The following is a 230,686-nucleotide window of genomic DNA, read 5'->3' as shown; positions in this document are numbered from 1 at the left end:
GATTGTAACTCTGGGTATTCTCATGTTTGCTTTCTCGACCGCTATCGCTTGGTCCTACTATGGTGATCGCTCTATGATCTACCTGTTTGGTCCGAAGGCGGTAATGCCTTACCGAATTGTGTATGTGATAGCTTTCTTCTGGGCGGCGATTGAGGACACCACCGTTATTTGGAACCTGTCTGCGGTAGCTATCGTCATTATGACCTTACCGAACCTGTTTGGTATTACGATATTGGCGAAGGAGATGAAGTCAACGGTGAAGGATTATTGGAAGGACCCCAGCCATAAGTAACTTGGCTTGCAAGGGTTACTCCTAGAATAAAAAAGGCAGCCTAGTGGCTGCCTTTTTTATTGTCTGGCCCTGTTGGTATGGCAACGGGGCCAGATTGTTCAGCAGATAAGCTTATTCTGCTTGGGCGCTGAGTGCTACACCGGAGTATGTCTGGTAACCGCGAATACTAATGTACCAGGTACCTGCTTGTGGGTTGCTGATGTTGCAGTTTTCATCATTACCCCACTTATATGGACGACAATCCCAGGTGTTTCGAGTTGGTGCTGAGCCAAAGCGAACATAGAGGTCACCGTCCCCACTGCCACCAGACATCACTGCTTTCAGGGATGACATACCGCTGTCCACATCCAGGGTAAAGTGCTGCCAGGCATTAGCGGAGCCAGACAGATTGGTTTTTTCCCAGCCGCCGGGGTTGCCACCGCCACCGTCGGTGAAGCTACCTACCAGACTGACACCGGAGAAGGAACTATAACCACGCACCATCACATAGTAGGTGCCTGCTTGTATGTTGGAGATCTCACAGGTTTCATTGTTGCCGGTAGTGTAGGGACGGCAGTCGTATGTGCTGGAGGTTGGTGCTGAGCCAAAGCGTACATAGAGGTCCGCATCACCGGTGCCACCAGACATATTAAAGCTTAGGCCGGTAGCGCCAGCAGGAACATCTAAGGTGTAATGGAGTTCATCGCCAGAGCCGCCACCAAGGTTGTCAACGGAAACTCCATTTTCAAGCTCTCCAGGAGGAGGTGGTGGAGTGTTATCACAGGTAACTCCTACGGTACTGAAGGCGGTTGTAACATCCGCTTTACTGTACCCTAGGTCTACAGCAGCTTGCTCAACACCGCAGGCAGCCTCATCGTAGTCAGAGTTTGAGCCCCAGTACATCTGATTAGCGAGGACAAAAATATCAAATGCCTTGCGAGTATCCCAGCCGTTGGTATTGGCGATCAGATAGAAAGCTCGATTGTAGACACCGGAGCTATAGTGTACGTCCATACCGCTGTAATAATCATCGGCATGGCCAATGGAGCGTCCATCCTGTGTTGGGTCTTCAAAATAACGCAAGGCGCCATTGGCTTTGAAAATCTGAGCTCCAACCAACCAGTCGTTACTGCCAGTCATAAAGTATTCAGCGGCTTCACCAGAGATATCGGAGAAGGCTTCATTAATTCCCCCTGGTTGTTGACTGTAAACTAGGCCAGAGTTCTGCTCGGTAAAGCCGTGGCTGACTTCATGAGCCGTAACATCCAGGCTGACTAGGGGGTGGAAGGTGTTTTGACCATCGCCAAAGGTCATCTGGCTGCCATCCCAGAAAGCATTTTCGTAGTTATTACCGTAATGCACGCGAAGGCGCAGCTTTTGAGTCAGCGGTGAAGTGTTGTACCAGTCACTGAACATCGCGAAGACCACGCCACCAAAATAGTGCGCGTCATTTAGCGGTGAATAAGCACCATTGATTTCTTTGTGATCATTATAGGGGCAGTTGAATTGATGGACGCTACCGCCACTAGTTCCATGATTCAAGTTCACAGTTTCAACGTTGGTAGTATCCATACGGCAGTTGGCATCAACCTGCATGGAGGGGAAATCGGTACCATATTCATAGCGGCCCGTTTTTACATTGCCGCCAGGACCTTGTGCATCTTGGAAGGTGAGGCCATCCCAATGCTTAATCACTTCACCGGTCATGGCATCAATAAAGTAGAAGGGGCGCTTGGGGTCGTCTCCATACTCGACCCAGTTCACCAGGTAGGCCAGGCGAGCCTCATCTTGTTCATTGATGTAAACATAGAGTTCTTTTTTCTGGTTTTTGGCCTCCAGTTTAAGCACTGGCAGTGATAAAGCACCCGACATCACTCCCTGTTGTGCGCGCAGTGAAACCTGATGATTCATGGCGCGATCAAGGGCATTGCCCGCGTCAATTGCCGCACGCACGGTGGGTACTTCAAGTTCGAGTCCGGTAAGGATATTACCGTGCATCTCGGTAATGAGTCCCTGTCCAGAACTGGTTACGGTCTGTCCCCACACGGGTATGCCTTTGTGGGTTTGTTGGTAGCGGGCGACGGTTTTACCATTTCCCAGAGTACGCTCACGAATTTTTACCAATGCCATGTCAGATCCGGCAACGGTATTTAATGTCTGTGGCGAGAGCATATCCGGAGTGGCTGGAACACGGTCGGCAGCCTGCGCACTAATAGCCATAGCTAAAGTGCAGGTAAGTCCTATCAAATGCTTCATTGCTAGCTTTCCCTTATTTAACTTTTTTATTAGCGACCGAGCATCAGCAGCTGGAAAACAATCCAGTAAGGAATTACTGATTGCTTCAGCAACTTGATGCAAACGGTCTTTATGGTTGGTAAGACAGCAGAAGAAGGCCGGGCATCTGGGGTGGGGCCAAAAATTGGCAATGACGTCCGCTTTCTCAAACCGGTTGCCCAAATATTCCGGGCAACCTGAGATTACCTTGCATGTGCTTAGTGGCAACAAAAAGGTGATGACAAACTCATATATTTGAATTGTTTTCGATATTTTTGCTTAATTAGTCACAAATCAGCAAATAATATCCTGCCGAGGAATCCAAATTGATGCGCCTAAATAAACCCGATAAAAGGGTGGTGCGCCAGCCGAGAATAAAATTTCAGAAAAGTCTCAAAAATATTTTTTGGGATTATCTATACGTTGAGAAGTAGATATTCCCGCTCCCAAGAACTGATAACTCGGTTAAATTCCTCGTATTCATCACGTTTTATTGCGCTCCATGCTTTCACGAATTTTTTGCCAAACATTTCAGCGGCGGCTTCACATTCCGTTAAAAGATTGAGGGCGTGCTCTTGAGTGCGGGGTAAAGTAATGGTCTCTTTTGAGCAGTCGCCCTGATACGGTGCGCTAGGTGCTACCTTATTGATCATACCGAGATAACCGCAAGCGAGAGAAGCAGCAATGGCGAGATAAGGGTTGCAGTCGGCACCAGGAAAACGATTTTCCAATCTTTTTCCTTGAGGTGAACTGTCGGGAACTCTAAGGCCGGTAGTGCGATTGTCATAGCCCCAATGCAGGCTTGTCGGGGCGGCCATTTCGGGAGTGAAGCGTCGATAAGAATTGACATTTGGGGCTAGAAAACTAATGAATCCTGGAGTGTACTCCTGCATACCGCCAATAAAATACATAAAGCTATCGTTTTCATTTCTATGGTCGTCTACAAATATGTTCTTCTCTGTTTTTAAGTCGACAACACTTTGGTGAAGATGTAATGCACTGCCGGGTTCGTCCTCCATGGGTTTGGCCATAAAGGTGGCATAAATTCCGTGGCGCAGAGCAGTTTCTCTGACGGTGCGTTTAAAGGTGAAAACTTGGTCGGCGAGTTGAAGTGGGTCTCCATGAAGGAAATTGATTTCCATCTGCGCGGTTCCTGATTCGTGAATCAAGGTATCTACATCGAGCCCCTGCGCCTCACAGAAATTATACATATCCTCAATAATGGGTTCGTATTCGTTGGCAGCGTCGATGCTATAAGACTGTCTGGTTTTTTCCGTTCGGCCAGATCTGCCAACGGGTGCTGAGAGTTTTTCATCTGGATCAAGATTGCGCTTTATGAGGTAAAACTCTACTTCCGGAGCAACGATTGGTTTCCAGCCTTTCTCTTTATATTTTTCCAAAACGAATTTGAGGATGTTCCGCGTACTAATCGGGTGTGGTTGACCATCCCGGGTATAACAATCGTGAATAATTTGAGCAGTGGGATCATTGGCCCAGGGGTTAAGTCGAACGGAATCGGGATCTGGCACCAGCAACATATCCGTATCTGCTGGGTCCACGAGTTCATTGTGCTCATCGACATAGTCGCCGGTAACGGTTTGCACAAGGATACTTTCTGGAAGTCGGCTGTCCTGGGTAAGGAATTTATCTGTAGGCGTAAATTTACCTCTGGCATTACCCGACATATCCGGCACCAGGCACTCCACCTCGGCAATATCGTGTTCGGCGAGCCAGCTTGTAATCTTGTCCATTTGTTAGAGTTACCCAGTGTGTTTCCATCTACATGTCGTACCAGTATATGCCTGACCCTCACATTGGCGGTAGCCGCTAGTGCAGGCAAAAATAATGACTTGCCGGATATGTTTTGAGATTTATGGGAAGCCTGGCTCGGCAGGTAAAAGGGAATTACCATTTTGCTATTCTCGGGGCCGAACTATTTTAGAGCTTCCCGCATACTCAACGCCTTGAAGGGCTGCATTGATGAAAACCACCTCTGGTTATACAGATTCTTACTACTCAGCAAGTGCCAATCCGCTTACCTCCTATCCCCAGCTGGATGGTGTCCGGGAGGTGGATGTTTGTGTGATTGGGGCCGGCTATACCGGGCTCTCCACAGCGTTGCATTTAGCGGAACGGGGCTACAAAGTGTCTGTCTTGGAAGCGCAGCGTGTGGCATGGGGCGCATCTGGTCGCAATGGTGGACATGTTGGGGTTGGGCAACGGCGCTGCCAAAGTGACTTGGAAGAAATGTTCGGTGTGGAGATTGCCAAGCGGTTTTGGCAATTTAGCCTTGAGGCGGTGCGGCTAGTAGAGCAGTTGATTGATAAGCATCAAATTAATTGCGACCTGAAGCGAGGGATTATGCATCTCGCAGCTAAACCCAGCCATGACAACTACCTGCGCAAGGAAGCCGAGCTTCTTCAGGAGCGTTATGGTTACTCGGGTGTGCGCTATGCCGATGAGCAGGAGGTGGGTGGCCTTGTGGGAACAAGGCGTTATTTAGGCGCGCAAATTGACAGTGGCTCCATGCACCTTCACCCATTGAACTATGGGCTTGGGTTAGCGGCGGCTTGTGTCAGAGCTGGGGTCGAGCTCTATGAGCACAGCAGAGTGACTAGCTATCGGGGAGGGAATTCCTGTACCGTCGAAACAGCCAAGGGGCAGATAAAGGCGGCTAAGGTTATATTGGCCTGCAATGGCTATCTCGGAAACTTGGAGCCGCGGCTGGCTGGCAAAATTATGCCAATCAATAATTTTGTTCTGGCCACTGAACCTCTGTCTGAGCCTGCTGCTCAAAAATTGATCGCCAATGATTATGCAGTGCAGGACACACTATTTGTTATCAACTACTGGAAGTTATCGGGAGATAACCGCCTGATTTTTGGTGGTGGTGAGAATTATACGGCCAGCTTTCCTGCAGATATACGCAAGTTTGTACGGAAAAAAATGCTGCAGGTGTATCCGCAGCTAAAGCAGACCCGAATTGATTATGGCTGGGGCGGCACTCTGGCGATCACTATGAATCGCATGCCGCATATGGGGCGCCTGGAGCCCAATATCTATTACAGTCAAGGTTACTCGGGCCACGGGGTGCCTACTGCAACCTTTGCGGGAAAACTGCTCGCTGAAGCAATTGCTGGCACTGAGGAGCGCTTTGACATCATGACGAAGATCCCAACAGAGACTTTTCCTGGTGGAACCCTTTTGCGTTGGCCGGGCCTGGTGCTGGGAATGCTTTACCACAGTTTGCTTGATAGGTTTGGGCATTGAAAGAGGTGAGGTGGCTGGACTGTTGCTGGTGAAATTGTCGACTCCTTTGGTGTTAAGATGCTGTGAGTTGCCATTAGGAAACCGATCTTGTCCAGTACCGAACAGCATAAGCGCAAAAGCCAATTAACCCCTCGCCGCGAGCCGGTCCAAGCCCGTGCACGGGCTCGAGCCCGGCAGATACTCGATGTCACCGGGAGGCTCCTGGAAGAGGTCGGGCTCGATGATCTCACTACTATCCTAATTGCGCGGAAGCTCGATATTTCAGTGGGCTCCCTCTACCATTATTTCCCCAATAAACATGCGATTCTCTATGCTATGGGCGAGCAGTGGCTCGCTAGTATCAGTGAGGCCATGGCTGAGCTGGCAGAGCTCGATCTCGAGCATATGACACTTGGGAGTTTTATTGATGAGTTTGTTGGGCGCCTTCTAGCTGTGTACCGTGAGCAGCGAGGACTGCTGCCATTGGCCCAAGCTATGTGGGGAATTCCCGAGTTGCACGAGCTGGATAAGAGCCATGACGAGCTGGTGATCGGGCACCTGGTGGATATGTTCCATCGCTTGGGCTTTACCTGCCCGCCCAATGAAATGAATCGCTTGGGTCGGCTCACACTGGAAAGCTGCCATGCGCTATTGCTGGTGATGGTTAACCAAGCAGAGGTGCGTGCTTACCGTACCCGTGAAGATTTACAGCAAATGCTTTTCACTCTGTTGAACCTCAGAGGAAGCGATAATAGTCCCGAGGGGCTCAGTGATGTGGAGGCGCCCTGATGGCCATGCGTCCGGACAAACTGGTAATCGCGATTTCTTCTCGGGCACTGTTCGACTTGAATGATAGCCATAAGGTTTTCGAGGAGCTGGGCCTGCAAGCTTTCTCGCGCTATCAAGTAGAGCGGGAGAATGATGTTTTGCAGAAAGGAGATGCCTTCCACCTGGTAGAGAAATTTCTAAAAATCAACGAGCAGCTTGAGGGGGAGCCCAGGGTCGAGGTCATCCTGCTTTCCCGTAACAGTGCTGATACAGGACTTAGGGTGTTTAACTCAATTGAGCACTATGGTCTGGATATTACCCGGGCTGCCTTTTGCAATGGTGAAAGCCCCTATCGCTATATCGGTCCATTTGGCTGTAATTTGTTTCTCTCGACTGATGGCTTGGATGTTCGTCGCGCCCTGGATCAGGGGGTTGCTGCGGCAACTCTGGTGGCCGGAGGTAGTCGCGAACAGCGAGACGATGTTTTGCGCTTTGCCTTTGATGGTGATGCAGTAATCTTTTCTGATGAGGCTGAGCAGATTTTCAAGCGGGATGGGCTGGATGCCTTTACCCGTGCAGAGCGTGCCTCTGCACAGATGCCGCTGGGTGGGGGGCCTTTCAAGGGATTTCTTGAGGCTTTACAGACATTGCAGGCGGAATTTGGTTTAGAGAGCTGTCCAATACGCACCGCCCTGGTGACGGCAAGGTCTGCGCCAGCCCATGAGCGGGTAATACGCACGTTGCGTGCTTGGGACATCCGGGTAGATGAATCGGTATTTTTGGGGGGGCTTCCAAAGGGGGAGTTTCTGCGGGCATTCGGTGCTGATGTGTTCTTTGATGACCAGCCGGCGCACTGTGCCTCCGCAGCTGAGCATGTGGCTACAGGTCATGTGCCGCACGGAATTGCCAATATCGCAAATAGTGATGCCTGAGTATTTGAGCCCTTTCGGGGCCAATTAATGCTTGAAAGTCGATTGACACCCGCCGCTCTTCACTGGATATTCATCTGTCCGTTGGCCCCGGCTTCGATTGGCTGCTATTCTTTTCTCGCATAACTCAAGATGTTTTTTATAACTAACAATTTATATGTCAGAGTTGCACTCGTCCTGGGGCGGGGTGATTGATATTAAAGGGAGGACTTATGAAGCTGCAGCAGTTGCGATATATCTGGGAAGTGGCGCATCACGATCTCAACGTTTCTGCTACTGCGCAGAGCCTCTATACCTCCCAGCCGGGCATCAGCAAGCAGATTCGCCTACTGGAAGATGAGCTGGGGGTGGAAATCTTTGCCCGCAGCGGCAAGCACCTCACCAGGGTGACGCCAGCGGGGGAGGCGATCCTCAAGACCGCTGGCGAAATTATGCGCAAAGTGGAAAATATCAAGCAGGTTGCCCAGGAGTTCAGCAATGACAAGAAGGGCAGCTTGGCGGTTGCCACTACCCATACCCAGGCGCGGTATGCGCTGCCCCCGGTTATCAAGCTGTTTATTTCCCGTTACCCTGATGTATCGCTGCATATGCACCAGGGAACCCCCATGCAAATCTCGGAAATGGCAGCCGATGGTACTGCGGATTTCGCTATTGCTACCGAGGCACTAGAGCTTTTCAGTGATTTGGTGATGATGCCGGTTTATCGCTGGAATCGTTGTATTTTGGTGCCTAAAGATCATCCTCTCTGCCATGTCAGCAAGCTGAATCTTGAAGAGGTTGCAAAGTATCCAATCGTCACTTACGTGTTTGGCTTTACCGGCCGCTCAAAATTGGATGAGGCATTCCTGGAGAAAGGGCTTTCGCCTAAGGTCGTGTTTACCGCCGCGGATGCGGATGTTATTAAAACCTATGTGCGCCTGGGTCTCGGTATTGGCATAGTGGCGGATATGGCGGTGGATGGTGAGGATGAAGATTTAGTTGCCCTGGATGCCAGTGATTTGTTCGAGTCCAGTATTACCAAGATCGGCTTTCGCAAGGGAATATTCCTGCGAGGCTTTATGTATGATTTCATCCAACAGTTTGCTCCGCATCTCACCCGGGAATTGGTGGATCAAGCTGCGCATGCTACTTCCAGAGCTGAGGTAGATGCGCTATTTGCCGATACAGAGCTGCCGGTATATTAGTATTGCGGTGTAGCTGGCTGGCAGAGGCTAAGAGGCCTCTGCCTGTTGGATCAGGGGTTGTAAAACTTCCTTGGCAAATTTGAAGTAGACGGTATAGATCTCTGCTTCTTGCCCTTCACGCTCGACCACAAAGAATGGCGCTCGATCCACATTAAATTGCTGTGCAATTTGCATCCCGGCACTTTGCGGGTCGCGCACGTCAGCTATCAAGGTTTGATCGATAAATTTGAGTTGTTCGTTCACTTCCAGTTTTTCCTGCACATCCCGGCATTTGGCGCAGGGTGAGCCATCGGCGAGTACTTTTTTGACTAGTGTGATCTTCACAATAAATTCCTTGATCCAGTTAAGCGCTGAAATTGGCACTACTGGCATTGAATCTATCAGATGGCCTAATAACTTTGAAATATCAATCCTAGATAGTTCTATAACCAAAATGCTGTAGTAAGACTACAGAAAAGCCCGGCAGGCAGTGATTTTTGACGGGCTGGGTGATCAATTCAGGAATTGCTCTGCGGTTTCAAGAAGTAAGCGCACTTTGGCCAGGCACTCCTTGTACTCTGCTGTCGGGTCAGAGTCGGCGACTATGCCTCCACCGGCAGCACAGGTAATACGCCCATTACTGGCGCTAAAGGTACGAATGGCGATGTTGGTATCGGCGCGGCCGCAGCTACTGATATAGCCGATGCTGCCGCAATAGATACCCCTGGGGCTGGCTTCCAGCTCGCGAATGACCTCCATAGAGCGGCGTTTGGGGGCACCGGTGATGGAGCCTCCGGGAAAACAGGCCGCTAACAGGTCGCTGTAAGCTGAGTCCTCATGCATCTCTCCTGTCACTACGCTGACCAAGTGGTGAACATTGGCAAAGCTAGCCAGCTGGAATAGCTCCGGCACCCTCACGCTGCCACTGCGGCATAACTTGCTGAAATCGTTGCGCAGCAAATCCACGATCATCAGGTTTTCTGCGCGATCTTTAGGGCTTCTCTGCAGGGTAAATGCCGCACGCTGGTCCTCTACCGGATCAGCTACTCTGGCGGCGGTGCCCTTGATGGGCTCGGTGCGCAAGCTACTGCCATCGGCACGAATAAAGCGCTCTGGCGATAGGCTCAGCAAGCTGCCCTGGGGCATTTCCATAAATGCTGAAAATGGCCCTGCCACGCGTCGACGCAATGCCAGGTAGGCACCAAAGAGATCGCCCTCGTAGGGGGCGCTGAAGCGTTGGGTAAAGTTTGCCTGGTAGACATCTCCCGCTGCGATATATTCGAGGATTCGCGCAATGCGCTCCTCATAGTCAGCAACACTGAGTTCGTGGGCAAATGGTGCTAAAAGGCGAAACCCCTCGGGATCCTGCTCTCGCTCCCAGTGCACCGATTTAAAACGATCGATTAGCTCTTGTACCTGCCTGGCTGGGCAGGCAGGATGAAAAACCAGATGGCAGGAGCCCAGCTGGTGATCTGCAATAAAAGCCCAGCTATAGAGCCCAAAAAAGCCTGCCGGTAGGTCCGTAGGTCGGGTATCCGCCGGCAAAAAGTTACCGCCGGTGCCCAGTTCATAACCGGCAAAACCGATGATTCCACCGCAAAATGGCAGTTGCGAGTCCCGCTCCTGAGGGCACAGCTCACGACTTAGGTCATCTACCCGAGTGAAAGGCTCGCTGCTATCTGCTGCCAGTTCCAGCGCGTTAAGAGGGTCGGCACTGATAATATCGTAGCGACCTCCGCTGCTGAGAGGCCGGCCGCTATCGAGCCATACCGGCACAGGTAGATCCGCAATTGCCTGGAAGGCTGCTGCAGAATTGAGTGAATAGGGCAGGGAGACTATTTGCATATCAAAACACGGCAGTCTGGAAGACGGCGCACACTACACACTTTGTCGCGGCGTGAAAAGGGCGCCTGGCTTTTTGGTCATCCCTTAGTCAATTCTTCGCTCGATGCCGGCCTGGGACATCAGGCGCGTAGCGAGCTCCTCCACGGATAGCTGGGTGGCATTGAGGAAGGGCACTTGCGCCCGCCTTAGCATCTGTTCGACTTGGCGCACCTCAAATTCGCACTGCCCTATAGAAGCGTAGCGGCTATTGGCGCGTCTTTCCTGTCGAATCTGCATCAAGCGTTTGGGATCTATGGTGAGACCGAAGAGTTTGCGCTGGAAGGGGCGCAGAATCTTGGGCAGGGTGGTGGAGTCCATATCCTCTTCGGTGATGGGATAGTTGGCCGCGCGCAGTCCAAATTGCAGGGCTAAATATAGGCAGGTGGGGGTTTTGCCGGAGCGGGAGACGCCGAGCAATATGACATCCGCTTGCTCAAATTCACTGATGCGGCGCCCGTCGTCGTTATCGATAGCAAAATGCACCGCATCAATGCGTTCGCTATAGCGGCGATTATCGGCAATGCCGTGGGAGACATTAACGGTCTGTGCAGGATCGCGCCCAAATAAATTGGCCAGAGGTGTCAGGTAATTCTCGAAGATATCCAGCATTAAAGCGGGGCTTTGGTGCAATTGATCGCGAATCTGGTCAGAAACGATGCTGGTAATAATGATGGGCTGCAGACCGGATTCCTGGGCAGCGCTCTCTATACGCTGGAGAGCCTGCTGGACCTTTTCGGTAGAGTCAATATAAGGCAGAGTCACCTGCTCGACATGCTGGTCCTGAAACTGTGCCAATAGGCTGTGGCCAATGCCCTCTACAGTGAGGCCGGTTCCATCGGAAATAAAAAAAGCGGTGCGTTTGTCTTTTGCCATGCTGCGTCTCTGTCTGTTGGCGGGACTTTTTAGTGGCCGCTAGTATAGGGGTGGTGGGCTTAAAGGTCTTATTTTCTGAGAGCTAAGCAAGCTTGTAGAAAATTTACAACATATTGACCGTTTTTCCTGGGCTATTTTTTACAAGACTCATCCTTATAATCAGCGCCCAACAAACCTGATTTCAGAGGGCCTTCACTTGACGAATTTCACCATCGACTTTGCAAAACTGGGAATGGATGATGTCGACAAAGTCGGCGGTAAAAACGCATCGCTCGGCGAGATGATTTCATCTCTGGCCGGCGCTGGTGTGAGTGTACCGGGCGGCTTTGCGACCACAGCGGAGGCTTTTCGGGCTTTCCTAGCCCATGAGCAGTTAGAGCAGCGTATCGCCGAGCGGCTGAAAGGACTCGATGTCGGTGATGTTACTGAGTTAGCCAAAGCCGGCGATGAAATTCGCAATTGGATCATACAGACCCCATTTCCTGCACAGCTGGAAAAAGAGATCCGCGATGGTTATGAAGCTTTGGGTGGTGGTGAGACAGCTGTTGCTGTGCGTTCCTCCGCGACTGCTGAAGATTTACCGGATGCTTCTTTCGCAGGCCAGCAGGAGACCTTCCTGAATATCCGTGGTATAGATGCGGTTCTGATTGCGGTTAAAGAAGTATTTGCCTCTCTCTATAACGACCGTGCCATCGCCTACCGTGTACATACAGGCTACGCGGATGTAGGTGTAGCTCTGTCGGCTGGTATTCAGCACATGGTGCGCAGTGAGACTGGCGCGGCCGGTGTAATGTTTACCTTGGATACTGAGAGTGGATTCCGTGATGTGATCTTTATCACTGCGGCCTTCGGTCTGGGTGAGACTGTTGTACAGGGTGCTGTGAATCCTGACGAGTTCTATCTCTACAAGCCGGCTTTGGATGCCGGGCGCCCAGCTATCCTACGTCGCAATCGCGGTAGTAAAGCCATCAAAATGGTTTACGACGAAAGCGGCGATTGCGGGCGCTCAGTAAAAACCGTAGAGGTTGCAGAAGAAGATCGCCAGCGTTTTGCTCTCAATGATGAAGAGCTGACCAGCCTGGCAATTCAGGCCCGTAAAATCGAAGAGCACTACGGTCGTCCGATGGATATCGAGTGGGCCAAAGACGGTGATACCGGTAAGCTATTTATCGTACAAGCGCGCCCGGAGACCGTACGCTCCCGCGATCAGGGTACCAGCATTGAGCGTTACAGCCTGCAGGAACGCGGTGAAGTACTGTGTGAGGGGCGCGCGATTGGTCAGCGTATCGGTGCAGGCCGCGTTCGCAAGCTGAAGTCCGCCCAAGATATGGCAGCTATGCAGGACGGTGAGGTCCTGGTGACCGATATGACCGACCCGGATTGGGAACCGGTGTTGAAAAAGGCGAGCGCAATTGTTACCAACCGCGGCGGCCGTACTTGTCACGCGGCGATTATTGCCCGTGAATTGGGGATTCCCGCAGTGGTTGGCTGTGGAAACGCCACCGAGTTATTGGAAGACGGTACTCCCGTCACCGTCTCTTGTGCCGAAGGCGATACCGGCTTCGTAATGTCCGGCGAGTTGGACTTCCAGCGTGAAGAAACTGAAGTTTCCGAAATGCCGGATCTGCCTTTCAAAATCATGCTCAATGTGGGCAATCCAGATCGCGCTTTTGCCTTTAGCCACTTGCCCAATCAGGGGGTTGGCCTGGCGCGCTTGGAATTTATCCTGAATCGCATGATTGGGATTCACCCGAAAGCCCTGCTTGAGCTGGATAGCCTCCCGGATGACTTGCAACAGAATATCCGCGAGCGCATAGGCGGTTACGCCTCCCCGGAAGACTTTATTGTTGAGAAACTGGTAGAAGGTATCGCTACCCTGGCCGCGGCCTTTGCACCTAATCGTGTAATCGTGCGTCTATCAGACTTTAAGTCCAACGAATACGCACACCTGGTTGGTGGCCAACTATACGAACCCAGCGAAGAGAACCCGATGCTCGGCTTCCGTGGTGCGGCTCGCTACCGCTCTGAAGATTTCCGCCAGTGTTTCGCCCTGGAATGTCGTGCACTGAAGAAAGTACGTGACGAGATGGGGCTGACCAATGTGGAGATCATGGTACCCTTCGTGCGAACTCCGGAAGAGGCAGAAGAGGTTGTCGGTCTGCTCGCCGAGAACGGTCTGCGCCGCGGCGAGGCTGGTCTCAAGGTCATTATGATGTGCGAACTGCCATCCAATGCCCTGCTGGCAGAAGAGTTCCTGCAGCATTTTGATGGCTTCTCAATCGGTTCTAATGACTTGACCCAGCTTACCCTGGGTCTTGATCGGGATTCCGGTCTGGTGGCCGACCTGTTCGACGAGCGTAACCCGGCAGTGAAGGCTCTGCTGTCCCGCGCCATCCAGGCCTGCAAAAAAGCTGGTAAATATGTAGGCATCTGCGGTCAGGGACCTTCTGACCATAAAGACTTCGCCCGCTGGTTGATGGATGAGGGAATCGACAGTGTTTCCCTGAACCCGGATACCGCTGTAGATACCTGGCTATTCCTAGCTAACGAAGAAGCCTAATTTCCTTTCAAAGCGGCCCTTTTGGGCCGCTTTTCCTATCTAAGCGTCTTTCCTGCGACTTTGGTTTTTTTCCTCTAATCCATTGCGTGTTTGCCCCAAAATTAGACTTCTGTTGCCGCTTCTCTCGATAACTTCGGAATTTATCCTGCTATTTCTGTGTGAGATTTACAGATCACACGCTACCGAAAAAATTCAAAACTCTATGGCTTGCCTTCAGAGATAAGAATTCATTCTAAAGCTTGCCTCCAGCCTCAATAGAATCGGAAGAGTCCTGAGGCAGCGCGTGGATAGAAAAACTGAGCGCAATTTGCTTTGGTGCTGATTCACCTGCAGGGGTAAATCCTCCGGTGTAGAAGTTTGAGTGGTATCGGTTGGGCTGTTTTCCTTTCCGCCCACTTTGGCAGAGCAGAGAAAGTTGTTGAGGTGAGCTATGCATACGAGCAGACAGTTACAGATCCCAATATTGCATATTTTTCTGATGTTGTGTCTCTTGGCACTAATCGCCGTTCCCCCTGCAATGGCAAAGCCCCGCGGTGGTAACTGGTTTGATGATCGCGCTGCGGCTAGGGGAGGAGGCGCCTCAATCAGAATTGACTTGAGTGAACAGCGCGCTTACCTCTACAAAGGCGGCAAGTTGGTCGGGGTATCCAGAATTTCCTCCGGTAAGCGGGGTTACAGTACGCGGCCAGGGCACTTCCGTGTATTGTCCAAGCACCCGCATCATCGCTCTTCGATCTACGGAAGTTATGTAGATAGGCGCACAGGACGGGTGGTGAGGTCCAATGTAAATACTCGTAAACATCGCCGCCCCGCCGGTACTGTGTATCGTGGTGCAAAAATGAATAACTATATTCGCTTCAACGGCGGGATCGGTCTGCATGCTTCTGGCCATGTGCCCAGACACCCTGCCTCGCATGGTTGTGTGCGTATGCCTCCGCACATGGCTAGAAAGTTTTATCGCCATGTACGTGTAGGTACTCCGGTGCGTGTTACGCACTAAAACCTGAAAACGATTTTGTAGCAGCGAAGCCTTGGCCGGGTATTATCTATAGGGATGATACCCGGTATTTATTTGTCAGCCTGCCACCAGAGTGACACTATCGCTATCATCATTTTTTACGGAATGATTGCGAGAGGACATATGCCAATTTCTACCCCCGATTTGTGTGATGACCACGGTGATGCAGTGCAAGTGGTTGAGCCGATGTTTGTTAATTACGGAGGCCGTGAGAGCTTTGGCGGTCAAATCGTAACTATTAAGTGTTTTGAGGATAACTCGCTGGTGCGGGAGTTAGTGGCGGAACCGGGAAAAGGAAAGGTTCTGGTAGTCGATGCGGGTGGTTCAATGCGTCGCGCTTGTCTTGGCGATATGCTCGCCGATAAAGCGGTAGCCAATGGCTGGGAAGGCATAGTGATGTATGGCTGCATCCGCGATGTTGACCAGATTGGGGCGCTAGATTTAGGCGTTCAGGCCCTGGGTACACACCCAATGAAAACGGAGAAAAAAGGTATTGGCGAGCGGGATCTGGCAGTGACTTTTGGAGGGGTGACTTTTCGACCTGGAGAATATCTGTATGGGGATAACAACGGAATCATTGTTGCGCAAGAAGCACTAGTGTGAACCCCACTTTTCAATTACACAGCTTTCACAAAAGCTTGTAAATAAAAATGCCCGCTGGCAACTTTGTTGCCGCGGACATCGTTCATGAAGAGCTGCCTATCGATTGTGTAAATCTGAAACTGGATCCTTGGGCATGCGCAGAGACATCAGAAAATAAAGGATCTTATTCTTCTCTTCGTCACTCAGATTTTGGAAGTTTTCTGCGGCGTAGCCGGCATCACTTCCAGGATTATCGTGTAACAAGATGGCTTCTACCAAGGTGAGTGCGCGCCCATCGTGCATATAGGGCGCTGTGTCAGCAACTCCCCAAAGGCGTGCGGTGATAAATTCCCTGTTTTGCACCTCATCCTGGAAAAAGGCGGTTTCAGCTAGTGCTATGCCCATGTCATAGCGCTTGAGATCAGAGAACATTTCGACCTCAATTCCCGCTCCAAAAATGGATTTAAAAACTGTGGGGGGCTTACTTAGATCCACGTGATAGAAAGTATCTTCAAATGGGGCCTCCGGGGAGCCCGTTAGCTTAAAGGGCAAGGTCCTCCGCTCAGTAGTCATTACGGGACGATGGCAGTCGGCACAACCTACCTCGTGGAACAATTTGCGACCCCGGTTATTTTTGCCGGATTCTATTTGGAAGGGGCGGTCCAGGGTGGCAATGAAAATACTGATCGCGGATAGATCACCGACAGATATTTCGTTGGTCACGCCGTCATTGTCTTCGTCGGCTTCTGCCCCGCCAAACTTTTCTGTTGCCTGCATCCCCATGTGAAAAGAAAGGGCGTTCAAGGAGAATTCGCGGGCTGAGGCATTATCCCCTTTCCTGCCAAACGGGCGTACCACAAGGTCTGCATCGACGCCTTCCACATTGCTGGTGTCCAGGTTGCCATCTTCATCGACAAAAATACTGCCAAAATTAACGGATTTAGTATCCAGACTGACAACAGTTCCAGGGTTGTCTAAGGCGTATTGTTTGAGGCGCTGAAGGTCAGCGGTCATTTCTCTGGCGACTAGTTCAATCCCTCCAGAACCAAATAAGAATAGGGGGTTGATTAGGCGGCCATCGTATTCCGCAGTCCCATCGAAACTTTCGTCAATGACATCAATATTTACCGGACGCAGCATTGCGCTGGTACTAAAACCGCCACCGCCGCCAATACCCATGGTGGCCGGCACAGTTCTATTGCTGACGATACTGTGACATTCCAGGCAGTTCTGGGAGTCGAGTCCATTGACTCGCAGGAAGGTACCATTGCCCTGTAATGTCGGTCGGTTCCCGCCATCCGCGGAGTGGTTATCAGGCTGGGATTCATCGTGTGCACCATCCCCGTAGCCATCGTAGCGATTAAAGGGGGTGCTGAAAATGAGCATCCCGGCCTGGCGAATTTCATCCAGGCTCAGTTCACCTTCAACAATTTGTCCCTGGGTAATTCTGTCTTCCGGGGCCAGCCGGGGGCCTTCACCCACCAGATTGGCGAAGAGCAGGCTGGGGGTTAAAAGTCCGACACCGGCAAGCGAGTTCACAAGAGTCTGCTTCATACGAGCATCCTAATTCAATGCTTTCTATCAACTGATCCAGAGCTTCATTTGCGGCGTCCATTCCATCTCTCTAAATATAGGTAGTATTTCCCAGGAATATCGCGACAACTGGCGTTTCATACATCTTATTGATGTATAAATTTCAGGTTCTCTTGGGCGTCTAGTTACTAGGGGGCTCTCCCCGCACAAAATGTTGTGTCAGGAGTACTGAGTGAATACTTGTGAGTTTTCAATTTGGGAAGGGATCTTACTGAAACTCTTCAACCGCATTCGTTGCCTATCATTATTTTTTGAAATAGCACCATGGCTAGTGGTAATTGGCGGGGTAGTGCACCGCTAGGGATACTGCGGAAGGTAAAAATGAGCGAGTTGCGCAAGAAATTCTTTACCAAACCCCTATTGAATATCATAAAGAGGATTTTACCGCCAATATCTCAAACGGAACGGGAGGCAATGGAGGCCGGAGAGGTTTGGTGGGATGCTCAGCTACTCTCCGGTAAACCGGACTGGAAGCAACTACTCGATATGGGACCGCCAGAGCTGAATGAGGAGGAACAGGCTTTTCTCGATGGGCCTGCCGAAGAGCTCTGTAAAATGATCAATGATTGGCAGATCAGTTTTGTCGATCACGATATCCCAGAGCATGTTTGGGAGTTTCTGCGTAAAAATCGTTTCTTCGGCATCATCATTCCCAAAAAATATGGTGGTCTCGGCTTTTCCCCTACTGCGCATGCAGAAATAGTCACCAAAATTTCTACGCGGAGTAACACCGTCGGCGTCACTGTGATGGTGCCCAATTCCCTCGGGCCGGGAGAATTGCTGCTCGCTCATGGCACCCAGGAGCAAAAAGACTATTATCTACCCCGGCTTGCCGATGGCACGGATATTCCCTGTTTCGGCCTCACCAGCCCCCAGGCGGGCTCCGATGCGGCATCCATGATTGACCGCGGAGAGGTCTGTTACGGTAATCATCAGGGGGAAAAGGTCCTGGGGATGCGTGTCAACTGGCACAAGCGGTATATCACCCTGGGGCCTATTGCCACGGTCTTGGGGCTCGCCTTTAAGTTGTACGACCCGGAGCATATTCTCGGCGATAAAGAGGAGCTGGGAATTACCGTGGCACTGGTTCCTACTGATACAGAAGGCGTGACTATTGGTCAACGCCATCTCCCGGCGATGCAGGCCTTCCAAAATGGTCCCAACTGGGGAAAAGATGTCTTTATCCCTATGGAGTGGATTATTGGAGGTCAGGAGAATGTCGGCAAAGGCTGGGAAATGTTGATGAGCGCCTTGGCTGCCGGGCGTGGCATCTCGCTTCCCTCGCTCTCTACGGGCGGTGCCAAAATGGCGGCGAGGACCACTGGTGCCTATGCGCGTATCCGCGAGCAATTCAATATTCCTGTAGGGCGTTTTGAAGGGGTGCAAAGTCGGCTGGCGGAGATCGCCGCTATCGCTTTCGTGCTAGATAGCGCCCATAAGACAACCACCAGGGCATTGGATGATGGACTTAAGCCGGCGGTAATCACCGCAATTATGAAAGCCAATGCAACAGGGGGGCTGCGCCAGGCTATTGATGACGCCATGGATATTCATGCCGGTAAAGCCATCATGGATGGCCCACTAAATTACCTGGGTAATGCCTATCGTGCGGTACCCGTGGCGATAACGGTAGAAGGGGCCAATTTATTGACCCGCAGCTTAATGATCTTTGGTCAGGGTGCTATTCGCTGCCACCCTTACATACTTGATGAAATGCTCGCTGCTGAAAATCCCGATGAAGAGGAGGGGCTGGAGCAACTGGATCACTTACTCCCCAAGCATATGTGGTTCCAATTCAAGACGCTATTGCGAGGAGTATTTCATGGTTGGACCGTGGGGCTCTTTGCCAGCAGCCCTCGTAATGTTGGAGGCGCGGCCAAGTATTTTCGTCAGATCAATCGCTACTCGGCTGTGCTGACACTGGTGACAGAGGTCTCGCTGATCACCTTGGGCGGTGAGTTAAAAAGAAAAGAGCTGATATCCTCCCGGCTCGGCGATGTGCTCAGCCAGCTTTATCTGTTGAGCTGTACTCTCAAGCGTTTCTATGATGATGGCAATCCCAAAGATGATTTACCGTTGCTGGAATTCGCCATGCGCGATGGTTTGCATAAAATCGAAGTTCAGTTGTTGGAAGTTTTTCAGAATTTCCCGCGCCCATTTTTTGGACAGTTGATGCATTTTCTGACTATGCCCTGGGGGCATAGTATCCATACTGCTTCAGATCGACAGGCGCGAGCATGTGCCGAGTTGCTGTTGAGTCCCTCCAAAACCCGAGACCGTTTGACCCGTGGTGTTTTCCTTGGCAATCCTGGCGATGGAGTTGAAATTGTCGAGCAGGCCTTCAACAAGGTATGTGCCTCTGAGCGTGCACGAGAGAAGTTAAAAAAGGGGGGTATTCGCACCCTAAGTCGCGAGTCGGTGGAAGAGGGGCTGCAACGTAATCTCATTAGTGATGAAGAAGCGGATGCTCTTCGTGACGCAGCTGATGCAGTGGATAAGGCTATCCAGGTCGACCACTTTGATCATTTGGCCAGGGTGGTGGGAAAAATCCAATAGCCTTGTGAGAAAAGCCTGATTTCCATGGAAGTTTCTCCTGATAATGTTCCCCAGCGGTTTACCGGCGCCGAGGAGTGTATCGATGCTCTGTTACGCAGGGTCGGTAAAAAGATTGTGCTGGGGTTACCCCTCGGATTGGGAAAAGCCAATCACTTTGCCAATGCCCTTTACGCGCGTGCCGCTGCAGACCCTTCTATTTCTCTGACCATTTATACCGCCCTGACCCTTGAGCGACCCAGGGGGGACAGTGATATCACGCGCCGTTTTGTACAGCCTTTACTGGATCGCCTTTACAGTCACTACCAGGATCTTGGTTATGTGACGGCAAGGAGACAAGGGCAGCTTCCCAATAATATTGAGGTGATAGAGTTTTTTATGGAGCCCGGTGCTTTGCTGGGTAATCGCTATGCTCAGCAACATTATGTCAGCACTAATTATACCGAGGTGCCCGAAGATCTCTTGCGCAATGGGATCAATGTGATCGCGCAAATGGTGTCCCCCTCACCGGCGGGTGGCAAATACAGTTTGAGCTGTAATCCGGATCTGACCCTGCCACTTTTAAAGCTGGCCTCCGATCGCAAAGGGCAATCGCTTTTTTTACTGGGAGAGGTAAATCATCAATTACCTTATATGCCGGGCAGTAGTGAGCTTGCGGAAGGCGCTTTCGATTTTTTGTTAGAAGGTAACCAGTTCAATACTCCATTGTTTGCCGCTCCTGCAATGCCGGTGAGTTTTACCGAATATGCTATCGGTTTTCATATTGCCAGCCTGATCGCTGATGGTGGTACTTTACAAGTGGGTATCGGGGCGCTCGGCGATGCGGTGTGTCATGCCTTGCGCTTGCGTCACAAAGAGAATCCGCTCTTCACTCGCCTGCTGGATAAGTTAGCCGATTCAGAGTCATCCGCATACCGAAAAAACCTCCCCCTACAAAAGACGCCCTTTCAACAGGGACTATATGGTGCCAGTGAAATGGTTCCCCATGGCTTTTTACATCTGCGTAAGGCGGGGGTTTTAATCCGTGAAGTGTTTGCTGATGCGGCACTGCAGGAGTTGCTGGACTCGGATGCGATCACCCATACAGTGAACGAAGAGACTCTGCTCGCTCTGAAAAAGAGAGGGCGTATCCACTGCCCGTTAACCCCTGATGATACGGCGTTTTTGCAGCGTTTTGGTATTGTGGATCCAAGTTACAGTTGGCGCGGCCACAAGTTGTTAACACCCGATGGCGAAGAGGAGGAGTGTGACCTACACAGTGAGCACGGCCGTCGACGATTGATAGGCAGTTGTTTGAACAACAAACTTAAAGGCGGTATCTGGTTGCACGGTGGTTTTTACCTTGGCCCTGAGGTGATGTATCGAGAGTTACGGGATCTAGCCCCCATTGAGCGGGCCGGTATCGATATGACTTCTATCGATTTCACCAACGATCTGCGCGGCCAACAAATGCTGAAGCAAGTCCAGCGCAAACACGCACGTTTTGTAAATTCAGCCATGATGGTGACATTGGGCGGAGCCGTTATTTCCGATGCTTTAATGGATAATCAGGTAGTTAGTGGTGTTGGAGGGCAATACAATTTTGTTGCCCAGGCCTTTGCACTGCCTGGGGCCCGCTCCATTATTGCCCTGCCGAGCATACGCGTTCGCGACGGAATTTGTGAAAGTAATATTGTCTGGGAATACCCCCACACCACTATACCTCGGCACTTGCGGGATATTGTGGTAACTGAATACGGCGCGGTGGACCTGCGGGGTAAAACAGACCGGGACGTGATGGTTTCCATGCTCAGTATTTGCGATACACGATTTCAGGCAGTGTTGCTGGAACAGGCCAAATATGCAGGCAAAATCGAAAAGGACTTCACTATTCCGGCAGCGTTTAATCGAAATACCCCGGAGCATATTGCCGAGGTCTTTTCCGATGAAAAGTCCCTCGCCATGTTGCCTTACTATCCGCTGGGCACGGACTTTACCGATGAAGAGGGATGGCTGGCTGTCGCACTTCAACAGTTGAGAGCGGCTGACCGCAGCTGGTGGAAAATGCTAATAACGGTGATCAAGGGGCGCAGAGTGTGGCGGGACAAATCTGATAAATTCGCGTTTATCCAACGTTGTCTGGAGCGGATGGGTTGCGACCATTCGGATACCTATGAGCACCGTCTGGAGGCCTATGTTATTGCCGCCGCGCTGCATGAATATATTGACCTTCGCCGTCCCCTCTGTGGATAGAGGCCAGTTATTTTTTAGTTATATGTGGTTGATGTTGTTGGGCCTGAATTGCGGTAAGTGCAATGGTGTAGACAATATCGTCCACCAGGGCACCGCGGGAAAGATCATTCACCGGTTTGCGCAGCCCCTGCAACATAGGCCCAATGCTGACTAAGTCCGCACTGCGTTGTACTGCTTTATATGTGGTGTTGCCGGTGTTTAAATCAGGGAAAATAAATACGGTGGCGCGGCCCGCGACTGGGCTCTGTGGCGCTTTCTGCTCAGCCACATTTTTTATCAGCGCCGCATCGTATTGTAGTGGTCCATCAATAATCAGCTTGGGCCTTCTCTGCTTGGCGATTTGTGTGGCTTCACGCACTTTATCTACGTCTAAGCCGGTTCCTGAGGTGCCGGTGGAATAACTGATCATTGCTACTCGGGGTTCTATCCCAAAAGCCGCTGCGGAGTCTGCCGACTGGATGGCGATCGCAGCCAATTGGTTGGCGTTGGGGTCTGGGTTGATGGCGCAGTCTCCGTATACCAGTACCTGCTCGGGTAGAAGCATAAAGAAAATTGAGGAGACAAGCTCTTCACCTGGAGCGCTCTTGATCAATTGCAGGGCGGGGCGGATGGTATTAGCGGTAGTGTGGATAGCGCCTGAAACCAGGCCATCCACTTGGTCTAGGGCCAGCATCATAGTGCCCAAAACGACATTGTCCTGTAGCTGTTCTTTCGCGACCACCTGAGTGAGGCCTTTATTTTTACGAAGAGCTACCATGGGCTCTACATAATCTTCCCTGACATCTTCGGGCTTGATGATTTCTACTTTTTTACTGAGCCTGAGGCCCTGTTGCTCAGCGATTCGCTGGATAGATCCCGGTCTCCCCAGCAGTATCGGTTGTGCAATTCCCCGTTCTGCACAGGCCAGAGCTGCGCGTATAGTGCGGGGTTCTTCCCCCTCTGGAAGCACAATGCGTTTTAGCACCCGGCGGGCCATTTCTGTTAGGTGGTAGCGAAATGCTGGGGGTGACATCCGCCGCGGTCGTTGGGAAACCTGACTTAAGGATTGCACCCAGTTTTTATCCAAGTGGCTGGCAAAAAAATCCTGTACCCGGTTTACTCGCTCGCGGTCATCTGCGGGGGTGCGCAGGTTGAAGGTTTGTAACTCCATCACGGTATGCCAGGTGTTGGAGCTAACTAACATTACCGGCAGTCCAGTCTCCATTGCCGGTGTGCAAAGTTTGTGTACCCCGCGATCCAGTCGGTAGCCCCCGGTCAGCAGCAAGCAGCCAATTTTTACACCGTTCATTGCTGCCAGACAGGCTCCTACCATAACATCGGGCCTGTCAGCTGAAGTGACCAGTAGGGCACCTGAATTAAAGCGATGCAGCATATTGGCTAGGGATCGCGAGCAGAAGGTTACGCTGCGCAAACGGCGGCTCTCTAGTTCTCCGCGATTGATCAGTTGTGCATTGAAATGCCGGGCCAGATCCAGCGCCCGGGGGGCCAGCAGCTGCGCATTCCAGGGGATGGCGCCAACGATGCGTAGAGGAATTTTACGATACAGATCCTTTCGGTTGACAGCTTTGGTACAGGGCTCCTGTTGAGCGCCCACCGAGATAAAGTGGCCACCAGGTGGGTCGGTTATGCGGGGAGGGGCATCCAGCTTATTGATAATGCAGCCTACCACCGGGTTGGATGGGCCCTCACCAAACGGTTGCATCGCATACTGCAGACGCTCTGTAAGCTGGCGAATATCACCTGTGTGCAGGCTGGCAACCAACACCACTTCCGCATCCAGGGTTTTTGCCATCTGGCAGTTCAATTGGTCAGAAAATTGATTCTGCCTTCCGGGTAAAAGTCCCTCCACGACTATTACATCCGCAGTTTGAACGCTGCTGCGGTAGCGGGCCAAAATTTTCTCCAGTAGCTCCGTGGTTCCACCTGCGGAGATCATAGTTTCAGCTTCTTGTGCGCTGATTGAACGGGGAATGTCCAGCTTGGTAGTCTGCCGCAATATCTCTGTGGTTCTCTCGATGGCGCCGTCGCGCGAAGGTGCTTCGCTGACAGGTTTGAAAAACTGGGTTTCTACGCGGTTGCGTTCAAGTGCTCGTATTAAGCCCAGGCTTACCGACGTAATACCCACACCCACATCCAGTGGAATCAGCATTAGGGCGCGCGCGTTGTGGGGCATGTTTATAGCGCCCTGTTCGCTAAGCGGATGGTATCTCGAGCAATAACCCAATCTTCACGGGTGGGTATCACAAGGATATCCAGTGTTCCGTCTTTCGATATCTGCCCTTCAGAACCGAAGCGAATGTCTTCATTGCGCTTATTGTCCAGCTGGTAGCCGAGCTGGCTGAGCCAACCTATCGTTTCTCGCCGCACCCAAGATGAGTTTTCGCCAATACCCCCGGTGAATACTAGCGAATCAACGCGCTTTAGTGGCACTGTGTAGGCTGCGATATATTTGGCCAGCCGATAACAAAATAGCTTCAATGCCAAGCTAGCACCGGCATGGCCTTTGCCCATAGCTTCTTCCAGTTCACGACAGTCATTGCTTAGCTCGGATATCCCCAGCAGGCCGCTGTTGCGATTCAATAACTGTTCGAGTTCCGCTAGGGAATAGTCCAGTGCCTCCCCCAAATGAAGTAATAAACCAGGGTCTAGGTCCCCACAGCGACTGCCCATTACCAGCCCTTCAAGAGGAGTCAGACCCATACTGGTATCCACGCTCTTTCCGTTTTTAATGGCGCACAGGGAAGCGCCATTTCCGAGGTGAGCGGAGATCACATTGATTTTGTCTGTGGGTGTTTTCAATATTTCGGCGCTGCGCTCACCGATATAGCGATGACTGCTGCCATGCATACCGTAGCGGCGCAGTTGGTGATCCCGATACAAACTGTAGGGCAGTGCATAGAGGTAGGCGTAATCCGGCAAACTCTGGTGGAAGGCGGTATCGAAGACCGCCACCTGCGGCAACTCTGGGAAAGCGAGCAGTGAGGCCTGTATACCTTGCAGGGCTGCAGGGTTGTGTAGTGGCGCCAGTTCACAGCAGGCTCTGATAGCTGATACCACGCTGTCATTGATCAGCGTGGAATCTGCGAACTGTTCGCCACCATGGACCACCCGATGCCCGATTGCCCGAAGCTGCTCGCGCAACGCTGACCAGGGGCCGTCGAATCGCTTTACCAACGCTCCGATAACACCTTCGTAGTCATCCCCAGGGGAGAGCTTCTGTGTTCCTTCTTTTTCATCGTGCTGCCAAGAGAGTGCTGCTGAGGATGATCCCAGGGCATCGGCTTGGCCTTTTAAGCGCTCCTCACCAGTTTCTGGGTTAATGATGGTGAACTTTAAAGAAGAGCTGCCGCAGTTGATGGTCAGTACAAGTCTTGGGCCAGACATAGGCGGTGCGCACCTTAGCGTGTATACCCTAAGGCTAGCTAATATGGCGCAAAAGTCTTTGAGAAAAGGCAATAAGATTGGGAGCAAAAAAAGGGCCGCGATTGCGGCCCAAGTTCAAAATGCAGAGATAAAAGCGCAGTTTGCATAACTGTTCTTCTTCGGCGGAATCATTGTCCTGATCAATTTGAACAGGAGAGAATCCCTGAAGAAAAAGGCGGCTTGCGCCGCCTTGAATCTACCTGAAAGGTATAAGAGCGTCTTAGCTGAACTGGTTCATGGTGTTGTCTTTACCAGAAGCTTTCAGTGCCGCTTCACCAGCAAAATACTCTTTGTGGTCGTCACCGATGTCGGAACCGGCCATATTCTGGTGCTTAACGCAGGCGATACCCTGACGGATTTCTTTACGCTGAACGCCTTTTACGTAGCCCAGCATGCCTTGCTCACCGAAGTACTCTTTGGCCAGGTTGTCGGTAGACAGGGCCGCAGTGTGGTAAGTCGGCAGGGTGATCAGGTGGTGGAAGATACCGGCTTCACGGGCAGCGTCGGCCTGGAAGGTACGGATCTTCTCATCTGCAGCTGCAGAAAGCTCGGAGTCGTCATACTCGGCGCTCATCAGGTTGGCGCGGTCGTAAGCGGATACGTCTTTGCCTTCTTCAGACCATGCATCGAATACCTGCTGGCGGAAGTTCAGGGTCCAGTTGAAGGATGGGCTGTTGTTGTAAACCAGCTTCGCATCGGGAACAACTTTGCGAATTTCGTCCATCATACCGCCGATCTGGCGAACGTGGGGCTTCTCGGTTTCGATCCAAATCAGATCGGCGCCGTTCTGCAGAGAGGTGATGCTGTCCAGGATGCAGCGGGCTTCACCGGTGCCTTTGCGGAACTGGAACAGGTTGGAAGCCAGGCGCTTAGGACGCAGCAGCTTACCTTCGCGGTTGATTACAACGTCACCATTGGCCAGATCAGAAGCTGCGATTTCTTCACAGTCCAGGAAAGCGTTGTACTGGTCGCCCAGGTCACCCGGCTCTTTGGTCACGGCGATCTGCTTGGTCAGGCCGGCACCCAGGGAGTCGGTACGGGCAACGATAACACCGTTGTCTACGCCCAGCTCCAGGAATGCGTAGCGAACTGCGCGGATCTTGGCCAGGAAGTCTTCGTGAGGAACGGTGACTTTACCGTCCTGGTGACCACACTGCTTCTCGTCGGAAACCTGGTTCTCGATCTGGATACAGCAAGCACCCGCCTCGATCATCTGCTTGGCCATCAGGTAAGTGGCTTCTGCGTTACCAAAACCGGCATCGATGTCGGCAATGATCGGCACAACGTGAGTTTTGTGGTTGTCGATCTTGTCTTGAACTGCTTTCTCGGCTTCTTTATTGCCGGCTTCGCGGGCGGCATCCAGCTCGCGGAACAGGTCGTTCAGCTCGCGGGCATCGGCCTGACGCAGGAAGGTGTACAGTTCGTTGATCAGGTGCGCAACAGAGGTTTTCTCGTGCATAGACTGGTCGGGCAGAGGACCGAATTCACTGCGCAGAGCGGCGACCATCCAGCCGGACAGGTACAGGTAGCGACGGTCAGTATTGCCTTCGAAGTGCTTCTTAATAGAAATCATCTTCTGTTGGCCGATGAAACCGTGCCAGCAGCCCAGGGATTGGGTGTACTTGGAGCTGTCTTTGTCGTAGTTCTCCATGTCAGCGCGCATGATATTGGCGGTGTATTTGGCAATATCCAGGCCATTCTTGAACTTGTTCTGGGCGCGCATACGGGCAACAGATTCGGGATTGATAGCATCCCAAGTGCCGCTTTTGCTGTCACGGAGCTTAGCTACCGCGTCGATGTCTTGAGTGTAAGTGGACATGACAGTGTTTCCTTAAAACGGTGACTGCGATTAGGTGTTGAGTATCTTAGGAGGAGTGGCATAATTTGCCTAATTTATTGATTTTATTTTCACTATCGATCTGGCAAATGTTGTATGCAACTGGAAAGAGCTGACCTGAACCTGCTGGTATACCTGGATGTGCTGCTGCGCGAGCGCAATGTGACACGAGCGGCCAACTATTTAGGGCTGTCCCAACCCGCAATGAGCAATGGCCTGAAACGCCTGCGCGAACTCTTTGACGACCCTCTGCTGGTACGCACTCGAGAGGGCATGATGCCCACAGAGCGTGCCCTTGAACTTCAGCCGATGGTTCGTGAGGCGCTATCCAGCATTGACCGTGTGATTCAGCCCAATAGGGATTTTGATCCCGCCAACACCCGGCGTACCTTTCGCATTATGGCCAGTGACTATGCTGAATCCACGTTGATACCGCCCCTGCTTAAGCAGCTGAGGGATGGTGCTCCAGGAATCAGCCTGGATATCATGACGCCCAGCGATGTGAGCTTTGTCGATGTGGAGCAGGGTAAGGTGGATATGGTAATTAACCGTTTCGATAGCATGCCCCAGAGCTTCCACCAAGCCACCGTATGGCGCGACAGTTTCTCTTGCATGATGCGAGCGGATAACCCAATTCTCGAAGACTACAATCTGCAGAGTTACTTAAAGGCTCAGCATATATGGGTGAGCAAGACCGGCATGGGTGTGGGGGTAGGAGTAAACCCAGAGGATGTGCAACGCTTGGGCTGGGTAGATGAGGCTATTGGTAAATTGGGGGAAAAGCGGGATATCTCGGTTTTCACACGCCACTACCAAGTGGCTATGCTGTTGGCCGAGCAGAGTGACCTGATTGTCACTGTGCCCACCCGTCTGGCACAGCTTGCCAGCGACAATCCCAGAGTCGTGCGCAGGGATCCGCCGTTGGATATCCCTCCTCTTGAGCTAAAAATGGCTTGGAGCCCACTTTTACAGCAGAGCGCACCGCACCGCTGGTTACGGCGCCTGATCCTGGATATTGGTCGAGCTCTATGAGTGACCCCTTAGTAAGGAATCATGCGCCCTGCGGGTGAATATACAGTTCTCTTGGCAGTGAATCATGCGTCATCCATTTTCATAAAAATTTGATCTATGAATAGTGGAAATTGTGTCTATAAATTAGCGGTATGCTGAAATGGCTGTTTAGAATGCCGTAATTCCAACAATCAGTGAGAGGCCCAGGGTATGACGGAACGAGTCCAAATCGGTGATCTACAAATCGCACCAGAGCTTTACAACCTGGTCTGCGAGGAGGTGATTCCAGGAACCGGGGTCGATGCCGATAAGTTCTGGGCTGGACTCGATGCGATTGTCCGCGACCTGGCGCCAGTCAATCGCTCCCTGCTGGAAAAACGCGACGAATTACAGGAAACCCTGGATCGCTGGTACACCGAAAATCCGCAGGGCTTCCTCGATCTGGAAGGCTACCAGACCTTTCTGAAAGAAATTGGCTACTTGGTGGATGAGCCCGCTGAGTTCAGTGCTTCCACTGAGAATGTGGATGAGGAGATCGCCACTCTCGCCGGTCCTCAGCTAGTGGTCCCGGTGATGAACGCCCGCTATGCACTGAATGCCGCAAATGCCCGCTGGGGCAGCCTTTACGATGCCCTCTATGGCACTGATGTGATCAGCGAAGAAGGTGGAGCGGAAAAGGGCAGTGAGTACAATCCAGTGCGCGGAGCCAAAGTGATTAAATATGCGCGCAGCTTCCTAGATCAGTCTGCTCCATTAACCTGCGGCAGTCATAAAGAAGCCGTGCAATATCGTATTAACGGCTCTCTGCTGGAAGTTGTCCAAGCCAATGGCGATATTGCCACCTTGAAAGACGGCACTCAGTTTGCCGGTTACCGCGGTGACAGCGAAGAACCCTCGAGTATTTTGCTCAAGCAGCACGGACTGCACTTTGAAATTCAGGTGGATCGTGAAAGCCCTATCGGTAAAACCGATGACGCGGGTATTAAAGACGTCCTTATGGAATCTGCATTGACCACCATTATGGACTGTGAGGACTCCGTAGCGGCAGTCGATGCGGAAGACAAGGTTGTGGTTTACCGCAACTGGCTCGGCCTGATGAGAGGTGACCTCAAGGAAACCATCAATAAAGGCGGCAAGACTTTTGAGCGCAAATTAAATGTCGACCGTGAATATATTACACCGAATGGTAATCAGCTAACCCTGCCGGGTCGCAGTTTGATGTTTGTGCGCAATGTTGGCCACCTGATGACCAACGATGCTGTTTTATATGGTGACGGCCAGGAAATTCCGGAAGGTATTCTCGACGGAATGATTACCAGCCTGATCGCTCTACATGATCTACGCGGCAATAACGAGATCAAGAACTCTCGTGAAGGAAGCATCTACATCGTAAAGCCGAAGATGCATGGCCCGGAAGAGGTGGCTTTTGCCAACACGTTGTTTAATCGTATTGAGGATGCCCTCGGCCTACCGCGCCACACGGTGAAAATGGGTATTATGGATGAGGAGCGGCGTACCACGGTAAACCTCAAAGCCTGCATCGCCGAAGCCAAAGAGCGCGTGGTCTTTATCAACACCGGCTTCCTGGATCGCACAGGAGATGAAATTCATACCTCTATGCTTGCCGGCCCCATGATTCGCAAGGGAGATATGAAGCAGTCCACTTGGATCAACGCCTACGAAGAGTGGAATGTGGATGTGGGTCTCAATAGCGGTCTCAAGGGTAGGGCGCAGATTGGTAAAGGTATGTGGCCGATTCCAGATCAGATGTCAGCGATGATGCACGCCAAGCTCGCACATCCAATGGCTGGTGCGAATACTGCTTGGGTACCATCGCCCACGGCGGCAACTTTACATGCACTGCACTACCACAAGGTCGATGTGAACCGTCGACAGGAAGAGATTCAGCACCGCCATCACGCCAAGCTGGAAGATATTCTCACCGTACCGGTGGCCAAAGACACTAATTGGAGTACTAAAGAGATTCAATTGGAGTTGGATAACAATGCTCAGGGCATTCTCGGCTATGTGGTGCGCTGGGTTGAGCAGGGGGTAGGTTGCTCCAAGGTGCCGGATATTAATGATGTCGGTCTGATGGAAGATCGCGCCACCTTGCGAATTTCTTCACAACATATTGCCAACTGGCTCAAGCATAACATTGTTAGCGAGAAGCAAGTGCGCGAAACCATGGAGCGTATGGCTGCAGTTGTGGACCGCCAAAATGCCGGTGATGCCAATTACAACAATATGGCTCCAAATTTCGATAGAAGTGTTGCCTTCCAGGCCGCTTGTGAGCTCGTATTTGAAGGTTGTGTACAACCAAACGGCTACACTGAGCCGGTTCTACATCGTCGCAGGCGTGAGTTTAAGGCTTTGAATGGTTGATTTCTGAGCTGGATTGTTTCTTAAAGGCCCCTCAAGGGGCCTTTTTTATTGGGTCTGTGGAGTATCATTTAGCATGCCCAACAGTAGATAGTAATTAATATTCCGATAGAATTCCGCGCCTGAAGCTGATAAGTGACATGGCTTTGCTGTTGAACAGTAAAGGATGGGGAGTGTTGTCATAGTGACCTCCTCCTATTTAGTCACTCTGGCTGTACAAAGTGCCGCCTTACTAGCCACCGCAAATACTCGAATTGATAGATTGTTGGCGCCACTGAGGCAGTCGTCCAAGCTGTTTGTATCATTTAATTTCGGCCGCTTACAGAGGGAGTAAAGTATGGCCCACCTCCCCATTCTTTGACTTAGCAGGTATTCAATTTTCAAAGTGTATGGTTATGACACGATGGCGCGCAATCAAGTGAAGTAAATGTTAAGTAGGCAAATGCTGGGCTGATTGCTTTAGGGTACCTCTCTAACCAATCCTGATTTTATTAAGCGCTTAAAGAAAGGTATACCGCTCAATAAATTTGATAATACAATTTTCCTTAGGGGATAAAAAGCCTATACAAATTATCTCTTTGCCTATGCCCAAACTACAGGCTATAAAAAGAGACTGACGGAAAATCATAGACTGTGAGACGAGCTTTTAAATACTAACTTCATTTTTTCGTTTATAACTTATGTCGTATGTTGGGGTATAAGTTTTCAGTGATCTTCGCTGACGTTCATACTTTATTGGCACTTTAAAATACGCTTTGTGCGTGCTGTATCTATAAGTGTATCCCTGATTTAGTTGCTTTCTTATATGCCATACTTCCTCCTGCCAACCTAAAAATTACATGCCTTGTAATCATTAGGGTGTCAAAAGCTTGTCGCTTTATCGTGAAAATACTCGGAGATAACATTGTACCTGTCTCGCAATGCGAAAGAGTCAATAAAAATTGCGCTGGCTTTGGTAATTGTTTATGCCATTGCAATGGGTATCAATTGGGAAAAACCTTTTTGGGGTGCATTTGCCGTTATTGTGTGTAGTCAGGCAAACTTGGGGCAGTCGTTAAATCGTGCCATTTTGTGGATGCTGGGCACTCTGTTTGCACTTCTAGGCGGCTGGATAATCGTCGCATCTTTCCCTCAAGATCGATGGCTTTTTATGATTGCGCTATCGGTATGGGTTGCGGGCTGCGTTTATATCTTGCAAAGGTCAAAGCGTCAGTATTTTTGGATGACCTGTGGCTACGTTATTTTGATGTTATGGGATGCGACCGGTGGTGATTTATCCCTTTCTTATGAGGAAGGGATATTCCGTATTCAAGAATCATTACTGGGTATTATTGTATATGGGCTTGTAGCTGTTTTGATCTGGCCAAATTGTAGCCGCGAAGAACTGCATGAAGCAGCGGTTTCCCTGCTAGATATGCATCGTGCTTTTGCAGATAGATGTTTTTTAAGAATTCAAGATCGAAAGAAAGTTAAAGTCCTTAGAGATAAGCGAGTCGAACTGTTAAGGGCAGATACACGTTTGCGTACAGCTATTAATGATGCCAGTTCTGATAGTTATGAAATCTGGGAGTGCCGTAGACATTGGAAGGCGCTTGGTTATCGTACAACCGCGGTAACACAGTCATTACTTAAATTAGAAGAGAGTTTGGCCCTATCCAGTGATTTGGGGATTATGAAGTTTCTTTTGAATATGAATGACTATTTGGAAGTTATGAGAGGGCGATTTAAGAGAGTTAGATTTGCCATTGCTGAAGATGAGGTGGCTGGAGATGCTCGGGAGAGGGTGGTTAGGGGGGACGTTGAAAAAGTAAAAAAGGAGCTGTCAACTCCAGAGACTGCCGCAATAGCTGTAACAAGGCGTTCTTTGAATGATTTGGAGGTGGAAACCCGGGCACTAATTAATGCTGTAAATGATCTAAAAAGCCTGGAATTTTCCAGTTCGAGTACTTCAAGTGAACGTGAAGAATACTGGTTTGGATTGTTAATGCCTGATCCTGATAGGCTGGCTAATGTGGTTCGCGTGCTAGTGGGGATCTGGATATCTTATTTAGCTTATTTATTTGTTCCAGATATGATAGGCGGGCTGCTTGTTGTACTTTTAATTACAATTATAGCAATCATAGCATCTGTAAGCCCACAAATTAACTTATTTAAATCTTGTATATATACAATTCTCGTATGCTTAATGTCCGCACCTCTTTACTTTTTAGTTATGCCAAAATTGCAAGGATTTTATTCGTTAGGGTTAATGGTGTTTTTCTGGACTTTTACTATTTCCTATTTTGCAAATCGAATGTTTGGTGCGCAGTCAATGATAAGAACCTTGGCTCTGCTCTTTCCGCAAATTATTTTCAACTTTAATAATTATCAAACTTATAGTTTTGTCGTTTATACAAATTATATATTTGTGCTGGCGATTATTTTTTGCATACTGGCGGTATCTAGAAATATCCCGATTTCCTCTCATCCAGAAAGAAATTTCAAAAAAAATGTGAATCGACTCCTTGATAGTGCTGCGCGTTTAGTGGTTGAAGGCGATTTGCCGGCCTTAACAAGACGCTCAATATTTCATCGCCTTTATGTTTTATATCATTTAAATATCGTTGTGATTTCGCATGAGAAGATCCTTTACTGGAAAGAAGGTATTGATGTCAATAATATTAAAGGTATGTCGAGGGATCAAATGCGAAGGGTAATAGATTTACTTATGCTGATTGCTAATCAGGTTAAGATTTTGTATGGAATTGACCATTCAAAAATGAATCTTGTAGCAACCAAAAGTATGCTTCGTGAGGTGTTTATCTGGAGATCTCTCGCAGGAAAAATATTGTTTTACTTGTCAGGGGAAAAGCGAAATATAAATATCAAGTCTTTACGAAGAGGTTATAGGCGTATATTTGATAGAGTAAATGTGGATGTTGGAGGGCTGATGGAGCTCTGGGAAAATGATGAGGAGACTGCAAAGGGGGTTTCCAACTTTTTGTACTTTTTGGGTGTTACCCACTGTATTAGCAATTACCTCGATGAGTTTTATAAATTATCAGAGTCCGTAGATTGGAAATATTTTTGTGAAGAAAGATGTTTATGATTCAAATGGGTTAATGTATGGAAAAGATACCTCATGATGTATCAGTAGGAGGTTTTTTTATTTCTCCAGTTCTAGTTGCGGGGGTACTTGGGGTGCTCGCGGCATTACTTACCGCAAGACTCCTGGATCGTTACCGCCTTTCTAGATACTTTGCAAACCCGCCAGTAGTAATTATATCGTTGAGCATTATCTACTCAGTCTTTATTGGGTCAGTATTTGTGGGTATTTAAGGGTGGAGAAGTTTAGAAAGTACATACTTACGGCGAGTATGGTATTCCTGGCAATGTTTGCATTGGTTCTTCAGTTTTGGAAGTATCTCAACAACCCCTGGACTAGAGATGGGAAAGTGCAGGCGGATATTATCCAGGTTACTCCTAGAGTTTCAGGTCAAGTGATTTCGCTGCCTATTAGAGATAACCAATTTGTCAATGCGGGTGAACTTCTATTTCAAATAGATCCAAGAACCTATGAAGCCGCTTTGGCGGAAGCCAAGGCTCAATATGAGGAGGCAGTCGATATTTATAATGCTCAGAGGGAGAATATTTTGGCTTATGAGGCTAGGATAAGGGAGTCCTCCGCGGCTATAGATTTAGCGCAAAGCAACATCAATGCACTAGATGCAGAGATCACCAAGGCCAGAGCGGAGTATAGGCGTCAGCAAGAACTACTTCCTCAGCGCGCCACTTCAGTGAGATCTCTTCAGGCCGCACAAGCTGAGTTTGAGTCGTCAGTGGAGTATCGGGCTGGTGCAGAGGCAACACTCGTTAAATCCTTAGCTGCTTTAGAGCAATCTCAGGCTGAATTAGCACAGGTCCGTGCGCAACTCGGTGCACTTGGAGCAGATAATCCTGGTGTGCGCGCAGCTCTGGCTTTAGTACGTCAGGCTGAACTTAATCTGGAATATACAACGGTGACGGCGCCTGTATCCGGATATGTTACAAATCTGGATTTTCGCTTCGGTGATCAAGCTGTAGCAAACCAGCCCGCACTATCAATAGTGGATATTAGTACTTATCGAGTAGAAGGTTATTTTCGTGAAACCTTTATACGCAGAATTGCTCCAGGGGATAAGGCAATAGTGACATTAATGGCATACCCACATAGGCCACTCAAAGGGTATGTTGAAAGCATTGGCTGGGGTATTGCACAAACTGATGGAACTGCGGGTAACGACCTTTTACCACGAGTTGATCCAACTTTTGAGTGGATTCGTCTCGCTCAGAGAATTCCGGTGAGAGTTCATTTGACAGAAAGGCCTGAGTCTGTCGAGCTTCGTGTTGGTTTTACCAGTTCAGTGCTCATATTGAGCAATACTGCGAGCGCCGACCAAGATGATACGGCGCAAAATCCTTAGCCTGTTTAGGTTTGAATATCTACGCAAGTCCTTAGCTCTTGGTGCTTTTTCTGTATTTGTTGGTAATGGTTGCATGCTGGGCCCAGATTATGTACCGCCCCCTGTTACAGTTGAAGACACCTGGATTTATCAAAACAGTAAACGGGTAGATATCCTTGAAACAGTGAATCCTTACTGGTGGCAGTCTGCCTTCGCCGATCCTGTTCTGGATGATTTGGTAGAGCAGGCAATAGAAAATAACCTGGAATTGCGATCAGCCGCATTAAGGGCACTGCAAGCGCAGCAGCTCCTCGCTATTGCAATAGGGAATCAATATCCACAGATACAGCAAATTGAGGGGCTCGTAGATCGCTCCAAATATGTTCGCTCCGGTATAACCGGAAACTATCAGAGTGAGTACTATCTTAATTTCAATTTAACCTGGGAGTTGGATATGTGGGGGCAGTTGAGGCGATTGGTTAATTCCGCCGCAGCTGACTTTGAGGCCAGTATGGCTGAATATGATGGGCTGCTTGTCTCAATCATTGCACAGGTAGCGCAAACATATATCAATATTCGCACTGTAAAACGCCGTATTCAGGTGGCACAGGAAAATATTCGTATTCAGACTGAAGGGCTAAGAATCGCTGAAGTAAAATTTCATGCAGGAGAGGTCAGTGCGTTGGATGCCGAACAGGCCCAAACCTTATTAAGTAACACTCAGGCTGCTGTTCCTGCGCTGGAAGCTACGCTTCAGCAGTTCAAAAATACCCTTTCAATACTACTGGGTATGCCCCCTCATAGCCTTAATAACCTCCTTTCTGTACCTCCAACGGTGCCCCATGTGCCCTCAATTATAACGATAGGCATGCCGCAGGATCTTTTGCGTCAGCGTCCTGATATTCGCCAGGCTGAGCGGCTTCTCGCAGCACAGGGGGAGCTGATTGGTGTTGCTCGAGCGGAGCTATACCCAAACTTTTCAATAGGTGGGCTAATAGGAGCAATTGATATCAGGGGGGGACAGTTAAATGGCAGAAGTGATGCTTGGGATTTATTCGTTGAGTTTGATTGGAATGTGTTTAACTATGGCCGGTTGCGCAACAATGTGCGCTTGCAGGATGCGACCTTCCAGCAGCTGGTATCAGACTACCAGCAAGTGGTCTTACAGGCGCAGGTTGATGTTGAGAATGCAATAGTTGCATATCTCAAATCCCAGGAACAACAGTACTTTTATAATATCGCAGCTATGGCTTCTGAAGAGGCCGTCAATCTCTCCATGACGCAATATGTCGACGGAGCGATACAGTTCAACACTGTTATCACCACGATGGTTTCAAATTTTACCCAGCAGGATCTCTTGGTGATTGCCCAAGGTGCAGTAGCAGCGAATCTAGTTCAGGTTTATCTTTCTCTTGGGGGTGGCTGGCAGATTCAAGATGGGCTGACACCATTGGAGTTATTACCCGAAGAGACAATAGAGGATATGCTTCGCAGGACTCACTATTGGGATAAGATCTTAGAATAAGGTCTCTTTGCACTTGTCTGGCCCGCACCAATCCATTAATCCGTATCTTCAGGATGATCAGCATACCATCAGCCGTTTAGATACATTTGGCGCAAAAAGAGTAAAGAGAATTAGCAATCGATATTGACCTAAACCAAGGTTCAGGTATTAGACTGCTGCTATTGTTGATTGGCCATGAGGATTGAAGTCAAATGACACCAAGCACCCATAACATCAATTTATCAAAATACTTAGCACGTATTGGTTACCGCAATAAGCCAGCCCTGGATTTGAAAACCTTAAGGGATATTCTTACGCAACATATTCGTACTCTTCCATTTGAGAATGTAACGCCCTTTCTTGGGAGTCCCGTGAATATTGAGATGGCCGCTATTGAGCAAAAGCTTGTGAACCAAAAGCGTGGTGGTTATTGCTTTGAGCAAAATGCTTTGTTACGGGCTGGGTTACAGCAGATAGGCTTTGCTGTTACAGGACTTGCTGCTCGGGTTCTTTGGCAGACTCCACCGGGCCACCAGCCAGCTCAGTCTCATATGATCTTACTTGTAAAAGTAGGGCAGGTACCGTATTTGGTGGATGCGGGCTTTGGCAGCAATACACTGACTGCACCTCTGCGCTTAGATGTTTCAGGTCCTCAGAGTACGCCCCACGGTACTTATCGCTTAACCCAATCGGGTGAGGACTATCTATTAGAAGTGAAGATCCATGATGCCTGGCATTCAATGTACAGCTTTGATTTACGGCCACGTACAGCGGGCGACTATAAAATCGCCAATTGGTTTTGTAGTACTCACCCTGAGTCCCGTTTTGTAGAGCACCTGATTGCTACTCGTGCTTTCCCCGAAGGGCGTCATGCTTTACTGGATCGCCAATTGAGTTATCAGCCGATAACTGGAGCAAAGACAGTCATCATGCTGGCGAATGTTGAAGAGTTACGCAAAACGCTATTAAGCATTTTTGGGATCGAGGTGCCCGAGGATATATCTTCCTTTGAGAGGTTAGCTGGCCTCTTTGAGAACGGCTCATCTCAAAAGGTTGCAGAGCATGCTGCTGTGAACACTGATCGGGTCGCATCATGATTAAAGCAGGAGTTGTTTATCACTCCGTTTGCGGCAGTACAAGGACATTGGCAGAAGCCACTACGGATGGAATTAATAGTATCCCTGGATGTGAAGGAGTTACATTTGCTGTTGAAGCCAAGCATATTCAGCACGGGCGCTATGAGAATCCTGACTTGATGCATCGTCTGGATCAGTGTGATGGAATTGTGCTGGGCTCGCCAACTTTTATGGGGTCGGTTTCAGCCCAGTTTAAGGCTTTTATGGATGCGGCCAGTGAACGTTACAGTAGTCGCGGCTGGGTTGATAAGCTATCTGCAGGTTTTACTATCGGCAGTAATTTCAGTGGGGATCAGCTTAATACTCTAACGACTTTGCAAATATTTGCCGCGCAGATGGGGATGTTGTGGGTGCCTAATGACATTTTACCAAATCTGGATGTACAGGGGCGAAATAGAAGTGGTTGTCAGTCCGGTCTTGTGGCCGTTGTTAATAGTGAAGGGGCTGTGCATGAGCTTGATCGACTTACGGCTTTATATTTGGGGGAGCGAATAGGACGTTTATTAAAGCGCTTTAGTCCTTGCGGCAGTATCTAATATCCAACAAATAAATTTTGATACAACTTTAGGGAAAGTGGCGTAGCCCCAGAGGAATAGCCTCGATGTTCTTTAATTGAAAGGGCTGAGGCTATTTTGCGTTATCTTCAAAAGAAAAATCTGCTAATGAGGCCGAGACAGATAACTAGATCTATCAACTAGAAGGCTGATTGGTAACTTAGGAATTTTCACTGCTCGTGGGCAAGGGGTTAAGATATTTGGTTTTTATTTTTGTTAAATCAAATTGTTGAAGGGATTCTAGCTTAGGCCCAGGGACTATTTACAAAATACGACCTAATATAAGCCCTGAAGTAAGCACCACTTCTATGGCTAACTTGTACGCTGATTTTTATACATGGACTTGAATGATTGAAAGAGCCAGAACGGAGTCGCTGAGTCCAACTCCTCAGTGATTAAGCTATAAGTCCTTGTTGGTAGGATCTAGGTATGGCTAAAGTGGTCGCAAAGACCAATAATGAGACGTCCAGTGATTATTCAGAACAAGATCATTGTATTGTTGATAGCCCCTACCCATAAATTTTCACCAAAAAATCAACTTGAATTTGTATATTCCAAAAATCGAAGTGTGTAAGAATACAGTCTTAGATATAAATGTAAAAGATCAGAGCCGCCAAATACTGTAAATAATTCATGCAAATCCTAGATTTGCTTGTAAGTGGTAACAGTTACTCCTTTGATTTATCTGAAACTTTTGGCTTGCTGTCGGTATGGAGTCCTATTTCGGTGTGGTATAGGTTGAGTTGGTCCACTATATTGGGCTAGAGAAGGGTAAACAAAACTGAGAGTGCAGCGCTGGTTGAAAAAAAACCGTACAGCAACGCCCTAGGTAGATACCTTTTCTTTCCTTCCACACTTACTACTATTCTGTGCCCATTAGCCATTAGCCATTAGCCATTAGCCATTAGCCATTAGCCATTAGCCAATAACCTCTGGCTCCATTGATTGTGATCTCGAATAACGGGTTCCATATTTATTGAAGTAATCTCTCCATTGCTCACAACTTGTCGACCGTGAATTACTACAGTTTTTGCTGATTGGGGGGCACAGAAGACTATCGCGGCAACTGGATCTGAAAGCGCCCCGGCATATTGAATAGTGTTGAGTTCTAGAGAAAAGAAATCAGCACAACGTCCAACTTCCAATGCACCGATATCTGTGCGATTAAGAACGCTGGCGCCACCAATGGTAGCAAGCTCTAAAGCTTCCCTGGCTGTCATCCATTCCGGCGAGCGTAGAGGGTGGGACTGAGGAAGTTGGGCGTAGCGATGTGGCCCCTCCGGTGGGCGAAGGCCCATGCGCAACCTTGAGAGCAACATTGCCTGGCGGGTTTCCAGGAGCATATTGGAGGCGTCATTGCTGGCTGACCCATCCACACCAAGTCCCACTTTAATTCCAGCCGCAATATAGTCTTTAACGGGGGCTATCCCTGATGCAAGGCGCATATTAGAGCTTGGACAGTGAGCGATGCCACACCCGGTACGAGCAAAAGTATTTATTTCTTGTGTATCGATGTGTATTGCGTGAGCAAACCAAACATCGGGCCCCAACCACTCGCTTTCTCCCATCCACTCCAGAGGGCGCTTGCCAAATCGTTCTAAAGTGTGGCGCTCTTCATCAAATGTTTCGCAAATATGCGTGTGTAGCATAACGCCTTTATCACGGGCCAGCAGGGCAGTTTCTTTGAGCAGATTTTCCGAAACAGTAAATGGAGAGCAGGGGGCCAGAACAATTCGAGTCAGGGCTCCATAGCTTGCATCGTGATAGCGATCAATGACCCGGATACTGTCTTGGAGAATAAAATCTTCATCTTCGACACTTTCATCTGGGGGTAAGCCCCCTTGTGATCTGCCCAAAGACATGGAACCGCGGCTTGCATGGAACCTCACCCCTAAGTCCTTTGCTGCTTCAATATGAAAGTCCACTTTGTTGCCACTTTTAAATAAATAAGAATGGTCAAAAACCGTGGTGCAACCAGAGAGAATAAGCTCAGCCAAACCAATCAAAGCACTTGTGCGGGAGGCTTCTGGATTTATCCGGCTCCAGATAGGGTAGTGAAGCTGAAGCCAGGCGAATAAATTTTTGTTCTGGGTCGCTGGCAGGTTGCGGGTGAGAGTCTGGTTTAAATGGTGATGAGTGTTCACCAGTCCTGGTAGGACTATCTGCCCGCTAGCGTCAATAATGGTGTCAGCGCTCATGGGTAGTTTATCTGTGGGGCCTACAGCCGTGATAATGCCTTCTTCGGCAAAAATACCGCCATTGGGAATCTCACGTCTTTCTGAGTCCATGGTTACCAGTACTTCAGCGTTCTTAAGCAGTAGTGTCTTGGGCATATGATCTGAGCACTCACTTATCGGGTTTCCTGGCATTCTGATATTAGCCTGGACAGTCTTTCGCAGGGCGAGAGTTTTGACCCGAGTAATAAGTAGCCGGTACTCCTGCGGTTACTTCAAGTTGCGATACGGAATCCAGTTCAGAGCACTAAAAGAATACACTTACAAAGCCGTTATCATTTGTTTTTATTTTACCGCTAGCTACATCGACGAATATGTTAGTCAGAAAGAGGAGGGGGGGTAGTCTCGCGAGACCTGAAAATTAGTGGCGGACATTTCATCTTAAACGAGCAGACGGAAATGAAGGCGTCGGTATGCGTAAACATACCAGCGCCTTCATTACGGCCTAGTGCAACTGACGAATCATTTTAATATGAGGGATATTAGCCTCGTAAAAGGTTTCTCCCTCTGGGATAAAGCCACTCCGAATGTAGAAGCCTTCAGCATGCTGTTGTGCATGTAGATATACACTGCGAAAGCCCTGTAGTTTGGCAAAGTCACAAATCGCCTTGAGTAACTGGGCCCCCAGACCTTTGCCTCGGGCGGATGGCATGATCGCCATCCGCCCAACTTTACCACTTTTGCTGAGCCGCCCGGTTCCAACGGCAACATCACCATTAAAAACTAGGAAGTGTTGTGAAGATTCTTCCTGGTTATCCCACTCCAAGTCGGCAGGAACTTTCTGTTCCTGGACGAACACAGCTTCGCGGATAGTGCGAATGCTTTCTTGTTCTTTTTGCCAGTCAGCGGGGCGCACCAGTGCGGCCATATCAGAAATCCTCAGGGGGATAAATTAGTGTGCCTTGGGCTACCAATTGGTCAATTAAACCATCAGGGTTGGCAATTTCTGGAAAGGTTTCAATGTCGCTCCAGGAAATTTCGTGGGACTCGGCAAATTGTTGAGCAAAGGTGATTGGTGTGGTTAGGGCTTCACCGTCGACAAATAACGTGGCCGGCGCCCTGGAAAAGGCAACTCGAGATGCGGGGTTTAGCACTAATAGCATCCCCTTTGGCATTTGATCACGCCAGTTAGCGGCCTCATCCGCGTCTAGTGCGACGGTATCAGGGTATTTTGCTTCAGTCATCACTGCGCCAAACCACTGAGTGACCTTCTCTGGTTGCTTAAGCCACTCGGCTAGCTGTTGTTGTAAGCGAGCAACGGACTCAGGATCAACTTCCGCAGGGGATTTTGTCGGTTCCATGCCGGCATCGGTATAACGCTGGCTATCCTTCAGTCCCATTGCCACTTCGACCGCGAGATCTTCCAATATGGCTGAGGCAGAAGGTGCTCGGAAGCCAATGGAGATCGTGGTACAGCCGCCCTCGGCGATACCCCAGTGACTGTATTGTGGCGGGAGGTAAAGCATGTCGCCAGGCTCCAGTACCCAGCTGTTCTCGGCATTAAATTCTTTCAGGATATTAAGGGGCGTGCCTTCCAGGCGGGGATTGGTCTCATCTACTTTCGCTCCCTGCTGCCACAGGCGCTTGCCCTCGGCCTGGAGCAGAAAGACATCGTAGTGGTCATAGTGCGGTCCGACACTCCCCTGATCCGCCGCGTAACTAATCATCACATCATCCAGACGCCAGTCTGGGATAAAGCGAAAATACTCTTTTAATTCAGACACTTCGGAAAGCCATTGATCTACGGCTTGTACAAGTAGGGTCCAGTGCGTGCGGGGTAGGGATAGAAAGTCTTCCTCAGTGAAAGGACCGTTGCGTAGCTCCCAGGGACCGCTCTCGCCATTTTCAAGCACCAGGCGAGATTCAATCGTCTCCTCCAGAGCCATTCCGGCAAGTTCTTCTCCTGATATGGGCGATTCGAAGTTGGGGAAAGCATTGCGGACCAGCAAGGGTTTTTGCTGCCAATAATCGCGCATAAAAACTTCAATTGGCATATCGCCGAGATGGGTAAGGGGGCTTGCCACGGTAACTCTCACTGTTTGTTGGGCTGGGGAAATGTTCTCTAGTCTGCCACTAATAGGTGTAACTCAGCCCGAAAGAAGTTTGAATAAATTTCCGGCCACTGCGGTGTGGCCGGAAGCGGTGCTTACTTAGATTTTGCGAGCTTGCTCGACGGCGTTACCGATGTAGGATGCAGGAGTCATTTCCAGCAGTGCGCTTTTGGCTTCCGCAGGAATTTCCAAATTCTCGATAAACACTTTCAAGGTTTCGCGGGTGATGCCCTGGCCGCGGGTAAGGGCCTTCAGTTTCTCGTAAGGCTCTTCGATGTTGTAGCGGCGCATCACAGTCTGGATCGGCTCTGCCAGAACTTCCCAGGAGCTGTCCAGGTCTTCTGCCAGGCGTTCACGGTTGATTTCCAGCTTGCCCAGCCCCTTCATGGTGGCGGCATAAGCGATGGCAGAGTAACCGGCACCCACACCCATGTTGCGCAGTACGGTGGAATCGGTCAGATCGCGCTGCCAGCGGGAGACCGGTAACTTCGCGGCCAGGTGCTGGAATACAGCGTTGGCCAGGCCCAGGTTTCCTTCGGAGTTTTCGAAATCGATAGGATTGACCTTGTGCGGCATAGTGGAGGAGCCCACTTCTCCGGCAACGACTTTCTGTTTGAAGTAACCGAGGGAAATATAGCCCCAGATGTCGCGGTCAAAGTCGATCAGGATGGTGTTAAAGCGTGCAATAGCATCGAACAGTTCGGCAATATAGTCGTGTGGTTCGATCTGGGTGGTGTAGGGGTTCCAGGTCAGGCCGAGCGAGGAAATAAATTCTTCCGCATTCTTTTCCCAGTCGATATTTGGGTAGGCGGACAGATGGGCATTGTAGTTGCCTACAGCACCGTTGATTTTACCCAGCAAGGGGACAGCCCCTATCTGGGCTACCTGGCGGCGCAGGCGCGCAACCACGTTGGCGAGTTCCTTGCCCACGGTCGTAGGGCTGGCGGTTTGGCCGTGGGTGCGAGACAGCATGGGCACCTCAGCGAAATCCTGGGCTAGCTGGGCGATCTTTTCTACCAGGCTATTCATTGCGGGCAACATAACGTTGTCGCGACCAGCGCGTAGCATTAGAGCGTGGGACAGGTTGTTGATGTCTTCAGATGTACAAGCGAAGTGCACGAACTCACTTACTTTTTCCAGCTGGGCATTGCCGCTGATTTTTTCTTTGAGGAAGTATTCAACCGCTTTCACGTCGTGGTTGGTGGTGCGCTCAATTTCTTTGATGCGCGCGGCATCTTTCAGGGAAAAGCTGGCCACAATGCTATCGAGTAGTTGGTTAGCAGCTTCATCGAACTGCTCTACCTCAGTGATTTCTGAGTGCGCGGAGAGTTTCTGAAGCCAGCGCACTTCCACTTCAACACGGGCGCGAATCAGGCCGTATTCACTAAAAATTTCGCGTAGGGGGGCAGTCTTGCTCTCGTAGCGACCATCAATAGGGGATACCGCTGTGAGTGCGGAAAGCTCAACTGTCATAGTAAATCTCCGGGATTAGTTTTTTATAGATTCGATCTGTGCGATTAGCTCGTCGGTCGCACGCAATAGTTTTTTGCGTTGAAATAGCAGGTGCAGGCGCCTTCCGCCCAATTGTCGCCACAGCGTGGCTGAACGGATACCGGCAAACAGCATTGAGCGGATTTGGTTAGCGACGCGCTGTTGCTGCAGGAAATTAAAATCTCCCAGCACCTGGATACGAAAGCGGAAAGTGCCGAGGGTATCGCTATAAATACTGGCGAGATTGGAAAATACATTCTCGTGGGTGGGGGCGAAGTGTTCCGCCTGAATCTTGGCTTTTTCGAGGCGGCTGCCAATGATGGAGAGCAACTCTCCTTTCTTACTCAATTGCCTCTGCAGATAAAGCACAGACAGTGCATAGCGCAGGCAGTCTGTGTATTCAGGGTGTTGCCGCGATTGCAGTAACTGCCGTGAGACCTGCAAGCCGGGCAGCAGCTTCTCTGCGCCGGCGAACACATCTTCGGTGCGATCTGGGTTGAGCTGGAAAAGGCTGTATACCCCGGTTTCCAGCTGGGCCTGGGGAGCGGTGCCTGTTTTGGCCAAGCGCTCCACTAAAGTTGCGGATTGAAATATTCCGGCCAATGCCAGAGCCTGATCCCGCCAGTTATTCAAGGTTACTCCTTAGTGTTTCTTGTATTTTTCCGGTACGGCAGTGCCGATACCTGTAGCCTGTTCGATAACTGCGCCGCCGAGGCATATTTCGCCATCGTACAGGACCAGGGATTGTCCTGGGGTAATTGCCCGCTGTGGCTCGTCAAATTCCACAGTCAGGTTACCACCCTTTTGCACCCGTATTGTGCAGTCCTGGTCTGGCTGTCGGTAGCGGGTCTTCGCTTGACAGCGGAAAGACTCACCCGGTGCGGCGCCATTGATCCAATGTGTTTGGGCTGCCACCAGACCCGTGGCGTAAAGCAGGGGGTGATGTGCCCCCTGGGCAACAATCAATACGTTGCGCTCTAGGTTCTTTCCGACTACGTACCAGGGTTCTTCGCCCGCGCCTTTTACTCCTCCGATACCAAGACCCTGCCTCTGTCCTATGGTGTGGTACATCAGGCCGGCGTGGCGCCCCATAATTTCACCTTCTGGAGTTTCCATGTCGCCCGGCTGGGCGGGCAGATACTGCTCCAGAAAGTCCTTGAAGCGGCGTTCGCCAATAAAGCAAATCCCAGTACTGTCTTTTTTATTGTGGGTGATAAAGCCGTTTTCCTCAGCGATACGCCGTACCTCAGGTTTTTCCAACTCGCCCAGTGGAAATAGAGAGCGAGCGAACTCACCCTCGCCGACAGCGTGGAGGAAGTAGCTTTGATCCTTGTTGCCATCCAAGCCCTTGAGCAAATAGGTGCGACCTTCTCTATCGCGTCGGCGGGTGTAATGTCCGGTGGCAATGGCATCAGCTCCCAGAACTTCGGCATATTCCAGGAAAACTTTAAACTTGATCTCCCGGTTGCACAGAATGTCTGGGTTAGGCGTGCGTCCGGCCTTGTATTCTGCCAGGAAGTATTCGAAGACATGGTCCCAATACTCGGCAGCAAAATTGGCGGTATGTAGCTTGATGCCCAGTTTTTCACATACCGCCTGGGCATCGGCCAAGTCTGCTTTCGCGGTGCAGTACTCAGTGCCGTCATCTTCGTCCCAATTCTTCATAAACAAGCCCTCCACCTGGTAGCCCTGCTGCATGAGCAGAAGTGCGGCTACAGAGGAATCCACACCGCCGGACATACCGACGATGACGCGTTTGGGCTGTTTGTTGTGCGTGGAATCAGGCATAAGAAGGACAGTCACTACTTCACTGGGATGGAAAGGGGGCGAATTTTACCTGTGAATCGGGCTTCTGACCAAGGCCGCTTTCATCTTGGGTTATTGCTTATTGTCTCCGGCGAGGGCGATTGCGCTTCTGAGGTGGCTTCGACTTGCCTTTGGGCCTTGGCTTAGGCGCAGAGAAAACCTCCTCCGAGCGGTGCTGCCCCGGCTGCAGAGTGCCGAGATTCCAATTGCCAATAGCCATTCGAACCAAGCGCAGGGTGGGGAAGCCAACCGCTGCGGTCATACGTCGCACCTGACGGTTTCTACCCTCGTAAATGATAAGTTCTACCCAGCTGGTGGGAATGGACTTGCGCTCTCGGATTGGGGGATTGCGCGGCCACAGGTCGACTTCGGAGAGTCTGCGGGCCTTAGCGGGCGCTGTGCGTCCATCCTTCAAATCTACGCCTTTGCGCAGAAACATCAGGGCGTCATCTGAAATGTCCCCCTCTACCTGAGCCCAGTAAGTCTTCGCCATCTTTCTCTTCGGGTGGCTGATTTGATGTTGTAGCGCTCCATCATCTGTGAGTAGTAGAAGTCCCTCTGAGTCATAGTCGAGCCGACCCGCGGCATAGAAGCCCTTGTGCGGGATATAGTCTGCCAGCGTGGCGCGACCCTGGGGGTCCGTGAATTGGCTTAACACGCCAAAAGGTTTGTTTAGGAGAATAATCTTGGGCATAAGAAAAATTGAGTATTGTAATCCAACTACAAAAATTAGCCGATGCTGCTATAATCCCGCCGATTTTTATCCCCGCCCAATGGTCCCGGGGGAGCGGTGCAAGCAACGCTGGACCTAAAAAGTCATAGAATTTTGGGAGTTTACGCAATATGGGTCACATCCAAGTGCCGGCAGACGGCGAAAAAGTTACAGTCAATTCCGACGGTTCGCTGAATGTTCCGAATCGCCCGGTAATTCCGTTCATCGAGGGTGACGGCATCGGTGTGGACATCACTCCGGTAATGCGCAAAGTAATCGACGCTGCGGTAGAGAAAGCTTTCAGCGGCGACAAGAAAATCGAGTGGATGGAAATCTACTGCGGTGAGAAAGCCGCAGAGACTTACGCTGGCGACTGGTTCCCAGCTGAAACTCTGGAAGCTATTAAAGATTACGTTGTCAGCATTAAAGGCCCTCTGACCACACCAGTGGGCGGCGGTTTCCGTTCCCTGAACGTTGCCCTGCGTCAGGAGCTTGACCTGTATGTATGTCAGCGTCCCGTTCGCTGGTTCAGCGGTGTACCTTCTCCGGTTAAAGAGCCGAACAAGGTAGACATGGTTATCTTCCGTGAAAACTCTGAAGATATCTACGCTGGTATCGAGTGGAAAGCTGATACCGACGAAGCCAAGAAAGTTATCAAGTTCCTGCAGGACGAGATGGGTGTTAAGAAAATCCGTTTCCCTGAGAACTGTGGTATCGGTGTTAAGCCGGTTTCTGCAGAGGGTACCAAGCGTCTCGTGCGCAAGGCTATTCAGTACGCTGTGGACCAGGATCGCGATTCCGTAACCCTGGTACACAAAGGCAACATCATGAAGTTCACCGAAGGTGCCTTCGCCGATTGGGGTTACGAGCTGGCTCGCGACGAGTTTGGCGCTCAGCCGCTGGACGGCGGCCCCTGGCACAGCTTCAAGAACCCGAAGACTGGCAAGGAAATCGTTGTTAAGGACGTAATTGCTGACGCTATGCTGCAGCAGATCCTGCTGCGTCCGGCTGAGTACGACGTAATTGCTACCCTGAACCTAAACGGTGACTACCTGTCTGACGCACTGGCTGCACAGGTTGGTGGTATCGGTATCGCTCCGGGCGCAAACCTGTCCGACGACGTTGCCCTGTTCGAAGCAACCCACGGTACTGCACCTAAGTACGCTGGCCAGGACAAGGTTAACCCGGGCTCTCTGATTCTTTCCGCTGAGATGATGCTGCGTCACCTGGGCTGGAACGAAGCTGCTGACCTGGTAATCAAGGGTATGGAAGGTGCTATCGAAGCGAAAACCGTAACCTACGATTTCGAGCGCCTGATGGATGGTGCTGAGCTGAAATCCTGCTCTGCGTTTGGTGACGAAGTGATCAAGCATATGGCCTAATTGGCTGATTTGGGGCTAGGTTTTTTAATCAACCTGGCCCTAGCTAGAAAAAGCCCTTTGCTTTGCAGCAAGGGGCTTTTTTGTTGGCGGGGTCTGCTTGTGCGGGCTTGCAGGGTTAGTCGAGCATCTCTGCCTCTTTTTCCCGCTCTGTTTCAGAGTGGTTGGGATCTGCAATAGCGGCCACTTTGGGGCTTTGGGGGCTAGGTGCGGTCTCTGCCGCCACTGCGGTGGAAATATTGGCGGCGTGATAGCCTTTGTCGCCTCTGACGATATCAAAGGTGACCTGTTGGCCGGCCTTTAGGGTTCGGTAGCCTTCCATCTGAATAGCGGAATAGTGCGCAAACAGATCCTCCCCTCCTTCATCTGCAAGAATAAACCCATATCCCTTAGCGTTGTTGAACCACTTCACGGTACCAGTAGGCATATCGAACTCCCTCTAATTGCCTGAGTGGCCAGTCGGCCACCTTACAGAGTTTTTATATTTATTTGACCTGCGGATTAATCGGCTGCGATCCTATCTGCGACTAACGGCTGTGAATGAGCAGGCACTACCTCTTGTAGTCAACTGCTATAGGAATGTCAAGAAACCGCGCTTGAGGCTGTGATCTCCCTGTGTCGTTGGTCAAATAAGGTTACAATGGCAGGTCATTGATGGTTGAGCATGCTGCACTATCAAGGCTCGATAGAACACATTGATAATTGTTATGAGTATTTTGCAGGTCATTAAACTAGGCTCCAGTGATTCTGGAGAAGACTATTTCGACGGTGAGGGTTCCGAGGGTGGGCTCGCACTGGAGGAGGCGCCGCCACGGCTCAAACGCCCGCCTATGTACAAGGTCATCATGTTGAACGATGACTACACCCCCATGGACTTTGTCGTAGAGACTCTGGAGTTGTTTTTTGGGGTTAACCGTGAGCGCGCCACACAGTTGATGTTGCAAGTACACACGCGGGGAAAAGCAGTGTGCGGTGTCTATACTCGGGATATAGCGGAGACAAAGGCCGCTCAGGTTAATCAGTTCGCCCAGGAGAATGAGCATCCACTATTGTGTGAGATTGAGGCGGACGAGAGTAAAGACGATTGATTGAAATTAAAGCTGCTTTAGCACAAGGGTCCCGTCACCTGAAGGGAATCAGCCAGGAGTTAGACGCCGGCAAAGGGTGCACGCCTACCAGCGGAGTCGGCGGGGAACATTGGCGATTAGGGTTTGAGGTTTAAATGCTCAGCAAGGACTTAGAGGTAACGCTCAATCTGGCGTTCAAGGGTGCACGAGCGAAGCGGCACGAATTCATGACTGTGGAGCACCTGTTACTGGCGCTTCTGGATAATGAGTCGGCTGCTGACGTGTTGCATGCCTGCGGGGCCGACCTGAGCGCACTGCGCCGCGAACTATTGGAGTTTGTGGACTCTACCACGCCGTTAATCCCAGAGGCGGACACCGATCGTGAAACTCAGCCCACATTGGGTTTTCAGAGGGTGTTGCAGAGGGCCGTTTTCCATGTTCAGTCATCGGGGAAAAAAGAGGTTACCGGTGCTAATGTGCTTGTGGCTATTTTCTGTGAGCAGGAAAGCCAAGCCGTTTATTATCTGAAGCAGCAGAGTGTTGCGCGTATCGATGTAGTCAATTACATCACCCACGGAATTTCCAGGGTCGGTTCCAGCGGCAACAATCACAATCACCACCACGGTTCAGATACCACCCAAGAGCAGGTGGAAGAGGAGATCAGCACAGGCTCTGAGCCTGGAGGTTCTGACCCTCTGGAGAGTTACGCGACCAACCTGAACCAAGAGGCTATCTTGGGGCGAATTGATCCCTTGGTAGGGCGAGGCCCCGAAGTAGAGAGAGTCACCCAGGTTCTTGCGCGGCGTCGCAAAAACAACCCCTTGTTGGTTGGAGAATCCGGAGTCGGTAAAACCGCAATCGCGGAGGGGTTGGCCCGACGAATAGTGGATGAGGATATCCCTGAGCCACTAAAAGAGAGCACCATTTACTCCCTCGACCTCGGTTCTCTGCTCGCTGGTACCAAGTACCGTGGGGATTTTGAGAAGCGTTTTAAAGCGCTGCTGGCAGAGCTGAAGAAGCGCGAGCATGCAGTCCTGTTTATTGATGAAATTCACACCATTATTGGAGCCGGCGCAGCATCCGGCGGCGTTATGGACGCCTCCAACCTGTTGAAACCGCTGCTGTCCAGCGGTCAGCTCCGCTGCATTGGCTCCACCACCTTTACCGAATATCGCGGCATTTTCGAGAAAGATCGTGCGCTTTCCCGTCGTTTTCAAAAGATTGATGTCAGTGAGCCATCGGTAGAGGAGACTGTGCAAATATTACAGGGGCTTCGGAGTTGTTTCGAAGACCATCATAAAGTTCGTTTCACTGACGCCGCCCTTGATGCCGCGGCTCAGCTTTCCAGCCGCCATATCACCGAGCGCTTCCTACCTGACAAGGCGATAGATGTAATTGATGAGGCCGGAGCTTTCCAATCGCTGTTGCCGATTGAAGAGCGCACTGAGGTGATTGGTATCAGTGAAATCGAATCGGTAATTGCCAAGATGGCCCGTATCCCGGCCAAGAGTGTCTCCGCTTCTGATAAAGAGCAGTTGTCCAAGCTTGATGACAACCTCAAGATGGTGGTATTTGGCCAGGATCGTGCAATTGAGGCGCTCAGTACGGCGATCAAGCTCAGCCGTGCTGGGTTGGGTGCTGAGGAGAAGCCCATAGGATCCTTCCTATTCTCTGGCCCCACAGGCGTTGGTAAGACTGAGCTCTGTCGTCAGCTGGCCAAGGTGATGGGAATTGAGTTAATCCGCTTCGATATGTCTGAGTATATGGAGCGACATACGGTTTCCCGTTTGATCGGTGCGCCACCGGGATATGTGGGTTTCGATCAGGGCGGCTTGCTGACTGATTCTGTGACTAAGCATCCGCATAGTGTGGTACTGCTCGATGAGATTGAGAAGGCTCACCCAGAAGTCTTCAATCTGCTTCTCCAGGTGATGGATCACGGAACTCTGACAGATAATAACGGCCGCAAAGCGGACTTCCGCAATGTCATATTAATTATGACCACTAATGCGGGCGCAGAGCTGATGAGTCGCCGGTCTATCGGCTTCTCCAGCCAGGATCACTCCTCCGATGGTATGGAGGAAATCAAAAAGATGTTTACCCCAGAGTTCCGCAACCGCCTCGATAGTATTATCCAGTTTGGCTCTCTGCCACTGGATGTGGTTAAAACCGTAGTGGATAAGTTTATTGTCGAGTTGCAAGCGCAGCTAGATGACTCTCGTGTGACTCTGATCGTAGATGATGAGGCTCGCGAGTGGCTGGCTATTCGCGGTTACGATGAAAAAATGGGGGCTCGCCCGATGTCGCGTTTGATACGAGACAAACTGCGCAAGCCATTGGCTGAGTCAGTCTTGTTTGGCGAGTTGGCAGAGGAGGGGGGCCGCGTGGTGGTCGTCATAGAGAATGATGAACTCTCCATAAAAACGGCGGTTCCTGCCTAGCTCTACAAAAAATACATCAAAAAAGCCACCGCAAGGTGGCTTTTTTGTGTCCAGGGCAAATCACCTTAAGTTCTTTGCCTGGCGAGCGAATTAGCGGGCGCGGTAGGTGATGCGACCTTTGCTCAGGTCGTAGGGGGTGAGTTCCACTTTGACCTTATCGCCGGTGAGGATGCGAATGTAGTTTTTACGCATCTTTCCAGAGATGTGCGCAATGACCACGTGTCCGTTTTCCAGCTTTACGCGGAAAGTGGTATTTGGCAGGGTGTCGATCACCTCGCCTTCCATTTCAATATAATCGTCTTTTGCCATGCGGCAGCAACCTTCAAATAACTTGATCAGACCTTTACCCCGGAGGCAATCTTGCCTAGCCGCGGCTTGACGGGCGAGCATTTTGCACGAAAAGGCAGAATAGAGCAAAGGGCGCGTGCGTAGGAATTATAGAGATTTCAGGCTCCAGCGGTTCTCTGTGAGCATTTCAATGGGTTGGAACTGGCTTTTGTAGGCCATCTTATGGCATTTCTCTATCCAATAGCCCAAATACAGATTGGGAAGCCCTAATCTTCTGGCCCATTCAATTTGGTAGAGAATGCAGTAACTGCCCAGACTGCGCTTGTCCTCATCCGGGTCGAAGAAAGTATAGATGGCTGACAGGCCTGCAGTAAGCAGGTCGGTGACCGCCACTGCGACTAGGCGCCCACGTGCACGCAGCTCAATATAGCGAGTAGCTCCCCAGGCCGGGCTTAGGAAGCTGCGATACTGTTCGCGGCTCGGAGGGTACATTTCCCCATCGGCATGACGTTGCTCAATGTAGCGTGCGTACAGCTCGTAATGCTCATCGGTGTCGATGGATTCGATATGAAAGATATCCAGGTCCTTATTGCGTTTCCAGCAGCGGCGCTGGTTGCGATCCGGTACAAAAAGGCCCACTGGTACACGGGCGGGCACACAGGCCCTGCATGTTGCGCATTGAGGTCGGTAGAGATAGGCCCCGCTGCGACGAAAGCCCAGCTCTGAGAGGCGGTTGTAAAGGCGCTGGTCTACCTCTGTCTGCGGGTCCACAAATACCGTTGTAGCCTCCCTATCTGGCAGATAGCCACATGGATGGGGCAGGGTTGCCAAAAGCCGGACCGAGTCGAGCTGAGAATATTTACCCATAAGTCCACGAAAGTTTCCAAAGCTGCGGAAAGGCGGGTTGTGTAAGGCCGTCCTCCAGCAGGTGTTCGAAGTCCCTACGACACATTTCAACGGCCCCAAGACTACTCAGGTGGGGGTTGCTTACCTGGCAGTCGATCAGTGGGCAGCCCCACAATTCTAATTGGCGAACGAGGTGGACAAAAGCGACTTTAGAAGCATCTGTCTCCCTGTGAAACATGGATTCCCCAAAAAAAATACGGCCGATTGAGAGACCGTAAAGTCCACCGGCCAGCCGACCCTCACGCCATACCTCAACGGAGTGGGCATGGCCCAGATGGTGCATGTCGATATAGGCCTCGGCCATCTCATCGGTAATCCAGGTGCCATCTTCAGAACTCCTGGGGAGGCGGCAACCCTCGATTACTTGTTCGAAGGCTTGGTCAAATGTGACTGAGAATATACCTCTTCGCAGGGTTTTACGCAGACTGCGGCCAATACGGAAGTCGCTGGGTATTACTACACAGCGTGGTGAGGGGCTCCACCAGAGGATAGGCTGGTCTTCGGAAAACCAGGGGAAGATACCTCGGCGATAGGCGGCCAACAACCATTCCGGGGAGAGATCTCCACCAGCTGCGAGGAGTCCATTGGGATCGTCTAGAGCAGTCTGGGTAGAAGGGAAATCTATATGATTGTGGTCGAGCCACATCAGGCGGCTTTGGGTATTCCTTGCCACAAACTGTTTCCTGTCCTGGGGCTGAGGAGGCCCGGGTAGCTTTGAGGCTACCCGGGTGAGAAGCAGTTTTGTTAGGCGTCGAGGAAACGCTCGGCGTCCAGGGCTGCCATACAGCCGGTTCCAGCGGAGGTGACCGCCTGACGGTAGATGTGATCAGACACATCGCCAGCTGCAAACACGCCGGGCACAGATGTCTGAGTGGCGTTACCCTCCAGGCCACTTTGCACGATGATATAGCCGTTATTCATTTCAAGCTGATCTTTAAAGATGTCGGTATTGGGCTTGTGGCCAATCGCGATAAATACACCGGCGGCCTCCAATTCTTTGGTGGAGTCGTCCTGGGTGCTGCGAACGCGCAGGCCGGTTACTCCGTTGTCATCACCAAGAACCTCGTCGAGGGTGTGGTGAAAGCAAAGTTTGATATTGCCGTTTTCCACCTTCTCCATCAGGCGATCCTGAAGGATTTTCTCGGCGCGAAGCTCGTCACGGCGGTGGATCAGGGTAACTTCACTGGCGATATTGGACAGGTATAGGGCCTCTTCTACTGCGGTATTACCACCGCCCACAACGGCTACTTTCTGATCGCGATAGAAGAAACCGTCACAGGTTGCACAGGCACTGACACCACGACCCTGGAAGGCTTCTTCAGACGGCAGACCCAGGTATTGAGCTGAGGCACCAGTGGCGATGACTAGGGCGTCGCAGGTATAGGTTTCATTGCCCTTCAAAGTGAATGGGCGATTGTTCAGATCTACAGACTCGATGTGATCAAAAATAATCTGGGTGTCGAAGCGCTCGGCGTGTTGTTGCATTTGCACCATCAGGTCGGGGCCCTGCAGCTCGGGGATGCCGCCGGGCCAGTTTTCAACTTCTGTAGTGGTGGTCAACTGCCCACCCTGTTGCATACCGGTAATAACAATGGGATTCAAGTTTGCGCGGGCTGCGTAGATGGCTGCTGTGTAGCCTGCAGGGCCAGAACCGAGAATAATCAGTCGATGATGGTTGTTGCTCATGAAACTCTCTTTAAACCTGTCTGTGTGCAAAGTTTACCCAGAGAACTGGGAGTCCACCTAGCCGGCCATATTTTGATCAGCCAAAGCTATTAGATTGGCGGATATAATAGGCGAAAGTGACAATTCGACGAAATAGTTTGCCTCAATTTATGCCATTGGAAAGTGCTATTTAGATCGCTGCAGCGAGTCGACCCGGCTCTCACCATCCAGAAACGACATCAATAATTGAGAATAATTCATTGTTTTTATTGAATAAATTGCGATTTATTTGATGTGAAGTCCGCCCGGTACGACTTATAAAGTATTTGTATTTGGTCACAAGAGGGCTCGGAGGAGGTGTTTTCATCCTTTTGGTAGTTAGCCAAATTTGGGATGCATAACAACGGCCAAAGGGCGAAGCCATGAGGCAGGGCAGAAAAATAGTACCGTTGAATCTGGGCAGCAATTTGATTGGCCACCCCACATTTACCTTCAGTCTCAGTAATGAAGCACAGGTATTTGTGTCGGAAATCCTGGATGACACTTTCTCCTTGAGGCTTTCTGTCGATTTAGGGCCTGATGGTAGCCATATTGCCAGTTTGCATGGCCCTCCAGATTTAGTGGAGTTGTTCGCATCCCTGAAGCTGCAGGTCAGATGCGATATTGTGGCGGATGGGTACAATGTCCTTTCCCATGATGCTTTAGATGCCTTCGTGGCTTCACCCGAGTCGAAGGCAAAGCTACTTGAAGCGCTGGATCTCAGAGAGGGAAATAAAGTACTGGATTTAATGAGCGGCAGTGGCACGGTTAGCCAGTTGCTGCTGGAGTATGGTGATAAAAAGTCAATGGGGCTCGCCCTCAGTATGTGCGATACCCACCACTCCCAGCTCAAGCGTATCAACTCAAAAGTGCGTGAAAGGGTTGTCGATGTTACTGTGGGTGATGCCAGGGCATTGCCTTATGAAAAGGAATCTTTTGATGCGGTGGTACTCAAAATGGGGCTGCACGAAGTGCCCCAGTTGGACCAACCGTTGGTAATGAGGAATGTCTTTCGGGTCCTGAAGCGAGGGGGGCGTTTTATTATTTGGCAATTGCTGCCGGCCTCCGGTGTGATACAGGATGTGTTTACAGATATCGTACGAAAAACCAGCATGTTGGCTGGTTGCGAATCTCAAGCATTCAACCGCTACTTCCCCAGGCAGGACCAGATATCCTGGCTGTTTAAAAGTGCTGGGTTCAGAGGGTGTGAGGAAATATTTCAGGCTGAATTCACTTACAGCACCCGAGCAAGCCTGGGGGCCGAGCTGGGTGGAGACTCCAGCAAACTAGAAATACTGAACAACTTTGCCCGCGACAGAGTGCCCCAAGAGATAAGAGATTCGCTGTGTTGGCGGGATACTGGAGAGGATATCTCCCTTAAGATCCCGGCTTGTATATATCGCACATACAAACCAGCATAAATCAAAGATAATTAGGCCATCGAGGAAATCGCTCAAGTAGCGATTTCCGTTTGTTACAAGTACCAGAAAGCAACAACAAAGAATATTGAGGTAAGCCATTGAAGGCCGAAAGCGCAACCGGAGAAAATTCTGAAAAGAGCGGTGCATTGCCGGATTCACTCGTCGCCCGTTTGGTCCGAGAGGGGGCGTTAATCTGCCTGCTGGCAGGGGCACTATTAATGGCTATCAGCCTGCTCAGTTACGATTCCCAAGATCCAGGTTGGTCCCATACCGGGCAGCTAGGCAAAATTCACAATGCCATTGGTCCTGCAGGCGCCTGGCTCGCCGATGTCTGTCTTTCGCTATTGGGTTGGATGGCCTATCTGTTTCCCCTGTTGATTGGCTTGCGTGCTTATAAAATCTTACGCGACCGCAATGCACGTTTCCATGCTCCCCTGTTTGCGCTGAGAGTCTTTGGTCTGTTCCTTCTGTTAATTAGTGGTGCCGCTTTGGCCACACTATGTTTTTCTCCCGCTGACGATCCTCTGCCTTTCACCAACGGCGGAATCATTGGAGACGCGCTATCAAGTTCTCTTCAGGGAAGTCTTGGTTATGTTGGTGGGACCATTTTATTGTTGGCGATTTTTGCCATTGGTGTGACTGTATTCACTGGCCTTTCCTGGCTCAAGTTGGCTGAGTCCATTGGTCGTAATGTGTTAGGGCTTATCGCCTGGTTGAGCAGTTACTACAAGCAATGGCGCCTGAAGCGCACAGAACAGCGCGTGGCGCGGGAAGCCATAGTCGTGCGCAAAGCCGCAGTGGAAGAAGAGAAGCAGCGCACCGCCAAGCGAATTCCCCCCAAGATTGAAGCGGCTCCAGTAAAGCCCAAGCAGAGCCCCCGTGCGGCTAAAGAAAAGCAAGGCGAATTATTCAAGGGCGGGCCTGTTACAGGAACATTGCCACCTTTAGGCTTGCTTGATCCTTCTGATCAAAATAAGAAACCGGGCTTTTCCCGGGAATCCCTCGAAGCCCTCTCGCGTTTATTGGAGCTGAAGCTTAAAGATTTTGGTGTGGTAGCCGAAGTTGTATCGGTATTGCCCGGTCCTGTGGTGACCCGCTTTGAGATCCAACCGGCGCCGGGTGTAAAGGTGAGTAAGATTTCAAACTTGGCCAAAGACCTGGCCCGATCTTTGGCGGTAATCAGTGTCCGCGTAGTGGAGGTGATCCCGGGGAAATCGGTGGTGGGTATTGAAATTCCCAATGAAAACCGACAAATGGTACGTCTTAGTGAAGTGCTGTCCGCCGATGTCTATGAGAATGCCAAATCACCCCTGACATTGGCACTTGGGCACGATATTTCCGGCCAACCGGTAGTGGCCGATCTTGCCAAGATGCCCCACCTCCTGGTTGCCGGTACCACTGGATCTGGTAAGTCTGTGGGCATCAATGTGATGTTGCTCAGCCTTTTGTACAAGTCTACTCCGGATGAGGTTCGCCTGATCTTGGTGGATCCGAAGATGTTGGAGCTATCGGTGTACGAGGGTATTCCCCACTTGCTCACTCCGGTGATCACCGATATGAACGATGCGGCCAATGGTTTGCGTTGGTGTGTGGGCGAGATGGAGCGCCGTTATAAATTGATGGCGGCGATGGGAGTGCGCAATCTAGCGGGCTTTAATCGCAAGATAAAAGAGGCAGAGGAAGCTGGTGAGCCGATTTTAGATCCACTGTGGGAACCGGATCCTGCTTCCAGCGTTCCGGCTGAAGAGCAAACCGCTCCTGCACTTAAGGCACTGCCCGCAATCGTGGTTGTTATTGATGAATTTGCCGACATGATGATGATCGTTGGCAAGAAGGTGGAGCAGCTGATTGCCCGTATCGCACAGAAAGCCCGTGCTGCGGGGATTCATTTGCTGTTAGCTACTCAACGACCCTCAGTGGATGTGATTACCGGATTGATCAAGGCCAATGTGCCTACCCGTATTGGCTTCCAGGTTTCTTCCAAGGTGGACTCCCGCACAATCCTTGACCAGGGCGGTGCCGAACAGCTGCTCGGTCACGGCGATATGCTCTATCTCCCTCCGGGCAGTGGGGTACCAGTGCGGGTTCATGGCGCTTTTGTGGACGATCATGAAGTGCATAAAGTTGTCGCGGACTGGACGCGGCGCGGAGAACCCGAATATATCGACGGCATTGTTGATGACAGCAACAACAGTATTCCAGTGCCTGGCCTGCAGTCTGAGGGCGGTGATGAAGATGACCCTGAGGCTGATGCTCTTTACGATGAAGCGGTTGCCTTTGTCACCAAATCGCGCAAGGCGTCCATCTCTTCAGTTCAGCGCCAGCTTCGCATCGGCTACAATCGCGCCGCGCGAATTATCGATGCCATGGAGGCTGCCGGAGTTGTTTCACCGGCGGGGCATAATGGCAACCGTGAGGTACTGGCTCCGCCTCCAGCCTAAAAAAAGGAGGGGCGGTGCCATCCAAAGTTAAGCTGCGGTTCACTTCCCGCTGACTAATCTTTAGGGAAATCAACATACTGGAAATCAATGATGAAGAATATTCTGCGCAACTTCCTGCTGGTATTGACCGTTGCGAGCAGTGCAGTCTGGGCCGATGCTACAGAAGAACTCGGCAAACTCCTGCAACCGTTGTCTTCCCTTTCAGGAAACTTTAAGCAAACGCTGATTGATGAGCGCGGTAAGGTATCGCAAAAAAGCAATGGTAGTTTTTCAGTACAGCGGCCAGGCAAGTTGCGCTGGAAAACCGGCGAGCCATACGCCCAGTTATTGGTAACGAATAATAAAACCCTTTGGCTCTATGATCCGGATCTTGAGCAAGTCACTATACGCCCGGTGGATGAGCGTATGAAAGAGACCCCTGCTTTACTACTCGGCGGTAAGGTTGAGGATATTCGTAAATCATTCGATGTGGCTATGAAAGATGGTATTTATCAGCTGACGCCAAAAAATCCACAGGCGCCATTCAAGTCTATGGAAATCCGCTTTGCTAAAAATGGTCTGCCGTCTGCTATGAAAGTGCGCGACAGCATGGGGCAGACAACGGAGATTGTTTTCAACAATATGAAAGCAAACCCGAAACTTTCCGAGTCCATCTTTAATTTCAAGCCGCCCGCTGGTACAGACATAATCAAAGATGAGTGACCTGTTTCAACCCCCGCAACGGCATCAGCCGCTGGCCGCAAGAATGCGGCCTAATTCTCTGGCCCACTATGTGGGCCAATCGCATTTATTGGGAAAGGGAAAGCCGTTGCGGGAAGCGGTTGAGCGCGGCCAGCTGCACTCAATGATCCTGTGGGGACCACCAGGAGTCGGCAAAACCACATTTGCCCGGCTGTTAGCTGAGGAGTGTGATGCGCGCTTTGCTACCCTTTCAGCGGTGTTGGCGGGGGTGAAGGATATTCGGCAGGCAGTGGCAGAGGCCGAGCAACAGCGCATGCAGTCAGGCCGCAATACCATTCTTTTTGTCGACGAAGTACATCGTTTTAATAAGGCGCAGCAGGATGCCTTCTTGCCCTATGTAGAAGAGGGCACGGTGACTTTTGTTGGTGCTACTACCGAAAATCCGGCTTTTGAGCTGAACAACGCCCTCCTATCCCGCTGCCGTGTGTATCTACTGCGCAGTATTCCCGAAGAAGATCTAATCGGGCTGCTTGGGTATGCTCAGCAGACGGATGATCAACTGCGCGAGCGCAATGTTTATATCCCAAAAGAAGTTTTGGCTAAAATTGCCCGCGCGGCCGATGGGGATGCGCGCAGTGCCCTGAACCTGCTGGAAGTCGCCTGCGATTTGGCCAGGGAGGAGGGTGGTAGGTTGCTGGTCGATGAGGATGTGCTCAGTGAAGTGCTCAGCGCTGACGTGCGTCGATTTGACAAGGGCGGTGATTATTTTTATGACCAAATTTCCGCCATGCATAAATCGGTACGGGGTTCCGACCCCGATGCCGCGCTTTATTGGTTTGTGCGCATGCTCGATGGTGGTTGTGATCCCTTATATGTCGCCCGCCGGGTAGTGCGAATGGCCAGTGAAGATATTGGCAATGCCGACCCGCGAGCATTGCAATTGGCTCTTAATGCCTGGGATGTACAGGAGCGTCTCGGTAGTCCCGAAGGAGAGCTGGCCATTGCGCAGGCAATTACCTATCTTGCTGTCGCGGCGAAAAGTAACGCAGTTTATAGCGCTTATAAGCGTGCAGTGGCGGATGTGCGCCGTGATCCCAGCTACGAGGTGCCGGTGCATCTGCGCAATGCCCCCACGAAGTTGGCGAAAAGTTTGTCGCATGGGGCCGAGTACCGCTATGCCCACGATGAGCCAGATGCTTTCGCAGCCGGGGAAAACTACTTCCCTGAAGAAATTGCGGATAGAGAGTATTACCAGCCGGTTCCCCGTGGGCTGGAGTTAAAAATTTCCGAAAAGTTGCAAGTGTTGCGCCGACTTAACAGTGAGAGTGAGCAGCAACGTTATAAGAAGAAACCGTAAGGATTTAAGGTAAAAGACCATGCAGTGGCTGGCCATCGCCATAGGTGGTGCCTTGGGGGCAATACTTCGTCACCAGATAAGCGTCTGGAGCTATCCGGTATTCAGTGGGAAGTTCCCGCTGGGTACGTTGATCGTGAATGTGCTTGGATCATTTCTGATTGGCATCGCCTACATTTTGATCACCCATAGAGCAATGCTCGGAGAGGAGTGGCGCCTGCTAATCATGACAGGAATGTTCGGTGCACTGACCACCTTTTCCACTTTCTCCCTAGAAAGCTTGATACTGTGGCACAATGGCCAACCTTTGATGGCTCTTGGCTATATTGTCGGCAGTCTCATTTGCTGTCTGGCGGCCACGGGAGCCGCGGTCGCCCTAGCGACGCGTTATTTTTAACCAATATTTATTTTAATTCTGTTGTAGGAGCCTGATTACAGGCGAACTGGAAACGATGCTCGATCCCAAACTGATTCGCACGGATATGGACCAAGTGGCCGCGGCCCTGAAAAAACGCGGTGTGGAACTGGATACTGCCAAACTGGAAGCCCTCGAGGAGCGCCGTAAAGAGCTGCAGGTGCGCACCGAGAGTTTGCAAAACGAGCGCAATAGCAAGTCGAAAAATATCGGGCGAGCTAAGGCCTCCGGAGAAGATATTGCTCCGCTGCTCAAAGAAGTCGAGTCCCTCGGGGGCGAGTTACAAAATGCCAAGCAGGCGCTGTCTGAGTTGCAGGAAGAGTTGGATGCGATTCTGTCCGCAATTCCCAACCTGCCGGATGCTTCGGTGCCCGAAGGCGAGAGCGAAGATGACAATGTGGAAGTACGTCGCTGGGGGCAGCCCCGTAGCTTCGATTTTGAGATCAAAGATCATGTAGATCTCGGCTCCCAGCTCGGCGGTCTCGATTTTGAGATGGCGGTAAAACTTACCGGATCGCGCTTTGCTGTGATGTCCGGTGAAGTAGCACGTTTACACCGTGCTCTCGCCCAATTCATGCTCGATACGCACATTGAGGAGCATGGTTATAAAGAAACTAACGTACCGGTGGTCGTCAATGGTGACTCCCTGTATGGAACCTCGCAGCTGCCAAAGTTCGAGGAGGATCTGTTTAAGCTGACCGATGAGCGTGGCTTCTATCTGATTCCGACAGCAGAAGTGCCTCTTACTAATATGTATCGCGATCATATTGTCGAGGACAGTAATTCTTTGCCGCACAAGCTGGTCGCGCATACAACCTGCTTCCGTTCTGAGGCCGGTTCACACGGCCGCGACACTCGCGGCATGATTCGCCAGCACCAGTTTGAAAAAGTGGAATTGGTGTGGGCGGCGCGCCCGGACCAGTCCGAGGAAGCGCTGGAGACCCTTACCAAAAATGCTGAGGCGATCCTGCAAAAGCTGAACCTGCCTTACCGCACTGTAGTGTTGTGTGGTGGTGATATTGGTTTCGCTGCGCGCAAGACTTACGATATCGAAGTCTGGATTCCCTCTCAGGACAAGTACCGCGAAATTTCTTCCTGCTCCCTGGTTGGTGACTTCCAGGCTCGCCGTATGAAGGCTCGTTGGCGCAACCCGGAAACCGGCAAACCGGAATTGTTACACACACTGAATGGTTCCGGTTTGGCAGTAGGGCGCACCTTGATTGCAGTGCTGGAAAACTACCAACGCGAGGATGGCAGTATCGAGGTCCCTGAAGCGCTGCGCCCTTATATGCGTGGTCAGGAAGTAATCTCCGCTGCCTGAGCGCAGTGACTTAAAAGGGCGAACGTTATGTTCGCCTTTTTTCTTTTCTGGGTAAAATACTACCCGACTGCTTGTTTGATGGATTAATCAGTGCGTTATCTTCCTCTTGCATTCGATGTAAAAAATCGCCCCAGCTTAATCGTTGGCGGAGGCTCCATTGCCACACGTAAGGCCCGCTTGTTGCATAAGGCGGGAGCTCGGATTCTGGTGGTATCCCCGGATATCACGGAAGAATTGCACCGGATTGTGGTTGATTCTGATGGAGAGTGGCATCGGGTAACTTATTCTGTTGAGCATTTGGATCTGGCCGACTTGGTGATTGCGGCAACGAGTAGCTCTGAGGTCAATGGCTGTGTATCCAGGGATGCGCAGAAGCGCCGCTTGCCGGTAAATGCAGTGGATGCTCCGGAATTGTGCACTTTTACTTTCCCTGCAATTGTCGAACGTGGCGATCTATCCATCGGGATCAGTAGTGGTGGTGTGGCCCCAGTTCTCGCCCGCCGCATTCGCGCCCAGCTTGAGGCATTGCTTTCCCCTGGGCTCGCATCACTGGTTGATTTCGCTTCGCGTATGCGCTCACAGGTGAAGCAGACGTTGCCTGAGGCGCGGCGTAAGAATTTTTGGGAATGGGTCTTTGCTGGGCCTGTTGCCCGTCGGGTGGAAGCGGGTCAGCTGGCAGATGCAGAGAGGGAATTCTTGGGCGCGTTGCAAGATTGGCAGGGGAGCCCCAACCCGCTTGGAGAAGTTTATTTGGTTGGGGGCGGCCCCGGAGATCCCGATTTATTAACTTTCCGCGCGTTGCGACTAATGCAGCAAGCGGATGTGGTGCTGTACGACCGCCTGGTTTCTCCAGAAGTTATGGACTTAGTCCGAAGAGATGCCGAGCGTATTTATGTCGGCAAAAAAAAGGCATTTCATGCCGTACCCCAGGATGATATCAACCAGTTACTGGTTGATCTGGCCAGGCAGGGAAAGAAAGTTCTGCGCCTGAAAGGTGGTGATCCCTTTATTTTTGGGCGTGGTGGAGAGGAGATCGACAAACTGGCCGACGCCTCAATTCCTTTTCAGGTGGTACCGGGAATAACTGCTGCAGCGGGGTGTGCCAGCTATGCGGGGATTCCGCTGACTCATCGAGATCATGCGCAGTCGGTACGTTTTATTACGGGCCATCTAAAAGAAGGTAGTCTCGACCTGCCATGGAATGAGCTGGCTTCCGGTAGCCAAACCCTGGTTTTTTATATGGGATTAACGGGCCTGCAAACAATATGTACAGAGCTGGTTCAGCATGGCCTACCGATAGCGACGCCGGCGGCGCTGATTGAAAAAGGGACTACCAAGGCACAAAGGGTGATCATCGGTGATCTCAATACGCTTCCCGCTCTTGCCCAAGAAAAGGCTGTACGGGCGCCTACGCTCACCATTATTGGTGGTGTGGTGGGGTTACATAAAAAACTCAGCTGGTACCAATCCAGCGAGCGCTAAATGGGCTTTGGCAGGCTAATTACTATTGTACAGGCCTGAAACTACCTAGGTAAGACCTATACTGAGAGGGTCTTTCCGTCAGGTATTTGTGTCATGCTGCTGACGATAATTTGCTTTTATTGCACTAATTTTGTGCGATTCTTTCTTCCGCAACAGCCCGAGTTTCCACAAATTGGCCTATTAAGTCACGACTCCCGCCGCTATAGATACCAATATCGCCAAAAGAAGGCGTTAGTACGCTGGCTATGGATAGGCGTTTCTCTGGTTATGCTGTGCTTTCCACTTTTACCTTTAGTGGTTGGCCTAGCTTTTTTTACCACCTTCCTGTCATTCGCTATTCTGGATGAGACTGCCTGATGTCTGTTTCCAATGGTTAATCTAAAAATCCTGTCATGAGCATTAGCGGCACAGGCTTGTGCCGCAGCGAGTGTGGGTGGGGATAGGCCTGAATAAATTTTTTATCAGTATTTTCAGTAAAGTTACGGCAGTTATTGCAGCCTGAGCAGATAGCGGCTCTCTCCCTCAATAAAAGGGGAGGGGTTCCCCTCGACCCAATCTTCGTGGCCTTTGTCAAAAAACGGGGATAACGGGTGACTGCTTTGCCCTGTAGCCATATGAAAAATACCCTGCTCTTCGCGCCCAGGGGAGATAACCATTCGCTCGGAGGCACCATGGGTTGGTGATTGGAAGCGGGGCATGTGGGTGTCCCCTGCCAATTGGTCTCTGGGCATGGCGGTAAACCAATCTATGGCCGAGACTGCTCTTGCCAATGGGTGTCGAATGGAAGCCGTGTTTTGTTCACCCCAGGTTTGCTCTAATAGCGGGAGCCCGCCCGTCGACATCTTATCCAGTACTTGGTTAAGTGCAGATAGCTTCAGGGCTGTCCAGGATTCAAAGTCGGGGTTAAGTAAATGTTGAGGTTCTTCTTGAGCAAGAGTCCAGATCGGATACTCAAATTGGCGTTTTAATTGACCGAAGGAAAAGTTCGGTTGGGTTTTTCGCATAAATGTAAGAATAGGGGCGGTACTAAGCTCCATAAACTTTAAGCGATAGTTGCGCACAATTCGGTATCCAGCCGAGTCAGCGCTGGCGCGTCCGCCCCAATCTCGAACGAGTTTGTAGGCTTCGTCATAGCCTTCCCGGTCATGTAGAAGTTCCGAGAGGTGTTGCTGCCATCGCTGAAGAAAAATAGCGCGATCATCCAGCTGTATATCTAATAGTGCTTGTTCATCAAATTGTTGGCGGGCAAGTAGGCTGTCGCGAATCTGCTGCTGGCGGGCACCGAGAGCATAGCCATGGTCGCCCATGATCTTAAGCCAGTCACCGCTCAGGGTACGGGCATTTGCGCTCCAAAGGCGGTGGTTGTCTGGGTTGTAAATTCGCGGCTGTTCCTCATTAGTAAGATATCCGTCCCAGTAAATAGTCCCATCGGCCCAACTTACTGAACGGCTGCCATCAAAGCCAATTCGCTTGGGAATGGGTCCAGCGATTGTCCAGCCAATATCGCCTTCTTTATCGCCTACAACAAAATTCTGGTGAGGAATACCGATGTCTGGGCCCAGGTCTAATGCCTCGCTGGCGGAGGTAATAGATTCCATCTGCAGCAAGTTCATATTGCCACCGGAAATATCGTGGGCAACCCAGCGGTAGGCGAGGGGGGTTCCCCGGTGGTCTTTACCGATAACAGGTCCCCAGACGGTTTTTTCTACTGCTATGGTTTCATCTTTGGCACCTTTTACTTTTATGGTTTCCTGTTCGATAGCGAGATCTCGCCAGCCGTCTGGAGTCAGATACTGGGTGGCATCAGAGTTTAATTCCAGTGGAATAAGATCACCCCAATCGGCTCCGGTATTGGTAAAGCCCCAGGCAACGGTACCGTTGCTGCCTGCCACCACAATTGGGCCTCCAGGCAGGGTCACACCGCGGATACTTCTTTCAGTTCCAGGAATATTCCAGCCGGCGCGAAACCAGATATTGGGTACGGCCAGCCCCAGGTGCATGTCATTTGCGAGTATGGCACTACCATGTTCTGTTAAAGCTCCCCCAACAACCCAATTGTTACTGCCGTAAACTTTGTCATCACTCTGCATGGCTTGATAGGCAATGGGATCGTTTTTATCCAGTAATGAGGAAATAGGCGTTTCTGGAATACTATCGAGAGATTCCGCTTCGCCAATTAGAGGGGCATCCCAAATGCCCCCGGCGGGAAAGAAGAAAGCATAGAGATCTTGGGGTAACAGATCCGCTAAGGCGGTATCGCGCCGCTCAAACTTGCCCTCTTCACTTTGCAATGTTAAGTACATGCTAAAGGTTGCCAGCAGGCTGTCTGCTGCGTTCCATGGCCTGGGCTCTTGCCCCAGAAGCAAATACTCCCAGGGTTTAGCGTTCAGATACTGCAGGCCAAAATTTACCCCTTGAACATAGTGGTTGAGAAGTTGGCGCTGGTCTTCAGGCATAGCCGCAATATTCCTCTCTGCCCGCTTGCGAAACTGGTGTCTACGGACCTTTTTATCTTTCTTTAGTGCGGCAGCTCCTACTAATTCAGATAGCTCACCGGCGGAGCTTCGGCGCAACAGGTCCATCTGGAAAAAGCGCTCCTGGGCATGTAAAAAGCCTAGGGCAAAAGCGCTGCTATTGCGGTCATCGGATTGAATGATTACTACACCCTGCTTATCCCGGTGAATTAATGCGGGTTCAAGTAGTTGCCCTGTGACAATACTTCCTTCGAGTGATGGCAGGCTTTGCCGCCACCAACCCCAGACTGCGAGAAGAGTGATTGCGATGAGTGCCGAAATTACAATGAGTAAGGGCAATACACGGCTTTTTAAATAAGACGAACGCACCATAGTTTTTCCCGTATAGCGCTTAATGAAATGGACGTTGGTAAAATCGGACCCTAAAGAATCCGTAAATATATAAGTTACTAGAGAACACACCTTAGTAACTTTTCGTGACGATAATAGATAGCTATTTTCGCCGATTAACCTGTCTTTTCACGCAATCCTTTACAAAACTGACCAGTCATAAGAAAAAGGTCATGTCGGGGTTTTAAATCCAAAAAGGCGACCGTAAGATGGCGTGGAATAACAAAAATAAAAACCAATACATCACGCTGTATAACAATAAATGCGAGGACGCGATGATGCACGATGTTGGTAGCACCGTAAAAAACCGTCAATTTAACCTCTCTATCCTCTCCGGCGCTATTGCCTTCTTTACAGCTGTGAGCGCTAATGTTCAAGCTGCAGAAATTGAAGAAGTTGTAGTTACGGCACAAAAGCGAGCGGAAAACCTGCAGGAAGTACCGATCGCGATTTCCGCATTTACTGGGGAAAATATAAAAGAGTCGGGTGTCAAAAATCTCACGGATCTAGGCAAGTATACGCCTGGTGTCGAGATGCACAATGATACCGCTTTGCAGCCAACATACAGTATCCGCGGTATTCAAACCAACGATTGGACCGTGGGATCCGATCCGGCCGTTGCTGTTTATGTGGACGGTGTCTACACCGGTCGCGGTGCGGGCGCCGAAATTCCCCTGACGGATATAGAAAGAGTGGAGGTTCTGAAAGGCCCACAAGGTACGCTTTTTGGGCGTAATGCTACGGGTGGGGCCATTCATATTATTACCACCAAGCCCCAGGCAGATAATACCGTCGAGCTAAATCTCACCGCTGGTAATTATGGCCGCCAGTCCTCCGATCTGCTTCTCAATCGCCAGCTAACCGATACGCTTTCCGCTCGTTTCTCCGCATCCACTAACCGCCGAGACCCCTTTGCGGATAATTTGGCGGGTGGTTTTTCAGTAGGGGATCAGGATACCCAGACCTACCGGGCATCTGTTTTGTGGGAGCCTGCGGAAGATATTGAGGTGCTGTGGCGGGCAGACTATGGCGTAATGGATCAGGGTAGTGCGTTGCGCACAACTATTGTGCCCAGCCTAAAAGAGGGAACCGATGTATTCGGGGACTACGCTCTGGATACACCAACCATTGAAGATCGAGATTCTTTCGGCACTTCCCTGACCGTTAGCAAAGAGTTCGATAACTTTACCCTTACCTCGATCACGGCTTATCGAAAGTTTGATGCGCACCTGCAGCAGGACGAGGATGGCACAGCCAATCCTGACCATATGTTTGGGTCTGCGAATACAGATGACCAAAGCCAGTTCTCGCAGGAATTCCGCCTCAACGGTGCTACCGACTCGATTAAATGGACTCTGGGAGCCTCATACTCCCAAGAGGAGCTGGACCACACAACTTACGCTTATTTCACTACCGGTTCTGTTGAATCTTTTGCCGTTTACGAAGGTATCAAAGAGAGTTTTCCAGAATTGACCCAAACAGAGCAGGAAGACCTGGCGGTTATGAATCGGCAGTTATTGCAGTCGATGGGGCTGGAAGGCGTTGCCAGTGCGACTTTTGTTTATGACTTGATGTTGCAAAGTGGCCAGGTGGATGCGTTACTTTATGCGCTAGGAGCGCCGGTAAGTGGCAGTATGCTCAGAGCGGATCAGGTTGTAGAGCAGATGATGGCAGGCTTCCAGCCCTGGATAGCTTCTGATGCCCCTTGGAACGAGAGTGTGCGCAACACTGGTGATTATCGCTCTACAGCGCTCTATGGCGATATGACCTGGAGTATCACCGACAAAATGGATCTGACGGTCGGTGCCCGCTACACCTACGATAAGAAAGATTTCACTATTCAAACCGCCTATGGCAACAGTATCCCGCTGTCATTGTCTGGCGGAGACGTGGATCTCCTAGATGAAAATGGCAATAAAGTCGGCAGTATCACACTACCAACAGTTGACCTGGGCTCACAGCTTTTTGGCATCGCCTTTTATAACAATGGTCAAACAGAGTTAAATTCCAAGCTGAGTGATAGCTGGAGTGATATTTCCGGCCGCATCGTGCTCGACTATCGCTGGACTGATGAGATGATGACCTTTATCTCCTTGGCGGATGGTTTTAAGGCCGGCGGATTTAACAGCCTTAACTTTGGTCCAGGTGTGGAATCCTCATTTGATCAGGAAGATGTCGTCAATTTGGAAGTGGGGCTTAAGAGTAGCCTGTTTGATAACCGCGTGCGTCTAAATGCGTCTGTATACACCTATGAGTATAAAAACCTTCAGGAGTTGGATCTGGTCGGTTACCCAATCCCCAGCTACAACCTGAGAAATGCCGACGCTGAGGGGACCGGTGCCGAGATAGAAGTGCAGTGGGCCGCTACCGATAGTCTATTCATTGCCGGTAATTATTCATACTTGGACACGGAATTCACAGACTACCAAATTATTACGGCTATTGGTGAAACCGAGGAAGACTCCAAGGTTGGTCAGGCCAGGGTTTCCACTCCCGAAAGTAAGCTCAACCTGATGGCGGAGTACACAGTGGATTTAGCTTCAGGTGGAGAGTTTGTATTCCGTGGAGATTATAACTGGACGGATGAGCGCATCGGCTCCATTACCGATAGAACCCGCATCGTGGATGATTATCAGTTATTTAATCTACGTGCTGCTTGGAATAGCGCATCGGATAACTATTCAGTAGCCCTTTGGGTGCAGAACTTAACCGATGAGGAAATCGCTGGGGGCTATGGTGGCACTGGTGCTGCCATAGGGGCGAGCCCGGCATGGCGTTTTATGCCGAGAATGTATGGCGCAGATTTTACTGCACGATTTTAATTCATTATTCATGTCAGCATGACGAGAGTGTGGGCCGGTTATCCGGCCCTTTTTTTTGCATGAGTTTTTCTTAATTGAATAAAGTGGCGTGGATTAGATCGTGTAGTTCTGCAAGCTCTTAGGAATACGCCTAAAACTGCGTATGATGATTTCAATAGAACTGAATTCTATCGTAGTTGATAATTGATATGACAATATTTGCAGGTGAAGTATCTCTGGAAGAGTTACAGCAGCGGGTTCTTTTAGCTTATCAAAGGGTGCGGGGGGAGACAGAGTGTCTTGCTGCATCTTTATCTGTCGAGGATATGCAGCTGCAGTCGATGCCGGATGCGAGCCCAACCAAGTGGCACCTGGCGCACACCAGCTGGTTTTTTGAAACATTCTTACTCGCTCCTTACCTCCCCAATTACCAGCTCTTTGACCCGCATTTTCACCATCTTTTTAATTCCTACTACAACAGTTTGGGTACCCCATACTCCAGACCGCAAAGGGGGGTAATCTCCAGGCCTGGAATTGAGCGCATCTACGCCTATCGCCAGTCTGTAGATACGGCAATAGAACAGCTGTTAGATATAGTCCCCATTACTTCAACCATTAGTGCTTTGCTGGATCTTGGCCTCAATCATGAGCAGCAACACCAGGAATTACTGCTGACTGATATCAAGCATGCTCTATCGATGAATCCAATGGCACCCGCTTATAGTGATAATACTCACGAAGAAGAAGCTGAGAGTGTTGCTGCACTTTGCTGGCTGGAAATACCCGGCGGATTCTATGGTATCGGTAGTGATGGGGAGGATTTCTTTTTTGATAATGAAGGGCCTGTACACCAACAGTTTCTGCCAGACTTTTCAATTGCTTCACGTTTAGTCAGTAACGCGGAATATCTGGAGTTTATTGAGGATGGAGGCTATCAACAGCATCGCCTATGGTTGTCGGATGGTTGGTCACTGGTGCAAAAGAACGCTCAGAAACATCCTTTGTATTGGCGTGAAACGAAAGACGGTTGGCAGCAATATACGTTACATGGGTTACAACCGCTGAATGGTTTTGAACCTGTGCATCACCTTTCGTTTTATGAGGCGGATGCCTTTGCCACCTGGGCCGGCAAAAGACTGCCAACAGAATTTGAGTGGGAGGCAGCGGCTTGTCACTTGCGACAAGTAAATCAGCTTGCCAGTGCCAACTTGTTGGAAAAACGTTATCTGAAGCCCTTGGCGGCTCAAAATGGCCATACCCAGTTCTTGGGGGACCTTTGGGAATGGACTTCTAGTGCTTATTTGCCATACCACGGTTTCAAGGCCCACAAGGATGCAGTTGGCGAGTACAACGGCAAATTCATGTGTAACCAGAAGGTCTTGCGCGGAGGATCCTTCGCAACCCCATCTGATCATATCAGAATCAGTTACAGGAATTTCTTTTATCCACATCAAGCGTGGCAATTTACCGGTGTCCGATTGGCAGGAGACTAAAGTGAAAGCAGCCGTATCGTCAGTTATTGAGAATCAACTCCAGAATAATGAGTTCCTGGGGGATGTTTTGGAGGGGCTGAGTAGAAAAAGAAAGACATTGCCTTGCAAATATTTATACGATGAAGTTGGTTCACGCCTGTTTGAGGAAATCTGCGATTCACAAGATTACTACCTGACCCGAAATGAGGCGGATATATTTACAACCTATCGGGATGAAATTGCTCAAAAATTTGGACCTGAAACACTGCTGATAGAACCAGGTGCAGGGAATTGTGAGAAGGTAGAAGAGCTTCTTGATGCTATGGATTCCCCCAGGGGCTACTGCCCAATAGATATTTCTCCCGAGATTTTACTGGAGGCAGAAAAACGGATCAAAAAGAGTTTGCCGGGAGTTCAGGTGTGGAGTGAGGTGGGTGATTTTTCCCAATCTGAGGTATGGAACAAGCTTATTCATGTTTCCTCAAGAAAAAAAGTTATCTTTTTTCCGGGGTCCACAATAGGAAATTTTGAGCCATTGGAGGCGGAGCGCCTCTTGAAGTTGTTTGCCTCGAACCTTGCTGCTGGCGATGGCTTGTTGATTGGTACAGACCTAGTCAAGGATTCTGTGATTCTAGAGCGAGCCTATAACGATAGTGATCACGTTACTGAGCGGTTTAATCTGAACCTTCTGCAAAGGATCAATGTTGAGCTAGGAGCAAACTTTGATCTTTCTCTATTCGCGCATCGTGCATTTTACCACCCGTTGCGTCAGCGAGTGGAAATGCACTTGGTTTGTCTTAAAAACCACAGTGTTTCTATAGCGGATACATGTATAGACTTTATTGAAGGGGAAACAATCCATACTGAAAATAGTCACAAGTATTCCATTGCTGGATTCAAGAGTTTATTGGTCCGCAGTGGATTTGAGTCCGTTTGCTTTTGGCAGGATTCTGCTAAGACTTATGTGATTCATTACGCTCAGGCTATTTAAAATTTGAATAAAGAGGTGGCAGTTGAAAAGGATTTTTTTATTGCTTCTATTTGCTATCGCACTAGTTGGTGGTGCTGTCGCAGAAAGCGGTGATGACGCTGCGAAACTTATTGTTTATAAGCATCCTTTATGTTTTTGCTGTAAAAAATGGATGGCGCACCTAAAGGAAAAGGACTTCACGGCCACCTCTGTTTTTAAAGTGAATATGCAGGAGGTTAAACGGAAATGGGGTATTCCTAGAGGAATGGAAGGCTGCCACACAGCGGTATGGCGTGATCAGTATGTTTTTGAGGGGCATGTTCCGGCTATGTATATCCAGAATTTCCTGGCCTCACCGCCAGTGGGTAGTGTGGGGCTAATAGTTTCAGGGATGCCGGTTGGGAGCCCTGGAATGGAAGATGGTGAAAAATTCGAACCTTATAATATCTATTTGTTGCTCCAAAATGGCGATTACCGTTTATACGCGCGTATAGAGAAACCTAAAAAAGCTTAAGTATATCTAAATGGCTTCTTTATGACTCACTACTGTAGGTTTTGTTGCTGTTTACTGCCAGGATGCATACCAGAGAATCCAGATATAACTTATCAGTACGCTTATAAAACTGACTGGCAGCATCAGGTAAAAGAATTGCCAGAAATTAAAAGGCTTTACCCCGAATTTCTCTGCCTGCTGTAGCACGATAACATTACTGGCCGCGCTAATAATAAACAGGTTGCCGGCAACTGTAGATATTGCAGAAAGCATCATTAAAGTTTGGGGGTCACGTTGATGCAAAAGGTTAAGGTAGATCTCTACTACTGGTACATTGGAGAATAGCTGGCTTGCAAAGAAGCTGACAAAAGCTACGGTCTCTGGTTCTGCTAAATCAATATTGCCCATTTTCAGGAAGTGCTGGAGAGAGCCAGATTGTAGCAGTGATCCGGTTACAACAAACATAGAAACAAAGAAAAAAAGAGTAGGCCAGTCTACCTCTCTTAATATCCGTCTGCGTTCATGGCTGGCCAAATATATCGGCAAGCAAGCGGCTAGCCCGATTTGCCCAATACTTGGGTGATATATGCCATCCACGTTGTGTAGGATACTGGCAAGGACAATAAAGATTAATAATAGGGCTGCGGATAAAAGTGCTGGCCACTTTTGCGTAACCTTTTCCGTCTCCCTGTACTCTTTACTAGCTTCGTAATTGATTATATCGCTGGTTTTGAAAAAACGTTTCAGCCATAGCATGGACAGAAACATAGTGACGATAGCGGGTACAAGAGTCCACTGGGCAAAAACGACAAACATATTGTCGAAGTTCCCTGCGTTGGCAATCAGTATGTTTTGGGGATTGCCTACGGGGGATACCATGCTGCCAATTGTGACTGTTGCACAGAGTGTAATCAGGAGTGGAATCAGTCCCCATTTCATATTCCGTGCAAGTACAATTGCAATGGGTACACCGATTACAGCAGCGGCATCATTGGTAAGAAGGGCTGCACAAATTGCCATTACGAGGATATAACTTATTAATACAAGACTTGGATGCTTGATTGAAAGAATCCGATGGCTGATTTGTGCGGATATCCCTGTATCGTACAGAGCTGAGGCAATAGAGAAGACCGAGAATAAATATAATATCAGATCCCAATCTATGGCCCAGAAAGCCTCTCTAAAGGTAATTTGACGCATGAGCAGCAAAGCGATCGCGCCAAGGGTCATAATATGCCATATGCGAATCGTGGAGGGGAGCCACTGCCGGGCAGCAATCATTAAGAAGATGATCGCCGATACTATCAGGCTAAGGGACATTGGCGCAGCCTCGGATGTCGTCTCTGCTTACTGCTACTCTAAAAATCATTCTCCGCTTCTTTTACTTGGTGTCAGGGCATCCACCTGGGCTGATAAATCCCACAATAAGACTTCTCTATGAGTTTAAACAAGCCTCTTCTTTTTACGAACTTCTTCGCGGGAGATGTGGTTGCAGGTTTAGGCCCTTATTTGGCGATATATCTGTTGTCAGCTATGCACTGGAAGCCAGGGGATATTGGCATTGTTTTAGCTATTGGTGGCATCACCACGGTTTTATTACAAACACCCGCAGGGGCTTTTATCGATAGCACCCGCTTTAAGCGTATGCTAATAGCAACTTGCGGAATCATTATTGCGATTGTCTCTATCGCTATTGTTGCACTGGCCAATCACAAACCTGTCATTTATGGCTCCCAGGTGTTAATGGGGGCGGCTATTGCTTTCGTGGCTCCCTCTATTGCAGCCATTACTCTGGGAGTTTGTAGTGATAAGACTTTTACATTACAGACAAGTGCTAACCAGGCGGCCAATCATGCGGGCAATGTATTTGCTGCGGCGATTGCTGGAATTGTAGCGCTAACGATCGCTGCGGAAGGGGTTTTCTGGTTGATGGCCATTATGGGCGTATTAATGGCTATCTCAGTTGGATTTATTCCTGCTCATTCAATTGATCATATTCGAGCACGGGGAGGTGAACGGCGCGATGTTTCGGGAAAAAGGGAGCCTGCCGGTTTTTCTGTATTGCTTACTGATAAACGCCTGATCGCTTTGGCTGTGAGTGTTTTTCTATTCCATTTTGGCAATGCGGCTATGTTGCCTCTGGTCAGCCAGAAGCTGTCACTCAATTCGAATGTGAACCAGGCCATTGCTTTTACCTCTGCCTGCATAATTGCTGCGCAATTTTGGATGATGATGATGTCACTAATGTGTGCAGCCAAAGCCGATGCCTGGGGACGTAAAGTTATCTTTATGATCGGTTTTTGTATTAACCCAATTCGTGCGCTCTTGTTTATGTCTACAGATAACCCTTTCTTTTTGGTGGCTATACAGTCGTTAGACGGTGTGGCCAACGGCATCTTTGGGGTGATCATCATTCTGATGTGCGCCGATCTTACTAAGGGTACAGGACGCTTCAATATTACTCAGGGCGCCATGGCTGCTTTAGTGGGTATTGGTTCTGCCTGCAGTAATTTCTCGGCAGAATATGTTGTTCAGTACTTTGGGTATAACGCCGCGTTCTTATCGCTGGCGGGAATTGCCACTATTGCTGCAACCTTCTTTCTGATCTTCGTGCCTGAAACCATGTCCAAAACTAAGGTTCAGCTGCAGGAATAACACAGGATACCCGTCGCCTATCCCAACATATGTCCTCGCAGGTTATATACTGATGATATTCGCGCAATACTTTCGAGGGACAGCTACCCCTCATGCTTCGCGAAGCCAGCTCTGCTTGGTCTCTATATAGATAGAAGTGCCTAAATTGAGCAGAGTAGGGCAGGTAAATAGCAATAGCGGAATCCGGTATATGACTGATCAGTTTATCCCCGCCACAGGTCTTGGAAACTGTCATATTCAAACCGTCTTTGGCCGTGTGCATCGCCCAGCTCCATGGATAGAAACCCAGTGCCGTTGGTATGAAACACCGGACGGGGATTGTCTCGCACTACTCACTCCTCGCCCTTTGGTTGATGACCCTGAACTCCCATTAGTCTTGATTCTCCATGGTCTGGGTGGCTCGGTGGCTTCTCCCTATGTCCAGGGTATGATGGAATCCTTACTCGCACGCCGCTACCAGGTTGCTGTCATGCACTTCCGCGGTTGTGGGGGTGTACCAAACAGGCTGCCCCGGGCATACCACAGCGGAGATAGTGAGGATCCACGTTGGTTGGTAGAACAGCTGAGGGGGGAGTTACCCCTGACCCCAATTACGGTGGTGGGTTACTCGTTGGGTGGCAATGTACTGCTTAAGATGCTGGGGGAGGATGGAACCTGCAGCCCGGTGGCTGCGGCGGTGGCGATATCTTCTCCAATGGATCTCCATGCGTGTAGTCGCAAGATTAATACTGGCCTTTCCAGACTTTACCAGCGCCATCTTTTGAGTTGCCTGCGCCTCACTCTCAAACAAAAGGCGCAAGACCCTTGTATGGCGGCAGCTCTGCCAAATGTGGATGATGCAACCGTCTTTGCCAACTTCCGGCGCTTTGACAACACTTTTACCGCGCCCTTGCACGGGTTCCGGGATGTTGATGACTATTACACCAAGGCATCTAGCAAGCATCTTTTACGGGAAATTGGGGTGCCAACGATGATCGTAAACTCTGTGGATGACCCCTTCGTTTGTCCATCGGCTATTCCCGAGAAGAGAGAAGTGAGCTCCATGGTGCAGTTAGAAGTCACTTTACAGGGGGGGCATGTGGGATTTGTTGGGGGTTCTGTGTGGCGGCCGAATTATTGGCTCGAACATAGAGTCCCTAAATTTCTCGACATTGTCATTCGGCGTAATAGAGCTTGAATACTCAGCGTCGCTGTTGCGACGCTGAGTAGTTGGGTCAGACGGTTAGCAGCACTGACTACCAGTGTCGCTACTGCTTATTGAAGGGTTAGTAGCCCCCTCAGAGAAAGGCATCTCTCGACCGCAACCGGGAAATAAACCGAAGTGCTGGGAGAAGTCACCGATAAAGTCAAAGTGGGGAGCCAAGCGCGTTTCTGCCAGCATTTTCCACGTATTACCGCAGACAGAAAACACACGCCCCTTCTCAATCCGGTGGTGTCCATCCAATACAAATTCAGTCGGTTCTTCTGGAATGCTCCCCTTATAAACTACAGCCTGGCCATAGTCTTCACAGTCTTTTTCCAAGCCTGCCAGTTTGAAAAGACGGTAGCTGGCGGAGTAAAAGCGAACACTGCCACAGCGGGCAAGCAAAAGCGCATTGGTCACTTCCAGTGGGCGACTTTCTACCAGTCGGCTATCGCGGAAGCCGCTGGCCTGGGCCAGTTCGAGGAAATCGTTCCAGTAGAGAGCGCCACCCAGGCACTCGCCGATAAGTTCGGGATCCGTACGCAGAGTGTCAGGGACGCGCCTATCGGCATACACATCGGAAAAGTAAAACTCCCCACCTTCCTTTAATAATTGATATAGGCCTCGTAACACGGCCCCTTTGTCGGTAGAGAGGTTCACGACACAATTGGAGACAATAACATCGAAACTACCCGGTTCCAGGCCGAGTTCATCCAGTTTTTCGATATAACCATGCAGAAAGGTGATGTTGTCATAACCAAACTTTTCCGCATGATAACCCTGGTGCTGGCGAGCAACTTGTAGTTGTTCATCGGTCATGTCGATACCGACCACTTCACCGCTTGCTCCCACGAGTTGGGAGAGAAGGTAGACATCGCGACCTGAACCACAGCCAAGATCGAGAACCCTGCAGCCTTCTAAAAGCGGGGGGCAAACGAGCCCACAACCGTAATAGCGGGATAGGACTTCTGGATGTATATTGGCTAGTAGCGGCTTCAGCCAACTTGGCACCGCACTGGCATCGCAGCAGGCATCAGTTTTGAGATCTGATGTGCTTTTTAGCTGGCGTCCGTAGTAGTCCTGAACAATATCATGCATGGAGCATACCTTTCGCAGAGTGATTTTCCTTTCGGGCGCTGGGCGCCATTCGTGGGTTATTTTTTACCTGTCCTTTCTTTTTGTAACAAGTCCCGCTGCTTCACGACTAATAACTTTGTGATTGTGTTGTTAGTACCGGCAGAGGGAATTAAGTTGCCTTTTGGTGTCAGGGTGAGCTGGCTGTTAGATAATTCTCGCTTTTTAGTTAATATCGCCGGTCTCCGCTTCGATTTTATGAGGGAACGTAGTTGAGCGATTACCTTGCCCCTGATGCTTCGCCTGAACCAAGAGTTGAGGAATCCTTGCAGAACCCCCAGTTTCTGGTGGATCTGCGCCAGCAGATGCTTCGTTTTGCCAGCTTGCAGTTGCAGGATGCCCAATTGGCCGAAGATGCTGTGCAAGAGGCCCTTATGGGAGCCCTGAAAAACTCCCGCAGCTTTACCGGGCGATCGGCCCTGAAAACCTGGGTGTTTGCCATCTTGAAGAACAAGATTGCCGACATTTTGCGACAACGGCAGCGCTTTGTTGATGCAGACCAGCTGGTGCGTGGCGATCGCGAGGAGCACGATCACGACGAGTTATTTGATCAAACCGGCCACTGGAGAAAGGATGAGCGACCAAAGAAATGGGCAGACCCCGAGTCGGCCATTCACGACAAGCATTTTTGGCGAATCTTCGATGCATGCCTCAATCATCTGCCTTCCCGCCAGGCACAAATTTTTATGATGCGAGAGTTCATTGAGCTGGAGAGTCACGAGATCTGTGCCGCAGCAGAGATTTCGGTGAGCAACTTAAATGTGACACTGCACCGGGCGCGCCTGCGATTACGTGAATGCCTGGAAGATAACTGGTTTGGCGTGGAGGGCTGAGTCAATGAAATCGTGCCGGGAAGCTACGCGGTTGATGTCGGAGTCCCAGGAGCGCAGGCTGCACTTGCGAGAGCAGGCCAGCCTTAAGCTGCATTTGGCAATGTGCGCCCCATGTAGGAACTTTGGCAAACAGCTCAGCATCCTCCGTGGTATCAGTAAATCCTATGCCGAGGGTGGGCCGGAAAGAACAGAGGACTAACTTTCCTATAAGTCTCCCAGCGCCATAAACCCAACAGGGAGTTTCAGTTAGGCGCTGGAAGAATTTCAAGCTATCGCCGCGGCCGCCGTGGTGCTCCTACATGCCGATAGGCGATATGCCCTGCCACGAAATGGGGTTGATACCAATAAGACCCACATCGCTCATAGGTCACATTACCGACCGTCACACTGACACAGCTGGGAGGTAGTGTGTAGAGCCAGCCACCAACACCCACGGCAGTAACCCCCCAATATCTAGGGCCTGGATAGGGCCAGTGTCGAGGGCGCCAGGGTGGGGGGTAAGGAGGGTGACGGTGGTGCCCCGGGCGTATGGGGTGAAATGGTGGGTGGTTTGGGAACCTGCGCTCAAAGTCCCCCCGTGCAAATTCACCGTGGAAGCCTCCTCCGGGTCCTGGGCGAACCGCATTGAAGTGTCCACCCACATTAAAATGCGCGCCGCGTCCACCAAAATGCTCGCGCGCCTCCACCTGAGAGCTGAACACTGCGGCAAGCAGAGTTCCGGAGAGTAATAGTGGTGCCGCCCATAGTGACAAGGCTCGCGACTTACGATGCTTAGCATGGATCATTGTGGCGCCTCCTGCTTGTTTGGCTCAGCCTTTTTAAACGGGATTTGTTTGTGCTTCCCGGTAGCTGGAGTGAACTCTTTTGCCGCTTCTGGTTTGGCCTTCATCCATTTAAGTGTCGCGATAAAGCGCGGCTTGGCTGGATCGCGGGTATTAACGGTGGATATGCGAAGTGGTAGGGGCTTATCGCCAACCTGGATCCAGATCTCCCAGTCCAGGTTTTCCGAACGGAAAGCCCAGTGCTTGGTACGTTGCCCGTTAACTTTGGGAGAGTTAACCAGAAAGCCCTCCTTGATCCCTGCCCAGGCGTCCGGTTTGCGCCCCCATTCCAGAAGGTCTGCAAAAGGTACTTCAATGCCGTATTCCTTTGCTGCCTTGGAGAGTACTTGGGAGGTAGGCTGAGAGGCCTCCATTTCGGCAAAATAACCATTGCGCGGGGCAATCATGGTGAACTTGCCACCATTGTGAATAAAGTTCCGAGTAATTGAATCAGTAGTCATATCCACGCGCAGTTTATCTGGTGGCATTGCCATGTATCTGACTTTGCCCCCGATCAATAACTTTTGCTCATTCTCAAGTACTACATCGGCAAAAATTCTGGCTTTGAACATCAGCATCTTCATGCTCGCCAGGTATTTTCCCATTGCCTTCAGTGCCTCCATGGCTTTGGGATCAATAGCTTCACCATTTTGGTCAACTCCCGCCAAGGACTGAGCGATTTGCCCTTGTCCAGATGAGGTATCTGGTGGTGAAGAGGGTTGACCTTGACCGGTTGTGTCCCCCGGTGGCGCAGGGGGTTGGCCCTGACCGGTAGTATTGTCATTAGGAGCTGGGGGTTGGCCCTGCGGTGGATTGTTTGAGCCCCCCTGCTGGTCCTGGGTCGGCGGACTACCTGGCTGAGGCGGTGGGGGAGTGGGCTGTGCAACTACGGCCGGAATTAAGGCTATTGACACAGCAAGAAGCATTGCTCTGGTGTGGCAGCCAAGTGGATGAGGGGCAAGCATATACAGATACCTCCCGGTACAAACTCAAGTTAATGGCATCAAAATCAGTGTAGAGGAGTTGAGGGTGACCAAATGGACAGGGGGCTCACTTTGCTGACTAGGGCTTCTAGTTCTCAAAGCCGTTGGCGGTGTGCAAATTCTGAGAGGGTTTTCTGTTTGAGCTATCCTGACATGTTTGCTAGAGTCCAGGATAAGATTTTGTGGTCCCCCTGTTCATATGAACCTAGTTAGGCTGTCTTTTTTATTGATCGCACTGCTGGTCTTCCAGACCGCAGGGGCTTTCTATGACAGTCATGAAGAACTGCAGGATGTAACCGAGCATCTACTTCCCCACCATCTGGACCAATCTGATCTCAATAGTGAATTCACTTCGCCGGAACTTGGCGAGGTGGTTCAAGTTTCGCTCCCTGTCGATGAGCCCGCGCAACAGTCACCACTTCTCGACTTTTGTAATCACTGTTGCCACTGCCATGGCAGTACCGTTGCCGGACTGCTCGGACAGTCATTCCAACCCTTTCTCTGGGGTACCATTTCTTATCGTGAAGTGATTAATGTCGCGGTACCCAGCGGTTACTTCTCTCCCTTACTGCGCCCACCTATAACCCAAGTCTGATTGATCTATTACTGCGTGAGTTAAGAGAGTCGCAAGACCCAACTCACGTATATGGGATGTGATTTGGGAGATATCCATGGATTTGTTTCACACGCTCATTGCGAGTGTGATTCGTCGCCTTGCCGCCTGGCTATTGGTGATGGTGATATTGTGTTTGCCTGTGCAACCTGTATTTGCACAGGAGGGGGACTTGCTAACACTACCGGATGCGATAGGGCTTACGCTTGCGCAGAATCCGGAGCTTGCAGTTTTTCCATTGCAGAAAAGGGGTTTGGATGGTGCCGGGCAGACTGCGGCACTAAAGCCGGAGATGGAGCTGGGTGTTGAGGCCGAGTACAAGCACTTCAATGAAGGTGACTCGGACAATACTCCAGATCCAGAGGATGATGCCGACAATGAGTTTGAGCTGACGGTAACTCTTTCTTCAGTCGTGGAGCTGGGCAATAAACGCCAGGCTCGTATAGATGTTGTCAATGCGCAGCGCGACCTGCTAATCGCCGATGAGCAGGCTAAGGCTTTGGATCTGTTGGCGGAAGTGATCCGCCGCTATACCCAGGTCTTGGCCGCCCAAGAGCTGGTGGTTTTGGCGGAAGAGAAAGTCGCGCTGGCACGTGAGGCTTTGAGCGCTGTAAGCGCGCGGGTCAGTGCTGCGGCCAGCCCCGTCTCAGAGCGTATGCGTGCGGAGTCTTCTCTGGCAAAAGCGGTCCTCGCACAACAGATGGATCAGAGCATGCTGGTGTACTACAAGCATGCGCTCTCGGCACTCTGGGGGCAGCCAGCCCAAAGTTATCGCGTGGACACCGCTGAGCTTTATCGCTTTGATCCGGGTGCAAGTTTTGAGGCGCTTTATGAAAGAGCCCAGGCAAACCCTGCGATAGCACGGTTTGCTTCTGAAGAGCGTTTGCAAGCTTCCCGGCTACGCCTGACCCAGGCGAATTCCAGACCGGATGTTGGATGGTATGCAGGTCTTCGTGTGAATCCGGCAGTTAATGAAACTGCAGTCCAAGCGGGTTTCAGCGTCCCCCTATTTACCGCCAAACGTAATCGCGGTGCTGAGCTAACGGCAATGACAGAGCTGGATGAGGTCATGCTGCGTCGTGAGGCAGCACTTTTGCAGCTCTACCCACAGCTTTTTCTCGCAGTGACCAGCCGTGAACAGGCTCTGGGCACTGTCTCCACCTTGCAAGACTCTGTAATCCCCAAGCTGCGCCAGGCTTTAACTGAAGTGGATCGCGCTTACCGCCGGGGTAGGGATTCCTATGTAGACCTGATTTCTGCCCGGGATGAATTGTTGAGTGCCGAGCGAGCCCGCATTGAAGCGGCGCGATCCGTACTTCTTTTCGGCGCAGAAATTGAACAGCTGACCGCCGGGCCCTTAGGGCCCATGAGCGTCGATAGCAGTAAATAATTTTGGATTGAAATATGAGTGAGTCAACTAAAGCGAATCAGCTGGCGATACTGTTCCTTTCCCTGTTTCTCTTGGGGAATTGGTTGGTGCCCCAAAGCTATGCAAGTGGTGATCATAGTGATAGCCATGATGAGCACGGCGAGCATGAGGTAGAGAAAGGCCCAAATGGAGGCCGTTTATTGGAAAAGGGTGATCTGTCAGTTGAACTGCTTATTTATGAGCGAGGCATTCAGCCGGAATTTCGCGCTTGGATTTCTCGGGGAGATAAGCCTCAGGAAAATGCTCGCCTTGCCGTAGAGTTAAAGAGACTCGGTGGGAAAGTGGATCGTATCTCATTTACCTGGGAGCAACGCAACGGGTATTACCGCGGAGAAGGTGCTGTAGGGGAGCCGCATTCTTTCGATGTTGCTGTTTCTGTTCTTCATAACGGGGAGCGAGCAGAATGGAGTTACGAATCCCATGAAGGCCGTGTACAAATCTCTGAGGAAATGGCAATAAAAGCCGGCATTGAAACTACTGTTGCTGGCTCCGGCACAATAAAAGAGAGTGTCACTCTATACGGTAAAACAGCCGTTGATCACCGCAGCCTTAGCCATGTGCGCGCACGCTACCCGGGAACTCTGGTCACTATCGAAAAAGCACTGGGTGATTTGGTAGAAAAAGGGGAAAAACTCGCTACGATTGAATCCAATGACAGCCTGCAAACTTACCCGCTGGTTGCGCCTATTAGCGGCCAGATAATCGATAAACAAGCCAGCCGTGGTGAGTTTAGTGGTGAGCGAGTCCTGTTTACTATCGCCAATTACAATCAATTGTGGGCTGAACTACAGGTATTCCCCACTCGTCGTGGCCAGATCAGTCGCGGCCAAAAAGTATCCATTAAAGCTGGAGAGAGAACTTTCGATTCAACCATTGCTAGCCTCGCTCCCGGCGGTAATGGCCAGCCCTTCGCGATTGCAAGAGCGGTAATTGAGAATCCTAACGATCTTTGGACAACCGATTTAATGGTTCAGGGCCAAGTGGTAACCAGTGAAAGCCCTGTACCTCTCGTGGTGGAAAATCGGGCTCTGCAGCCATTTCGCAATTGGACAGTGGTATTTGTCAAGGTGGGCGAAGCCTACGAAATTCGCCCGCTCAAGCTTGGGCGTACCGATGGCAAAGTAACGGAAGTGCTGAGTGGTCTCAAAGCGGGGGATCGCTATGTCACTGAGAACAGCTATCTGATCAAAGCGGATATCGAAAAATCCGGCGCTGCACATAACCACTAATTGAGGCCAGAAGATGATTGAAGGCATCCTGCGCTTCTCAATTGAGCGGCGTTTTTTCGTGCTGTCCCTGATCTTTGTATTGGTGGGGCTGGGGATTTGGAGTTACCAGAAACTACCGATTGATGCGGTCCCCGATATTACCAATGTCCAGGTACAGATTAATACTGAGGCCCCCGGATACTCGCCATTAGAAGCTGAGCAACGGATTACCTACCCGGTGGAGGCAGCTCTTGCCGGTCTCCCCAACTTGGAATACACCCGTTCGATTTCCCGCTATGGGCTATCTCAGGTCACTGTGGTTTTTAAGGAGGGGACTGATCTCTATTTTGCCCGTAATTTAATTAACAGTCGCCTCGGTGCCATAAAGAGCAATTTACCCCCGGAGCTGGAGCCCGAGATGGGGCCTATTGCCACCGGTCTTGGTGAGATCTTTATGTACACAGTGGAGGCAAACCCCGGCGCTACCCAGCCGAACGGGCAGCCCTACGATGCCACGGCACTGCGGGAAATTCAGGATTGGATTATCAAGCCGCAATTGTCTTTGGTGCCCGGTGTTACAGAAGTGAATACCATTGGTGGCTACAACAAACAGTATCACGTTACTCCCAATCCTCGGCAGATGCTCAACTTTGGTCTTTCCATGGAAGATATCGCCGAAGCCCTGCGTCGGAATAACGAGAGTCGAGGTGCCGGCTACCTGGAGAATAATGGTCGTCAATTATTAGTGCGCTCACCAGGCCAGTTACAAGGTATCGCCGAAATTGAAGATGTAGTGATTACCAGTCGCAGTGGGGCGCCGGTTAAAGTTTCGGACGTGGCGGAAGTGGCTATCGGAAAGGAACTGCGTACCGGCGCTGCCACGCGTGATGGTGTAGAAACGGTACTGGGTACCGCCATGATGCTGGTGGGGGAGAACTCCCGAGAGGTAGCCCGCAATGTTGCGGTTGCCTTGGAGGGAGTAAAGTCTACCGTGCCGGAGGGTATTAAGGTAGAAGCGGTTTACGACCGCACCACTCTGGTAGATAAAGCCATTGCTACGGTACAGAAAAACCTTATCGAGGGGGCGTTACTGGTTGTTGTAGTGTTGTTCCTGCTACTGGGGAATATTCGAGCAGCTTTTATCACCGCAGCAGTAATTCCGCTTTCTATGCTCGCCACAATTTTCGGCATGGTGCAAACCGGTGTTTCCGCAAACTTGATGAGTCTTGGTGCTCTAGACTTCGGATTGATTGTCGATGGGGCGGTGATTATTGTCGAGAATGCCATTCGCAGACTTGCCGAAGCCCAGGGCCGTAAAGGCGGCAAGTTGCCCTTGCAAGAGCGACTGGAACTGGTTTTTCAAGCCACTAACGAAGTTATTCGCCCAAGCTTGTTTGGTGTGTTGATTATCACGGTGGTGTATATACCATTGTTCACCTTAACCGGTGTGGAAGGCAAGATGTTCCACCCCATGGCTGCTACTGTAGTAATGGCTTTGCTGGCTGCGCTGGTACTTTCACTGACAGTTGTACCGGCAGCGGTTGCTGTTTTCCTCACAGGCAAAATCAGTGAGAAAGAAAACAAGCTGATCGTTGCTACCAAATCTCTTTATAAGCCACTGCTAATCGCTGCGATGAAAGTGCGCTGGCTGGTACTTTCCGGGGCTCTTGCACTGGTACTTTTTTGTAGCTGGCTTGCAACCACCCTGGGCTCGGAATTTATTCCTCAATTGAATGAGGGAGATATCGCACTACACGCCTTGCGGATTCCCGGCACCGGTTTGGAGCAATCGGTCGAGATGCAGCGCTTGTTGGAACAGCGAATTAAAGAATTTCCTCAGGTAGACAAAGTATTCGCAAAGATAGGCACACCAGAAGTGGCCACAGACCCAATGCCCCCCAATGTGGCCGATAATTTTGTGATCCTAAAACCCCGGAGCCAGTGGCCTAATCCGAAACTACCTCAAGAGCAACTGGTAGCAGAGCTTGAAGAAGCTGTGCGTCAGTTGCCAGGTAACAACTACGAATTTACTCAGCCAATTCAGATGCGCTTTAACGAACTGATTTCCGGGGTGCGTGCAGATCTGGGCATCAAAGTATTCGGCGATGATCTGGATCAGCTGGTGGCCTCCGCTAATGAAATCCTCGGTGTGCTCAATGGTATTGAAGGGGTTGCCGATGCGAGGGTAGAGCAGGTAGAGGGACTGCCGGTTCTCTCTGTTGTGCCCAAGCGAATCGCACTTGCCCGTTACGGTATTGATCTGAAAACACTGCAGGATTTAGTATCCACCGCGATTGGTGGGGAGGAGGCCGGATTGATTTACGAAGGAGACCGTCGTTTCCAATTGGTAGTCCGCCTGCCGGAGGAACTACGTCGTGATTACGAAAGTCTCGGTGATTTACCTGTGCCGTTACCCGCCGGTAGTCCACTGGGTAGCTATGTGCCATTGTCTGAAGTTGCCAGTTTGGAGATGACGCCAGCTCCAAATCAAATAAGCCGTGAAAATGGTAAGCGACGTGTGGTGGTAACAGCCAACGTGCGCGACCGTGATCTGGGTTCTTTTGTGGAAGAGGCGAGGGCGAGTATCAAGCAGCAGGTATCCCTGCCAGCAGGATATTGGCTTGCCTATGGGGGTACCTTCGAACAGCTGGAATCCGCAAGTACCCGCTTGTCAATCGTAGTGCCGTTAACGTTGCTTATCATTCTCGGCTTACTGGTAATGGCTTTTGGATCGTTTAAGGATGCCCTGATTATCTTTACCGGAGTCCCCTTGGCGTTGACTGGGGGTGTCCTGGCTCTATGGATGCGTGGTATGCCACTGTCGATCTCTGCAGGAGTTGGCTTCATCGCCCTATCAGGTGTGGCAGTCTTAAATGGCCTGGTAATGCTCTCTTTTATCCGTCAATTACGCCAGCAAGGAGGTGGGCTTTTCACTTCAATTATCGATGGCGCCATGACCCGTCTGCGTCCGGTGTTGATGACTGCATTGGTGGCCAGCCTCGGCTTTGTGCCTATGGCTTTGAATGTAGGTACAGGAGCTGAAGTGCAAAGACCCCTAGCAACGGTAGTGATTGGGGGAATTATTTCTTCGACATTGTTGACGTTATTTGTATTGCCACTGCTTTATCGGATTGTACATGGAAGAGAGGAGGCTAATAGGGACACAAGGATAGCCGAATAAACTGATCAGCTTACTCATACTACCTCAGGGAGTTAGAGTTAGTATGAGTAGGGCTCCTATTGCAAACCATACGATAGCTGACAAATATGCCATTATTCTGTCTGGCTTAAATATACTGGGGCTACGACTCTTTGAATCGTAAGTGATTTTTTAGTAGTCATAGTTTTCAACGTAATTTACTTTGTATCTGAAATTTTGAGTGTCCAAACAAAGTTGGGGAATTCAAAATGACTGAAAGTTACTGGAAATTTAAACCGTTTGTAGGGGTGTTTTTGGGCGCTGCTTGGTTCACATCCCTGGTCCTTGGTCTTAAATTTTGGGAGATGACACACACAGCAACATTATTTCCAAGCTTACCTAGAGCAATGCAATTTGCTCTAGTCTTGTCTTTAACTGGAGTAATAATATTTGTATTAGCAGAGCTCATCGTTTTAAGGTTTCAAATTAATCAGAATAAATGTTTTCAGCACCTCGAAAGGTGCTGGACTCTATACTTGCTCGCTATATTAATTTTTACTTACTTTGTGGCTCATTTGCCGAATTCTAATGAGCATGTAGAGGCTCCTCTAATAGCATTAGCTGCCGCACTCATGTTGTTATTCTTGGGTATTTGTATTGATATAGTGATGTTCAATCTATATAGGTGGGTGGCACTAATTAAGAATTAAAAAAATAAAGCGTCGCTAGCCATCAAGTCATTTATTTGGCGATACTCTCATGATGCCACTTGTTCCCATTATATCAATTTATCAAACGATGGCTTTGCCAAGGGGGGATCAAAAGCAAAGAGTAGGTAAAGAAGTGAGATAAAATTGAACGAGTGATTCAGGTTCAAGCTACTGGAGCGCCTTTGCTGGTTTGTTGGGTTTCTTCTACTACGTTGTGCTTTCTTATAGAAATCTACTTTATCCGTGAATCTAGAATGATATTTTTGGGAAGTTAACGAAATACCTGAACAGATTTTTGGAGGTTTCACTTTCTGGCCCACTGTGCTGGGCTTAGTTCTCTTGTTGGTGAAGGTCATTATGATTGTTGAGCCCAGGCAGTATCACTTTGCACTGTTTTTAGGTGGTCACTAGAAAACTGCTATGTCCAGTTTTAACTTGAGTATTTCTTACCTTTCATGGATGGATAAAACTCCTGTTGAGCTCAGTCTTAAGATCACATAACCATGTGATCTTCTGTCCGATCCTTAAAGTGCAGCATCAGGTGTCGTCGGACGTATACCTTGCCTACCAGGCGCAGCTGAAGTCTATTGATACGGTCGGGGGCTATCATTTTTGCCAATTAGATTAAACTTGAAGGCGTCTACAACAATAAGAAGCAGACTACCGACAAAGCTAAAGAAAGTCTTCGCCACTTAATCCATGTCTTTGGAGTAGAGACTGTTGATGCCTACTCGGATGGGACTTGGTTAAGCAATGAGAATAGTGCTATGGCATAGATTATGAGGTTCTAATATAGTTTCAAAAGGATTCTGCTGCGAGAAACCACCTATATCCCCGCGTTTTACTAAACATGTATTATCGTTTTAGTTATGTTTCTTTAATATTTTATATTGGTGGATTACAGTGTCATCAGACAATAGCAGCTATTCAAATGAAACACTCCATCTGGAACTTAAGTCAAAAAAAGAATGTGATTCTTGCGTCGAGCCTATGGTTCATAAGTATGGTGAGAATAAGATTTGTGTCACTGATAAAGTGGGATATCCTGCCTTAAAAAATAGATCCCCGCTGGATTTAGTGTTGCACAGTGGAGAGGGGTACATCCCCCTATGGGGTAAAGATGTAACGCTCAGGTGGAAATTTGATGAAGAGTCTTTGCGGTATTTTAAAAACCCAGACGAAGTAAAAAGCTATATTCGGGCTCTACTTGGGGAGGCCTTGTTAAAGTGGGGGGATGCTTCTCCGGTCAAATTTAATGAGAACCCAAATGTTTGGGACTTTAAAATTAGAGTAGAGCCTGTAGAAAGTTGTAGTGTGGTAGGTTGTACTTTAGCGCGTGCCTTTTTTCCTAATTCGGGGCGTAATGAACTGGTGCTCTTTCCCACAATGTTTGAGCAAAGTCGGAAAGAGCAGGTTGATACCATGATTCACGAGCTGGGCCATATATTTGGGTTGAGGCATTTCTTTGCTGACTTGAAAGAGAAAGCTTGGCCCAGCGTGATCTATGGTGTGCATAAGCCATTTTCCATTATGAATTATGGCGAAAAAAGTGAGCTCACTGAAGCTGATAAGAATGATTTGAAAACTCTTTATGATTTAGCTTGGTCTAAACAGTTGACCGAAATTGATGGGGCGAAAATTAGATTTGTTAAACCATATCATGAGACTATTGAACAGGCACCTGTTTTCGTTGAGGTTTCAATTGTGTAAACTCTAAAGTGCTCTAGAATTGGTGGGCTAGTGAAGTGTAGTGATCAACTGTAGTAGTTCAGACTTGATTTGATAGTTACCGGTTTTTTCAAAAGGTGCTCTGTCAGGTTAAATTCAGTTTACGAATTCTTCCTTCCAGGTCTTTTATTTAGGTCAATATGATCATTATCGTAATATACGAGTCCATAGAACTTTCGACGCAATGAGGGCTGCTGAAGCCCCTGCAAATGGTTTTATGGGAGCGTTTATAGATAGTGTTCGTTTGTGGGTGCTTGACTTTTGGCTTGGTAAGCTCTATCTCGTTTATGCTCAAGTTCAACTGATAATCATGCTGCTTCAACTTGCCACAATATTCAGTTCCGCAGTAAGGGTACACAGTACCGGTAGGTTATGCGTGGCATAAAATAGTAATACATGTCTTTCAGAAAGTCTACCGCGGTCATTGGTGTTTGGTGCTATACGGCTCGCAGTGGGTTACCCTTGCAAAGGTATCGACGGTTGGGCGATAGAGAGTGCTGGAAAAGCTCTGGCGCTTCACATATGGGGCAGTATGATACTAGTGTTAATATTTTTTGGTTTTACAATCCAGGCTTGAGTATCCACTTTCGGCAAGCTGGAAAAGCTAGCGGCCAGAATTCATAGTCCAAATCTTGTTGATTAAATCCGGGCGGTGTTCGCCATCTGCAATTGAAAAGGCATCACTTATTAGCGATGCCTTTTGCTTTTATAAGATAAAACTCACTTCTATAGGTTGTTTTATCTATTGTGCTTTATGCATAGTTTCAGTGACTTCGACTCGACTTTCAATTGTCAGGCCAGACTGTTTTATTGCATTGAAAGCTTCTAACAAATCATTGCCTTCTTTAATTTTCAAGATGGCAATATCAGTACCAGGAAATACCGACAATACTTTCATGCCGGTAGCTTCAGCTACTTCAGATGCAGTAACATTTTTACTTAATAAAATTGTTACGTTTCCAGTTAGAGTTGTTAATTCTTTCGTTATTGTGTTTCGTACTATTGTACCTTTACCGACAATATCTTTTACAGAATCGTCACCAATATTCACTATAGCTACTTCACCTTTTCTTGCAACAATATGTTCAGGTGCAGCAATCGATGATGGGACACTTTTCAGTGATCGCTCAACTTTAAAGATGCCAAGCTCAGCAGAGTCTGTTGTTGCTGCAGCTAAAGTTTTTAGCGGTTTGGTTCCGGCATTTTTTTTGTCCATGCTATCAATGGAGCTAGCTTGCGCCATGCCTGATACACATAATGCGGCAGTTAAGATCAGTAATTTATTTAACTTCATTGTATTATCCTTCTTATTGAGCAGCACGACCGAATGTTCTTAATGATACCCCCTCTAGAACACTTTCTACGGGATTGTTTATCATGCCTGTCGGCTTCTCTTCGGTCTCTTCATTTACAAGAATAACGAGATCTTCTGTGTCACTAAATTCAAAGTTGGTGTCACCGGTATCTAGTGCCTTGATAGTCCAAGTTCCCCTAGCATTTTCGCCATAAAACGCATTAGATAGGAATACGGCACCATCCAAGATATAACCTTCGCTATACCCATTTGCAGAGCTCCAAGAAGCCTCCAGTAATGCCTGCTTAGAGGAGAGCAAAACGCTTCTAGTACCTGAAGGAGAGACTACTTCAAGCGCCAGGTCGTTACCTGCAGAGGATAGTAGATTATCATTTACAAAAGACCCCATATCATCATTGCGGATATCAAACTCGAATTGCATAGCTTCAATAATGATATCTTCTGTTACTTCGATTTGCCGAGTTACACCAATTGCACTGTTGTCTGGAATAGTTGCCTGCAAGGCTTCCTCTCCAGCAGTTGAGCCTAAACCTTTCCATTCGGTGATAATTTGCTCGCCAAGATTTTCTGAGTAGTCTAAAGCCTTAGCAACAGCTGCGCCGGCATCAACACGGCCAAAGCCATAGAGGTTATTAAAATGATAGCCCGCGGCATTTTCAATCCAGCCGTCATGAGCAATAAAAGAACCTTCCCCAATTGTCAGCTCAACTTTTTCGTTTTCGGCGTCAATCAAAGTACTTGTTGAAGCCAGAATGTGTCGAACATCACGCCAAGTCAGTTCTGGGTTTGCGGATAAGATTAGAGACACAACACCTGATGCATTCGGTGCAGCGGAAGATGTCCCATTGAAAGTTGAAGTATAGTTGCAGCTTGCATTTTCTGGGTGACCAGGGTAGTTGAACGGGAACTGGCTAGCTGCAAAGTCTTCGCCATAGGCGCCGCCCCAAGCGCTGATTGTTCTACCATTGAAGCCGGAATAACCATTAATACAGGTCATTTGGTCTGTTGTTACCATCGCTGGCGCCCAGCGACCATACTCACCCGCAGGAGCTGATATCATTGTGCTTGCGCCGGCTGTTGAGTAACTGGTATGTTTGCCGTTGGCGTTCACTGCAGCAACACTCAAGTAGTATGGGTGGGCCTGACTGGGTTCGAACGCTGCGCTATAACATGTTAAACCTAATTCATTAGCGCCATTGTCTTTACAGAAAGCCCCTTCGCGGCCGCCATCTATAAAAGAATTACCATTAGACTTAATGTTCAAAGCGCCTTTGCCGCTTCGAAGCATAAGATTAGGGTAAGATTCAATAGCTTCATCTAAAGCAGAGTAAGCAATAAAAGCTGGCCAAGTGATACCGTAGCTGCGATTAAATGCTGAGATTTCCTCGCTTGTAGAAATACCACTTCCAGGAAACCCATGAATTAACAGTTCGGTTTGCTCTATTGTATCACCGCCCAAATAATTCATGCCGATTAACCCAGTATCTGGGGATGTGCCACGGCTACCTATATTGTTCCAGCCTTTAGCAGCAATTAAGCCCGCGACACTAGTACCATGATCGCCGCTATTGGAGAGACTGGTCGGGTCTGTTCTGTCGTTTGCCGATAAAGCTAAATTGAGAGAGCGATTAACTAGCACATTATCTATTAAGTCTTCATGACGAATCTCTAGACCAGAGTCTACGACAACCGCTGTTACACCTGCACCAGTTACACCCTGAGCATAAGCAGCTGCAACATTCATATCTTCGCCGGCAACAAGCTCCTCGGCTTCACCTTCTGCAAGTGCTTCGGCAGCTTCTACGGGTGTGTAAAATCCTGCATCTACCAAACCTTGAGCCATCTGCTCACTTAATGCATACGATTTTTGCCCTGTATTGCGAAGGTGCCACTGCTGATAAGCTAGTGGGTCATTTGCAACATTCAAGAAGTCAATTGTTGCAGATGTTGAGACGTCATTTGCTGTGACGGTATAAGTAATTGTGGCATCTTGTCCAGAGATTGATCTATATTCAAATCGACCGTCTTCTTCTGTAAGCTCCCCATGGCTAAAAGTATAAATGCCATCTACTTCATTAACAGCCACACCATTCTCAGAAAAACTATAGACTAACTCATCACCATCTTCATCGTTGCCCAGCAGCTCGATAGATATTGGTATCCACTGCTTTGCACCATCTATAGTAACAGTGTTCGCTGTTGGAGGAATATCAGCAATAATTTCGATTCTTGCAGAAGCCGAAGCACCGTTTGCGGTTACGGTATAGGTGATAGTGGCGTCTTGACCTGTGATTGAAGTGTATTCAAAGCCATCATTGTTTAATGATAATTCGCCGTGACTAAATTTATAAACGTCATCAACGGGGGTAATTGCTTTATCTTTTTCTGAAAAACTATAAGTTAAGGCATCACCATCAGGGTCGCTGCCTAATAGTTTTCCGGATACCGGAATTCCTTGCTTAACACCGCTGATAGTTACATCGCTAGCTGTTGGCGGTTTATCGGCGGGAGTAGGTGTAGGTGTAGGTGTAGGTGTAGGTGTAGGTGTAGGAGTAGCTGCAGCAGGAGTGACTGCAGGATCAGAAGATGAGCTACTATTACTATCACAGCCTGTTAATGTTAATAGAACAGCTGCTGAAATTACAGAAAGTCGAAACATCTTTTTATTCATTAAAATTCCCCATTGTCCCTATTTTAAGTAGTTATCGGGTTTTGGCATTATAAACCACCTAGTAGATATTTAGCCAACTAGATTAGGTTAACTTTATTCTGTATAAAACCTGACAAAAAGTATTATTGTGACATTCCATTACCTTTGGATTATTTAGTGTGCAATTAACATAGGCAGGAGATAAACGACTTAAGCTAATTCAGTACTCATTGAGTTACTCAGGCTACTGGGTATATTTTATGTGTGAAGCGATTGGGGGGGGAGTAAATAAATTGGTTGGTGAATTTGAAGGTTACACCAGTATCCACAGCGGAAAGGGATATGCTTTCATGAGCTAGTATGATATTTAAGGTGAGCTGAAAGATTAAAAGCCCCTTTAAATATTACTTTACATGACCAACTTTCAAATAGGTTCAAAAGTAATTCAAGGTTTGAAGTTGACATTTCAAATTATATTGCCAAGCAATTTTGAGAGGCTTTTAAGCTTAATATGGCAGCAATTAAGGCTAGGAAAAGAGCAAAATAAAAAATCTTTTATCGGTAGTTTTAAGGGCTTGGAAAAATAACATATAAAAATAGTAATTTTTTTGAGGTGGAGCCAGCCTTAGCTAATTTTCCTTGGGATGGGTTTTATCTAAATATTGTATAGTATGAAAGGCAAATGTTTTTGGGAGAAAACTTGATAGTTGATTTTCTATGCAAATTGAGTGACATTGTCGTTTCATGGCCTCTAAACGAAGAAGTTTATAAACATTAATTAAATGAAGGTGTTTTCGGCTGTTATATTTGGGTTGATTTGAAGTGCGTTCTATATGGATATTTCTTTCTCGTGCCTTTCTTATTCTGTTTTATACATAAAGCCTTGCTAATAAAGTTGCGGTATTGACTTAAGTTTTGCTGGCTTCTCGACTTTGCGCCAATGTGAGGGATTTGGAATGCAATGCTAAAGGAGGTTTCTAGAATGGCTGCGCCAACGATTTCACATGGTTGGGAGGGGGCTTGTTTTAATGGCTACTTTGCTCAAGTGAAAACCATGTACATAAGTAGTAAAGTGTGACGTCTATTTCTAGTGCATCAAACAATATAAAATACTTAATTTCCGAATTGCAGATGCCCTGTAAAAACAGCCTTTTTATAGGAGTGCTTCCTGTGGGGTGGAGATAGCCTAATAGGTTGCCTTTTTATCAGGGCCATGGTTCTATTAATTTGAGTTAGAGAAGTTGTGACTGTTAAATAAAATACTCATGTGAGGTCTCTGGCATATTTTTGTTGTCATTCCAGAATAAATTCAAATAAAAAGGAAGTGGTTTTGAATAAGATAGTATTTGTGGTGTTGCTGATTGTATTGAGTGTAAAGGTCTTTGCATCAGATCCCAACGTAGATCAAGCGAGAGCCTCTTTACAGGTTGTCAAAGAGCTAACACCCTGGCCTTGGGAGGAGCCTGTTACTCCAATACTTGATGATTATTTGGCCGCTGAGTTTGACCAGTATCAGGGGTGGGCTAAATCGCTTTATATGGTTGATGAATTGAAAATGCACAAGTGGGGTCAGTCTATCACTGAGTTTACCGTGCTCGCCGAACTTTTATATACCTTTCAGCCGGAAGATTACCAAGAAGAGAACAGGTTAACTTTTGAAGCCGCTATTGCGGATTTAGATATGTTCCGGATGGAGCTGAATGAATTCCTGTATCCCTATGTGCCTAGCTATAACCTCAAGCATCAGAATTTGGTACGGCATTTTGACGGTGAGGGCATTGTCATTGGGGTGTTTGATTTGTTTGATCCTGTTCGTTTACAGGAACAGCGTGAGCGACACCCTAATATCGAAGCCGAAGTTCAATTTGGTGATCCCATCACCTTCCTGCATGGCAATACCGTTATTGATATTATCCTCGATATTGCGCCCAAGGCTACTATTGTACCCATAAGTACTGAAAGCAAAACGTACAATGAAGCCATGGCTTACATGCGTAACCGAGATGATATTGATGTAATTAATATGAGTCGGGCTTTTCATATCACCAATGATCAGCTGGATCCGGATTTCTCGGAGCATCTATCCCATATTTTGCAATCCAAAATATTTACCAAGTCAATTGGGAATACAGGTACTGACCTGGAAGGTGAGAATACGGATGTTCGCAAGCGTCTAGGCCTTCCTCCGCTGGGAAGTTTCTTTACCTATGACCTGGATCTGATCAAGGCTTTTTTACAGCAAAATCAAGGTGCTCCAGGCAGTCAAAACTTGATGTTTGCGATCAATTTGCAGCCATTCTCCAACGAAGTCTCTTTAACTGCCACGGTTCCTGGTTATAACCCCTTGGCGATCAAGCGGAGCTTTGCTATTTCGGGAGATGCAGTTTACTCAGTTTCAAGCCATAACTTTGAATCCGGTAGCTCTTTTGCCGCACCACAGTTGGCGGCTATCAGCGCGTTGCTATTGGATGCAGCGGATCATTATGGGTACTCCAGCGGTGAGGCTGTGCCATTGGTAGCGCAGTCGCTTCAGGGTACGGCAAGGCGATCCCACTTAGGTGCCAATAATACCGGATTGGGCCTTGTTGATGCCCACAAGGCATTAGCAAAGCTAATTCAGTCGAGTCGAAGGGTAGAATAGGTCTTTGCGCAGTTTTCGATGCCGGTAACAGCTACCTGTGCAACCTCCGTGTCGGAGTACTCCTGAAATGAAGGCAGGTGAGAATGCGGCAGGATCGTTTATGATTGCTACCCTGATCAGATATTTTATTAACCAGTACCTCTGGGAAGTTCAAATTGAAAGCAATCGTATTATTATTCCTGCTCTTTAGTAGTCTCGCCTGGTCTTCCGAAGATATCGAATGTAGCAAATCATGCACATTTGTACTGAAAAATCACAAAGAGGCCACTTACTCAATCATCAATGAAAAGAGAGCCGATGTAAGGCTCACGCCGTTCTCAACCTTTAAGGTGCCTAACACTCTGATTGCATTAGATGCTGGTTTGGTCCGCAGCCTTGTACAGGAATTAACCTATGACCACTTGAAGTATCCGGCTCAGCGATGGTGGCCCAGTATTTGGTACGACAAGCCGCTGCCCATCCGGGCGGCTTTTCAAAATTCCGCAGTGCCTATTTATCGGCAATTAGCCTCTCAAATAGGCAGGAAGAGAATGAATCAATATTTGATTCAGTTCGACTATGGCAACAGGGATATCTCCTCTGGTTTGGATAAATTTTGGCTAAATGGGAGCCTGAAGATATCGGCCAAGGAGCAGGTGAATTTCTTACAAAAGCTATTTTCTGGAGCCCTGCCTATTTCTGATGACTCTCTTGCTTTATTCAAAGAAGTTATGTTGGTAGAGGAGACAGACTCGTACAAGCTCTATGCAAAAACGGGAGGCGGGCAGATTAATGATGAATTTGCTTTGGGTTGGTATGTTGGCGTAGTGGAAACTGGCAGCAATATGTATTTTTTTGCAGTCAATATAGATGGTAAGAGTTTTGCCGAAGTACAGCAGAGAAGGATTCAGTTTGCCCGACAACACTTGTCACGGCTCGGAGTGATTTAGATTCCCGCTTTATAAATAAGTTAATGATTTCCCATTACTGGTAAGCAGTGGTGCCACTTGGCACTACTGCTTTATCGTTTAAATTAAATTCGGATTTTTTCGCCCATTACTATCACACGGCTCATAGGAATACGGTAATACTCTACAGCGCTACTCACATTGCGGAACATAACCGCAAACAACCGCTCTCGCCATAAGAACATACGGCTATCCTCCTGCTTGGTTGGGGTGATGGTTTGTCTTGTTAAAAAATATGAAGCCTTATTGGGGTCGATATCCAGCTCTTTCTTAAGGCGTAGCCGCTTTAAAACCTTCCAAATATCCGGCTGCTCTATGTAGCCATAGCGTAAAAGTAAGTAGTGGCAGTTTTCACGGATTTCGCTGAGGATATACCGGTTGCCAGGCATTACCCGTGGAGCATTCACAAATGATACAGTAATGAACAGTAAGTTTTCGTGTAATACTTTATTGTGCTTCAGGTTATAGATCAGTGCGTGGGGGGTGGATAGCTGTCTGGAGGTTAGGAATACTGCAGTTCCAGGCACTCTTATAGGGTTTTTCTTCAGCAGGGCGGTTAGATAAGGCTCCAGTTTGAATTCTTGACGCTGAAGTTGCAGTGCTAAGGCTTCCCTGCCATCTCTCCAGGTGAACATTGAGATACAGGCTATAGCACCTAAACCGAGAGGAAACCAGCCACCATGACTAATTTTTAGCAAGCTGGAGGAGAAAAAGGCGAGATCGATGCAGATAAAGAAGGCCGCTACTGATAGACAAAGTAGTAAGTGACATTTTAATTGAATGCGGTATACAACCGCGGCCAGGCAAGTACTTATCAACATGGCGCCGCTTACGGAAACACCGTAGGCAGCGGCTAAATTGGTGGATGAGCCGAAACCCACTACCGCCCCTATCACTAAAAACATAAGCAGCCTGTTAACGCCTGGCATAAATATCTGCCCCTCAAGATGAGTTGAGGTATGACGAAGGGTAAGGCGGGGTAAAAGCCCTAGTTGCATTGCTTGTTTGGCCAAGGAGAAGCTGCCGGTAATACAGGCTTGAGAGGCAATAACTGTGGCGGCGGTAGCAAGTATGATTACCGGATAAAGCCCCCAACTGGGAAACATGCGGTAGAAGGGGTTATCGACTGCATGGGGATGGCTCATCAACAGTGCACCTTGTCCCATGTAGTTCAGAAAAAGAGCGGGAAAAACCAATCCCAACCATGCCATTCTGATTGGGCTGCGGCCGAAGTGACCCATATCGGTGTAAAGTGCCTCAGCTCCGGTAAAAACTAGAAGAACAGCGCCTAATACCAAGAATGAGCTAAAACCATGACTGGTGAGGAATCTCAGGGCATGTTCAGGGTTGATCGCATGGAGAATCTGAGGGTTGTTGATGATACTGGATACTCCAGCCACCAAAAGTGTGAGAAACCAGAGAGCAGTGATGGGTCCAAATAGTGTTCCTACGGTAGAGGTACCGTAGCGCTGAACTGAGAATAGGCAAATTAAGACTCCAATGGAGATAGGTACCACTAGAGATTGGTGTGTCTGATTTCCAACCTCAAGCCCCTCTATAGCCGAGAGTACAGAGATCGCTGGGGTAATAATGGCATCCCCAAAGAAAAGTGCAGCGCCAAGTATACCGGCGGTAACTACAAACCATTGGAGGTATTTTCGTCCTTCTGTGGCATCCATTGCCAGCGTCATCAGTGCCATGATGCCGCCTTCCCCACGATTATCCAGCCGCATTATCAATGTCACATATTTGATTGTCACGATCAGTATCAGGGCCCAGAAGATCGTTGAAACGCCACCGAGTATATTGGCCTCAGTTAAAGGAATATTGAGCCTCGAGTGGAAGATCAATTTAACCGCGTACAGGGGGCTGGTACCTATGTCTCCGAAAACCACGCCGAGCGCCGCCAGCGATAGAAACCATTTTCCCTTGTGAGTCTTCTCTTTGCTTTTCATAAGGGGCTGCTATCAAAAGGCGGCCGAGCTTTCTCGATCTGCTGGCATTAGAGTAGATTGTGAGGCTGTTGTGGCTGGCTGATTCGGGATTGGCAATATCATTTTACTGCTTTCACTCTTGTGGTCCATGGGGTCCGCCTATCCAGATCCAGTTCTCCGTTGAAAGATATTAGCAAGCAGCTGGCATGGGCAAATTTGCCTTGCAAAGTAGTCTTCCAAACTGGACTAATAGGAAAAGTGGAGTTTGCGGTCTCCGAAGGAGTCATCCTGTGCTAAAACTCAGAGGGGTTTTGCATCCGTACGTGCAAAATACTGACTCTGCCCAATGGGTGCGGGGAATGCTGGATCAGGTTTTAGGCTAGCAAGTAAAAAAGTAAAGAAAGAAGTGTCGAATACCCCATACCTGGCCAAATCATGAGTGATTACAACGACGAGAGACGCTCCTATGAAAGCATCCGATCTATTTGTGCGCGCCCTGGAAGCCGAGGGGGTTGAGTATGTTTTTGGTATTCCCGGCGAGGAAAACCTGGATATGCTGGAGTCTTTGCGGGGCTCCAAAATACAGTTAATCCTTACTCGTCACGAGCAGGCCGCTGGATTTATGGCGGCCACTTATGGGCGCCTTACCGGTAAGTCTGGTGTGTGTTTGGCAACCCTGGGGCCAGGTGCCACTAATCTGGTTACCGCGGCAGCTTATGCTCAGCTGGGAGGGATGCCTATGGTGATGATTACTGGGCAGAAACCTATTAAAAGTTCCAAGCAGGGACAATTTCAAATTATTAATATCGTCGACATGATGCGGCCCCTTACCAAGTACACAAAAACGATTGTGGGAGGGGATTATGTGCCGGCGTATGTGCGCGAAGCCTTTCGTCTCTCAGAGGAAGAGCGGCCAGGGGCTACGCACTTGGAGTTTCCTGAGGATATCGCCCGGGAGCATTCCGCCATGCCGGTGCTCGACATCAGCTATCAGCGCCGTCCCATTGCTGAAGAAAAAGCCATTCGTAAGGCGGCTGAGGCTATCGCAAGCTCTCGCAAGCCTCTACTACTGATCGGCGCCGGCGCGAACAGAAAGCTGACGTCGAAGATGCTGAGAAAATTTGTGGAAAAGCTGGGAATCCCCGCAATTACCACGCAGATGGGTAAGGGAGTGATCGATGAATCGGGGCCGCACTTTATTGGCAATACGGCCTTATCCGATGGTGACTTTATTCATCGCACTATTGAGCAGGCAGATTTGATCATTAACGTAGGTCACGATGTTGTAGAGAAGCCCCCGTTCTTTATGCGCCCTGGTGGGCCAGAAGTGGTACATATTAACTTCAATGCGGCCCAGGTGGACCCGGTGTATTTCCCGCAGATAGAAGTGATCGGTGATATCGCCAACAGCCTATGGCAGCTGCAGGAACACCTAGAGCCGCAAGAGCACTGGAGTTTTAGTGATGCTCACCGCATCCGTGCTGCCTTGCAGAAGCATATTGAGGAGGGTTCGAGCGCAGATACTTTCCCCATCAGACCCCAGCGACTAGTAAGGGATGTGCGTGAGGTGATGCCAGAGAAGGGCGTGATTGCCCTTGATAATGGCATGTTCAAGATCTGGTTTGCCCGCAATTATCCCGCTTACTTTCCGAATACCGTACTTTTGGATAATGCGCTGGCCACTATGGGGGCTGGTTTGCCATCGGCCATGGCGGCCAAGCTGGTTTGTCCCGATCGCCGGGTGGTGGCTATCTGTGGGGACGGGGGTTTTATGATGAACTCCCAGGAAATAGAAACCGCTGTTCGCCTGAAGCTGGACTTAATTGTGTTGATTTTGCGCGACGATGCCTATGGCATGATCAAATGGAAGCAGTCCATGATGGGGCTTAAGAATTTTGGTCTCGATTTCACCAATCCTGATTTTGTGGCTTATGCGAAATCTTATGGTGCCGAAGGGCATCGCATACAGGCAACAGATGAATTGAAACCGATGATTGAGAAGTGCTGCAGGGAGGGCGGGGTACATTTGATAGAAGTTCCCATGGATTACAGCCATAACGATCGAATACTGAATCACGAAATTAAGGACTTGGCAAGCAAGCTATAGCTTGAGGTAGCAACGCTAGTTCAGGTATTTCTGCGGCCACATTTCAAGCTCTGGGCCGCAGTGATACCGCGATAGTATTCAGGGGGCTTCACCGATCAACAATTTTTTTCATTGCACTGCTACGCCAACTGAACCAGCTCAGTATCAAAACGAAAACGGCCGCAATGGCTGTGATAAAAAATGGTAGTCGGATATTAATTTCCATAGCGCCGCCTCCCAAAAGTGAGATAAGGGTGGCCACAATGGTGAAGCCCGCTGTGGCGATACCCATTACCCATCCCTGCTCGCTCTCATCCACACTATTGGCAAATAAGTTCAATAGTGCCGGATAGGCTAGTCCAAAGCACAAGTAGGCGAGAAACACACTCAAGTAACAAAGCCAGACCTGGTCACTGAAAGCGAAAACCAGCGCACAGGCCCCCATAGTCAATGCCGATACCTTGATAACCAGTGGCTTACCCCATTTAGACAGCACGGGTTTAACCAAAAAGATACTGGAAGTACCCACGGCGATTCCCATGAATAGCATGGCCATACTGGTTCCCAGTAAGCCGAGGCCAAAGCGGCTGCTGAGATAGTTGGTGATAAAGATATAAAAACTGAGGTGAACCAGCATAAAGCTTAGGTAAGCTGGGCAAAGCCTGATGACTAAGGGCCTCTCTTTGAGGTGTGCAAATTGCCTGAATAAGTCAGATAAGCGCAATTGAATAGGCGAAGTCGGGGGGCGGCTATCGTGATAAAAGAGCAGAATTAGGCCGAGGGTGATAGCAACCAAAAGTAGCGCAAAATAAAAAGGCAGTTGAATGCTTGCAATATTACCGAGCAGGGCCTTGTCGGCTAAGACTCCAGCGATAATTGGTCCCGCAACTGCTCCCGCGCTCATTCCCGCCACCAGTAACCCCAAGTTTTTTGAAGCATCCAGTTCATCACGGCTTGCATCAATCATTGCCGCTTGGGCAATGGGCTGGTTGCCGGCAGTAAATCCACTGACCACGCGCCCAAGAATCAGCAACCACAGGCTGCTGGCAAATAAGGCTGCGAGTGTAATTGCATAGCCTGCCAGGGCGCCAACCAAACAAAGTACCATCGCGCTTTTTCGGCCGATACTGTCAGATAACTTAGCGATATACACCGCCCCAATAAACCAAGCTAAAAAAAAGCTACTGATAACAATGCCATAGTAGAGGTGGCGGGTGGATTGTGCGGTGTCTGTAGGCAGGAATTGAAACTTGGTGGACATGACCAGTTCATTAATGATGGGGAATAGCAGTCCTTGACCCATCAAGTCGATAAATACCACAGCCAGCAGGGCCAGACGGCTCATTGCAGACATCGAGTTTCCTTATGGGGTTTGTATTGATCGCTGTGCAGGGTTGGCAGCCCTGAAGAGAAGATAGCACTGAGGTAGTTGTTAGATACGGCTGCTGAGGTGATGGTGTGGAAAGTTTGAAAGCTACAAAGGTCGCCCCCAAAGGGGATGGAGGCGAGAAGCTCGGCGTGATCAGTTAGCGCACTTCCTGGCACAGGTTGTATTGCGCAACGCAGCGGCTGACATAGCCAATCTTGATAAACGTTGCACTGATAATCATAAAAATATGGCCCGCCACTTGGGCTGGGATAGAAAAATAATGGGAGAGCGGGTAGCAGATGACAACGGTGAGTAATAGCAGGGGGGTAGAGAGCAACAGGGTGAGATTTCCGGCCTTGAGCAAGAGTTCAAAACGCCTGCGAATTTTTAAAGTGTATGTGTCCAGCATTGTCTTCGCCTCTATTACTAAATAACCTCAATGGTTATTACGCAAATGTTATGCCAGCTTAATAATTTCTTATAAATCAATAGGTTAAACTAATTATGATATTCGTTTGTGTCAATTTGACCTATATAGCGACCATGTCATAATGACACAAAAGAAGCTTATTGACTTGGTGGGATATGGTGGATATCAATTCTACTCTACTGCTTGAAGTTGCTCTGGATCTCGCAAATAGCCTGAATAATAGTGACCGATTTGAACGACTGCTCTCCACCATCCGCAAGGCAATTAAGTGTGATGCGGTGGCCCTACTGGGGCTGAATGGAGAGGTGCTTACCCCCCTTGCTGTGCAGGGCTTGGCCAGGCGTACTATGGGGCGGCGTTTCCTAATTAACGAGCATCCCCGCCTAGCGCAAATCTGCAGTTCTGATGCTCCCGTTCGCTTCCCCTCTGACTGCAATCTGCCGGACCCTTTTGATGGCTTACTACTGGATAGGGAAGGGGACCTACCGGTGCACTCCTGTCTCGGTTTGCCACTGTATTCTGACAATCATCTAGTGGGGCTGCTTACTTTGGATAGTATGACCTCAGACGCCTATAGCCTGATTAGCGATCGAACGCTTGAGTTAATCGCCGCACTCTCAGCCGCTACTCTCAAAACGGCTTTGGAGCTAAAAGCGCTGTCCCTTTCTGCTGAACATGCCGAACAACTGGTGAAAGAGTTGACCCAGGAAGCCTTTCTGCGCGATGGCGGTGAGTTAATCGGCGAAAGCCAAGTGATGAGGGCCTTGCGAAGTGATATTGAATTAGTTGCAGGGTCTGACTACAGCGTGCTTATTCTTGGGGAAACTGGGGTGGGTAAGGAGCTGGTTGCCCGCACGGTACATCGGCTGTCATCTCGCCGGGAAAAACCCCTTGTCTATCTCAACTGCGCCTCCTTAACTGAAACACTGGCAGAAGCGGAGTTATTCGGGCATGCGAAGGGGGCTTTTACTGGCGCTGATCGGGATCGCCCGGGAAAGTTTCTATTGGCAAACGGCGGGACACTTTTTCTGGATGAAGTGGGTGAACTGCCTTTATCAGTCCAGGGTAAACTGCTGCGGGTACTGCAAAGTGGTGAAATCCAGCCTGTTGGTAAGGATGCGGTACAGCATGTAGATGTGCGTATTGTGGCCGCTACCAATCGGGATTTGCTCAAAGAAATCGACTCAGGTGGATTCAGGGCCGATTTGTATCACCGCCTCTCTGTTTACCCTCTGGAAGTACCCGCACTATCAAAGAGAGAAAATGATGTTCTCCTGCTGGCAGATTATTTTCTGGAGCGCTCCACGAGGAAACTAGGCTTCCGTCAGTTAAGGCTATCAGCAGATGCTTCCAGTAAATTAAAGCGCTATGGCTGGCCTGGAAATGTGAGAGAGCTGGAGCATATCATCAGTCGCGCAGCGCTCAAGGCAAGAAAAAACGCATCACTCTCTGAAATTGTATCGCTGACAGCGGCACATATAGAGATTCCGGATGACATAGCGGCGCAACCAGAGTTTGAGAAGCCCGTTCAGCCTCCGCTTGGGGCAATAAATCTTAGGGTAGCCACTGAAGAATATCAGCGGGATCTTATAAAGCATATATTGACTCAGAGCGATGGGAATTGGAGTAGGGCAGCGAAATCGCTCTCAATGGATAGGGGCAACTTGGTCCGCCTTGCAAAACGTCTGGGTATCTATATAAAAAAAGAGGTTGTGGGCGTAAATTGATGGCGTTTTGCGCAATATAGGTTGCTAGGGGAAATGGATGAATAGGGATACTTGTGATTGGGTTTGGAGTAGTTACTTTCACTAAGGATAATAAACAAACCTCTATAGCAGATTAGAAACCGGCGAGATATACCTGTGCTGACATTTTGGTTGTTATTGCCAGCACAGGTTAGATCAATTGATCGCCACCCTTATGTTACGCGCTAGCAGGTTCAGGCACGTCCGAGTCAATCTTTTGAGCAAAACTCTGCTGCTCAGAGCGGAACAGCTTTTGTGAGAGTAGTGCAGACATAAAGGCTAAAACAAACAGAGCGCTAAATATCATCCCGCCAGTAATCACCGTCGCCAGGCCTCGATAAATTGCAGCACTGCTCCCTGGATTTAACACCAAAGGCAGGTTGCCAAAGATACAGGTGATTGTTGTTAGCATAATGGGACGAGCGCGCAAGCTGGCTGCTGCATAAATAGCTTCTAGCTGACTGGCCCCGGCCTGTAATGACTTTTGAAATTGATTCACTAATAGTATTGCGTTGTTGACTACAAGCCCCATCAGAATTACGAATCCAATCATTGTAATTACATCAAGGCTTTGGGGGGTGAAAAAGTTTAATAGCTGTAAACTTAACATCCCGCCGGCAAATGAGAGGGGTATAGCGCAAAGCACGGCGGCGGCCAGCTTTGCAGATCTTAGGGCAAAATACATCAACAGGGCGAGTACTGCGAGAGCAGCCAAGAATATTTTAAGAAATTCAACTAGGAACAGGTTTAGTTCGTTTGCGCTGCCCCTGAACTGAGTGTGCAAATCGCTATAGGAGCTTTCAGCTAAAAAGGACTGTACCGATTGGTCTACATTTTCAACAAATGACTTCATTGGTACCCCTTCTGGTGGGGTTAGGTTTAACGATGCACTGACTTCTTGCCCAACTCGTAAAATGCTGGCCGGGGCTTGGGTTATTTTCGCGCTTGCTAATTCACGGACAGGAATCAGGCCGTGCCCATCAATCCATATTTCAGTGTTTAGAAGTGCTTCCAGGTTCTGAGGGTCTTTTGCTTTGAAATAGAATGGTAGCGTGTTAGTGCCAGTATAAAAATGGCCTATGTATATCCCATCGGTCAAAGCCATAAGTTGGCGGTTTAGCTCTGAAACTGTAATACCTAAATAAGTTAATTGATCCAGGCGAGGTTGGAACTCTATACGTACAGCCCGGTTTTGCAGTGCGCTCCCCTCCTGGATTTGTGCGTCTGGAAACTCTGCGCGCAGATGGTTCATTAACTCAGTGCCAGCCATTTGTAGCCTGGAAAGTTCAGCCCCTTTAATATCCAGTTGGCTTATTCGATTGTTTGGCATTGCAAATCGTAAAAGACCCCCATGCCTGAAATGGATACGGGTGCCTACCAGTCCATAGAGTACTTTTTCATTTATCCATTCCCGTAGTGATTCAAAATCCCAATCGCCTTGGGTATACATATAGAGGTTGCAATTGCTTGGGTTGCAGATAATGCCGTAAGTGGAAACATGATCTTCTATTTCCTTAAAGTTGTTGGTGATTCGATTCACCACGCGTTCCCCGTAATCCTTTCTAATAGCATCTGTGGCTAGTGCGCTCTCAAAGTTGATGAAAACAGAAACCATATTCTGTTTTGGATCTGGCAATACATCTATGGATGGTGTGGAAACATAAGTAGCTATGAGTGCGATGGGTAGCCCAAGAATTATGGCTGTTATAGACCGTCTGGGGGTAGCTGTAGCTTTGATGGAAAGGGCAACCCATCTTTTTAGGGCTAATAGAATTCTTGTGTTTGAAGATTCATTCTTTATTTTTTTTGAATGGACCAATATGTACCTTGCGAATGAAGGTAGTATTAATAAGGCAAAGAGCAATGAGGCGAGTAAAGCGCTTGAGATTGTAAAAGCGAGATCTCTAAATAACTGGCCTGTTGCAGATTGCATGGCAATAATAGGCAAGAATACAATGACGCTTGATATCGTTGATGATACCAATGAACCTGTAACTTCTCGTGTTCCCTGCACAATGCTTTCCTGGGTGCCAATGCCTTGCTGGCGAAGCCTTTGAATATTTTCCACCACAATAATTGCCGCATCTACCATCAATCCGATAGAAAGAGCAATGCCTGCCAATGAAATAACATTCATGCTTCTACCCCCAATGTACATACCCACAACGACGAGGGAGATGCATACGGGAATGCTGAGGAATATTAACGTTAACGTTTTCAGGTTGCGCAGAAACCAGTACAGAACCAAGCAGGCTAGCAGTGATCCAAGAAGGAGGCTACCATACACCAGATTCAGGGAGTCTCGGATTCCTTTGGAGTCATCACGGCTTATGGCCAATTCCATGTCTAACCGAGCTAACTCTCCACTATTCAGCTCCGCCATGGTTGATTTCAGCTGTGCAATAGTGTCAAGAGCATTGACGTTTTCGGTGGGGAGCAAGTAGAAATAAAAGGATCGATTACCCTCAAGGGCAAAATATGCCCAGTCAGATGCAGGCCGTGCATTGACAGAGGCAATGTCAGAGAGCCGTATAATCTGGTTTCCACGTGTGGCGATAGGTAATTGTGAGAGCTCATCTAGGGGGATTTGGCCCTTAAAGTGTAGTGCATAGTCTTTAGAGCCAATTTTCAGGTTGCCGCCCGATCGGTCCACCAGATCATTAAGATGTGCAGTCACCCCAGCAATACTTAAGGAATTTTGAGTCATCTTCTCTGGATCAAACTCAATATCCACACGCTGTGCGATAGGCGTAGCGGCAACTTCTATAGAGGATACTCCCGGGATTTTACTGATGGCTGGCTTTACGTGGTTTAAAAATGCATCAATTAATTCCAGCTCACTGGCTGACTTCTTCGAATAGAGGAAGAAGGTTGCCAGCGTAGCCCCCGCACCGTTGGCAAAATTGAAAACTTGGGGTGTTCGGACTTGTGTGGGCCAGTTGGGTACCTGATTAATTCTGGAGAGTACCTCAATATACATTTGCTCCATATCTGCTTCAGAATGAAAGTCAATCATGACCCAGGCAAAGCCACTGTTGATATTTGTCTGCACCTCTTTCAGGTAGCTTAGGCTCGATAGCTCCTGCTCAAGTGGTGCAACTAATATCTGTTCTATCTCTTCCGCTGTCTTTCCCGGCCATGGAATAGCCAGTGCAATTTGTGGGCGATTGATAGTGGGGAGTAGTGCATTAGGCAAGTTTAGGCCCGCAATAATACCGGCAACAATTAAGGCAAAAGTGCAACTTATAATAAATGAACTGTATTTCTCCAGGGATTTCATGTGTTTTCCCTCTTTGTCGGAGAGACAGTTTCATTGGGTTGTAGGCCTTCATAACCCAGAACGACTACAAGATCTCCAGGTTTAATGGTTGAACGTACAACAAAGTGCCCCTTCAAGGTATCTATTATTTGAACCTCGGTACTAACCGCCCTTTGATCACTGTCTAAAGTCCAGACTTTATATTGGTCGCCCTCTAGTATTACGGCATCACTGGGAACTTTTGTTACCCACTCCCGCGTGTTTTTAGTTGAGAGGGGTGTTTGCATCGTTATTTCGAATCTCTGTCCTACCAATAGAGACGGGAACTGCTCTGATTCGGTTTCAAAGTAGAGGTTGAGATTTTGCGTTTCGGGATTGACCGTATGACTAATATTTCTTAAGGGGATATTTTGGTCCCTAAAAGTAAAGGTGCTGCTGTTGAGTAAATTCTCATTGTTTAATTTTTCTTCGGGAAGGCTGCACTCAATTTGATTTTCTTTCAGAGGCAGCAACTGCATGATTCTTTGCCCCGAATTCAGTCTCTCACCGGGGTTGGCTTCTATACTTACAACTTGACTATCAGTTCTTGCATAGTGTTGCAGTCGTTCTAAACGGTATTCAGCTGTTGTTAACTGGTGCTCAAGTCTTTGCTTTGTGAGCCGGTAGGTATCAGCATTGAGCTTAAGACTGTTTAAGTGGGACGGAGACACCATGTCCGCTGAGCGAAGTCTCTCCAATCTGCTCAGCTCTTCTTCCGCATAAATAAGCTGGCTCTGTGTGATTGCAATATCTGTGCGAATAATCTCAATCTCCTGAGAGAGATAAAATCCATCCTGTGCCGCTACTAACTCGCCAGCTTTAATAATTGATCCTACGGGTTTTACTTGGGTGAGTTCGGCTTCAGTGTGGCTGGAGACTTGATGTAGCGGAGGAGATAACACCGAACAAAATAATCTGGTATTAATAGCTTGCTGCCACGGGTGTGCAGCCTCAACGAGTACTGCACGGCTATCATCAGCAAAAATACTAGAGCTAGAAAATAGAGTGGTAGAAATGATGCTGCTGGCAAGAAATGCTCTAAATTGACTGTTTCGCATTCGGGGGCTCTAGTCGATATTATTCTTAGATTAATGTTTGTGGTGAGACTATCTGGCGCTAAAGAGACTTAATGTCTTTAGTGTTGTAGTTGACAAAAGGGTATGGGGATGCTGATTTTCCTGCAATTGGCCTACGACAAGGTGAGGCCTAAAGGGGATAAGCGGTGTTTTGAACTAGTTTCTATTTGGTTGGTTTTTTGAGAGGGCTTTTTGCCAGCATAATTCTTTGCTTAGACACTTCCTAAGTGCCAGTGGGCATGTCTTGCTAAAGCGGAATCGAAATATTTTATTGTAGGCCTGCAGCGTGTTATCAGTGTTGCTGAGTTCTGCTTTCTTTATGTTTAAAGTTTTTTGTCATGCCAATTTTGCACTATCCAAAGAAACTCTCGAAGGTGCCTGCTTTTGCTGGTTAATAAGGTAACCAACAATTGCGTATTCAAGCACCTGTTTAACGAGAGCTTCTACGGGATAGACTGGTTGCGTATTAAATAATTGGTACTGTCTTTTCTATTTTCTAGACTTTTCTACCGTCTTGTTTTGTGGTCACTTCCGCATCAGTCTTAACCCATTGAAAACCACCAGCAGGCTGGTTCCCATATCGGCGAATACTGCCATCCACATAGTGGCTTCACCGGCAAAGGCAAGTGCCAGAAAGACCGCTTTGATACCCAGGGCAAGGATAATGTTTTGCCAGAGAATATGAGCTGTCGTACGGGAGAGACGGATAAAGCTGGCGATTTTACCCAGGTTGTCATCCATCAGGGCAACATCTGCCGTTTCTATGGCGGTATCGGTGCCGGTGGCGCCCATGGCGAAACCGATATCGGCTCGCGCCAGGGCTGGTGCATCATTGATTCCGTCGCCCACCATGCCGACCCGGCCGTGGCCGGCAAGGGAATCCACTTCACGGAGTTTATCCTCTGGCAGCAGGTTGCCCATGGCCCGATCTATGCCCACCTCCTTGGCAATGGCATCGGCGGTGTGCTGATTGTCACCGGTCAGCATCAGGGTTTTCACCCCCAATTGGTGGAGCTCATCAATGGCTTTGCGGCTGGATTCTTTTACCGTATCGGCTACGGCAAACAGAGCCAAAACACGGTTTGCATCCACCAACATAACGACTGTTTTCCCCTGATACTCCAGTTTTGAGAGGCGATCCTCTAGCTCCTCACTGCAAACGCGCAATTCTTCCACTAGGCGGTGATTGCCCAGGTAATAGCCTGTGCCTTCAATCTCTCCTAGAATCCCGCGCCCGGCCAGGGCTTCAAAGGCTTCTACTTCTAGTAAGGGTGCTCCACTGGCGTTGAGAAATTCTGCCACTGCCTTCGAAACCGGGTGATCGGAGCGGTGGGCGAGGCTGGCGGCGAGGCGCTTTACCCGCGCCTCATCCTTGCCCATTATCAGGGCAAAATCTGTTACCTGTGGTGCACCATGGGTGATGGTGCCGGTTTTATCCAGGGCCAGCCAGCGCAGCCGGCGCCCCTCTTCGAGGTATGCCCCCCCTTTAATCAGTGTGCCGTGTCTTGTTGCTGCTGCGAGGCCACTGACGATGGTGACCGGGGTGGCAATGACCAGGGCGCAGGGGCAGGCGATAACCAGTAGTACCAGGGCGCGGTAGATCCACTCCATCCAGGCACCGGAGAAAAACAGCGGAGGAATTAACGCTGTGGCTAGGGCAACCGCAAATACCAAGGGGGTATACCAGCGCGCGAACTGATCGACGAACCGTTGGGTGGGCGCGCGGCTGCCTTGCGCCTCTTCAACCGCGTGGATGATTCGGGCAAGTACGGCATCACTGGCTACGGCAGTCACCCTATATTCCAGGGCGCCGGACTCATTGATGCTACCGGCAAAGAGGCTGTCTCCAGCTTCTTTATCTACCGGAAGGCTCTCCCCGGTGATTGGGGCTTGGTTCACCGCAGAGTTGCCTTTTATTACTTCGCCATCCAGGGCGATGCGCTCACCGGGCCTCACCCTGACCTTGGCGCCGAGGGAAACAGTTTTTGCATTCACCTCGCGCCACTGGCCATCACCCTGAAGTACTGTGGCGGTTTCCGGGGCCAGGTCCATCAACTCGCGAATAGCGTTTCTGGCCCGGTCCAGAGACTTGGCCTCAATCAGTTCGGCGAGGGTGAACAGCACCATCACCATGGCGGCCTCGGGCCAGTGCCCAATCAAAAGTGCGCCCGTGACCGCGATGGACATCAGCGCATTCATATTCAGGTTGCGGTTCTTTAGGGCGATCCAACCTTTTTTGTAAGTAGAGAGCCCCCCGCCGGCAATGGCGGCTAATGCCAGCAACATGACCAGCCAACTGTTTCCCCCCTGTAACCAGAACACCACCTCAGAAGCGAGTGCCGCCAAGCCGGCCGCTCCCAGCAGCCACCAATTGGCCTTGGTTGCGGGTGGTGCATTTTCTGTATCCGATGGGGAGGCGACCCTGGCATCCAGATCCAGAGGAGTGAGTATGTCCAGGATCTGTTGCTGCATACCCGGAGCGTGTCCAACCCGCAAAATGCGTTGCACCAGGTTAAAGTCCAGGCTGTAAATACCTTCGAGTGGGGTGAGCTTGGCGCGGATCAAACCTTCTTCGGTGGGGCAATCCATTTTGGTGATTGAGAAGAGGGAGCTTTCGCTATCCTTTCCGGCGCCACTATCGAGCGGTTGTTGTAAAGGTTCAGTGCTACTGCCACAACCGCAAGTGGAATCCTGTTTTCCCATGGTTAACTCTCGAATAGCTCAATGAGTGAGCCAGCATTACAATCCCTCTAGTAACTATAGAGTCAAGGGGACACCGGCATGCGTTACCGAATAGGGGAGGCGGCCAAGCAGGCAGGCTGCAAGGTGGAAACGGTGCGTTACTACGAACAGGTGGGCTTGCTGCCGCAACCATTGAGGTCCGAAGGCAATTATCGTCTGTATTCAGAAGCGCACTTGGCGCAATTGCGTTTTATACGGCACTGTCGCTCCCTCGATATGCCCATTGAGGATATACGCAAACTGTTAACCTTGCGGGAGCAACCGAGAGAGCATTGTGCTGAAATCAATGCGTTGGTAGATGAGCATATTGATAGGGTGGACAGCCAAATGGCATTGCTCGAGCAATTGCGGAAGAGTTTGCTGTCTTTGCGCAGCCAGTGTGGCGGCCCTGGTTCTACTGATTCCTGTGAGATTGTACGAGAACTCTCCAGTTGTGACTGCCACCCGGCACAAAGCACGATATAAAAGTTATCTGTAAGTTGAGAGTACCTCATTGAAAAAGCTGTTGAGTAAGCTATCGGGAGAATTATTGAGCTGGCCACGGGGAAAGTACCGGGTTGTCTTTCTAGTGGCTCTGGTTGTTGCTCTTACCCTTGCCGTTTGGGCCTTTTTCGCTGAGCCAAGAAGCTTCAGGATCAATGAGCAAGCGCTTCGCCTGGAGTCTTGGCCAGCTTCCTGTAGCGGTTTAAGCGTGGCGGTATTGGCGGATTTACACGTGGGTTCCCCCTATAAGGGTATTGAAAGCCTGCGCTCATTGGTTAACCAAGTAAATGCCAGCAGTCCTGACTTAGTGCTACTCCCCGGTGACTTTGTTATTCAGGGGGTTGTCGGTGGTTCTTTTGTGACGCCGGAGAGTGCCGCTGAAGTGCTTGCTAGCCTCAGGGCACCCTTGGGCGTTTTTGCTGTAATGGGCAATCATGACTGGTGGCTGGACCCGAAGAGAGTAGAGCGGGCTTTTACTGAGAAAGGCATCCCGCTGTTGGAAGATGCATCCACCAAGATCAGTAGCGGCCACTGTGCCTTTCAGTTGGTTGGCATCAGTGATTTCTGGGAGGGGCCACACAATATAGATCGGGCAATGTCTGCCATTGAAGAGTCAGAGACAGTCTTAGCCTTCACTCATAACCCAGATATATTTCCCCAGATTCCACAACGGATTGCCTTGACGATTGCCGGCCACACCCATGGCGGCCAGGTATTTTTGCCCTTGATTGGCCGCCCGATTGTGCCCTCCCGCTACGGGGAGCGCTATGCCATTGGGCATATCGAAGAGGAGGGCAAACACCTGTTTGTGAGCCCAGGGGTAGGCACCAGTATCCTGCCGGTAAGATTTCTGGTGCCGCCAGAAGTCACTTTGCTGACGCTTTTTAGCCGTGATGAATAAATGATCTGTTTATGGTTGGATTGGTTATCTGCTTTGGCAGGATGTAAATAGAGCGCTGGATTAGAATGGCTGCCTGGCTTAATGGGAGAACCTCTTATGATAACTGTCAAGCGCAAGGTCTTATTTGGGGATTGTGATCCCGAGGGTATTGTTTATACCCCGAGGTTTTCCAATTTTGCCTTGGAGGCTACCCATGAAGCCATGTCTATTTTATTTGATGGGCCGGCTATAGCCACTATGAAGAAGCGAGGGTTCCTGACACCGGTGCGGGCCTTTAATCTGGAATTCTTAAGCCCAGTTACTTGGGATCAGGAGTTACAGCTCAAAGTCAGCGTACTCAAGGTTGGCAATCAGTCGTTCACCTTTCTTGTGCAGGCCCATCTCACCCCAGACCTATTGGCTTTTACGGCAACAATTACTTATGTCACCCTTTCGGTTGAAACCAAACAGAAGATAACCTTGCCGGAATGGTTGAGGGCGGCACTGACAGAATTTAATGCCTGACAAACCTTTAATCCATAAAGTTCTCTACAAAGAGATCCTTCCAGTTTAATTCCAGAGTAACTTGTACCTTTTCAGATAAGGGAAAATGCTCTGGATCAGAGAGTACTATTTTGGCGAGCTGATTGCGCTCCTGGGGTTTAAACGTATTCTGGAATTCTTCCGGCAGTTGGTCGGAAATGGGCAGTAACTCAGAGATCACGCCTTTATCTTTGTAGCGACCACTCTTGACCGTGACAACCATGCCCGGCCGAAGAGCAAGAATATATCGGCGCGGCATATAGGCGAGTACATAGGGTTCCCCCCAATAGACTTGCATTAGGGGTTCCCCCTCTCGGTAGACATCGCCTACAGAGGGTACAGTTGCGCCGACCAAGCCATTTACCGGGCTGCGTACACGGCCATCATCATAGTGGTCTTTCAGTCTCTGGTAGGCCGTTCCGGCTACCTTGATTGCTGCATCGACGGCTTTTCTCTTCTTGTCTAGCGTGGTGCTTTCCACCTGAATCTTGACCAGTTCCTGGCCCGCATTAAAGTTATCCCTGAGCACTTCCTGATAGGTGATCTTGCTGACAAAACCCTTGTCGGCCAGCTTATTAATTCGCGCCAGAATCTCTTCTATCTCTTGCTTGCGGTGTTCTGCGGGAACCAGCAGTTGTTTGGCAGTCTCGGAAAGCAGGGTAAACTCGGCGGAAATTTGAATCAGGTTGGCCTGGCGACTGGAGAGATCTGCCAAGCGCTCCAGTAATTCCATAGATTCTATTTTGAGAAGTAGCTGCCCTTCTTTAACCGATTCCCCCTCATCAACCTCTACCGCGGTTACTCTGGTAATATAACCCATCTCAACCGCAGCGTAATCCCTAAGGACCAGCCCGTCTCCTTTGAGGATAAACAAATCCCCAAATAGATAGCGCAGAATAGCCAGGGCAAATAATATCAATACCCCGATATAGATGCGCCGCCCAATGGCACTATGATGGGGGCGGACCTCACTGGCCATGGTATCTGGGCGAATATGTTTTCGTATAGTTCTCATACTACTTACTCCCTGACACGATGCACTTTGGACGGTGCGTAAGTGTCATAGTAGGAAGATTTAAATACCCACTCCTGAATATAAGAGTAGAGCCGTACGATACGCATTAGATTGACGTAAAAGATACTGTAACCTAATAAGTAGGGCCACAATGGGGCAGGCTTAAATTTTTTAACGGCCAGCGCACTGAGAGTAAAAGTAATTATATCGAGAATAATAAGAACAATTTGTGCCCCTATTAAAATAAACCAGCCATTCACACCGTAATGATAAAACAGCCAAGCCAGGTAAAAAGGTAGCACCAGAATGGCGATTACATTAAATAACAAGAATTCAAACTGGTGAAAAAATTCCCTAAATTTAAGGCGCTGCTCAAACGGGTTGATAAAGTGGCGATACTTTCTAAAACGCAGGCGAACCGCATCTCTCTCCCAGCGGAATCGCTGCCGAATCAGTGCGCCCAAATTGGTCGGTACATCGGTATAGCATATGGATTCGGCAGCATACTCTACCTTCCAGCCATAGTGCCGTATACGCAATGTGACATCCAGGTCTTCGCCACCACCAGAATCAAAACCGCCGGCCTGAATGAGTGCTTCTCTTCTGAATCCACTGAAAGCCCCCGAGGCGCAGGACATTTGCTCCAGCATCGTAAGCGCGTGCTTGCCGAGGGAAATAGCGATCATATATTCAATAGCTTGGAATGTCGTTAATAGATTGGTATCCCAGTTGCGTACAAAGATATTACTTGATGCCGCCCCTACCATAGGATTATCAAATTGCTCTAGCATTCTTTTAATGGCGTTATAGTCGAATGAACAGTCGCAATCCACATTTAAGATAATGTCTCCAGAGGTAAAGCGTAGTCCCAAATTTAGGGCCGACGATTTACCTCCGCGTAATTCTGTTGAATGTACACCGTGAATAAGGCCTTGCTTCAATAAGGCGCAGGCTTTTTGTCTCATACCATCGGTGGAACCGTCATTTACCACAATTATCTCATCGGGGGGGCGGCTCTGCTCCCATAAACTCAATACGCACTGTTCAATACTTTCTTCCTCGTTATGGCCGGCAATAATGACAGAAACTTTCCCTAGGCTTACAATGTCGGGTTCAAATTCAAGTTTTGAAGTAAAAAAAACCAGCGCAGTAAAGAACGAAAATAAGTAGCGGGGGATCTCGAAGATCACCACCACCCAGAGCATCAAGAAAAGCGTTGTATAGCTTTGAGAGATAAGGTAATAGTAGCCGTCCTGAATTTCTTCCCACATTAGCTCAGGTCCTCGGGGCCATAGACCTGGAGGATGGGTTCTACATCCAATCGCAAAGAACTCGCGGCTCTTTGCCCGGCTTCTTCACTAAATTTGTACAGATCTTTCTGGCTGATATGGCTTACCAGGATAAAATCTTCCATCCTGCCTTTGGCCGCGGTAACCGGGTATTCCCCTTTCATAACCTTTTTTAACGAGTGGCTTAAACTCTGGAAAAACTGATTGCGGCTATGAAAAAATTGGCGGTTACCGTGTTCTTGCTCGATCAAATATTCATTTTCATATTTGATGCACAGCAGAGCAAATTCGCTCTCATTGTTTTTCCAATCTTTCAGCTCTTTGTTTAATACTACGATAAGTTCGAATGGAAGCCCGGCAAAGATAGGGCTTTGCTGGGTGAGTTCCAAGAATGCATGGCCAGCATGCAGGTAATGAACGGCTTTTTCGGTGAGGCTATATTTAAAAATATCCCCGGTTTTTACCGAATCTCCATCTATATGGGTATCGCAATTAAGGCATAAAAAGCCAACTTCTGTTTCTGAACTGGATTTGCCGCAGGAATTGCATATCAAAATGGTGCCCGGTTTGTCGTAATCGCTGCCGAAATGGCTCATTTCCATTCGGCACTTGGGGCAGATCAAATATTCGCCCTGGCGAAAGTCGTCTTCAGGCCCAAGGTAGGCACACTTAAAGTGGTGTAGATAGAAGGATTCTCTCAAGTTGGGGGATCGACATTCCGGGCACTCTTCGCGCACATTAAATTGAGAGGCACTGCAACCGTTACAAATATGCCGTCGGTCAAAAAAGCTGCCGGCCAGTAATTCGGCCGTCATCATTTTTTCGCATTCGCGCAATACCGTTTCTGAATCTAACAGGGTGTTAAAGCAAACGGTGGTGCGCGAGTCTGGTTGGTAGCTAGGGGTCAGGCTTATCCCTGAGACAAAGATGCGGGCCAGGATTTTGTCGTCATCGTTCTGGGGGTTGTAGAAATCCGGGTGCAACTGAGAACGGCGAAAGTTAAAGGAGTCGATCAACTTGCCATACTCTGTAGGGTCTGCCTTGAGCGTGTTAGAGGCATCCAGATCTGCCCTGACTCCCAGTGTGCCGGTTAGGTCAATCACCGGTAGCAGGTGCAAGCCTATCTGGCTGTTCCAAAGTTTTTCGATGCACTGAGGAGTCATGGGTTCCTCAACCACTAGGGCATCACACTTCTCAATGCCTGGATGCACCGTATTAAAATCACTGGGCCAGCGATAATAGTTATATGCATCTGTGAGAAAGGAGATGGCAAACCCTCCTACAGAAGGGGCAAACTGACGCCGGTTGTACTTGGTTGATACGGTTGGCGGGTAAAATTCCGCCTTAAGTAAAACGATAGACCACGAGGGCTGAAGCGCCAGCTGGGAGGAGATAAGGAGGTTAGGCTTGGTCTTATGAGCCGGGTATCGCTATTGACTATAGAGGCGAGTTTCAGTCAAAAAAAGTAGGGTCCCTAACTGATAACTATCGGTTCTGACGTATTCCCAGCAGTTTACTCTCTTACCTTATGTACTTTTGAAGGAGCGAAGGAATCCGCATAGGAGGTTCTAAAGATCCATTCCTGTAAATAGGCATAGAGTCGTACCACACGCATCAAGTTGACATAGAGAATGCTGTAGCCGATCAGAAATGCCCAGAGCGGAAGGGTGCTGAATTTATAGGTAGCATAAGCTGCGAGAGCAAAAGTGAGACAATCCAGCATTATCAATACTATCTGTGCACCGATTAAAATAAACCAGGCATTACTGCCGTAACTCGCAAACAGCCAGACCAAGTATATGGGCAAAGCGATAGCAGCGATCACATTAAAGATCAAGAATTCAAATTGATGAAAGAACTCTTCGAATTTGATGCGGCGCTTAAAAGGATTGATAAAGTGGCTGTACTTGCGGTAACGCAAACGCACAGCATCCCGCTCCCAACGCAAGCGCTGGCGAATTAGAGTCAGGATATTCGTGGGTACATCCGTATAGCAGATCGCCTCTGGGGCGAAGGCGATATCCCAGCCGTAGTTGCGCAGGCGAAAAGTAATATCCAGATCTTCCCCCCCACCGGAATCAAAACCACCTACCTGGTCAATAGCGGTTTTTCGGAAACCGCTGTAGGCGCCAGATGCACAGCACATTTGCTTGATCATGGCCAATGCATGTCTACCGAGGGAGATGCTGATAATGTATTCGATGGATTGAAAGGCGGTAATAAGATTGTCTTGTGGGTTACGCACAAAAACATTACCGGAAACCACCCCCACTTTGGGATCTTCAAAGGGCAGTAACACTTCCTTCATGGTGTGGTGTTCAAAGGAGCAATCACAGTCTACGGTGATAACGATATCGCCAGTGCAAAAGCGAATCCCCAAGTTTAGTGCGGAGGCCTTACCACCTCTAAGTTCTGTTGCATGGGCTCCCTGAATGAGTCCTCGGGTCAGTAGGCTGGACATCACTTTTCTGGTTCCATCGGTGGAGCCATCGCTCACCACGATGATTTCATAGGGCTTAACACTTTGCGCCCAAAGACTGTGCACACACTTTTCGATTGACTCCTCCTCGTTATGGCCGGCAATAATCACCGAAATTTTGCCGATTTTCTCCAAATCTACTTCCTTCTCGATCCTTGAGCTAAAAAAGAAAACCGCGGTGAAGAAAGAGAAGATATAGCGAGGGAGTTCCAGGAAGATCACGATCCAGAACATGATAAACAGAGCGCCCCGGCTCTGTGCGAACAGAAAAGTAAAGCCGTCATGGATTGTCTCCATCATCAGTGCAATACACCTTTGATGGAGGCTTTAAGCTGCTTGTTTGGTGAGCAGCTACAGAGAGCGTCTTTACAGAGAGAGTCTTGGCTGTGGCTCTCTTTGAGCCGGGACATGGCTATTCCTCCAGCTTCGAGGCAAACCTGGTGGCAATTGCAAGCTTCTTTCCGGGCACTTTGAAGCCATAGATACGATATATTGAGAGGATCGAGACGCCAAATTGTCCAGCAGACCAGGCGCTCAGGCGCTATAGGTGGCCTCAACAGAAGGGATCAACTTCTAGGTGGTGATGATTGAACCAGTTTGTGTGCTCCAGTTTGCTTGTTACAAGTACAAAGTGGCCAGGGGTAGGGCGGCCAGAGGGGAAGACTTTGTAGCTGGCTTAGCGCTCAAGGAATACTGCTGTGGCCATCCCGCCAGCAGTACAGACCCCAATAACTGCCTTGTGTGCGTCTCTGCGCTTGAGCTCCATCAGTGAAGAACCCAGGTAACGAATGCCGGACATCCCATAGGGGTGCCCAAGGGCAATGGCGCCCCCATTAACATTAGTAATATCCCAAGGCGTGTCCAGTTCCGCTTGGTTATAGAGGGTGGTAACCGCAAAGGCTTCGTGTAATTCCCAAAGGTCTATCTCTCCCATAGAAAGCCCCTGATGCTTCATTAAGCGCTTGATGGCTGGCGCCACGGCGATACTCATTTCATCGGGGGCCACCGCTGCAAGCTGCATACCGCGAAATAGCCCCAGGATGGGCAGGTTTCTTTTGGCGGCCAGCTCGGCATCCATCATGACGACGGCCGCAGCGCCATCAGAGAGCTGCGAAGCGTTGCCCGCGGTTACCGTGCCGCCATCATTCACTGGTTCTAAAGCCGATAACCCTTCCAGGGTGGTACCGGGGCGTGGGCCTTCATCTTCTTTCAGCAACACTGTCTTTTCTGAGATCTGCCCAGTCTCTTTATCTTTTATCGACATGACTGTCTCAAAAGGAACGATTTCTTCGGCAAATTTGCCTGCTCTGTGCGCTTCCGCCACGCGTTTTTGCGACTCCACCACATAGGCATCCTGTGCCTGCCGGCTGATCGAAAAGGTGTCAGCGACGAAATCCGCTGTTTGGATCATGGTCCACCAAACAGCGGGGATTTGTTGTTGCAGGGGCTCATAGACAAAGTGATTTAGGTTCAGGTTGAACTGCACGAGACTAATACTTTCTACGCCACCGGCAACGCCGACCTGCATTTCCCCGCTGGCGATCCGATTCGCTACGATCGATGCGGCATTGAGACCCGAGCCGCAGTAGCGGTTAATCGTCATACCGGGCACTTTAACGCCACAACCTGCAAATAGGGCGGCGTTGCGAGAGATATTGTGGCCGGTTGCTCCCTCAGGTAATCCACAGCCCAGTACAACGTCTTCCACTTCCTCGGGATCCAAAGTAGCTCTGTGCAGCGCTTCCTTGATGACATGCGCGGCCATGGGGATACCGTGGGTTTGGTTTAAGGCGCCGCGCCTTGCTTTGGCGATTGCGGTTCTACAGTAGGCAACAACGGCAACGTCTCGCATGGGGTATGCCCTGAGTTTTGAGGCTTTTGTAAACAGTAGAACAGCTGATATTGCTTTGTACTGGAAGCATTATCTGGAGGGTTAGGGGGGTTAAAGATAGTTTATTGACCTGCCACTTCCCTGGTATCTACTGACCTACCAAGCTGTCAAATGTGACTAATGTGGCGTATATCGACTTTTTTCGGTTAAACCTTCATCAAAATTTAATACTTCGTAGAATAAACCGACTTCTTTGTTGGTACGCATTTCTATAAAATGCGCGCCAATTCACATTATTCGAATTCTAAATAACAAACAGGAAGTTGGGGTTTATGACTGTTTCTCGCCGTACATTTGTGCAAGCCATGGGGCTTGCGCTGCTCACACCATTTACCGTTCGCTCACTAGCGGCTAGCAATAGCGAAACCTATGCGCGCTTTAATCTGAGTGGCAGCCCCTCGGGCTACGATATCGATCAGGATGGGTTGATCTTCGATTTGTCTGTGGCCTCGGGTGATCCCAGCCAAACTGGTGTGGTGCTCTGGACCCATATTAACCCCGCTGCCTTTGTACCCGGCCAAATCCTTTATGTGGATGTGGCTTTGGACGATTCATTTACCCAGCCGGTGTTGAGTGCCGAGATCAATGCTGAGGATATTAGTGCGGATCGCGACTACACCGTAAACATCGACCTGGAAGGCTATCTGTCTCCCAATCAGCGCTACTACTACCGCTTTAAATACGGCGCACTGTGCAGCCGCACGGGGCGCTGCCATACCCTGCCAACTGGTGGGCTGGAAAGTATCAAAATGGCGGTGGTGACCTGTCAGGATTACACCACGGGCTATTACAACGCCTACAGCCATTTGGCCGATGAAGATGTGCATTGCGTATTGCACTTGGGAGACTTCATCTATGAGTACGCGCAGTACGAAGGTTTTGAGGATGCGATTGTTCACCCAATGAGCCTGCCTTCCGGCGGTAATGTGGCTATGGATCTCGAAGACTATCGCCATATTTACCGGGAATACCGCAAGGATAAAAACCTGCAGCGGGCGATGGAAATGCATTCCTTTATTATCACCTGGGATGACCACGAAACTGCGGATAACGCCTACTGGGATTACGATCGCGATACCCTGGGTGTGCCATCCCATCCCTACCAAACTGGCGCTAACAATCCCGATCAACTGCGCCAGCTGCGTCGCGATGCGCAACAAGCCTGGATTGAGTATGTGCCGGCTCGTGTAAAAGTGGATGAGGCGGCTAGCCACGCTTTCAACTACCTGCAAATTTACCGCTCTTTCCAATTCGGCGATTTGGTCGACTTATATATGACCGATAGCCGAACCTATCGCACCAAAGAGCCCTGCAAAGACGGTAGTGCCTGGGAAAACTACTGGTGCACCGATTACGAAGAGAAATCCCAAACCATGCTGGGTAAAACCCAACGGGATTGGTTGATTAGTGGCTTGGTCAACTCCAATGCCCGCTGGAAAGTTTGGGGTAACCAGACTCTGCTTGCCCAGTTAGCAGGCACCGCACTGGGGCGCCCTCTGGTATTCGCTAACTACGATGCCTGGGATGGCTATCAATGGGAGCGTGAGAAAATTCTCTCCAGTGTGAAAGACAACAGTGTCGATAATTTTGTTGTGCTGACCGGGGATCTGCACACCAGTATTGCCTCTTACCTGAAAGTGAACTTCAACAAGATCAGCAACTGGGACTATGACAACTTGGTAGGCATTGAGCTGATGACCCCTTCGATCTCGTCACCGAACCTGAATGATACGGTAGAGAGAGGGGTCGATGTGGGTAGCGTATTCACTTCATTGCTTAATGGAGGCGTGCAGGTTAACAATCCGCATATCAAGGATTTTGTCAGCAATATCTATGGTTATGCGGTGATTGAGTTCAACCACAGCGAGCTGAATTGGACTGTCTATGACATCGACAAAAAGTCAGACAATCCATCCACCAATAAAAAGACCTACAAAACGTTTAACTACGAACCCGAAGGTATGTGGCTGACGGAGAAATAGCCAAACCAATAACCATCTTTAATAGCGCCACCCAGTGACTCACCTCAGTGACTGTGGTGGTGCTTTCCCGTGCCTGTTGTATCAAAGCCTACCTTTCTAGATTTGGGTCAGCCCCTAAGGCCTATAGAGGCTATCCGTGTTGCTATCTGTCTCTGAGTAACCTATACCCTCGTGACAGATCGAGCGGGTTCCGATGTCGATGCTCACCGTGAATACCACCAGGAGCCATTGATGTTACAGAAAGCGTACCCCTACTACCTGGCCAATGAAGCCATCTATGCCAATACCGAGCTGGATGTAACCGATAAGTACTCCGGCGAGGTGGCAACACAGGTTGCCATGGCAGATGCCAAGGTGATCGATAGCGCGATAGATTGGGCCTTGCTGGCAGAAAAACCCATGGCTGCGTTTCCGCCCTACAAACGCCAGCAAGTTTTGGATCACTGTGTACAGCGCTTTCAGACTCGCTTTGAAGAGTTGGCCGTGGCCCTGTGTATTGAGGCAGGTAAACCGATCCACGATTCCCGTGGGGAAGTCTCCCGTTTGATTGATACCTTCCGTGTGGCCGCAGAAGAGGCGGTGCGTATCGATGGGGAGATTATCAATCTGGAAATCTCCAAGCGCAGCGCGGGCTACCGGGGATTTGTTAAACGGGTTCCCGTAGGGGCCTGCTCTTTTATTTCACCGTTTAATTTCCCATTGAATCTTGCGGCCCATAAAGTGGCTCCAGCCATTGCTGCCGGCTGCCCCTTTGTGCTCAAACCCGCGAGTAGAACCCCGATCGGTGCTCTGATTATCGCAGAGGTACTGGCGGAAACCGATCTGCCCAAGGGGGCCTTCTCGGTGCTGCCCTGTCACCGCGAAGGCGCGGACCTGTTTACGGTGGATGATCGCTTTAAGCTACTCAGTTTTACCGGCTCCCCTGCGGTAGGCTGGGACTTGAAGGCCAGGGCAGGGCGCAAGAAGGTTATTCTGGAATTGGGTGGCAATGCTGCCTGTGTGGTTGATCGGGATACCGATCTGGAAGATGCGGTAGAGCGCTTGATCTTTGGCGCTTTTTATCAGTCGGGCCAGAGCTGTATCGGTGTGCAGAGGATCTATGGGCATTCCAGTCTATATGAGGACCTGAAAGCGCGTTTGCTGGAGCGCACCAAGAAGCTTAAGAAGGGTGATCCTAAAAATGAACATACGTTTATTGGTCCGATGATTTCAGAGGGGGAAGCGACAAGGTTACATAACTGGATTAATGAAGGGGTTGAACAGGGAGGCACGCTTCTCTGCGGTGGTAACCGCGATGGCGCCATGCTCGAACCCACGTTATTAGAGAATGTCCCCAGTGATTGCAATGTAGTGCAGCAAGAAGCTTTCGGGCCTGTGGCAATATTGGAACCTTTTGATGATTTCGATGAGGTGCTGAAAAAGGTCAATGAAAGCGCATTTGGTTTGCAGGCCGGGATTTTCACCCGTGATTTGTACAGAGCCCAAAAAGCCTGGGACACCCTGGAGGTGGGTGGCGTGGTAATAGGGGATGTGCCCAGTTGGCGGGTAGACAATATGCCCTACGGCGGTGTGAAGGATTCCGGCCTGGGCCGAGAGGGGGTGCGCTGGGCGATCAAGGATATGACCGAAGAGCGGTTGATGGTGGTGCGCTCATTGCCTGCCTAGCTCGAGATTTGTAAGGGCTCCTATTACAAAACCGTTTGGATATATACAAAGCTTTGTTGAGAGCCAGCCAGTAACTTTTACTTTGCCCCTCAATTGTTTATATTTCGATAAGTCTAGAAGTTAGGGCGTTGTGGAAATGGGAATTGATGAGGTAGCCAAGGCCTTAAAAGAGCTGGGCCATCCAACTCGGTTATTAATCTATAAAAAGATTGTTAAAGCGGGTCTGCCTGGAATTCCTGTGGGTAGCATTCAGGAACAACTCGAAATTCCCGGTTCCACCCTGTCTCACCATATATCAAGCCTTGTTTCTGCCGGTTTGATCACTCAGCGGCGCGAGAGTCGCACTTTGTATTGTGTGGCTGAATATCAATGCTTAGTGGGTGTTATTCATTTCTTACAAGATGAATGTTGTAACGATGACTTTGCTGGCCAGGCCGATAGCTGCAGTAAGCCGGAGTGAGAGAGGCGTATCCCTCTTGTCGAGCCTTCCTTCAGCCCCCCTCAATCTTTTTGCTTTCCTCCGCTAGCTAGGCACTGGCTTCTTATTCCATTTTTATTCTTCTGAAAACAGCCAAGTTTAGTGGCTCAAACATGTTGACCATTTGGTCAACCCACGAGACTGAATAGTCCCAAACTGATTGTGCCGATTTGGCTCTAGTCAATGTTTCTATATTTCTAGAAATAACTTGACTGCACTCTACAATTCGATAATTCTAGAAATATAGTTATCGTTTTGGAGGAATTTACATGATGTCTGCTGAGTTAGTCACCATGCTGGAGGAGGCACTCAATATGTTTGCCTTCCTCGCAGTTGAGCTGACGGTGTTGTTTTTAGTGATCAGCTACCTTGTGGGGGTGTTGCAGGAGTACATTCCCCCTGACAAGGTACAAGCAACCCTGAGTTCGCGCCGAGGTAAGGGATATTTTATCGCTGCGCTCCTCGGTGCGATTACTCCATTTTGTTCCTGCTCTACCATCCCGTTTATTAAAGGGCTGTTAAGGGCTAGAGCAGGGTTTGGCCCAGTTGTTGTATTTCTACTCTCCAGCCCATTATTAAATCCAGTGGTTATTGGCCTGTTGGTTGTTACCTTTGGGCTAAATGCAGCCATTCTCTATTTCACGCTTGCCATGGCAGTCTCAGTGTTGGCTGGGTTTCTTTTGGAGAAGTTTGGCTTTGAACGCTTTGTTCGTGATGAAGCTTATCTGGAGTCCAGAGGTTGTAATTCGGGTTCTAAGAAGACTGAGGCCCAGCCTGCGGTGGGTGGGGGTGTTTCTGGAGGCACTGCCACAAGTTTTGCAGCCCAGGGCGTTCCTGTACTTGCAGCAGCAACAGGGTCTGGGATTGAAAAGGCGGCGACGGCTGGTGATTGTTCGGCAAAAAAACCAGAGAAAAACACTTGCGCAAACAAAGCTCAGTCAGAGGCTTCGAAACCCAGCTGTTGGTTCACTATCTGGCTGTCTACCTGGAAGGACTTTAAGAAAACGCTACCTTACCTGCTGATTGGTATCACGCTCGGCTCCTTTATTTATGGGTTTGTGCCTACCGATCTGATCGTAGCCTATGCCGGCGAGAACAAATGGTATGCGATACCTATTGCCGCTGTTATTGGTATTCCTCTCTATATTCGCGCCTCGGCCGTCATTCCATTGAGTGCTGGACTGGTACAAAAGGGTATGGCACTGGGCTCAGTGATGGCGCTGATTATTGGTAGTGCCGGCGCCAGCCTGACCGAAGTGATACTGCTGAAGTCGATTTTCAAAACCCAAATGATTGCTGCTTTTTTGACTGTTGTTTTAGGTATGGCGGTAACAGCCGGCTATTTATACAGCTTCCTCTTTTAAGTAATGGTAACTAGAGATTCTTTTAGGAGTAATGACCAATGAAAAACGTCCATGATGTGATTGTTATCGGTGCCGGTCCTATCGGTATTGCCGCCGCGGCTCAACTCTTATCCCGAGGTCTACAACCACTGGTACTTGAAAAAGGTACATCTGCAGGTAGTGCTATGTTGGAGTGGGGGCATGTACGGGTATTTACCCCCTGGTCATATATGATCGATGAAACGGTTGCTTCCATTCTTCAGAAAAACGGCTGGCACTACCCAGATAAAGAATACCTCCCTACTGGCAGAGAAATTGTAGAGGGCTATTTGCATCCAGCATCACAAACCCCAGAATTGGCTTCGGTAATTATCTACAGCGCTGAAGTGACTGCGGTTTCACGAGAAAATCACAGTAAACACACTTCGTCAGATCGTGATAGTGCGCTATACACGGTGCATTACAAAGATGGTGTAGGCAATACACATATTGAATATGCCAAGTCTATTATCGATGCCTCCGGAACTTGGTCGACACCAAACCCGATTGGTCTTGATGGGTTAGCTGTGCCAGGTGAGGTGGAAAATAGAGATCTAATTACCTACGGAATTCCCGATGTGCTCGATAATGAGAGAAATGGTTACGAAGGTAAAAAGACCCTTGTACTGGGTGCTGGCCATTCCGCGATGAATATTGTCATGGCCTTGCTGAAACTGCAGAAAGATGCACCGCGAACCCGTATAGCTTGGGGGTTGCGTAAGAGCAATATAGACAAACTTCTGGGCAATGGTATCAATGACAAGGTCCCCGCCCGAAGAGAGCTGGGCCTCGCCGCTAAACATGCGATAGACAGCAACGCCTTGCAGCTGATCACACAAATTCAAATACGGCGAATTGATCGTGTCGCTGATGGTTTGCGTGTGGCCCTTTTGAGTGAAGGTGAGGAAAAAGTAGTTGAGACGGACAGGATTGTTGTCACCACGGGCTTCCGACCGGACTTGCAGATGCTGCGTGAACTAAGGTTGGATATCGATCCCATCGTAGAGGCCCCTAGTACACTGGCGCCGATGATAGACCCTAACCTTCATTCCTGTGGTTCTGTAAAGGCCCATGGTGTAGAAGAGTTATCTCATTTCGATAAAGGATTCTATATGGTAGGCATGAAATCTTATGGTCGAGCGCCAACCTTTCTAGCGTTGACTGGCTATGAACAGGTGCGTTCGATTGCTGATGAGTTAGCCGGTAATCACGAGGCTGCTCGGCAAGTTGCTGTGCAATTTCCCAGTAGCTTGAGCAGTTCCGGAGCCACAGCCGAGAGTATTGTGTCTTGCTGTCACTAAATAAAATAAAAATTCAGGATCATGATCAAAGATTAAAAAAATAAGGGTTCTGGCAAGTGCTAACAAAGAGTGCATCATTGGCTTGCCAGAACATCCACAACGTGATTTGTATAGGGCGGTAGGTGGGTTCTCTTATGAAAGGGCTAGCGTTTATAGAAAACAAGACATAATAAAATCACTTGAAAGATCGTACTCTCCCTGTTTATATCGAGTGCGATGTCTTTTTGTAATGTTTGTGTTTCTATATTAAAAAAGTGGCCAGACCTGATTGGCTGGAGATATCATTTTGAAGTAGTTTAGACTTGATACAACAGTTGTCGGTTATCTAGACAATGCCCTGTCAGACCAAGCCTGAACTACTATACCTAAGCGACTATTTCTTAGTTTTTACAATAAACCCTTACTTTCCATTTGGCAGTGGAGCGGAGTCATCGACAAGATGTTCTTGACGCAATTCTTGCCATAGTGCATCAGGGATATTAGTTTCCAAAGCCTCAATATCTTCTTTGATCCTACTAGGTTTGCTCGCACCTGGTATCACCGCAGCAATGGCTGGATTGGCCAGTACAAATTGCAAACCAATAGCCTTAGTGCTAACTCCGTACTTATCGCCAATCGCTTTGATTTTGGAAACTTTTTGCAGTATCGAGTCTGATGCTGGCGCGTACTCAAAATTTGGTCCTCCGACTAGCGCTCCGGAGCTATAGGGGCCTCCAGCTACGATACCGAGGTCGCGTTCTATTATCTGTGGTATTACTCTCTGGAGAGCTCGAGAGTGATCCAGCAAGCTGTAGCGGCCAGCGAGTAAAAAGCCATCGGGGCGGGGTTCTTCAAGATCAAGAAGTATTTCAATCGGCTCCACTCTGTTTACCCCCAGGCCCCAAGCTTGAATTACGCCTTCATCACGCAGTTTATCGAGAGCCCTGAAAGCACCTTTCCGCGCGCTTTCAAAAATGCCAAGCCATTCGTCACCATAAAAATCCTGGGCAACATCGTGAACCCATGCAATTTCAATACGATCGGTCTTTAACCGCTTGAGGCTGCCTTCTATCGAGCGCATTGTTGCATCGTATGAGTAGTCATTAACAACCTTATTGGGGCGACCATACTTGAAAATCTCACGCTTATCTTGAATATCTCGGTTCGCTACATCTTCAACTTCATCCAAAATTAAGCGGCCAACTTTGGTGCTGATAACATAGTCTTCGCGTGGGAAGCTAGACAACGCCTCACCCATACGAATTTCTGCAAGACCGGCTCCATAGAATGGCGCATTGTCAAAATACCTGATACCGCTATTCCAGGCCGCCTGTACCGTTGCTAAGGCTTCAGCATCCGGAATCTCGCGGAACATATTGCCAAGAGGTGCTGTGCCAAATCCGAGCTTACTGGGCAATAGATTTTTCAGCTTCACTTGCTTCTCCCATCAATGAAATTCTTAACTTAAGAGGTTTTGACTATGTGGTCGGGCGGTTAAAAATGCCTGACTAGCCAGTTACGTCCCGTTACCAATGTACTTAGCATAAAAACTGCAGCTGATTACTATGGCGATATGGCCTGTTTGTAGTAGCCGACAGTAGTGGGTCGATGGAGTCAGTGTGGGGTAATAGCTTTTGATGAAAAAGCCGCATGTAGGCAATATACTATTGATTTAAGGTCAACAATGCAGGTTACCCTTCAAGAGCTCCAGGTATTTACCACTGTGGTAGATACCGCTTCGATCACTTCGGCTGCCGAACGGTTAGAGCAGACTGTCTCCGGGGTTAGCCGTGCATTAGCCCGTTTGGAGAATAAACTTCAAACTACATTGCTACAGCGCACTACCAGGCGTCTGGAATTAACAGAGGAGGGGCAAGCTTTCCTCAAATATGCACGGGATATTCTCATCTCAGTGAAAGAGGCCGAGGAGCAGATGGCGGCCCGTAAAAAGCACCCCTCAGGTCTTCTGCGTATAGACGCCGCCACACCATTTATGCTGCATGTAATAGCACCTATGGTAAATAGCTTCCGAACTAAATACCCTCAGATAGAGCTTGAGCTAAACAGTAATGAGGGGATAACCGATTTGATAGAGAAGCGCACTGATGTGGCATTTCGTATCGGTAAGCTCCAAGACTCAACCTTATATGCCCGGCCAATAGGTTCTAGCAGAGTTCGAATTCTAGCCAGTCCTGGCTACTTGCAACAACATGGTACCCCGGAGGATGTGGAGCAACTCGCCCAACACACCTTGCTTGGCTTTACAAAGCCCGAATCACTCAACAAATGGCCGCTGTATGAGCAGAGTGGGGACATACTGAACATTCAGCCAACGATTACTTCATCTAGTGGCGAGACTTTACGGCACCTGGCACTGTCAGATGCAGGAATCGTCTGTTTATCAGACTTTTTGACCCAGAGCGATCGCCAAGTTGGGCGATTAGTGCAGCTCTTCCCAGCTGAAACCTTAGACGTGAAACAATCTATTAATGCGGTTTACTACCGTAACACCACGCTTTCTTCACGTATTACCAGCTTTATCAATCACATTCTTGAGGAGCTGGGTGATCGACCATTTGATGAAGTTTAGCCGTATGCACATCTTTATACGATAACGCACCCCAGAGAGTAGCTAAATAAGATAATTTTCTATTTGAGTGGTAAATAAGGCTAATTAAAAACCAAAGTTCAGGATCCCACTATAGTCCGCTTGATAATTTTGGTGGTCATGTATTGCGAGATGGGTTTGTCCACGCCGATCTATTTGATATATACCCGCACCACATTGATTACAAAATCCATATTCTTTTACTGGTCCTGACTTAAAAGAGTAGGTATTGAGGTGTTTTGAAGTATCTTCAATGAACGCTGGATTGGAAGTCTCAACAAAACTTATTGCCCCAGCTACCTTAGGGGAAACTGAGCTGTTGAAAAGTTTGTAATGAATAGCCCCACAGTGACAAGTTAAGTGATTCATGGGTTAATTTCCAGAGTGGATTAGTATGGGTTTAAAGTTTACTATTTGGCCGATCTTAATAAAGATCATCAGCGGAAAGTCATAATTAGCTTTAAGGAAATAGTCGGTGCGGCGGGAATATGATAAGTACCACTTGATCAGTGTCTTTTGTGCGGTAGTGGATCATGGCTCTCTAAGCAAAGCCGGTAGCCATTTGGGCTTGTCAGCGCCAACTGTGAGCAAGACACTGGCTCAATTGGAGCAGGTGCTGGGCCAGGTACTATTGATCCGAACAACCAGATCGGTCTCGGTAACCGATGCAGGCAGGCTTGTTTACCAGCAAGGGCAGCAGATAATCAATGCCTTTACTGACCTGGAAGATCGGGTTGCTGAAATTGGGGCCTTGGACCGGGGCAAATTGCGCTTAACCTTCCCTGAAACATTGGGTGAAAATGTCTTTAGCCAAATATGTATTGACTTTCAAGAAGCCTTTCCAGACTTTAATCTCGAGCTGATCTTTACGCCACACCATTTGGATATGGTTGAGGATGATATTGATATTGCCATCCGTGTTTGGTCGGCAATACCAGATAGCCAGTTTTATGCGTTGCCACTTTTTCATATTCATCCCATTTTTGTGGCATCGCCTGAATATTTAAAAAAGAAAGGGCATCCAGACTCAATCGAAGAACTCGGAAAACATAATATTTTGTTGGCCAGGCTCAATGGTTTGAAAGATGGGTGGCTATTCAATGGCAAGTTCTATCAGTTTAAGGGTAATCTTGTTTCTAACAAGACCACTCATATTCGCGCTGCGGCAATAAATGGTAATGGTATTGCTATATTGCCTTCTTATTTCTGTCAGCCAGCCATTAAATGCGGTCAATTAGTAGAGATATTTCCTGATTTAAAGCAAGAGGTTCAAGTAGTTGGCGCCCTGTATAAAGTTAGGCGTAATAGCTCCAAAAAAATAGATTTGTTTTTGAGTTTTCTAGAGAGGCGTTTGCGAAAGTCAGATTTTGATTTGTTAGTTTCAGTGGAGTCCGAGTAGCTCGGCAGAGTGGAATTCGATTGAAAAACTGAATCTCAGGAGAATGTTAGATTACTTACCTGGTAATAAGACATTCATCGTGTGAGCAATAGAGTGTGTTCGCTCTTCCCCAAACAAGCAGGTTACGAGTGCAAGTGCGAACTCTATCGCGGTTCCTGGTGATTGGCTGGTCACTAAGTTCCGGTCAACAACCACTCGCTGATCGCTGACTTCCCTTACATATTGACTAAGCTCACTACGAAAAGCCTTGTAGCAAGTTGCTTTAAAACTGGTAATTAACTGATGTCGGCCAAGTACGATTACTGGGGCGGTACAAATTGCCCCTAACCAACGGCTGGATTCGATTTGTGCGCGGATAAGCTCCATTAGAGGTTCCGAGTTATGCATACACTCGGCACCTTCCTTACCTCCTGGCAGAGCTATTAAATTCCAAGTGGTATTTAAACACTCCTCTATACGATAAGGCGCTTCGATAACAAGATTTCGTAGGGTAGTGATGCGATTACTCGGCATAATAGAAGCTAGTGTTAGCTCCGCATCCGTCCGACTTAAAATGTCGTAGATAGCAATGGCCTCGATATCTTCAACGCCATCTGCAAGGGGAATCAGTATTTTGGACATGGATACAGCTCCAAAAAGGCTAGGACTTAAGTATTTATAGGCTTTCTAACCTAACGCCACACCTTAAAGCTAATCCCCAGTTCAGGGAGTTAGGCCCATACGGACCCAACTCATTGGCTCTTAAAGCTTAGCCTCGTATACGTCGTACCCGGAATTTACGCCCTTTCAGTTTCCCATTTTCGATCTTTTTCAGTGCTTGGGATGCCACATTGCGTTTAATAGCAATATAGGCAGTTTGATCCAGTACGTTGATCTTGCCTACATCTTTACCGTTGATGGGGCGATCGCCGCCGGTTAATGCGCCCAGAATATCGCCGGGGCGGACTTTTTGTTTTTTGCCGCCATCAATTTGCAAGGTGACCATGGGTGCCTGAAATGGAGGCTCGCTTAGGATATCAGCAGGCGGTGGTGTATCGGGATCGGATAGCGGGTCTTGGGCCAGATCCATTCGCAGTAGTTTGTGGCCTTCCTTCTCGGAAAACAGGGAGTAGGCACAACCGCGTTCACCGGCGCGGCCAGTCCGTCCGATGCGATGGGTGTGTACTTCCGGATCTTTGGCAATATGAAAGTTGATTACTGCATCCAGTTTGTCGATATCCAGGCCGCGCGCCGCCACATCGGTGGCCACTAGAATCGAGGCGCTGCCATTGGCGAAGCGGATCAGGGTTTCGTTACGCTGGCGTTGCTCCATATCCCCATGCAGGGCCAGCACGTTGAATCCCGCCTGTTTTAGGTCACTGGCGACGTCATCGGTCTCGCGTTTAGTGTTACAGAAAATCAGGGTATTGACTGGCCTGTCATTGAGTAAAATGCGGCGGGTCATCTCCAGGCGATCATCGAAACTCTCAGTTTTGTAAAAACGTTGTTCGATCACCTCCTCACTGTGCGCGGACGCAATGCGTACCATCACCGGCTTTTGCATAACTCGTGCACTGAGCCGTTCAATTTGATCCGGGTAAGTCGCGCTGAACAGTAACGACTGTCGCCGAGCTGGCACTTGCGCCAGAATGGTATCAATAACGTCCTGAAAGCCCATATCGAGCATCCTGTCGGCTTCGTCAAAGACGAGTGTGTCGACATGCTCTAAAGATAGGGTTCCCTTGCGCAGGTGTTCTTCGATGCGCCCTGGTGTACCAACAATAATGTGTGCTCCATGGGCGAGGGAGCCAATCTGTGGGCCAAACGGCATGCCGCCACACAGGGTCAGAATCTTAATGTTGTGTATTGCCCTGGCCATTCGGCGCAGTTCCTGTGCAACCTGGTCGGCAAGTTCCCGTGTGGGGCACAGAATCAGCGATTGAATCCGAAATCGCTCAACACTGAGCCGCTGCAGCACCCCCAAACCGAAGGCTGCCGTTTTACCGGAGCCGGTTTTTGCCTGTGCAATGACATCTTTGCCGTCGAGTATGAGAGGAAGTGTCTTGGCCTGAACCTCGGTCATTGATGTGTAGTTGAGAGACGCCAGGTTTTTCAGCAGGGCTGGCTTCAAGGGGAGTTCGGAAAAGGGGGCAGTCAAGGTAAATCCTGGAGTCGTTGAATGTCAAATACGCGTATTACTCAACCAGCCAGGAAAGTGATTTTCACATTCTAGCTTTTGTCATTACTGCAATGTTGCAATCTGGGCAATACAAATCTTGCCTGGCATTTTAACAGTTAACTCTGAGGAAACCTATTTGCCCGCTGCCGTTACAGCAGTGCACAGCTGACAAATAGGTAATTTACGCTGATGAAAAATGATCAGTAGAAAATCGGTGGGGCAATGGGCCAAGTTGAGCCAATGCCCCCGCTTTTCTAGCTTTCCTTATCTGTACGAGCCTTCCACTGATAAAACACTCCGGGCATAACCAACAGTACAAACAAGAGTGTCGTGAGGGTGCCGCCGACCATGGGTGCAGCAATGCGTTTCATGACATCTGCGCCGGTGCCATCGGAAACCATGACTGGAATTAATGAAATCAACAAGGTGAGGCTGGTCATTAACATTGGCCGTATACGGCCCGCTGCCGCTTGTGCGACAGCGGCGGTATTGCCTTGCGGCGGCTTATTGGTTCCAGCAGCCGATAAATAGTGCAGCATCAATAGCCCCATCTCTGCGGCAAGGCCGGCCATAGCGATCATGCCCACCCATACGGCGACGCTGAGTTTGTAGTCAAGTAGATACAGCAACCAGAAGGCCCCGACCAGTGCCATCGGCATAGCGGTAAGTACAAACAGGGTGTCAGACAGCCTGCCGCGGTGCAGGTAAAGCAGGAAACAAACTGCTAGTAAGGTCAAGGGCACCAGCCATTGCAGGCGGGACTTGGCCCGCTCCAGATATTGATACTGGCCAGCCCAGGCGATGCGCTGACCGGGCACCAAGTTGACTTGGTCAGCGACCACCTGTTTTGCACGGCTCACATAGTCGGCAACACCCACATCGCCTTTCAGGTCGACAAATACTAATCCCACTAACTGCCCGTCTTCATTGCGAATCATGGGCGGGCCAGTGCGGAAGTCCATATCAGCCAGTTGGTTGAGAGGCACCTGGGAACCGTCGGAAGCGGGAACCAGGATTTGCTCCAGCTGTTCCGGGGTATCCCGGTAGTCGCGGGCATAGCGCACCAGCACGTCGTAACGTTCGCGCCCTTCGACTGTCTGGGTTGCAGCCAAGCCACCGGCAGCCGCGGCAATCACATCTTCGATATCCTGCACATTTAAACCGTGGCGGGAGGCCCGTGCGCGATCGATATCAAAGTCCAAAAAGTAGCCACCGGTGAGGCGCTCGGCAAAGACACTGCGGGTTTCATCGGCGGTGCGCTGATCGCTGCGCAGGGCTTCCTCAATAGCCAATGCGGTTTGTTCGATTTCTTCCAGGTTATCGCCAAACACCTTGATACCCAGCTGGCTGCGAATACCGGTGGCGAGCATTTCGGTACGGGTTTGGATGGGCATCCACCAGATATTCGGCATACCGGGATACTGAAGTTTCTCATCCATCTCCGCTAGCAGGTCATCCCAAGTCATGCCAGGCCGCCATGCATCCTTGGGCTTCAGGGTAATCACGGTCTCTACCATGGAGAGTGGTGCCGAGTCAGTCGCACTGTTTGAGCGGCCAATTTTACCGAACACGTGCTCAACCTCGGGAAAGGTTTTTAGCTCTTCATCCATTTGCTGCAGTACTTTGCCCGCTTCGGTCACAGACATACCGGGTAGGGCAGTGGGCATATAGAGGATGCTGCCCTCATTGAGTGGCGGCATAAATTCACCGCTCAACTTACTAATGGGATAGGCCACGGAAACCAGAGCGATTACCGCGAGGGCCGCCACCATTTTGCGCTGGCGCACACAGAAGTGGATCACCGGTTGCAGTGTAAAAACCAGGGCGCGGGTGACCGGGTTTTCCTTGGTGCGGATCTTGCCACGCATCAACAGTACGGCGAGTGCTGGGATCAGGGTGATCGCCAGCAGTGCGGCAAAGGCCATGCTGTAGGTTTTGGTATAGGCGAGGGGTTTGAACAAACGGCCCTCGGTGGCTTCCAGCGCAAACACCGGCAGGAAGGAAACCGTAATAATAATCAGGGAGAAGAAGATACTCGGCCCCACTTCCTGCATTGCCCGAACAACCAACCTTCTTCGCTCAGCAGTAGACAATGCCTTATCGCCAGAGGCTGCCAGCTTTTTATGGATGTTATCCACCATCACCACGGCGGCATCCACCATGGCCCCAATGGCTACAGCAATCCCCCCCAATGACATAATATTGGCGGTCAATCCTTGTAGAGAAAGTGGAATAAAAGCCAACAATACAGCAATGGGTAGGGTGATCACCGCGACCAAAGCAGAGCGTGCGTGCAGCAGGAAAATGGCGATCACAGCGGCGACCACTAACATCTCTTCAATCAGGGTGTTTTTAAGGTTGTCGATCGCACTGTTAATCAGCTTTGAGCGATCATAAGTCACCACCAGCTCAACGCCCTCTGGCAAGCCAGCGCGAATCTGTTCGATGCGCTCTTTAACCCTTTCAATCACCTTTAGGGCGTTTTCACCGTAGCGCATTACCACAATACCGCCGACGGTTTGTCCCTCACCATCCAGCTCGGCAATGCCGCGCTGCATGGCCGGCCCCAAGGTAATATCGGCAACCTGATCCAGGGTTACGGGAATTTTTGCCGCGTTTACCCCAATGACTACTTCTTCCAGATCAGAAACATTGCGGATATAACCGCGGCCACGGACCATATGCTCGTGGCCGGCGATCTCCAGTACCCGCCCGCCGGTGTCGTTGTTACTGCGGCGAATGGCTTCGACCACTTTGCCCAGTGGAACATTAAACATCTGCAATCGATGGGGGTCGATCTGGACTTGATATTCCTTCTCATAACCACCGATAGACGCGACTTCGGCCACACCCTCCACAGAAGTGAGCCAATAGCGCAATTTAAAATCCTGTAGTGCGCGCAGTTCTTGCAGATCTTGCTTGCCGCTGCGATCCACCAACGCATACTGAAATACCCAGCCGACTCCGGTGGCGTCTGGCCCCAGAGTGGGCTGAACATCCTCGGGGAGTTGGTCTGACACCTGGTTGAGATATTCGAGCACCCGCGAACGGGCCCAATAAATATCGGTGCCGTCTTCAAAAATGGCGTAGACAAAACTGAGCCCAAAAAAGCTCTGGCCGCGGACATATTTGACTTTGGGCAACCCCAGCATGGCGGTGGAAAGCGGATAGGTGATTTGGTCTTCCACCAGGTCTGGACTGCGGCCGGGCCAGTCTGTCATGACGATCACCTGGGCATCGGAGAGGTCCGGGATAGCATCCAGGGGAACACTGATTAGGGCCCGGTATCCCGCCAGGGCGGCAATCGCCACAAGGATCAGCGTGATCCCCGGCTTGCCAGCGCAGGCCCCAATAATACGGGCGATCAGCCCTTTGGGTTCGGTATTTACCACTGCTGTACCCCCGATTTCAGGCGGCTCTCTGCCGCGATCAGGAACACGCCAGAGGTAACGATTTTGTCGCCTTCCTGCAGTCCGGAGCGAATCACAATGCGCTCGCTATCCCCGTAACCGGTGCGTACCTGCACCGGCTCCAGGCGTCCCTGGCCCAGATCACGGAAAACGATGCGCTTCTTGCCGGAGATCAGCACAGAATCCCTGGGAACCACTAGCAGATTACCCAGTTTGGCGCTCAGCATAATGTCCGCGAACAACCCCGGGCGAAGCTCGCCATCGGTATTGGGCAGGGTTACGCGCAGTCGCGCACTGCGGTTACTGTGATTGAGAAACGGGTCGATCTGCGTGAGGGTTGCCGGAATTTCCTCGTGGTAGACGTTGGTTAACCGCACCTTGGCCGGCATACCTTTTTCCAGCAGTGGCAGCTGGTCCTCATAGGCGTGGGCTTCTATCCAGACTTGGCTCAGATCGGCAATACGCAGTAGGTTGTCGCCCTTCTGAAAGGCCGAACCCGCGACAATATTCTTCTCAATAATCACGCCACTGGCCGGAGCGAATATCGGCACATAGTCTTGCGCTTTCTGTTGCTCTACCAGCCAATCGATTTGCTCTTCCGAAAGTCCCCAAAGCAGTAAGCGCCGGCGTGCGGCTTTTTCCAGGGAATCGCCGCGGCGGCGCGCTTTCAGGTATTCATCCTGAACGGCCAGAAGCTCCGGGCTGTAGACAGAAAACAGCACTTCACCGCGTTTAACTTCCTTGCCCTCAAAGTCGGCATCCAGGTCGCCAATCCAGCCATCGAAGCGCAGGCTGATATCCCGCAAGCGGGTCTCGTCGTAAGTCACCTGACCGTGCAGGTGAATGGGTAGGGCGAATGGCTGTCTTTCAACCGTGCCGGTTTTGATGCCGATAGCCTGACGGCGACCACTTTCAACCACAATACTGCCACTTTGCAGCTCATCATGACTGACCGGCTGCAAGTCCATACCGCAGATAGGGCAGGTGCCGGGCTGTGCAGCTCGTACAGACGGGTGCATGGCACAGGTGTAGTAAGCGGTATCGGAGGCCTCAGGTGCAGATTTCAAGCGCAAACCTTTACGGTTGGTGCTCATATCAAAGGCCAGGTCCACGTGGCGATCGTGGCCGGTAGCCACATCTACCACCATGGGCCATGAGCCCACCATCGCGAGCTCTATCTCCCCCTGAAAAATACCTGGGCTGGTCTCGTTGATATCCGCCTGAGCGCGCATAGCTGGCATAGCACCCATCGCGGGCATTTCCGCTACTGCGCGAACTTCGGCACCGCTGACTGGACGGTTTTCTTTGTCCCTAACTTCGATGCGAATCTGGTTCTTACCAGCGCGGGGCTGCAGTGGATCTACGGTTACAGCGATCTGGAAGGGGCCGGCAGGAATAAACTCAATATGGTCGGTTACCGCTAATCCAGCTGTTTTCTTCCAATAGAAGGCAGCGCCCGCCGCCGCCAGTAAAAAAATGAAAGAAACCAGGCTCAGCGTTTTTGCGCGGCTCATAGCACACCTCCAAAGACAGAGGGGATCAGAATTTGGGTAACGAGCTCGGTGCTGTGTGGGGTGCCAAGTTGGAAATCAAAGGCACTGCCCATTTCTTTGCTGCTACGGGCAGCAACGGCTTGTAGGGAAATCAAAGGGTTCACTCCTAGAACAATCTTTCTGAAGCCCAACAGCAGCAATGACAAAAGTTGAATGATGCTGCGGGAAATTTCGCAAATCAGAGAGAGGGAGTGATCAAATACGCAGGCGTAGAGTGGCTAACCAAGTTCGATTGCCGGGGAAGGTGGAGGCTAGTTGGAAGGGTGTAACCGCCTTGAGCAGCGGTGGGGCTAATATTTGCGGCCACTGGTAAGTGGGCGGTGGTGCTAGTTGAGGAAGTTCCAGGCCAAGGAAGGCAGCGGTTAAGGCGACTTCGTGATCATCCAGGGAGGTCTTGAGGGAAACCTGGGCATCGTATTCACAGCAGTCGACCTCATCGGGGTCTGAGCTAGTAACCATGTGGTCACAACAGCACTCCGCGGCTGGCTCAGGGCTCTCCATCATTTCGCAGGCAAGCACAGTTTGCACCTGGAACATCAGCAGGAGCAAGGCCGCCATAGCAATCAGTTTGGCGCGAAATGTGGAAGAGTAGTGCTTCATTACTAATAAATCATACACCAGAGATCGGCCACCCGACAAAGATTACCTTCACCGCGTGACTGGCTGGTGTTCTCAAGTTTCTCCAGGCAATGAAAATATAAACGAGGCTCAGCAATTTCCCATGAACCCTATGGTGGGAATTCCGACATCCATTTTCTCTTCGAGGCAGGCTTCCAAGCGATAATTAAGCTGTGCCCCTCTGAATAATGGGCCAAGTCACATATAGCTATCGAAAGCGACCTAAGGTTCCCCAATGCCATTCCTTCCAAATGCCGCCTTATTGTTGATTTCTTTAATGAGCATCATCTTTACTACTTCGGCTGTCGCTAGCTCTAATCAAGATGCCTTACAGATATTGCATGCTACGGCGAATGATCTCAATAAGAAAATTGATAGCGACTGGATACTGAGTAGGGAACGGAATTTGACAGCTTGGCTGCGAATGAAAGCAGTTCGCCAAGCGAGTTATGACGGTGAAGACTTGTCTTTCCTCCAAAAGCACGGCCTTGAAAAAAAGAGCCCGACTTGGTATGAGGTGAATTTAAAAGAACATCCTGAGTGGATGACCGCATACCGGTTGCTAATGCCGCTATCCTCTTGGCGAGGCCTGCCTGAACACCAGGCTAAACTTTATGAACTTGGCATGACGGTGGTTGAAGTCAATAGACTCACTGGCTATATCCTTGCCAATGATATTCAGGAAATAACAATCCAGGCAGCGTTGGATTTTTTACGGGAGGAGGAGTCCACTTACGTAAGTAGATTTCTTCAAGGAGGTGAAGACTTTTCCTTAATCTATTTAGAATTTGTGGATAAGTTTTACACGCTCTCACATGTATTGGAAACCGATTGGGCGATAGGCCTGTTTAACCTGTTCGATCGTGATGGTCAAGATATTTTATTGACTTACAGTTTGTCGAAAGTTAACTCCCGGATAGGTCTGGGGAAGGGTAGTTTTAGCCTGGATGAGAAGGTTGACATATTCATGGGGTATTTTCTCTCTGGAGGATTTCATGCATCAACGAAAGAGTCATTGCAGAGACACAAAGAGAGAAGGCGAGCCGATAGAACTCAAATTAATGTGGAATTTAACCCCCCGACCGATAAAGCCATCAATGAGTGTCGTTGCGCCCCAAAGCAATGTTCGTATACCAATCATTGAATATACTCATTAATAGCGATAACGCCTTGTGTCGCTTATGTGGTCAATTCTTGATTTTGAGTGGTAGTAGCAATGGCTGTAACAAGGATCTGTATTTGTCTTGTCGTACTTCTCATTTCATTGCCTCTTGCGGCAGAAGAAAACACCCCCGCCGCTGAATCCTACGGCCCCCTTACAAAAATGACCAACTTATGGCTCCGGGGTGAAATTAGTAAAAGGCAGATTCGGGAACTGGCGTTAAGAGGGCGCTATGTGAATAGTTCTGATAAAGATAACGCCCATGTATCTTTTTTTCTAGACGAGATGCAGATAGTTGCTCGTGGATCATCAGTGTCTGGGCGATCAGCGCAAATTAATATCCAGGTCAATGAATCTAAGTTTGATCTGGATTATGACCTTGTCTCCATGCACCTCTTAATTAATGGGCATGGCAGTGGGCTATCGAATGAGCAGAAGTTTCTTCTGATTGTAATGAGCTATCGATTGGCAGCTGAGGGGTGGAGTAAATCTTTGGGAATAGACCAAATGGAGAAGAGCCTGATCTATAACACTCTAAATTACCTCTCTGAAATGCCGGCAGACTATAAGATGTGGGGGATGGCTAAGGAGATTAAATATCCTTTACATTAATAATAGAAGCGGACAATTTTTAAGTCTGTGGTGATAGTCTAATCGTTATATAAATTGCCATTGATGAGATTGTGTTATCCAAGGTCTTATATGGACAGCAGAAGTGGCAATTTTTGTATTATGGTGACGCGCGCTCGACAGATTTAAATATATTTTCTAACCGATCTAAAAAAACTATTGGTCCAATCGTCCTAAAAAGGAGTGTTAACCGGCTAATTTTTTAAGTTGGTACGTCTGGTCAATAAAAGAATAATACTTTTAAGTGGTTCAATCTTGTGTCAAACCTACACTGGCATTAATCTGCTCTATTTTTGCTTAAAAGGATTTGCATGTCAGCCCGGATTTCACAGTTAGATTTGTTGAGAGGGATTGCCATATTGGGTATTCCTTTTATGAATATGGTTAGTTTTTCCATGCCCATGGCTGCCTATTTGAACCCTAAAGCGTATCTGGCAGATGGACCACTTAATGATCTGATTTTTATTTTCTTACATATATTTGCCGATCAAAAGTTTATGGGACTTTTTGCCATGCTTTTTGGAGCGGGTATTGTCCTTCTTGCTGAGAAGCGTTTAAACCAGCAAAAATCTGCCGCTAAGATTCATTACAGCCGCAACTTTTGGCTACTGGTTATAGGCTTGCTCCATGCGATCTATATCTGGGAGGGCGACATACTGACAGTATATGCGCTAGTTGCTATGGTGCTTTATATATTCCGTGGGCTGCGTGGAAGTTGGCTCATTACGCTAGGAACTTTGAGTTTAATGGGCGCTGTACTGGTCTCAAACTATACCGGTGTTGTGTTATCCGGGCTCAGTGGGGAAGCTAAATATATAGTCTCAGATATCTTCGCACCTGATACAGCACAAATTCAAAGGGACGTTGCAGCCTATACAGGTGGTTTCTGGGAGTTGGTCAATCACCGATTCGCAGCTGAAGATAGCGATGCAGATATGGAGGCGAATATTGTGATGCTATTTTTCAGCTTGTCGTTTATTTTGAAAATCGCCGCGATGATACTAATAGGTATGGGGCTCTATAAAGTTGGTATCTTACGTGGTGAGGCTAGTTTTAAGACTTATAAAAAGATGGCTGTTGTCGCAACACCCATTGGTTTGATCCTTACCGCATTGGGTTTGGTTTGGAACTACAGCAATGATTGGAATATTAATCACTACTTCTTATATGGCGATGCATTTAATCTGGTAGGGGCTACCTTCACCAGTATTGGCTATGTTGGCCTGGCCTGTCTCTGGTATCAGAGTAATACACATCTGTGGATTAAGAATAAAATACAACAGGTTGGCCGAATGGCATTTACCAATTACCTCGCTCAGTCTTTGATTGGTGTGTTTATATTTTATGGCTTTGGAATGGGGCTATATGGTGCGCTGACAAGAGTAGAAGTTGTTGGTGTTTGTATTGGTCTTGTCCTATTTCAGCTCGCTTATTCTGATTTGTGGCTGAAAGTTTTCCGTATGGGGCCTTTAGAGTGGTTTTGGCGGGCACTAACCTATCTGAAGCTTCCACCGATCCTTAGGGCGAAGTCGCTCCAGACTGTCGGTAGGGGAGCTTAGTTAGTCTCATTTGAATATTGAAAGGACACGTCAGCTAGGGCAGTGACAAGTGTTAAGGCTCAGAGAAGAAAAAGCAGCTCAAACTAATCAGATATCCAAATCGCAGAAGCAGAGAGCCGGCTACAATCAAAGATGTGCAACATCACGCAAATAGCGCCGGTTTTAACTACGGGTGCAAGCTGCTGGTGAGGCAAATCGGCCGGTGACTTAGCCTGCAAGACAATCAAGCGTGTCCTTACAGCATCTCCTGGGCGAATAGCAGATCGCTGGCGGCCAGTATTTGATAGATGCAGTCGTGTTCATGTGGGCATTTTGGTATCTCTGTCTTTCAATCTCTTTTCTCACCAGCTATTACGCAAATGGTGTGTGGGCGCATTGGAACGGGAGGTGTAGATGCAGGCAAGTTGGGGCTCCAGTTTCAAAGGCACTGGCACTATAAGAAATGCAACGATCCCTGCCTGTGTCTTGCGTGACCCTGGCAATTCTGAGCCATCGGATCTTGTTTCCTGCGATTTGGTCTTTCGTAACGGGACGCTGATAGAAGTTGCTCCGGCGGCCAATCTGCCAGAGGCGTCAGGTGGGCTCGACCTGGATAACGGATTGGTCTTACCGGCACTTGTCGATCTGCATACCCATCTGGATAAAGGGCATATCTGGCCGCGTGCACCCAATCCCGACGGCTCTTTCACGGGGGCGATGCAGGCGGTTGACAGGGATCGGAGTAAAAATTGGTCAGCAGAGGATGTTCGGGTGCGTATGGAATTTGGGCTGCGTTGTGCCTATACCCATGGCACGGCCGTCATCCGGACGCACCTGGATAGTTCGCCGCTGCAAGATGAAATCACCTGGCCGCTCTTTTGCGAGATTCGCACCGAATGGGCGGGCCGAGTCGAACTTCAGGGTGTGTGTTTGTTCGGCATCCATCGCCTTGCCGCTGACGATCAATATTTGGGGCGCATTGCGTCTAGGGTGCAGGCTGCCGGGGGCATCTTGGGAGCAGCGACTTACATGGTGCCCGATCTAGATCGGTATCTTGAAGCGATGTTCCGCGCGGCTATGGAGCATGCGTTGGACCTCGACTTTCATGTCGATGAGACGCTCGACCCATCCGGAATGACCTTGCGCCACATCGCGGAAACAGCTCTGCGCCTGGGCTTTCAGGGGAAAATTGTGTGCGGGCACTGCTGTACTTTATCGGTACAGCCTGATGACGAGGTAGACCGTACGCTGGACCTGGTGGCTAAGGCGGGGATTGCGGTCGTGACTCTGCCGGTGAGCAATCTTTATCTTCAGGACCGGGTAATGGGCCGGACTCCGCGCCGCCGGGGTGTCACGTTGTTGCATGAAATGCGTTCCCGTGGAATAGATGTTGTTGTTGCTTCGGATAATACACGGGACCCCTTTTGCGCCTACGGTGACCTCGATCTGATTGAAGTCTACGCTCAGGCGACTCGCACTCTGCATCTGGACCATCCGGTTGGAGACTGGGTTCGGTCAATAACGACCACGCCGGCGGATATAATGGGGGTTTCTGCCGGCTGGATTGGGGCCGGTGAGTCGGCAGATCTGCTTCTCTTTCGTGCGCGCAATTGGAATGAACTCCTTTCACGCCCAAATGGTCCACGGCATGTGCTGCGCGCAGGGTACAGCATTGACAAGGACTTGCCGGATTTCCGCGAACTGGATCATCACATGCACATGGGAGGGCAACGCCCATGACTGACATCTCCGCTTTGAAAGCGAATCTCGACGGTATCAAGGTCGAGGATGATCCACGGATAGTGAGAAAAAAGAGCCGGGATTTCTTTTGGTATTCCCCGATCCTCAAGGAGCAACTTGATGGTGTGACCGGTGATCTGCTTGTCAGCCCGAAAAATGTTGACGAGGTTATTCGCGTTCTAAAAGTGTGCTACGCCGAGGACATTCCGGTGACAGCTCGGGGGGCGGGTACCGGCAATTATGGTCAGGCCATGCCACTTTCCGGTGGCGTTGTCCTGGATTTGTCGGAAATGGATGCTGTCAAGGATATTAAACCAAGCGTTGTTGTTACCGAGCCTGGAGCCGTTATGGCGGATATCGATGCGCAGACGATATCCCGGACCGGTCATGCGCTCCGCATACATCCCTCCACCTACCGTATCGCGACCATCGGAGGATTCCTTGCAGGGGGGGCTGCGGGGGTCGGCTCGGTGAATTGGGGGGGGCTCAGGGATCTAGGTAACGTCATCCGTCTGCGGATGGTAACCATGGAGGCGGAGCCGCAGGTTCTGGAGCTGACAGGAAGCGATGTACAAAAGGCTATACACGCTTACGGTACAACAGGCATCATCACCGAGATCGAAGTACCGCTGACAGAAGCTTATGACTGGATCGATGTGCTCGTCGGGTTTGATGATTTTATAAATGCGATCCGTTTTTCTGAAGAGCTTGCCAACATGGATGGCCTTTTGACAAAAGATATCGCTACGATTGAAGCGCCGTTGCCCCATGACTATTTCTTACGGCACAAAAAATTTATCCGCAAGGAACAGTCCGTTGTTGTTCTCATGGTGGCAGCGTTTGCCATGGGGGCATTGGATGGGCTCCTGAGCCGATCGCCGGGTGCTGAGATGTTGTACCGCTCCGATAGGGCAACCGCTGAAGATATCACGCATTTACCGCCGGCTTATGAACTCACCTGGAACCACACAACCTTGCGTGGCCTAAGCGTTGACCCATCGATTACCTATCTTCAGGTCCGTTATCCTGATGTGAACCCACTTGAGACCGTCGGCAAGTTGCAGAGCATATACGCTGAAGAGTTGCCCGGCCATCTGGAGTTTATTCGCTACAATGGACGCCTAGTTCCCATTGGTCTACCCTTTGTTCGCTTCACGGATAAAACCCGGCTTGATGAAATTATCAAACGGCATGAAGCGCTCGGGTGTACGATTTTCAATCCGCACCGATTCACTCTGGAAGAAGGGGGGATGAAGCAAATTGACCCGGTGCTGCTTGCATTTAAAAGGCAGACAGACCCCAAGGGGCTACTCAATCCGGGTAAGATGATCGCCTGGGAGCATCCAGACTATAAGTTCGATAGTGATCAAGGGTTTTTGTTTCCAGGCTTACAGCGTTCATGAACTTGTATCATTCACCGGGGCCTTAATAGGCTGAATCGCCAGCACCAGTCTATGCCTGTATTGCCATTTTTATATAGCGGTATAATTTTTGAAATCTATCGTGCACTAAGAGCTAATATCCCTAAGGTCCCAGGGACGTGACTGTTATATTGGTTGGTGAGATGATTTATTAATTCGGGTATAAATAGGGTGTGTAAATTTAGTATTATTCCTTTTCAGTTTTATTGAGCCATCTAATAATCGAGATATGTTCGTCATCTCCAATTGTAGTCATACTTTGATGGTTCCTATTGTGAATCTTGACTAAGTCAATATTATCTTGGCTTAAGCTTTTGTAATCTGAGTAAGGAGCGATTCGATCGGTATCTGAGGATATTAAAAGTATTGGAGTTTTAGATGATTGGATAAGGGGGATTATATTTGTATCCTCCAGGTTAATATTATTTTTTTCCAAGACTAAACTGGCGCCTTTGCGAATATCTTGTTCCGGAATGATTTTGCTAAGTATTGGATGTGTGACTTTAGAGTGATTATATAAGGCTTGATCAAATTGCGGCATTGGGGCTAATAAAATAACTCCACTGATATCCGTTCTCAAATTTGAGATATAGGTAGCGGTTAAGGCACCCATTGAGTTCCCAACAATATAAAAATTATCCTTCTTAATAATATCTGCTTCAATGAGGTTGTTAATAAAAGGGTTGATGAGTTTGCTATCATAAACTCCATATTTTTTAATCCCACCTGATTCACCATGGCCGAGGAGATCTGGAACAACAACATGATAACCTAAGAAACGAAAATATATTGCCGAGTTCAACATGAATTCTTTGGATACCCGAAATCCGTGTAATAATATCACCGTTCCGGAATATATCCTTGTTAAAGAACTCTTATTCAAATTCATGCTGGCAGTACTTTCACTGCCATTTGCTTCAAATGTAACAGAGTATTGTAAATTTTGATCTATTAAAGGGGGGGCATGATAATAGCTTATACAGATGTCATCCTTTACAAAGCAATATTTATCTTTCTTAAATCCATGTTTTATAATTCTTTCAATGGTTATTATGTCATCAAATGGGAAGCATTTAGAGCTTTCTATAAAGTTAGCAATCATTTGAGAACATACAGCACGTATAGGGTGTAACAGTAGGGTTGAGAATAGCACTGACAAATTAGCTATGGACTTCATTTCTATGTTTCCTATGCTGTATCTTTAGTGCTTGACTGAAATCTACAAATTGATATCGTCTGCCTGAATGATAGGCGGCACCTTGTTAGTTCTTTTGACCCTCATCAGCCTTTCAACCCGTTTTGTGCTAAAGGCTCCAGGGTATTGCTGGACTACAGATGCCAAGTTATGAATCTCAGCTAGAATTCGTTTTCGAACTATGTCGGATTCTGTAATACCGGTATAAGCTAAAGTAAGTTCGCTTGCAGATTTACGTGTTTCCCCGCTTTTTGTGAGAATCAGCTGCGCCTCCTCAACACCATCCTCTTCTCTAGCGATAGCAAGTATGTTCCTAACGCTAAAAATCGCACTACAAAGACTCACATCATCGTCCGCGCGCCCCTCAATCAGCAATGCATTTGGCTGACCACATGGGCAAGTGGCTTGCCGAATCAAATCCCCTAACCGATAGCGTATAACTGGTACTGTCCAGCCATCGCCAATACGTGTGAGTAGGGCCCCGTGATCGTCGGGTTCAATCAATTGATCCGCTAAAAGGTGGTAAGTATCCCGATCACACTCGGGCCCGTTAACAGCGATGCTGTTGGTCTCCACCGAACCGTAGTCACACCAGAAGCCGGCATTTGGAAAGGCCATACGCACTGTATTAAACTTTTTCTCGGTCCAGGGTTCCGCCATCCAAATAATTGTTTTGATGTTCAGTTTGCAATTGCCATCCAGGATGCCCAGGGCGAAGTCCGCTAATCCTGTGGGAGCTCCAGCAAGGGCATTAATCTCTATCTTGCGAAATGTCTCCAGCCAAGCGCGTACTTCACTGGGAGTAAAGGGACCTACAGGTGCGGTGATAGCTCTGCTTTTTTCGGCGAGAGTTTGAATAAAGTAGTGGGCACCCCATAGGCGGCCGGGGTTGAAAAGGTTGAGGAGTACATCGCCAGACTCAAGTGGTTTCCACTGTTGTAGAAGTCTCTGTGTTGCCTGATGGAAGGGCGTATAGGCCAGCTTGGGGTTTCCTGTGGTACCACCGCTGGACATTAATATAGCGCCCTCTGTTTTTGCCAAGGCTTTGGTGATTTTTAAAATTTCTTTCGGCCCACTGATAGGTAGGTCTTCAATCCGGTTGGCGTTTGGGGGCACACTGAGCCCCCCCTGTTCAGATATTGATCTGGCATGGTGTAACAGCTGGCTCCAATCTAAGTGTCCGATGGTCATGGGGAGCTCCGTGTTTCCATTTCTTTATTGACTTGCCGGATGGATGTCCATAGTTATGAATACATCAGCTAGGGCTTTTGTGCTGAAATGACTGAGAAATAGCCGAGTGCTTTGTGGCTTTGCGGATTTTTAAAGCCGGCTTTAGTGAGCATTTGGTATAGCTCCTTTTCAGAATATAACCGTGAACCATGATTCATAAAAAGATGGAAGCTAAATAAGCTCGGTGTAAGCTGGCTCTCATCTAGGAGCATGTCATGAATAAAGATAAAACCCTCTTTGGGCAGTAGAGAGAAGGCCTTACTCAGTAAGGATCCACAGATAGCTTCTTGCCAGTCGTGTAGTACATTGCTAAAGCAGAGGCCGTCAAAGCCCGTGGGCCACTCAGGGCTGAATAGGTTCCCCTTTGCAATGGTTATTTGCCGAGTTTTGTTAAATTTTTGTACATACTCCTTGGCAATTTCACAGACTGGGGCAAGATCAAAGAGTACAGCACTGCGATTTGGATATGTTTCACAGAAGGCCAGGGCGATAGTCCCTGAGCCGGCACCAGCATCAAGTAAGGTATCAACCTGTTTGAAAATACCGTCTGAAGCGGCTTTAACTGCAGAGGCGAAACCCTGAGAGTGCATTAGATGAGTAAACGCCGCTGCCGATTCATTATCCATTTCATCGTTTTGCCACATATCGGTTACTGAACGCCCCTTACACTCCAATTCATATTCCCGCTTAAGGCTGGTTATAATTTTCTTGTCCAAATGATTGATATCGTAAATAGCAAAGGGGTCCAGCAGGACTTCCCCCCAATAATATAAACTGTTCTTATCTAAATAATTTTTTGCCAGCTCAGTGTTCTCATACTGGGTCAGTTCCATTTTGATATAACCCAGGTGATTAAGAATCAAAAGATATTGCTCAACACCCTTGCTACTAAGTTGCAGTGCCTGAGAGATCTTGTCGCTAGTGTTGTAGCCCTTGTCTATCAGACCGTAAATATCAAGTTGAGCGGCAACCTTCAGACAAGCAAAGGTGTAGTTGCCCATCAGGCGATCCCACAAGGGGGTGTCTGAGGAGGTGGGCGCCTTTATATACATACTCTATCTCACTATTGTCTTTATAAATATCTTCAACACGAAGGGTTACACTCTAATATGTGTAGAAGTGACTTATATATTGATTTGTCGCTTAACTTCTATTTTTGTCACCTAAATGAACTCTAAGGTTTGTTTGTCTTTTCGCTATTTGGTTTAGGTCTATTTGTTTGCTCTTTTGCTTTTAGAGTAATAGTAGATCTCCAGTAAAGCACTAGGATGTCGCGATTTTGTACCAGTATAGGGCTGTGTGGAGTGGTTATGATTAGAGATTTTTTGCTGGAGATAAAAAAAACTTTTAGGGCTGATCAAGTTGTATCTGAGCAGGATGAAATAGCACAGCATATTGAAAATGTTACATCATATAACGTAGATGTTCCTTTAATCTTATATCCTGAGTCTGCTGAGGAAGTTCGACAGATAGTCTTAAATGCAAATAAATTTAAAGTTTGTATACAGCCTTTTAGTACCGGAAAGTCCTGGGGTTTTGGTTCAAAATTATCAACGCAGGGTGATCTAATACTTGTTGATCTTCATCGAATGAATAAGATTATCGAAGTAAATGAAGAGTTTGGCTATGCAGTTATTGAGCCGGGAGTGACACAGTTTCAACTTTTTAATTACCTCAACGAGACTGGCTCAAAGTATTTTTCAGACACAACAGGCTCTGCAAAGGATACAAGTATAGTAGGCAACGCTCTAGACAAAGGGGTGGGATACAATATGGAGCGATATAAGCAACTTCTTAATCTGGAGGTTGTTCTAGGGGATGGGAGAATATTTAAGACGGGATTTGGGCATTATGCAAATTGTAAAGCAACTAATACCTTCCCGGAAGGAATAGGGCCATCATATCTTCGGATTTTTTTGCAATCAAATTTTGGAGTTGTAACTCGTGCAACAATTGAATTGAGGAGAAGGCCTGAAAAAAAGTGCATGTTTTTGACGGTTTTAAAGGATGAAAGTTACCTGGGTGATGCAATCAATGCCCTCAAAGGAATTAAACAACTTGGGTTGGTTAATTCTATTACTCATTACTATGAAAATGTCCGGGTTAAAAATGGTCTGGCTCCTGTAATGTATCAAGATCTTAAAGGGCAGGGTGTTGATATAGATCGCGAGAGCTTGATGGGATTTCTTAATCGATACTCATTTGGTGCAGGTGTAATATTTTCAAATATCAGTGGTACCAAATACCAGATAAAAGCAGCAAAAAAAGAATTGAAGAGATTGAGTCCTTGGGGTATTACTTTTTATGTAACGGATAGGTTGATTAACTTAGGGTTGTATGCTTCCAAGCTTGTCGGCTGGAAAAAAATGAACTCTTTTATTCATTGTAATGCAGGCTTTTATCGTATGGCATTGGGTGAGCCAAGTGATCGACCTATTATGAGCATTTATTGGCCGGCTCAAACGGAACTTCCTGAAGGATGGGAGAATCCGGATCACACTGACATTGGTATGCATTTCATTCTTCCAACAGTGCCCATGAATGTTGAATATGTTCAGCAGGCAAACTCAATTGTTCGCAAAGTAAATACACATTACAGTAAGGCTCAAGCAAGTTATGCATTTGGCCTTGTTGATGACAAGACAACTCATTTCAGTATATCAACGCACTTTATACGTACCGATAAAGTAGCACGAGAGGAATCTCGATCCTTGGCAAAGGAGCTTAATGAAGAATTCATCAAGGCCGGCTTCCATCCTAACCGTCTGTTTGTTGATTTTATGGATCTTGTAGTTGATCCTGATGATGTTTTTTGGCAGGTCACAAGGGATATTAAGAAGGTTTTCGATCCAAATGGCGTCATTGCACCTGGCCACTACAATTTAACTTGACACAATTTTGGTAAATGTTAGTGAAAGCTTTTTAGTTCTTATTATGGCTGTTGAAATTTTTATTTTAAGAAATTTTAACTTCCCCCTTTGGTTTGAGAGTGTAAGGGTTATTTAAATGTTTACTGAAAAAAGATATCGGCAGTATATTAGTGATTTTAACTCTACTTTCACTGGAGGAATCAGCTTGGATGATTTCTTTAGTAAGTATTACGAAAAGAGTGCAACTTTTGAGTATGTTCCCCAAGCCCGTAAAAATATTGGACGCGACCAGATTCTGGCCTTCTGGGAGGGCGTCTCTGAAAAAATGCAGGAGGTGATTCTAAGTCATACTCATTTCTTGGCGGATGAAAAAACTGTAGCTTCTGAAGCGCCGATAGATTTCCTCTGTAAAGAGGATCTTGAGTGGAATGGCATAACTTATAATGCCGGCTCAAAATTCAGGCTTATGATGTGTGCTTTTTATGATGTAAGTCCAAGCAACAAGTTTTCGTATGTTAGGGTATATTCGATATATAACCCGGGTTATAAGCCCGATGAGTAAAATTTGTTTGCTCGCAATTGCTCAGCTAGGATCCTAGTTCGATGTTAAATGGTTTGTTTAGGCCCAACAAGTGGGCCATAGCTTTTGGATTCTTCAAGAGTCAGTCAATAGTAACTACAATTTTGCCCATAGCCACCTTTCAAGAAGCCCACTTATCAGCTTACTGATGGTGAGAAAAAGGAAATCAGGGATGAAGGCCAGAACCAAGAACGCACTACACATAAAGACCATCAAAAATCACCTGGCCGAACCTAGAGTGCTTCTGAATGATCCCGCAATACCGCTGTGAGCTCTTGGGTGTTTGCAGAGTGACTTACACTCTGCGTTACGATTTCTCGAAAGGTCTAAACATTACTTAGAAACCACGCCGTTCTTGAATTCTGTCTTGAAAAGCTGGCGTGTAACTTTTATTGTCATACTTCAGATCGCTGTGTAGTTTTACCATCTTAGCGAAGTGTTAGGAAGGATTGGACCACTACAGCCACGTTATTTCATAATAGTCCTTTTAATTTGTACTTCTTATATACATGAAAAGTTAGTTTCATTTGGGGTGGGAGAATCATGAGAATACTGGCTTGACGAGTATAATAAGCTAGGTTTGCTTCATTTAGTTATTTCTGAGGAGGGCTGGTTTACAAATTCGCAGTAAATCTAGCTGATCTAATTGGTTACTATTCCGTAGGTAAGTTTTTCTGGGACTCAGCATGTGAGTTTCAGCCCTCAGTTAATACAACTGGTTTTTTACTTGGGCTTGAAGTAAAACTCGTAATCGCTGATTTGGGCTATGCTGGATGCGCCGAAGAAGGTGGTAAGATAATAGTGTATAGTGCTGAGTGGGAAGGGGAAGTAGTAGCAGGTAGACCTCTTGGTAGGCTTGGAAAGATGTTTAAAATTTCAACAGCCTCTCCTGTCGGAGTTATTGAATATAGTCCTATTCTGAATCAAAAAGGTGGAAGTGTTGGTGAAGGTCATATTTTCACTTTTGGAGGTACGACAGGTTGGAGCATAGAACTGGATAAAAATAATCAATCAAAGCCTAAGTGGGATTTGTTGAGAAAACTCTCCCCAGGAATTGACGTGACAAGACAGCGCGCTTGGAGGTCTGCTAGAGGCGAGAGTACAATATTCGAAAAAGCGCTTTATGCGTTGACGGTTCAGGCACCCAAGAATCTTTGCAGCGAATGGTTTGATGAGGCTCTAATTAAGAAAACTGAAAATTATGAGGATTTTGCTTTAGAGAATGTTAAGTAAATCTTTATTTGAGCCGATGACTTTCGTTGTCGGCTATAGTTATACAGGGTGGGTTATAACTCTAATCTTACTTTGTGTTTTAGGTTTTTTTTCATATAAAATATTTATTCTTGAAAGAGAGTGTGAATTGTGGAAATTTGAGTCGGTTAAGTGGTTGCTTATAGGGTGGGTTTTTTTAACACTATTTGCCCTGACTCTTACGTTGTCAGAATGTTTTACCATATATAAACATCGTAAAGCTTTGAAAGAAGGGGATGTTAATTATGCCGAAGGGAGGGTCGTGTATGGAAAAATCCCGTTTTCCTGGAAAGAAAAAAATGGTCCTCAAAGGCCTGTAGCTAAGATTGATGATATTCTATTTACCCTGCGTAGGTCACCTAGTGAATGTATCAATAAACTTCTTTCAGAAGGGGTCGTTGGTGATTATCAAAAGCGTTTAACTTATCGGGTTTGGTACGTTGAGAAATCTGGTGTAAATACATTTAAAGGATTGCAAGATTTTACTCCATGTGTAGTTAAGCTAGAAATACTCCCAGAATAATCGGGGCAACAATTCCGGTAGATGCAATTCTGAACACCCATAGATTAGAGAAAGGCGCCAGCAGCGTTGCTGGCGCTAATTCCGGTGGCTATTTCTTTATGCTTTATAGTTAAGGTGAGGTGAAGTTCAGAATATCTATGCTTGTGCTTAGAAAAACTGTGAGTTTGGAGAAAAAGTGGAAAGTAGTATCGAGAGAATGGGTGAGAACTAGCAGGGTGTGGCAGAAAGGTGACGTCGACAGTCGCCTATGCCGCATACCCAGCAGTTATCGAGCTGCCTGCAAGCTTGTCGTACAGCCGCCATTTACTCCTCCTAGCCTTTAAAGCGACTTTTAAATTTAGGCCTGAGATAAAACCAGTATTTGGGTGAGTCGCTCAGCCTTATTGAATAGGGGAGGCGATTTCGGCAATAAAACCTCACCTTCCGAGCCCCAAATACCGGCCACCCCCACCCTCTACCCCCAAAATGATAAACCCCCAAAGATCGCACTCAGGTCCTATTGGTCATCTCTTTCCTGTTACTGATAGTAAATAGAAAAGTAAATGGGAATGGTGGCTAGTAACCAAGACTGCACTGCCTGTGTGAAAAGTCTAGATATCCCTGCGAAGCCGCGCCTTGGTTGTGAGCCACACTGAAGGCCAGAAGAATCACGGAATAATTCAGAGGATCCCATACATGAAAAATTAGTTTTACGAGGGTTGGAGGACCCTCGCAGTACGAGAAATAAGCACTCAAATCAATCGACAGTGACGACAACTTTGCCCATAGCTTTACCGCTACTCAGCCTTGCGTGAGCTTTGCCAATCTCCTTATAGCCAAAGGATGATTCGTCGAGTACGGGTTTGACATCACCCTTTTCTACAATAGATTTAAGGGCTTTTAAAATGGTCCCATGGTCTTTGCGCCCTTGATTATGAATCATAGGGATCAACATAAAAACGACATGCAAAGAAAGGCCTTTAAGGTGGGCCGTTGTTAAGTCAAGCTCAACCATAGCAACAGTTGATATCACTTGCCCATTGAGTGTGGCTGCTTCGAATGATTTTGCCATGTTAACGCCACCCACAGAATCGAATACGATATCAAAGCCTTTGCCATCTGTATGTTTTTTGACGTATTCCTCGACCGATTCTTTTTTGTAGTTGATTGGTGTTCCACCGAGCTTTTTGATTAGAGCCATTTGAGGCTCACCGGCGCCTGTTGAAAAGACCTCGGTGCCAAAGTGACGGGCTAATTGCAAGGCAATATGCCCAACGCCCCCCGAACCACCATGAACAAGGACTTTCTGACCCGCTTTAATACCGGCACGTTTTAGCCCTTCATACGCGGTAATACCAACCAGTGGTAAAGCAGCTGCTTCTCGCATGGTTATATTTGTGGGCTTTAATGCGATCAGGTTGGCATCCGCTATCATATATTCGGCCAGGGTGCCCGGCAAATCTGCTAAACCACCGGCACAACCATAGACTTCATCGCCAACCTTATAGTCACTGACACCTTCACCAACCTCTTCAATCGTACCAGCGAAATCCATGCCTAAGATGGCGGGAAGAGGTGGAGAGAAGGGCAGTTCCGTGCCCATTTCTCGGATCATCGTATCGACGGTGTTAACGCTGGTTGCTGCAACCTTTACCAGTACATGCCCAGCCTTAATTGTTGGCTTTACTACATCGGCTTCTTCAAATACATCTGGACCGCCAAAGGCATTTACTATCATTGCTTTCATTTTTAACTCTCAAATATCACGGGTAATAATGGTAGCTAATTAGGATTTTGAACTGATCACCGAGGTGAATTATTAATAGTCAGTCCTTAGAATAGAGAGACTCTATTTTTCTATTGGAAAGAGAAAACTTTCAAAGGGTTAATTGATGTTCTGTACTTGCATGACCAGTTCACTCCAATTGCGTTGATTTTCAATATCGTGCTCTAATCCCTGCTCATCAGCGATCGAAAACCGCTTTAGTGCAGGTGTTTTACTGGTCGCTTGATATAACCAGTAGGCTTCAGCCTTCAATGCTTCATCTATCGGCTTGTCGATGGACTCATATACGGCCTGCTTACAGGCATTGATAGATTCAGCAGGAAATTGAGAGATTCTCTTTGCTAGTGAATCTACATATTCACCGATTTCATCAGGGTCCAGTGCTTTGTTAATTGTGCCTAGCCTCTCCGCCTCATCCGCATCGAAGTCTTGAGCACTTAGAATGATCTCTAATGCTCTCCCTAACCCGGTCTGGCGAGCCATCCGAGATGCGCCACCACCGCAGGGCAGTATTCCCATACCAACTTCCATTTGCATAAACTTAAATTTGCCACGTGCGGCAAAGCGCATATCCATTGCCAGCGCCAACTCGTGGCCGCCGCCTCGAGCAAAGCCTTCCAGTTTGGCAATGGTTGCCTGTGGAACTTTACTAATTCGCTCACAAACCGCTTGTAAATCAAGTAACTTAACTTCATCTCGGGATATTGCCTTATCAGACATATCCTTTAAGAGCTCGGTGTCATAGTGGCAGACCCAAATTTCAGGGTTTGCCGATTGAAAAACTACCACTTTGGTATTGCGATCCCGTTCCAGGCGCATGGCTAAACTGTTAAGGTCCGCCAGCATTTCTTGCCCCTGGACATTCACTGGCCCAAAATCAAATGTGACCGTTAAAATGCCTTCCTTTTGAGCGGTTGAGAATGTAGTAAAGCCTTCATACTTCATCATTATGTCCTTTTAGGGGGGGAAGGTATTGATTGTTTAAGTTACTGGTTATGCTTTAGGGGATTTGAGCCCCTAACTCATTAGCAACGCTTTCAATTTCTAAAATAAGCAATTCATTCTTTGCCTCATCAAGAGCATCGGGGTGTGGCTGAGACCAATTGCCCAGGTCGTTATCAAAGTACTTGCCGGTAGCACTGGAGAATTCATCACTAAGAGCTGCTCGAACCAATACATCAGCACCAATACCTATATCTCTCCCAAGCGAGCCATAAGCCTCTTTCACCATTTTGCTACCCAAGAATGATGCGGGGTTAATGGCAATGAATGCTGGGGCTTCATTGCCAAGGGATTTGGATAATTGGAATGTCCACATCGTAATAGCCAATTTACTCTGGGCATAAGCATCACTATCAGAGAGGAGTTGCTCACCTTTAAGCGCTTCCAGATTCACAGGCGCCTGGGCGGCAGAGGATAGATTGATGACACGGCCACTACTATTGAACAGAGTTAAAAGGTGCTTGGTTAATATATATGGTGCAATAGTATTTACGATAAAACGAATATCGTACCCTGAGTCTGTAACTGGATTGGGTATTTTAAGTACACCAGCATTGTTTATTAGCACGTCAATATTTGAATAGTGACTTTTAACTTTTACTGCCAGTGCCACAACTTCAGACAGGTTAGTGAGATCTGCCAGAAAAGTGTCTATTGTGGTTTCAGGGTAATCTTGTGAGATGCTTTTTTTTACCTGTGCCAATTTAGACTTGCTTCTGCCATGCAACAGTAAAGTATGGCCTTTTGACGCTAATAGCTTTGCCGTTTCTAGTCCAATACCATCTGTTGCGCCTGTTAGTAAAATCGTCTTCGTCATTAATTATTCCTATCCTTTCAACTCTGGAAGAATATTTGTAGCAATCTGTTGAAGTGTTTCTTGTACGTCTCGTTTATTAAAGCGTAGATTAAGCGCAATATGATTAATGCCAATTGCCGCTCTTGACTTCAAATACACAGCTAATTGATTGATGCCGATGCGAAATCCCAAATGTATTGGTTGTGGCGGACAATCAGGGCCGTCAATAACATCAATATACAGTGGCTCCATAACTGGCTTGGCAGGGACCCCTTCTTCGCAGATGTTTTTTCTTAGTTGTTTAATAAAATGCTTCTGCTCTGTAAGGGGCCTGGGATATGTAATCCATCCGTCGCCATTGCTCGCTAGCCAATCTGGGGCCTGCTGGGAGGATCCTGTTATTAGTAACGGCAATTGTTGGCCATAAGGCTTTGGCAAAAGGTCCACTTCGCCAGATACTGCCCCAAGGCGATTCTCAAAATGAGGGTAGGGGGCTGTTATTTTTCGAATGTATTCGTAACTCTCACGAAAAATCGCCCCCCTCTCCATATAAGGAATATTCATCGCTGGATACTCTTCAGGGCGATCGCCGCTGGCAATGCCAAGGATAAGTCGCCCTCCGGAGAGTTGATCAACCGAGGCAGCTGCTTTTGCAACGTGTGCCGGGTGACGTAATGGCAAAATAAGACTCGCTATGCCGAGGCTAATCTTTGAAGTAGCACCTGCAAGTAATCCAAGATAGACGAAAGGATCAAACACTTGCCCGGCATCACCAAATGAAGGCACATTGAACGGCACGTCTCTTAGCCAAACGGCGCTAAAACCTAGCTCCTCAGCGAGTTGAACTCTCTCAATATGATCTGCCATAGTTGGCACAGAGGTTGTCGAGTAGTTTTCAATAGGGACGACTAGGCCTATAGAAAGTCGTCCAGGTTTAAATACGCTATTGAAGCCAGTATTGATTTCGGGAAACCAAGCTTTTCTATCTCTTTGGTCAGAAGTCACTAAACATCCCCTTCAACATAGTTGACACAGCGGGTTATGGTTGTTGGCATTGCCATGTCCTTTGCACAATTGGGATCAGTTGGCTCATATCCCATAAATGTTCTGAAGAGAGAAAATACCTTCTATTGATCTCTTCTAATCGCGAACGAACTTCCTGTTATTGCTTAGCTACAAGACCTTTTGAGGGCAACTACTCAACAGCTGGGCAAAGCCTAATTCATTGGTTATTGCGAATAAATAAGGTATAAATGGATTCAGAATTCTGATTTTGGATATAATTGGTGGATACGAACGGAATAAGGCTTTTTGTGCTGGCTGCTGACCTGCTCAATATCAGTTCCGCGGGACGTCAGCTTGGGTTGGCTCCATCAGTAGCCAGTGCGCGCCTGTCAAAGCTTGAGGTTCAATTAGGGGCGGATCTATTCCATAGATCCACTCGGAAGGTCACCTTATCGACAGAAGGAGCCGAATTCCTTCCCTATGCTAGAGAGATCCTTGCCCAAGAAGATGCTGCCTTGGCAGCTTTGGGTAAAGGCAGTTCAAATGTGAGCGGAACGCTAAGATTTGCGGCTTCAAGCACATTTGTACAGCGCTTTGTAGCACCAATACTGCCTGAATTTCTTGAGCGATATCCCGGTGTGGATGTGGAGCTTAAGCTATCTGATACACAAGTTAACCTAATCGAGGGAGGCTTTGACTTAGCCCTACGCAACTATGCCGTAGAAGATAGTAGTCTTATTGGACGTAAACTTGCAGAAGACAAGAGAATCCTGTGCGCTTCCCCCAGCTACTTAAAGAAATACGGTGCTCCAAATACGCCTGAAGATCTCATTCGGCACCAGCTTTTGGTGTTTATGAATTCAAAGCCCAGAAAGCTGATATCTGAAAGTGATAAACAAGCTGGATCATTTCCTCCACCGAAAGGCAAGTCTCGAGTAATTTGTGATGATGGCGCCAGCATGCGTATAGCCGCCAAAGCCGGGGTTGGGGTTTGTATGAGTTCGTTATGGAATATTTATTCTGAATTAGAAGAGGGTACACTGGTTCGGGTACTTCCGGATTACAGAATTGATGACCAGGCAGCGATTTGGCTTGTCTACCCTAAATCTAATGTACTCACTTCAAAAGTCAGGGTGTTTATTGATTTCCTTGTTGAAAAGATTGGTATTTCAGCCTCCTGGGCAAACCTGAAATCCCAATAAAGTAGCCTTCACGTTATTCAGTCGTTCCGTAACTGGAGAGATAAATTGTATAGAAAATTGAGGCTTGAACTGTAAATTTTACACTGTAAATAAGTGGAAAGTTCTAGTAGAGATGTAAGAAAGGAATTGTTGTCCGCTAAAAATACAACAACTCCCTTCTTCAACTAGAGCACAAAATTATTGCGTCTTTTGGGTGACGCTCAGTGGTGCGTTAATCCTGAACTCCGGCTAGCCTCAAATAAGAACCAAGATCGCCTTTCAGCCTGATCAATATAATCCTCCAGTATGCTCGCAGTTGCAATGTCACGATGCTCATCACAGAGCTCATGGACTTTGCGCATATTCGCAATCATTTGCTGATTGTCTTCGGCAAGTTCCGTGAGCATATCTTGTGGGTCTACATAATCCGCATCATTATCTGAAGATCGTTGTAGTTTGGCGATCTGGCCAATGGAGCGAAGTGTGGTTCCCCCCAGTTTACGCACACGCTCTGCCAAAATATCGGTCATCTCAAAAATTTGACTGGCCTGATCATCAAACAGTAGATGGTAGTCCCGGAAGTGCGGACCGCTCACATGCCAGTGAAAATTCTTCGTTTTCATGTATAAGCCAAAGGTGTCTGCCAGTAGCGTATTGACAGCGGTAGTAATGCTACTCCTAGCGTTCTCGCCCAAATCAGTTGGAGCCTTAAGTCTGGCTTGATCCTTTGCGCTTACTTGTTCACTGGTTGCTTTTCTCATAGGAAGCCTCATAAGGTTATGGCAAGGGGGGGAGCTAGAAGTGTAAATATTATCTTGGCATTAGATTAGACGCCTGCAGGGCGACTCGCCAGTCAAGTCTGGGTCACTCTGAGACTTTCGTCTTCGTTCCCGCACAATATTTAGCAGGTGTCTGGTCTAAACCAAAAGCCTTCATCAGCTGCCTGCTTGCCCCAATATAGGACCCTACTGTTGCGCCTGACCAGTAGCCGGTATCACAAGTCAACGTAACGCAGTCTCCTCCAAAAGTTACAAAAGGCTGATCACGAACTATTTTGCATGTGCAAATGGCCTTGAGTGGATTCATTGGGTCGACAATACAGGGTTGATCCAGGCAATCTGTCCAAGGTTTACCTTCTGGACAGGAAAGTACTGGTTTAGTAGGTGCTTGAGCGAAAGAAAAAGTCGATAAGACTTTTTTTACACCGGTCGAGTTAGTTACAGGAATCCGGGCTTTACATGCTGACATCCCGAAGTTTAAACCCTTGTTAACATCACATTGGCAAATTGCATTTGAATCCGGATTTCTAGGGTCCGGGATACAAGGGGCGGAAGTGCATAAGACATATTCATTACTACAAATATTGCCCTCACTACTTTGAGGAGGCTTAGGCTTACCTTCTTCAGCCGCTGTGTTAAACCCTATTAAGGCAAGAGCAATCAAAATCATTATGAATAAGAATGAATGCTTCTTCATGCACATCTCCTTTATGAATCAAGGGGCGGGTAGGATATGAGCAGATATTTACTCAAACTCAAATAATAGCAGTTGTTAATTAATAGTTGTTCCTATGTCACTATCGACCAGGCAGTGTGAAGGAACACCCCAAGAACATTATCTTTAATTGCTCATTAAGTAGCCGTGGTTGTGGCTTATCCAGGCTTATTATGAAAAAAACTAATAGGGTCGACAAAGATAACTGCTCTATCTCGCTCTACCTCTGGTAGGTTTATCCAGCGACATTTAAATTTTGAATATATCCGAAAACTTTATAGGCAGTATTACTGAGTAGTATTGAGCCATTTAACAATGGCTTTATGCTCGATCTCACCTATTGTATTCATGCTTGGATGATACCTATCATGAACTTTAAATATTTTGATATTATCTTTCTTCAATTGCTCGTAACTTGCATATGGTGAAATTTGGTCTGAATCTGAGAGTATTAGTAGAGTCGGAGTCTGTGAGGATTTTAAGAGAGGTTGTATGTTTGTATCCTTCAAATCTATATTAGATTTTCTAAGAGCCAAAATCGCCCCCTTGCGTATATCTCTCTCAGGGATAATTCTGCTAAGTATGGGGTGGTCACGTTTTGCATAATTGTATACAGCTTCATCAAGTTGCAACATCGGAGCTAAAAGAATAACTCCGCTAATGTCTGATCTTAAAGAAGAAATATGAGAGGCTGTTACGGCGCCCATAGAGTTTCCTACAATATATATATTTTCATTTTTGATGATCCCTTCTTCAATTAGGTTGTCAATAAGGGAGTTGATATATTTAGTATCATTTACCCCATATTTCTTCTTGCCTCCAGTTTCACCATGACCTAGAAGGTCTGGAACAATAACCTGAAACCCAAGAAAACGAAAATAAAGAGCAGAATCCAGCATAAATTCTTTGGAAGTACGGAATCCATGCAGTAAGATTACGGTGCCAAAGTAGCTTCGATCTAAAGAATCTCTACTTAAATTAATCTTAACAATATTTTCTCTTTCGTCCTCACCAAATGTTACAGAGTAGTTTAGGTTGGCGTCGGCTAAAGGTGATCCGTAATAATAACTAATGCATGTCTTTTTTCCAGGTGGGCAATATTCAGCTTTCCTGAAGTTTAACTGTTCTATTCGCTCGACAGTTATCCTTTCTCCAAAGGAAAAGTTTTCAGCTTTTTCTATTGAGCTAGCTATTCTTTGAGAGCAGGCTGGGATAACTATGCATATGGAGATAACAGTTAGCACCCTGGCTAAAATTGACTTGGCTTTCATATTGCTTGAGTTCAATTAGTAACTGCAGTTTGTTCATATGGCGCGTAGATAGATTCGCTGTTCCATGAATTACTCACTTGGTGATATCCCGCGCCTGTCTACTTTTGATCTATTACATAGTTAATCTTTTAAAAATATGAATCGTAAACCCATTAGAAAATTTATCCTGACGGACTAGCTTGTTAGTGTTTAAATAATATATCTTTTAAAGTGGTATATGTAATATTGGTTAAAATAAATATCTAGACGTAATCCTACTGCTGTCATTAGCGTGCCATAATCGTTTTATTTTTGAATATAGAAAGGAAATGAAGTTGTTGTTGGTATACGGTGGACAGCCAAGTAAAGTACTTAATCAGTATTCATACAAAGTCGTTATTAATCAATATCTTATCATAATTAAGGCCAGCTAAAGTACTTAATTGCACAAATATTTATTATTAACAAATTGAGGCAGAAAAAACCCTGTATATGTAGGGCAGGTTCGTTCCGGAAATCGTGATGCGCCGTACCACACTTGTTGGTGATGCATTGCAGGCGGTGTGATATCAGAGAGAGCCTAAGTACACACTCTTCCATGAGAGATGCGTGTCGCTAGGCATTGTTCGACATACCGAGCTATAAGCCTGTAGATTGCGCTTTAGTTAATGGAGACTAAGTTCACGTATATCTGAAAAACGCTTCTGCTATCTTTCTACAGATCTATGGTTCAAAGGTGTGACTCTTAAGACTTCATCAAGCGATTGTGATCAAACAATATTTGGCGGGTGATTCCTAGTAAAAATCATTTCCTTTATCCCGCTGCCACCTAATCTCTACATAGTCTTGGATTTTGTTAGTGCGCCAAACTAGCAATAACTAAGGACAACAATCGTTGAACCTTCCGCAGTAGCGGTCGTGGGTAGGGTAGGGTAGGGTAGGGGATGCTGATGAAAACCACATCATATATTGCACTTTCGTTACTTTTAACTTCCACAGTTCCAATTTTCGCCACAGCCCAATTGGCTATTCCAGAAATAGGGACTTCGGCTTATCCAGATGAAATGTGCAAACGGGTTAATCCGCATTTTGACAAGCTATTTAAAGCGCCAGTCGATGAATGCTTCAATGGCGTTGGTCAACCTTATCCAGAGTTAGTGGACGGCATCTGTTCAGCAGGAGAACCTAAACGCAACGGTACGCGGATTTGGGGAATGGCTGAATCTCCCCAATTTTTATACTGGGGAACCGGCAGTAATTTTCTCTGTACCGCACAAGCGTCACCAACCGCAGTTTTGACACCGCTATTAGCCCCAACCCAGGGTTGGGTGTGCGAGTTTGCCGATGGGATACTTGCTCAGGAAAATCCAAACCTTAAGAACCTTGGGGACTGGCGGGCTCCCTCTGCCTACCGTATGGATACTTGTACACTTGAAGTCACAGAAGTTACTCCCACTTACGATCCGCTTCTACAGGACATCCTTGGATTACGCTCGGGTGGCTACGCGGACGATGTGATTTTTCTTGCCGGGCCGGGTGGTATACAGGAGGGAATTGCCGGCGTTGGCAGTGGTAACAGCATTATCATGTTGGCTTGGCAGGCAAGTACCGGACGGTATTTGGGCTCAAAGAAATTTTCTGAATATTCGAATATCCGTGAGTTCCTTAACTACGAAGGCGTTTTATATACCGGTGTGCGATTGCATGAGGATCTTGGTGGGGCGGGCCGGGTTCTGCGTTGGATGGGCAATCTCGATGATCCATTCCATTTTGAAATCATCGGTACTATGGAAAGTACTCCGGCAGACATGACGATACACAACGGGCGTATATTTTCTTCTACCTGGCCGAATGGTGATATTGAAACAGGAGAGGTGCAAGCCTACGCCGGGATAGTGATGAGTCCCCAAATACCTTCGGGTGGCTTCATGCCTAATGATGTCGAAGAGTGGGAGGAAGTTTGGAATATTAGCGAGTACGAGCCAGACCCTGTCAGCGCTCGAGCCTATGCCGGTGGAGATATTACTTCATGGCGTGGGAATCTCTACTGGGGTACGATCAACTTTCCGTTCGGTGGATTCAGGAGCCATGTTCTCGCCTATGGTGAGACATGGGGTACTCCTATTGGAGAGCTGGACACCATTATGGCAACCCATAGAGCAACAACCGTATTCCGCGGGGACAACTTTGAAGGAGAAGGGCAGCCAAATGTTGAAGTTCTCTATGGGTATGAAACGGTTCAGGCTTGGGACCCCGATCTCAACAAGTTTGTGGAAACACAAACCTTGTCAGGGCCTCCAAAGCTAGGGGGAGCCGGACTGGGCTGGCTGTTTAATGTATACACTTGGCGCCTGGGAGTGACTGGAGACAATCTGTATCTGGCTACACTTGACGTCAGCTCACTTATACCGAGTGTAATTGATCTTGCGGGTGAGCTTCCCTCGGAATTGCTGATGCTCCTTGAGGATGCGTTATCCAGCCCATCAATCTCTGGTGCAAAACTCTATCGTTTTTTCTCTCCAGATCTACAAGCAATCCCTGCCACTATAAATGGTGTAGGCAATTCGGGTAATTTCGGTTTCCGTACGATGATCAACCACCCAACTTTTATGTGGCTGGGCACCGTAAACCCCTTCCATCTAAATCCCGAAGGGGGTTGGGAGTTGTATCGGTATGCACCGACCACACCGGTTCAGCAGAAATCCGTGGATGGGGCGAGGTCTGATTAGTTCAGTGTCTTCACTGTAGCCGAATTTGCAACCCATCAAGGAGTTAAGGGTTTGGATTGTGTTATGACTGTGCTGGATGATGGATGAAAGCTCAGCCGGAATTGGCGAAAATTAAACACTTAACCTGGACAGTCCAACTGTGTGGACGGCCAAGTAAAGTACTTAATCAGTATTCGTATAAAACCGTTCTTTTAAGTCTGAGCCCTTAAAAGTTTCTATTCTTGATAAATAGAATCAGACAGCACATTTCTGAAGGCCAATTTCAAACGACTCAAAGAGTATTGTCATGAAAAAGGTTTTAGTGACCGGCTTTGAACCATTCGGGCATACGCCAATAAATCCTGCAGAATCGGTAATGCGTGTTTTGGATGGTACCCGTATTGGGAATTCAGATGTTTTTGGAATCCTGGTTCCTAGTAACTTCTTTGAGTGTATTGACGTAGTAACTAGCGCTATAGATGAGCTCCGTCCACAAATAGTGATCATGATGGGTGAATATGGTGGGCGATCGATGGTTACGGTAGAGCGAATTGCTCAAAATTTTAACGATTCTACTCGATACAACCTAAAGGATAATCGTGGCGTAGAGATGCAGGGCGCACCTACGGTTGCCAATGGACCGGTAGCCTATCGTAGTAATCTTCCTCTCAGAGCTATGGTTAGGGCAATGCGTGAAGCCGGAGTGCCTACAGATATTTCGGATAATGCCGCCACTTTTTGCTGTAATCACTTGATGTATGGCGTTTTGCACTTTATTGCCAGCAATCAACTGGATATACGCGCAGGGTGGATTCACCTTCCGCAATTACCTCAAGTAGCGGCTTTGCCCGAAAACCTTGGTACACCCAGCATGTCTAGAGAGACCTCAGCACTTGGTGTCCATGCTGGAATAGAGGCCGCATTGCTACATACTGAGGATATTGATGTTCCTATTCCATCCAAGTTTCAAGTCTAAGACCTACTGAAACTATTAAGAAGGGTTTTGACAATGGAGATTGAATGTCTTTGGGAGTGTAACGATGGATTGGGAGAAACACCCATCTGGCATGCAGAAGACACCTCTATCTACTGGGCGGATCATGTCGGCCCTTCGGTTGATCTGGCAGGGCCCCGGCGGCCATCGATTCGGCGGCTAAACATCTCTACTGGTGAAAGAAAGACTTGGGAAATGCCGGAGCAGGTAGGGTCCTTTGGTTTCCGTAAGGGGAGAGGGTTAGTTGGCGCTGCCAATTCAGGATTCTGCACCATTGACCTCGAAACAGGGGAGTTTGAGACAGTTGTTGATCCGGAACCGAATCTACCCCAAAACCGGCTAAACGATGGAAAGATCGATCGAAGAGGGCGTTTTTGGTGCGGTAGTATGGATACGCAATTGAAAGGTAAAGTCTCTCATTTATATTGCCTTGAGCCTGATTTTAGCGTGCGCCAGGTTGCTAAAGACTTTTCCTTTGTATGTTCCAATGGGATTGCTTTCGACCCAGAGGACACTCGTATGTACTTTGGCGATACCATTGGTGGCATGGTCTATGTATTTGACTTGGATATGGATGAGGGCCGTATCAGTAACCGAAGGCCGTTCTTTTCAGTTCAAGAGCGTAAGCCCGCGATTGTAGATGGCGCAACAGTCGATGCTGAAGGGTATTATTGGTTTGCTTTGAATCTTGGCGGTAAGATTTTAAGGATTGATCCTAAGGGCCGCCTTGATCGTGAGATTGACCTACCGATCCGAAGTCCCACCTGCGTCACATTCGGCGGCGACAATTATGAAACTCTCTATGTTACTTCACAGCAATCATTTGTAACTCCTGAGGAACTGGCTCGTCACCCGCAGCCAGGTAGTATTTTTGCTATTCATGGCCTTGGTGTTCGGGGGCTCCCGGAGCCAAGGTTTGGAGCTTGAAAAGCTCCGAGTAAGGATCACTGATGAGTATCTGTCTAGCTTATTGACACAGGATAATTTTGCAGATACGTAATCTCCAAAGATTAGGGCACCCAAACCCAGTAAGAATGGATGTGGGTGCCCGCCTGGTACTTGTTAGTTATCGTTTAGATCGTAAATAATAAATTTCTCCCAGGAACCTATTGCTTTGCGATTCGCATTAGCCCGGCCATCTGATTCTGCAACGATGTAATTACCATGTTCTGGGTTGTATAAGGAGATCACGTCACCATTTTGTAAACAGCCCGAATTGTTGTCTGAGTGATTGATCAACTTAAATGTTTCCCAGCTGTACCGAGCCGTTCTATCGACATCTAAAGCACCACTTTGTTGGGCACTGTAGTAATAACCATCGGTGCTTTGCAGCCACACGTCATCCCCGTCTATTAGGCAACCTTGTTGCAGGCTATTTCCTGTAAGGACAATAGTCTCATGGCTACCAATTACTGAGGCATTGGCGTTGGCAGTTTTGCCATTTCCTCCATTACCTGCTGCGCCCAGATACTTCCCGTGGGCACCTTTAAGTGCCACTTTTAAGGATTTAATGGGGGGCTTTCCGACGGCCATGTAACCTACAACTGCTTTTATAGTTTCCTCTTTATTGCTGTTTGCCTCCTGTACCATCAGGCTCATTTCAAATGTGCCAGTTTTCTTATTTCTGACACGCGTGCTTAGTGTTTCATCCCTGTCACTACCTTGTACTTGGCTGATCAGTAAGTAATCCTGTAAGTCGACCCCGACAGTTTCAAAGTCCGGGGAGCCACTCAAATTATCTTCCAGTGCAACGGCGCCAATATGAAGCTGCAATCCATTGGCAATTGAGTAACTACCAGCCTCCATCACTACATAATGCACCACTTCCGATGTATGGATGCCATCGTTCCAGGCAAACTCCGCAACACGCACATCGAAGCTGGTTGAAGTGATATTGCGAATCTCAGTTGTTATCGGGTCAGTGCCGGCAATACCAATTACTGAAGCAAACACCACAGGGTTTTCATAACTGAAGTCCAACTCTATAGTAGTCCATTCGTGATTTATCCCGTAAGCCTTATCAGCCTCGCCACCTACAAAGCGCCGGTTAGTAAAACGCACTACATCGACCTTTTCACCTTCATGGATTAATTCCATATCTTGTGACTGGTCTTCTACGTTAATCAGATAGCATTCACCATTATCGGCCTCTGCCATACGTAATATTGTTGGATCAAAACCGTTAAAGCTTACGTTTTGATGTAAAAGCACATCGTTTGAACTCTCGCAGTTACCATGACCGGTATTAGTTTCTGTGTTTGTTACATTATTGACCTGGAATCCACTCACCGAAGCCATTTCGATAGTAGATGCGTTATTAGCACTGGCCAATTCCCACATTTCTCTATCCGTTAAATCATCTACGTTTGCTTCCCAGCCAAAACTTAAGGTCTTTCCATCGACTTCTAAAGTTGTCTCCCATACATGGCGGGTCTCTGCCCAGCTCCAGTACCATTTGCTTTTGATCTTGGCTTGTGAAACAGAAAAAATGAAATTACTAAAGCTTTCGTGAGTCTGCGTATTACCAACAACTGTTGCCCAGACTTGTTCATCAGCACTACAGCTATAAATTTCTACAACCTCCTCATTGCGAATAAAGGTTTTGGTATCCAGGCAGTGACGATAAACAGCCACATAACCATCACCCTCACGTGCAAACAACCAGTTCTGGAAACTGGTTGCTTCATCGAATTGCTCTGTTGGCCAATGCAAATTTACTGGTGCAGTTAGAAAGTCATCTACAGGTAAGAAGTCAGTTGCTCTGTTAACACCATCCATAAAGCGCAGCTCCATCGCAGGTTTGTACAAAACCATGGCTACATTCTCATTTTGCTTTATATAGGGTAAGTGCGTGTTCATTTGCTCCTGGCCACCAGCCTTCCAGCCACCGTATTCCGCACCTGAACGAGTATAAACCGGTATAGTACCGGTTGTTGCTATCCAGGGCAGCTGCTGCCAACCTGCATTCCCCGCATGGAAATCCTGGTATGACGATAATTGCACATTGCCATGGCGATACAGATCCATGGTTTTTTCTGAAATAATTGAGCTTGTGGTGAAAGGTGCACTGGTTTCAGTAAGAAGAACACCTGACATATCGACTACGTCATCTGCCAGGTTAGACTCCACAATCAAATCTTCCAAAAAGAAGTTCAGACCGGCAAGTGGATTCAGGTAATATTCCAGCATCTCATCAATCAGTTCTGGGTGGGCATAGGCGCCGGCAGATTGAGAGAAAATTAACTTATCTTGGAGGTCCAACCCAGCCCATACGGTATCAACTTCAGTGATAGGGTGGCCGGAAGAATAGCTTATGTTAATCTCACCATTAAGTTTTTCAAGGCGATTATAGGCAACACTGCTTACATCAAGTGTAGTCATGGCAAAAATATCCATATGGGTACTACCCGTAAAATCTTGTGGACCTTTGCCAGTAATCAACGCGGTATATCGTGCGAACTTATTATTCAAGAAGTTAAGATCTTGGTGAACACCTTCATAGGTCCTTGAATCGACAGCTATAGCAGCACCAAGGTCGTTGGTGACCATAGCGATATCATTAAGAAAAATAAGGGCAACCTGTCCAGCTAGGGTTTTAATCTCTGTATCCTGGGCATAGTCGTATAAATTTAACAATGCTGTCAGGGAAAATGGACTATAAACATTTGAAGTGGACTCATATACTCCAAACTGCTTTTTAACCTCCAGATAACGTACAAGACGCTCCCTTAGTTTTTCGGGCCCACCACCTATATCCCAACCTTCCATTTCAGATAGTAACCAGCTAGAAGATAGCCACATAAGTACGTGATTTTCAGAAGTGTAAACTCGCTTTCCTTCAGTATCTTCATCCTGCCAATAAGGTAGTTTGATAATTTCACTCAGGATAATATCATCGTACTCATCACTCTCTGCCAATAGCCTAATATATTCTATCAGGCGCATATCAGGGTTTTTGTAAGCGTGCTTTCCTGGTGTAAAAAGATCGGTCAGCCCCCGAGCCAGAGCCTCTTTATCCAGTGGTAAATCATAATATGCCCTGAGTACATAATGATCGTTATTAGGTTCGGCTTTGGATGAATCAAGAACGCGTTCGATATAAGCTACCTGCCGATCACGGAAGGCATTTAAATATGCAGGATGCGAGGACGTATCATAGTCTGTAAGGCTCCACAGCCGCGCACCGTCCTCGGAATTCTGCCCCCCCGTGGTGAACCAGTCCGATATATCGAGATCCATGCCGAAGTAATTTAATGCCGTGACTGTACCATCGGCAACGCCGTAGAAGAAATTAAGTGAACCTTCAACCACGGTCGTTAGTCCATCGTATATCCACTCACCGGTATCTACAAAGAAACCAATTGCTGACGTTACACCATCCTCTACAGTTGTAACGACATCCTCAATAATCTCTTCAACTCTCTCTTCAACAGTATCCCAAGTATCAACAACCCAGGTTGTAAATTTATCCCACAATCCTGCATGGGCATATGCTGGTAAAATTAGAATAAACATAAGTACGATACACGCACCTATTTTTTTGAGCTTCATGATCAAGTCCTATATTGTTTTTTTTGACCAAATAGAAGTAACTCTTTGGAGGGGAAATATTTTTTGTTAAAAATTAATCATATAATTTAGAAAGTTCCACGAATTTCATGCAATACCGCATATTAAATTATTATTGGATAAAGTAAGTGATGTATGCTGGCTGTTCGAACTTCAAAATTCGTTCAGCAATGTAAGACCTTGTTGTTGATCGGGTCAAACAGAGATGGCGTATAGTGAGAAACTGATCTCACGAAGCTTTTAAAAGTTGATTCTGCAATCTCATTAAATATTGCGTAAATAATTTCGTAATATTCATAGGCTTCTGTGTTGAGAAAGTGACTTTGGTTCGCCTTGTACAAATGGTTTGTCTAAATAAATCTAATTGGCAGAGGCATGACTGTCGCAACTAAGATGTGAAATGTAAGGGGGCTAATTACCTGAATTGGCCTTACCCAAGTACAGTAGGTGTACTCAGTAGTATAAGCATACGAAGTGACCACTACCCATAAGTTTTTCTCATATTCCGGTTTTGGTGCTTTAGTGAAGGGGCGAAATTTATAGTGGCCTAAATAAAAGCTGGCAGCAGCTTGTATTAGTAGCTAATAGCTGAAAAGATATGAATTCGATACTATCGCCTAAAGCTAAACTAATCACTACTGATTAACTTGATACCTTCCGCCGAATAAATCAGATTACTTGACCTTGAACGGACAGAACAACTTCTGATAAAGACAACTGATGACTAAATGCTCAGGTAGTGAACGGTAATTTAATGGAGCTGCCGCAAATCGGTATCTGAAAGCTGTACATCTCCCTATGGATTTCAGTTTTCCGACTTGATATAGATATTGTTAGAGCGCTATACATTACCAACTGGTTAGCAATCAGGAAACTGTTTAGTCTGCGAGCTGCTATCTCTGGATGTGGCTGATATACAAAGGCAGGGCTGAATGATTATAAGTTATCAATGAGCTAATGATTTGAAATCCGCGAGCCTAACCAAAATTAAATAGAGCGAAAGGGACCCACCCCGGAGGGTGGGAAATACCTTAATGGGTTTGATGTTCTAGAGCGTTTAGGAAAGTTGCAATATCATCTACTTGTTGTGTGCTTAATTTCTGTCCCAATTGGTACCAAGCCATATCGTAAATTGCTTGCTCAATGGTTTCTACACGCCCGTCGTGGAAGTAAGGAGCGCTTCTGCTTATATCGCGTAACATTGGAACTTTAAACATCATTTTATCTTTTTCAAGGCCTGTAACTTTATAACGACCTAAATCTTCTTGGTGTGGGTATTGGTTGACTAGCCCCATCTTCTGGTACATGTTTCCACCCAAGGTTGCACCATTGTGGCATGCCGAACAACCAGTGTTGATAAAGGTTTGCAAGCCCTTTAACTCACTTTTTGTCATAGCCTGATCATCGCCGCTCATAAAATCATCAAAACGATCATTCGTAATCAGGGTGCGCTCAAATGCAGCTATGGCCTGAGCAATATTGTCGTAAGAGATAGCATTTTCTTTACCAAAGGCGTGTTTGAAACTTTGTTGATATTCGGCAATTTTTGAAATCTTTGTCTCAACAGCCTCTTCTGAAGGCATTCCCATCTCTACAGGGTTTAGAATTGGACCTTTGGCCTGTTCCTTCAGGTCCTCTGCGCGACCATCCCAAAATTGAGCCATTTGGAATCCTGAATTCCAGACCGTTGGAGAGTTTCGATCACCCTTGGTACCAGGTAAAGCTCCCGGTGATGTCGCTTCATTGTCAACGCCCGAACCGTTGTAGTTCCCTACTTGATGGCAGCTGTTACAGGATTGGCTATCATTGACTGAAAGCCGTTTGTCCATAAACAGTGTTTTTCCAAGCTCAACCATAGCTGGGGTGTCATTTTCACTGCCTGGCATAGTTTCTGAGAGAGTGCCGAACATAATTTTTGATTGTTGGCGTAATTGATTTATATCAACTTCGGCTGTTGCCGTTGTTGATAGCAAACTTGCTGCCGCTATCAAGCCGCCAATGATTGGAAGCTTTAGATCTCTTTTCGAAAAAATTTTCTTAATCACTTTGGTATCTCTCCCAAATCTCAAAAAAGAATGAAACTAACCTATTTTTAATCAAAGTTAGGCGGTACCACTAACTATATAGGGGAGCTCGTTCAGCTGATACCATAACTTAACAAATAATTTGTTGATTTTTAGAATATCCAGAATTGTTCACAAAATATTTTTTCAAATATTACTCAGAACTTGACCTACACATTGCGGGCACTGTATTTGACGAGATTGAAGTCTTGCTATTTACCTTTGAAAATTGCAGGGCAATTTCTGAGATGGCGAGGAAGTGTAGAGTTGAGGGGATACTTATCCGCATCTCCAAAGAGAAATGATTCGTATTTCTGCTAGCCGGTTGGTGGTGTAATATTTACTCGAACGATAAATGACGCCTTAACTATCTGAATGTGGTCAACTTTTTAGTTAGAGCTTTTAGGTTTTAGGAAGCTTTTAATCTTATTGTTATATCTGTTTAACTTTTATATTGATCTACGTATCCTAAATAGAGGCGTTCCGCTGCCTATCAAGCTACTGGGCTTAACAAGAATCTCTTCGATCAATCTCTTTAGTGAAATTGGGTGCTTTACCAATTAGTCCGCCTTTTCGGGGAATTACATTTTAGAGCCACCTGAGAATCTCTGTCGATATTCCCGAGGAGAAAGACCGGTCTGTTTGTGAAACATTTTCCGGAATGCGCTGACATCCTCATACCCCACTTGCCAAGCGATCTGTTCGACTTGCAATGTGCCCGTTTCCAATAGTTCGCGAGCCTTTTGCAGACGTTGCTGCTGAAGATATTCGGCGGGTCTATAACCGGTAACCTTGTGAAACCTTCGTAGAAAAGTACGTTCGCCCAGGTTGGCGAGTTGAGCCATTTTTGCAACAGAGATTGATTGTTGATAATCCCGGTGAATTTGCTGCTGTACTTTTAAAATTGCTTTATCACCATGATCTACAGGAGGTAGAAAACTGCGGTAATAACTTTGGTAACGGGTGCCTGTATCCACCAACAGGAAACGTCCCAACTCCATAACTATATGGGGAGGCATGTATCGTCCGACCAGATGTAACCCAAGGTCGATCCAAGACATTACACCTCCTGCGGTGACAACATCCGGGTCTGCAATCAGGATGGAATCGATATTCAGCTCTATATCCGGGAACTTCTGCTTAAAGGCATCGGCCAGTCGCCAGTGAGTGGTCGCCTGGCGTCCATCTAATAGTCCAGCGTCGGCCAACATAAAAGCTCCAGCACAAGCGGAACAGGTTACGGCCCCCTCTTTGTGCCGCTTTAACAACCAGGTACTGACATCTGTCGGTGGCTCCATATACTCCTGACCTTCCAGTACCGGCGGTAAAATAACGATATTTGGTTCTTTAGCAGCCCCTTTTTTCTCGGGTATGACTTTTCCGTCATTAATTAGCCAGCGTGATACCTCAAATAGCGCCTTGGGTTCTGGGATTGACTCCTGACAGATGTGGTTTGCGGTTTGGAACAGGTCGATTAGGCCATAAGTCGCCGACTGAGCCGCTCCGGGGATCATCAGTATTGCAATGTGGATTGTTTGGGACACTAGCCCCTCTGTCAGTTCTTGCCTGTTTTATGTCGGTCTTGCCACGCCTGTATCTTAGCCCATCGTCCTAACATGCGCTTGTACATTTCAAAGACACAACCAAAGGACAATCTTATGAGCAAGACAGCGCTAATCGTCGTCGATATGCAAAACGACTACTTTGAAGGTGGAAAGTGGACTCTTGAAGGCATTGGCCAAGCATCAGACCAAGCCGCAAAAGTGCTGGCTGAGTTTCGCAAAAAGCAGTGGCCAGTTATTCATGTTCGCCATGAATTTCTCAGTGAGGATGCTCCATTCTTTATTGCCGGTAGTGAGGGTGCGAAAATTCACAAGAGCCTTCTGCCTGTTGAAGGTGAGCCGGTAGTACTCAAGAATGAAGTTAACAGCTTCAAAGGTACGGATCTCAAAAAGCACTTGGATGAGCTAGGTGTTAATAAATTGGTCATTGTCGGTGCGATGAGCCATATGTGTATCGATGCCATTACCCGAGCGGCAAGTGACTTTGGCTATGAAAATACCGTTATTCATGATGCTTGTGCCAGTCGGGACATGTACTTCAATGGCGTCGATGTTCCAGCTGCACATATACATGCAGCTTATATGGCAGCACTGCAATTTGCTTATGCAGAGGTTATCAGTGCTGAGGAATATTTAACGCAGTAATTAATTCACCTGCACCTTAGAGTTAAGCCACACGCGATATTCTACACCTTTAGCGAGAAGGACTTTAGGCTTTAAAAGCCTAAAGTCCTTCTCTGAGCTGCATATACAGCTCGACTTCTTGATAAATTTCTTTATACCTAAAGATTGTCAACTTGAATTTGACTGTTTAGTCAAAATTATTAGCCTGATCAGGTTTTGGATCTGAAATGAGCATTTATCCCAACTTGCTATGCCCTCTTGAATTCAGCAGGTGCTATCGAAGGAAGAATAGTTGCTTATTTTTTAGAGTCGGAGGTGGGCATCCTATCAATGCCCCCTCATTAATCAGTGGCGTTTTATGAACCTCAATTTATATTGTCTAGCCTATATGAATGATATAGTATATCATTTCTCTGGTTGATGCGTATTGATCTGTGTTCGGACTAAATAGATTAGAAGGATTATTGTGAGAGATACTCTAGGAATTTTCGCATCCGGTGTTTGTCTGCTTCACTGTTTTTTGCCTCCTTTATTACCCGCTTTGGGAGGTTTAGGGTTATTAGGTGTTTTACAGGGCGACCAGTTTGTCCATTTACTTCTGCTGGTTCCGGTCTTATTTTTGGCTTTTGGCAGCTTCCCGGCCTCCTGCCGACGCCATCAGCGTTACACGGTAATGGTTGTGGGGTTCTCGGGGACGCTGCTATTGGTTGGTGCGCTTTACCTTGAAGGGCCTTGGGAGCTGGTTGCCAGTGTTGTTGGTGCTGGCCTATTGATCATTGCCCACTGGGTGAACCAGCGCTTAGTGTATCGGATCGCTTTGGTTGATTAGGTGAGGATGATGAAGTCTGCTGGAGTTCTGCTGATCGCTTTGTCCCTGGCTGGCCCAGTTGTGGGAGGTATGGGAAGTCATGTCCATGGTAAGGCCATGATGTATCTAGTAGAGTAGGTTACTCTCGAACTATCCAAGCCTGGTCATTTTTTGGAGTTTGGCAGTGCTCAGTCCCAGCCATTAAGTGTGGAAGTTGGGGCGCCATCATATAGTGCAGAAGTTAGCAGTGACAGCTCAGCGCATTGTGGTTTCCATGCTAGTTATGAATTCAAGTGTGATAATCTCGCACTCCGGTCGTCAGGGAGCTGAACTGCTCACTGGTAAAGACAACAAATTGCTAATGAAATAGGCTATGAAAGCATCCCAAATCAAACAGACCCTTAGTGTGGCGGAGCAAACCTGTCGCAGTTCGGGTGCCCGCTTGACTGAAAAGCGCAAGAACGTTCTTACTGTTTTGCTGCGGTCAAAAACTCCGCTTTCTGCCTATGAGATAGCGGAGCATTACAACGGTGACTTTCGCGACTCAATTCCAGCCATGTCAGTCTACCGAATGTTGGATTTTCTGGCCGCAGAGAACCTGGTTCACAAGCTCAATTCAGAAAACAAATACCTGGCCTGTGCTCATATTGCCTGTGACCACAGCCACCAGACTCCACAGTTTTTAATCTGCAATCGTTGCCGCAAGGTGCGGGAAATTGGTATTAGGCCTGAAGTCATTGATGCACTGCGCGATACGGTTGAAAGTGCCGGATATCATCTCGAGACTTCCCAGTTGGAGCTGGACTGTGTTTGTGATGAGTGCAGTCGGGATGCAGCTTAGTGGCAGCTGGTCAGTTAATACGTGGGGTGCCTGCCAACGTTATCACTGGTTTTCTGGGCGTCGGCAAGACAACAGCTATCCGGCATCTTCTGGAAATTAAGCCCGCCGATGAACGCTGGGCTATTCTGGTCAATGAGTTTGGAGAAGTGGGGGTTGACGGCGCACTTTTTGAACCAGAACAGGAAGGCAATATTTATATTCGAGAGGTACCTGGCGGCTGCATGTGCTGTGCTGCCGGTTTGCCAATGCAGGTTGCTTTAAACCAGTTACTGGCTAAGGCCAGGCCCCATAGATTAATAATTGAGCCGACGGGCCTGGGACATCCTAGAGAGGTGCTGGCGACTTTGTCTGATGCCGTGCGCGGTGGTGTGTTGGGCCTTCACGGTACACTAACTTTGGTCGATGCGCGTTGTATTGAGGATGAGCGCTACTTGCGCAGTGAGACTTTTAGGCAGCAACTAGAAGTTGCTGACTTGGTGGTGGCTAATAAGTCTGACCTATATGGCCCTGAGGACTTGCAAAATCTACAGCGTTTTCTGTCATTTCTAGGTGAAGGGACGGAAAAACCTCTACAAGTAGTAGAGCAGGGGCGTATCGAACTAGAGTGGCTCCAGCTGCCCTGCAGTTTTCAGGTCTCGCCAGGGAGTGATCACCATCATCCAGTAATCCAGGTGGCGGATGAGGTTGAGCTATTGCCGGAGTGTGGCTATCTCCGCTCAGAAAATTGTGGAGAGGGATATTACAGTTGTGGTTGGCGTTTTAGCCCTGAATTTATATTTGATTATGATGCGCTCTTTTCTCTATTCAGTGGCACTGACGCTGAGAGAATCAAGGGGGTATTTATTACCGAGCAAGGTGTATTTGGATTTAATAAGGCTGACATAGTGCTTACAGTATTGGAGCTGGATGACACATTGGAAAGCCGGGTGGAGGTGATTAACCAAGCGCGTTTGGATTGGGGCTCGATGGAGAGCTGCTGGATTGCTGCCCTGGCGGATAATCAGGGTACCCAAACATAAGTGTTTTACGAATCCAAATAGCTACTCGACTAGAAGCTATTTCATAACTTCTTTAACGTAATTAACATGCATACAGTATAGAAAAAACACGATAAGAAGAAAAATATCGCTCCCATCTAACAACCAAGCGGCGGTAATTTAAAAGTCCGCTCAACTTTCCATCGGCGAGCATACTTCTGAGCTTTCTACCATCCTGCCTTGGGGCTTTATTTCTATTTCTCCTGTGTAGACAGATAAGGAAGATCTTTACATCGCGCTCCAGAAAGCAAAACCCACAGGATGTCCTCAAAACAGGCTTGATTATCAATGGGTTTTGGGCCTCCCTTTCCTCGTTTTAACTCTGGAGGACAAAATTCGATCAATTCCTATTGTTCATCGATTAACTTTGACTTGAATTGGCTCACTATTGCAGTACCTTATTCAAAGTGATTGCACGAAAATAGTTCATTTCAAGTTATGAAAAAGCCTATATGGTTAATATTTCCAGTAAAAAATTGAGTGTTAAGCAATCAATGCTGATGGGGATAGAGCAGGAGCAAGTGAACACTTTGGATGTCAACAATGGCAGGGAAACTCAAAGCTATAGATTAAAGCCAGGCGAGAGTAGGGTAGCTCAATAGGCTATACACCACTTTTGCGAAAAGTTAAATAAATTAGCCTTTTACCGGCATATATATCCCGATTGAATGGGAATTGCCGTTATGATTTCTCTCTTTGCCAAAAAATGAGCCATATATAGTGGCTCCCAACTGACTGTATTTCCATCAGTTAATTATTGCCTTCTCCATGACCATGAGAAGAAGGTTCGCGGTAAATTTCATGGGTTATTCCTAAGAAGAGTTTTACGTCCCAGTAAGCGCTCGTCACTCGTCGGCGGATCCGAAATCAAAAGTGAGTAGCAGTCGCAGTTGGCCGGGCTCGACACTCGGTGAGCGGTGGATTAGACCGGCCCCTTCATTGCCCTCCCAGAGTTCGCCCTTGAGAAGGGCAACCGAGCCGCATGCCAGGTGATTGATGGAAGTTGGAGGGAATTCCTGGTTAGCCTTTAAGTCGAGTGTATTTGGGGTAATAGAATCTGGTGTCAGCCACTCTGTACCCGTACCTAAATAAGTCGTAATCAATCGACAGGGCACCCGGTCTATATGAAACTTTGGGCACATTGCACCGTTCAGGGTTGTTAAACGAATACCGACTCCACTTAGCTCAAATAGATAACTGAACATATCTGCCAATAACTGGATATCAGCACACAAGTGCGGGTAGGGACCAAGCTCTGGTAATGCTTCACCGAGACGCTCGATCTTGGCGGTGGGTAATAGAATCCTACGGTTGGGGTGTACACCACTATTTAAGAGCGAGCGGCAATCACTGGCTATGCTACTGGGCAGTTCCCGTTGCCAGATGGCCATATTGATATCAGCTTGGAAAATATCTGCTAAAACTTCTCCATTATCTGCAGATACGGCCCGACGGGTATTTGGCAGGTCTGCCACTGACAGTCCTTCCTCTTTCGGAGCCAGTTCAGTATTTGGAGTTTGTGTAATAATTGTCTTATGGCTTCTTTCTGTAAAGTCGGTCAGGCTCAAGCTAATCTCCAATTAAGTAACTTCGGCTAATAAACACTATTTTCAGAGGCTTTAATTGCTTTGCTCTCTGCTATGGCGGGCGGTGCAATACCTAAATACCTAAATACCTAAATACCTAAATACCTAAATACCTCACTCGCGCACTACCCGCTCCTTAATGCAGGCTACGATATAACATAACATATTGAGTGTGGTCGGCCTAGGCAGCCTCCAACATTGGGGTGAATCAAGCTTGAAGACCGAATTTATCGGGAGTTCTGATAGCTGGAGGGAGCCTTGGTGAGGCGTATTGACCAGTGCCTGGCGCAAGTAGATTATTCGGCGATGTTCTTTTTAGCAGCAAAACTGTTTATCTCAGATTTCTTTCTTGCCGTCGTCGTAATTCACATTTTGTTCAGATTTAACTGAGTTAAAATGATACGTTGTATCAATTGTGTATTTATGGTTTATCCCATTTGAGTGGAAGAGCCAGGGAAATAATGGCAATGATTGGCAGGATTTAGCTAGAGGTGCAGCTTCGTGCCGGCCTACAGCCGGGGAGGGTGTGTTACTCTGTCAGCCTGCTGTGTTTATAAGTGAATTTTCGGTGTACCGGAAAATACAGGGTTAGCGTTGAGAAGTACCCAAAATTAACCTGTTTTTTTTAAATATTGCTGAGTAAATATGAAAATAAATAATTCTATTGTTTACGGGGTTGCAACTGCTGCATTATTTGCTGGAGCGAGTTGCGCCAGCCTCGCCGCAGAGAAAGAGAATGTTTCGACTGAAGGCATGTGGCAACCTCACCAGTTGCCTGAGCTGTCCAAAGAGCTTCGCACTCATGGCCTGGAGCTAGACCCAGCCAGCATGACCAAGCTTACCGAATTTCCAATGAACGCGGTGATCAGCCTGGGGGGATGTTCCGCTTCCTTTGTCTCTCCCAAGGGATTGGTGATTACCAACCACCACTGTGCCTACGGTTCAATTTCATACAATTCAACCGAATCCAAGGATTTACTCGCTGAAGGTTTCCTGGCCGGAGATTTGTCTGAAGAGCTGCCTGCTGCACCGGGCTCCCGAGTTTACGTCACCGTTGCAATGAACGAAGTAACGGATAAGGTCAACGAACGCCTGACTGATGAGATGGATGGCGCTGCACGTTTTGCCGCAATCGAAGAAGCGGGGAAGGCGCTGGTTTCTGAGTGTGAAAAAGATCCGGGGCATCGCTGTGAGGTCTACAGCTACTACGGCGGTTTGAATTACTACCTGGTTAAGCAGTTGGAAATCCGCGATGTGCGTTTGGTGCATGCACCCGCAGTTTCAATCGGCAAATTTGGTGGCGATATCGATAACTGGATGTGGCCTCGCCATACCGGCGATTACGCTTTCTACCGCGCCTATGTTGGCAAAGATGGTAAACCGGCTGATTATTCCAAAGATAATGTCCCTTACGAGCCTAAGCACTATTTGCCTGTAGCGGCAAAAGGGCCTAAAGAAGGTGATTTCGTGATGGTTGCCGGTTATCCGGGGCGTACCAACCGTTATCGCACTGCCCAAGAAGTGGAAAGCAACTTCAACTGGTATTACCCAAACATGCAGCGGGTGCTGGGTGAATGGTCGGAAGTGATTGGTGCGGCAACTGCCGACAATAAAGATGCAAAGTTAAAGTATGCAAGCCTCGTGGCAGGTTTGAATAATTACTCTAAAAACTTTACTGGCATGATGGAGGGTTACCAGCGCAGCGATCTATTGCAGCGTAAAGAAAAGCAGGAAAAAGCTTTGCAAGCTTGGGTGGATTCAGACAAGGCCCACGAGAAAAAATACCAGTCGACGATCGATGATCTCGAGGCGCTGGTTGTAGAAAAAGAATCAACCCGTGAACAGGACCTGGCCATCGATTATATGGATCGTTCAGCCATGCTGGGTGCCGCAAGCAAACTGTATCGATTGGCTAAAGAGAACGAAAAACCCGATGCTGATCGCAAGCCGGGCTATCAGGTACGGGATCTAACCCGATTCAAAGAGGGCATGCGTCGTATAGAGCGCAGCTATCATCCATCAGTCGACAAACAGATCTGGCTCTACTTCCTAGACCGCTATCAGGCGCTCCCGAAGGAGCAGCGTATAGCCAGCTTTGATCGTTACTTGAATATCGGAAAAGGCAATACTGACCTAGAGGCAATTCTCGACAAAATGTATAAGGAAACAGAGCTTTCCGATATTGAGGTACGTGAAGCGTGGATTGGTAAAAAGCCTGAAGACTTCAAAGAGAGCAAGGATCCGTTTATCCAGCTGGCAGTGGCCATGTACGATGATATGCTTGCCCGTGAAGAGTATGAGGAGTCCATTAAAGGGCGCTTCGCCCAATTGCGCCCACAATATATGGAGATGCTGATAGATTATTACCACTCCCTAGGTAAGCCGGTCTACCCGGATGCAAATAGCTCTCTTCGCGTGACCTATGGCCTGGTTAATGGCTATGAGCCACCAGCTGGAACAATTAAAGAGGCAGCAGATGGTAATGACGGTAAACAAGGCTTTGTACCTTTTACTACATTGCGTGGTATTAAGGCAAAGTATACCGGCGAGGACCCCTTTGATGCTCCTAAGGCTCTGATGGAAGCGATCGATAAGCAGAGCTATGGCCGTTACTATGAAAAGCAGCTGGATTCAGTGCCGGTTAATTTCCTAAGTACCGTAGATATTACGGGCGGTAACTCAGGATCTCCGACAATGAATGGTCGCGGTGAGTTGGTGGGAGTCGTATTCGATGGAACCTACGATAGTATCAATGCTGATTGGGACTTCACCGATAGTACCCGAGCGATTCATGTCGATATCGCTTATATTCTCTGGGTAATGGAGAATATTGACGGAGCCGGATACTTGGTTCGGGAGATGGGCCAGTAGCCGACCATAGTTGAACTAACGTCCTCAAGTGAGCAATGCTCCCTGAGGACGTTTTTCTTTGTAGGGTTGAATACTATCCACCGCCATATTGTAAGCCGCAGTACCGAACTCGCTCTCTTTTTTTAGTGTTCTTAGTTTCCCTTCTATAGAGAAAGGCGCGTACAGAGCGTCGACTGGAACTCCCTTAGGAAGTGCTGTGGATAACCTAATTCGGAGATGGGGGGGAAGTGGATACAGGCTCCAAAGTAGGGCACAAAAAGGAAGCTGGAAATTGTTAGTTCATCATTAAATTCAATCGGGACGATAAATCCAGCAATGGGTATCTGTTGATTGTCGAGCTCTGGTTTTATTCTAGTGGAAGTCAAAGCGGCCTGGGAACGGCTTTCATTTTCACTCGTGGTGATAAAAGCCGATGTGTTAGGTATTGAGTCGGCAGCGGAGCCTTCAAAAATATCATCTATGTATTCTGATGGGCTGAGTTACTGCCCTCAGATTAGTGCGGGGTTTATCTGGATGGAGTTGTCATGGGCGAACATACAATCATACTTTTACGTTCAGTATTTGCCGGAACTTTAATTGCAGCTGTAATTCCTGGATGGTTGAGTAGATAATAGAGCATAGTTTAGAGTATTTGTTCCCCCGATTGTTGAGAGAGGTTGTGTTCTATCGGCCAGTAGCATCACTAAGCTAATCGCTAATTATTTAGTGATGCATTGAGGCTAATCTATCCCCTTACTGGTTTTCATATTCCAAAAGCTTTTTCTTATCAATTTTACCTACGGCAGTAACCGGAAGGCGAGATAACACACTAAGTTGCTCTGGTAGCTTAAAGGCAGCCAGTCCTCTTTTTGTCAAGAAATCACGTAACATGTGTAAAGAAGGTGCTTTATCTGCACATACGATAGCCGCTCCAACTTGTTCCCCGAGTTCTTTATCCGGTAAGGGAATGATAGCTGCTTGCTGAATATGGGGATGGGCGAGCAGGTGCTCTTCAATTTCGTCGCATGCAAATGTTTCCCCGCCCCGATTCACAACATCTTTGAGGCGTCCAGTAACTACAATATTGCCGTTATCTAGAATGCGTACACGATCCCCGCTGCGATAGCAACCATCTGGGGTAAAAGCGCGTCGGTTATGTTCTTCTGCTCGGTAATAGCCTCTCAGTGTATAGGGGCCGCGAGTAAGCAGTTCTCCTTCTTCTCCGGCTTTCACTTCCTGCCCGTACTCATCAACCACTTTTAGAGTATCGAGGGAACTCATAGGTCTTCCTTGAGTATTGGTGATGGTTTCATTGTTATCTTCGCGATGGGTGTAACAAATCAATCCTTCGGCCATACCGAATACCTGCTGTAGTGCACCGGGAAAAGCATCTATCGCAGCATTGGCGTCAGTTGGACTCAGCTTTGAGCCACCAACTTGAAGTAAGCGGAGAGAGCTTAAATCAGCATCTTCCCATTCTGTCGCTGCAGTCCAGACTTGAGCCAGTGCTGGGACCAGGGCTGTGGCGGTTACGCCGTAACGCTCTATCAGCTCAAAGCAGTAGTCCGGGCTTGCATCTTTGGTGAATATTACCTGCCCACCCATGGATAGCGTGCCCAGAATGCCGGGGCAACCCAAAGGAAAATTATGGGCGGCGGGGAGTACTGCCAGATAGATTTCATCTTTTCCTAAATTACAAGCAGCCGTAGCGCAGGTAATGTTGTAGCGATAGTCATTGTGGGTGCGTGGAATAAGTTTCGGAAGTCCTGTAGTGCCACCGGAAACGAGGAATAGAGCTGGGGCGTTGGGGTCTACGGGAACAGGGGTGAAGCCTTGGCATTCTCTTCTGGGCAGGGAGGGGAATGTGTCATTTTCATCAGAACTGTATATGCCTCGCAAAGTCGGAGATTGCGAAGCAATTTGTTCTATCATGCTGTGACGGCTTGCGCCACTTTCCGCTCCTGAAGTGATATAGATACTGGCACCCGAGACCTGTGCAAAATGGCATATTTCATTTTGGCGATGCGCAGGCAAAGCTAGTACAGGAACCAGTCCCGCTCGAAATAAGCCGAGCAGGGTTGTAATAAAACTGACCTGATTGCTCCACTGGAGTATTGCCCGCTCCCCAACTTTGTAGCCTTGTTCCACCAGGCCTGCAGCAATGCTATCGGCCTCATTAACCAATTCAGCGTAAGTTAATTGATCCGATAGGTCCCGAACTGCGCATTGATTGGGAAAGTTTTTCGCATTACGTGTGATCAGCTCCCAAATAGGTTGGTTATCCCAAATTCCTTGTTGCTGATAGAAATCCTCTAGTTCCTTTGGGTGAGGCGTGTAACCATTAATTAAATTATTTTCCATGCTGGTCTCCTGAAATGTTTGGGTGGAGCAGGGGAGTGTTTTTTTGAATCTTCTTCAGATTTCTAAATTAAGAATTAACAGTTAGTATTCACGGCTTCAAATTTCTTATTGAGATAAATCTATGTCCGGCGCTTGGCTACAAATCCCTCGCCCTCAACCTAAAGCGGCTATCCGACTTTTGTGTTTGCCTCATGCTGGTGGTACAGCATCACTTTATCGACCTTGGGCGAAATTATTGCCAGATTCCATAGAATTGGTTCTCGTATGTTTACCGGGTAGGGAGCAACGCTGTAATGAAACTATGCCCACAAATATGCAAACTTTAATTGCTTTGTTAAGTAGGGCTATCAAACCTGTCATCGATAAACCCTGGGCAGTATTTGGGCACAGTATGGGAGCTACAGTTGCTCATGAATTGGCTCTCTCCTTGTATCGCGAAAAATTGTGCGGTCCTGAACACATATTTGTCTCTGCGCGCGAAGCTCCACAATTTCAAAAGATTGGAAACGTACACCAGTTGAGTGATGAATCTCTGTGCCAACAACTCATTGAGCTTGGCGGCACCTCTCCTGAATTATTGGAAATTCCTGAGTTAAGGGCTCTACTACTTCCTACTATACGCCAGGATTATCGATTGATCGAAACCAGCAAGATGTCCTCGGACCAACTTTTAGATTGTCCCATCACCGCGATGCTAGGACGGGATGATCCTGAGTTGAGCACCGATGAAGCTCGGGGTTGGCAGCAGTGGACCAATGGTGAGTTCCAATTGAAAGAATACGCAGGTAACCATTTTTATCTGTCAGATTGTCCTGATCTGGTGGTTGGCCATATTGTTCAGAAGCTCCGCTTGGCCTAACTGCATGTAAAGTTAAGTTGGCCGTATAAAATCTTTCTGTTTCTTGTAACGCTATCGAAATTAATTGTCGGGAGAATAGGGCTGTTGAGCGGCCCTATATTCTCCATCGTTCAATAGATAGTGGATCTCTGCCTCGATTAATCCGGGATCATTATTTTTGATGATGTTCGAATTATTTCTCTTTAGTAACAAGTAGCACACACTCTCTCCACCCTGACGCCCAAATCCAAAACAAACATCCCGTTGATTTCGAAAATGATATGTTATAACGTTTCATTATCGATGGGAAGATGAACAGCTTAGGTGATGGAGTTTCTATGCAAGCAACGAAGCTACCAATGGAGTGTGAAAATCTGAATGAGATCCGCCAAGGTATCGATTCCATTGATCGCGAGATCATCAGGCTGTTGCAGCGGCGTATGGGGTATGTTTTGTCAGCAGCCCAGTTCAAGCCGGATGAAACGAGTATTCCTGCTCCAGACCGGGTTGCGGAGATGTTGATTGACCGCCGTCGTTGGGCTGAGAAAGAACAACTTTCCGCAGATTATATAGAGCAGCTTTTTACCGGGATTATTCACTGGTTTATCACTCAGCAAAAGCTGCATTGGCGCGCTGAGCGCGGCTTGCCAGTTGAGGAAGGTGTATGAAGGGCCGCTCTAAATATGCTGGCCTGGAAGCCTGTTTGCAGGAAGCCAAGTCCAGGGTAAGCCAGGGACAGCCAGAGGTTCTGGCATCGTTTTCATCTCCATGTCATAGACGCAACCCAATAGGGTTGTTTGCCTCCGGCTATCAGCATGAAAGGTTCGCGTCTCTGTGGGGTGTGCCCTCTAGAGATGAATATGCTGTGACCTTTGGCTCTGCCTGTGAATTTAGTTGTGCCCCAGGGGAATCTTGGTCTGAAATCCAAGCCAATTGGCAAAAATTGATGTCCTCCGCTGTGGTAAGCGGGGGGCATCGGCCGGTTTTGTGTGGTGGGTTTGCTTTTGATAGCCAAAAAGATTCCTCATCCTTGTGGCAAGACTTTCCCGCAGGGACGCTTACGTTGCCCGAGTTGGCCCTTTACTGTGAAGGGGATCGCAGTTATCTGGTAATGAATTTTATCGTTACCGATCAAACAGAATGCAATCAGACTGCGGAGCGGGTGAAGGCGCGGTGGCAGCATATTTTATCCCGTAGCTCCAACCTCTCTGCGAATGACAATTTGTTTTCGGTGGAGTCTGATTTTAGCCAAAATTATGCAGGCCAAATAGCTTGGCAGCAGCGTGTAGTAGGCGCGGTCGAATCAATCAAGCGCAACGAATTTCAAAAAGTAGTTCTCGCTCGTTCTGAATCACTGAGCGCGGATTGCTGCCCGGGAAGTATTCTCGGATATTTACAAGAATCTTACCCCGATGCCTATTTATTTGCCTTTTCCCGGGGGGAAAGTTGCTTTCTTGGGGCTTCGCCTGAGCGCTTAGCGGCTGGTAAAGACGGGCGTATCAGTACCGTTGCTTTGGCCGGTAGCGCACCTCGGGGAAAAGATCCTGCAACTGATTACAAATTGGGATTATCTCTGCTCGATAGTGACAAAGACCGCTTCGAACACGACCTGGTTGTTCAACATCTCCTCTCTATTTTACGTAAACACTGCCATCGTGTAGTGGAACCTGAACCGCCTCAGCTCCGTAAATTAAAGCAAATTCAGCATTTGCTTACGCCTCTAGAGGGCTTGATGAAAGATGACGTAAATCTAATGGATATTTTATCGGATTTACACCCAAGTGCTGCGGTGGGTGGCCTGCCGAGGAGAAAAGCACTGAAGTATATCCGTGAAAATGAAGGCCTGGATCGTGGTTGGTATGCAGGACCTGTTGGTTGGCTCAATGCTGAGGGGGAAGGGGAGTTTGCTGTTGCTCTGCGTTCTGCGCTTTTTACCTCGGGCAAGGTGACACTATTTGCCGGTTGCGGCCTGGTTGAAGCCTCCCTTCCTACCCACGAGTATCGTGAAAGTTGCATCAAAATGCGTGTTATCCGAGACGCAATAAGGAGCGTATCTCTTGTCGCCGAAGCCGCAGAATAAATCAGAGCCAATCAGTCCGGCCAGTTTGTTAAAGGATTTAGTTTGTCAGGCTATTGATGCCGATATTAATGACATTAATCCGCAGGGTGACTTAATTGCACTGGGGCTCAACTCAGTGCAAATCATGAGGATTGTTGGCCAATTAAGGCAGAAAAAGATCAAGGTAAAATTTGCTGATCTTATCGCGGTGCCTCGATTGGAAGCCTGGCTTTCCCTACCTCAATTGGCTATTGGAACTGAAGAAAGTACCAGTGAACATTTATCTGTGCCGGGCGCTTTTGATGAAGGTGCTCCCTTTGATTTGGCACCGATGCAACATGCCTATTGGATTGGGCGAGACCCGAATCAATATCTAGGGGGCGTTGCCGCACACTTTTATCATGAGTTTGATGGCCAGGATGTAGTACCTGATCGATTGGAACAGGCTGTGCGCTCCCTCTTCGAGCGACATGGGATGCTGCGTGTTCAAATCCTCGATGATGGCCGACAGCAGATTCCCGCTGAAGTGAGCTGGCCCGGTTTAAAGGTTCACGATTTCAAGCACCAAACTGCTGCAGAAGCGGAGCAGAGTCTTATCGCTGTTAGGGAGCAACTCTCCCATCGGCAGCTTGATATATTGCAGGGTGAGGTTTTTGATGTTCAGCTCTCATTGTTACCTGCGGAATTAAAAGCTGGCGGCACACGCCTGCATATTAATCTGGATATGGTAGCCGCAGATGCCTTTAGCCTGCGCGTGTTACTGAATGACCTAGCCAAGCTCTACCTCGAACCAGAGCAGTCTCTGGTTCCGTTGAATTACAGTTATCCGCGCTACCAGGCTGACCGCAGCGCTCTTCACTCAAAGGAAGAGCGCCGAGCTGAGAAGCAGCAGGCCAAAGAACACTGGCAGGATCGCCTGGCAGATTTGCCCGGCGCTCCTCAATTACCCACTGCGATAGGTACTGAGTCTAAAGACACTCGTCGCGTTGTTCGTCGCCACTATAGTCTGTCTGCTGACCAGAAAAACCAGCTGGCGGAACTTGCGAGCCGTCACGGAATTACTTTGTCCATGACCCTGGCAGCGGCGCTTGCCGAAGTGCTTACTGTCTATAGCGAAGAGTCAGACTTCCTGCTGAATCTCCCCCTGTTCGACCGGGAATCCCTGCACCGGGATGTCAACTCCCTGGTGGGAGACTTTACTTCTTCGATCTTGCTTGCCTGGCAGGGCAGCCAGAGTGGAACCTTCGTTGAGCGTGCACAGCGTTTACAACACAACTTCCGTCAGGATGTAGCGCACGGGAGTTATTCCGGCGTAGAGGTGCTGCGTGACCTCAGCAGGCAACAGGGGCAAACGGTGTTTGCGCCGGTCGTCTTTACCAGTGCGCTTGGGCTGGGTGAATTATTTGGAGAGTCAGTTCGCAGTGCCTTTGGAGATGTCAATTGGATTATCTCCCAAGGGCCACAAGTGTGGTTGGACGTACAGGTTATGGAGCTCAAAGGCGGCCTGTCCGTAAACTGGGATGCGCGGGAAGCTGCTTTTGCTCCCGGCGTCCTGGATGGCATGTTTGCGGCCTTTACGCAGTTACTGGAATGTCTGATCGGCAGCCCGGAATTCTGGGCCCAGCCCATACCATCGCTGCTGCCAGCGGAGCAAAAGCACCAGCGCCAGCAGGTAAATTCCACAGCCAAGCCATACCAGTCTCACCAATTACACGAACATTTTTTTAGCAACGCTAAAAACTGCCCGGAAGCAGTGGCTCTCTATTGGAACGGTGAACAAATCCGTTACGGGGAGTTGGCCCACAGTGCTTTGGCGATGGCCGCGTATTTACAGCTTCAAAGTGTTGAGCCCGGTGATTTGGTCGGTATTTTATTACCCAAGGGGCCGGAGCAGATTATTGCAGCCTTGGGCGTATTAGCGGCAGGAGCGGCTTATCTGCCGCTGGGTATAGACCAGCCACCGTTGCGTAGGGAGCGCGTACTCAAACTTGCCGGAGCCAAGCTGGTTATAGATAACTTGTCTGTGCTCTCCGGGGTCGCGCCTTTATCCCAGCCTGTTGTGGGAGAGGCAAAAGATCTCGCCTATACCATTTTTACCTCTGGCTCTACCGGTGAACCTAAGGGCGTCGAAATTAGTCACGGTAGTGCCTGGAACACCATAGCGGACATTAACGCGCGCTTTTCGGTTAATGAAAATGATCGCGTGCTGGCCGTATCGGCATTAGATTTTGACCTTTCCGTTTACGATATTTTTGGGCTCTTGTCCGCCGGCGGTGCATTGGTATTGGTTGAAGAGGAATCCCGGCGGGATGCTGAGCGCTGGCATCAGCTGGTGTGCCAGCATGGCGTTACTGTTTGGAATACAGTGCCGGCGCTTTTGGATATGCTGCTGACCACGGGTGGTAATACCCCAGCTGGAGAGCTGCGCCTGGTATTAAATTCTGGCGACTGGATCAGCCTCGACCTGCCGGAACGGTTAAAACGCGTAAACCCCGGTTGCCGCTTTATCGCTTTGGGTGGCGCCACCGAAGCTTCTATTTGGTCGAATAATTTTGAAGTCAAAGAAGTTGATTCCTCTTGGCGATCTATTCCCTATGGTTACCCTTTGGCCAACCAGCAATTCAGAGTGGTGGATGCCCTGGGGCGTGATTGCCCTGACTGGGTAACAGGGGAGTTGTGGATCGGTGGTGCTGGCGTTGCTTTGGGGTATCGCGGTGCTCCCGGTATCACTGCAACCCGTTTTGTGACAGAAGAAGGCGAGCGCTGGTACCGCACCGGAGACTTGGGCCGCTACTGGCCGAACGGGTGCCTGGAGTTTTTGGGCCGCGTCGATAATCAGGTCAAGGTGCGTGGACACCGCATTGAACTCGGCGAGATTGAAGCGGCACTGACTGCGCACAAAGGGATTGCGCAAGCGGTCGCACTGCTGACTCAGCGAGGTATGGTTGCGGTTGTCGTTCTGGAATCCAAATTATCGCAAGGGAATATAAATCCAGAAAAGTGCTTTGTTGATTTGCAGCAGTTGCAGGAACCCTTGAACGATCTGCGGGAGTTCCTGACTCAACGATTGACCAGCGCCATGCTGCCCAGTGAGCTTTGCTGTCTCGCTGAAATACCTCTTACCGCCAATGGCAAAATTGATCGCGGCGGTTTACAGCAGTTTGCCGATGAATCCATAGCGCAACATCAGGCAAAACAGAACCCACCGCAAGGTAAATTAGAGCAGCAGGTGGCTGCCGTCTGGTGCAAATTTCTCGATGTTACCGATATAGCGCGGGACGATAACTTCTTCGCACTTGGGGGTGACTCCCTGTTAGCAACCCGTGTTGTGCGAGATCTGCGCGAGTCTGGCTTTGAAGGTGTCACACTGCCGGAATTATTTAGCCAGCCCAGCTTGGCCGACTTTGCTGCGACATTAGTTCAAGATCCAACTGAGAACCCACAGCGAAATAAAGGCACTACCGAAATTACTGTTACACCCTGGCAATCGGATAAGGCCAATCGGTACGCCGCTTTTGAACCTACCGATGTCCAGCGGGCCTATTGGCTGGGAAGGGACCCAGAATTTGTTTTGGGTGGTATCGGTTGTCACTTTTACCGCGAATACGACGTTGTTGATCTCGATCTGGAGCGTTTGGAGTCTGTACTAAACGCGATGATTGCCCGCCATGAAATGCTGCGGGCTGTATTCGACAGCGAAGGTCGACAGCGCATCCTTGCCGATGTGCCGAGATTTTCCATCGATGTTACAGAGGTAGACCGCGATCCAGCTTCTGCTTTTGCGCAACTGCGACAGGAGTGCGCGGAGCAGGTGTTTGAGCCCAGCCGGTGGCCACTGTTTGATGTCCGTGCTGTGCGCTGTGGGCGCAATACCCGATTGGCTATCGGTTTGGATAATTTGATTCTCGATGCCTTCAGTATTCTGCTGTTTTATCGTGAGTTAAATATTCTTTATCAGAGCCCTGAAACTCATCTACCTTCTATCGAACTCTCTTTCCGCGATTATGTGCGCAATGTATTGCCGCAAACTACCGCAGTATTTGATAGTGATCTTCCCCAAGGTCCCCTGGCTGCCGCAAAAACTTTTTGGCAGCACAAATTATCGGAGCTGCCTCCCGCGCCCCAGCTACCCATTGTACGGGAGCCGACATCCATTGAGCGCCCGCACTTTGTGCGTCATCAACAGCATATTGATAAAGGGACCTGGCAAAACCTGGTTGCGCGCGCGGCTGAGCAGGGAATCACGCCTTCGAGCCTCCTTTTAACGGCTTTTGCCGAAGTGCTTAGTCGTTGGAGCAGTCGCCCCGACCTGAGCTTGAACCTTACCCTGTTCGACCGTCGTGAAGTTCACCCGGATATCTATCGGGTGATGGGGGATTTCACCTCCCTGACCCTGGTGGGTTACCGGCCAGAGGCCGGTGACAGCTGGTTGGTGCGAGCGAAAAAAATACAAGGGGAAGTTGGCGCGGCCCTGGAACATCGCGATATTTCCAGTGTTAGCCTGATGCGGGAATTAGCCCGCCGGCAGAGCGACGCGGAAGCCACAATGCCCGTGGTCTTCACCAGTGCACTGGGTATTCCCGGTGGTACAGCGGCACCGGAAAATGGACCTCTGCGGGAACCCGTCTGGGCCCTGACACAAACGCCACAAGTCTGGTTGGATCACCAGGTGGTCGAAGTCGAGGGTGGCGTTTTTTTAAATTGGGATGTTGTCGAAGCGCTTTTCCCAGAGGGGATGTGTGCGGAAATGTTCCAGGCCTATATCGGCTTGCTCCAATGGGCGGGTGACGCTGAATGGGATTCCACACCGCCTGATTTATTACCCAAGTCTCAACGGGAATTGAGAACCCGGCTTGAAAAGCGTACCGCGATTGATCCAACGGATAACTTGTCGCAGCAATTTTTCCAGCAGGCTAAAGCGAATCCCGACAATATCGCCTTATATTGGGGGGACGAAAATTCCCTGAGCTATGGCGTCCTGGCAGAGCGTGCTTTGCGCATTGCTGCCTGGTTATTGGAAAGCCAGGTTTCATCTGCTGAAGTAGTGGCCGTTAACCTGCCCAAAGGGCCCGACCAGATTGCCGCTGTTTTGGGGGTGCTCGCAACGGGAGCTGCTTATTTACCTGTCGGTATCGATCAACCGCAGGCCAGGCGCGAGTCAATGTTGCGCCGTGCCGAGGTAAAAGTGGTACTCGACAAAAGCGCAATTCAACAGGCCGAACAGTTCGCTTCTATTGGTGAACCGATTGCAACAGAAGCTGAGCAACTGGCTTATATCATTTTCACTTCCGGCTCCACAGGTGAACCCAAGGGCGTCGAAATCAGTCATGGTGCCGCCTGGAATACCATTGCGGATATCAACGAACGTTTCTCTGTTGATGAAAATGATCGTGTACTAGCTATTTCAGCCCTGGATTTTGACCTCTCTGTTTACGATATTTTTGGACTGCTATCGGTCGGTGGTGCGCTGGTATTAATTGATGAGGAGGACCGGCGGGATGCCGAGCGCTGGCATCAATGGGTATGTCACTACGGCATCACCATCTGGAATACGGTACCGGCGCTACTGGATATGTTACTCACTGTCGGTGCTGGTACACCGCCTGGCAATTTGCGTTTGGTATTAAATTCCGGCGATTGGATTGGCCTGGATTTACCCCAGCGATTAAAACAAGTACAGCCCGAATGCCGTTTTATCGCACTGGGTGGCGCCACTGAAGCTTCTATTTGGTCTAACAGTTTTGAAGTTGTAGATGTCGATCCAAGCTGGCACTCGATCCCGTACGGATACCCCCTGGCTAACCAGAAATTCAGGGTAATGGATACCCAGGGGCGCGATTGCCCTGACTGGACAACGGGCGAGCTGTGGATCGGTGGTGATGGTGTCGCCATGGGCTATCGCGGGGCGCCCGAATTGACCGAAGCGCGCTTTGTTACGGTCGATGGTGAGCGCTGGTATCGCACCGGGGATCTTGGACGCTACTGGCCGAATGGATGCTTGGAATTTTTGGGACGTGCCGATAGCCAGGTGAAGGTCCGTGGCCATCGCATAGAGCTGGGTGAAATCGAAACCGTATTTAATCGTCAGATGTTTGTGCAGCGCGCGCTGGTGCTAACCACAGAAGAACAACAGCTGGTCGCTGCCGTTGTGCTCGCACCCGAATGCCCACCAACTTTTAGTACTGATGACTTGCGCGAGTACCTTCGCCACCATCTTCCGTCTTATATGGTCCCGGATTTCATTGTGACTTTGCCGGAAATGCCCTTGAGTGCAAACGGCAAATTGGATCGGGCTTCAGTATTAAAGCTCGTGCATGCAGTGGAAAAACCGCAACAGGAAATAGCGGCTGAACTGGTGACGGATAACGAACGTCTGATAGCCCAGATTTGGCAGGAGCTTCTTAGCCTGCCCGTAATAAACCGCGATCAAAATTTCTTTGAATTGGGTGGCGATAGTTTATTGGCAACCCGCTTTATAGACCGCCTAAAACAGCAACACCGTTTGCTGCTTCCCCTCAGACGTTTATTTGCCTCTCCAAGACTGGCAGATGTTGCCGGTGCCCTAAGTGCAATGGAACCGCTAGTGGATGTTGATCCTGATACGGTGGAAGAGGGCGTGATATGAGCTTGTTGGCAATTTTATTTTTCAGCGATTGGACGGAGTTTTAACCCCATGACGGCTATGGAACTGATCGACGAATTACAAGGGCTTGGAGTGGAACTCTGGACCGAGTCTGAACAACTGCGCTTTCGTGCAGCCAAAGGATTGTTGACGGAGCAGCACAAGCAAAGGTTGCGGGAACACAAGTCACAAATTATCGAAATACTGAGCGCTGCTCAAACAGCCGCTGGCAACCACCAGGACCTGGGAGTGGTGGTTGAGGCTGATAAAGATAATCGGCATGAACCTTTCCCTTTAAGCGATGTGCAGACTGCCTACCTGTTGGGTCGACAAAATGCATTTGGCTACGGCGGCGTTGCTTGTCACGGTTACCTGGAGCTGGAGTACCCGGGATTAAATCCAAAAGGTTTACAGGAAGCCTGGAACCAACTCATTGAACGTCACCCGATGTTGCGGGCGGTTATCGAGCAGGAGGGATACCAGCGGGTTCTCCCCCAAGTGCCGCACTACGAAATGAAAAGCCAGGACCTCACCGGTTTGGACGAGGACGCCCTGGAGCTTGCCTTGGAATCGGTGAGAGATGAACTGGGCCACCGCAACTACCCCATGGGTGAGTGGCCCATGTTCGAGCTGCGCCATACCCGCACAGATAAGGGCCATATAGTGCATTTCTCTATGGATGCACTGATCGCGGACTGGGCCAGTGCAGGCATTTTATTTAATGAGCTCGACCTTCTGCTGTCTCACCCCGGTGCAGCCCTGCGGCCACTGGAAATTGATTTTCGCGATTATCTCCTGGCCGAACGAAGTTTATTGGACAGCCAGGGCTACCAAAATGATCGCCGCTATTGGTTGGATCGCCTTGAGCAATTTCCCCCCGCACCTGAGTTACCGGTTTTGCCGCCTGCTTCCGAGGCTGAATCTGTACGTTTTAATCGCCATCACTACCGCCTGGACACGGCGCACTGGCAGACACTGAAGCAGCGAGCCGGAACTGCCGGCTTAACCGCGTCGGTTGCCGTGCTGGCTGCCTACGGAGCGGTATTGCAGCGGTGGAGCCGCCAGCCATGCTTTAGCTTAAGTCTTACCTTATTGAATCGGCTGCCCTTACACCCTCAGGTTAACCAGCTGATCGGTGATTTTACTTCGGTCAGTGTGTTGGCGATTAGTGATTCCAATGGAAAAACCTTTCGCGATTGGGCGGCAGGCATTGGCGAACAGTTGTTCAGTGATATTGATCACCACTTGTTCTCCGGTGTGGAAGTGCTGCGGGAAATGTCCCGTGCGCGAGGACCCGAGGCCGCATTGATGCCGGTGGTATTTACCAGTGCTATTGGCCTGGGAGATACCGAAAAACCTGCCAGCGGTAGAAAGTCCGGCAGGGGAATTACCCAGACACCGCAAGTCACGCTGGATTGCCAGGTGAGAGATGATGCCGATGGTCTGGAAATTAATTGGGACGTGCGCCAGGGTGTTTTTCCATCGGGCCTGGTGGAGGATATGTTCACGGCCTTTACCGGCTTGTTGAATGAGCTTGCCGCTGGCGGCGACGGGCAATGGCTTGGCAAGTCTCCGGTTTCTTTACCCGAGTGGCAGCAACAGGAGAGGCATCAGGTTAATCAAACCGATGGGCCTGTTCCTTCAGAGCTATTGCATCAGGGCGTATTTGCCAGGGCTGCGGCAACGCCGGATGCTACCGCCATTATTGATAGCAATGGCAGTGTGAGCTATGGCGACCTGGCGAAAAAAGCGGCGGGTATCGCCAAATCGCTGAGCAAAGAAGGTTTCCAGCTGGGTAGCCTCGTAGCCATTGCAATGCCGAAAGGGCGAGAGCAGATAGCGGCGACCCTCGGTGTGCTCCTGGCTGGTGGTATCTATTTGCCACTGGACGCGGCACAACCGGAAATACGGCTCAATAAATTGTTGCTCAGTGCAGAGGCGGAATACGTCCTGACACTCAGCGACTTCGCCAGCCAAATTAAGTGGCCATCAGAAGTGCAGGTGATCAGTGTTGATACCCTGACACCTGAAACCGAGATCCCGGTAGCCAGTAACGGCGATCCCGAGCAACTGGCTTATGTTATCTACACCTCCGGTTCTACCGGCGAGCCCAAAGGTGTAATGATTAATCATCGGGCCGCTTTAAATACGGTGATGGATATTAATCGCCGCTTCGAAGTGAGCCCGGGCGATCGTATTTTGGGCTTGGCCCAACTCAGTTTTGATTTGTCGGTCTACGATATTTTTGGCCCCTTGGCAGCCGGTGCGATTTTGGTGCTGCCCGATCCGGCCCGAGGTGCAGACCCTTCACATTGGGCGGAGGTCATGGATGAGCACCGGGTGACATTGTGGAACTCTGTCCCCGCGCAGTTGCAAATGCTGGCCACCTATTTGGATACAGAGCCTCGGCCGTTGTCTGAATGGCGATTGGCAATGCTATCGGGAGACTGGATTCCGGTTACTTTACCGGAACATATCAGGCGCCATGTGCCAGCACTCGAGCTGATCGGCATGGGTGGGGCTACAGAAGCTGCAATCTGGTCCAACTACCACCGTATTGAGCGAGTCGATCCTGCCTGGAGCAGTATTCCCTATGGCGTGCCGCTGATGAACCAGGGTTTCCGGGTGCTGGATAGCCAGTTGCGCGATGCCCCTGTATGGGTGGCGGGTGAACTGATGATTACTGGCCTGGGGTTGGCCGATGGTTATCTCGGTGATACGGCACTCTCTGAACAGAAGTTTTTCTCTCACCCGGTGGATGGCCAGCGCCTTTACCGCACCGGTGATTTGGGCCGTTACTTGCCCGGTGGCGAACTCGAATTCCTGGGCCGTGAAGACGGGCAGGTAAAAATTCGCGGACACCGTATCGAACTGGGAGAAGTGGAGTCTGCATTATTGGCCCACCCCGCAGTATCAACAGCAACGGCGGTAATTGAGAAGAAAGTGGGCGGCTCGCGAGCGGATTTAAATCTGTTGGGCTTTGTGGAAAGTCGCCGCATGGATGATGCCGAGCCGGCGGTTATCGATCCAGAACTGGTAAATTCAGTGCGACAGTTTGCGCACTACCAGGCCGGTGAGCCGGAATCTGTCAGTGTCGGCGACTATGTGCAGGCGCTTGAGGAAGCGGCCCTGTTGTCGATGCTTCACGGTTTTATGGGCCTGGGGGCATTTATAGATTGTGAGCAGGGATACAGTGCAGAAGAAATTCTTTCACTTGCGGAAGTCCACGAAAAGCATCACTGGCTGGTGCATCGTTGGTTGGACCTTCTCGTTAATGCAAAGCTGCTCAGCTTATCCACTATCAGCGCTGGCGCTGAGGAACAATATACGCGTACCCAGGCTGTCGACATATCTGCTGTTGATGAAGCGTGGAATCGCGTTGAACAGGGAATTGAATACGGTTTTTGTAATCGGGAATTTCTGCAATATCACCGGGATCATGTCGAATTATTACCCCAGTTATTAGCGAATCAACAAAACCCGTTTGAATTGTTGTTCCCCCAGGGCGACCAGCAGGTGGCTTTGTCCCTTTATCGGGACGATCTTATTGCCCGCTATAACAATGCCGCCGTTGCCGCATTAATTAACCGCATTGCCGCCCAGAGCGATAGAGGGTTAACGGTTCTTGAGTTGGGCGCTGGCACAGGGGCTACCAGTGCGTCGGTTATTCCCATGTTGGATGGATATGACGTTGATTATCTATTTACCGACATGACCGCATTTTTCCTGACTGAGGCTCGCCGCCAATTTAAAGAGTGGCCTTGGGTACGGTTTGGAATAATGGATCTCAATACAGACTATCGCGCCCAGGGTTTGGCACCCAATAGTGCAGATGTCATTTTATGTGCCGGGATGCTCAATAGTACCCGAGATCCAGAGACGGCTATTGCCAGTGCTGTTGAATTGCTGGCGCCTGGAGGCTGGTTAATCCTGACTGAGCCAACGGTGGATCACGCCCATATCTTACTCACTCAGGGTTTTATGATGGACCCCGATGGTGATGATCGCGCTTGTGGTGCGACCAAGTTCCTGTCTATCGAAAAATGGCAATCGCTGTTAAAAGCCCATGGTGCCGGCCAAGTGCTCTGCCTGCCGGAAGATGAGCATCCTTTGTCGGCTTTTGGTATGAACTTATTGGCCGCGCAGATGAAAACTGATCGGCAATATTTGAGTGCCGGGAAACTGCGGGACTTTTTAGCGAATAGATTGCCCGCGCATATGGTGCCCGCTCATTTACAAGTTCTTGACCAGCTCCCGCTCACCGCTAATGGCAAAGTTGATCGCAAAATGCTTGCCGGTTGGCGACCTGCGACTGGCGATGCACAAGAGGCTGCGCACTCAGAGCAGATGGACCCTCTGGAAACGGCTCTGTGCAAACTCTGGGCTAATGCACTGGGCCTCGATAATGTGGGCCGACAGGACAGTTTTTTTGATCTCGGTGGTGACTCGCTGATTATGGCGCGGGTTGCAGGGCGCTTGTTGGAAGAGATTACCGAGGCAAAATCGTTTACTTACGACGCCTTGTTGCGCCACATGCTCAATGGACCAACGGTTGCTGCATTGGCCCGAGCACTGAGAGTTGAGCCGGATGTCGCTGTCGAGGAACAGGCAAACACGGATAGCGACAACCTGGTGGCAACTACTCGCGAGGGCAGCAACTCCTTGATGGTGCCTTTCAGTCATAAGGGCGAGGGTAAAGGGGCATCTAAAGAAGAGACTCCGGTACGGATTATGTTCCATGCCGCCCTGGGTACCCTGGATTATTTCCAGCACCTGGGCAAAGCGCTTGCGGCCCAGGATTTGGGCCAGGTATTCGGGATTGCTGTCGCCGATACAGAAGCGTATCTGTCCATTGATGCCAAAGAGTTAATCGAGCGCACCGCCGATGATTACGCCCAGAGAATCATCGACGAGGGCTATCAGCGTTGCCAGTTAATTGGTTACTGCCTGGGCGGCCTGCTGGCAACGGAAGTTTCGCGGAGACTGCTGGAGCGCGGTGTCGATGTGATTGACCTGAGCCTGATTGACAGTATCCCAATGTTTGTCGATACCGATGAAGAGCTGGCTTTCGAAGCAATTTTTGCCCCCAACCTGAATCTCGATCCGGTAAAAGCGGTATTTGGTGAGCATATCGAGAGCGAAGATATTTCCCGCGCGATCGAGACTTTAATGCAGAAACACAACGGTCGTGTTCCTGCCGGTGCAATGGCAGAACTCAACGGTGATGCCGGGCTTAAAACGGTCGCCGAAGCCGTGCGACAACGCTCACAACTCACCCAAGAACAGCGCCTGACCGGTTACACCGAGTTAGCCTCTGCCCAAGCGGGTGTGCCGGTTGAAGCCGCGATGATACCGGGGCTTTTCCGGGTGTGCCGACACAGTATGCGCGCTGCCTGTTTTGATCTGCCTCCCTATATTGGCGATATGACCTACTTGCGCTGCCAGGAAGAGCAATCCTTCGGTGTCACCGCCGGCGTAGGCCATATGGCTGCGCCTTATTGGCAGGATGTTTGTCTGGGTGAGTTTGAATTAATTGATGTGCCGGGCAATCACTTCAGCGTGATGGAGCCGCCGCAGGTTGCCACTGTCGTTGAGCACTTGGCAAAACCATTACAGCGCGGTAAAGCGGGCAAATAGATGTCTGAGCAAATTTTGCCAAAGTCTAATTTGCGAAAGCCCAACCTGCGGGAACTGATGCGTCCATTTCGTAGCCTCGTGTGGCTGGGGGTGGCGCTCGGTGCCTGTGGTGCGCTCACTTCACTGATTCCTTTTATCGGTATCGTTGAGCTGGCTCGCCTGTTCCTGACGCCCGATATCAGTGATATCGCCGATGCGATTATTCCCGTTGTATTCGCGATAGTTGCCGGGCTGGCGATGGGTTGGATCTGCACCGTGATCGGTTTGTGGTTAACCCATATTGCCGACCAGCGTATGCAGGCGGAACTGCGACGGGCCCTGGTGCGGAAATTGGGACAGGTGCCCCTTGGTTGGTACAGCGAGCACACCTCCGGCGCGGTGCGCAAAGCGGTGCAAGACGACCTTGATGATCTTCACCATATGGTTGCGCACCACCAGGTGGAGTTGGCTGCAGCGTTTGTACTGCCACTGGCGGGCCTGGGTTATTTAACCTGGCTCGACTGGTGCTTGACCCTGTTGGCAGTACTTACCCTGCCAGTTTATCTGCTGTCCTACGCCTGGATGATGCGCGGTTTTGGGGAAAAAATGCAGCAGCTGGATAAGGACTTTGCTCGGGTCAGTGCTGCGATTGTCGAATTTGTTCACGGTATTGCGGTGGTCAAGGTTTTCTCACAAACCGGCCGCGCCCACAGAAATTACCAACAGGCCGTCGAGGATTTCAGTCGCCGTTACACGGGCTGGGTGACACCGCTTGTCCGTTTGGAGGCTGTGACCTCTTTGGCCTTATCTGTGCCAGTCATTATGTTGGTGAGTTTGTCTGGGGGCGCCTGGCTGGTGGTGAATACAGGCATTCAGCCGATTGATGTTCTCGCAACAACGCTGATCGCCGTGATGATTCCCCAGACCATCCTGACCTTGAGCCAGGGACTGACCGCTCAGCAAAAAGCCAAAGCGGCCGCAGGCAGGATCGATCAATTATTGGAGGTTGCGCCCCTGGCTGTTACCTCTGAACCCAAAGAGCCCAAAGATGCAGGGCTGCTCTTTAAGCAGGTTAGCTTTGCCTATACCCAGGATCGGCCGGTATTAAGCGATATTACTTTGCGCTGTCGCCCCGGTTCGATCACAGCTTTGGTTGGGAGTTCCGGTGCCGGGAAATCCACCCTGGCCAAGCTGGTGCCCCGTTTTTATGACGTGACCCAAGGTGCTGTGCTCCTGGGGGACGTCGATATCCGTGATATTGCTCCAGACAATTTATATCGACATGTGGGTTTTGTACTTCAGGAGACCCAGCTGTTGGCAGGTACCGTAGCAGATAACCTGCGTCTTGGACGACCGGATGCCAGTGACCAGGAGCTGATTGAAGCTGCGCGCAGTGCATGCATTCATGAGCGAATTTTGCAGTTCACCCAGGGATACCAGGCGGTATTTGGCAAGGATGCCTTTTTTTCTGGTGGTGAAGCTCAGCGTTTAAGTATTGCACGCACGCTTTTAGCAGATGCCCCTGTGCTGATTCTGGATGAAGCCACGGCTCATGCTGATCCCGAATCTGAAGCCCTAGTTCAGCAGGCATTATCGCGTTTGGTGAGGAATCGTACGGTACTGGTGATAGCCCATAAGCTGCACACCATCACCGGTGTCGACCAGATTGCGGTCCTGGACGGCGGCCGCTTGGTTGAATGCGGAAGTCACCGGCAATTGTTGGCCGAAGGCAAGCACTACGCGGAATTATGGCGTTTGTACAACAGTGCCGAACAGAGTGAAAAAGCAATGAGTGGTGAGGCTCAGGTTACTAGCGGGGTCTCATCATGATTCGCAGTTTGCTCGCCATTCTCGGACCTGCGCATCGCCGTGAAGTTGGCATTTATGCGGTATGGCTTCTGGCCTATGGGGTTTTGCAGGGAATCGCGGTGACACTTCTGGTGCCCCTGCTCAGCTCACTGTTGGCCTCTGAGATGCAGGCGGTTGGCTTTTGGTTGATCGCTCTGTTCTCGGTTGTTGTGATCGCCTGCGTTGCCCGTTACCAGCAAACCATTAAAGGGGCGACACTAGCCATTCTGGTATTGAAAACCCTGCACAATCGCCTGGGTGAACACCTCTCTCAACTCCCTCTGGGGTGGTTCAATTCCGAAAAAGTGGGTCGTGCATCCCGCAGTGCAACTGGGGGCACCTTGATGGTGACAAATATCTTTGCACATCTGCTACCCCCTGTTGTCAGCGGCGTTGTCACTCCTCTGATAGTGGGGGTGGCGATGTTGTGGTTTGACTGGCGCTTGGGGCTGACCGCTTTGTTGTTTGTGCCCCTGATTTATATCGGCCATCGCTGGTCCGCCCAGTGGATAGGTGCCATGGAAACGGAAGTGGATGCTGCCGGTGCTCGCGCCAGTAGCCGAGTAGTGGAGTTTGCCCGCAATCAAGCGGTACTCAGGTCATTTGGCAAAAATGTCAGCGGTTACCCCCCACTGGAAGAGGCGATTGCCGGACAAAGCAGAGCCGCTGGGTCCATGTTACGGCAGACCTTCCCCCGTTTGTTTGCCGGGGGATTTATGGTGCAACTCGCCTTTGCCGCAGTTATTGCCGTGGGCATTTGGCTCACGCTCAATCAACAACTTCCCCCTATCGAATTGGTGGCTTTGCTAGCTTTGGCGGCCCGATTTACCGGTCCTCTGGCGGAACTCGCCGGGCGCAGTGGTCTGCTGCGCATGGCCGGTAATGATTTAAGCAGACTGGCCGCTATTCTTTTTGAGCAGCCGCTACCTCAGCCACCAATATCTCAGCCTTTTACCGCCCAGGGCGGACTGGTTGAGTTTTCACAGGTGAATTTCAGTTATGAGCCGGGACAACCGGTATTGCAGGATCTTTCCTTTAAGGTTTCTCCGGGCACAACTACAGCGATAGTCGGTGCATCAGGCTCAGGTAAAACCACCATCACCCGTTTGTTGCTGCGTTTTTTTGATACCGATCAGGGCCAGGTAAAAGTGGGTGGGGTGGATGTACGACAACTGCGTACAGAAGATCTGATGCAGCAGATTTCTATTGTTATGCAGGATGTGTATCTGTTCAGCGACACCCTGGAAGCGAATATTCGACTGAGTTGCCCTGAAGCCAATCAGAAAGAACTGGAGCGTGTGGCGAAACTGGCTGGCGTGGATGAGATTATCGCGCGCTTGCCACAGGGGTGGCAGACACAGGTAGGAGAGGGGGGGGCTGCACTTTCTGGCGGCGAACGCCAGCGGGTCTCTATCGCCCGCGCCCTATTAAAAGCTGCACCAATCGTTGTGCTGGATGAAGCGACAGCGGCGCTGGACCCACGCAATGAAAAATACCTGAACAGCTCCCTGAGGCAGTTACAACAGGGTTCCACTCTTATTGTAATCGCCCATCAATTGTCCACCGTGATGAATGCGGACCAAATCGTCGTGCTTGATGCAGGCGCTGCGGCTGAGACTGGAAATCACCGTGAACTGTTATCCCAGCAGGGCCTTTACGCACATTTTTGGCGCCAGCGCAGCCGCGCAACTGGCTGGAGACTGGTTGAGACCGATACGGAGGTGAGTCTATGACAATTGCGATTTTAGGTGGTTACGGTGATGTGGGTACAGCCGTTACCAGTTATTTACAGTCCCTTGAATTAGGGCCTTTGCGTATTGGTGGCCGCAACGCACATAAACAGCCGTTATCCAATAATTCAGTAATTTCTTTTCACACAGTGAACTACCTGGATGCCGCCTCACTGGATCAATTTGTATCCGGCTGTAAGGTTCTGATCAATTGTGCAGGACCTTCATATTTGATCGGCGACAGGGCTGCCAAGGCTGCGGCACAAGTGGGGGCTGTCTATATCGATGTTGCTGGTGATGAGGCTCTCTATGAACAACTTGATTCATCCTATTACCAGAACCGTGGATTAATCGCAGTTCTATCAGCTGGTTTACAGCCGGGGCTTAGTAGCTTGCTACCGCGCTGGCTGGCGGAGCAGGAATTTTCAGAGGTAGAGAGTCTGACCAGTTATTTCGGTTTGCGCGATCGGTTTACCGATGTCGCTGCCGATGATTATTTGCATGGCGCTTACGAAGAGCACAGTAAGCCATTGGCGGCCTGGCGTAATGGTCGCCGGCTAAATAGTGTTTTGAAGCGCCGCTCCGATGTGGAGCTGCCGTTTTTCCCTGACACTGCCACTTTACTCTCTTATTTAAATTGTGAAAGCGAGCGCTTGGCTCGGGACTTATCCCTCTCTGAAGGCGATTGGTATAACGCGATTACCGGTTCTTATATTTTATCGGCATTTAATAGCGCCCATGGTTTGGGTCGCGATGAAGCCCGAGCAGCATTGTGTCGGGCCAGTGCGCTGGATCTGGCGGGGCGCCATTCTTATGTAGTCATGCTTTTGCAACTTACCGGTAATTACTACGGGCAAGAGCGCACTCGCACGGCCGCGTTGCGGGGCACCGGCAATGCAGATTTAACAGCCGCGGTAGCTGCAGTTACCACTTTGGCTGTACTTCGCAATGAAATCCCTGCGGGTTGTCATTACTGCGCCGAAGTGTTGTCCCCGGCATCAGCGATGGAGCGTATGTCGGAGATTGGTGCATTAACATTTTTAACCACCCTAGAAACGGGAATTGAAGATATGGTCTGCCTTGAGGAGGGAGCCATTTGAAAAACCTGACACTTCCACCTTCCAATACTGCCCATGAGGCTGGGCTGGCAGCTCTACCCGCTGAGATGACGGTAGACAGTGGTTTGGCGCAACTACCTGCTGCAATGCAAAGGCTGGAATTCATCAGCCTACGGGCGATTATGGAATTGCTTTCTTCCAGCGGCGCGTTGACCGCCGAAAATGTCGGGCGCAGCAGTGACGAAATTATTAATACACTGGGTGCCGCTTCCCGACACCACTGGCTGGTTCGCCGCTGGCTGGTGGCCTTGGTTGAACGGGAGTTTTTGAAGCTCAGTAATGGCTACTACTCCTGGGAGCAAATTCCCGAGTGTGCAGCGGGGGCAGATAAATTACCGGAGGCCTACGATGCGTTGGGATTTCCCCCGGAAATGGCTCAGTCCCACCAAAAGCTTTTGGAACATTTGGCTGAACTGGTACGTGATGAAGCCTCAATTAATCAACTGCTGTTCGAGAATGGAGAAATACTAACGGCATTGGCCGCCTACCAGAACAACTGGTTTACGACATATCTCAATTATGCAGCCGCGAACATTGTAAAACAGGCTGTTAAACCTGGCCCTATGTTAAGAGTGATCGAATTAGGCGGCGGCGCGGGTCTAACCACTGCTGCAATTTTAGATACTCTGGCTGGCAGGCCGATTAATTATCGCTTTACGGATATATCGCCTCTATTCACCACTGCGGCCCAGAAGAAATTCCGCAATCACATCGGCTTACGCTGCAGCCTGCTCGATATCAATGCGGATTTTACCGCGCAGTCAATCCCAGCAGCCAGCACCGATATTGTTGTGGCTGGCAATGTTTTGCACAACGCCGCTCATATTGGCCAGACCCTGCAAGGTATTCGTCGTTCTCTGGTCACTGGTGGCTGGCTGTTGTTTAGCGAATCCACTCGGGAAAACCATGCCATGTTAACGGCAATGCAGTTTCTTCTTTCCCCCGCAGAATCGGAGCCTCTGCTGGGGAGTGAAGACCGGAGAGGAGGAACCGACCAGGTGTTTATCGACAGCACAGCATGGAAGGAAGAGCTGGTTAAGGCCGGCTTTGAGGTTAAGTGCTTCTTACCTTCATCGACATCGTCATTATCGGTCGCGGGTCAAACTCTATTTATTGCGATAGCTGTTTAAGAGGCTGTGATGAAAATCGAAGTAACAACAGCAGAAATCTTAAGCGGATTAGAGCAGTTGGGAGAAGTGCCTGCATTATCCCTTGATGGCCATGAGTTGAGTGGCAACCAGGTACTGGCCTGGACAAAATCCGTGGCAGAAAACCTGGGTGAGCAGCTGGATATCTTGCAAGGTAAAGTACTGCTGTTGCCTTCCAATAGCTGCGAAGAAGCAGTTCGACTGCTTTTGCACTTGGTGGCGCTAAGGTTGGGGATCGGGTTTGAAACTGAAGCCCAGACTAATGCAGAGAGTGAGCCCCTGGCAATTAAAGTACAAACCCCAGATTTATTGAAAATTGATCTAGAAGAACTTTCCCTGTTGTTAACAGACAAGGGGCTGATAGAGGCTGACACCACTGAAGCAAATTTCACACTTTATAAATCCCAACAAGAGTCGCTAAGGGCTCTTCAGGGCTTGGTAGGGGTATTTTCCCCTCTGAATAAGTTTGCTCGATTTGCCATTTTTGCGGCATGGAGTAGTAGGCTTTCTGTCGATTTACAGTCGCCGGAAATCAATCCCGCAAAAGCACTGGTCGTTTTGGAGCGCTCGGGGTTTAGCGGAGTAATGCTGCCGGCAACTTTATTAAAGGGATTGGTCGCACATCCCGCAATTGCCCTGACAAACCTGAAAAACCTGCAATGTCTGCTCTATGAAACTGAAGTATTACTGGCACAACCCCTATTGCAGAATGCTCGGCGCCTTTTAGCCAGTGAGATAGCTGGTTGGGTCTGTAGCGAGACAGATATAAAACCTGTTGCAAAGGCGGAGCAGGCGTTAACCCAAAAGCTTGAGGCCATCACTGAGAGCGTTGCGAAACACCCCGCCGTCACCAACTCTTTCACTGTGCCCCTAACCGGGGGCGACCGCTGGGCTGTGTTTGCACAAGCTAAGGTACAGGAGAAGATACAGGGCAAGCCTGGCATGCCCGATATGGCTGGGTTATTTGAAGGGATCAATACCGAGCTGGATACAGAATTTGCCCATATTGACTTGGAACATGCGGTAAAGGTTACCGAACAGCTTAACGCTACCGCTTTGCTCTCCATGTTGAATGCTTTTAGTCACCTGGGACTGTTTTGTGATCAGTACTCAGTACACAGTTTGGTAGAGCTACTCGAAACCCCACCGGTTGCTCAACAGCACCGAGCCTTGATTAAACGTTGGGTTAGGGTTTTGCAGGAGCAACAGTTACTTAGTGCTGACGGTGACAGCTGGCGTGTCGAGGTTGATCCAGATAGCTACAGTGATACCGCTCTTGCCCAGGCCTGGGGTCAATTGGAACAGGATTGGCGAGCACTTTCTGGAGCGAGCAAAACGATCGATTACGCCCGCGCTAATGCGGAGCAATTATCAGATCTGATTCGAGGCAAAGTCCAGGCTGTGCACTTGTTGTTCCCCCGTGGTAGCACTGAGTTGGCGAGTGCGCTCTACCGGGAGGGTATCGCTGCCAGGTACCAACAGCGTGCAGTCAGCGCTTTATTGAAGTCCATTTTAAATAACTGGGAAGGGCAACCACAGCCCCTGAAAATTTTAGAGGTTGGTGCAGGCACTGGCGCGACAACCCAGGCTCTCTTGCCCGTGTTGGACGATGCCAGTGGCCATATTCAGTTTGATTACCAGTTCACGGATATCTCTGTGGCTTTTCTCGACAGCTTTTTCGCACAGCATGGTGATCAGGAGCAACGCCCCTGGTTGCGCCGTGGTTTGTTTGATATTGATCGTTCGTTGCGCAGCCAGGGATTTTCTCCCAATAGCTTCGACGTAATTATTGCCGGTGGTGTTTTTAATGCCGCCCATAACACAGATGCCTCCCTGCGAAGAGTGGCTGAGTTATTGCGCCCGGGAGGTTGGTTCATTATGACCGAGCCAACCAGTGAGGAGTTCTGGGTAATGGCTTCACAGGCATTTATGTTGGTTGATGCCGTCGACGAACGTACGGATTCCGGTGCAACATTTCTGTCACTTTCCCAGTGGCACAATGCCCTGGAGGCTGCCGGATTAGAGTTGGCTATGGATTTGCCTGTCTCTGAACACCCCCTATCCAGACAGGGGCATCGCTTCTTTGCCTGTAGAGCCAAACAAAATCAAATGCGCCTAACGGCAGATTGCCTGGCCGAATATATCGATCATTTTGATTCAGAAATCTTTATCCAGGTTTTGGACCAACTGCCTTTGACGCTTGAGGGGCAGGTAGACAACGCCCAGTTGCAGGAATGGGCCCAGTTCATGGACAGTCATCAGGGAGATTCGTCCTATGGGAATTGACAAGCGCAAGCGGGTTGTCGTTGCAGGGACAGGCTTTGGCCGTATTTATCTCGAAGCCCTGACTTCCTCCAGATTACCCGATCGGGATTATTTTGAATTGGCCGGTTTATTGGCTCGGGGTAGTGATTATTCCAGAAGTTGTGCCGAACAATATGGGGTGCCGCTTTATACCGAGGCTGAGCAAATTCCCGATGACATCGACATAGTGTGTGTTGTTGTTCGTTCTGGGGCAACGGGGGGCGAGGGTTCTGAATTGGCCCAATCGCTACTCAAGCGGGGTATTCATGTATTGCAGGAGCACCCGGTCCACGCCAAGGAAATTACTGCAAACCTGCTGGCTGCAAAGCAGGGAAATGCGGCTTACGCGGTTAATACGCTATATCCGAATTTGCGTCCCACCAGGCAATTTTTGGCGGCGGCCAAATATTTGCGCCGGCACCAGAGCCTGGAGATGGTCGATGCTATCTGCAACAGCCAGATGGCCTATCCGCTGCTGGATGTAATTGGCCGCGCGGTAGGCGGCCTTCGCCCCTGGTCTTTTAGCGAGCCGGTGCAAGCGGAAGGGCACCCTTTTCAGAGTTTATCGGCCACTCTTGGTGGAGTGCCCTTGACGTTGCGCATACAAAATCAGGTGCACCCACAAGACCCGGACAATCACTCCCTGTTACTGCATCGACTTGCCATAGGTAGTGAGGGGGGTGTCCTAACCCTGGCCGATACCCACGGCCCCGTGCTGTGGAATCCAAGGCTGCATTCACCACGGGATCAAACAGGCAGGCTGATACTTAGCGGTGAGGGTACCGAGCGATTGGCGGTTCCCAGCATGGTAACCCTGGGTGATTCGGACATGCGCAGTTACCACGATATTTTTGCCCTCACTTGGCCTGAGGCCGTTATCCAGGCTCTGCATTCCCTTTGCGCTGATATCGCGCAACCTGAAAAACGCAGGCAAAGCGGCCAGTGGGCTTTGAGTGTGTCGATGGCATGGAGTGATTTAACTGCGCGTATCGGTATGCCGGCATTAATCCAGCCCGGGGAACCGGAACCAGTATCAGTGCAGGCACTTACCGATATTGTTCGCCAGGCTTGCGACTAGAAGAAAACGCGTTCAGTACAAAAAGCGATTACGGAATTTTTACTTATAAACGGGGTTAGGAGGAGAGATGCAAAAGCAATCAGGGTTGATCGTTGAAGGGCTCTTTAAGACTTATAAAAACGGGGTGAAAGCGCTAAACGGTGTTGATTTAGAAGTTGGCCCCGGAATGTATGGGTTGCTCGGGCCGAATGGCGCCGGGAAAAGTAGTTTGATGCGCACTTTGGCAACCCTACAAACGCCAGATAGTGGCCGGATTATTCTCGATGGTGTGGATGTTCTGGCAGACCCGGATTTTATGCGCAGTAAATTGGGTTATTTGCCGCAACATATTGGCGCATACCCCGGAATTGCCGCGCGGGCATTATTGGATCGGTTTGCCTGGCTTAAAGGTTTCACCCAAACGAGTGCACGGCGTCACGAAGTGGACAGGCTTTTGGAGCAGGTCAATTTGGCCGATGTGGCCGATCGAGCTGTATCAACTTATTCCGGCGGCATGCTGCGCCGCTTTGGTATTGCCATTGCACTTATCGGTGAGCCGCGCCTAATTATTGTCGACGAACCCACAGCAGGCCTGGACCCCGCTGAGCGCAATCGCTTTCACTGTGTTTTGGCGGATGTCGCGGCGGATGCCATTGTATTGCTCTCCACCCATATCGTTGAAGATATCGAAAACCTGTGTCAGCGCCTGGCGATACTGGCCTCAGGGCGCATCGTCGTTGAGGGGACAGCCCCGGAAGTGACTGCTCCCCATAGAGACAAGATGTGGCAAGCACTGATTCCTCGCGGTGAGCAGTTACCGGAATCCCTGCACAATATCGCCAAGCCCGATGGCACCCAGGTAATCGTACACGGTGATAAACCCGAAGACCCTCGCTTTACGGCCCATTCCCCGCGCCTGGAAGATATCTATCACCTGGCGATTGAGCAGGTAAAAGACCAGCGGGAGGCAGTATGAATAAGCTGGCGCTTATTGCCCACGAGGCAAAGCTGGAGATAAGGGCCGGTTTTAGTAGCGGTATTGTGGCATTGGCCTTTTGGGGGCTGGTGATCTACCTGCTTTTGAATTTGGTAAACGCAGACTATATGCAAAAAATGGGGGCTACGGATATCCCCCGGAACTCGCCATCGCTCATTTACCTGATGGGTGCTGGGTGTATGTTCTTCCAGTTTTTTGCCTGGGCCTGGGTATTCTCACAACCGATTCTGCGCGATCGCAAAGCCAGTTTGCACGAAGTCATTTATACAACCCCGAATTCCCTGAGCGTAATGCTTTGGGGACGGTTTATCGGTGCAGCGGTGATTGGGGCCGTATTAAGTGCATCGGCATTGGTGGGCTTTTTATTCTCGCCGGTATTGGTTTGGATGGGCTTATTGCCTGAAGCGGCGATTGGCCCAGCCCCCTGGAAAGCCCTCGGCTTTGCATGGATCTGGCTACAGATTCCTGCCAGTGTCGGTATCGGTGCTCTGTATTTTATTATGACGCTGCGCACTCGAAGCCTGGCGGGTCCCTTTGGGCTCGCTGCGGCTTTGATGATGCTATGGATGTTTGCTGTAATCGTGCTTCAGGGTGCAAGCATTAATCCGCAGCTGGCTGCGGTCATGGACCCTTCGCTGTTTACTTTTGTTTATACGGAAGTCACCTCCTGGACACCTTTGCAAAAATCCTCTTCTTTATTGCCCTTTACCCTGGGCTCGGTATTAAACCGGATTTTTTGGTGTCTTTTACCGCTGCTTGCTTTAGCTGTCTACTTGAAATACCTGAGAAGGGAGTCCCTGATTCTGGAAGGCGCGGCCAAATCTTCTCGTGCTAAAACCAGGAAAATGACAGCTGCCAGTGAAGTAGTAGATCTCTCTCCCTCTAAGCCCGATAGCGCATCGCTTGGGCGCAGCCTGCGTCAATTAATGCTGGAAGCCCGTTGGAGGCTGCTCCATGTATGGGGTAGTCGGGCCTGGTGGGTTGGTGTGGCAATACTCGTTGTGATGGGGGTCGTCAGCTCTTTTACCCAAATTATCTGGCATGCGGAAGGGCCTATGGCACCGCGTTTGGAAATGCTGTTGCCGCTCCTCAAGGATGTTATTTTCCTTGTGATTGCATTTGTGATCGCGGCGCTGACTGGCTTGGTATGCCGCAGGGATCAGGTGCCAGGGTTTGAGGATATGCTGGCTGCTACTCCAGCGCCGGATTATATGCGCCTGTTTGGTGTCGCTCTTACCGTATTTGCTATGACGGTGCTGTTGGCACTGCTACCGGGGTTATCGGGCAGCTTTGCCGTGCTTCTTTCTGCTCCGGCCTCTGTCGATATAGGCCAGGCATTTACTTACCAGTTGTTGATAGTGACAGCACCATTATTGGAGTTGTCGATGATGGTGCTCCTGGTGCATGCGCTATTCCGCCATGCGGGCTTTGCTTATTCCATGTCAATGTTCGTGACCTTTATTTTGGTACTGAATCATGAATTGGAGCTGGTGCATTATCCTCCTTATGAAGTAGGTATCACTGCACATATTCAACTGTCGGCCCTCAGTGGTTGGGAACCATGGATCGGCTATTTGTTAGCCCTGGATGGATTCAAAGTTGCACTCGCCGTATTGATGGTCGGCCTGGCTGCTCTATGGATTCCAAGGGGATTAGATAGCCGCATGTCCCGGGGTTTTGCCCTTATACGCTCTCGCCTAATAGCTCCTCAGGGTGCCTTGGTGGCTTGTTCCGCTCTATTTCTTCTCGGTCTGGGTACTGTACTGGAAGACAAGTTGGTAGTGCAGGGAGGTTATCAATCACCGGAGCAACTGAAGCGGGAAGATGCAGCCTGGGAAGCATACTGGTTGCCGAAAGCTAGTGAGTTTGAAGTATCTGGCGGTGATCTGAAAATCAGTATCAACCCGGATAATCAGACAGTGGAAGCTGAGTGGCAATTGCTCCAAGTCCAGGTTGATGGACAGGGCCTGCATTTTGAATTGCCTCAGGGATTTGTCCTGGTGAACGCTTTAGTGGATGGGCGTGAAGTAACGGCTGAACAACGCTACGACCATATGTCCTTGCCAATTTCAGGCTGCCCTGAGCTAGGTTGTAATATCAAACTATCGTGGCAACTGACTGCTCCCGGCTGGTCAGCTGAGGGGGAGCCCTCGGGGCTGACACCCAGCGGAGTCTGGTTACAAGCCAGTGATATTATTCCGCGTCTAGGCATTGATCCCGAGCGTATTTTGCGGGTGCCAGCAGAGCGCGAAGCTCTGGATTTAAGCCGTGAGTTCATCCTGCCAACCGCACAGTTTGCCACACCCCTTGAAGGCGCAGCCCCTTCGGGAGATTGGCGCTGGCAAGTTCGTATTAAAAGCGCTGACAAGCCTGTGTTCAGCGAGCAGGGGAGTACTAATGGTCCCTTGGATTTCGCCATTCAATGGGCACCTGATAAGGAACTTGCAGTATTCGATGGTTTTGAAATTCCCCATGATTCCAACCGCTCTAATATGGTCTCCGCCATTGCAAAAGATGTGGGCCAGATGCAGGCCTGCGTTAATGATCGGCTGGGTACGGATATCGAAATTAAGCGGATTGCCCAGTGGCCGAGAGGACTCGGCGAGACTCGGGCCAGCGGTACCTTACTGCAATTATCCGAAGGTCCTCACTGGGATATTGCCGATGAGGGCACAGGACGTTGGCTGAGGCGTGTTGATATTGCCCGTGCCTTGGCCCGTCAGCATCTAGTTGCCAAGTCGGATTTACGACGTATTGCTGGTTCTGCATGGTTAAGCGATGGAGTTTCGGGAGCGATAGGCCTGTTGTGTGTTGCAGAAATTGACGGTATCGAAGTGCTCGATGACGTTCTGGTTCGCTATTCCGACAAAACGACTAGAGATTTGGCAGGCAGCGAAATACCTGTTGAACGTTTAAGCACAGCGCCGATTTCTGGTTGGGCTCGCTACTACGCACCGGTGGCCGCACTGGATTGGACACTTCATCAAACTCCGGAATCCCTGTCCGCATTACTTGATGATATACAGCAGCAGAAAAATATCGAGAGTGTGTTAAACGCCTATGTGGGCGTGACACGCACACAAAATATGCTCGGGGCTCCTCTTTCATCAGCTTTAACGGTCGAATATTTGGAAACAGGCCAGATACGCCTGGATGGGCAGCGTTGGCGCTGGGAGAAAGGCGGGTGGCAGCAGGTTACCGAAACTGCCAGTTACCGTTTGTTAGCCGATATCAACGAGCTGGATGCAAAGGTCATCAACGGAAATGCACTGATCGATCGTTTGCCTTCCGAAAAAGTATTGGCGCTAGATATCTGGCCATCATATCAGCGGGACCCTGCACAGAATTTACTGGCTGAGAGTTTTGAAGTATCGAATAACGATTAATAACCTATCTAACTTAATTAAGAGAAGGAAAATTAATAAATGCTCAGCTTAATTCGAGATAAAAAAGAAATCAGCAAACAAATTTCATTGCTGTCCGCAACCTTAATGTACATTTCCGGGGCTTGCTCTGCTGCGGAGAATACAGATAAGGAAAGCGCCTCAAACAATGTAATGGAAGTTGTTGAAGTCACCGCACGACATACGAAAGAGAAAGCCAAGGATGTTCCTTTCAGCTTAAGTGTGGTCGGTGAAGAGGAACTGAAAAACAGGTTGCTGCTCAATGTCGAGGATGCCTTGCGCGGTGCTCCTGGGGTGGATGTCTACTCCTCCAGTGGCGCAGTGGATGCAAATATCCGCATCCGTGGTGTTGGTTCACTCAACCAGGTAAACAAAGACGATGGCTCCGTCGTGGTTAATATTGATGGGGTATCTATGCCAGCAGGGAATGTATCCGTCGGGACCCTGGATATTGAACGCCTGGAAATTTTAAAAGGCCCGCAAGGGACTTTGTTTGGGCGTAACAGTGAAGCTGGAGCGATCAATATTACCACTCAGAAACCGACTGAAGAGTTTGAAGCTTATGGGCGTATTGAGCTGGGTGCAGACAACCAGAGCCTCTATGAAACTGTAATCAGCGGCCCATTTTCTGAATCACTCCGTGGTCGCTTGGCAGTGCGCCATACCAGTGAGGATCACTGGGTTGAAAATACCACTAACGGTGAGCCAATGACCGAGCCTGAAGACCTGGCTTTTCGGGGGAGCTTGTTATGGGATTTGGGCCCGGAGACCTCTGCTTTATTTATCGCAGAGAGGCAGCACCAGGACGGCTTCCTGAACTTGCAGTTGTTGCAACCTTTTGGCGATGATCCGAGCAGTGAACATACCTTGGGGGCATTTGACGATAACGAGAAAACAGTTGAGCGTTTTTCCACGGAAATCAATCATCAACTGGGTAATAGTCAATTGACTTCAATCACCGCATTGGTCAATACAGATTTTAGTTACCTAACCGGATTTGATCAGGAGACAGCCGCCGCTGTTTTTAATTTCCCTGTGGAGTATCTTCGTGGCGACAGCCAGGATGAACAAACTATCAGCCAGGATCTGCGCCTGTCCTCACTGCCTGATGCATCTACTTTCTGGGTAGTTGGGCTTAACTTGCAAGATGGTGAAAGAAGCTTCGATTCGATTGATTTGGTGTCCTACGCCAACCAATACCGGGATTATGAAACTGATAGCCAGGCTATTTATGGTGAGACTACGGTTCCTTTAACTGAAAACATAAAATTTACTGCTGGACTGCGCTACACCCAAGAGAGTAAGGACTACGCCGGTGAGTACGCCAGCTATGGCACGGATGGGAATTTTTATGTCACCCAAGATCAAAGAAGTTTGGATGATAATTATACAACTGGGCGCTTGGCTCTCAGCTACTCCCTGACTGAGTACACTAACCTATACACAATGGCCGCACGAGGCCATAAATCCGGTGGCTTCAATGACTTTGCGTTACAGTCCGCTGATAGCGTGGCGTACAAGCCGGCAACCGTTGATAGTATCGAAGTTGGTTTCAAGAGAGAGTCAGACAGCTTGAATATCAGCGGTGCGATATTCTTTAACTCTGTGGAAGACGATCATTTGCTCGGCTTTGATTTCGCTTCCTACTCATCGGCTGCGGTGAATGCGGATACGGAAACCTTTGGCGCTGAGTTTGAAGCCGATTGGTTTATTACTGAGAGATTCAGTATTGCCGGAGGCTTGAGCTTCCTCGATACGGAAATTACCAAAGATGTGTACGGTGTTTCCGGTGGTGATGTTATGGCGGGTAATGAAGTACCTGATGTACCCAGCTGGAGTGCAAGTTTGGCATTGAACTACTATCAGCCGTTACCAGACTTTATGGGTTTAAGTGCACCAGCTCTTAATACCAACTTGACTGTTCGCCACGTGGATGAGCGTCCGGCAGATGCGCAAAATCATTTTAACCTGGATGCTTATAGTAAAGTAGATCTGCGTGTAGCCTTGCAAACTGACTCGATGGAACTCTACCTGTTTGCCGATAATCTGCTGGATGAGCAGTATCAGTTATATGGCTACACTAATGCGATATTTGCCCCTGATGCCAGAATAGGCGCACCGTCAAAAGGGCGTCGTGCGGGAATTGGAGCACTTTATCGTCTGTAATGAGGTTACGACAGCTTAGTTAATAGCTGTTTTGTATAGCTCGATGGTTAATGGATCAATCTCTTTACAAGATTGATCCATTAATTTGTTCAATTTACAGGGGTTATTTTACTTCCATGCAATAGAGTTGGGTCTAAATATTCGTTCAGGCCACTAACTTCTATGCCTGTAACTTTGGTTGTGGGACCGGGTTTTATATTAAATATGGAATCTTGATGGGTTAAACGTTGCACAGGTTTCCAGTCCTGCTCACTGACTTCCATATGCACTTTACTCAGACCAGTAGCACCATTTTTATGGTTTGTTTTTTGGGGGTATTGAGGTGGGTTGTACGGGCTCACTAAGAATGGCAGCCGCTCAGAGCGAGGATAGACAAAGCGGAAACTGGTTTTTTCTCCGTTTGGCTTGGTGCGTTGCCAGGGAATTACTCGCCCGGTTTGAACCCCTTCACGGTTCATTGCCGAAAGATCATTATCGAAATCGTCACTGACTAAGGCAACATCACAAAAACCTTCCCCTTCTTGTGACCAACGTATCATCCTACGTCCCGCGCCTCGGCCGGCAAAGATATCAATAAGCCATTTGAAATAGTGGGCATTGGATGGAGATGTCAATAATTCAATAATAGCCCCTTCACTAAACCAAATATGGGCGTGCTGGGCGTTCTTTTCTTTTGTGGCGTAATCCACGGAAAAACCGAGCTGACGGAAATCTTGTACAGCTTGATGAATATCCTTCACCCAGAGTAAAACGTGGCTACAGCGTGTTCTCATAAGAGTGCCTTTTGTCTAAAAATAGTGTTGTTTGTTTGGTTTTTATTTTTGAGGCGGCAGTTGTTGGTTAAAAGTTTTTTTTGTGGTTGATTTAACCATACCAGAAATTACGATAAGGGTAATTTAACTTTTGCCGTAATTTTAATAGTTATGAAAGTAATAAAATCTACTTGGTGATTCTTTTAGGGACTGAATAGGCCGCTAAACAGTGTAGGGGGCAACGGTTTGTACTGCGAATCGGGTATCTATTTCTAAAAAATACAAAAGCTTGATGCGACTTGAATCGAACAGAAATTACTCTGAAACCTCAGGCTTCATCCCCACACAATATTTGGCAGGAACTTCATCTAAGCTAAATGCCTTCATAAGCTGTCTGCTTGCTCCCACATAGGACTCCGCCGTTGCACCTGACCAGTAACCCGTATCACAACTCAGGGAAACACAATCGCCTCCAAAAGTTACAAAAGACTTATCCCGTACAATCTTGCATGTGCATATGGCTTTAAGTGGATTCATCGGGTCGACAATGCAGGGTTGATCCAGGCAATCAGTCCACGGTTTACCTTCAGGGCAGGAAAGTACAGGCTTGGTGGGAGCCTGCGCGAAAGAAAATGTCGATAAGGCTTTTTTGACGTCGTTTGAGTCAGTCACAGGAGCCCGGGTTTTACATTCAGAAAACCCGAAGTTCAACCCCTTATTAACGTCACATCGGCAAATTGCATTTGAATCTGGATTGCTGGGGTCTGGAATGCATGGGGCAGATGTGCATAGAACATACTCATTATTACAAATGATACCCTTACTATTCTTGACTGATTTATGGCCATCCTCTTCTGCTGCCGTTTTAACTCCCATAAAAGCAAGGACAATCAAAATTATTGTGAATAGATGTGACTGTTTCATCATGAGCAGCTCTTTTATACTTTAATCGCCAAAATAGAATGAAAGCTGATATTTCCCAGATGAAGACGATTGAAGTGTCGTTTTTTTAGATTGGACCTGACTTCATCCCGCTCGATACCTCATAGACTGTTAGCTCGTGTACGGTGCCTCCTTTCTATTCGACAGTGTATCTTTGCAGTTAAAAGATACACTGGGGCCGCCGTGGGAGTATGGTTGGGAGGCTGAAGGTTTTAGCGGTAAAATTTAGGATCGAGCCCTGGCTCCATCCTTGGGGCCACAAAAGAAGTGGGTAGCGGCTAGGTCAATGACACATAGATAAAATTCAAGTTAGCTTGCGGTGGTTTTGGCCAATTTCAATAGTCCACCTTTCAGAGACACCGGAGGCTTCAGCGAACTGCTCCCAATTTGCTACCGCACTTGCGACCTGATCAATTATCTCCATTGGGCGCTTAATACTGATGGATTCACCAATAGTTATTAAGTCATCTAAAGTGAAGTGATCACGCTTTCCATTAATACTCATCTGGTGTTGACTTGTCCAAGCTCCGCCCGGATTGTGGGCATAAGTCAGGTCAAAGGCCGGTGAAAGAGACCATTCTCCGGCTGGGTCCATAAGAAATGCAATATTCTTTGTATGATCATCTTGATTCCTGGCCAATACGTTGAAGACCATACGGCGATATTGCTGAACGGCTTCATTTTTAGGCAGATATAGTTCACGCATTATGCTGAATACTTGCTCATAGGAGTGGGCGCCTGCCATGTTGAAATCCAAGTGCGCAATACCACATAGAGACTGCATATGAAGCTTTTGCCCGTTTACCCGATCAAAGCGCCGCGTCATAAAATGCGCTCGGCCATTTTCCTCCAGTAGCCTGCACTCCGCCATATTGATACCCGCTTCGCGAGCCATATGATAATAGGCGTATTCAACCCGCCCATAGCCATCACTTGCCCTGAGTTCAAGATCTCCCGCGCCGTCAAATTTTAGAAGCCAGTAGTCATAGCCTTTAGGGGCGGGGACCTGACCAGAGCGAATATCCCCCATAGCATTCATGGCAATAATTGCTTTTGCACGGGCGCCTCCCGCACTGGTTCCTACGCGCAATATGTCCAGCAAGGAGCCTGATTTTTCAGTATCACTATGTCCAAATTGCGTGTTGAGATCTGTCTGCCTATTGGTAATTGCGGCAGCTAGTTTGACTAATTCCTCAACGTTCAGGTCGACAGAATCTTTGAAGGTGCCGTCCACCGCCGGTTGAAATTCAAGCGCTCCCATGCCACGAGTACCGGTGTAACAGAGTCGCTCGATAGGGTTGAAGCTCTCTGGAGTTCGCCCTTGGCGTGCGAGCCAGGCATCAATCACCGCATTGCCGAATTTATCAGGTAGGCAATCGGCGAGGAGTCCCGGTAATCCTTTAAATGTTTCCCGACTGAGGCCGCGAAATGTATATGGCTCATGTGAAGCTTCAATGGGCATGGTTATCGGAGCTATATCCAGCCCCCGACGCAAGAACTCTGGCGCATACTCGAATGAACCATAGCCACTGTCATCCCAGTGGACAGCGCCTACCAATTCGCCCCACAAGTGAACTGTTGCGGCATTTGTCTGGTTTACCATTCCGGCTTGCTCCTTTTTTTATTGTTGTTCAAGGGCAGGGTATCGCGCTGATTTTGTGAGCTTCGGCTGGCTCTCTGCCGCTGTTTGCCTTGAGTAGCAATTTGCATCGGACTTACTGCTAGTTCAGGTAAGAAGTTATCCAATGAATCAAGTTGGCGAAGTACTCTCAGCGCAGCAACAAGGCTATCAAGCCTGCCACGACCAGCCTCCAGCCCTTTAATGGTGGAGGTGGATAGGCCTGCACGCTCAGCCATGTCATCCTGGGTAAGGTTCATTCGTAAGCGGTACTTTTTTAGACGGTTGCCCAGCGTCTCAAGTATTTGCTTATCTGACTGACCGTGAAATCCCATAATAGTTGCCTTTCCACCCTTTGAGTAAGTTTTAGCATATTAGCGGGTGCTTTTTAAACTATTATAGTATGTATAGGTTAAAAGTGTTAATGGTTGGAAATGTAGCTATCAAGGCTTAATTTTATCGTTAACAGGTGTTATTCAGGCTGTAATCTGTATTAATTCTATTATCGATGGAGGCTCGCCTATACCGGAAACCCAACTTCTGCTGGCGATAAGAGAAACACCTGTTCTACATAAGATTTGATGCCATAAGCGGGCGACTACTTTCCCCGGGGATGAATAGGCTCCACTGCTGTTATTAGGTTTCTTGCCATTGCCAAATGGAAACAACTTAGGGGTTTCTATGGAGATTTACATTAGATACTGCCATGAACATTGGCTCGCAAATTAACTAGAAACAATTTGTTTCCTTGTATTGCTCTATGGGTAAATCAACAGTAGTTGACCGTTACAAAATTTATCCCTGTTAACTTTAAGTTAGGAGGAAGGTTTTTGTATACGCTCACCTATAGTTTGTCGAGTAATTGAAAGTTGATCTATAGGTATGGTTGGGAGTTCTTTAGATTCGGGAGGCGATGAAGCTTACATATTGATAATTAGCTAGCAGAGCGACGGCAAGAGAAAGTACATAGATTAACGACGGGGCAATGCCTTAAATCAACTGCTGTTGACGCTCTCTAGGCCTTAAAACCTCTTGTACTTTTTATTTCTTCAGGTTTCATACCTAGAGACTCAAGAAACCTTTGGTGTTGTTCAGGTTCCATTTCCTCAAACTTATGGTGCCAAGCGAGCATAGAGGCTTCATCAAACCCTGCCGCTCTCATTATTTCTACCCATCGGTTCTTAGTGACCATTTGATCTTTAAGCAAATTTGGCTCTTTTAATAGGGCGACGATCGCTCTCTGTTGTTCTTTAAGCTTGTGAATTTCGCTCTCCAATTGGTAGAAATGATCTTCCAGAATCCGAGACTGAGATGAACTGTTTTGGCCATCAAGTAATCGTTTTATATCGTTCAAGGATAGGCCGTAGGAACGATAGGCAACAATAGCTTCCAGCCTTCTAGTTTCATTTTTTCCATACCAGCGATAGCCGTTATCTGAGCGCCGTGTGGGCGCAAGTATTCCTTCTCGTTCATAGTAAAGGATCGTTGCTCTGGATATACCACAGTGCCTGGCCAGTTCCGTAACAGTTAGCATAAATGCTCCAGATAGGTAGGGTAGGTGATGATCAACCCTGAACCTGTAGACAGGTCAAGTCGGAAGGCGATACCTTGAATTGCTCTTATGGAAGTGTAAAGGAGATTTGAACGGCTCCGTAGTATCCCTTCTTTTGTGCTAATGAAAATGACACTTACCGTAGGTTTGTGTATATGGCGAATACATGGTCATTTATTTGCTGTTGACCCGTCTATAGATGCAGGGTTCAAAGTTCTGGGCTTTAGCAATCAGCGAGAGATGTTTTTGGTTATGGGTCACTCAATTAGCAATATTAAGAAGTCACTATTCTGGCTTTTGGACTATCATCCGGAGGTCGAAAAATATCCCAGTTTGTTGATGAAGCACTGCATAGAACATACGGTGCTGTCTGAAAGAGCTGGCTTCAATAGTGTTTGGTGTGCAGAGCATCACTTCCAGCATCTGGGACATATTCCCAACCCTGCTGTTTTCCTTTCAGCGCTTTCCCAACTGACTGAAAGGATACGCCTAGGTTCGGGAGTTTCTATCTTACCGCTAAGGAGTCCGATTCAGGTGGCAGAGGACTATGCCATGTTAGATATTTTGTCTGCAGGGCGCCTCAACATGGGAGTGGGTACAGGTGGGCAACTTCTGGAGTCGGACGGAATGGGGTATGACTTTTCAAGCCGAGGGGAGAGATTTAAGAATAACCTAGCTGAGATTCAAAAGCGCTGGAAGCTGGCTTTGGAGGGCCATAGAAGAGTTGAGTCCTTAAATATATCTCCTGTGCAAAAGCCTTCTCCCCCAATTTACATCGCGAGCAATAACCCCGAAAGTGCATATGAAATTGGAAGGTCGGGATATGGCCTGATAACAATTGTTGCGCCTTCAACCGAGAATATTGATGAAATCGCTGTGCGAATTGAGCGGCATCGTCAGGGATTGGCTGATGGCGGCTTTGGTAAGGACCATGCGGAAACTGTGGTTACCATCTTCTCCCAGGTGGGGGAATCGGAAAAGGACGTGAGGTATTCAGTAGAGCCTGCATTGGCCCGAGTGATTTCTTATCTTTCCGGTAACAAGGTCTCAGATGCTTCGGGGATATACAACTGTATGCGTGATAAGGGAACAGGGCTTTTTGGTACTCCAGCGGAAGTTCAACAAATGATTGCTCGTTATCAAGGTATTGGTGTTGAACATATGGCATTTATCAATCGATTTGGTGGTTTGGATTGGTCTGTTGCTTTACGTAGTCTCGAATATTTAGGAGACATGTAAGAGGCGATCTATAAGCACTGGGATCAAGGTCTCAATAAACCGGCCCCTGATTAAGGGGCTCACCCCTTCACTTAAGCGCTATTCAATAGAGAGATGTACGCTTTCCTTCCTACGCACTCAGCTTGCTGCCAGCCAATATTGCTGATAGATTCAAAATGTGATCACATTTTGGTTGGGCAAAAATGTAAATAAGTTAAAGGGAAGGGATAGTTTATGGTGAGTACGATTGTAAAGGCCGAGGCGAAGCAGAGTAGTGAGGTCGCAGGACTGGTAACAAAATTGCTACAAGCCCTTGTCGGTCATAAGCGCAACATCGATCCAGAGGTCATGGCAGTAACGGCTAAGAAGTTACTTTCACAAGATAATGGATTTCATGCTTTCCTATATTATGCCGATGGAGCTCCAGTGGGCGTTATTACCCTATCAAGGTCTGCCGCTATTTATGCCGGTGGCAACTACGGGGTAATCGAGGAGCTTTATGTTGAACCAGAGTTCCGTTCACAGTTTATTGGCAAGGCACTTTTGGATGAGGTGATCAGCTTTGCGAAGGAGGAGGGCTGGCCACGGTTGGAAGTTAGTACTCCGGAAAGAGAAAACTGGCAGCGAACAATTGATTTTTACCTCCGAGAAGGTTTCCTCGAAAACTCGGTCGGGGAGAGGTTGAAGCTGGAGCTGTAGGAAGCCAAATAGGGAAAATATGGGCCTACACCTTAAGGCTTAAATGGGAACGACCTTACTCTCGCTCCTTCATCAAGTAAAAAGAACATATAGGCGAGACTCCGCCTTCAAAGCTCTAAAGGTTATAACCAACTCCTTGGTTATAACTTTCTGTCTCTCAAGGGGATCTTTCTTATTTCTATCTGTTGACTCTCAAGTGGCTTGAGAGTCCATACTTCAACTCACGCGAAGAAGGGTGAACAGATAGGTGGAACTATGTTTAGGATCGGTGAGTTTTCAAAAATAGCCCAGACCGCTGTTTCACAATTACGGTATTACGATCAAATTGGTCTATTTCAGCCTGATCACACAGACGAGTCCACAGGGTATAGATACTACAGCACTAATCAGTTGCCTGAATTAAACCGTATTATCGCCTTGAAAGAGCTGGGAATTTCTCTTGAACAAATTAAGGTCATGGTTCTTCAGGACGTATCGGTGCAAGAAATCCAAGGTATGTTACTGCTGAGAAAAGCACAAATAGAGCAAACTGTTCAGGAACAAATTAATCACCTAAAGATCATTGAGGCACGCTTAAAAGAGGCTGAAAGGCCTGAGAGTTTGAATTTCGATGGAATTATTCTAAAAAGCATTGATGAGCAGCCTTTCTATTCTGTTAGAAAGATAATGCCAAACCTATTTGACACAATCCACTTGGTGACTGAGCTTAGGGAGCATGTGCCTGACGTGGTTGGGAAAGACGAACTTGGCCCTCTCACGATCATACTTCACGGTAATGCCTTTAGCATTGAAAACGTAGATATCGAAGTAGGGTTTCCGGTTAATAGGAGTATCGAAAGAACTCTACTGCTACCTGGAGGAAATGAAGTTAAAGGGCGGGTTCTCCAATCAGAGCAGAGTGTTATTTCTACAGTCAGGGTAGGAGCATTTGAAAACGGGTATGAGAAATATGCTCAGCTAGGTAGGTGGATAGAGAATAGTGATTTTCAAATATCAGGGCCTGCAAAAGAAATATTTATAAAGCCACCATCCCAAGGGGACCCTGAAAATTGCGTTTGTGAGATTCAATTTCCGGTAACAAGGCCAACCACTCCTGTTTGAATATGTAGGTAAAGTCCTATAAATATCGAACAGTAAAAAATATCAAAAACCAGAATTTTAAGGAATAGGCAATTAAGGCTTAGGGGTTCGTATATCTTAAAAACAGCATGCTGTATTTTCACGTCATAGTTTTTAATTCGGAGAGTACAAATGAAGATTGTCAATCAAATTAACATCAACACGTCTATTGATAAAATGTGGGAAATATTATCAGGTAATTTTAGCGAGATTAGTAGTTGGACCAGTGCCGTTGTTGTATCCACTGAAAATCCAGATTTACCGCAAGGTGGTGGTCGAAAGTGCGTACTGCCTGATGGGGCCATTTCCAGTGAAACATTAGTGAATGTGGATAGTGGTCAGCACACTTTTTCCTATGAGGTAAAGCTATCTAGTATGCCATTCTTTGTTAGATCCATGATTAATACTTGGAAAGTTGAACCGATTGCTGATGGGCAGTCACGAGTTAGCTTTGAAATTGGCGTAACTTTACTTCCTATATTTGCTCAGATTATGGGAGCACTAATGAAGAGGCAGTTTAACAAACTTGCCAAGGTTGTACTTGAAGAGTTGAAAGTCTTTTCAGAAACCGGAAAAGTCCATCCGCGAAAAGAAGAACAAATAAAGCTTAATATAGCTAAGGCCGCTTAGCAGTAATATTAACAAGCAACAATGATATCTCTTTGGGGGCTGAGTACCTATAGCCCCCAAATATTTCATGTTGTCTACCCTTAAGGTTTTTTAATGTCGTATTCAGTAGACTTAAGACGTGGAGAGGTGGCAATAGAGGGGGCACCTGAAATTCACTTAAACAATAAGAAGCTCAGTTACATACCTCAGCAATTTTTGCGATATTCCCATACAAGAGAAACTGTAGAGGAGTTGGTGTTAGATATTCACTATGATGAAAAATTCCCCGTGTTTGTCTGTGAAGACAGCTCTGGAATATATATTCAAGTCGGTGTGATTAGTTACGATAATTATATTCCACTACAACAGCAACCTTGCCAGAAGATTGTTTATGGTAGGAAGTGGCGGGTAGAACCTGAATTGCCAACTTCCGAAATCATCCAAACTGTGTTTTTGGCATTACAAAAGGCTCGTGAGCACGAAGTTCGAGAATTATTTAAGATCTCCATAGGGTCTTTGATTAGTGCGCCGTTCAGCTCTCATCAGGACTTGCCATTAATTTCAGAGCTTTCAGAAACCCTATTATCATCGAAAATCAATATAGATGCAGATAGTGTTGAGTGTGTCAAACATTGGTTTGATGGTGTTTCTTACGATAATGCAGTTTTTACGGGTGTGAAGTTAAATTCACTTAACAACGGTGGATATTTTATAGAGGCGTCTGTTAGTGAAGCTTCTATAGCAAGGTTGCCAGAACTACACGATCAGGCTATTGCATTTGTAGTGCCTAGCTTGGCGCAAAGTACGATTTATCATTGCTTAATGCAGGCTTTGATAAACTTAAGCAACCGTCACGTTGCTGAAAACTTCACCTATAAAGACTTTGCTTGCTTCAGTATGGAAGTCGATCTCATAGAAGTGGGGAAAACCTCTTTAGCTAGCCGAAATCCACCGGGAATAAAAAATAACAAACAATTTTTAAGGCGGCTGGATGTGGTCAATTCCAGGATAGACGCTAACAGAGTTCCTGTAATTTCACGGGGAGAGTTAGGTTTAAACCTTATTCGACAGTTACTATCATTCACTCCTTTGAATGGTTTTTTACCGAAAAGTTCTTGATAGGCCGTAAGACTCAGCCTCTACAAAGCATGAAGGGCTTTGTAGAGGCCTCTAAACCTAGAAGATATAAGCATGATCCGAGTCACTTCTCGATAAGAGCGATTGAATACTGCTCCATGCCAAAACAGGTGGATATGCTTAAAGACGATTACGGTTAGATGATGTACTTCAGGGAATTTGCAACAAATATTCAGTCTATCAATCTACTCGTAAGCTAAATCTAGTGATGAGTTAGTCCTTGCCCCCGACTAGCCTCAAACAAAAACCATGACCGCTTTTCCGCCTGATCAATATACTCTTCCAGCAAGCTTGCTGTAGCAATATCTCTGTGCTCATCACAAAGTTCGTGGACTTTACGCATACTTGCGATCATTTCCCGGTTGTCTTCGCCTAGCTCTAACAGCATATCTTGCGGATCTACATACTCGGCATCATTATCTGAAGATCGCTGTAGCTTAGCGATATGGCCAATGGAGCGAAGGGTAGTGCCTCCTAGTTTGCGCACGCGCTCCGCCGAAGTGGGGGCCGCTAAAAGGATTCCCGAGCCTCATTATGGGGCAGGGCGGTAGTATTACCGCTCCTCCTTTACCCGCTTACTTCGCCCACTTTCATGTCGCTCCCGCATGTCGGAATCAATATAGCGATCGGTCGTAGCCATACTTGCATGTCCCGCATCATCGCGCACATGCTCGCGGGGGCGGTACTTCACATCTTCAGAAATACCCGTATGGCGGAGCCAGTGCACAGTAGCAGCCTTAAGATCTTCAGCATCTTCCCCTAAGCCTTCTTCAGCCATCCGTTGGTGGGCAGCATCAAAGCAGCTTTGAACAATCAGGCGCACCTGTCGGGTACTGGTAACTGGTCCCTTGCCACGGGACTTGTGCACCAGAGGTGTCTGCTCATTGATGCTGGGCAGAGCAGGGAGCTGCAAATAATTTCTGTAGCGCTTCAAGGCCTTCAGCATTTGGTCGCAAACAGTGATTGCCCGGCCCTTGTTTCCTTTACCCGTAACGTGAAACCACCAGTTTCCGTCGCGATCTTTCTTAAAATCACCCATAACTGGCGCCGATCTTTCATCCGCAACTAACTCAGAGATTCGCAAATACATAGCGAATAGGGCGTTCATAATAAATAAAGTTCGCTCGTGATCAGTAGGTGATGTCTCGGCCATGATCTCAGCAGTTTCCAGAACATAGTCCCACTGCAAGTTGCTGATTCGACGTACAACCTGGCTTTGTTGCTCACGTCGAACAAACTTACTTTTCTGGCGAATCAGTGCCACAGGATTGGCTGGAACCAAGCCTTCTTGATAGAGAAAATCGAAGAAGGACGACAATGCAGTAAAGATGCACTTGATCGCTGCCTGGGATGGCCGAAACTCCTTGGGGGAAGCCGTCTTGCCAGCACGAAACTCAACTTTGGACACACTGACTACGAATGGCCGCCAATCGGCATTCACAACGCGCTCGCCATTTTGTGTTTTGAATCTGGCAACATTCTTAGTCCCGATCCAGGCAATTGGCGGCTCAATGCAAAACTGCACAAACTCCTCAATGTGTTCGCGCTTCAGAGTCATTATTGAAACTTCTTCAATGCGCCAAGCCCATTGCAGCAAGCGCTCAAGTTCACGGCGGTAGCTGTTAAACGTTGCCTGGCTGCCGTTGTAGCTGTAAAGAAACTTAAGCGTGAACTCCAGATCGGTATCAGCACCAGGAATCTGCTTGCTGAGATAACGGCTAGCTGAAAAGCTGGTGCAGCGGAATGGATTTTCAAGATTGCTCAGGTTGTCGATGATTGGTGCTGGTGGCCGGTTGGAAGCAGACATAGAAATATAGATTTGTTGTTAGAATGCGGCAAATTATACAGAAAAACAGGCATTTATAAAATATCCGATATTCACAAATATCGGAAATAACAGGGCCCTAGTTTGACCTACGTATCGGTTTTTGGACGTCCAACTAAAGTACTTAATTTTTGCCAACTAAAACACTTAATTTCCAACTAAAACACTTAATCGTGCATCCATCTACTCTAGTTCCGGCCGAGTAATCTTCATTTTGTGTACCTGTGTTCTAAGGTTCCACCGCTCCAAGGTTGCAGCGTTCCAAGGTTACAGCGTTCCAAGGTTACAGCGTTCCAGGTTTCCAGGTTTCCAGGTTTCCAGGTTTCCAGGTTTCCAGGTTTCCAGGTTTCCAGGTGTTTTCGCATACAATCATCGGAGCGCATCAAAGCCTTTTCCTAAGACCAAATTACTCACGCAACTCTGAAAAACATTTGGACAAGTGAGCCGAAAAGAACCGTGCTAATAGGTTTATAAGTGAATCTACCTATGAAATACACTGGCAACTTCATGTGGATGAAGCTGATCAAAAAAGCGCCTATAAGCTAAGTGCACTTATGGCTTTCGTTCGAATAGCCACTTATAGATCTAGCATTTAAGCTAGATACCCTGCCATAATCCGTTAAAATAACATTATTACGGATTATATTTCACCCCTATTTTGAGGTTTGTGATGGCTAAATCTGGTCAGGCCCGTGTACCGACGGCCGCCCAACAACGACACCTTTTCCTGGTTATCCAGGGTCATCGTCACCCTGAAAAGAACACGGCCATCATGCAAGTCAGCTTTAAGCTGGGACTGCGTGCCCAAGAGATTGCACTCCTACAAGTGAAGGAAGTTGCCAAACTTAATCCTATGGGCACCGAGTTCAAGCTGTTAGAAGTAATGAGCCTACCTGCTGCCTATACCAAGGGTGCCAATGCCATGAAGCGCTCCAAAAGCCATTACCAACGCAAAACGATCAGCTTCGATATTGATAGTTTTGATAAAGTTGTTAGACAAATTGAAGCGTTAGCTAAATCTGGTGCTGACGTCAATCCAGAGAATTTCTACCCTCCTGTTAAACAACATAGAGGAAAATCGCGAGATCTCCCCATGGTTGATCAGGGGCTCCGCGAAGCTCTGGGTCAGTACTTAAACTTACGGCTCGGCAAAGGGGAGAAGCTAACCCCCTCTTCCCCTCTATTTATTACTCAGAAGGGTGGTCCCTACTCTCCTAACACGTTACAGGAGCATATGGCATTGATGTTGCGTGATTGGGCCGGTGTAGAAAAGGCGAGCTCGCATAGCGGTCGTCGCTCATTGATCACGAACGTCATCCATAAGCAGAAAAAATCTGTAAAAATCGCCCAAAAGATTGCAGGCCATGTTAATCCATCGACTACTTTGATCTATGAGGAGCCGCCTGAAGAGATCATAGAAGATGCCTTAAAAGGTTTGGATTAACCACCTTTCGGCCAAAGCGATCTTGATGAAACCGATATCAATTAGTGAGAAAGTCCGGAAAGTTCTGCTGTAACTCTTTGGTTAGGTCATGATCAGGAAAACGTGTAACAGCCTTTCTCCAAATCTCCATAGCTTCCTCTTCAGCACCAAAATTCCAGTAATATCCTCCTAGATTAAACCATGCTAGATCATAATCAGGGTCAAGATCTATGGCCTTCTGGTATGCAAAAAGGCACCCATGAAAATCATCAAGCCCTTCACATGCTACAGCCACCTGAAACCAGCTTTTCGCATCCGGAAGATGATTCTCAGCTTGCTCCAAAAGGATTGGAAATGCTTCTTCGAATTCTCCCAAAAAGTTTAAAGCCGTCCCAAGGCAATATCCATATAGTTCCGGCTCTAAATCGAAAGCTTTTCTGTAATTCGCTTCAGCTTCGATCCAGTCATTATCACATTGTGCCCAATGACCTACCCTGTCCCACCAAAAAGCAATATCAACATCACCGCCTTCTATAACCTCTAGCGCCTGGTTTTTAAATGTATCAAAGTCAAAATCAGTATCTTCACCATGAAACCGAATGTTCAACAGGCAAAGCAAACGCTCCTGCTTGGCCTGCAGGCTCATTGAATTTTCTTGAAGATAAAGATTCCAGAAACTTATGGCTTTCTTGGAAGACTCTATAGAGTCACGCCCAAAAACCATAACTTGCCTTGCACACCAAGGCCAAACCCAGTGAGATTTGCCTGCGTTAGATATCAAGGAATTTATTTCACGAAATGCAGCGCCGGCATCTCCATTATTGAAAAGAGCTTCAACTCTCCATCCCTGTAAAGACAAACTATGATCACTATAGCCTCTTATAAAGACTACCTGATCAAGATGCTCTAAAACCTTGGAGAAATTTTGTTTCTTTCTATAACAAAGAGCTAATGCAAAATGGGCCTCAGCCAATTGTGGAGAAAGCTCTAAAGCCTTTTTGTAGTAGCCAAGAGCCACACTCTCGTCATCACTCAAGTGCTCCATAACTGAGCCCATGTTTTTGTAGCACTGCGCAGATAAATCAGAAGACCCTAGGCGGCTAAGCTCAACGAGAGCATTATTGTAGACATCTCTTGCCTTCTCATATTCCTTCAAGGCCAGCCACCCATTTCCCATTGAGTAGAGTAAAGATCCTAGATCAAAGCATTCCAGCTCAATAACCTTTCCTATTTCTTCTATACCTACTCTAATTCGATCTTCATCAACTTTTACTCCATTTATGCCAAGATTAATCTCTGCCATGTAAGCGAAAAGCATATCTTTAGGATGGAAGGAAAGCTCTACTTGGAATTGATCAAAAGAATTGCTTATAGCCTCGTCTTTTCCAGCATGATAAAACTCTTTAAGCATCATCTTAGCTTGATTATAATCCGCTGGAACAATAACTCTCTCTTTTGTTTTTTCTATTAACGTAGAAAACTGATTTGGCGGAGTATTTGAATACAAAATCCGTTCATTTCTTGATTGTTTTGCAAGAGTTAAAGATCTATCTTTTAGCTTTTCTTGAAAATCAATATCAAACTTATGAATAAAATTAACAGTTACCGATTTTTGATTACGCCAGCCTGAGCCTTGATGCTCATATTCTCTATAGACATCCTCCACATAACGAACCAACAAACGTTTTGTAGGGACGTGATAGCAAACATATATAGAACACGGTTGCTGTAATAGGTAATTTAAGTTACTTTTGGCAACGGAGCGACTAACAGAGTCGTCGCTTAACTCTTGGCATTCAGTACCTTTGACCTGAACATGAATGCGCACATTCGTCATACTATCGTTGTTAATAACTTCAAGCTGAAAGTCAGTTCCATAATCACGTCGGTCTTCTTGTTGTATATGAAAACATGCACACTGACTAATAGAAGTACGAAATGCTGTTTCTGCTACTTCTTGTATCTTATGGTTGCCATCCCGTTTAGGGAAATCGTCTAAATGTTCCAAACTTGTCCTTAAAATAAATTTATCAACAACTTCAATAACAAGGAAATGCTAAAAGACTGCATATGATCAACTACAGCTTTCCCAAATCTATTGGGTTCTCAAATCCTACCGATCCACCAAGATAATCCTTGAGCAAAACTTCAAGAGTATTGACCTGTGCCTTGTCATTTGTATAAAACGCCAGCGGGACCGAGACAGTAGAAACGGAAGGTATTGATAGGTGGTAGCACACAACAGCAAAGCTATCCTGTAGCAGTAAAACTTCAGTTGTACCTTTTAAAAATCCTTCAATGAACTTGTAGCAATACTCCTTATTCCTCAGTAGGTTATGCCATTCTTTAATCCCACGTTTATCACTCTCTCTCGCAATAGGAAAATAGAACTTTGGTTTAAATAACCGCTTTGGGTTATTGCCAGTTGTCGTAGCACTCTCTTCTAACCATGACTTAACAGCCGTATATCTGTCCGACTTCCCCCAAAAACTATCGCTAGGCGCCAGCCAGGTTAGCTCTTTAACACCATCCTGGTGGTGCTCTTTTAGTTGTTTAAGTTCACTACTCAAGCGAGATTTGATGTATTGCCAGTTTCCCTCTTGGTAAATAGGACCCAACATTAGCTGTAACTTTGATTCATGCTCGCGAGAGCGAGCGATTTCTCGAATCAAGCTAGATACATCAATACCACTAGAGGAAATGAACTCCCCTGTTACATCGTCACCTACTGCCTGCATTGCATCTGCTACATCAGGCAAGTTATTTATCTGATGAAAATTATTGATAGTCCGGGTAATAGCATCAAAAACAGGCTCATCATATTTAAATGTATCAAGATCCTCCCTTTCAACAAGATTGCCAAAGTCATCAAAGAAGAATGTATGAGGTAGTCGTTTGTTGCCCTGCCCCACCCGCGTAACAGCGTCCATCTTGTAAATTGAAGGTAACGTCTCTGCATCTCTAGGAGAAATATCCGGCATATAGCCTTGCTCTAATAAATAATAGAATTGTGCTTGAAACCCTTTACTTGCGTATTTATCACTCAGGCCCCGCTTTTCACTAGAAACAGGGACGGAGATGCCAGCATGCCAGCCATCTCGACCGAAATTTGTCCGAATACAATTAAATCCAGCCAACTCAAACGACAGAGTGATATTCTTGGTCTCAATACTTGTGACCTGCGGTGAATCGCCTTCAGCAACAAAGTAGCCTCTCGCTCGTGGCGTTAGGTCAATCAAGCCGTCATCGCAATACGTTAGCTCGTCCTTGCCAACAAGATCTCTCAGCACTTCTTTTAGCTCTCGAGATGATAAATCTAAGTACCTCGCCAGTGATTCAGGTGCCATGGGTGCTAAATGAATAAGCCTCAAAGCAAACTCTCGAATGAATGGTAGTCTTCGTTTTGTTACGTACGAAAACTCAATAGCGAAGCGATGAAAAGGCAGTAAAAAATCGATTTCATGAAACGGTATTTTGTTACTTTCCATTTCGCTTACCTCGCTTCATATTGCTTCGCTGAACAGGCACCACTTGGTACTGTTCGTCATCTTGTTTTTCTATGTAAGACAGCACTTTCCCTAAGGGCAGGTTTTGATTTTTCCCCTTCCACATTCGGGCATCACCTACAATAACCAATCGATCCATGGCGCGAGACAACGCTACGTTAATACGATTAGGGGACCGTAGGAAACCAGGTGATTGGTCTGCGATAGACCGTGTAACGGAAAGAATTATGATTCGGTTCTCTTTGCCCTGGTAGCTATCAACCGTGTCAATTTTTATCAGGCTTTTAAAAGCTTCACCCCAGGGGGCTTCTTTGAGTTTCTGGCGAAGAATTCTTTTTTGTTCGCCATACATACAAATAACACCGATTGCTACCTCTCCACCTTTCACATGACCTGATAGACTAGCAATAAATTCTGAATTTCCACTTATTTCAGACAGCAACTTGACGATAGCATTGGCTTCAGAACGGTTGTAAATACTGACACCTTTATCACTGAGATGATGTGCTCCTTTACCATTAGCTTGTGTATCCACCCAAGTGACGTAAGCATTAAACAGCCTATGTCCGGAAGGATAGATATCAGGTATTGCCCTATCACCATTGGCTAGATCATTGTCATAAAAGCAATGAGATACCATGGTTCCTATAGGTGGTGCCATACGATACTGTGTAAGTAACTGTGCTCCTGTTTGCTTACCGTACTTAGACTCAAACGCTCTAGAAAAATCACTTGCAATTAACTCATCAATATCGGCAGACTTGCTAGCAATCCCCAACTTCCTGGCCAGTGCCTTTTTATGAGGCTCCGTGTACAATGGCGGTAATTGCTGATGGTCTCCAACTAACAGAACACGCTTCCCTGACTGCATAGCGATTGCGAGTTCACTGGCAATTGACCGAGCTGCCTCATCTATAATTACCCAGTCGTATTGGTTTTCAGAAATGCCC

The 230,686-nt window shown here is 48.4% G+C and carries 167 protein-coding genes and 1 pseudogene (2 of these 168 running past the window's edge); 95 read left to right on the top strand and 73 right to left on the bottom strand.

Features of this window, described 5'->3' with window-relative positions; genetic code table 11:
- A protein-coding gene (locus ACJJIJ_RS08750; RefSeq protein ID WP_252081822.1) for an alanine/glycine:cation symporter family protein crosses the window boundary here: on the top strand, positions 1–292 show its 3' portion. 1,367 nt of this gene lie to the left of the window's left edge; only the last 292 of its 1,659 coding nucleotides appear in the window; its start codon lies beyond the left edge, outside the window; it ends in the stop codon at positions 290–292.
- Positions 293–403: 111 nt separating this feature from the next.
- Here ACJJIJ_RS08750 and ACJJIJ_RS08745 read toward each other — a convergent pair whose 3' ends face one another.
- A complete protein-coding gene (locus tag ACJJIJ_RS08745) occupies positions 404–2,527 on the bottom strand; it encodes a M4 family metallopeptidase (protein WP_444939313.1) in 2,124 nt (707 codons plus the stop codon).
- Positions 2,528–2,961: 434 nt separating this feature from the next.
- Entirely contained in the window at positions 2,962–4,296 is a 1,335-nt protein-coding gene (locus tag ACJJIJ_RS08740; protein ID WP_444939312.1) for a glutamine synthetase family protein, read from the bottom strand.
- 229 nt (positions 4,297–4,525) lie between these two features.
- Between ACJJIJ_RS08740 and ACJJIJ_RS08735 the strand changes: the two genes are divergently transcribed.
- The 4 genes from ACJJIJ_RS08735 to cysB all read left to right on the top strand — a co-directional run bounded on the left by ACJJIJ_RS08735 (position 4,526) and on the right by cysB (position 8,675).
- On the top strand, positions 4,526–5,815 hold the full coding sequence (locus ACJJIJ_RS08735) for an NAD(P)/FAD-dependent oxidoreductase (RefSeq protein WP_252081819.1): 1,290 nt from the start codon (positions 4,526–4,528) through the stop codon (positions 5,813–5,815).
- 87 nt (positions 5,816–5,902) lie between these two features.
- Positions 5,903–6,583 (top strand): TetR/AcrR family transcriptional regulator, encoded by a 681-nt coding sequence (locus ACJJIJ_RS08730; protein ID WP_252081818.1) that lies wholly within the window; start codon positions 5,903–5,905, stop codon positions 6,581–6,583.
- Positions 6,583–7,494 carry a 5'-nucleotidase gene (locus ACJJIJ_RS08725; RefSeq protein WP_252081817.1) on the top strand — a complete coding sequence of 304 codons (912 nt, stop codon included), beginning with the start codon at positions 6,583–6,585 and terminating at the stop codon, positions 7,492–7,494. The genes ACJJIJ_RS08730 and ACJJIJ_RS08725 overlap by 1 nt, the downstream gene beginning before the upstream one ends.
- Positions 7,495–7,703: 209 nt before the next feature.
- Positions 7,704–8,675 carry an HTH-type transcriptional regulator CysB gene (gene cysB, locus ACJJIJ_RS08720; RefSeq protein ID WP_252081816.1) on the top strand — a complete coding sequence of 324 codons (972 nt, stop codon included), beginning with the start codon at positions 7,704–7,706 and terminating at the stop codon, positions 8,673–8,675.
- 27 nt (positions 8,676–8,702) lie between these two features.
- Here the strand turns inward: cysB and ACJJIJ_RS08715 are convergent, their stop codons facing one another.
- The 3 genes from ACJJIJ_RS08715 to ppsR all read right to left on the bottom strand — a co-directional run bounded on the left by ACJJIJ_RS08715 (position 8,703) and on the right by ppsR (position 11,411).
- Positions 8,703–8,999, bottom strand: coding sequence for a hypothetical protein (locus ACJJIJ_RS08715; RefSeq protein WP_444890165.1), 297 nt, complete (start codon positions 8,997–8,999; stop codon positions 8,703–8,705).
- Positions 9,000–9,167: 168 nt separating this feature from the next.
- Positions 9,168–10,499, bottom strand: a complete 1,332-nt coding sequence (gene pabB / locus ACJJIJ_RS08710; RefSeq protein ID WP_252081814.1) for an aminodeoxychorismate synthase component I — start codon at positions 10,497–10,499, stop codon at positions 9,168–9,170.
- A gap of 84 nt (positions 10,500–10,583) precedes the next feature.
- Positions 10,584–11,411 (bottom strand): phosphoenolpyruvate synthetase regulatory kinase/phosphorylase PpsR, encoded by an 828-nt coding sequence (ppsR, locus tag ACJJIJ_RS08705; protein ID WP_252081813.1) that lies wholly within the window; start codon positions 11,409–11,411, stop codon positions 10,584–10,586.
- Positions 11,412–11,607: 196 nt separating this feature from the next.
- On the opposite strand from ppsR, the gene ppsA reads away from it, so the two are divergent.
- The 3 genes from ppsA to rraA all read left to right on the top strand — a co-directional run bounded on the left by ppsA (position 11,608) and on the right by rraA (position 15,592).
- Positions 11,608–13,971 (top strand): phosphoenolpyruvate synthase, encoded by a 2,364-nt coding sequence (gene ppsA / locus ACJJIJ_RS08700; protein WP_444939311.1) that lies wholly within the window; start codon positions 11,608–11,610, stop codon positions 13,969–13,971.
- Between the two features lie 430 nt (positions 13,972–14,401).
- Positions 14,402–14,971, top strand: a complete 570-nt coding sequence (locus ACJJIJ_RS08695) for a L,D-transpeptidase (RefSeq protein WP_252081811.1) — start codon at positions 14,402–14,404, stop codon at positions 14,969–14,971.
- Between the two features lie 141 nt (positions 14,972–15,112).
- Positions 15,113–15,592 (top strand): ribonuclease E activity regulator RraA, encoded by a 480-nt coding sequence (rraA, locus tag ACJJIJ_RS08690; protein ID WP_444939310.1) that lies wholly within the window; start codon positions 15,113–15,115, stop codon positions 15,590–15,592.
- Between the two features lie 96 nt (positions 15,593–15,688).
- Here the strand turns inward: rraA and ACJJIJ_RS08685 are convergent, their stop codons facing one another.
- Entirely contained in the window at positions 15,689–17,125 is a 1,437-nt protein-coding gene (locus ACJJIJ_RS08685) for a di-heme oxidoredictase family protein (protein ID WP_444939309.1), read from the bottom strand.
- 360 nt (positions 17,126–17,485) lie between these two features.
- Between ACJJIJ_RS08685 and ACJJIJ_RS08680 the strand changes: the two genes are divergently transcribed.
- Together ACJJIJ_RS08680 and ACJJIJ_RS08675 are read left to right on the top strand one after the other, a co-directional pair.
- Complete coding sequence (locus tag ACJJIJ_RS08680; RefSeq protein ID WP_444939308.1) at positions 17,486–19,720, top strand: acyl-CoA dehydrogenase; 2,235 nt, start codon at positions 17,486–17,488, stop codon at positions 19,718–19,720.
- A 24-nt stretch (positions 19,721–19,744) separates the two neighbouring features.
- Positions 19,745–21,949, top strand: a complete 2,205-nt coding sequence (locus ACJJIJ_RS08675; RefSeq protein ID WP_444939307.1) for an acetyl-CoA hydrolase/transferase C-terminal domain-containing protein — start codon at positions 19,745–19,747, stop codon at positions 21,947–21,949.
- A gap of 7 nt (positions 21,950–21,956) precedes the next feature.
- On the opposite strand, the gene pta is transcribed toward ACJJIJ_RS08675, so the two are convergent.
- The 3 genes from pta to ACJJIJ_RS08660 all read right to left on the bottom strand — a co-directional run bounded on the left by pta (position 21,957) and on the right by ACJJIJ_RS08660 (position 27,191).
- Positions 21,957–24,122, bottom strand: coding sequence for a phosphate acetyltransferase (pta, locus tag ACJJIJ_RS08670; RefSeq protein WP_444939306.1), 2,166 nt, complete (start codon positions 24,120–24,122; stop codon positions 21,957–21,959).
- A gap of 2 nt (positions 24,123–24,124) precedes the next feature.
- Positions 24,125–25,333 carry an acetate kinase gene (locus tag ACJJIJ_RS08665; RefSeq protein WP_444939305.1) on the bottom strand — a complete coding sequence of 403 codons (1,209 nt, stop codon included), beginning with the start codon at positions 25,331–25,333 and terminating at the stop codon, positions 24,125–24,127.
- Positions 25,334–25,592: 259 nt separating this feature from the next.
- Entirely contained in the window at positions 25,593–27,191 is a 1,599-nt protein-coding gene (locus ACJJIJ_RS08660) for an isocitrate lyase (RefSeq protein WP_252081804.1), read from the bottom strand.
- A gap of 114 nt (positions 27,192–27,305) precedes the next feature.
- On the opposite strand from ACJJIJ_RS08660, the gene ACJJIJ_RS08655 reads away from it, so the two are divergent.
- From ACJJIJ_RS08655 to ACJJIJ_RS08620, 8 genes are all read left to right on the top strand, one after another.
- A complete protein-coding gene (locus ACJJIJ_RS08655) occupies positions 27,306–28,241 on the top strand; it encodes a LysR family transcriptional regulator (RefSeq protein ID WP_252081803.1) in 936 nt (311 codons plus the stop codon).
- Positions 28,242–28,430: 189 nt separating this feature from the next.
- The gene (locus ACJJIJ_RS08650) at positions 28,431–30,605 is read left to right on the top strand and encodes a malate synthase G (protein ID WP_444939304.1); all 2,175 of its coding nucleotides are present in this window, start codon (positions 28,431–28,433) and stop codon (positions 30,603–30,605) included.
- A gap of 901 nt (positions 30,606–31,506) precedes the next feature.
- Entirely contained in the window at positions 31,507–33,690 is a 2,184-nt protein-coding gene (locus tag ACJJIJ_RS08645) for an FUSC family protein (RefSeq protein ID WP_444939303.1), read from the top strand.
- A gap of 17 nt (positions 33,691–33,707) precedes the next feature.
- The gene (locus ACJJIJ_RS08640; RefSeq protein ID WP_353505426.1) at positions 33,708–33,920 is read left to right on the top strand and encodes a DUF1656 domain-containing protein; all 213 of its coding nucleotides are present in this window, start codon (positions 33,708–33,710) and stop codon (positions 33,918–33,920) included.
- A 116-nt stretch (positions 33,921–34,036) separates the two neighbouring features.
- Positions 34,037–35,044: an HlyD family secretion protein gene (locus ACJJIJ_RS08635; protein ID WP_444939302.1), complete on the top strand. Its 1,008-nt coding sequence runs from the start codon at positions 34,037–34,039 to the stop codon at positions 35,042–35,044.
- On the top strand, positions 35,022–36,548 hold the full coding sequence (locus ACJJIJ_RS08630; RefSeq protein WP_444939301.1) for an efflux transporter outer membrane subunit: 1,527 nt from the start codon (positions 35,022–35,024) through the stop codon (positions 36,546–36,548). Before ACJJIJ_RS08635 ends, ACJJIJ_RS08630 begins: the two co-directional genes overlap by 23 nt.
- 191 nt (positions 36,549–36,739) lie before the next feature.
- The gene (locus ACJJIJ_RS08625) at positions 36,740–37,624 is read left to right on the top strand and encodes an arylamine N-acetyltransferase family protein (protein WP_444939300.1); all 885 of its coding nucleotides are present in this window, start codon (positions 36,740–36,742) and stop codon (positions 37,622–37,624) included.
- Complete coding sequence (locus ACJJIJ_RS08620; protein WP_444939299.1) at positions 37,621–38,199, top strand: flavodoxin family protein; 579 nt, start codon at positions 37,621–37,623, stop codon at positions 38,197–38,199. The genes ACJJIJ_RS08625 and ACJJIJ_RS08620 overlap by 4 nt, the downstream gene beginning before the upstream one ends.
- Positions 38,200–39,128: 929 nt before the next feature.
- Here the strand turns inward: ACJJIJ_RS08620 and ACJJIJ_RS08615 are convergent.
- The 7 genes from ACJJIJ_RS08615 to ACJJIJ_RS08585 form a co-directional block, all read right to left on the bottom strand.
- Positions 39,129–40,550 (bottom strand): 8-oxoguanine deaminase, encoded by a 1,422-nt coding sequence (locus tag ACJJIJ_RS08615; protein WP_252081796.1) that lies wholly within the window; start codon positions 40,548–40,550, stop codon positions 39,129–39,131.
- A gap of 346 nt (positions 40,551–40,896) precedes the next feature.
- Positions 40,897–41,319 (bottom strand): GNAT family N-acetyltransferase, encoded by a 423-nt coding sequence (locus ACJJIJ_RS08610; RefSeq protein WP_252081795.1) that lies wholly within the window; start codon positions 41,317–41,319, stop codon positions 40,897–40,899.
- A gap of 1 nt (position 41,320) precedes the next feature.
- Complete coding sequence (locus ACJJIJ_RS08605; protein ID WP_444939298.1) at positions 41,321–42,475, bottom strand: JmjC domain-containing protein; 1,155 nt, start codon at positions 42,473–42,475, stop codon at positions 41,321–41,323.
- A 126-nt stretch (positions 42,476–42,601) separates the two neighbouring features.
- Positions 42,602–43,975 carry an adenylosuccinate lyase gene (gene purB, locus ACJJIJ_RS08600; RefSeq protein WP_444939297.1) on the bottom strand — a complete coding sequence of 458 codons (1,374 nt, stop codon included), beginning with the start codon at positions 43,973–43,975 and terminating at the stop codon, positions 42,602–42,604.
- Between the two features lie 15 nt (positions 43,976–43,990).
- The gene (hflD, locus tag ACJJIJ_RS08595; RefSeq protein ID WP_444939296.1) at positions 43,991–44,626 is read right to left on the bottom strand and encodes a high frequency lysogenization protein HflD; all 636 of its coding nucleotides are present in this window, start codon (positions 44,624–44,626) and stop codon (positions 43,991–43,993) included.
- A 9-nt stretch (positions 44,627–44,635) separates the two neighbouring features.
- On the bottom strand, positions 44,636–45,781 hold the full coding sequence (gene mnmA / locus ACJJIJ_RS08590; RefSeq protein WP_444939295.1) for a tRNA 2-thiouridine(34) synthase MnmA: 1,146 nt from the start codon (positions 45,779–45,781) through the stop codon (positions 44,636–44,638).
- A 97-nt stretch (positions 45,782–45,878) separates the two neighbouring features.
- Positions 45,879–46,493, bottom strand: a complete 615-nt coding sequence (locus ACJJIJ_RS08585; protein ID WP_444939294.1) for a pseudouridine synthase — start codon at positions 46,491–46,493, stop codon at positions 45,879–45,881.
- A 149-nt stretch (positions 46,494–46,642) separates the two neighbouring features.
- Here ACJJIJ_RS08585 and icd point away from each other — a divergent pair, with 149 nt between their 5' ends.
- Complete coding sequence (gene icd / locus ACJJIJ_RS08580; RefSeq protein ID WP_252081790.1) at positions 46,643–47,893, top strand: NADP-dependent isocitrate dehydrogenase; 1,251 nt, start codon at positions 46,643–46,645, stop codon at positions 47,891–47,893.
- A 115-nt stretch (positions 47,894–48,008) separates the two neighbouring features.
- Here the strand turns inward: icd and cspD are convergent, their stop codons facing one another.
- Positions 48,009–48,317 (bottom strand): cold shock domain-containing protein CspD, encoded by a 309-nt coding sequence (cspD, locus tag ACJJIJ_RS08575; RefSeq protein ID WP_286036961.1) that lies wholly within the window; start codon positions 48,315–48,317, stop codon positions 48,009–48,011.
- A gap of 280 nt (positions 48,318–48,597) precedes the next feature.
- On the opposite strand from cspD, the gene clpS reads away from it, so the two are divergent.
- Together clpS and clpA are read left to right on the top strand one after the other, a co-directional pair.
- Positions 48,598–48,978, top strand: a complete 381-nt coding sequence (clpS, locus tag ACJJIJ_RS08570) for an ATP-dependent Clp protease adapter ClpS (protein ID WP_252081789.1) — start codon at positions 48,598–48,600, stop codon at positions 48,976–48,978.
- Positions 48,979–49,112: 134 nt separating this feature from the next.
- Positions 49,113–51,398 (top strand): ATP-dependent Clp protease ATP-binding subunit ClpA, encoded by a 2,286-nt coding sequence (gene clpA / locus ACJJIJ_RS08565; protein ID WP_444939293.1) that lies wholly within the window; start codon positions 49,113–49,115, stop codon positions 51,396–51,398.
- Between the two features lie 90 nt (positions 51,399–51,488).
- Here the strand turns inward: clpA and infA are convergent, their stop codons facing one another.
- The 4 genes from infA to trxB form a co-directional block, all read right to left on the bottom strand.
- Positions 51,489–51,707 carry a translation initiation factor IF-1 gene (gene infA, locus ACJJIJ_RS08560; RefSeq protein WP_010130378.1) on the bottom strand — a complete coding sequence of 73 codons (219 nt, stop codon included), beginning with the start codon at positions 51,705–51,707 and terminating at the stop codon, positions 51,489–51,491.
- A 126-nt stretch (positions 51,708–51,833) separates the two neighbouring features.
- On the bottom strand, positions 51,834–52,553 hold the full coding sequence (locus ACJJIJ_RS08555; RefSeq protein WP_252081787.1) for an arginyltransferase: 720 nt from the start codon (positions 52,551–52,553) through the stop codon (positions 51,834–51,836).
- A complete protein-coding gene (aat, locus tag ACJJIJ_RS08550) occupies positions 52,546–53,238 on the bottom strand; it encodes a leucyl/phenylalanyl-tRNA--protein transferase (protein ID WP_444939575.1) in 693 nt (230 codons plus the stop codon). The genes ACJJIJ_RS08555 and aat overlap by 8 nt, the downstream gene beginning before the upstream one ends.
- Before the next feature lie 98 nt (positions 53,239–53,336).
- The gene (gene trxB, locus ACJJIJ_RS08545) at positions 53,337–54,278 is read right to left on the bottom strand and encodes a thioredoxin-disulfide reductase (RefSeq protein WP_444939292.1); all 942 of its coding nucleotides are present in this window, start codon (positions 54,276–54,278) and stop codon (positions 53,337–53,339) included.
- Positions 54,279–54,679: 401 nt separating this feature from the next.
- On the opposite strand from trxB, the gene ACJJIJ_RS08540 reads away from it, so the two are divergent.
- The 7 genes from ACJJIJ_RS08540 to cysG all read left to right on the top strand — a co-directional run bounded on the left by ACJJIJ_RS08540 (position 54,680) and on the right by cysG (position 63,411).
- Positions 54,680–55,717 carry a class I SAM-dependent methyltransferase gene (locus tag ACJJIJ_RS08540; protein ID WP_444939291.1) on the top strand — a complete coding sequence of 346 codons (1,038 nt, stop codon included), beginning with the start codon at positions 54,680–54,682 and terminating at the stop codon, positions 55,715–55,717.
- Between the two features lie 98 nt (positions 55,718–55,815).
- Complete coding sequence (locus ACJJIJ_RS08535) at positions 55,816–58,158, top strand: DNA translocase FtsK (protein ID WP_444939290.1); 2,343 nt, start codon at positions 55,816–55,818, stop codon at positions 58,156–58,158.
- 87 nt (positions 58,159–58,245) lie between these two features.
- A complete protein-coding gene (lolA, locus tag ACJJIJ_RS08530) occupies positions 58,246–58,860 on the top strand; it encodes an outer membrane lipoprotein periplasmic chaperone LolA (RefSeq protein WP_444939289.1) in 615 nt (204 codons plus the stop codon).
- Positions 58,853–60,196 carry a replication-associated recombination protein A gene (locus ACJJIJ_RS08525; protein WP_444939288.1) on the top strand — a complete coding sequence of 448 codons (1,344 nt, stop codon included), beginning with the start codon at positions 58,853–58,855 and terminating at the stop codon, positions 60,194–60,196. The genes lolA and ACJJIJ_RS08525 overlap by 8 nt, the downstream gene beginning before the upstream one ends.
- Before the next feature lie 19 nt (positions 60,197–60,215).
- Positions 60,216–60,590 (top strand): fluoride efflux transporter CrcB, encoded by a 375-nt coding sequence (crcB, locus tag ACJJIJ_RS08520; RefSeq protein WP_444884728.1) that lies wholly within the window; start codon positions 60,216–60,218, stop codon positions 60,588–60,590.
- A 55-nt stretch (positions 60,591–60,645) separates the two neighbouring features.
- A complete protein-coding gene (gene serS, locus ACJJIJ_RS08515) occupies positions 60,646–61,929 on the top strand; it encodes a serine--tRNA ligase (protein ID WP_444939287.1) in 1,284 nt (427 codons plus the stop codon).
- 90 nt (positions 61,930–62,019) lie between these two features.
- Complete coding sequence (gene cysG / locus ACJJIJ_RS08510) at positions 62,020–63,411, top strand: siroheme synthase CysG (RefSeq protein WP_444939286.1); 1,392 nt, start codon at positions 62,020–62,022, stop codon at positions 63,409–63,411.
- Positions 63,412–63,899: 488 nt separating this feature from the next.
- Here the strand turns inward: cysG and ACJJIJ_RS08505 are convergent, their stop codons facing one another.
- Positions 63,900–66,257 carry a penicillin acylase family protein gene (locus tag ACJJIJ_RS08505; protein ID WP_444939285.1) on the bottom strand — a complete coding sequence of 786 codons (2,358 nt, stop codon included), beginning with the start codon at positions 66,255–66,257 and terminating at the stop codon, positions 63,900–63,902.
- 227 nt (positions 66,258–66,484) lie between these two features.
- Here ACJJIJ_RS08505 and ACJJIJ_RS08500 point away from each other — a divergent pair, with 227 nt between their 5' ends.
- The 4 genes from ACJJIJ_RS08500 to ACJJIJ_RS08485 all read left to right on the top strand — a co-directional run bounded on the left by ACJJIJ_RS08500 (position 66,485) and on the right by ACJJIJ_RS08485 (position 72,032).
- Positions 66,485–69,097, top strand: a complete 2,613-nt coding sequence (locus ACJJIJ_RS08500) for a TonB-dependent receptor (protein WP_444939284.1) — start codon at positions 66,485–66,487, stop codon at positions 69,095–69,097.
- Positions 69,098–69,285: 188 nt separating this feature from the next.
- Positions 69,286–70,569, top strand: coding sequence for an ergothioneine biosynthesis protein EgtB (gene egtB / locus ACJJIJ_RS08495; protein WP_444939283.1), 1,284 nt, complete (start codon positions 69,286–69,288; stop codon positions 70,567–70,569).
- A 1-nt stretch (position 70,570) separates the two neighbouring features.
- Positions 70,571–71,539, top strand: coding sequence for an L-histidine N(alpha)-methyltransferase (egtD, locus tag ACJJIJ_RS08490; protein ID WP_444939282.1), 969 nt, complete (start codon positions 70,571–70,573; stop codon positions 71,537–71,539).
- A 22-nt stretch (positions 71,540–71,561) separates the two neighbouring features.
- The gene (locus ACJJIJ_RS08485) at positions 71,562–72,032 is read left to right on the top strand and encodes a DUF411 domain-containing protein (protein ID WP_444939281.1); all 471 of its coding nucleotides are present in this window, start codon (positions 71,562–71,564) and stop codon (positions 72,030–72,032) included.
- 51 nt (positions 72,033–72,083) lie between these two features.
- On the opposite strand, the gene ACJJIJ_RS08480 is transcribed toward ACJJIJ_RS08485, so the two are convergent.
- Entirely contained in the window at positions 72,084–73,331 is a 1,248-nt protein-coding gene (locus ACJJIJ_RS08480) for an ArsB/NhaD family transporter (RefSeq protein ID WP_444939280.1), read from the bottom strand.
- A gap of 117 nt (positions 73,332–73,448) precedes the next feature.
- Here ACJJIJ_RS08480 and ACJJIJ_RS08475 point away from each other — a divergent pair, with 117 nt between their 5' ends.
- Together ACJJIJ_RS08475 and ACJJIJ_RS08470 are read left to right on the top strand one after the other, a co-directional pair.
- Positions 73,449–74,666 carry an MFS transporter gene (locus ACJJIJ_RS08475; RefSeq protein WP_444939279.1) on the top strand — a complete coding sequence of 406 codons (1,218 nt, stop codon included), beginning with the start codon at positions 73,449–73,451 and terminating at the stop codon, positions 74,664–74,666.
- A gap of 190 nt (positions 74,667–74,856) precedes the next feature.
- Complete coding sequence (locus tag ACJJIJ_RS08470) at positions 74,857–75,843, top strand: hydrolase (RefSeq protein ID WP_444939278.1); 987 nt, start codon at positions 74,857–74,859, stop codon at positions 75,841–75,843.
- Positions 75,844–75,888: 45 nt separating this feature from the next.
- On the opposite strand, the gene ACJJIJ_RS08465 is transcribed toward ACJJIJ_RS08470, so the two are convergent.
- Positions 75,889–76,947, bottom strand: coding sequence for a methyltransferase domain-containing protein (locus tag ACJJIJ_RS08465; protein ID WP_444939277.1), 1,059 nt, complete (start codon positions 76,945–76,947; stop codon positions 75,889–75,891).
- Between the two features lie 248 nt (positions 76,948–77,195).
- Here ACJJIJ_RS08465 and ACJJIJ_RS08460 point away from each other — a divergent pair, with 248 nt between their 5' ends.
- Both ACJJIJ_RS08460 and ACJJIJ_RS08455 read left to right on the top strand, forming a co-directional pair.
- Positions 77,196–77,816 carry an RNA polymerase factor sigma-70 gene (locus tag ACJJIJ_RS08460; RefSeq protein ID WP_252081768.1) on the top strand — a complete coding sequence of 207 codons (621 nt, stop codon included), beginning with the start codon at positions 77,196–77,198 and terminating at the stop codon, positions 77,814–77,816.
- Positions 77,817–77,820: 4 nt separating this feature from the next.
- Positions 77,821–78,015, top strand: a complete 195-nt coding sequence (locus tag ACJJIJ_RS08455; RefSeq protein WP_444886313.1) for a zf-HC2 domain-containing protein — start codon at positions 77,821–77,823, stop codon at positions 78,013–78,015.
- Between the two features lie 70 nt (positions 78,016–78,085).
- On the opposite strand, the gene ACJJIJ_RS08450 is transcribed toward ACJJIJ_RS08455, so the two are convergent.
- Positions 78,086–78,601: a hypothetical protein gene (locus ACJJIJ_RS08450; RefSeq protein WP_252081766.1), complete on the bottom strand. Its 516-nt coding sequence runs from the start codon at positions 78,599–78,601 to the stop codon at positions 78,086–78,088.
- Positions 78,598–79,551, bottom strand: coding sequence for a DUF2092 domain-containing protein (locus ACJJIJ_RS08445; RefSeq protein WP_444939276.1), 954 nt, complete (start codon positions 79,549–79,551; stop codon positions 78,598–78,600). The genes ACJJIJ_RS08450 and ACJJIJ_RS08445 overlap by 4 nt, the downstream gene beginning before the upstream one ends.
- A 268-nt stretch (positions 79,552–79,819) precedes the next feature.
- On the opposite strand from ACJJIJ_RS08445, the gene ACJJIJ_RS08440 reads away from it, so the two are divergent.
- The 6 genes from ACJJIJ_RS08440 (at position 79,820) to ACJJIJ_RS08415 (ending at position 88,429) form a co-directional block, all read left to right on the top strand.
- Positions 79,820–80,215, top strand: coding sequence for a hypothetical protein (locus ACJJIJ_RS08440; RefSeq protein ID WP_444900651.1), 396 nt, complete (start codon positions 79,820–79,822; stop codon positions 80,213–80,215).
- A gap of 76 nt (positions 80,216–80,291) precedes the next feature.
- Positions 80,292–81,623 carry a TolC family protein gene (locus ACJJIJ_RS08435; protein WP_444939275.1) on the top strand — a complete coding sequence of 444 codons (1,332 nt, stop codon included), beginning with the start codon at positions 80,292–80,294 and terminating at the stop codon, positions 81,621–81,623.
- Positions 81,624–81,637: 14 nt separating this feature from the next.
- Positions 81,638–82,891, top strand: a complete 1,254-nt coding sequence (locus ACJJIJ_RS08430) for an efflux RND transporter periplasmic adaptor subunit (RefSeq protein WP_444900653.1) — start codon at positions 81,638–81,640, stop codon at positions 82,889–82,891.
- Between the two features lie 13 nt (positions 82,892–82,904).
- Positions 82,905–86,051, top strand: coding sequence for an efflux RND transporter permease subunit (locus ACJJIJ_RS08425; protein WP_444884744.1), 3,147 nt, complete (start codon positions 82,905–82,907; stop codon positions 86,049–86,051).
- Positions 86,052–86,278: 227 nt separating this feature from the next.
- Complete coding sequence (locus ACJJIJ_RS08420; protein ID WP_444900654.1) at positions 86,279–86,719, top strand: hypothetical protein; 441 nt, start codon at positions 86,279–86,281, stop codon at positions 86,717–86,719.
- Between the two features lie 903 nt (positions 86,720–87,622).
- Entirely contained in the window at positions 87,623–88,429 is an 807-nt protein-coding gene (locus ACJJIJ_RS08415) for a zinc metalloprotease (RefSeq protein ID WP_444900655.1), read from the top strand.
- A 760-nt stretch (positions 88,430–89,189) separates the two neighbouring features.
- On the opposite strand, the gene ACJJIJ_RS08410 is transcribed toward ACJJIJ_RS08415, so the two are convergent.
- Positions 89,190–89,741, bottom strand: coding sequence for a serine protease external chaperone (locus ACJJIJ_RS08410; RefSeq protein ID WP_444900656.1), 552 nt, complete (start codon positions 89,739–89,741; stop codon positions 89,190–89,192).
- 13 nt (positions 89,742–89,754) lie between these two features.
- Entirely contained in the window at positions 89,755–92,433 is a 2,679-nt protein-coding gene (locus ACJJIJ_RS08405; protein WP_444939274.1) for a S8 family serine peptidase, read from the bottom strand.
- 1,309 nt (positions 92,434–93,742) lie between these two features.
- On the opposite strand from ACJJIJ_RS08405, the gene ACJJIJ_RS08400 reads away from it, so the two are divergent.
- Together ACJJIJ_RS08400 and ACJJIJ_RS08395 are read left to right on the top strand one after the other, a co-directional pair.
- Positions 93,743–95,053: a hypothetical protein gene (locus ACJJIJ_RS08400; RefSeq protein ID WP_444939273.1), complete on the top strand. Its 1,311-nt coding sequence runs from the start codon at positions 93,743–93,745 to the stop codon at positions 95,051–95,053.
- A gap of 155 nt (positions 95,054–95,208) precedes the next feature.
- Complete coding sequence (locus tag ACJJIJ_RS08395; protein WP_444939272.1) at positions 95,209–95,982, top strand: penicillin-binding transpeptidase domain-containing protein; 774 nt, start codon at positions 95,209–95,211, stop codon at positions 95,980–95,982.
- 83 nt (positions 95,983–96,065) lie between these two features.
- Here the strand turns inward: ACJJIJ_RS08395 and ACJJIJ_RS08390 are convergent, their stop codons facing one another.
- Entirely contained in the window at positions 96,066–97,955 is a 1,890-nt protein-coding gene (locus tag ACJJIJ_RS08390; protein ID WP_444939271.1) for a potassium transporter Kup, read from the bottom strand.
- Between the two features lie 445 nt (positions 97,956–98,400).
- Here ACJJIJ_RS08390 and ACJJIJ_RS08385 point away from each other — a divergent pair, with 445 nt between their 5' ends.
- Positions 98,401–100,041: an acetolactate synthase large subunit gene (locus ACJJIJ_RS08385; protein ID WP_252081750.1), complete on the top strand. Its 1,641-nt coding sequence runs from the start codon at positions 98,401–98,403 to the stop codon at positions 100,039–100,041.
- A gap of 88 nt (positions 100,042–100,129) precedes the next feature.
- On the opposite strand, the gene ACJJIJ_RS08380 is transcribed toward ACJJIJ_RS08385, so the two are convergent.
- Both ACJJIJ_RS08380 and ACJJIJ_RS08375 read right to left on the bottom strand, forming a co-directional pair.
- Positions 100,130–101,374 carry an MFS transporter gene (locus ACJJIJ_RS08380; protein WP_444939270.1) on the bottom strand — a complete coding sequence of 415 codons (1,245 nt, stop codon included), beginning with the start codon at positions 101,372–101,374 and terminating at the stop codon, positions 100,130–100,132.
- A gap of 172 nt (positions 101,375–101,546) precedes the next feature.
- Positions 101,547–101,798, bottom strand: a complete 252-nt coding sequence (locus ACJJIJ_RS08375) for a hypothetical protein (protein ID WP_252081748.1) — start codon at positions 101,796–101,798, stop codon at positions 101,547–101,549.
- A gap of 176 nt (positions 101,799–101,974) precedes the next feature.
- Here ACJJIJ_RS08375 and norR point away from each other — a divergent pair, with 176 nt between their 5' ends.
- Positions 101,975–103,546, top strand: coding sequence for a nitric oxide reductase transcriptional regulator NorR (norR, locus tag ACJJIJ_RS08370; RefSeq protein ID WP_444939269.1), 1,572 nt, complete (start codon positions 101,975–101,977; stop codon positions 103,544–103,546).
- A gap of 196 nt (positions 103,547–103,742) precedes the next feature.
- Here norR and ACJJIJ_RS08365 read toward each other — a convergent pair whose 3' ends face one another.
- From ACJJIJ_RS08365 to ACJJIJ_RS08355, 3 genes are all read right to left on the bottom strand, one after another.
- On the bottom strand, positions 103,743–106,844 hold the full coding sequence (locus ACJJIJ_RS08365; RefSeq protein ID WP_444939268.1) for an efflux RND transporter permease subunit: 3,102 nt from the start codon (positions 106,842–106,844) through the stop codon (positions 103,743–103,745).
- Positions 106,841–107,920, bottom strand: coding sequence for an efflux RND transporter periplasmic adaptor subunit (locus ACJJIJ_RS08360; RefSeq protein ID WP_444939267.1), 1,080 nt, complete (start codon positions 107,918–107,920; stop codon positions 106,841–106,843). Before ACJJIJ_RS08360 ends, ACJJIJ_RS08365 begins: the two co-directional genes overlap by 4 nt.
- A 543-nt stretch (positions 107,921–108,463) precedes the next feature.
- Entirely contained in the window at positions 108,464–110,641 is a 2,178-nt protein-coding gene (locus ACJJIJ_RS08355; protein WP_444939266.1) for a heavy metal translocating P-type ATPase, read from the bottom strand.
- Positions 110,642–110,719: 78 nt separating this feature from the next.
- Here ACJJIJ_RS08355 and cadR point away from each other — a divergent pair, with 78 nt between their 5' ends.
- The 3 genes from cadR (at position 110,720) to ACJJIJ_RS08340 (ending at position 112,568) form a co-directional block, all read left to right on the top strand.
- The gene (cadR, locus tag ACJJIJ_RS08350) at positions 110,720–111,145 is read left to right on the top strand and encodes a Cd(II)/Pb(II)-responsive transcriptional regulator (protein WP_444939265.1); all 426 of its coding nucleotides are present in this window, start codon (positions 110,720–110,722) and stop codon (positions 111,143–111,145) included.
- Between the two features lie 28 nt (positions 111,146–111,173).
- Positions 111,174–112,064 (top strand): metallophosphoesterase, encoded by an 891-nt coding sequence (locus ACJJIJ_RS08345; RefSeq protein ID WP_444884758.1) that lies wholly within the window; start codon positions 111,174–111,176, stop codon positions 112,062–112,064.
- A gap of 96 nt (positions 112,065–112,160) precedes the next feature.
- Positions 112,161–112,568 carry an acyl-CoA thioesterase gene (locus ACJJIJ_RS08340; RefSeq protein ID WP_444939264.1) on the top strand — a complete coding sequence of 136 codons (408 nt, stop codon included), beginning with the start codon at positions 112,161–112,163 and terminating at the stop codon, positions 112,566–112,568.
- Positions 112,569–112,575: 7 nt separating this feature from the next.
- Here the strand turns inward: ACJJIJ_RS08340 and ACJJIJ_RS08335 are convergent, their stop codons facing one another.
- The 5 genes from ACJJIJ_RS08335 to ACJJIJ_RS08315 all read right to left on the bottom strand — a co-directional run bounded on the left by ACJJIJ_RS08335 (position 112,576) and on the right by ACJJIJ_RS08315 (position 119,221).
- Positions 112,576–113,601 carry an HlyD family secretion protein gene (locus tag ACJJIJ_RS08335; protein ID WP_444939263.1) on the bottom strand — a complete coding sequence of 342 codons (1,026 nt, stop codon included), beginning with the start codon at positions 113,599–113,601 and terminating at the stop codon, positions 112,576–112,578.
- A 5-nt stretch (positions 113,602–113,606) separates the two neighbouring features.
- Positions 113,607–114,872 carry a glycosyltransferase family 2 protein gene (locus ACJJIJ_RS08330; RefSeq protein WP_444939262.1) on the bottom strand — a complete coding sequence of 422 codons (1,266 nt, stop codon included), beginning with the start codon at positions 114,870–114,872 and terminating at the stop codon, positions 113,607–113,609.
- A complete protein-coding gene (locus ACJJIJ_RS08325; RefSeq protein ID WP_444939261.1) occupies positions 114,872–116,053 on the bottom strand; it encodes a TackOD1 domain-containing metal-binding protein in 1,182 nt (393 codons plus the stop codon). The genes ACJJIJ_RS08330 and ACJJIJ_RS08325 overlap by 1 nt, the downstream gene beginning before the upstream one ends.
- Before the next feature lie 350 nt (positions 116,054–116,403).
- Complete coding sequence (locus ACJJIJ_RS08320) at positions 116,404–117,669, bottom strand: glycosyltransferase family 2 protein (RefSeq protein ID WP_444939260.1); 1,266 nt, start codon at positions 117,667–117,669, stop codon at positions 116,404–116,406.
- 376 nt (positions 117,670–118,045) lie between these two features.
- Positions 118,046–119,221, bottom strand: coding sequence for a thiolase family protein (locus tag ACJJIJ_RS08315; protein WP_444909525.1), 1,176 nt, complete (start codon positions 119,219–119,221; stop codon positions 118,046–118,048).
- A 311-nt stretch (positions 119,222–119,532) separates the two neighbouring features.
- Here ACJJIJ_RS08315 and ACJJIJ_RS08310 point away from each other — a divergent pair, with 311 nt between their 5' ends.
- The 5 genes from ACJJIJ_RS08310 to ACJJIJ_RS08290 all read left to right on the top strand — a co-directional run bounded on the left by ACJJIJ_RS08310 (position 119,533) and on the right by ACJJIJ_RS08290 (position 126,068).
- Positions 119,533–121,242 carry an alkaline phosphatase D family protein gene (locus tag ACJJIJ_RS08310; protein WP_444939259.1) on the top strand — a complete coding sequence of 570 codons (1,710 nt, stop codon included), beginning with the start codon at positions 119,533–119,535 and terminating at the stop codon, positions 121,240–121,242.
- A gap of 171 nt (positions 121,243–121,413) precedes the next feature.
- A complete protein-coding gene (locus ACJJIJ_RS08305; protein ID WP_444939258.1) occupies positions 121,414–122,907 on the top strand; it encodes an aldehyde dehydrogenase family protein in 1,494 nt (497 codons plus the stop codon).
- Positions 122,908–123,043: 136 nt separating this feature from the next.
- Positions 123,044–123,367 carry an ArsR/SmtB family transcription factor gene (locus ACJJIJ_RS08300; protein ID WP_444939257.1) on the top strand — a complete coding sequence of 108 codons (324 nt, stop codon included), beginning with the start codon at positions 123,044–123,046 and terminating at the stop codon, positions 123,365–123,367.
- A gap of 287 nt (positions 123,368–123,654) precedes the next feature.
- Positions 123,655–124,749 carry a permease gene (locus ACJJIJ_RS08295; protein ID WP_444939256.1) on the top strand — a complete coding sequence of 365 codons (1,095 nt, stop codon included), beginning with the start codon at positions 123,655–123,657 and terminating at the stop codon, positions 124,747–124,749.
- 38 nt (positions 124,750–124,787) lie between these two features.
- Positions 124,788–126,068 (top strand): NAD(P)-binding domain-containing protein, encoded by a 1,281-nt coding sequence (locus ACJJIJ_RS08290; protein ID WP_444939255.1) that lies wholly within the window; start codon positions 124,788–124,790, stop codon positions 126,066–126,068.
- A 400-nt stretch (positions 126,069–126,468) separates the two neighbouring features.
- Here ACJJIJ_RS08290 and ACJJIJ_RS08285 read toward each other — a convergent pair whose 3' ends face one another.
- The gene (locus tag ACJJIJ_RS08285; protein WP_444939254.1) at positions 126,469–127,482 is read right to left on the bottom strand and encodes an aldo/keto reductase; all 1,014 of its coding nucleotides are present in this window, start codon (positions 127,480–127,482) and stop codon (positions 126,469–126,471) included.
- Positions 127,483–127,731: 249 nt separating this feature from the next.
- Between ACJJIJ_RS08285 and ACJJIJ_RS08280 the strand changes: the two genes are divergently transcribed.
- Positions 127,732–128,637, top strand: a complete 906-nt coding sequence (locus tag ACJJIJ_RS08280; RefSeq protein WP_444939253.1) for a LysR substrate-binding domain-containing protein — start codon at positions 127,732–127,734, stop codon at positions 128,635–128,637.
- Positions 128,638–128,721: 84 nt separating this feature from the next.
- On the opposite strand, the gene ACJJIJ_RS08275 is transcribed toward ACJJIJ_RS08280, so the two are convergent.
- The gene (locus ACJJIJ_RS08275; RefSeq protein WP_444939252.1) at positions 128,722–129,024 is read right to left on the bottom strand and encodes a GFA family protein; all 303 of its coding nucleotides are present in this window, start codon (positions 129,022–129,024) and stop codon (positions 128,722–128,724) included.
- Between the two features lie 106 nt (positions 129,025–129,130).
- On the opposite strand from ACJJIJ_RS08275, the gene ACJJIJ_RS08270 reads away from it, so the two are divergent.
- Positions 129,131–130,054, top strand: coding sequence for a LysR family transcriptional regulator (locus tag ACJJIJ_RS08270; protein WP_444939251.1), 924 nt, complete (start codon positions 129,131–129,133; stop codon positions 130,052–130,054).
- Between the two features lie 51 nt (positions 130,055–130,105).
- On the opposite strand, the gene ACJJIJ_RS08265 is transcribed toward ACJJIJ_RS08270, so the two are convergent.
- The 5 genes from ACJJIJ_RS08265 to ACJJIJ_RS08245 form a co-directional block, all read right to left on the bottom strand.
- Positions 130,106–130,675: a DJ-1 family glyoxalase III gene (locus ACJJIJ_RS08265; RefSeq protein WP_444939250.1), complete on the bottom strand. Its 570-nt coding sequence runs from the start codon at positions 130,673–130,675 to the stop codon at positions 130,106–130,108.
- Positions 130,676–130,802: 127 nt separating this feature from the next.
- Positions 130,803–132,191 carry an ATP-dependent RNA helicase DbpA gene (dbpA, locus tag ACJJIJ_RS08260; RefSeq protein WP_444939249.1) on the bottom strand — a complete coding sequence of 463 codons (1,389 nt, stop codon included), beginning with the start codon at positions 132,189–132,191 and terminating at the stop codon, positions 130,803–130,805.
- 275 nt (positions 132,192–132,466) lie between these two features.
- Complete coding sequence (locus ACJJIJ_RS08255; protein ID WP_444939248.1) at positions 132,467–135,604, bottom strand: efflux RND transporter permease subunit; 3,138 nt, start codon at positions 135,602–135,604, stop codon at positions 132,467–132,469.
- A complete protein-coding gene (locus tag ACJJIJ_RS08250) occupies positions 135,598–137,136 on the bottom strand; it encodes an efflux RND transporter periplasmic adaptor subunit (protein WP_444939247.1) in 1,539 nt (512 codons plus the stop codon). The genes ACJJIJ_RS08255 and ACJJIJ_RS08250 overlap by 7 nt, the downstream gene beginning before the upstream one ends.
- A gap of 234 nt (positions 137,137–137,370) precedes the next feature.
- Positions 137,371–137,775 carry a hypothetical protein gene (locus ACJJIJ_RS08245; protein ID WP_444939246.1) on the bottom strand — a complete coding sequence of 135 codons (405 nt, stop codon included), beginning with the start codon at positions 137,773–137,775 and terminating at the stop codon, positions 137,371–137,373.
- Between the two features lie 253 nt (positions 137,776–138,028).
- Between ACJJIJ_RS08245 and ACJJIJ_RS08240 the strand changes: the two genes are divergently transcribed.
- The 5 genes from ACJJIJ_RS08240 (at position 138,029) to ACJJIJ_RS08220 (ending at position 144,266) form a co-directional block, all read left to right on the top strand.
- On the top strand, positions 138,029–138,937 hold the full coding sequence (locus ACJJIJ_RS08240) for a hypothetical protein (RefSeq protein ID WP_444939245.1): 909 nt from the start codon (positions 138,029–138,031) through the stop codon (positions 138,935–138,937).
- A gap of 72 nt (positions 138,938–139,009) precedes the next feature.
- Positions 139,010–139,567 carry a hypothetical protein gene (locus ACJJIJ_RS08235; protein ID WP_252081718.1) on the top strand — a complete coding sequence of 186 codons (558 nt, stop codon included), beginning with the start codon at positions 139,010–139,012 and terminating at the stop codon, positions 139,565–139,567.
- 329 nt (positions 139,568–139,896) lie between these two features.
- Positions 139,897–141,144 (top strand): DUF418 domain-containing protein, encoded by a 1,248-nt coding sequence (locus tag ACJJIJ_RS08230; protein WP_444939244.1) that lies wholly within the window; start codon positions 139,897–139,899, stop codon positions 141,142–141,144.
- A gap of 393 nt (positions 141,145–141,537) precedes the next feature.
- Positions 141,538–142,863 carry a cytosine deaminase gene (locus tag ACJJIJ_RS08225; RefSeq protein ID WP_444939243.1) on the top strand — a complete coding sequence of 442 codons (1,326 nt, stop codon included), beginning with the start codon at positions 141,538–141,540 and terminating at the stop codon, positions 142,861–142,863.
- Complete coding sequence (locus ACJJIJ_RS08220; RefSeq protein WP_444939242.1) at positions 142,860–144,266, top strand: FAD-binding oxidoreductase; 1,407 nt, start codon at positions 142,860–142,862, stop codon at positions 144,264–144,266. Before ACJJIJ_RS08225 ends, ACJJIJ_RS08220 begins: the two co-directional genes overlap by 4 nt.
- A 205-nt stretch (positions 144,267–144,471) precedes the next feature.
- On the opposite strand, the gene ACJJIJ_RS08215 is transcribed toward ACJJIJ_RS08220, so the two are convergent.
- From ACJJIJ_RS08215 to ACJJIJ_RS08205, 3 genes are all read right to left on the bottom strand, one after another.
- The gene (locus ACJJIJ_RS08215; RefSeq protein WP_444939241.1) at positions 144,472–145,461 is read right to left on the bottom strand and encodes an alpha/beta hydrolase; all 990 of its coding nucleotides are present in this window, start codon (positions 145,459–145,461) and stop codon (positions 144,472–144,474) included.
- Between the two features lie 42 nt (positions 145,462–145,503).
- Positions 145,504–146,670: an AMP-binding protein gene (locus ACJJIJ_RS08210; RefSeq protein ID WP_444939240.1), complete on the bottom strand. Its 1,167-nt coding sequence runs from the start codon at positions 146,668–146,670 to the stop codon at positions 145,504–145,506.
- Positions 146,671–146,738: 68 nt separating this feature from the next.
- Positions 146,739–147,761, bottom strand: coding sequence for a methyltransferase (locus tag ACJJIJ_RS08205; RefSeq protein ID WP_444939239.1), 1,023 nt, complete (start codon positions 147,759–147,761; stop codon positions 146,739–146,741).
- A 258-nt stretch (positions 147,762–148,019) separates the two neighbouring features.
- Here ACJJIJ_RS08205 and ACJJIJ_RS08200 point away from each other — a divergent pair, with 258 nt between their 5' ends.
- The 4 genes from ACJJIJ_RS08200 (at position 148,020) to ACJJIJ_RS08185 (ending at position 151,933) form a co-directional block, all read left to right on the top strand.
- Complete coding sequence (locus tag ACJJIJ_RS08200; RefSeq protein WP_444939238.1) at positions 148,020–149,600, top strand: FAD-binding oxidoreductase; 1,581 nt, start codon at positions 148,020–148,022, stop codon at positions 149,598–149,600.
- 115 nt (positions 149,601–149,715) lie between these two features.
- On the top strand, positions 149,716–150,141 hold the full coding sequence (locus tag ACJJIJ_RS08195; RefSeq protein WP_444939237.1) for a nuclear transport factor 2-like protein: 426 nt from the start codon (positions 149,716–149,718) through the stop codon (positions 150,139–150,141).
- Between the two features lie 819 nt (positions 150,142–150,960).
- The gene (locus ACJJIJ_RS08190) at positions 150,961–151,392 is read left to right on the top strand and encodes a hypothetical protein (RefSeq protein WP_444939236.1); all 432 of its coding nucleotides are present in this window, start codon (positions 150,961–150,963) and stop codon (positions 151,390–151,392) included.
- Positions 151,382–151,933 (top strand): hypothetical protein, encoded by a 552-nt coding sequence (locus tag ACJJIJ_RS08185; protein ID WP_444939235.1) that lies wholly within the window; start codon positions 151,382–151,384, stop codon positions 151,931–151,933. Before ACJJIJ_RS08190 ends, ACJJIJ_RS08185 begins: the two co-directional genes overlap by 11 nt.
- A gap of 736 nt (positions 151,934–152,669) precedes the next feature.
- Here ACJJIJ_RS08185 and ACJJIJ_RS08180 read toward each other — a convergent pair.
- From ACJJIJ_RS08180 to ACJJIJ_RS08165, 4 genes are all read right to left on the bottom strand, one after another.
- Positions 152,670–153,659: a zinc-dependent alcohol dehydrogenase family protein gene (locus tag ACJJIJ_RS08180; RefSeq protein WP_444939234.1), complete on the bottom strand. Its 990-nt coding sequence runs from the start codon at positions 153,657–153,659 to the stop codon at positions 152,670–152,672.
- A 138-nt stretch (positions 153,660–153,797) separates the two neighbouring features.
- Positions 153,798–154,646 carry an enoyl-CoA hydratase/isomerase family protein gene (locus ACJJIJ_RS08175; RefSeq protein WP_444904832.1) on the bottom strand — a complete coding sequence of 283 codons (849 nt, stop codon included), beginning with the start codon at positions 154,644–154,646 and terminating at the stop codon, positions 153,798–153,800.
- 52 nt (positions 154,647–154,698) lie between these two features.
- Positions 154,699–155,517 (bottom strand): SDR family NAD(P)-dependent oxidoreductase, encoded by an 819-nt coding sequence (locus ACJJIJ_RS08170; protein ID WP_444939233.1) that lies wholly within the window; start codon positions 155,515–155,517, stop codon positions 154,699–154,701.
- 9 nt (positions 155,518–155,526) lie between these two features.
- The gene (locus tag ACJJIJ_RS08165) at positions 155,527–156,501 is read right to left on the bottom strand and encodes an LLM class oxidoreductase (RefSeq protein WP_444939232.1); all 975 of its coding nucleotides are present in this window, start codon (positions 156,499–156,501) and stop codon (positions 155,527–155,529) included.
- 281 nt (positions 156,502–156,782) lie between these two features.
- On the opposite strand from ACJJIJ_RS08165, the pseudogene ACJJIJ_RS08160 reads away from it, so the two are divergent.
- Both ACJJIJ_RS08160 and ACJJIJ_RS08155 read left to right on the top strand, forming a co-directional pair.
- A pseudogene (locus ACJJIJ_RS08160) lies at positions 156,783–156,953 on the top strand (LysR family transcriptional regulator); the annotation flags it as partial.
- A 63-nt stretch (positions 156,954–157,016) separates the two neighbouring features.
- Complete coding sequence (locus ACJJIJ_RS08155) at positions 157,017–157,703, top strand: substrate binding domain-containing protein (protein WP_444939574.1); 687 nt, start codon at positions 157,017–157,019, stop codon at positions 157,701–157,703.
- Positions 157,704–157,903: 200 nt separating this feature from the next.
- Here ACJJIJ_RS08155 and ACJJIJ_RS08150 read toward each other — a convergent pair whose 3' ends face one another.
- From ACJJIJ_RS08150 to ACJJIJ_RS08140, 3 genes are all read right to left on the bottom strand, one after another.
- Complete coding sequence (locus ACJJIJ_RS08150) at positions 157,904–158,443, bottom strand: Dps family protein (protein ID WP_444939231.1); 540 nt, start codon at positions 158,441–158,443, stop codon at positions 157,904–157,906.
- Between the two features lie 103 nt (positions 158,444–158,546).
- Positions 158,547–159,158, bottom strand: a complete 612-nt coding sequence (locus ACJJIJ_RS08145) for a hypothetical protein (protein ID WP_444939230.1) — start codon at positions 159,156–159,158, stop codon at positions 158,547–158,549.
- A 305-nt stretch (positions 159,159–159,463) separates the two neighbouring features.
- Positions 159,464–160,447, bottom strand: coding sequence for an alpha/beta hydrolase (locus ACJJIJ_RS08140; RefSeq protein WP_444939229.1), 984 nt, complete (start codon positions 160,445–160,447; stop codon positions 159,464–159,466).
- A 929-nt stretch (positions 160,448–161,376) separates the two neighbouring features.
- Between ACJJIJ_RS08140 and ACJJIJ_RS08135 the strand changes: the two genes are divergently transcribed.
- The 3 genes from ACJJIJ_RS08135 (at position 161,377) to ACJJIJ_RS08125 (ending at position 165,055) form a co-directional block, all read left to right on the top strand.
- On the top strand, positions 161,377–163,155 hold the full coding sequence (locus tag ACJJIJ_RS08135; protein ID WP_444939228.1) for a hypothetical protein: 1,779 nt from the start codon (positions 161,377–161,379) through the stop codon (positions 163,153–163,155).
- A 286-nt stretch (positions 163,156–163,441) separates the two neighbouring features.
- Entirely contained in the window at positions 163,442–164,110 is a 669-nt protein-coding gene (pcp, locus tag ACJJIJ_RS08130; RefSeq protein ID WP_444886241.1) for a pyroglutamyl-peptidase I, read from the top strand.
- 33 nt (positions 164,111–164,143) lie between these two features.
- Positions 164,144–165,055 (top strand): SMP-30/gluconolactonase/LRE family protein, encoded by a 912-nt coding sequence (locus ACJJIJ_RS08125; RefSeq protein ID WP_444886240.1) that lies wholly within the window; start codon positions 164,144–164,146, stop codon positions 165,053–165,055.
- Positions 165,056–165,190: 135 nt separating this feature from the next.
- Here ACJJIJ_RS08125 and ACJJIJ_RS08120 read toward each other — a convergent pair whose 3' ends face one another.
- The 3 genes from ACJJIJ_RS08120 to ACJJIJ_RS08110 form a co-directional block, all read right to left on the bottom strand.
- Entirely contained in the window at positions 165,191–168,679 is a 3,489-nt protein-coding gene (locus tag ACJJIJ_RS08120) for a fascin domain-containing protein (RefSeq protein ID WP_444939227.1), read from the bottom strand.
- 1,049 nt (positions 168,680–169,728) lie between these two features.
- Complete coding sequence (locus ACJJIJ_RS08115) at positions 169,729–170,742, bottom strand: cytochrome-c peroxidase (protein WP_252081690.1); 1,014 nt, start codon at positions 170,740–170,742, stop codon at positions 169,729–169,731.
- 599 nt (positions 170,743–171,341) lie between these two features.
- Positions 171,342–172,304 (bottom strand): GlxA family transcriptional regulator, encoded by a 963-nt coding sequence (locus tag ACJJIJ_RS08110; RefSeq protein WP_444939226.1) that lies wholly within the window; start codon positions 172,302–172,304, stop codon positions 171,342–171,344.
- Between the two features lie 114 nt (positions 172,305–172,418).
- Here ACJJIJ_RS08110 and ACJJIJ_RS08105 point away from each other — a divergent pair, with 114 nt between their 5' ends.
- The 4 genes from ACJJIJ_RS08105 to ACJJIJ_RS08090 all read left to right on the top strand — a co-directional run bounded on the left by ACJJIJ_RS08105 (position 172,419) and on the right by ACJJIJ_RS08090 (position 175,614).
- Positions 172,419–172,967, top strand: a complete 549-nt coding sequence (locus tag ACJJIJ_RS08105) for a cysteine hydrolase family protein (RefSeq protein WP_444939225.1) — start codon at positions 172,419–172,421, stop codon at positions 172,965–172,967.
- A 445-nt stretch (positions 172,968–173,412) separates the two neighbouring features.
- Positions 173,413–173,775, top strand: coding sequence for a MerC domain-containing protein (locus tag ACJJIJ_RS08100; protein ID WP_444939224.1), 363 nt, complete (start codon positions 173,413–173,415; stop codon positions 173,773–173,775).
- Between the two features lie 352 nt (positions 173,776–174,127).
- Positions 174,128–174,595, top strand: coding sequence for a Fur family transcriptional regulator (locus ACJJIJ_RS08095; protein ID WP_444884810.1), 468 nt, complete (start codon positions 174,128–174,130; stop codon positions 174,593–174,595).
- Positions 174,595–175,614: a CobW family GTP-binding protein gene (locus ACJJIJ_RS08090; RefSeq protein ID WP_444939223.1), complete on the top strand. Its 1,020-nt coding sequence runs from the start codon at positions 174,595–174,597 to the stop codon at positions 175,612–175,614. The genes ACJJIJ_RS08095 and ACJJIJ_RS08090 overlap by 1 nt, the downstream gene beginning before the upstream one ends.
- An 863-nt stretch (positions 175,615–176,477) precedes the next feature.
- Here the strand turns inward: ACJJIJ_RS08090 and ACJJIJ_RS08085 are convergent.
- Positions 176,478–177,200, bottom strand: a complete 723-nt coding sequence (locus tag ACJJIJ_RS08085; protein ID WP_444939222.1) for a DUF1826 domain-containing protein — start codon at positions 177,198–177,200, stop codon at positions 176,478–176,480.
- A 663-nt stretch (positions 177,201–177,863) separates the two neighbouring features.
- Here ACJJIJ_RS08085 and ACJJIJ_RS08080 point away from each other — a divergent pair.
- Positions 177,864–180,089: a S46 family peptidase gene (locus ACJJIJ_RS08080; RefSeq protein WP_444939221.1), complete on the top strand. Its 2,226-nt coding sequence runs from the start codon at positions 177,864–177,866 to the stop codon at positions 180,087–180,089.
- Positions 180,090–180,113: 24 nt separating this feature from the next.
- Here ACJJIJ_RS08080 and ACJJIJ_RS08075 read toward each other — a convergent pair whose 3' ends face one another.
- The 3 genes from ACJJIJ_RS08075 to ACJJIJ_RS08065 all read right to left on the bottom strand — a co-directional run bounded on the left by ACJJIJ_RS08075 (position 180,114) and on the right by ACJJIJ_RS08065 (position 182,429).
- Positions 180,114–180,236: a hypothetical protein gene (locus ACJJIJ_RS08075; RefSeq protein ID WP_444939573.1), complete on the bottom strand. Its 123-nt coding sequence runs from the start codon at positions 180,234–180,236 to the stop codon at positions 180,114–180,116.
- Entirely contained in the window at positions 180,233–180,454 is a 222-nt protein-coding gene (locus ACJJIJ_RS08070) for a DUF3299 domain-containing protein (RefSeq protein WP_444939220.1), read from the bottom strand. The genes ACJJIJ_RS08075 and ACJJIJ_RS08070 overlap by 4 nt, the downstream gene beginning before the upstream one ends.
- Positions 180,455–180,821: 367 nt before the next feature.
- The gene (locus ACJJIJ_RS08065) at positions 180,822–182,429 is read right to left on the bottom strand and encodes a (2,3-dihydroxybenzoyl)adenylate synthase (protein WP_444939219.1); all 1,608 of its coding nucleotides are present in this window, start codon (positions 182,427–182,429) and stop codon (positions 180,822–180,824) included.
- 121 nt (positions 182,430–182,550) lie between these two features.
- Here ACJJIJ_RS08065 and ACJJIJ_RS08060 point away from each other — a divergent pair, with 121 nt between their 5' ends.
- The 14 genes from ACJJIJ_RS08060 to ACJJIJ_RS07995 all read left to right on the top strand — a co-directional run bounded on the left by ACJJIJ_RS08060 (position 182,551) and on the right by ACJJIJ_RS07995 (position 213,336).
- Positions 182,551–183,288 carry a thioesterase II family protein gene (locus ACJJIJ_RS08060; protein ID WP_444908226.1) on the top strand — a complete coding sequence of 246 codons (738 nt, stop codon included), beginning with the start codon at positions 182,551–182,553 and terminating at the stop codon, positions 183,286–183,288.
- A 317-nt stretch (positions 183,289–183,605) separates the two neighbouring features.
- Complete coding sequence (locus ACJJIJ_RS08055; RefSeq protein ID WP_444900718.1) at positions 183,606–183,935, top strand: isochorismate lyase; 330 nt, start codon at positions 183,606–183,608, stop codon at positions 183,933–183,935.
- A complete protein-coding gene (locus ACJJIJ_RS08050; RefSeq protein ID WP_444939218.1) occupies positions 183,932–185,347 on the top strand; it encodes an isochorismate synthase in 1,416 nt (471 codons plus the stop codon). The genes ACJJIJ_RS08055 and ACJJIJ_RS08050 overlap by 4 nt, the downstream gene beginning before the upstream one ends.
- Positions 185,325–191,951: a non-ribosomal peptide synthetase gene (locus ACJJIJ_RS08045; RefSeq protein WP_444939217.1), complete on the top strand. Its 6,627-nt coding sequence runs from the start codon at positions 185,325–185,327 to the stop codon at positions 191,949–191,951. The genes ACJJIJ_RS08050 and ACJJIJ_RS08045 overlap by 23 nt, the downstream gene beginning before the upstream one ends.
- A gap of 48 nt (positions 191,952–191,999) precedes the next feature.
- Complete coding sequence (locus ACJJIJ_RS08040) at positions 192,000–197,585, top strand: non-ribosomal peptide synthetase (protein WP_444939216.1); 5,586 nt, start codon at positions 192,000–192,002, stop codon at positions 197,583–197,585.
- Positions 197,586–199,394, top strand: coding sequence for an ABC transporter ATP-binding protein (locus ACJJIJ_RS08035; protein ID WP_444939215.1), 1,809 nt, complete (start codon positions 197,586–197,588; stop codon positions 199,392–199,394).
- A complete protein-coding gene (locus ACJJIJ_RS08030) occupies positions 199,391–201,145 on the top strand; it encodes an ABC transporter ATP-binding protein (protein WP_444939214.1) in 1,755 nt (584 codons plus the stop codon). The genes ACJJIJ_RS08035 and ACJJIJ_RS08030 overlap by 4 nt, the downstream gene beginning before the upstream one ends.
- Complete coding sequence (locus ACJJIJ_RS08025) at positions 201,142–202,242, top strand: saccharopine dehydrogenase NADP-binding domain-containing protein (protein ID WP_444939213.1); 1,101 nt, start codon at positions 201,142–201,144, stop codon at positions 202,240–202,242. Before ACJJIJ_RS08030 ends, ACJJIJ_RS08025 begins: the two co-directional genes overlap by 4 nt.
- Positions 202,239–203,390, top strand: coding sequence for a class I SAM-dependent methyltransferase (locus ACJJIJ_RS08020; RefSeq protein WP_444939212.1), 1,152 nt, complete (start codon positions 202,239–202,241; stop codon positions 203,388–203,390). The genes ACJJIJ_RS08025 and ACJJIJ_RS08020 overlap by 4 nt, the downstream gene beginning before the upstream one ends.
- Positions 203,391–203,399: 9 nt before the next feature.
- Positions 203,400–205,694, top strand: coding sequence for a class I SAM-dependent methyltransferase (locus tag ACJJIJ_RS08015; RefSeq protein ID WP_444939211.1), 2,295 nt, complete (start codon positions 203,400–203,402; stop codon positions 205,692–205,694).
- Positions 205,684–206,790, top strand: coding sequence for a Gfo/Idh/MocA family oxidoreductase (locus ACJJIJ_RS08010; RefSeq protein ID WP_444939210.1), 1,107 nt, complete (start codon positions 205,684–205,686; stop codon positions 206,788–206,790). The genes ACJJIJ_RS08015 and ACJJIJ_RS08010 overlap by 11 nt, the downstream gene beginning before the upstream one ends.
- Positions 206,791–206,857: 67 nt before the next feature.
- Positions 206,858–207,745, top strand: a complete 888-nt coding sequence (locus tag ACJJIJ_RS08005; RefSeq protein WP_444939209.1) for an ABC transporter ATP-binding protein — start codon at positions 206,858–206,860, stop codon at positions 207,743–207,745.
- A complete protein-coding gene (locus tag ACJJIJ_RS08000) occupies positions 207,742–211,152 on the top strand; it encodes an ABC transporter permease (RefSeq protein ID WP_444939208.1) in 3,411 nt (1,136 codons plus the stop codon). The genes ACJJIJ_RS08005 and ACJJIJ_RS08000 overlap by 4 nt, the downstream gene beginning before the upstream one ends.
- A gap of 39 nt (positions 211,153–211,191) precedes the next feature.
- Complete coding sequence (locus ACJJIJ_RS07995) at positions 211,192–213,336, top strand: TonB-dependent receptor (RefSeq protein WP_444939207.1); 2,145 nt, start codon at positions 211,192–211,194, stop codon at positions 213,334–213,336.
- Positions 213,337–213,425: 89 nt separating this feature from the next.
- On the opposite strand, the gene ACJJIJ_RS07990 is transcribed toward ACJJIJ_RS07995, so the two are convergent.
- From ACJJIJ_RS07990 to ACJJIJ_RS07970, 5 genes are all read right to left on the bottom strand, one after another.
- Positions 213,426–214,109, bottom strand: a complete 684-nt coding sequence (locus tag ACJJIJ_RS07990; protein WP_444939206.1) for a VOC family protein — start codon at positions 214,107–214,109, stop codon at positions 213,426–213,428.
- 294 nt (positions 214,110–214,403) lie between these two features.
- Positions 214,404–215,015 carry a hypothetical protein gene (locus tag ACJJIJ_RS07985; RefSeq protein WP_444939205.1) on the bottom strand — a complete coding sequence of 204 codons (612 nt, stop codon included), beginning with the start codon at positions 215,013–215,015 and terminating at the stop codon, positions 214,404–214,406.
- Positions 215,016–215,334: 319 nt separating this feature from the next.
- Positions 215,335–216,633 carry a type II toxin-antitoxin system HipA family toxin gene (locus ACJJIJ_RS07980; protein ID WP_444939204.1) on the bottom strand — a complete coding sequence of 433 codons (1,299 nt, stop codon included), beginning with the start codon at positions 216,631–216,633 and terminating at the stop codon, positions 215,335–215,337.
- Positions 216,627–216,983, bottom strand: coding sequence for a helix-turn-helix transcriptional regulator (locus tag ACJJIJ_RS07975; protein ID WP_444939203.1), 357 nt, complete (start codon positions 216,981–216,983; stop codon positions 216,627–216,629). The genes ACJJIJ_RS07980 and ACJJIJ_RS07975 overlap by 7 nt, the downstream gene beginning before the upstream one ends.
- 680 nt (positions 216,984–217,663) lie before the next feature.
- Positions 217,664–218,182 carry a MerR family transcriptional regulator gene (locus ACJJIJ_RS07970; protein WP_444939202.1) on the bottom strand — a complete coding sequence of 173 codons (519 nt, stop codon included), beginning with the start codon at positions 218,180–218,182 and terminating at the stop codon, positions 217,664–217,666.
- 147 nt (positions 218,183–218,329) lie between these two features.
- Between ACJJIJ_RS07970 and ACJJIJ_RS07965 the strand changes: the two genes are divergently transcribed.
- From ACJJIJ_RS07965 to ACJJIJ_RS07945, 5 genes are all read left to right on the top strand, one after another.
- Entirely contained in the window at positions 218,330–219,439 is a 1,110-nt protein-coding gene (locus tag ACJJIJ_RS07965) for an LLM class flavin-dependent oxidoreductase (RefSeq protein ID WP_444939201.1), read from the top strand.
- 213 nt (positions 219,440–219,652) lie between these two features.
- Positions 219,653–220,117 carry a GNAT family N-acetyltransferase gene (locus tag ACJJIJ_RS07960; RefSeq protein ID WP_444939200.1) on the top strand — a complete coding sequence of 155 codons (465 nt, stop codon included), beginning with the start codon at positions 219,653–219,655 and terminating at the stop codon, positions 220,115–220,117.
- Between the two features lie 255 nt (positions 220,118–220,372).
- Positions 220,373–221,218, top strand: a complete 846-nt coding sequence (locus ACJJIJ_RS07955; RefSeq protein ID WP_444939199.1) for a MerR family transcriptional regulator — start codon at positions 220,373–220,375, stop codon at positions 221,216–221,218.
- A gap of 150 nt (positions 221,219–221,368) precedes the next feature.
- Positions 221,369–221,866 (top strand): SRPBCC family protein, encoded by a 498-nt coding sequence (locus ACJJIJ_RS07950; protein WP_444939198.1) that lies wholly within the window; start codon positions 221,369–221,371, stop codon positions 221,864–221,866.
- A gap of 93 nt (positions 221,867–221,959) precedes the next feature.
- Positions 221,960–222,964: a hypothetical protein gene (locus tag ACJJIJ_RS07945; protein WP_444939197.1), complete on the top strand. Its 1,005-nt coding sequence runs from the start codon at positions 221,960–221,962 to the stop codon at positions 222,962–222,964.
- Between the two features lie 220 nt (positions 222,965–223,184).
- Here ACJJIJ_RS07945 and ACJJIJ_RS07940 read toward each other — a convergent pair whose 3' ends face one another.
- Positions 223,185–223,469 carry a Dps family protein gene (locus ACJJIJ_RS07940; RefSeq protein WP_444939196.1) on the bottom strand — a complete coding sequence of 95 codons (285 nt, stop codon included), beginning with the start codon at positions 223,467–223,469 and terminating at the stop codon, positions 223,185–223,187.
- Positions 223,470–223,535: 66 nt separating this feature from the next.
- Positions 223,536–224,789, bottom strand: a complete 1,254-nt coding sequence (locus ACJJIJ_RS07935) for a tyrosine-type recombinase/integrase (RefSeq protein ID WP_444939195.1) — start codon at positions 224,787–224,789, stop codon at positions 223,536–223,538.
- 688 nt (positions 224,790–225,477) lie between these two features.
- Between ACJJIJ_RS07935 and ACJJIJ_RS07930 the strand changes: the two genes are divergently transcribed.
- On the top strand, positions 225,478–226,251 hold the full coding sequence (locus ACJJIJ_RS07930) for a tyrosine-type recombinase/integrase (protein ID WP_444939194.1): 774 nt from the start codon (positions 225,478–225,480) through the stop codon (positions 226,249–226,251).
- 37 nt (positions 226,252–226,288) lie between these two features.
- Here ACJJIJ_RS07930 and ACJJIJ_RS07925 read toward each other — a convergent pair whose 3' ends face one another.
- The 3 genes from ACJJIJ_RS07925 to ACJJIJ_RS07915 form a co-directional block, all read right to left on the bottom strand.
- Complete coding sequence (locus tag ACJJIJ_RS07925) at positions 226,289–228,238, bottom strand: DUF4365 domain-containing protein (protein ID WP_444939193.1); 1,950 nt, start codon at positions 228,236–228,238, stop codon at positions 226,289–226,291.
- Positions 228,239–228,308: 70 nt separating this feature from the next.
- Positions 228,309–229,718 carry a hypothetical protein gene (locus ACJJIJ_RS07920; RefSeq protein ID WP_444939192.1) on the bottom strand — a complete coding sequence of 470 codons (1,410 nt, stop codon included), beginning with the start codon at positions 229,716–229,718 and terminating at the stop codon, positions 228,309–228,311.
- Positions 229,708–230,686, bottom strand: partial view of an AAA domain-containing protein gene (locus ACJJIJ_RS07915; protein ID WP_444939191.1) — the 3' portion only. The gene runs 4,037 nt beyond the window's last position; the window shows 979 of its 5,016 coding nt (coding positions 4,038–5,016); the start codon falls outside the window, past its right edge; its stop codon occupies positions 229,708–229,710. Before ACJJIJ_RS07915 ends, ACJJIJ_RS07920 begins: the two co-directional genes overlap by 11 nt.

The sequence above is a fragment of the Microbulbifer mixtoriginis (SeqCode) genome, from assembly GCF_052467945.1.
This window is presented reverse-complemented; position numbering and strand designations above follow the sequence as displayed.

Bases quoted from the DNA above. Each gene is read 5' to 3' on its own strand.
- ACJJIJ_RS08290 (WP_444939255.1), top strand. From the start codon at position 124,788: ATGAAAAACGTCCATGATGTGATTGTTATCGGTGCCGGTCCTATCGGT.
- ACJJIJ_RS08375 (WP_252081748.1), bottom strand. From the start codon at position 101,798: ATGCTGGACACATACACTTTAAAAATTCGCAGGCGTTTTGAACTCTTG.
- ACJJIJ_RS08440 (WP_444900651.1), top strand. From the start codon at position 79,820: ATGAACCTAGTTAGGCTGTCTTTTTTATTGATCGCACTGCTGGTCTTC.
- ACJJIJ_RS08630 (WP_444939301.1), top strand. From the start codon at position 35,022: ATGATACGGCGCAAAATCCTTAGCCTGTTTAGGTTTGAATATCTACGC.
- ACJJIJ_RS08500 (WP_444939284.1), top strand. From the start codon at position 66,485: ATGGCGTGGAATAACAAAAATAAAAACCAATACATCACGCTGTATAAC.
- ACJJIJ_RS08695 (WP_252081811.1), top strand. From the start codon at position 14,402: ATGCATACGAGCAGACAGTTACAGATCCCAATATTGCATATTTTTCTG.
- ACJJIJ_RS08185 (WP_444939235.1), top strand. From the start codon at position 151,382: ATGTTAAGTAAATCTTTATTTGAGCCGATGACTTTCGTTGTCGGCTAT.
- ACJJIJ_RS07970 (WP_444939202.1), bottom strand. From the start codon at position 218,182: ATGCTAACTGTTACGGAACTGGCCAGGCACTGTGGTATATCCAGAGCA.
- ACJJIJ_RS08380 (WP_444939270.1), bottom strand. From the start codon at position 101,374: ATGTCTGCAATGAGCCGTCTGGCCCTGCTGGCTGTGGTATTTATCGAC.
- ACJJIJ_RS08465 (WP_444939277.1), bottom strand. From the start codon at position 76,947: ATGCATGATATTGTTCAGGACTACTACGGACGCCAGCTAAAAAGCACA.
- norR (WP_444939269.1), top strand. From the start codon at position 101,975: ATGGTGGATATCAATTCTACTCTACTGCTTGAAGTTGCTCTGGATCTC.
- serS (WP_444939287.1), top strand. From the start codon at position 60,646: ATGCTCGATCCCAAACTGATTCGCACGGATATGGACCAAGTGGCCGCG.
- ACJJIJ_RS07990 (WP_444939206.1), bottom strand. From the start codon at position 214,109: ATGAGAACACGCTGTAGCCACGTTTTACTCTGGGTGAAGGATATTCAT.
- ACJJIJ_RS08250 (WP_444939247.1), bottom strand. From the start codon at position 137,136: ATGAGCCGCGCAAAAACGCTGAGCCTGGTTTCTTTCATTTTTTTACTG.
- ACJJIJ_RS07945 (WP_444939197.1), top strand. From the start codon at position 221,960: ATGTCGTATTCAGTAGACTTAAGACGTGGAGAGGTGGCAATAGAGGGG.
- ACJJIJ_RS08170 (WP_444939233.1), bottom strand. From the start codon at position 155,517: ATGACGAAGACGATTTTACTAACAGGCGCAACAGATGGTATTGGACTA.
- ACJJIJ_RS08195 (WP_444939237.1), top strand. From the start codon at position 149,716: ATGTTTACTGAAAAAAGATATCGGCAGTATATTAGTGATTTTAACTCT.
- cadR (WP_444939265.1), top strand. From the start codon at position 110,720: ATGCGTTACCGAATAGGGGAGGCGGCCAAGCAGGCAGGCTGCAAGGTG.
- ACJJIJ_RS08040 (WP_444939216.1), top strand. From the start codon at position 192,000: ATGACGGCTATGGAACTGATCGACGAATTACAAGGGCTTGGAGTGGAA.
- ACJJIJ_RS08000 (WP_444939208.1), top strand. From the start codon at position 207,742: ATGAATAAGCTGGCGCTTATTGCCCACGAGGCAAAGCTGGAGATAAGG.
- ACJJIJ_RS08320 (WP_444939260.1), bottom strand. From the start codon at position 117,669: ATGATGGAGACAATCCATGACGGCTTTACTTTTCTGTTCGCACAGAGC.
- ACJJIJ_RS08235 (WP_252081718.1), top strand. From the start codon at position 139,010: ATGGCTGTAACAAGGATCTGTATTTGTCTTGTCGTACTTCTCATTTCA.
- ACJJIJ_RS07985 (WP_444939205.1), bottom strand. From the start codon at position 215,015: ATGATGAAACAGTCACATCTATTCACAATAATTTTGATTGTCCTTGCT.
- ACJJIJ_RS08310 (WP_444939259.1), top strand. From the start codon at position 119,533: ATGACTGTTTCTCGCCGTACATTTGTGCAAGCCATGGGGCTTGCGCTG.
- ACJJIJ_RS08610 (WP_252081795.1), bottom strand. From the start codon at position 41,319: ATGGCCGCACTGGTGCGCCCCGCTGACTGGCAAAAAGAACAAGAAAGC.
- ACJJIJ_RS08360 (WP_444939267.1), bottom strand. From the start codon at position 107,920: ATGCGAAACAGTCAATTTAGAGCATTTCTTGCCAGCAGCATCATTTCT.
- ACJJIJ_RS08060 (WP_444908226.1), top strand. From the start codon at position 182,551: ATGTCCGGCGCTTGGCTACAAATCCCTCGCCCTCAACCTAAAGCGGCT.
- ACJJIJ_RS08105 (WP_444939225.1), top strand. From the start codon at position 172,419: ATGAGCAAGACAGCGCTAATCGTCGTCGATATGCAAAACGACTACTTT.
- ACJJIJ_RS08135 (WP_444939228.1), top strand. From the start codon at position 161,377: ATGAAAACCACATCATATATTGCACTTTCGTTACTTTTAACTTCCACA.
- ACJJIJ_RS08325 (WP_444939261.1), bottom strand. From the start codon at position 116,053: ATGACTCCTCAGTGCATCGAAAAACTTTGGAACAGCCAGATAGGCTTG.
- ACJJIJ_RS08010 (WP_444939210.1), top strand. From the start codon at position 205,684: ATGGGAATTGACAAGCGCAAGCGGGTTGTCGTTGCAGGGACAGGCTTT.
- ACJJIJ_RS07960 (WP_444939200.1), top strand. From the start codon at position 219,653: ATGGTGAGTACGATTGTAAAGGCCGAGGCGAAGCAGAGTAGTGAGGTC.
- ACJJIJ_RS08505 (WP_444939285.1), bottom strand. From the start codon at position 66,257: ATGGTGCGTTCGTCTTATTTAAAAAGCCGTGTATTGCCCTTACTCATT.
- ACJJIJ_RS08175 (WP_444904832.1), bottom strand. From the start codon at position 154,646: ATGATGAAGTATGAAGGCTTTACTACATTCTCAACCGCTCAAAAGGAA.
- ACJJIJ_RS08640 (WP_353505426.1), top strand. From the start codon at position 33,708: ATGGAAAAGATACCTCATGATGTATCAGTAGGAGGTTTTTTTATTTCT.
- ACJJIJ_RS08220 (WP_444939242.1), top strand. From the start codon at position 142,860: ATGACTGACATCTCCGCTTTGAAAGCGAATCTCGACGGTATCAAGGTC.
- ACJJIJ_RS08735 (WP_252081819.1), top strand. From the start codon at position 4,526: ATGAAAACCACCTCTGGTTATACAGATTCTTACTACTCAGCAAGTGCC.
- ACJJIJ_RS08525 (WP_444939288.1), top strand. From the start codon at position 58,853: ATGAGTGACCTGTTTCAACCCCCGCAACGGCATCAGCCGCTGGCCGCA.
- ppsR (WP_252081813.1), bottom strand. From the start codon at position 11,411: ATGGCAAAAGACAAACGCACCGCTTTTTTTATTTCCGATGGAACCGGC.
- pabB (WP_252081814.1), bottom strand. From the start codon at position 10,499: ATGCAAATAGTCTCCCTGCCCTATTCACTCAATTCTGCAGCAGCCTTC.
- purB (WP_444939297.1), bottom strand. From the start codon at position 43,975: ATGACAGTTGAGCTTTCCGCACTCACAGCGGTATCCCCTATTGATGGT.
- ACJJIJ_RS07975 (WP_444939203.1), bottom strand. From the start codon at position 216,983: ATGGGATTTCACGGTCAGTCAGATAAGCAAATACTTGAGACGCTGGGC.
- ACJJIJ_RS08430 (WP_444900653.1), top strand. From the start codon at position 81,638: ATGAGTGAGTCAACTAAAGCGAATCAGCTGGCGATACTGTTCCTTTCC.
- ACJJIJ_RS08355 (WP_444939266.1), bottom strand. From the start codon at position 110,641: ATGGGAAAACAGGATTCCACTTGCGGTTGTGGCAGTAGCACTGAACCT.
- ACJJIJ_RS08025 (WP_444939213.1), top strand. From the start codon at position 201,142: ATGACAATTGCGATTTTAGGTGGTTACGGTGATGTGGGTACAGCCGTT.
- cspD (WP_286036961.1), bottom strand. From the start codon at position 48,317: ATGCCTACTGGTACCGTGAAGTGGTTCAACAACGCTAAGGGATATGGG.
- ACJJIJ_RS08215 (WP_444939241.1), bottom strand. From the start codon at position 145,461: ATGAAGTCCATAGCTAATTTGTCAGTGCTATTCTCAACCCTACTGTTA.
- ACJJIJ_RS07955 (WP_444939199.1), top strand. From the start codon at position 220,373: ATGTTTAGGATCGGTGAGTTTTCAAAAATAGCCCAGACCGCTGTTTCA.
- ACJJIJ_RS08030 (WP_444939214.1), top strand. From the start codon at position 199,391: ATGATTCGCAGTTTGCTCGCCATTCTCGGACCTGCGCATCGCCGTGAA.
- mnmA (WP_444939295.1), bottom strand. From the start codon at position 45,781: ATGCCTGATTCCACGCACAACAAACAGCCCAAACGCGTCATCGTCGGT.
- ACJJIJ_RS08240 (WP_444939245.1), top strand. From the start codon at position 138,029: ATGCCATTCCTTCCAAATGCCGCCTTATTGTTGATTTCTTTAATGAGC.
- ACJJIJ_RS08080 (WP_444939221.1), top strand. From the start codon at position 177,864: ATGAAAATAAATAATTCTATTGTTTACGGGGTTGCAACTGCTGCATTA.
- ACJJIJ_RS08005 (WP_444939209.1), top strand. From the start codon at position 206,858: ATGCAAAAGCAATCAGGGTTGATCGTTGAAGGGCTCTTTAAGACTTAT.
- ACJJIJ_RS08150 (WP_444939231.1), bottom strand. From the start codon at position 158,443: ATGAGAAAAGCAACCAGTGAACAAGTAAGCGCAAAGGATCAAGCCAGA.
- ACJJIJ_RS08300 (WP_444939257.1), top strand. From the start codon at position 123,044: ATGGGAATTGATGAGGTAGCCAAGGCCTTAAAAGAGCTGGGCCATCCA.
- ACJJIJ_RS08275 (WP_444939252.1), bottom strand. From the start codon at position 129,024: ATGAATCACTTAACTTGTCACTGTGGGGCTATTCATTACAAACTTTTC.
- egtB (WP_444939283.1), top strand. From the start codon at position 69,286: ATGACAATATTTGCAGGTGAAGTATCTCTGGAAGAGTTACAGCAGCGG.
- ACJJIJ_RS08680 (WP_444939308.1), top strand. From the start codon at position 17,486: ATGAGCGAGTTGCGCAAGAAATTCTTTACCAAACCCCTATTGAATATC.
- ACJJIJ_RS08145 (WP_444939230.1), bottom strand. From the start codon at position 159,158: ATGAAGAAGCATTCATTCTTATTCATAATGATTTTGATTGCTCTTGCC.
- ACJJIJ_RS08450 (WP_252081766.1), bottom strand. From the start codon at position 78,601: ATGATCCATGCTAAGCATCGTAAGTCGCGAGCCTTGTCACTATGGGCG.
- ACJJIJ_RS08245 (WP_444939246.1), bottom strand. From the start codon at position 137,775: ATGAAGCACTACTCTTCCACATTTCGCGCCAAACTGATTGCTATGGCG.
- ACJJIJ_RS08420 (WP_444900654.1), top strand. From the start codon at position 86,279: ATGACTGAAAGTTACTGGAAATTTAAACCGTTTGTAGGGGTGTTTTTG.
- ACJJIJ_RS08210 (WP_444939240.1), bottom strand. From the start codon at position 146,670: ATGACCATCGGACACTTAGATTGGAGCCAGCTGTTACACCATGCCAGA.
- ACJJIJ_RS08470 (WP_444939278.1), top strand. From the start codon at position 74,857: ATGACTGATCAGTTTATCCCCGCCACAGGTCTTGGAAACTGTCATATT.
- ACJJIJ_RS08685 (WP_444939309.1), bottom strand. From the start codon at position 17,125: ATGAAGCAGACTCTTGTGAACTCGCTTGCCGGTGTCGGACTTTTAACC.
- ACJJIJ_RS08315 (WP_444909525.1), bottom strand. From the start codon at position 119,221: ATGCGAGACGTTGCCGTTGTTGCCTACTGTAGAACCGCAATCGCCAAA.
- pta (WP_444939306.1), bottom strand. From the start codon at position 24,122: ATGCCCCACAACGCGCGCGCCCTAATGCTGATTCCACTGGATGTGGGT.
- ACJJIJ_RS07965 (WP_444939201.1), top strand. From the start codon at position 218,330: ATGACACTTACCGTAGGTTTGTGTATATGGCGAATACATGGTCATTTA.
- ACJJIJ_RS07980 (WP_444939204.1), bottom strand. From the start codon at position 216,633: ATGGTAAACCAGACAAATGCCGCAACAGTTCACTTGTGGGGCGAATTG.
- ACJJIJ_RS08095 (WP_444884810.1), top strand. From the start codon at position 174,128: ATGAAAGCATCCCAAATCAAACAGACCCTTAGTGTGGCGGAGCAAACC.
- ACJJIJ_RS08455 (WP_444886313.1), top strand. From the start codon at position 77,821: ATGAAATCGTGCCGGGAAGCTACGCGGTTGATGTCGGAGTCCCAGGAG.
- ACJJIJ_RS08650 (WP_444939304.1), top strand. From the start codon at position 28,431: ATGACGGAACGAGTCCAAATCGGTGATCTACAAATCGCACCAGAGCTT.
- ACJJIJ_RS08740 (WP_444939312.1), bottom strand. From the start codon at position 4,296: ATGGACAAGATTACAAGCTGGCTCGCCGAACACGATATTGCCGAGGTG.
- ACJJIJ_RS08745 (WP_444939313.1), bottom strand. From the start codon at position 2,527: ATGAAGCATTTGATAGGACTTACCTGCACTTTAGCTATGGCTATTAGT.
- ACJJIJ_RS08205 (WP_444939239.1), bottom strand. From the start codon at position 147,761: ATGTATATAAAGGCGCCCACCTCCTCAGACACCCCCTTGTGGGATCGC.
- ACJJIJ_RS08480 (WP_444939280.1), bottom strand. From the start codon at position 73,331: ATGTCCCTTAGCCTGATAGTATCGGCGATCATCTTCTTAATGATTGCT.
- ACJJIJ_RS08390 (WP_444939271.1), bottom strand. From the start codon at position 97,955: ATGAAAAGCAAAGAGAAGACTCACAAGGGAAAATGGTTTCTATCGCTG.
- ACJJIJ_RS08410 (WP_444900656.1), bottom strand. From the start codon at position 89,741: ATGAAGTTAAATAAATTACTGATCTTAACTGCCGCATTATGTGTATCA.
- ACJJIJ_RS08655 (WP_252081803.1), top strand. From the start codon at position 27,306: ATGCAACTGGAAAGAGCTGACCTGAACCTGCTGGTATACCTGGATGTG.
- ACJJIJ_RS08120 (WP_444939227.1), bottom strand. From the start codon at position 168,679: ATGAAGCTCAAAAAAATAGGTGCGTGTATCGTACTTATGTTTATTCTA.
- ACJJIJ_RS08340 (WP_444939264.1), top strand. From the start codon at position 112,161: ATGATAACTGTCAAGCGCAAGGTCTTATTTGGGGATTGTGATCCCGAG.
- ACJJIJ_RS08625 (WP_444939300.1), top strand. From the start codon at position 36,740: ATGACACCAAGCACCCATAACATCAATTTATCAAAATACTTAGCACGT.
- ACJJIJ_RS08475 (WP_444939279.1), top strand. From the start codon at position 73,449: ATGAGTTTAAACAAGCCTCTTCTTTTTACGAACTTCTTCGCGGGAGAT.
- ACJJIJ_RS08555 (WP_252081787.1), bottom strand. From the start codon at position 52,553: ATGGGTAAATATTCTCAGCTCGACTCGGTCCGGCTTTTGGCAACCCTG.
- ACJJIJ_RS08585 (WP_444939294.1), bottom strand. From the start codon at position 46,493: ATGCCCAAGATTATTCTCCTAAACAAACCTTTTGGCGTGTTAAGCCAA.
- ACJJIJ_RS08140 (WP_444939229.1), bottom strand. From the start codon at position 160,447: ATGAAAGCCAAGTCAATTTTAGCCAGGGTGCTAACTGTTATCTCCATA.
- ACJJIJ_RS08180 (WP_444939234.1), bottom strand. From the start codon at position 153,659: ATGAAAGCAATGATAGTAAATGCCTTTGGCGGTCCAGATGTATTTGAA.
- ACJJIJ_RS08540 (WP_444939291.1), top strand. From the start codon at position 54,680: ATGAGGCAGGGCAGAAAAATAGTACCGTTGAATCTGGGCAGCAATTTG.
- infA (WP_010130378.1), bottom strand. From the start codon at position 51,707: ATGGCAAAAGACGATTATATTGAAATGGAAGGCGAGGTGATCGACACC.
- ACJJIJ_RS08385 (WP_252081750.1), top strand. From the start codon at position 98,401: ATGAAAGCATCCGATCTATTTGTGCGCGCCCTGGAAGCCGAGGGGGTT.
- ACJJIJ_RS08330 (WP_444939262.1), bottom strand. From the start codon at position 114,872: ATGTGGGAAGAAATTCAGGACGGCTACTATTACCTTATCTCTCAAAGC.
- ACJJIJ_RS07935 (WP_444939195.1), bottom strand. From the start codon at position 224,789: ATGTCTGCTTCCAACCGGCCACCAGCACCAATCATCGACAACCTGAGC.
- ACJJIJ_RS08665 (WP_444939305.1), bottom strand. From the start codon at position 25,333: ATGTCTGGCCCAAGACTTGTACTGACCATCAACTGCGGCAGCTCTTCT.
- ACJJIJ_RS08065 (WP_444939219.1), bottom strand. From the start codon at position 182,429: ATGGAAAATAATTTAATTAATGGTTACACGCCTCACCCAAAGGAACTA.
- ACJJIJ_RS08230 (WP_444939244.1), top strand. From the start codon at position 139,897: ATGTCAGCCCGGATTTCACAGTTAGATTTGTTGAGAGGGATTGCCATA.
- crcB (WP_444884728.1), top strand. From the start codon at position 60,216: ATGCAGTGGCTGGCCATCGCCATAGGTGGTGCCTTGGGGGCAATACTT.
- ACJJIJ_RS08015 (WP_444939211.1), top strand. From the start codon at position 203,400: ATGAAAATCGAAGTAACAACAGCAGAAATCTTAAGCGGATTAGAGCAG.
- ACJJIJ_RS08280 (WP_444939253.1), top strand. From the start codon at position 127,732: ATGCAGGTTACCCTTCAAGAGCTCCAGGTATTTACCACTGTGGTAGAT.
- ACJJIJ_RS07930 (WP_444939194.1), top strand. From the start codon at position 225,478: ATGGCTAAATCTGGTCAGGCCCGTGTACCGACGGCCGCCCAACAACGA.
- icd (WP_252081790.1), top strand. From the start codon at position 46,643: ATGGGTCACATCCAAGTGCCGGCAGACGGCGAAAAAGTTACAGTCAAT.
- pcp (WP_444886241.1), top strand. From the start codon at position 163,442: ATGAAAAAGGTTTTAGTGACCGGCTTTGAACCATTCGGGCATACGCCA.
- ACJJIJ_RS08365 (WP_444939268.1), bottom strand. From the start codon at position 106,844: ATGAAATCCCTGGAGAAATACAGTTCATTTATTATAAGTTGCACTTTT.
- ACJJIJ_RS08405 (WP_444939274.1), bottom strand. From the start codon at position 92,433: ATGAATAAAAAGATGTTTCGACTTTCTGTAATTTCAGCAGCTGTTCTA.
- ACJJIJ_RS07995 (WP_444939207.1), top strand. From the start codon at position 211,192: ATGCTCAGCTTAATTCGAGATAAAAAAGAAATCAGCAAACAAATTTCA.
- ACJJIJ_RS08620 (WP_444939299.1), top strand. From the start codon at position 37,621: ATGATTAAAGCAGGAGTTGTTTATCACTCCGTTTGCGGCAGTACAAGG.
- lolA (WP_444939289.1), top strand. From the start codon at position 58,246: ATGATGAAGAATATTCTGCGCAACTTCCTGCTGGTATTGACCGTTGCG.
- ACJJIJ_RS08725 (WP_252081817.1), top strand. From the start codon at position 6,583: ATGGCCATGCGTCCGGACAAACTGGTAATCGCGATTTCTTCTCGGGCA.
- clpS (WP_252081789.1), top strand. From the start codon at position 48,598: ATGAGTATTTTGCAGGTCATTAAACTAGGCTCCAGTGATTCTGGAGAA.
- ACJJIJ_RS08200 (WP_444939238.1), top strand. From the start codon at position 148,020: ATGATTAGAGATTTTTTGCTGGAGATAAAAAAAACTTTTAGGGCTGAT.
- ACJJIJ_RS08335 (WP_444939263.1), bottom strand. From the start codon at position 113,601: ATGAGAACTATACGAAAACATATTCGCCCAGATACCATGGCCAGTGAG.
- ACJJIJ_RS08660 (WP_252081804.1), bottom strand. From the start codon at position 27,191: ATGTCCACTTACACTCAAGACATCGACGCGGTAGCTAAGCTCCGTGAC.
- trxB (WP_444939292.1), bottom strand. From the start codon at position 54,278: ATGAGCAACAACCATCATCGACTGATTATTCTCGGTTCTGGCCCTGCA.
- ACJJIJ_RS07920 (WP_444939192.1), bottom strand. From the start codon at position 229,718: ATGGAAAGTAACAAAATACCGTTTCATGAAATCGATTTTTTACTGCCT.
- ACJJIJ_RS08225 (WP_444939243.1), top strand. From the start codon at position 141,538: ATGCAGGCAAGTTGGGGCTCCAGTTTCAAAGGCACTGGCACTATAAGA.
- ACJJIJ_RS08295 (WP_444939256.1), top strand. From the start codon at position 123,655: ATGATGTCTGCTGAGTTAGTCACCATGCTGGAGGAGGCACTCAATATG.
- ACJJIJ_RS08425 (WP_444884744.1), top strand. From the start codon at position 82,905: ATGATTGAAGGCATCCTGCGCTTCTCAATTGAGCGGCGTTTTTTCGTG.
- ACJJIJ_RS08055 (WP_444900718.1), top strand. From the start codon at position 183,606: ATGCAAGCAACGAAGCTACCAATGGAGTGTGAAAATCTGAATGAGATC.
- ACJJIJ_RS07950 (WP_444939198.1), top strand. From the start codon at position 221,369: ATGAAGATTGTCAATCAAATTAACATCAACACGTCTATTGATAAAATG.
- ACJJIJ_RS08035 (WP_444939215.1), top strand. From the start codon at position 197,586: ATGTCTGAGCAAATTTTGCCAAAGTCTAATTTGCGAAAGCCCAACCTG.
- clpA (WP_444939293.1), top strand. From the start codon at position 49,113: ATGCTCAGCAAGGACTTAGAGGTAACGCTCAATCTGGCGTTCAAGGGT.
- ACJJIJ_RS08675 (WP_444939307.1), top strand. From the start codon at position 19,745: ATGGAAGTTTCTCCTGATAATGTTCCCCAGCGGTTTACCGGCGCCGAG.
- ACJJIJ_RS08615 (WP_252081796.1), bottom strand. From the start codon at position 40,550: ATGCCCAAGACACTACTGCTTAAGAACGCTGAAGTACTGGTAACCATG.
- ACJJIJ_RS08435 (WP_444939275.1), top strand. From the start codon at position 80,292: ATGGATTTGTTTCACACGCTCATTGCGAGTGTGATTCGTCGCCTTGCC.
- aat (WP_444939575.1), bottom strand. From the start codon at position 53,238: ATGTGGCTCGACCACAATCATATAGATTTCCCTTCTACCCAGACTGCT.
- ACJJIJ_RS08050 (WP_444939218.1), top strand. From the start codon at position 183,932: ATGAAGGGCCGCTCTAAATATGCTGGCCTGGAAGCCTGTTTGCAGGAA.
- ACJJIJ_RS08125 (WP_444886240.1), top strand. From the start codon at position 164,144: ATGGAGATTGAATGTCTTTGGGAGTGTAACGATGGATTGGGAGAAACA.
- cysB (WP_252081816.1), top strand. From the start codon at position 7,704: ATGAAGCTGCAGCAGTTGCGATATATCTGGGAAGTGGCGCATCACGAT.
- ACJJIJ_RS08265 (WP_444939250.1), bottom strand. From the start codon at position 130,675: ATGTCCAAAATACTGATTCCCCTTGCAGATGGCGTTGAAGATATCGAG.
- rraA (WP_444939310.1), top strand. From the start codon at position 15,113: ATGCCAATTTCTACCCCCGATTTGTGTGATGACCACGGTGATGCAGTG.